The following is a 230,686-nucleotide window of genomic DNA, read 5'->3' as shown; positions in this document are numbered from 1 at the left end:
AGATCGTTCCGGTCTCGTTGTTCGCCGACATGATCGAGACGATCGCCACGCGCGGGGTGAGGGCGGCCTTATAAGTGTCGAGGTCGAGCCGGCCGTGGCGATCCACCGGGATCCTATGCACCTTGATGCCGCGCGTCTTCTCAAGGTGGGCGCAAAGCGTCAGCACGGCCGAATGCTCGACTGCGGAAGTCACGATCTCTGTGCGCTCAGGCATCACCTCGAGCGCAGAAAGGATCGCGGCGTTGTCGCTTTCCGTCCCGCCCGAGGTGAAGGTGATCTCGTCCTCGAACTCCGCTCCGATCAGCGTTTGCACCCGCAGGCGCGCCTTTCTCACCGCCGCCCCGGCGGAAGCGCCAAAATCGTGGCTCGACGAAGGGTTGCCGAATTGGTCGGTAAAAAACGGCAGCATTGCTTGAACGACTTCAGGATCGACCCGTGTCGTTGCGTTGTTGTCCAGATAAACAGGTCTCATGGATGTGATCCTTCTCCTGAGCGCAATCACACAAGGCGCACGCCCGGTCTGTCATGATGATGATGATGATGATGATGATGGTTAGCCGAAGGAGTTGCCGCCGCCACATTCGGCCTGCGCGCTTCTTGGCGCCGGCGCGGCAACCCGCCTCGACCTTGGTGCGCCAGCGTTGCGCCGGCTCGGCCCCCGGCAAGCGCGGTCTTTAGGCCACGGCGTTTTCGGTGCGCTTGATCATGGACTGTCTCTCCTTCAGGCCGGACGCGTTCGCGAACAGCTACGCATGGACCGTGCCAAAGAAGGGAATCATTTCAAAACAACATGATGGCTCTAACACTGCTATGTCGCATGTCCGACATCGGCGGGAATTGTTCAACGCGGAACGCCGTTGAATCGGGCGGGCGTAGATTCCGCCTCGCGTGAGGAGCAATCCTGTCGGGCCGTTCGCCAAGGATGCCCGCGCGACCGAGGCGTCCTGTCGGGTTTGTCGAGTGCGCGACACGGCACTGTTACGCCCCCGTTGCCCTGCTGAGATCTCGTTTGTCATTGTAGAATATGCAGAAAATTCTTCTGAGCTTCTTTCTGAGCCTTTGGCGCGGCTTTTGCGGTTCTCTCCTCGTAGGGCAGCGCGTGCCCGCGGCCGATATTCATCTCGCGGGTGACATCGCGATCGATGGAACGAAGGAAAGAAAGCAACATGTCAGGTCCAGATCAGCCACCCGCATTCCGAGCGATGTTTTCGTCCTCACGCAGACCTTCCATTTCGGGTTTCTTGAGACCGAGCGGCCTGCTGCGCTCGTACAAAGCCACGCGGCGTTTTCACATCGATCTACGCGGCGCCGCCTTTCGCGACGTTTTCGCCTTCACCATGCGCCACTGGAGCAAGCAGCCGGTCCGGCTCGCGATCATTATGATTGCGGTGCTTGTCGCAACGCTCCTTGACGTTCTGACGCCGCTCTATTCCGGACGGCTCGTAAACGCGGTCGCCCAAGGAGCGGCAGCCGACGCCGTCGTGTGGGATGCGGCTCTTGCGGCCTTTTCAATGTTGATCGCGCTCGCACTCGGCGCCGTCGTCATGCGCAACATCGCCTTCATTGCCGTCAATGACTTCATTCTGAAGATGATGTCGGACATCGCCAGCGACGCGTTCCATCGCGTCCAGCGCTTTTCGACCGATTGGCATGCGAAAACCTTCGCCGGCTCTACGGTGCGCAAGATCACGCGCGGCATGTGGGCGTTCTGCCTCCTTAACGACACGATCCTTCTTGCCTTGTTCCCGTCGCTTATCATGCTCGTGGGGTCGAGCGTTCTGCTCGGCTGGTATTGGCCGATGATGGGGCTGATCATCGCTTGCGGCTCGGTTGGCTATGTGGCGCTGATCATTATCCTGTCGCTCGGCTATGTGGCGCCAGCCGCAAACCTCGCCAACAACTGGGATACGAGGCTTGGCGGCTCGCTTGCGGACGCGATCAGCTGTAACGCGGTGGTCAAAGGCTTCGGCGCCGAGGTGCGGGAAGATCATCGCCTTGCGAAAGTCATCTCCAAGTGGCGGCACCGCACCCTCCGGACCTGGGTGCGCGGGACGGTCAGTGCTGCATTCCAGGGGATCATGCTTCTTGCGATGAGAGCGGCTTTGATTGGCTATGCCTTATTTTTGTGGTCGCGCGGCCAGACTACCCCAGGCGACATCGCCTTGGTGCTCGCCTCTTTCACCGTCCTATATGGCTACTTGCGTGATGTTTCCATACACGTGCGCAACATCCAGCGCTCTGTAAATGAGATGGAGGAACTGGTCCAAACCTACAGCCAGCCGCCCGACGTGGCCGATGATCCGGGCGCCAAGCCGATCCGGATCACGAAGGGTCACATCGATTTTGAGAGCGTCCATTTCCACTACGGCAATCATTGGTCGCCCTTTTACAGCGACTTGTCGATTTCGATTGAGGCCGGCGCGCGGGTCGGTCTGGTCGGCCCCTCTGGCTCCGGCAAGACCACCTTCGTCAAGCTCATCCAGCGGCTTTACGACCTGGATGCTGGACGAATCTTGATCGATGGGCAGGACATTTCGCGGGTGACGCAGGGTTCGCTGCGCTCGCAGATCGCGATCGTACAGCAGGAGCCCCTCCTGTTCCACCGCTCGCTGGCCGAGAACATAGCCTATGGGCGGCCGGGTGCTTCTCGGTCCGATGTCGAGCAGGCGGCGCGGCTCGCCAGCGCGCATGACTTCATTGCGCGCCTGCCGAACGGCTACGGTACGCTGGTCGGCGAACGCGGCGTGAAGCTCTCAGGCGGCGAGCGCCAGCGTGTGGCGATAGCGCGCGCCTTCCTCGCCGATGCCCCGATCCTCATTCTGGACGAGGCGACATCAAGCCTCGACTCGGAATCGGAGGTGCTGATCCAGAAGGCGATGGAGCGGCTCATGGTCGGGCGCACCACGCTCGTCATTGCGCACCGGCTCTCGACGGTGCGGGCACTCGACCGGCTGCTTGTCTTCGACCGTGGTTGCATCACCGAGCAGGGCGACCATGACGCGCTGATCCGTCGCGACGGCATCTACCGCCGCCTGTTCGAGCGGCAGGCCTTGGAACTGACAAAGGGGTGGGATGAGACCAATGTGCAACACGGTTGAACGCGGCGTGAATTCAGCTTGCCTCCCCAGCAATCCTGTCGGGCCGTTCCTGAAAAGGCGGCCGCAACCTGTCGTCGGGCTTGTCCAATTCACGACACGCCTGGTGCCGGCCTGTCTTCCTGCCGCGCTGTTGAGCAAACCCATGAATGGGATGAAGACAACTTTTTATGAGCTGCGTCCTGCGTTCCCGGCACGGCGCTTGAGGCTTCCTCCTGAGGCGGCAGCCGCCTCGCGATTATTTAGATCCTGGTTGATGCGATCAATGGAGCGAAGGAAAGCAACGCGCCGGATCCACGCGAGATCCGCCTTCTCTGGCATAGGGGCGTCGCCAAATCGACACCCTCACAATATGCGCTCACCGCCCGCGTCGACGTCGGGAACAAGATCTTGATTGTCGTCTGCGCTCAACCGCTCTTATGCCGAACTCGAAGGATACGGACCTGCGTCTCGCCGCGCGGGATTGCATAAGCTGGCTGCAGCGTCCATCGGCATCACCGGTTCGGCTTCGAGACGTTCCGGAAACCCGCCGAGGCCGGCGCGCCGGCGATGCGCTCGTGGCCATCGAAGCGCGTCCCGACATGGCGCGGGCGTAACGACCGGCTTGCGAGGAAGGGGATCATGTCAGACCTTGCGCTGTTGCAGAAGAAGGTCCGCAAGCTGCAGTCGCGCGCGGGAGCCGCCAAGATGGAATTGCACGACCTTGCCGAGGACCTTCCGGTCAACTGGACCGAGATCGAGGCGGTCGCCTGGAAAGCCTTCGAGGTTTTTGCCGAGTTGGATGCGGCAAAGGAAGAACTCGCAGCGTTGGAGAATTCACAATGACGGGCGCTTTCGTCACCCGCGACGGCTCTCCCTGGACGCCGCACTATCTGACGGCGATCGATGGCGCGACCTGCATCGGCTGCGGCCGCTGCTTCAAGGTCTGCTCGCGCGAGGTCATGCACCTTCATGGCGTCGATGACGCAGGCGAAATCCTCGGCATCTGCGCGGGCGAGGACGACGACTTCGACGGCGAGCTCAACCGCATGGTCATGATCGTCGACCATGCCGGCCTCTGCATCGGATGCGGCGCCTGCGGCCGCGTCTGCCCGAAGAACTGCCAGACCCACCTTGCGGCCGACAAGCTTGCTGCATGAGCTGGGGACAAGACCAGCAGAACGGCGCCACATTCGCCCATCACCGTGGCTGTTTCAGCACCAGCCAATGGCCGCCGACAGACCAGGCGGCGGCGTTCGACCGGCATGTGCTTGCCTGTGTTTTCTACCTCGCGTTCGAGGAGGTCGAGGCCGGCAAGGCGACCGCCACCGAAGCAACCGGCCTTTCGCGTGCCGACCTGCGAGATGTCATGACACGCTATTTCCCGGCTGTTCCCGTCAACGCCTTCGCGCTGGAAAAGCTGACCGATCCCGAGCCGGATATGGAGGAAGGGCTTCTGCGCGGCTTGCTTATTGGGCATGCCAGGCCAGGCGATCCGGCGTGCACCCTCTTCGCCAAGATCATCGCCAGGCGCAGTTTGCGCAATGACCATCTGTGGCAGGACCTTGGCCTTTTCAATCGGGCCGAACTCAGCCGCTTAATGGCCAGGCATTTCCCGGCGCTGGCGGCCGGCAACACCAAAAACATGAAATGGAAGAAGTATTTCTATCGTAAGCTCTGCGAGGCTGAAGGCTTTTCGCTATGCACCGCGCCCAGTTGTCAGGAATGCGGCGATTTCGAAAGCTGTTTTGGCCCGGAGGAAGGCGAAAGCCACTTGGCACGGATCAAGAACGGGCTCGCTTAAGAGCCGCTTTCGTCGCCGCCGCCGCCCGGGCTTGATTGGCATCGAAGACGCACGCGCTTTTCCCGGCGACGTCGCGCGGAGGACGGGATGTTCAGCGCCTCACGATATTTCGCAACGGTGCGGCGAGCAATGTCGATCCCGGTTTCCTTGAGCCGGGTGGCGATGTCGTCGTCGGAAAGCACTTCGTTGGGCGATTCCACGGCAACCATCGCCTTGATTTGATGGCGGACAGCTTCGGCGGAGTACGCGTCGCCGCCTTCACAGGAGCCGATCGCGACAGTGAAAAAATACTTCAGTTCGAACACGCCGCGCGGGGTCAGCATGTACTTGTTCGACGTTACCCGGCTTACCGTCGACTGGTGCACGTTGATCGCATCCGCGACAGTCCTGAGATTGAGAGGCCGCAGGTGGGCGACCCCATGTTCAAAAAAGGCGTCCTGCTGGCGGATGATTTCAGCCGCTACCTTGAGGATCGTCTTGGCGCGCTGATCAAGGCTGCGGATTAGCCAGTTCGCGTTTTGGAGGCATTCGTTGAGAAATGACTGATCTTTCGAATTTTGAGCGCTTAGGCGGGAGACCTGGGCAAAATAGTTTTGGTTCATCAGCAGCCTGGGCAGCGTGTCTGGATTGAGTTCGATTTGCCACCCACCTCCGGGAGAGGGCTGGACCAAGACGTCGGGAATGATCGATTCAGGCCCTCCGGATTGGAATCGGTTTCCGGGCTTGGGATCCAGCGCGCGGATTTCGTGCAACATGTCGAGAAGGTCGTCTTCATCGACACCGCAATGGCGCTTCAATGTTTGAAAATCGCGTCGCGCCAGCGCTTCAAGATTGGCGACCAGCGCTGCCATTGCCGGGTCGAACCTGTCTAGCTGCCGCAATTGTATCTCAAGGCATTCGCTGAGAGTTCGCGCAAAAATACCCGGTGGATCGAACTGCTGCAAGGTTCCGAGAACCCGTTCCACAACAGCCTCCCGGACATTCAGGCTGCGGGCCAGTTCCGAAAGGTTCACCGGAAGGTATCCGGTGTCTTCCAGATGACCGGCAAGCTCGCCAGCTATTCGCCGCTCCAGCGGCGCGAATGCGCTGAGAGCGATCTGACGAGCGACATGGTCGTGCAATGTTTCGATGGACGTCCAGGAATCTTCGAACGCATGGTTTCCCCCCGGTTGGACATTGTTTTTGCCGCGGATTGATTTCCACTGCGAGGCCCGATCCGATATTCCGCCCGTGGTCGGCCCGATGCGCGGGTTCCCGGCCGAAATCGACGGAATGTCCTTCGGCGCCCGGTTTGAGGCCCGTTCCAGAAAGGGGTTCTTCTCGATTTCCTGCTCGACGAACTGATGCAGTTCGGGATGCGCCAGTTGCAACAGGCGAATGGATTCCATCATTTGCGGCGTCAAAACCAACGATTGCTTCTGACGCTGAAGCAGGCTTGCTGAGGACTCCATGGCTAGCGTGAAACTCCTACCGAGCGACCTTCGCCTTGTGCAAGGGGATTTTCGAGACGTTGACTCGTCTAGATCATGCAGCCGTCACGGCTTTGGCGGCTCTCAGCGTTTCAAGGACGTTCTGCGGCGACGATACGCCATAGGGGTCGGCCTCGCAGTTGTCGCAGAAACCGTCCTCCTCGAACCACTGCTCCACCACGCCATTGTTGATCACGGCAGCGTAGCGCCAGGAGCGCATGCCGAAGCCGAGATTGTCCTTGGCAACCAGCATGCCCATCTTGCGGGTGAACTCGCCCGAGCCGTCTGGGATGAGTTGGACTTTCTTCAGCCCCAGGGCCTTGCCCCACGCATTCATGACGAACGCATCGTTGACGGAAACGCAGTAGATTGCGTCAATTCCCTCCTTCTCGAACTCGTCGTAGAGCATTTCGAAATCGGGCAACTGGAAGGTCGAGCAGGTCGGGGTGAAGGCACCGGGCAGCGAGAACAGGATGATGCGCTTGCCGCTGAAACAGTCGTCGGATGTCTTGTCTTCCCAGCGGTGCGGGTTTGGTCCCTCGATGGAATCATCGCGAACACGAGTGCGAAAGGTGACGAAAGGAACCTTTTTTTTGACGGTCATCAATGTGCTCCTGGAGGAAAACTGGTGGGCTGCTTTTTCGGTTGAAACTGACACGGCATCGACCTCGGCCGGCAATTCGGTCGAGCGCCGCGCGTTTTGCGTCGACCTTGGATCAGCCATGGCAAAACCGCTCGCGAGCACGGGCGTTCTCGATTTGTGGCGGCACGAGAACGGTTTCACTACGCGCTTGTACGGGGGGTCGCGATGTCAGCAATGGTCTTACTCCTGGCCACCTTGTGATGGGTTCTGCCGAGTACGACGCAAGCGCCGTGCCATTTGATTTTAGGCTGGGGGTCACACTGTTTTTTGCAGCGACACTCTTTGCCTTGAGCGGCCAAGACCGTGCCTTCGCCGAGAGCGAGCGCGCCCATAATCATCTGATCGTGAGCTCTGGGCAGAGGGGATCCCGTTTATGCGTATCAAGCCGCGCCCCTCTTTGTCCGAAGCTGGACAAAAATGTCGGAAGTCGGACCGGAGGGTCGCCGGGTCGCCGGCGCGGCGAACACGTGGCTCGTATTCGAAGCGAAAATCTGGGCTCAAACTCGGAACGAGGGACAGGAGTCGATCGGGGTTAACCTGACGAGGGTCCCTATGGCCTCCGTTCTCAGGATTGAGACGGCTGACAGGCCCACGCGCTTCGCCCTATCGACGCTCGCGAGACCGCTTCGAAATCGCGTGAGGCGGGCACGGTCCCGAAGTGACGGGAAGACCGCCTTGTGCTCTCGGAGCATTTTGAAGCTGCCGCGACTTTGCTGTCGGGTTTGTCATGTCCGGGACACGGGTTTGCTCCGCCAGGCTTGCGGCTGCGCATTCGTTCAAGCTGTTGAATGATATGTAGAAAATCTCCTGCAGGGCTCTTTCCGCGCCGTTGGCACGACTTTTGAAGCTCTCATGTGAGACGGCAGGAGATACCGACTGGCGTCCATTCGTGAGTGATATCGCGCTCAATGCAATGAAGGAAGACGACATGTCAGGTCAGCGTCAGTTCAGATTCTATCCGCAACGGGCATTGCCCGTGGAATGCAATATCGACCGGCGTGACTGGCGTCACCGTCACAACCGCCCGGCACCGGCCAATGGCCACCGATCGACCTGCAGATACGGTTCGACCAGAATGTGCTTGCTCCTGTCCTCTCGCCGGCGCTTGAGGAGACCGGCGAGCACTTCGGCGGCCAACCGGTCTTTCGCGTGCCGCGCTGCGGATATCCTCGAAGAGATGATCGACCCCGAACCGCTGTGGAGCAAGAGCTTCATTCCGGTTCGCCGTTCGAAGCTGGAAAACGCCGCGTCTCCGACGATTTCGCTCGTCGGCTCTTTGGCGGGCAGGCAGCGGTCTGGCCAAAAGGGCAACAAGCTTGCTGGATGGCCAAGATGCCATGATGCGCGGCCTGGTTAGTGGTTAGACGGCAGGAGAAATGCAATGGCGATCAACCCGGTTCCAGATCATGTCCCGCCCGAAATGGTGAGAGACTTCAGCCTGTTCACATCGCCAGGCATGCCACCAACGCCCAACGGGGATCCACACGCAGCCGTCGCTTGCGCCCATGACGGGCCTCCGATCTTCTATTCCCCCTACAACACGCAAGATGGCCGGGGCACCTGGGTCATCACCCGCGCCGCAGACCAGCGTAAGGTGCTGCAGGACACTGAAACTTTTTCCAGCCATCGCAGCATCTTCTCCTCCATACTGGGCGAAACCTGGCCGACGATCCCGCTTGAGCTCGATCCACCGGCCCATGGCGCATTTCGCTCACTGCTCAGTCCGCTGCTTTCGCCCAAGCGGGTGACGGCACTGGAACCGGCTGTCCGTGAGCGAGCGATAGCCCTGATCGACCGGATCACCGCATCGGCCACGAGCTGCGACGTCATGAAGGATTTTGCCTTTCCGTTCACTGTCAGCATCTTCCTTCGCTTTCTGGGGTTGCCGGATCAGGGACTCGATACATTTGTCGGCTGGGCGAAAGATCTGCTCCACGGCGACGATGTGGAACGACCTGTGGCTGCCCGCAAGATTGTGGCTTTCATCGATGAACTTGCAACCAATCGCCGCAAGGATCCGGTCGACGATCTCATGACCTTCATCGTGCAGGCACAGATCGAGGGCCGCCGGCTAACCGACGGGGAGATCCGTGGCATCGGCGTGCTTGTGTTCGTCGCGGGACTTGACACTGTCGCAGCAGCTATTGGCTTTGACCTGGCTTATCTAGCGCGCAACCTCAAGGATCAGGAACTGCTGCGCAGCGAACCGGACCGCATCCTGCTTGCAACCGAAGAGTTGCTGCGGGCCTATCCGCCCATTCAGTTGATCCGCGTGGCTACGAAAGATATCGACTTCGAAGGCGCGCCGATCCGAAAGGGGGACTATGTTTCGTGCGCCACGATGATTGCAAATCGCGACCCGGAGGAATTCGAATCCCCCAACACGGTCGATCTGGCGCGAGAGCACAACCGCCACGCCGCGTTTGGCTATGGTCCCCACCGTTGCCTTGGCTCACACCTTGCCCGTCGCGAGATTGTCATTGGCCTGGAGGAGTGGCTGGCGCGCATACCGACCTTCCGGATCAAGGAGGGTACAGCGCCCATCACCTGTGGCGGCCATGTGTTCGGGATCGAAAATCTGATCCTGGACTGGTCATGACCATCGCCGAGCCATGCCAAGACAATGGAGGCAGCGCTATGCGCATTATCGTCCACAATGCCAAATGCCAGGGTCACGCGCGATGCTGGGCGCAAGCGCCGGACATCTTCAAGCTTGATGACGATGGCTACATCCTGCCCGGTGACATTCAGGTTGCGGAGGGGGAGCAACTGCTTGCGTCACAAGGCGCGCGATCCTGCCCCGAACGTGCGCTGGAAGTCGATCGCACATCGGCAGCGCGGTTCGAACCAGCCGCCATGCAACCAAGAACTGGGGAAGCTTAGGTGGAATCGACGAGACGTGGCCCCACACCGCAAAGCAAGATGTCCGGCCGCTTCCCTGCCTACCTCCTCTCCGGCATCGAGACCTCAATGACACGCACGCGACACGTGAAGTTCGTCTCCGTTCTGGCTTCTTCAGTTGCCGATCGGTTCGACCTTGCACGCACCTAGAGGCACCAAACGCCTCATCCAATCTCAAATTTGCGACAGAGCGATGGGCCAGGCAAAAATCACCGAACTGCGCGACCGCGAGGCGATCCGCGACTGCCTTTATCGGTACTGCCGCGGCATAGACCGCGCGGATGAGGCTGCGCTGCGCAGTGCATATTGGCCCGATGCGCATGACAATCACGGTGCCTATCGCGGCTCAGCCGAGGGCTTCTTTGAGTTTGCGCTTGGTCTCTTCAAAACCGGACCGCGCTTAATCCACCAGATCACGAACGTCTTGATCGAATTCATCGACCCGTCGGAGGCCGTGGTCGAAAGCTATTTCACCGCGCTGCAACGCGGACCAGACAATGACGGAGAAGCACGCCAGGTGCTTCTCTGCGGCCGTTACTGCGATCTTTTTCAGAAGAGAGAAGGGGCGTGGCGCATTGCCGAACGGACCGTCGTTTACGATTGGATCGAAGAGCAGACCCCACCAGCGGTCCCCGAGGCAGAACGGTTCGGCTTGCGGCAACCGATCGGAGCAGCGCATCCCAATGACCCGGTTTACGTGCTCAGGAAGCGCCGCAGCTCGTCATCAAAATGAAAATGCCATGCATGTCACCACAATGCTTTCCAAGGCTCCCAATTGCGGAGCCGCGTCGCGGGAGCGGTCGCGGAACGCAACACGTCTACCCGGTATGGAAACTCGCCGTCACCAGGACGTCCGCGACCGGTCTTGCGGCTGACTCGCGTCGATATCTCTGACGCTGGCTGCGGAGAGGTTCATATGAAGCAGGCAGGACGGGTCGTCATGATAACGGGAGCGGCAGGCGGAATCGGCCGTGCGCTGGTCGAGATCGTTGCCGCCGATGGAGACATCGTCGCTGCGGTGGACCTTCCTGGCAGCGGCGTTCTTGAACTGGCCGGCGGTCTCGGCCATCCGCATCTGGGCCTCGAATGCGATGTCTCACGAGAAGAGGACATTGTCGCCCTATACGGCCGCATCGAAGCGCAGTTCGCGAAAATCGATGTTCTCGTCAACAACGCGGCGATAGGACCCGCCATGGCTGCGACTATCGACACCGGTTTCGAGGCCTTCCGACGCGTGCTGGCAACAAACCTGATCGGGCCTTTCATCATGGCCGGCGAAGCGGCGAGGCGCATGCAGCCCGGCGCTGCCATTGTCAACGTCGCTTCGCTGGCGGGCGTCCTCGGCAATCCCAAGCGCAACGCCTATGCCAGCTCGAAGGCAGGCTTGATCGCTCTCACGAGATCGCTTGCATGCGAGTGGGCCTCGCGCGGCATCCGCGTAACGGCGGTAGCGCCAGGATACGTGCGCACGCCGATGGTGGCGGAACTGGAACGTGCGGGCAAGATGGACCTCGCGGCCGTGCGCCGCCGCGTGCCCATGGGGCGAATGGCGCGCCCCGACGAGATCGCTCGGGCCGTGCGTTTTTTGGCCAGCGCACAGACGGGCTACATCACAGGATCGGTGCTGACGGTCGACGGCGGTTGGATGTCGTTCAACCAGCCGGGCGACGCGCACCCGCCGGTCGACCAGACGCCTCGAGCCGAACTCTTCCGGCCGGCCGAACGAACTGGCGCGCGCACAGTGGTCGTGACGGGCGGCGCGAACGGTATAGGCGCCGCCGTCGTTCGCCGCTTTGCCGCGAACTCCGACACAGTCGTGATTGCTGATAAAGATGGTGCTGGGGCGGCAGAACTCGCTGGTTTGCTGGGCGGCAGGCACGTGGCGAAATCCGTCGACTTGGCGGTCGAGAGCGAGGTGGTGGCCCTGTTCGAGGAAATACGGGGGCGCTTCGGTCGCATCGAGATCCTCGTCAACTGTGCCGCTATTGCCGATACGTTTGTGCGAGGCATCGAAATCCCGCGACAGATCGAGCGGGTACTGGACGTCAATCTCACCGGCACCTTCACCTGCGCGCGCGAGGCGATCAAGTCGATGGACGCCGGCGGCGTAATCCTCAATCTTGGATCGATCGATAGTTTCCTGCCCTTCGTGCCGCGCCATGCCTATGGGGCGTCCAGGGCGGGTATGAACATTCTGACCCGGTGCATGGCGGCCGAACTCGGGTCGGTCGGCATCCGAACGGCCACCGTCGCTCTTGGCTATATCCGTACGCCTGACATTGCTCAGCTGGTCGAGTCCGGCTGCATCGATTCCGTAGCGATCAAACGGCGCATCCCGATGGGGCGGATGGGAGAGCCCGAAGACGTCGCCGAGGCAGTGTTCTTTCTGGCCTCGCCTGATGCCTCATACGTAAACGGCTCGACCCTCTACGTGGACGGCGGCTTGACCTCGTTGGCTGACGCGCGAAACGCCCAGTCAACCGATCAACAAGATCCAACGAAGGCTGCGGACGGATCCGTCGAATGTTCGCCGGCGACGGGTTGCGGTTCGTCGAAGCCGATGAGGTTCGAGGATTGAGACTGCGGCTGCGTGGCACGGGCCAAGCGCGGCTTGCCAAGTGATCGTCTTCATTGGTGACGGAAAACTCGTCATCAGGGTCGAATGACTAGCCAGGTTTTGGCGCTTGCCTGCGGCCGCCGAACGATAAGCGGCTTTGCGCAAGATCGTCGACTACGTCGCCGCCAGGCCGGATCGATACCGCCCACCCGCAATCGGCACAAGTCGAAGGCTTGATTGGCCACTTTGTGTAAACGAGGAAACGCCATGGAATTCGCGACATTCATCTTGGCGGCCCAGCGAGGCTATCATCAATCGTGCGACAGCGTCATCGGTAACTCAATCGAACAGGCAATCGCTTCGGAGCAGGCCGGCTTCAACACCGCTTGGTTCGCCGAGCACCACTTCAACAACTACAGCCTGGTTCCCTCGCCCTTGATGATGGTGGCACACTGTGCTGGCCTTACGAGCACCATTCGCCTTGGCACCGGCGTATGTGTGCTGCCGCTGTATCAACCGCAGCGCCTGCTCTCCGAGATCGGCTTTGCCGATATCGTTTCGAACGGCCGCCTCGAACTCGGCGTCGGCTCGGGATACCAGCAGTTCGAGTTCGAGCGCTTCGGCGTCGATGTCGAGGAGGCGCCGGCCGTGTTTGCGGAATACCTGGATATCCTTCTCAAGGGCCTCAACCAGAAGGTCTACGAGCATAATGGTCAGTATGAGAAGATACCTTTGACGGCGATTTCGCTGCGCACCATCCAAAGGCCAGCCCCACCGATCTGGATCGCCTGCGGGTCCGCGCGAAGCATGGGCCGGGCCTATCGTGAGGGCCACAATCTTTTCGTCACGGCGTTCCACAACGGCTTGGAAAACGTGAGAACGCTGCGTGAGACCATCGAGGCGGCGGCGGCTTCGCGGGGTAAGGATGTCACCGCCGCCAAGATAGCGCTTCTGCGCTGCTGCTATGCCAGCGACGATCAGGCGGAGATCGACAGCTATCTTGACAACGCCCGATTCCAGCGCCGGCTATCTGAAGCACTTCATCAGCGCCGCCAGCAGAGTCGGGACGGCTATCTGCTGGAGGAAACACCGACGCAGCAGGATCTGTCGTTCGAGACCATGCGCCAGAACCTGCCGATCGGCAGCGTAAGTCGCGTCATCGATCGCCTGCTGGAAGAGATAAGTATCCTGAAGCCGGACCAGATCGCAATTCAGACCCAATTGGGAGATTTCGACCAAAAGACGATGCTACGCCAGATTGAGCTCTGGGGAGACAAGATCATCCCATCGATCAACAAGTCGCTTGGTCAGGTCAAGGCTTGAAGTTCGGGGCGGCCACTGGGATCCTGAAATCTCGCGTGCCGATGCTCGACGATGGTCCATGCGGCCTGGATATATAATCAAGGCGACTGGCGATGGCGGGTATCGAAGACCAACGCCGTCCGTCACCTTGCCTGCACGGACCGCCGGTCTTCCGCTCTCTGGCCATCTCGCTTGACCGTTGATCGGCAGCCTGACGGGACGCCCGCCACGGCGCAGACGAATAGCCACTCCCACGACCCCTCTTGTGTCCGAAGTTGGACGAGGATGTCGGAAGCCCGACCAAGGGGTCGAGAGGGTACCTGGCCGCCGGTATGGAGAACTGGTGCGGCGCAGGTGGTTCGCCAATTCGGCACGCGCCTTGCTTCATTGATTCTGTATGGGCACGACAGTGGCAGGTCGCCGATCGGTGGGCAGAGCGGTTCGCCTCTGAAAGCACTTCGTGCGGCAGCGATGACAGGCCTGTCGGCTGGATAGCGTCGGTGGAGGTGAGACCGCATGGTGGAGAGGCAGTCTGGTGCGCAGACGCGCGAGAGCTTGCGCCGAATGATCGCGTCCAGTGAACTCGCCTTCGCAATGGAGGCTCATGACGGCCTTTCGGCGGCGATTGCCGAGCGCGCTGGCTTCAAGGCGCTCTGGGCGTCCGGCCTCTCGATTTCATCCAGCCTCGGATATCGAGATGCGAACGAAGCTTCCTGGTCCCAACTCGTCGATGTCGTTGAGCGAATTTCCGACACGGTGGACATTCCAGTCCTCGTCGACGGGGACAGCGGGTTCGGGAACTTCAACAATGCCCGTTTGGTCGCCCGCAAGCTGCGCCAACACGGCGCGAGCGGCATATGTCTCGAGGACACGGCGTTCCCGAAAATGAACTCGTTCATCGGTGATCGGCACCCGTTGGCCGATATTCCCGAGTTCTGCGGCCGGCTTAAGGCGGTGAAGGATCAAGTGCCGGATGCGGAGTTCGTTCTGGTCGCCCGGATCGAGGCGCTCATCGCCGGCCGCGGAGAGGATGAGGCGCTGGCGCGAGCACAAGCCTACGCTGAGGCCGGCGCCGATGCTATTCTGATTCATTCCCGCAAGTCCAACGCTGAGCAGATTTTCGCCTTCACGCGCGCCTGGCAGAACCGCCTTCCGGTCGTGATCGTGCCTACGAAATATTACCGCACACCGGTCTCCGCGTATCGGGCGGCCGGAATCTCCACGGTCATCTGGGCGAACCACAACATGCGCGCGGCGATATCGGCCATGCGCCAGGTCTGCGACCGCATCCTCCGCGAAGAAAGTACCGCCGGTATCGAGGACGAGGTGGCGACGCTCGACGAACTCTTCGATCTGCTCAATTACCAGGAACTCTCAGCGGCGGAAGAGAAATATCTGCCGCAGACGGCGACCGGCGTGCGGTAGCAGGCCCAGCCCGTCTTTTGAAAGCAAACGAAAACGGGAGCGCACATGCTTGCGCATCGGACAAACCTGTTTGGCACATCGGGTACCGCCGCGGCGCGCGCTGCCGCAAAAGCGGCGGCCGATGCTGGCAAGGAGATCATCGATCTGACCGCCGGCGAGATCTGGAGCGAGCTTGCTCCCACGATTCGCGACGGCGCGATCGACGCCATCAATAAGGGCGTCAATCGCTATACCGATACGGTTGGCATGGTGGAGCTGCGCGAGGCACTGGCGCGGAAGATCTCCCTCGATACCGGACAGATCTGGAAGGCCGAGGAAGTTGCCGTGACGTCCGGAGCGAAGCAGGCCTTGTTCAATGCCGCAATGGTGCTGCTGAACCCGGGCGACGAGGTCATCATCCCGGCGCCTTACTGGACAACGTTTCCGGCCCAGGTGCTAATCGCCGGCGGCACACCGGTCTTCGTCGACACCAGATCCAACGGTTACGTCCCGCGCCCCGAGCACATCAAGGAGGCGGTCACTGAGCGCACGCGGGCGATCGTCGTCAACACGCCCAGCAATCCGGCCGGTGCGGTCTACGATGTTGAGACCCTGATGGCCATCGCTCAACTGGCGGTCAGCCACAACCTGTGGATCATTTTCGACGAGTGCTATGGCGACTTCGTGCATGAGGATCATACCCACCATCCGATCGTCTCGGTCGCTCCCGAAATTCGAGCACGCGCGCTGATCGTCAGCTCCTTCAGCAAATCGCTGGCATTGACCGGCTGGCGCATCGGTTATCTGGCGGGTCCAAAAGAGGTGATCAATGCCGTCAACGCGCTGCAGTCGCACACCACTTCGAATCCAAACGTAATTGCCCAGCACGCGGTGCTCGCCCATTTGCAAAGGGGTGGCTCGGACTATGAAGGCAAGCTGCGTTCACGCCTCACAAGCGCCAGACGGATCGGTCTTGACGTGCTTGCTTGGTTGACGCGTGTACCGGTCCCCAGGGCGCAAGGCGGCTTCTATTTCTATCTCGACCTTTCCCATCTGCTGCGATCGGCATCGGAAGACGGCGCCTCAACGACAGCCGACGATATCGTGACGGCTCTGCTTACCGAAACTGGCGTAGCAGCTGTGTCGGGCGCCGCGTTCGGCGACCCCGCCGGCCTGCGCCTGTCCTATGGAATTCCATCTGAAAAACTCGCGACCGGCCTGGCCCGGCTCGTCGAATTCCTCAACGCCTGGAAATGACACCGCAACACAACGAAAGAGGTGAATGAGATGCCTCCCGCTGCTCCCAGGAAAGCCGTCATTCTCGCTGCTGGCTTCGGCTCCCGCCTGCGTCCGCTGACCGATCTGTGTCCCAAGCCCCTCGTCGAAGTCAACGGCACACCGATACTTCACAACGCACTGTGGAACCTTCAGGCGGTGGGAGTCGAAGAGGTAACGATTGTTGTCGGCTATCGCAAGGATGCCATACGCCATGCCTGTGGCAAACGCTTCGGCAGACTTGAAATCAACTATGTCGAGTCCTCGGTCTTCGACAAGACAGGGAGCGCCTACTCGCTCTGGCTGGCACGCGACACGCTTCTTTCCGGCGACTGTTATCTCCTCGAAGGTGACGTCTTCTTCGAAGAAGATGCGCTGCGCCACCTGATCAGGGTGGAGGCGGCCAATGCCGCCGCGGTCGCGCCGTTCGATCCATCCATGGAAGGGTCCGCGGCCGTCCTTTCCGGCAACGGCTTCATATCCGAAGTCCGGTTGAAGCAGACGGCAGCAAATCTGGCATCAGGCACCCCGGTGCTCTTCAAGATGATGAACCTCATCCGGTTCTCTGGCGCCGAACTCCAAACGGTGATCGTCCCGGTCCTCCACGACCTGATCGGCTCGGGCGCGATCAAAGCCTATACGGAGGAGTTGCTCGCGCATCTCATCGAGCAGCGCGGGCTGCAACTCGCCGCGGCGCGATGTGACGATTTGCGATGGTACGAGATCGACAGTGAACAGGACCTGCGGGTGGCGGAAAGAATTTTCGCCCTCGAGCGACCTCACAGACACAGTGCCGGCGCGCCGGCCGCCGTTGCGGGGTAGGAGGATGATCCGCTATCTGTTCGATGCTGCAAATGCCATTACGGCCCTTGGGCTGATCTTGGCCACCACGGCGATCTACTTTGCTTTGATCGGGCGCTTCGAGATTGGCATCTGTTTCGGCTTGTGGGCTCTTTTGGCGGATGATGCCGACGGCATGGTTGCGAAGAGTTCCCCGAACCGGTCCGCTTCGATGGCACAGCTGGGTGGCACGTTGGACGGGCTGCTTGATTTGGTCTACGCAGCCGTCTTTCCAGCGGTTCTCATTTTGTCCTTCAACGCGTTCTCCGTTCCCGCATTGTTGGCTGCCAATTGCCTCATCCTGTCAGGGGCTCTGCGCCTCAGCTATTTTTCGACGTTCGGACTGGACGCTGACGGATTCGGCAGAGGATTGCCGTTGAACAATAACCTCTTCGTGTTGGCATTGCTGTTCGTCGCCGACCGTCACTTGCCGGTGAAGGGCCTGGGCAACCTATTGATCGGTGCAGGGTTTGTGCTGTCGGTCCTGCATCTTTCAAACTTCAAATTTCCGGGTACCGGCAGTGCGTTGCGCTTGGGCAACCTTACACTCGCCGCAGCCGGATCTGTCGCCTTGCTCACAAAGCTATAGGGAAGAGAATACATGGAAAACTCTTTCGAGATCGAAACTCGCACCGTCTTTGATCGCTACCAGCGCCAGCAGGAGAATGACGACCACATATTCGACAGGTTGGTCTCTCTGATCGAGGAGGAATATTTCGGCCTGCCAACCGGCAGCTTCCGCGGCCTTGATGTCCTGGACGCGGGCTGCGGCTCCAACGCGAATGCGTCCTATGCGTTTCTCGACAAGGGGGCACGAAACGTTGTTTCGCTTGAATTGAGCAATGATTGGATGGATTGCGCGCGCAAACGGCTCAGCCGATTTGGGCCGCGCTCGGAACTGGTCGCTGGTAGTGTGCTCGATCTGCCGTTTGACGACTTCAGTTTTGATTTTGTCCATTGCGCAGGGGTTTTGCCGCACACCAGCAATCCGAAAAAAGGCTTTGAAGAGCTTGCCCGTGTAACCCGCCCCGGCGGCAGCTTCTTTTTGACGATTATGGGTACCGCCAACGGCGTCATTTACCGATGCATCAATCACTTGCGAGAACTCTACCAAAGCGACGAGCAATTCCGCAGTTCCATTGACAATCTGGATGCATCCACCGCACGCGAAGCCATCAACTGGATCTTGAGAATAAAGGACGGCGAAGAGAAGGAATATATACCTGGCGAAAACGAATTCTTTCGGAGTCTTTTTGATGATGATTTGTTCGTGACGATCCGGGATCGCTTCCAGGCGCCGACCTATCACGAGTTCGCCTTCACAGAGGCTCAAATCCGAGGTTGGTATGGCGAGTGCGGCTTCGAGAAAATCCGCAGGATCTCAAGATATACGAGAAATTTCCATAACCTTCGGCGTTTTCTCGCTCCGATGTACCGTCATTATGACCACCCGCTGGCCCGCTTCTGGTTCGGCGATGGCTGCATCCAGATGATCGGCGAAAAGCCGAGCACGTAGTCGGCGTTATTCGTGCCAAGAGAGCGACCCCAATGTGCGGAATCTTTGGGATAGTCCTCAAAAACGAGGGAACGCCCGTTTGTGCTGCGGCCGTTGAGCGTTGCGCTGACGCTCTCGCTCATCGCGGACCTGATGCCAGCGGCCTATACATTAATCAATCGGTAGCATTCGCGCATCGACGGCTATCGATTGTCGACGCTCATTCTCGAGCCAATCAGCCCTATCGCGATGCCAATACCGGAGTGGTGGTAACGTACAACGGCGAGATATTCAACTATCGGGAAATTAAAGCTGAATTGAGGGATATGGGCTTTTCCTTTTCGACGGTGTCCGACACCGAGGTTCTAATTCTTAGCTATATTGCTTGGGGAAAGTCATTCCTAAATCGCCTTGACGGGATATTTGCCTTCGCGCTTTTCGATCCACGGAAATCGCTTGTTCTCATCGCCCGAGATCGTTTGGGGGTAAAACCCCTCTACTACACGATTTGCGATGTTGGGCTTCTGTTTGCGTCGCAGCCGAACGCTCTCATTCGCTGGCCGGGCGTAATGCACGGACCTGACATGATCGGCGCGCTCAGCTTTCTATCCTATCGCGCGGTTGTCGGCGCCAGAACGCTGTTCGCCGGGATCTCCAAGTTAGAGCCCGGACATCTCCTCGAAATAAGAAATGGGCGACACACGTCCGAACGTTGGTGGAATCTGTCCGCGCGAATTTCGCGATCGAAGCCGGACTATTCCGACATAAGGAGACTATTTGGAAGCGCCGTCGAACGTCAGCTGGTGGCTGACGTACCGGTCGCCGCATTGTTGTCCGGTGGACTTGACTCGAGCATCCTGGCCTATGAGGCATCCGCTCGCTCCCAAATCCGTCCGGTCTGCTATACCGGCAAGGTCGAGACCCCCGATTATGACGAAACGGCCTATGCGATGGAGGTCGCCGCCGAATTCGGGCTCACTCACCGGGTCGTCCCAATTGGAGAACCTTCCGATATCAACGCTGTAGCGGAGCTGGTTCGCCTGCGTGGACATCCGCTTGGAATGCATAACGAAACCGCCATGTTCACGCTCGCAAAGGCGATTTCGAAGGAGCACAAAGTCGTACTCACGGGCGAGGGCGCCGATGAGATTTTTGCTGGCTACAGCCGATTGTTCCGTACACCGTATGATTACAACCGAAGCAAAATCATCACCGCATTGCCACCTGCTCTTGCTCAGATCGCACGTCGACGCCTTGGACTCGGCGTCCATTGCAGTCAGCTGCAGTTCTTCCTGGAGCGCTATAGCTACTTCCCGGCTGATGAGATCCGTTCACTTGCTATCGATGGCCAGATGCGAACCGAGCACGAGATGGAGCTCTTCGATCATTTCTCGACTCAATTTGCGGAGGCGGGCGGAGATTTCTTTAGCAAGATCTCATATGTTCTCGTCTCTACGCATTTGCCCGCGTTGCTGGAAATGGTTGACAACACCACAATGGCAGCTGGGCTTGAAGCTCGCGTCCCCTATACCGATCACCAGCTCGTCACCGCCGCAATGGCGATGCCCGGCTCCCAGCGGTTGAGGTGGAGGTCTCCAATCGCTTCGGCCCAGGCACTTTGGCATCCGGTTGCTTCCTTCAGTGAACGTCTCGACGTCTCAAAATACCCCTTGCGAAGGGAATACCGGAGCGTCTTGCCCAAATCTGTTCTATCTCGCAAAAAGATGGGATTTCCGCTTCCATTGGGCCAGTGGGCCGTGGGCGAGGGAGCAACGGAATATCGAAGGCTGTTGTTTGATAAGGACTCTCCGCTGGGAGATTTGTTCGACCCTGCTGCTTTGCGGCGTTGGTTCAAGGCCGGACGACGAAACCCATCAGATTCATTTGGCCGGAAATTCTGGCTGCTCGCCAACCTTGGGATATTCTTCAATGAGGTATTCTCATGATGAATATGCGAGCCCGCAGGCGGGCGGCTGCGGTCATTTTACAGAAGCCCCTTTGCCGAAAACGGGACGTCGGACAATCCCAAGATCTGAGCAATGGTTGGCGTGAACTCTTCAGCGGAGCCCCAGGCAATATTGCAAGGTTGTATTCCAGGGATGCTCAACAGGCATATCCGATCGTCCTCCGCGCTGCCCGGTCGGAAACCGTGGGTGGACAAGTATCGAGGTCTGCCCGTCGGGCCGGCTTCTTGCGTGTCTCCAACGGTCTCCTCGAAGGAGTGTCCAGGAGGTGCGACATAGGTCGCTATGCAATCGCGTTCATTTACCGGAACATGGTCGCTCGACCACGGCTCCACTTGGAAGCGCGCCAACAGTCCATCTGCGATTCTGCGGTCATGAGCTCCGTCAACCAGGACATGGAGCGTCGCTCCCTCACTTTCCCAAAGCAAGTCAGGGATGATCGCATCCGGATAAATGGTTGTGTGGACGGCGCTATGTCCATGGTCACTTGCGACTACGATCGCGTAATCGTCTTTCCGCCCGACTCGCCTCAGTCCTTCGATGAGAGCGCCAATCATCATGTCGGCCGCGGCGATAGACCAATGTGCCGCCTCGCTTTCGTATCCGAACTGATGCTGAATCGAATCCGTCATGTCGATCTCGGTCAAAATGAGATCAGGCGGGTTCTCCGAGCAAGCCAGCGCTCCTGCAGCCCCGATCATGAGATGATCCGCGGCCAGGCCCGCAACGAGAGCAGTGCTCGCAACGGTGTCGCTACTGGACGGGAAGCCGAAGAGATCGAGCACGCCGGCGGCTCGCAACCGCCCATTCGGATCTTTGATCATGCGCGAGCGAGCGATGCGGTTTTCGGGCAGGCTCTTAAATGACCGGCTTCCCTGGAGAAACCCTCGTTCCCACCAGGCCGGCACGAAGACATCGCAATCGGCTGGGTCGATCAACCCAGCACCGATGGACGCGACATCAAGCCCGCTATTTTTGGCAAGCTTTGCAATGGTCGGAACCCGCAGATCAGACGCGTCGGCGCAGACAAACGAGCCATCTCGCACAATGTGGTTTCCGTAGATCCCGTTCGCTTGAGGCGCCGCGCCGGTTAGCATGCTTGCGCGCCCCGGCATCGACGTTCCCGGCACCGTTGAGCGCAGGCGAGTGATGGAAAGACCGTCTCCTGCCAAACGAAGAAGCGTCGGCAACCGATGTTTGTGCTTTTCGAAATAGTCCGCGCTTACGCCGTCCATGAGGATCAGAATCGCTTTCGTAGGAGCGCGCGGCTTTATCGAGGCAGGCGTCTGAAAACGAGCGGTAGGCTTGGATGGATTGGTGTGGGTCATATTGCACCTCGAAGAGACCGATCGAAACCGAAGTCCCCTATAGGCTTCGGATGACGCCGATATGAACGCATCACGGGATACTTCGAGCGCCCGTAAGTCGTTTTGATTTTGGGAATGGGCGCTTCTACGCGCGCTTTTTGCTTCCTTCAGAAGAAAGGAGTCCGAGGTGGCCGATACGACCCGTGCTATTTTTATCCTCGATTTCGCAGGGCCAAAAATACATCTGTGGAGTGGCAGCTACGATGCACCGTTGGTTCCTATCAACGGTCAGCCGCTCTTGGACCGTCTCGTCAACGCCTGTGTCGAAAACGGCATTGAAGATGTCACCGTCGTTGAAAACTTGAGCAGCGGCACATTCGATGGGTTCCGCCTGCAGGACAGTACAAATACGCTTTCGTGGCACGACGCGCATGACGGCGATCTCATTGAGAAGTTCCGCCAACATGATGGCGATACCCTCCTGATATGGGGAACGCCGCTTTTCGACAGTGAGGTTCTTGACGGTATCGATGTCAACAAAGGTTTGCGCGGCTCCGCTTGGCGGCCCGACGCGCCGACCGGGATTTATCGATTGAGTGCTGATGTTCTACGCAATCTTCTGGCCGAAAGCCGCGCCGCGGCATCTCTGCATCAGGCCTTGAGCACGTTGGTCGCGGGCCTGTCCCAGCTGGACGTAGCGTTGCCTGACAATGTGCTGAATGTTGGCTCCAAGCTGCTCGATATTTGCGACGGTGTCGACGCATCCATCGCGGAATTTCGGTGTGACAAGGAGAACGTGCTGCGGCGTCTGGAAACGAGCGTCGGAGGTTATTGGCGCAAGCCAATCGCCGAGCACATGCTTCTTTGCAATACCCGCTTCCCTCCCAAGACTTTTTACGATCGGCTGGCGGCGAGGCTCGAAGGCGTGTTGACATGCTATCCTTCTCAGCAGATCGATATCGCTTCAGTTGTTGGCACGATGACCTCGCAGCAGCCGGACTTTATTGCAGTCGGAAACGGGGTGACCGATCTCATCCAGGCGCTCTATTCAACGCTGAACCCCACAATCGCGATTCCCGTGCCGACGTTCGCCGGCTTTCAAACACCACTCGATGACGAACAAAAGAACAACTTCGTCCTCACCCCGCCCTATTTCGATCTCGACGTTCGAGCTTTCCTGGAATTCGTACTGGCGACAGGCGCGGATACGGCAATCGTTGTAAATCCAAACAATCCGACCGGTCGACTTGTTGATCATGCTGACGTGGCATGGCTGGCGGAGGCCCTAGGATCTCGAGGGCGGCGGCTGATCGTGGATGAATCGTTCATTGATTTCCCCGCTGATGGCCGATCAAACAGCGTTGAGACTCTGGTGCCGTCCTGTGCCAATTTGATCGTGGTGAAGAGCCTTGGAAAGGTCTTCGGACTTGGAGGAATCCGGCTCGCCTACCTCATGGCTGGCGATCCCGCGCTCGTTGCCGCTGTGCGCCGGAAACTGCCGCTGTGGAACATTAACGGTATTGCGGAATACACACTGTTCCTGCTTCCCGAATTCGCAGAGGAACTGGAACACAGTCTAGAGATGTTGCGAGAAGATAGAGAGCTGTTCATCGAGGAGCTGCGGACGGTACCGGGCCTCGACGTCGTACCTTCGCAAACGAATTTCATCTTGTGCCGGCTGCCTGAAAATTCGGTATCCGCTGCCGAGCTCAAGCGCCGCCTCGTTCTGTTCGAATCCGTCCTCGTAAGAGAATGCGGCTATCAAGCCATGAACGACGCAGATCGATATCTGCGCCTGACGGTTCGAAGTCGGACGGAAAACGAAAGGCTGGCAAAAGCTCTGCGGCGCACCTTAAGCCGCTCAACGGCCTCTGAGAGTGACGCCCTGACGTGACATTTGCGCAGCGAACTGAATAGTCTTTTTTCGAATGCCGCGAGAGAGAGAAGCATGTCGCTAAGTTACAATCGTCATAAAAGGCTCGTTGAAATCATCCAGGCGAATGGCGAAGTGCGCATCCGAGATTTGATGCAGCGGTTCAATATTTCAGAAGAGACTGCGCGGCGGGATATCAAACGGCTCGAGCAGGATGGCTTGGTCGCACGGGTCCATGGTGGCGCGGTCGCAACGCAACAGCCAAAGCTGCTGGCCATCTCATCGCGAGCTGTTTCCGAGCGCGCGGAAAAAAGCACCATCGCTGAGATCGCCCTGGGTCTTCTGAAGCCCGGTCAGAATCTCTTCTTCGGGGGCGGCAGCACCATTCTGTCGTTGGCCAGCCGCATATCGGCCCTCCCGGAAATGCGCGTCGTCACCAACATGGTCGATACTGCCATCGCCGCGGCCGAAGGCTATCGGCATCGCGTTGTCATGCTGGGGGGCGATTTCAATGTCGATTTCCGGACCGTAACCGGATTCACCGCCTTGCGTACACTCCGCGAACAGCAGATCGACGTCGCATTTATCGGCGTCAATGCGGTCCATCCGAATGGCGTCTTCGACCATGAACAGGTCGGACAGGAGCTTGCTGCGACGCTCTGCGAGCAAGCACGGAAAATTGTCATTCTCGCCGATCACAGCAAATTCGGCTTGTCGGCGCGTTACCGCATCCTGCCCCATTCGGCGATTACCGCGATCATCACCGACCGGAGGCCTGCATCGGACATGCTGGACAAGATCGAAGCCGCCGGTGTTGAAGTTCTATATCCGCAAAACCGTCACAACCCCGCACTGGTCTCTACTTGATCCTCTTCTTTCAGCCCGCACGGCTGACCCAACCGTGAAACATTTTTTTCCTTTTGATTTCAATAACCAACACAATCCGTCTCAAACCTGCAAAAAACCGTCACATAACCGCGCTATGTCTCAGCCCGTCTCGGGAGCGGATTTCATTCGCTCCGATTGTCATCCCGACTGAAAGAGAGGGGATTTTGATATGCAAACGACACGTCGCAGATTTCTCGGCATGACCGCCATGGCGGCTGGCGCAATAGCATTGCCGAACACGATCATGGCGGCAACCGGCCGGCGGCCGAACCTCAATATTGCCGTTCAGGACCTGCGCACAATTCTGGAACCGGTGGACGGCTCCTCCATCGCCAACGTTTCCTGGCGGGTGCAATACAGCATTTTCGATCAGCTTCTACGGACCGACTACAACGACAATTTTCGCCTGAATTTCGCGCTCGCGACATCATTGAAGCAAATTGACGCCACGATCCATGAGATCAGGTTGCGCGACAATGTGAAGTTTCATGACGGTTCCACAATGACGGCGGATGACGTTGTCTTCTCGCTCGGGCCGGATCGACTGCGCGGCGAAAATGCGCCGGGCGCGGCCGTGTTTGCCAACTTCCTCTCCTCGCTTGCCGATGTGCAGAAGATCAATGATCGCACTGTCCGTTTGATCACCAGGACAGAGGATCCGGTCTTTGCCCAGCGGCTCGGCGCGTGGGGCACGCAGATCATCAGCGCCAGAGCACGGGCTGGCGCCAGCAGCTATGACGCCTGGGCGGCGAAGCCGATCGGGACCGGCCCTTACAAGATCGGCGAGGTCCGCAATGGCGACGAGATCACACTGGTGGCGCACGACGAATATTGGGGAGGCCAGCCGCCATTTGCCTCGATCCGCTTCAAGCGGCTGCCGGAAATCGCCGCGCGCATCGCCGGACTGAAGTCGGGCGATTACGATATCGTCACAGACATCACTCCGGACCACATTGCCGAAATTGAGGGTGTCAACGGCCTCTCGATCGTTGGTGGCGAAGCCATGTGGTTCCGCTTTCTCACATTTGCTCCGCTCAGGACTCCCATCCTGAAAGATGTCGATCTGCGTCGCGCGCTCGCTCTCGCTATCGATCGCGGTGCGCTGGCGGACGGCCTCTGGGACGGCCGGGCGAAAGCGCTGACCAGCTGGCAGCTACCGATCTTCGGCGAGATCAACGACCCCAACCGCAAGGGGGTGTCCTATGATCCGGCGCAGGTCAAGGAACTGCTCGCCAAGTCATCCTACAGAGGTGAGGAAATCCCATACCCTTCCGTCGGCACCTATTATCCGATGCAGCTCGCCGAGAACCAGGCGCTTGTCGAGATGTGGAAGGCTGCCGGAATCAACGTCAAGCTGATCATGTGTGAAAACTGGACGCAGGTCGGCGACATTGGCGGCATCAATGACACGTCCGGCGGCGCCTTCTACGCCGATCCCGTTTCCATGCTGTGGCAGATTATCGGTCCGACCAATGACCTCCAGTCAACAGGTGGCTGGACCAATGCCGAGTTTAACGCGCGCGGTCACGAGCTTGAAACGACGACCGATCTCGCCAAGCGCCAGGCGGCCTTCAAACGGATGCAGGACATTGTCGAGATCGAGGACCCTTGCATCACGCCGCTGCATTCCATGCCCTTTATCTATGGGCAGCAGGCGGATGTCAGCTGGCAGCCCAACCCGTTGCCGCAAATGTATCTCGGTCCGAAGATGCCGCCTGAGCCGGTGGCCTGAGTTCCATGCTGCATAAGTCTTTCCAGAACAGCGCGGGCGCCGCGCTGTTGCCGGCTCATGGCATCGGGGCTTCCGCCACCAAACCTGCCATCAGCATTGCTGGCTTGAGGGTGGCGTTCGGCGATGTGCCTGTGCTGCACGGTGTCGATCTCGCTGTGAACAAAGGCGAGGCCTTGGGTATCGTTGGCGAATCCGGCTGCGGCAAGTCCGTGACTTGGCGGGCGGTTCTTGGCCTGCTGCCGAAATCCGCCGAGATCGGGGGCGAGGCCAGGATTGGTGATCTCGATCTTGTGGGCGCACGACAATCCGTTTTGGATCGGGTGCGCGGCGGACGCATTGCCATGATCTTCCAGGATCCGGCCAGCGCGCTGAACCCGGTGCATCGCATCGGCGCGCAGATCACCGAAGCGCTTCGCCTGCACCGTGGCCTCAGCGGTGCCGCCGCCCGTGCCCAGGCCTGCCGCCTGCTCGACCAGGTCGGGATAGCCGCTGCGGCAAGCAGGCTCAACGCGTACCCCCACGAACTGTCGGGCGGCCAGAACCAGCGGGTGATGATTGCCATCGCGCTCGCCGGCCGGCCCGAACTGCTGATCGCCGATGAGCCAACGACCGCGCTCGACGCTACCGTGCAGGCGCAGATCCTGCTGCTGCTCAAAGATATTCAACGCGACACAGGCATGGCGCTGGTCATGATCAGCCATGATCTCGCCGCGGTGGCGGCCGTCTGTGACCGGGCATGCGTCATGTATGCGGGCCAGATCGTCGAAACGGCGCCGAAACACACGCTTCTGACCGCGCCGGAGCACCCCTATACACGCGACCTGATCGGTGCCATTCCGCCCTCGCACGGTCCGCGCATGCGGTTGACCGCCATTGCCGGCGCGCCGCCACAACGCAATCTGCCGCCGGGATGCGCCTATGCGCCACGCTGCCGGCACGCGATCGCGGTATGTCGCACGAGCCGACCGGAACCGCGGCAGGTCGCCGCGCGGCATTCGGTGCGTTGCCTTCGTTTGGACGCCGGCACGTATCAATGACCCTGCTGCGTCTCAACAACATCACCCGTCGCTTTCCGCTCGGCTCGCCACTCTACGGACCGCGGAAATATCTTGTAGCAGTCGATGGCGTGTCGCTGGATGTCGAGATGGGCCGGACGACCGGCATTGTCGGCGAATCCGGATGCGGCAAGTCCACCACCGGCCGTATTGCGCTCGGTCTGGAGCCGCCGGACAGCGGAGGTGTGCTGTTTCAGGGTTTTCCGCTGCCGCGCATCGACAGCAAAAAGTGGCGCGCGCAGCGGCGCCAGATGCAGCTGGTCTTTCAGGACACCTTGGCAGCGCTTGACCGCCGAATGACTGTCAGCGCTCTCATCGCCGAGCCGCTGGCGATTCACGGGATTGGCGATCCGGCAAGCCGCGAGCAACGTGTGGCCGAGCTTCTCCACGGCGTCGGCCTCGGCGAAGACCATGGCAGGCTCTATCCGCATCAGCTTTCCGGCGGCCAGCGCCAACGCGTCGTGCTTGCCCGGGCGCTCGCGCCAAAACCCTCGCTTCTGGTTTGCGATGAGCCGGTCTCGGCGCTCGACCTGTCCGTCCAGGCGCAAATCGTCAATCTGCTCATGGATCTTCAGCAGGAGCTCGGGATCGGCCTCTTGTTCATCAGCCATGACTTGCGGGTCGTTCGCCATGTCAGCGACCGGATCGTCGTCATGTATCTTGGCCGCGTCGTCGAGCAGGGGCGCGCCGACGCCATTATCGATCAACCCGCCCATCCCTATACGCAGGCGCTCGTCTCGGCCATGCCGAGGCTTCCGGGCGGCTTCGATCATTATGTGGCGTTGCCAGGCGAGCCGCCGAGCCCCACCGATCGGCCCTGCGGATGCCCGTTTCATCCACGCTGTCCACTTGCGCGCGATGTCTGCCGCCAGAGCCTGCCCGAACTCCTGCCGCTAGGACCGGAACGGCAGGTCGCCTGCCATGTGGTGAGGCATTGATGAGTGCGGTGTTTCGTTTCGCCGGCCCCAAGCTCCTGCGTGCGGGCCTGTCGATCCTGATCGTAGTGACCTTTACATTCGTGGTGCTGCGGGCCTCTGGAGACCCGGCGCTGCAGATACTCGGTCCCAGCGCCCGCGCCCCGGATCTTGAGGCGTTTCGCCGGCATTGGGGGCTCGATCAGCCTCTGTATGTGCAATATGTCCGCTATGTCCTGGCGGCACTTCACTGCGATTTCGGGAATTCCATGCTGGCTGGAAAACCGGCCCTGCAGCTTGTGTTCGAGCGCGCGCCCCTGACATTGGCGCTGATGCTGCCGGCACTGGCGCTCACGATGCTAATCGGCATTCCGGTCGGCGCCTACGCCGCCATGCATCGCGACACCTGGGTCGACCGATCGGTGATGATGCTGACCGTGTTCGGCTTCACCGTGCCAAGCTTCGTGCTCGGGCTATTGCTGATCCTGATCTTTTCCGTGACGCTCGGCCTGTTCCCGTCCGGCGGCGCGGATCGGCCGGAAAGCTTCGTACTGCCGGTGCTCACGCTTGGTTTGGGCGGGGCGGCCATTATCGCGCGCTTCACGCGTAGCGCCATGATCGAAGTTCTGTCGCAGCTCTACATCGTGGCGGCCAGCGCCAAGGGCGTGACGTGGCGGCAGGTGGTTCGCCACCATGCCTTTCCGAATGCGATCATTCCTGTGCTGACGCTGTTCGGCCTGATGCTCGGCGGCCAGGTCGCGGGCGCCGTACTGGTGGAAAGCGTCTTCGGCTGGCCCGGCATCGGCCAATTGCTGGTGGTTTCGGTTGCGAACCGTGATCTCGCCGTGGTGCAGGTCATCCTCCTTCTCGTGGCGCTGACCATGACGTCGGCCAACCTGCTGATGGACCTGCTTTATGGCGTGTTCGATCCGCGCTTGCGTGGAACAAACTCAGGATCGCAATGAAAACGGCAACTGTAGAAACCAACCGTCCGCCGCCTCGCTCGGTGGACCTGCCGACACTCCTTGCTGTGGGCTGGGTTCTCCTCATGCTCCTCACGGCGCTCGCCGCGCCGCTGATGGCTCCCTATGAGATCACTTCCATCGACCTGCGCCATCGCCTGGCGCCGCCCGTCGGCTTTGGCGGAACGATGCTACACGTCCTGGGAACCGACGATCTGGGCCGTGACGTGGCCTCGCGTCTTTTCTACTCGATCCGCACCAGCTTGCTGGTCGCCTTCGGCGCCACTGCGATCAGCGTGTTGGTCGGTACCGGGATTGGCTTCATCGCCGCGTATTTCCGCGGGCTCGTCGAGCATGCCCTGCTGCTAATGATCGACGTACAGGCTTCGTTACCATTTCTAATCGTGGCGCTGGCAATGCTCGCCTGTTTCGGTAATTCGCTGACGCTGTTCGTCGCCCTGATGGGACTTTATGGCTGGGAGCGGAATGCGCGGTTGGCACGAGGACTGGCAATCACCGCCAGCGCGCAGGGCTATGCGAGCGCAACGCGCCAACTCGGCGCCCATCCGCTGCGTGTCTATCTGCGGCATATCCTGCCCAACAGCGCGGCGACGCTTCTCGTGGCGGCGACGGTGACCTTTCCGGAAATCGTCCTGGTGGAAAGCGGACTCTCCTTCCTCGGCCTCGGCGTTCAACCGCCGATGACCAGCCTGGGTGTCATGGTCGCGGCCGGCCGCGAGTATATCACCCGCGCCTCCTGGATGCTGCTCGCTCCAAGCCTCGTCATTGTCATCACGGCCGTTGCCGTTAGCGTCCTCGGCGACTGGTTGCGCGATAAGCTCGACCCGACCCTCAAATAACGGTTTCCCAATGCAAAGGAGCTGATCTCCACACTTGTCGACGGCTACGCTCTTGCACGGGACGGGGTGCCGAACCTTCGCCCGCGGCCGGTATCGACGTAACCGGAATACAGCATATGGATCTCGTCGCGGGCCCGCGTCAGGCCAACATAGAACAGCCGTCGGCTTTCGCGTCGCGCCGCCGGCTGCTCGTTGCGCCAGGGCAAACCGCCCAGATCAAGTCCCACCATGATCACGACATCATCTTCGCAGCCCTTTGCCGAGTGCGGCGTCAACAGATTAAGATGGAGAGGCGACGCGTCGCGTCCACCGAGGCTCGCCAGATCCGGTCGGCGAGCGGCCCGCCGACAGCGAGCGCCGCCGACATGCGCACCACCTGTTCGCGCTGATCGGCGAGGCTTGGCTCTGCCGCCATCAGCGCATCGAGCATTCCCGCCCGCAGCGCGCCGATTGGCGAAGTTTGTAATTTTGATCCGCGAAATTCGCACGGCGCCGTCCCCCAGTTTTTTCTATTCGCGGATGTAATTGGCTCGCTCGGCGATATCGGCACATCGCGCCATCAGCGCTTCGAAAGGCTCCGCGTCTTCCAGAAGAAGCCCGTCGTCGACCATGCGGGCGTAGTCCTCTTCAAGCGCCTTCAGACCATCGCCTGCGGGCACAAGCCGCAGACCGCCGTTGACAGCCGCCGCGTAATCGATGGGCGTTCGATCGGGCGCTTTCTCGGCGAAGAACATGGTCTTGTGGCGCGCCACTGCGTTCGCCAGATCGCGATCAGCAAAGGCGGACGGGGTAAAACCGGTTTCGTCCAACCGCGCGACATCGTGCCAGTGACGAGCAAAGCGATCGCCGCGCCGGCGCTCCTGCAGGCAGAAGACATGGATGGCCGTCGCCTTCTCCCAGAAGGTTCGCTCCGCATGCATCACGCGTGGACGAGCCGTGGGAAAGGTCACGCCCTCGATCAGGCCAGACGCGTCGCAGGCGATGTCGCGCAAGCTCGCGGGCTCGCCCGTCGATCGTGCTCCGAATTCGAGCATCACGCTCGGCGCCACATAGCCGGAGCCAGGCGTCGCGGCTTCGTAATCGATGAACAGCTTCTCGCCCTCGACGCGGATGGCGGCCGCCAAAGCTTCAGCCGCGAGCGCATCTGCGATGATCGGCTGAACGCTTCCTTCAACCCAATTGGGCAGGCGCTTACGCACCTCACTGGACCAGCGTTTTTCCTCGCTACGGGTCTCCGGCAACGCTTCGCCGTCGTCGCCCACCAAGTCGGGTGCAATCGGCCGGATGTCGTATGTTAGGTCGACGTCCTCGGAAAACCGCTGGATAACCTGATAGGCTTTGGACAGCGACGTGCCGCCCTTGAACACCAGATGTTCGCCGAGCGCCGAGCCGTAAAGGTGGCGAGCGCCCAGACCACCCACACGTCCTTCTCGAGGAGATGCGCCGGCCTGCCGGACCGATCGGCCGCGACGCCGAGCGCCTCCCGCCGATCCTCGATCGGGAGGTGGAGAAAGGGATCAGCCATGTGCGGCCTTGCCCACGCTGCGCGCCATCCAGGTCGGAAGCTGCGGCGCTACCGCGACCAACTCGCTGAAGACGCCCGGCGGGAGTTTCCGCTTCAGTGTCTGGAGGGCGGCCTCAGCCTTCTCCGGCCCAAGCCAAGCCAACGCTCGCACCGCCTCGCCAGCGGGCCGATGCGCCATTGGCGAGCTGCCAACGAGGCGCGTGGCGAAGCTCGACGACCTGCTTGCCGAGGCTCATCTTCCGGGTGCGGCCGGAAGTCAGATAGACCGACCGGACCGGCACCTGTGTCGTGAGACCGAGGGTGTTGGCGGCAACGGCCCCACTCGTGACGATGATCTCCCCGCGCTGGCTGGCAAGCGCCTCGACCGCTTGCTCCACGGAGGGAGCCCGGGTGCCGAACCTGCTCGTGACCGGAAGGAGATAGACGCCGCGACCCGCCCGGATCAACTGCGTCCGCTCGGCTAGACGCGACAATGCCTGATCCACCGCGGCGCGATTCCCGAGGTGAAGCAAGCTCTTAGCTGCGACCGGCGTGCCCTCTGGCAGCCCTTTCGCGTGCGCAAGAATCTGTTCGGTCAACCGTTGCATGGCCATGCTCCTGTCAGAAATGTATGCGATTTTCTGACAGTTTTTCAAGGCGGGCAGCGACGGGCACCTGCACGCGGAACCCGTCCAGCAGGCGTTGTGGTCAATCATCGCCGCGCGAATCGACCAATCCCTGTTTCGCGCCGTTCTCCGAACGCGCCTCGCCCGTCCTGGGGCCGACGCCCTCTGGTCGGCGCCGAGATATTTCTCTTGTCAGCGCAAGAACTCGACGCTGGTCAAAAAGTACCGTCGCGTAACATATATCGCGCGTCCCCACCGATGCCATTCAACAGAAGAGAGCACTGCCCGGACTGCCTGCACCTTGATCAAACCCAGTATTCTGGTTATATTACTGGAAATGAGAAATGAAGACTGTCTTTTTATTTAGATCTGTATGTTCCTTCTTGTTGTAGTTATGATGTATGTCGAATGTATTTTGTATGTGTGTTGTAGTCGGAGGCAACTATGAGCAGCTCGCAAAAACGCGCCATTCAAAACTATCGATCTCGCCTCAGCGAGCGCGGCTTGGCGCGCTTCGAGGTGCTTGGCCGCGATGCCGATCGCGACCTCATTCGATCTTTGGCTCGCCGCCTGGCCGAGGATGGACCGGATGCCTCTAGCCTGCGCGCTGCTGTCAGCCAGACCATTGCCGGCGAGCCACCCAAGCTTGGCGGGATTCTCGCCGCATTGCGTCGTTCGCCGCTCGTGGGAGCTGACCTCGATCTTTCCCGCCCCCATGAAGAGGGGCGGAAGATCGACCTGTGACGCGCTACCTCCTCGATACCAACATCATCAGCGATGTCGTCAAATCGCAGCCTTCGGAATCGCTCCTGGCATGGATGTCGAGACAGCGTGACGAGGATTTGTTCATCGCTTCGCTGACCGTTGCGGAAATTCTTCGCAGGGTTCTGGAGAAGCCGCGCGGGAAAAAACGCGACGCACTCGACAACTGGTTCTCTGGGCCTGAGGGGCCGCAGGCGCTGTTTGCGGGCCGCATCCTCTCGTTCGACGACAAGGCAGGGCTGATCTGGGCGCGGCTGATGGCAGGAGGAAAACTGGCCGGCAAGCCGCGCAGCGGGCTCGACATGATCATCGCCGCTGTCGCCGGAGCGAACGAGTGCGTGCTGGTAACGGATAACGAAAAAGACTTTGCCGGGCTCAAGGTCGTCAATCCGATACGCGGAGCGGTCTGATGCGGCGGCGGGTTAAGGAATGCTCGGGAGGGCAAGATGGCTGAAACTCAGATAGAGTGGACAGAATCCACTTGGAACGCTCGCGGATTTGGCTGATCCCCGCTCCTTCAGCGCGCCAAATCCAGCGGGACGAGCTCCCAGATGATCTACAGCCAAGGGAGGGTCTTCTCGAGCTCGGCGATCTTCTCGCTGTAGATGGCGATCTGCTGGAGGTAGAGACGACCAACGTCGCGGACGATCGGCTGGATGAGGCCTTCCTCGTCTTCGATTGCATCCGCAAGGCGCTTCACGTGGGCCGGGCCGTGTGGGGCGACGACCCCGTGCTTCGGCGAGGTGGCCGCGCAGGGCGTTTATCAGCTGCGTGCGCTGGCGCACCAAGAGGTCGCGCGTGCGGAAGATCATCGACCGCGCCTCTTGCTCCTCGGTTTTGACAGCCACGAAGCGCATTGTCGGCCTGAGGGCCGCTTCCGCGTGCCGCTTTACAAAGGACTTCACATAGACCGGCGGCAGGAGCCGGACGGCATGCCCGAGCCCGCCGATCGTACGCCCCCAGTCGTGGGCGGTCGCGCTTCCATCGCCACCGTGCACCGGGGCTGTCCGGCGAGAAACGGCAGCAACTGCGCGCGACAGCTTCTTGCGAAAGACAACCTTCCCGTCACTCGCCGCGCCGTGAACCTGGAAGACCCGCTTTGCGAGGATTCCAATGATGGTAACTTCCATGGATGCCGTCTCTGTCTTGGTCGATTCTGGCAATCACCAAACTGGCACATTGCGATGGCGTCGGGAGGGGGCATCTACTCCATCAGATTTTGACAACTAGCTTCTTTCCGGGCTCCGCGGCCGACGTCTCACTCAACGCCATCCGACATTTCCTGTCGCCTTTGTCAGGGCCGCGACACAAGTTTATTTAGCCAATTTAATATTTTTGCCAAATGTTAAACAGCTGAAAAGCAATCATAAAATTTCTTCTTCGATCCAACCGGCCGAATTGGCACGAGTTTTGAAACGATCGGTGCGAGGCGGCGGGATCTGCCGACCGGCATTGAAGTCGCGGTAACCGCTATGGATGGAAAGAAGGAAGGAAGCAACATGTCAGGTCTGCGTCAGATCGCATTCTACGGAAAGGGGGGCATCGGCAAGTCCACCACCTCTCAAAATACGCTAGCCGCCCTGGTCGACCTCGGACAGAAAATCCTGATCGTCGGCTGCGACCCCAAAGCCGACTCCACCCGGCTGATCCTGAACGCAAAGGCGCAGGATACCGTTCTGCATCTCGCCGCCCAAGAAGGTTCTGTGGAAGACCTTGAACTCCAGGACGTGCTCAAGATCGGCTACAAAGATATCAAGTGCGTGGAGTCCGGCGGCCCCGAGCCGGGTGTCGGCTGCGCCGGCCGCGGCGTCATCACCTCGATCAACTTCCTCGAGGAGAACGGCGCCTATGACAATGTCGACTATGTCTCCTACGACGTGCTGGGCGACGTGGTGTGCGGCGGCTTTGCGATGCCGATTCGCGAAAACAAGGCCCAGGAAATCTACATCGTCATGTCCGGCGAGATGATGGCGCTCTATGCCGCCAACAACATCGCCAAGGGTATCCTGAAATACGCCCATTCGGGCGGCGTGCGGCTCGGCGGGCTGATCTGCAACGAGCGCCAGACCGACCGCGAGCTCGACCTCTCCGAGGCGCTGGCCGCCAGGCTCAATTCCAAGCTCATCCACTTCGTGCCGCGCGACAACATCGTCCAGCACGCCGAACTGAGAAAGATGACGGTAATCCAGTATGCGCCGGACTCCAAACAGGCAGGGGAGTACCGCGCGTTGGCCGAGAAGATCCATGTCAATTCGGGCCAGGGCACCATCCCGACCCCAATCACCATGGAGGAGCTCGAGGACATGCTGCTCGACTTCGGCATCATGAAAACGGACGAGCAAATGCTTGCCGAGCTTCAGGCCAAGGAAGCGAAATTGGCCGTCGCTCAGTAACCGCCGCTACCGACAGGGGGCGCCGACCGTGACCTGGCGCCCCTTTCTACGAAGCAAGGCCTCGTTGGCGAGGCGTTACCCGAACCTTGAAAGGGGCAGGTCCCATGGGCCTCGACTATGAGAATGACGGCGCTTTGCATGCGAAGCTTATCGAAGACGTGCTGTCCCAATATCCAGACAAGGCGGCGAAGCGTCGCAAGAAGCACCTCAGTGTCGCAACGAGCAAGGACGAGGCCGGCGGGGAGGACAAGGGCCTTTCCGAATGCGACGTCAAATCGAACATCAAATCCATTCCGGGCGTGATGACAATCCGCGGCTGCGCCTATGCCGGCTCCAAGGGCGTGGTGTGGGGTCCAGTCAAGGATATGGTCCACATCTCGCACGGGCCGGTCGGCTGTGGGCAATATTCCTGGTCGCAACGCCGCAACTATTACGTCGGCACGACGGGTATCGACACGTTCGTGACAATGCAGTTCACCTCCGACTTCCAGGAGAAGGACATCGTTTTCGGCGGCGACAAGAAGCTGGAAAAGATCATCGACGAGATCGAGGACCTATTTCCGCTCAGTGGCGGCATCTCGGTGCAGTCCGAATGCCCGATCGGCCTGATCGGGGACGATATCGAGGCCGTGTCGCGCAAGAAAGCCAAGGAGCACGAAAAGACGATTGTACCGGTGCGCTGCGAAGGTTTCCGCGGCGTTTCACAATCGCTCGGCCACCACATTGCCAATGATGCGATCCGCGATTGGGTCTTCGACAAGGACGATGTCGATTTCGAGTCCGGCCCTTACGACGTCAATGTCGTTGGCGACTACAACATTGGCGGCGATGCCTGGGCTTCGCGAATCCTGCTTGAGGAGATTGGACTTCGGGTGGTCGGCAACTGGTCGGGCGACGCAACGCTCGCCGAGATAGAGCGCGCGCCCAAGGCCAAACTCAATTTGATCCACTGCTACCGGTCGATGAACTACATCTGCCGGCACATGGAGGAAAAGTACGGCATCGCCTGGATGGAATACAATTTCTTCGGCCCCACCCAGATCGAGGCCTCCCTGCGCAACATCGCCAAGCATTTCGGCCCGGAAATCGAGGAGAAGACCGAAAAGGTCATCGCCAAGTACCGGCCCTTGGTCGATGCCGTCATCGCCAAGTACCGACCGCGCCTCGAAGGCAATACGGTGATGCTCTATGTCGGCGGCCTGCGTCCTCGTCACGTCATCACTGCTTACGAGGACCTCGCTATGGTAATCGTCGGCACCGGCTACGAGTTCGCCCACAACGATGACTATCAGCGCACCGGCCATTACGTGAAGAATGGCACGCTCCTCTATGACGACGTCACCGGTTATGAGCTGGAGAAGTTCATCGAAGGCATCCGCCCTGATCTCGTTGGCTCCGGTATCAAGGAGAAGTACCCGGTGCAGAAGATGGGCATCCCGTTCCGCCAGATGCACTCTTGGGACTATTCCGGCCCGTATCACGGCTATGACGGCTTCGCCATCTTCGCCCGCGACATGGATCTGGCCATCAACAACCCGGTCTGGGGTCTCTACCGCGCGCCGTGGAAGAAGACGAAGGACGCACCGCTGAGGGCGGTCGCCGCCGAATGAGGACTGGCCTCCCTGCCAAGCAGGGAGGCCGATAAATGCTCGGGGGCACTCGATCCGCGGAGGCCCTTCAAAGTTTCGATGTCCCTGTGCTGCCGCTTGCCGCGGCCAGATGGAAAAGGTGACCACCATGCCGCAATCGGCCGAAAAAGTTCTCGACCATGCTCCCCTGTTCCGCGAGCCGGAATACAGACAAATGCTTGCCGAGAAGAAGCTGAATTTCGAATGTCCGCACCCTGATCAGATCGTCACCGACCAACGCGAATTGACCAAGACTTGGGAGTACCGCGAAAAGAACCTCGCTCGCGAGGCGCTTGTCATAAATCCGGCCAAGGCCTGCCAGCCGCTCGGCGCGGTGTTCGCGGCCGCGGGCTTCGAGCGCACCATGTCTTTCGTCCACGGTAGCCAGGGCTGCGTCGCCTACTACCGCTCGCATCTGTCGCGACATTTCAAGGAGCCTTCGTCAGCGGTTTCCTCCTCGATGACCGAGGACGCGGCAGTGTTTGGCGGCCTGAAGAACATGGTCGACGGGCTCGCCAATACATACAAGCTCTACGACCCCAAGATGATCGCTGTCTCGACCACCTGCATGGCAGAGGTCATTGGCGACGACCTGCGGAGCTTCATAGAGAACGCCAAGAACGAAGGCTCGGTCCCGTGCGACTTCGACGTGCCTTTCGCGCATACGCCTGCCTTCGTCGGCAGCCATGTCGATGGCTATGACGGCATGGTGAAGGGCGTGCTGGAGCATTTCTGGAAGGGCAGCAAGCGCTCGCAAGCCGCTGGGACCATCAACATCATTCCAGGCTTCGACGGATTCTGCGTCGGAAACAACCGGGAACTTAAGCGCCTCCTCGACCTGATGGGTGTCACCTATACCGTCATTCAGGACGCCTCAGACCAGTTCGACACGCCGTCGGACGGCGAATACCGCATGTATGACGGTGGCACCAAGATCGAAGACCTGAAAGGGGCACTCAACGCGGAGGCGACACTGTCGCTGCAGCATTACAACACCCGCAAGACGTTGGAATATTGCAACGAGGTCGGGCAGGCGACGGCATCCTTCCACTATCCGCTGGGTGTCCAGGCGACCGACGAATTCCTGATGAAGGTCTCAGCGATTTCCGGCCAGGAGATCCCCGAGTCAATCCGGATGGAGCGCGGCCGACTGGTTGACGCCATGGCGGACAGCCAGTCATGGCTGCACGGCAAGAAGTACGCAATCTATGGGGATCCCGACTTCGTCTACGCCATGGCCCGCTTCGTCATGGAGACCGGCGGCGAGCCGACACATTGCCTCGCGACCAACGGCACATCGGCCTGGGAGGCCGAGATGAAGGAATTGCTTGCATCCTCGCCCTTCGGCCAGGATGCCCAGGTCTGGGCGGGCAAGGATCTCTGGGCGATGCGTTCGCTGCTGTTTACAGAGCCGGTGGACCTGCTGATCGGCAATTCCTATGGCAAGTATCTGGAGCGCGACACCGGCACGCCGCTGATCCGGCTGATGTTTCCGATCTTCGACCGGCACCATCACCATCGCTTTCCCCTCATGGGCTACCAGGGTGGATTACGCGTGCTGACGACGATCCTCGACAAGATATTCGACAAGCTCGATCGCGAGACGAGCGAGACGGGCGTGACGGACTATTCCTATGACCTCACCCGCTAAGCCCGTGCCGGCTTTTCGCCGAGGCCGTCCATTGCCCAATGGACTTCGGAGACTGACGCAATGACCTCGCTCAGTGCCAAGATCCAGGACGTTTTCGACGAGCCCGCCTGCGATAACAACCGCGGCAAGGATGCCAAGGCGCGCAAGGAGGGCTGCTCGAAGCCGCTGACCCCCGGGGCGGCGGCCGGCGGCTGCGCCTTTGACGGCGCCAAGATCGTCCTGCAGCCGATCACCGACGTTGCGCACCTGGTCCATGCGCCGCTCGCCTGCGAGGGCAATTCCTGGGACAACAGAGGCGCAGCTTCGTCCGGGCCAACCCTGTGGCGGACTAGCTTCACAACCGACCTCACCGAACTCGACGTCGTGATGGGGCAGGGCGAGCGGAAGCTCTTCAGGGCGATCCGCGAGATCAAGGAAACACATGCGCCGCCGGCAGTCTTCGTCTATTCGACCTGCGTGACGGCGCTGATCGGCGACGACATCGAGGCCGTGTGCAAACGCGCGGCCGAAAAATTCGGACTGGCCGTGGTGCCGATCAATGCGCCGGGCTTGGCCGGCTCCAAGAACCTCGGCAACAAACTCGCCGCCGAAGCGTTGCTCGATCATGTCATCGGCACGATGGAACCCGACGACACCGGGCCCTACGACATCAACATCCTTGGCGAATTCAACCTCTCCGGCGAATTCTGGCTGGTGAAGCCGCTGCTTGATCGGCTCGGCATCCGGGTGCGCGCCTGCATTCCGGGCGATGCGCGTTACATCGACGTTGCATCCGCGCACCGCGCCCAGGCGGCTATGTTGGTGTGCTCGAGCGCACTGATCAATCTGGCCCGCAAGATGGCGGGGCGCTGGGACATCCCGTTCTTCGAGGGCTCCTTCTACGGCATAACCGATACCTCAGAGGCACTTCGCAACATTGCTGAGCTGCTGGTGAGGAAGGGCGCCGATGCGGAGATCCTCGATCGCACAGACACGCTGATCGCTGAGCAGGAGGCGATTGCGTGGAAGAAACTCGAGGCCTACCGCCAGCGGCTTCAAGGCAAGCGCGTGCTGCTCAATACAGGCGGTGTGAAGTCCTGGTCAGTCGTCCACGCACTGATGGAGATCGGCATGGAGATCGTCGGCACCTCGGTCAAGAAATCCACCGTCGAAGACAAGGAGCGGATCAAACGGATCCTCAAGGACGAAAACCACATGTTCGAGCAGATGGCAGCGCGCGATCTTTACGCCATGCTCTCAAAACACAAGGCCGACATCATGCTGTCGGGCGGGCGCACGCAATTCATCGCGCTGAAGGCCAAGACACCCTGGCTCGATATCAACCAGGAGCGCCAACATCCTTTTGCCGGCTATGACGGCATGGTGGAACTTGTACGGCAGATCGACCTCGCCATTCATAACCCGATCTGGGGCCAGGTGCGGGAGCCGGCGCCATGGGATTGCCAGCCTGCCGGGGAGGACGATCTGGCGAGCACGAAGAACGGGACAGCGACTGTGAACGCTTTCAATGAATTCGCCGGCGCGACGGCTCACCGCTTCGGCGACCGATGAGGAAATCCGATGGTCCGCATCCTTCGCAATACCAAATCAGCGGCGGTCAACCCCCTGAAGTCGTCGCAGCCGCTGGGTGCCGCCTTCGCTTTTCTTGGAGTCGAGGGTGCGATGCCCCTGTTCCACGGCGGCCAAGGCTGCACCAGCTTCGCGCTCGTGCTCTTCGTGCGGCATTTCAAGGAAGCGATCCCCTTGCAGACAACGGCGATGGATGAGGTGGCAACCATATTGGGCGGAGCGGACCATCTGGAAGAGGCGATCCTCAACCTCAAAACCCGCACTAAGCCAAAGCTGATAGGAGTGTGCACGACCGCGCTGGTGGAGACCCGTGGCGAAGACTGCGCGAGTGATATCGCCAACGTCAAGCTGAAGCATGCGGAAGAGCTCGAGGGTACGGAGGTTGTGCTGGCCAACACGCCTGATTTCGGCGGCGCTATCGAAGAAGGCTGGGCCAAGGCTGTCGCGGCGATGATCGAAGGGATTACACGGTCGGGCGCACGGACCCGGCAGCCGAAGAAGATCGCGATCCTGCCCGGATGCAACCTCACTGTCGCTGACGTCGAGCATTTGCGTGACATGGTTGAAAGTTTTGGGCTCAACCCGGTTATCCTGCCGGACGTCTCCGGCTCACTCGACGGCACGGTTCCTGACCGCTGGGTAACCACTACCTATGGCGGCACCAGCGTCGAGGAAATCCGCGAGCTTGGCACGGCCGTGCAATGCATCGTCATCGGCGAGCACATGCGCCACCCGGCGAAAACGCTGCACGGGTTGACCGGCGTGCCTTACGCGGTGTTCCAGTCGCTGACCGGATTAATGGCCGTCGACCGGTTCGTCTCGCTGCTATCGGCGGTTTCGGGCGCGGCGGTGCCGGACCGGGTTCGCCGTCACCGGGCGCAATTGGAGGATGCATTGCTCGACGGACATTTCCATTTCGGAGGCAAGAAAATTGCGATCGCTGCTGAACCAGACCAACTCTATCAACTCGCAACCTTCTTCACCGGCATGGGCTGTGACATCGCGGCGGCGGTCACGACGACCGATATGTCGAAGATTCTGCAAAAAGTACCGGCGGAGTGGGTTCAGGTCGGCGATCTCGGCGATTTGGAAGCTCTTGCAGCGGGCGCGGATCTTCTCGTAACACATTCCCACGGTCGCCAGGCGTCGCGACGCCTTGGCATTCCGCTCATGCGCGTCGGCTTCCCGATCTTCGACCGGCTCGGCAGCCAGCACAAGCTCACAATCCTCTATCGGGGGACCCGCGACCTGATCTTCGATGTTGCCAATATCTTTCAGGCCAACCAGCACGCGCCGACGCCTGAGGCGCTTGATCCATTCCGGAAACGAGAAATGCCAGATGAGCTCCGTTCGTCGCCTCTCACTCGTCACTGACGAGGTTCACGCACCGATGACGGACCGACGGGCAGGCGCATTGCGCGTAGCCATCGCCACGCAAGACATGACGAATCTCAATGCCCATTTCGGGTCGGCCAAGCGCTTTGCTGTCTACGACGTGACGCGCGAGGAGTGGCATCTCGTGGAAGCCGTGGCCTTCGATGACGTTTCCGATGAGAGCGGGAAGCGTCGGACCGAGGGCGATGACCGCGTCATGCCGAAGGTGGAGGCGCTGAAGGGCTGCCATCTGCTGTTTTGTCTGGCCATCGGCGGGCCTTCGGCAGCCAAGGTTATTTCGGCAAAAATCCATCCAATCAAGGTGCCGCAGCCACAAACCATCCAAGAGGTGCTGTTGCGCACGCAGATGATGCTGAGAACGTGTCCTCCGCCCTGGCTGCGCAAGGTGCTGGCCGAAGCTGGTGTCGCCGAAAAGAAACCCTCCTTCGAGGATGAGGACTGAAACAAGGAAAGAGCAAAATGTTTGAAGTCGCGATCAGCCCTGCTGTCAACGATGACGAGGCGGCCCTTGCCAGCCCGTTCGTCAAGTGCCTCGTGCGGCTGATCCTTGCTCAAGATTCGCACGGGTCGTGGGACGGCAAAGCGGACGCCGAGTTGCTGGCCGACTTCATCGTCAGCAAGGAACGGCGTCGTACGATCCCAATCATCGGCGATCCCGATCCGGACGTGCTGTGGAGGCTCGACAAGTTTTACACTGCCGTCGCCCTTGCGATCGAGGAGCGCTCCGGCCTGATGGCATCGCCGATGATCGAAATGAGCCATGAGGGGTTCGGGCGCGTGCTTTTCACCGCCGGGCGGCTGGTCGTTTTGTCCAAGACCGTGCGCGACGTCCATCGGTTCGGCTTCGAGACGTTCTGCAAACTCGCCGCCGCCGGTACGAAACTGGTCGACGATGCCATCGCAGCCATCGACGCCTATCCCGAGGTGGCACGGGCATGAAACCAATTTTCGAGCAAGAGGATCATGTCAGGCCTTGAGGAGCCGCGATGGCCAGCCCACGCGGCCGACGCGGTCGAGGCCAATGTGGTTCTCGGGGTAGCGCTGATGAAGCCACTCGTCCTGATCTGTTCGCAAGATGCGGAGTTCTATCTGTTCCTCAGCCACATACTGGAGGTGGACGGCTTCGTCAGTGAGCCGGCAGGCGGCGCCAAGGAAGCACTTGCAAAGGCCGACGAACGGGAATTCCAGGCCGTGGTGCTGGACTGCGGTCCAACGAGCCTTACCGGGTCCGCAATCTGCGCCCGGCTCAAGCGGGAACCCCGGACCGGCGGCCTGCCCATCATTGCCCTGATCGCGCCCGGCGCCGAGAACCAGCACCTTGATCTGTTGAAGGCCGGCATTGACGAGAGCTTTGTGCGGCCAATGGCGCCGGCCAAGCTGCTCGATTATCTGCGGACGAGGCTGGCGCTGCCGAAGCCGGGTTCAAACGGGATTGAAAACGACAGCTGGCTTTCCTATGGCAGCCTTGAGATGAAGCTCGATGCCCACCGGGTTTGCGGCAATGGCCATGACATCCATCTCGGACCGATCGAGTTCAACGTGCTGCGGCATTTGCTGGAGGCTCCCGGCAAGGTCTTCAGCCGGGACGAGCTGATCGGCGGGGCCTGGCCGGCCAATATCCATGTCGGTCTACGCACAGTCGATGTCCATATCAGTCGGCTCAGAAAGGCACTGGAGACGGCCTCGACCGGTATCGTCATTCGTACCGTCAGGTCGGCCGGCTACTCGCTTGAGAAGCTGGACGGCTGAATCGAGTGCGGGTCTGGTGCCACTCCCTTTTCCTCGCGCTGTGAGCCGGTCTTGCGGCATGAAACGCCCTCATCGAACACTCAGGAAGAAGCAGGAAAATGGGCTTTAAAACGGTACTCTGTTCGACCGGCGCTGACCATTCCGATCGGGACGTCAGAACTGCTGCCGGCTTGTGTGCGGAGATTGGCGCGCACCTTTCCGTACTGATCATACCCCCTCCGATGCTCCTTATGTCGCATCGGCGGATCGGAGATGGTGTCCCAGAGTGGCCGGTAGCACGTCGACAGGCAATTGCCAGACTGAACGATCGGTTTCGGCAAATCGATCGATTTACACAGAACGCGGTCAGACTGGAAAAACGCTCGAGAGATATTCAGAAACTGCTGGAATCTATGTCGCTCGCCTATGACGTTGACACCGACTATTACGATCCGGCCAGCCTCGGTGAAGTGGCACGACAGCGGGCGCTCTGCGCCGACCTCACGATCATCGGACCGGGGCTCCTCAACGACGAGAATCTCGGACCTCCTGTGGTCAACGGCTGCCTGTTCGATACGGGAAAGCCGGTGCTCGTTGTGCCGAAGGGGGCTGAGGCGACGCTGTGGCCACGGCGCGTCCTGGTCGGTTGGGATTCGCGAGTCGAGGCGTCTCGTGCGGTTCGAGAAGCGCTGGGCCTCCTATGCGTTGCTGAGGAAGTTCGTGTCGCCCTGGTCGATCCGAAGGCCAACTACAACGGGAACGGCGCGGAGCCTGGAGCCGACATCGCTGCCTATCTCACTCGGCACGGTGCTCGGGTGTCGGTTGACCTCCTACCAAGTGCCGGCAAATCGGCGGCCACGGTCCTTGCGCAGCACGCAATCGACATTTCTGCGGACATGATCGTCATGGGCGCCTATGGCAGCCGTCGGCTGCGTGAGCGGCTCTTTGGCGGTGTGACCAGATGGATCTTTGAAAAGCCGACATTGCCGCTGTTTTTGGCTCGATGACGGTTCCGGACCCGCACCGATGCTGTTCAAAGCTCTACTGTGACGCCTGCATTCATACGTAGATGGGCTCCATCGAAATAATCGATTTTACGAAGAGTAACGAACATGAAAAGCATTGCTCGGGAGGCGACGCCCGCCGGAAATCTCTCCAGTCATGCGCTGGTGTCGATCACGGCGACGGCGCCGGCATTTCGCCTCGCAACGGGCGCGGATTTTCGAGCCATTGTTCACCACACGCCGCGATTCCGGCGGCACCGGCATGGGCCTCGGCATCGTGCTGGCCCCCTGAAATAAGCCGCTCGCCCGCTCAGCGCTATGAGGGCGCGCTCGCGAGCGGCTTCGCGAACGCTGCGCAGGGACGCGACCCCAGTGAAGGCATACTCCAGCGTGGCTTCGCCAATTCCGTTTCGTTGGCCCCCCTCAAGCCGGTCTTCCAACCGAAGGCCGAACGCGCCAATTCGCCAGCCAACTCGATCAACGATTGTCTAAATCCGCAACCCGGGGCGGTTCGCTCGAGCTCGCTTGCTTGAGCACGGCACAGACGGGATCGCGAGTACGATGCTGCGGAATGGGAACGCACCCGTGCTTGGGCACGAGGGCCCCGAGCCAACGCGCATCGCGCCAATCGGCGTCACGTTCGAGATACATCACCGGCTGCTCGGCGCTTTTACGCTCGCATATGCGCCGGCACGCCGCTGGCGATCGATGACGCATCTGCCGACGAGGCTGCTCGTTCCACGAAAAAGCGATAAGCGCGTGATCAATGGGCAACCTCGTCGGGATCGAAAAGAGCGCTAAACCGGGTTGCTAGATCAATCCAGGGTGCCGCGTCGCCGCTCTCTGAAGCTATTCGAACGACCGCCGCCAGATAATCGGTAAAAGCCTTCAGTCTTATGGCGCCTTGCTCTGAGAGGCAGTCAATGGCGTCAAGCCGCTGGTAAACGGCAGCGAGCATATGTTGCACCAAAAGCAGGGAGGATGGGCAAGGGCAATCGCTCTTACTCGCGAGGCGCCTGCACTCGCTGCAAAGCGGCGGAATGTCCGCTAAGGCTAGGTCGCTGGAAAGACGCTGTATGAGATTGTCAGTGGCGTTCCTTGTCGAGAAGCCGTCCACCAGCTCCCCATCGCGTTGGTTCAATGAGATATCACTGTAAAAGTTCATGGTTTCTTCCTTTCCGATGGCGAGGCTAGGCTTCCGCGAGATAGTCGTGGACGACCTTCCCGAGCGCGAGCGTGAGATCTGCGACGAGGTGTACTGCCGAGACTACTTCCAGCACCGGCAGTTCGGCGACGGGAGCAAGCGCATGCGACCAGAGGTTCAGGGCTGCCGGGCCGGTCCAGGCGCCCCTCAGATGGACGTTCTCTAGATGATATTCCACGAGCTCACAGATGCGCGGCGTGCCGTCGACATGCGGGATAATTTTGAGGAGGAAGTTCGGTTCGGCGAGCGAGGCCCTCACGCTCGCGAGGTCGGCGGCTCGGTGCTTGTAGCCCATGGTACCCGTCGCGACGCGGACCGGCCCGTAGTCCAGCGTGCCAACAAGGGTATCCGTCTCCGTTCGGAGCGTTGGGCTAGCGAGCTTCTTGGGAAAGCCCCACAACTCGCGTCCGCCCGCTATCGGCGGATGGTCGTCGAGAAACATGCAGTGGGTATAGCTCCCCCTGCGGCCACAGAAGGAGACAGGGATGACCTGTCCGCCTTCCGTGTAGTCGCCGAAGCCCGTCGAGTCCGGCATGCGAATGAACTCGAACTTGACCATAGGCTCGCACACCTGAAGCGGCTCCGGCACAAGGTCGCGCAGTTTCTGCGGATCGGTGCGATATGTGATGATCAGATACTCCCGGTTGCGGAAGCGATATGGGCCGGCCGGGTAGGCCGGGCTGGTCAGGGGCATGGCGAAAGCTTTCCCACGGACGGTATCTTGGTGCATGTTTGAAATTCCTTTGTGCTGGATCAGGTGGGCTTAGATCGGTCTGCATGATGGCGGCGAGGCTCTCCGAGGTGCTGTCGTAGCCTCGTAAGGGATGCATGGCGTAATCGCGCGTAGCCATTTGCGCTGGGCAATTGCCTTGGGGCGCGAGGCGATGGTCGCGGACGCGGTTCCATGGCTCCGGTTGTGATCGAGAGGCAAGATTCGAGGTAAAGTGATTTTGTTCCTCATTTGAGGCGCTGCTTCCCGTCTGCCGTCGTGGTAGGAGGAGGTGGAGTGGCGGCCAGCTCCGATTTGTCCTCATGACGGGGTTTGCGGATCGACACGCATGCGCCATGCCAAATGAGAAATCGTTCAGTGCCCGCAGGACAGACGGCCTCGGCGAGCCAGTCGGGAGAGAAGGTCTTCGCCTCACGCGGATCAGATACGAATTCCCGAGCACTGCGGTGATGTAGCAAGAAGGCCTGCGACGCCACCAAACCTCTGTCGCGAAAATATGGAAGTGACGCGGTATCCGCCGTCTAGCCAAACAGCATACGCAGCATCCGGCAGCACGCACTCGACGGCCTAGCCCCATCGCCGGCTTCAGGAGAAAAGATCAGCTATGAGCCGGCAGGCAGTCCCTGCACGCGGCGGTCAGGTCGTGTAGATCTTCCGCGCACACAGCCGGCGCCGAAATGATGCTAGATGATGAGCCGACGCCAACATTACCGCAGGGGAGATAGCCAAGTCTGTCCTCAAGCGTATGAAATGCATGTCCAAAAGCTGACAGCGACAAAAAACATGTCTGGTCCAAAACCACCGGCCGCCTTGGGCGTGAGGTTTCTCGAAGCCTACTCGTGCAGTTGCTGCGGCTAAGCGCGCTGGCACGGCCTTTGCTGGAGATGCGGCAATATTGAGTGGGGGCTGACCGCATAAGAACGCGAGACGATTGATGGTCTGCTGCGCCATCTCGGCGGCGCGCCCGCTCAACGGTCACGGCTACACCTTTGGCAATGGCTGACGCGCGACTTTGCGGTTGCGCCGCCCTGCCGCGCCGATGCGCCCAAAGTTCGTTGATAGTCCGCTCGGCAGATTGAGGAAACCCAGGCGGAGATGGCTGGCTCATTCGGACTGTCTTGACCGTCGGTGTCATGAAGCCAAAGACACCATGCTGGACGTTATGCATGACCAAGACGAGTGGGAGTCACAACGAATGATTTTACCGGAACTGCGCTCTGCTATCCCAGCCGGCAGAGTTTTGGAGATAACGACGACCACAGGATGCATCGTGGGATGTTCATATTGTCCGCAGGACAAGTTCGCTGACCGGCAAAGAAAAGTATCTGATACGAAGCATCTTAGTCTTGGAGATTTCAAGCGCTGTCTGGCGCGCGTACCAGCCTCCGTCGACATTAGTTTTGCCGGGTATTCTGAGCCATGGCTCAATCCGGATTGCACCGAAATGGTCGAGCACGCTTCCGCCAAAGGCCACGGCATCAGGATTTTCACGACGCTTGTGGGAATGAAGGGGCGGGATCTACAACGCTTGCAGGCGCTGCGGTTGGGGGTATTCGTGGTTCATGTTTTTGATGATGGCGCCCACATGAATAGCCGCCTTGTCGGAGACAAGTATCGCGATTTGGTTGGTCAACTCGTCGACGCCGACATCCCTTCGATCCGATTCGTGGTTTTGGGTGAGCCCCATCCCGATATCGCCGACATTATCCCTGCCCAAGCCCTAGTTCGCGCGCGACCGGTGAGCAGCAGGGGTGGAAGCGTAGACCCTAAGATTGTAGAACCACGGCAGCCAGTCGTCGGAGCGCTGATATGCGTGGACGAACGGCAGTATCGGAATGTACTCCTTCCAAACGGCGAGGTTACTCTCTGCTCCATGGATTTTGAGCGGCGTCACGTATTGGGCAACCTTCTATGCGACGAATATGACGATCTCTTTAAAAGCCCAGTTTTTTGCGAAATCGTCGATCGCATGAATGGAGCGGCTGGTTTTCTGCTTTGCAGGATGTGTGAATTTGCCGATCCAAACGATAGGACCTGACTGACGCCGGCTGACCGCGGCGGGCCTGAAATGCCGACGTCCCTGAAACGGCAAGACGCACATGCCCGCGAAGTCATCGTGTTTTCACGTCACGCTAACACGATCCCGTAGGCGCGGCAGTCAGCCTCGACCATTTCCGAGACGAACTCATCGAAAGTGGTCTTCGGCTTTCAATCGAGTTTTGTCGGCTGCCTTGGAGGCATCGCCGATCAGCAGGTCAACCTCGATTGGCCCGAAACAGCGTTTGTCGATCCGGATCAGCGCTTGATTACTCATGCGTTCACGGCCCACCTCGTCAACGCCTTCGCCCTCCCACACGATCTCCTTTTCGACTCGCCTGAAGGCAAGCCCCGACAAAGGTGCGGACCGTGTGTGTCTCGCCGGTTGCCAGCACGAAATCGTCAGGTTGATGCTGCAAGATGCGCCACATGCACTCGACATAGGCGCGCGCCGAGCCCCAGTCGCGCTTTGCTTCCAGTTTTCCGAGATAGAGACAGTCCTGTTTGCCGGCCATGATCGAGCCACCGCACGCGTCACCTTGCGCGTGATGAAAGTTTCGCCGCGCGTCGGCCCTTCGTGATTGAACAGGATGCCATAGAACTCGTATACCTCGCGGTAGTTCATGGTGATCCAGTAGGCGTAGAGCTTCGCCACCGCATAGGTCGAGCGTGCCCTGGACCGAACCAAAGAGTTCGGAAGTTGACGCCTGGTAGAACCGCGTTTCTTTCTCGAGACGAAGAATGCGGATCGCTCAGCAGCAGCAGCGTGCCGAGCGTATCGGCATTGGCGGTGTATTCCCGTTCCGAAGGAGGCTGCACGTGGCTTTGCGCAGCCAGATTGTAGATTTCGACCGGCTGCGTTTCTTGCCGGAGACTGATCAGGTTTGCCGCATCCGTCGTGTCGCCGTAATGCAGGACCATGTCGGGATAGTCCTCATGAGGACCTTGATAACGGAAATTCCTTTGCAGGGATCGACACTCGGCGCCGGGGCCAGTCCTCGATGACGGCCGTGTGGAAAGTGGCGCCTGCAACGCTATGAAGTCGAAAAGTACGATTACGTGCAAAAATCGGCGCCGGTGCAAGGTTTCGGCCTCAATGTTGGGTACTCGACAGGATCGCAAACCTGCCTTCCGTTGCTTTTGCTGATGTTTTGCTCTGGCACGTTCGATGCAGGGGACCTCCCGAACCCAGCAGCGGATGTCTTCTATGATCAAACCCACGGAAAAATGCTGTCGCCGCACTCATGACCGTGCCCTAGCTGGTCGCCAAGCAGGCCGAAGGTCGGCTCATCACGGTCGAGGCGGGCAACCGAGCCCAATTGCAATGAGGGATAGGCTGCGAAAGCATGTCACTGACCACTCCGGGTCATCGAGGCGGGAGTCTTGATGCCAGCCACGCGCAACATGTCGTCGGCATGAGTGCCGATCTCATCACGGAGCCGGCATCCGCGGGCGTCACACCCGATACTACGAACGCCCGGACAAACTGTTGCAAGTCCTGTGGTGTCGATGATGCGTGCGGGGAGGGCAAGCCGACCGGCTATGGCCGACATTCGCCGCGTACAGCGCCTGATTGGGAGGCGTCAGCAGGAGCAAGGCACCTGGAGCTCTCTTGCATTGGGATCGGTGCTGGCCCGTCCAATTTGAGCCTCGCGTGTCAGATCCATGAGCAGGTTGGGCACGGGGCACTGTTCTTGGATCGGCAAGTCGACTTCCGCTGGCATCCAGGCAGCGCATTCGAGTCCTCAGAACTCCAGGTCAGCCACATCAAGGATCTGGTCACGCTGGTGAATCCGCGATCCGCCTACACGTTCATAAACTACCTGCACGAGAACGGGCGTCTATACCACTTTCTGAATGCACAGTTCGATGCTGTGCTCAGGGCTGAGTTCGAACAATACCTGAACTGGGCGTTCCGCAGAAACCCACTTGTGCGCGGCGGCGAGACCGTCCGCGAAATACGCTATGATGGCGAGTTTCGGGTGCGGACGGACGATGCAGTTCTCAGTGCCAGAGACCTAGTGGTCGGCATCGGTAAGCAAGCGCGGATTCCCCCTCAATTTCAGGGCTGGATCGGACGCAACCTGTTCCATTCATCCGATTTGCTGCACATCCATCCTGAGGTGCGCCATAAACATGTTTGCATCGTTGGTGGAGGCCAGTCGGGAGCCGAGGTGCTGTTGCATTTGGTCGGTGGGCCAAGAGAACGGCGGCCTGCCTCGATCACCTGGGTCTCGCAGCGCGAAAACTACCTGCCCCTCGACAACAGCCCGTTCACAAACGAGTTGTTCATGCCCTGTTTTTCGGATCGTTTCGCGGTAATGAGCGAGCCGCAGCGCAAGCTGTTCCTGCGGCGTTTCGTGCTCGCCTCGGATGGTATTTCGGATCGCACTTTGCGCGCCGTCTACCAGGCGCTGTATCGCCACGAATTTCTTGAGCCAGACCTATGTGACATCGCACTGCGGCCGGGTTGCAACGTTTCGCGCTGCATCAACGCCGGCGCGGGTCATAAGTTGACGCTGCAGCGCGGCTTGGGCGACGTCGAAGAAGTCACGGCCGACATCGTCATCCTGGCCACCGGTTACGAGAACGCCGTGCCAAGCTTTTTGGAACCGATGGCGGATCGGCTGCAACAGACCGACAATGAGTTGGTCATCAACGAGGATTTTTCGGTGTGCTGGGACGGACCGCGTGACAGACGCATCTTCGTACAGAACGCCAATCCCGGGCAGCGCGGGCTGGCCGATCCGAACCTAAGCCTGCTGGCCTGGCGAGCTCGCCGCATTCTTGACAGCCTTCTACAGCGCGCGCCGTGCGCGAACCCTGAGCATCCTGGCTTTATCAGCCGTACCACCGTCGAGAGCTGGCCCGACCCGGTAGCCGAAGAAATGGGCAGCGGGATATGACTCAGCGACTACTGATCATCGGCGGTGGCATCCAAGGAATTTTATCCGCCTCCGCCGCGGCGCAGTCCGGAGCCCGCTCCGGACTCATCGTGACTGAACATGCCCTTGGACCTATGGGCGCATCGCTTAATTCTGCGGGCGAGAATTTGCCCCACGGTCGTCGAAACCGTACAAGGTCGCTCACTCGAAAGTGCCCAGTGGCCCTAACGGCCATGGCTGCGTCGGCCGTCAGCGGAGGCCTCCCGCCCGTAGCGATGCGTGTGGTGGCTGAAGGAGAGGTAAGTGATGGGGACCAGCTTAGGGAACCCGAGGACCCGGCTTGGCCTCGGATGGGCAGTCTAGCGCCGAACTTGTGCGGACAATACTCGTTTTTGGAGCATCGATGGACCCGATGCCAGCGACGTGCCTCCCTGATCGCCCGACCCGAACGGGAACTTGTCGCAAACATTTGCGCGGCGCACGACTTGCGTTGCGTCAGGCTGCACGAAAGGTCCTCTTATCGGGCAGTCGCACCATCAACAGCATGCTCGGCCGTGACTACTATGCAGACGTACCGGATCGATAGATCTTTACGGGCCTGGGCGATCTCTCCATTGAGGAGGGACAACAAAGCCTTGCAATCCACCCGGAGCGGAACGCACTTTGCGTCGCCGTCTGCATGCCGTGGAGTATCGTCTCCGGCCCACACCCTGACGGCGCCCGACTGCCTCTAACCGGAATGTTTGACCAACCACTCTTTCCAACAGGAGGCTTTTCGCATGTTGACCGATGCACACAGAGAAAAGTGGCAGAAAGACGGATACGTCAGGCTCGAAAGGTTCTTCGATCCCGCGGCTGTGGAAGGTATGTCTAGCTTTGTTGAAGACATATCACGCTGGGATGTCAGCGATGATAAATGGCTCATGTGGTTCGAGAAGACGACTGATGATCGAAAGATCACCTCTAAGGCCGAGAATTTTCTGGACTTCCATGACCCATTGCGTCTGCTCCTCCTAGAAGATCAGCGCATAAACTCTGCGGTCGAGGATTTGCTTGGCGAAGATTCGCGCAGACTCAAGGAGTTGCTGATCTTCCACTATCCCGATAGCGGCGGTTATCGCCCGCATCAGGACATTTATCACATTCCACACAGGCTGCCCGACCGGATGGTCCATGCGATCGTTGCCATAGGCATTGACGATTCCGACCCGGACAATGGTGGCCTTTTCTTCAGCCCCGGCAACCACAAGAAGGGGGTATTTCCCATGGATGCCGGCGGGGTGATTGATCCTGAGGTCGCCGAAACATTCTCCTGGGAACCCGCAGTATGGAAGGCTGGCGACATCTTCATCTTCGACGATTATGCACCGCATTACTCGAAGCCGAATAAAAGCAATCGTTCGCGGCGGACGCTCTACTTGGTGTTCCAGCGTGCTTCAACCGGTGGACCGACCCGCGCTGAATATAACGTGCTTAAGCGCGCCCTTAATCCGCCAGAGGGCAAAGTGGCTGATCTCGACAACCTCAAGCTCCCAAACGGCATTTTCTATCGCGATTGAGCTCACGGAACCAGGCGGGAATGCAAACGAAACTGATCGGCCGCCAAAAAAATGCGCGGAGAGCATGGTTTTGATTGCCGGCTACTGGAGCATCGCCTGCAGTCCGTCACGACGCTTCGGTATGTCGATGTGAAGGTGTCGCCGGGCGCTCTTCTGTGACGCCTAAAGCCCTCCTGGCGCCCGTAGTTTCGCCCGCCTGGGGCCCAGAGCCGGACTATTCTGACGGGGGCCAACGTGTCGGGCTGCCTTCGCAACTTGCAGCAGATGCTGTTGCGTCGGCAGCCGAAGAGACCACTGTTTCGACAGCTGAGGTTCGTCATGCGGAAATCCACGTTTTCTCGAACGCAGCTGTCGCGGGTGTTCGGTATCGACATGGCTGCGCTTGGGACGGGAAGCGCGGGCACCGGGTTTTCATTTGGCAAGGTGGCACCAGGCGTCACATCCGAGCCCCATCGGCACGACGAAATCGAGGCCTTCGTGGTCCTGTCTGGAGCGGGCAAGGTCAGGACCGACCTTGGGGAAATCTCGGTCGCAGCCGGCGATGTCGTTCTGTTCCATCCTTTTGAAGCGCATGTGCTGCACAACGATGGGCTCGAAAACCTAAACTTCGTCGATGTCTACTGGTGCGACGGCAAGGCGGCCCTCGAAGCTGCTGCACAGGTCGCGATTCCCCGCGGGCCGATCTTCGTCTTCTCCACGCCGCCGACGCCTAATGGCGATCTGCATCTGGGGCATCTTTCTGGCCCTTATCTTGGCGCCGATGTCTACACGCGTTTCCTGCGCATGAAAGGGGTCGAAGCCTATCACCTGACTGGAAGCGACGATTACCAGAGCTACGTCGCCACGCGTGCCGATGCCGATCAATCGACGCCCGGAAAGGTGGCGCGCCACCACGCCGACGAGATTCGAGCCACGCTTGCGCTTCTCGACTGTGAGGTCCACAGCTTCCTCCCCACCTTGGGCGATAGCGCTTATGCAGAGTTTCAAGCCGCGTGTTTCCGTAGTCTTCTGAGCAGCGCGGCGGTAGATCTGCGCCAAAGCCCTGCGCTCTTCGATGCTGTGACAGGCGACTACCTTTACGAGCCGGATGTAAGCGGCCTCTGCCCCGATTGCGGCAGCTCCGCTGGTGGCAACATCTGCGAGGAATGCGGCGCACCGAACCTATGCCACGACCTAGATGCAGTCCGGTCGCGGCACTCGGCCGAGGCGCCGGTGGTCGGCTCCGTGCGCCGTCCCGAACTTGCGCTGGAACGGTGCTACGACAATATCGACCGGCATTTAAGGGCGTCGGGCGCCCCCGTTCGGATCATGGACCTCTTCGCGCGTCTACGCCAACGCGGCGACTTTTCCGTGCCCATCATCCACCCGTCGGACTGGGGGCTACCGGCCGAGGGGTTCCCGGGGCAGGTGACCTGGGTCTGGCCAGAGATGGCGTTTGGCTTTCTTTACAACATCCAGACGCTAGCTACATCGCTCGGTCGACACTGGAATGCGGCCCTGCCCAGCAAGGACTGGCAAATTGTCCATTTCTTCGGCTTCGATAATTCCTTCTACCACGCCCTGCTTTATCCGGCGCTTTATGCTGAGGTCTTCTCCCACTGGACGCCGCGCATCCGGTATCATGTGAACGAGTTCTACCTGCTCGACGGTCAGAAGTTCTCGACAAGCCGCAGCCATGCGGTCTGGGGCAAAGAGGTTCTGGGCCAAAAGACAGTCGATGTCGTACGTCTTCATTTGGGCCTGACACGCCCGGAAGGTGAGCGGACGAACTTCACGCTGGACGCGCTACGCCGCACAGAGAACGAGGTGTTCCAAGGAATCTGGCTGAATTGGCTTGATGCGCTGCACGGGGAAATCAAGCAGAACTTTGGCGGCTGTGTGCCCGATGCTGGCGACTGGGCTCCCGCCGATCGCGCTTTCTTTGCTCGGATAGAGATCCATCGCGCGGCGATGGAACGCGCCTATTCGGACGATGGCTTCTCGGTCCGGCGCGCGGCCGCGCTGGCCTGCGATTTCGTGAGCGATTGTGTAGTCTACCGACAGGCGCAAGACTATGAAGCGGCGCGACGTCTCTATCCCGCCCGCACCCGCACTTCGCTCGCCCTTCAGACGACGGCCGCTGCGATCCTGGCGCAGACACTCGCACCGCTGATGCCCCGATTCGCCAGCACGCTGGCGCGAGCTATCGATGGCGTCTCGACCGAAACATGGCCCACGTCCGTCCGGCGCCTTGCGCCAGGAACGACCTTTGATCTCGGACCCGTGCTAGGCTTCTACGCCAGAGCAGAGTTTCCTGTTCTCAATGAGGAGGAGGCATAATAGCCTATCGTGATTTCGACCAGATTTGGGCGGCAATCAAAGCCGAGGATGCCGAAGCTTTACTCGCTACCACTGGCTGCCCGAAGGCCACTCCCAGACCAGGTACAAACACTGGCCGACCGTAACCAACATATCGTCGAGACGCCGGCCCGCGCCTTGGAGGATCGCTCGGTTGACAGCTTTCGGGCGCTTGGTGCGGCAAATGCCGAGCGGGCTGCACTGCGCTGACCAACTTTTTCGGAATCGCGGAATTTCCGACCTATAGCCAGCCGATCAAGAAGGTCATGCGGTTCGGGCCGCTGGGTCGGCCTAGCTGTGCGCGCCCGCGCTTCGCCGGCGGCGAATGATGCTAGATGAGCCGACGCCAACATTACCGCAGGGCAGATAGCCAAGCGGTTTCGCCCTCAAGCGTCCGACGCATGATGCGTGTCCAAAAGCTGACAGCGGCAGAAGACATGTCGGGTTCAAAACAACCGGCCGTCTTGGGCTTGTGAGGTTTCGAGGCAGAATCACGCATTTACTGCGGGCAAAGCGCTGGCATGACGTTTGCTGGTTGAGATCGGCAATACTGAGTGAGGGCTGAACGCATGAGAACACGCAAGACTTTGATGGTCTCCTAACCGGTGTGTTCCGTTCTGAGAGAACCAGCTCGCGCATAAACGTCAGGAAAGGTGTGGGAATGGAGAACAACATGTTGCGTAGAGAGTCCCCCGGCTCCTCTGATCAAAGTGGACGACTGGCTGCGTGGCAAACCTCTCACGAACTTTCAGCCCGGCAAGGTGTCGGGATGACAAGTGGAATGGAACCCTGATCAATTCGCCCATTTTCTGCGGCGCGCCCGCAGTAACTGTGTCCATGGAGCACAGGATCGACGGTTTGTTCCAGGTCAGGGCTCGGACCTTAGACTGCCAACCGAATAGCCGCCGCGGCGATATTCGACGCGAATTTGGCCCGTCGTTGAAGACGTCACAGTCCAGGACCTGTTCAAGGTCGGCCACAGGGGCAGCATTTACGTGGAATCGGCCTGGCGAGGCCGGACGTCGGCTGCGTAAGCGAGCCCGAAGTCGGCGTAACCGAAAGCAGAAATCTTCCGTTGAGGACCAGACCTGAAATTGAGGAAACGAAATGTCTCACGCAGCGCTTGGCCCTGCCGTCAACAAGGATGGCGAGGCCCTTTCCCGCCCGTTCGTCAAATGCCTCCTGCGGCTGATCCGTGCTCAGGATTTTCACGGCTCATGCCAACGGAAATCGGACACCGGGCTGCTGGCCGATTTTTTATCACCGAGGAACTGCGCCGGAATATCCACTCACTGACAATCCGGATCCGGACGTGCTGTGGAGGCTCGACATGTCGGAGCTGGCGATCGAGGAGCGCTCAGGCGTGATGACATTGTCAACAACAGAAATCAAACGTCTGTCGAGACGTCTACCGGTTCGGCTTCGAGACTCTCCGGAAACTCGCGGATACCAGCGCGAGACTGGTCGGCGATGCGACTTCAGCTATTGCCTATCCCGACGTGGCGCGGGCGTGAAGAAACCCATTTTCGAGGAAGGATCATGTCAAACCTGGATGAGATGGCGAAGAAAGTCCGAAAGCTTCAACTGCGCGCGGCAATTGCCAAGACGAACTTGCGCGACCTTGCCGAGGGTCTCCCGGTCAAATGGATTGAGATAGAGGAAGTCGCCGAGAAAACGCATGCCGTTTATGCCGAGTTGGATGGTGCCAGGAGAGAGCTTGCCAAAATGAAGACTTTGCGATGAGGGACACATTCATCAGCCGCGACGGCTCCATATGGGTGCCGGAATATCTGATCGCTATAGATGGCAAGATCTGTATCGGCTGCGGCCGCTGCTTCAAAGTCTGCTCGCGCGAGGTCATGCATCTTTACGGCGTCGATGACGCGGGTGAAATCCTCGGCGCCTGCGACGCCGATGACGACGATTTCGATGGTGAGCTCAATCGCATGATCATGGTTGTCGACCATGCCGGCCGCTGCATTGGCTGCGGAGCCTGCGGCCGCGTCTGCCCAAAGAACTGCCAGACTCATGTCGCGGCCGACCAGATCGCAGCATGAGCTGCATGATTTGACGAGACAAACCAGGAGAACGGCGTTGAACTTCATGATCTTTTGTCGGCTCCTGGCGCTGCTCTTGTGCGGCACCGCTGCTACCGTTTACTTCGCTTCGCAGTCGATCCGTCTAACCGTCGTCGCCACGCTGGCCTGCTCGCTGCTGCTCCAGATGGTTTATTTCGCAAGTGTGCTCTTTCTGATTTGGCGATCCAGCTCCGCTGGCAAAGCCGGGCAAGGCGCTGAGCTTTTCGATGGGTCCCAGGAAGTTCGGTACCAGTCGCGCGACGATGAGCATAGGAATGAAGCTCAAGATGTGCCACAGCGCAATCAAACGCTCGGCATATCGCTGCTCCTCCCTTGAGGCGCCGTAACAAGATCAGAGCTCAGATTCGTCACTTTGTTCAAGTTTGATTATTGAGGTCATGGCCTGGTATGGTCGAAGGCGACGGCATTCTCATCGTTCTAACGCCAGGGGAATGCAGTTTCGGTTCTCCGGGCAATGGTAGTCGATCGCAGCGCGCTGCACGCGGGTTGCTTCATCTCGAAGGCGAACGAAGCGCCGGAAAACTTAACATGTGTGAAGGCGGCACATGTCCGGCTCTGCCACAGCCGTATGATGAGCCTCAAGAACCGCGCCTGACGCGCCCACCGCCCAAACAATCCGCACTCGCCGGGCTGCGCAACCCGACCAGCTCCGCCCGGCGAGCGCTCCTCGTCGCGCTTATGCAAGCGGAGGCAATAAGTGGACGCCGATCTGGAGTGCGGCCCTGAGGGTGGACAGATATAAGGCTGCTGATTTGCCAGTCTGCCGGATGTGTTGATCCTCGAACTGCTGTCCGCATCCTCGGCGACATCGCCGTATCGCCGCTCGAGCTCTTGGCATTGCCATGTCGTGCGACGGGCCTGCTGTCGCCCGCTGCCGCGCGGATATCTTGCACCCTATTTACCTCCGTGCCGAGGCGACCTGGCCCGCGCTGTTTCGAAGCACCGCCTGAGGGCGCTCGAGTGCCTCAATGAACTAAGTCTGGGCCAAAGCCGGAATAACGCGTCTAACCTTCGTTCTTCGTGGCCTCGACGGCTCACTTGCTGGGGCGTTACATCGCGAGGTCGCCGAAGGGCTGATTGGCCTACGGCGCGGCCATGCCGACTGTGGCGATCCTCGCGATCTGCCCGCCACATTCGCCGCGCCGTCTCTCGTGGCCGCGCCCTCTGCATTGAAGGTAAACATCCGCCCTGTCCGTCAGCCTGCGAACAGTTCGGAGCTAAAACCCGGTCACCACCAGTTCGCCAGGTCGAAATGGCATCGAACAGCCTGGTGAGTGCGCTCTGGTTAAGGTGTAGGTCGATGCCGAGAGGCCTCGTTCGGCATTGTCCGATAGCCGACAATGTCGGGTACGCAACGTAGAGGAAGCTGACTCTCGGGTGTTTTTTAAATGCTTTTGGCTTGGCACGGCAGATGCTCGTTACTGCGCAAAACGCACGGATTGAGTGGTCCCACCGCCACGAAAGTCGCTAGCTTACGCCGCCTCCCAAGGCGAACCCGGCCCGGCAGGGAGCTCCGTCTCTGCCGGGCGTGCCTTTTCAGACGATTCGCGTACAGAACTTCAAATTGGGCGGCGCAATGTCCGACTGAAGAGGATTGCGTCGAATGGAAAATGAAAGCCGTTTCGAGGCTCTCCGACGCATGGCTGGAGCGAGAAGGGAGTGTTGCCATGCGGGAGGGTTCCCGCTCAGCGTGTTCGTCGATATCCGGCAATTGTGTCGGCTTTGTCGGTTCGACGACACGGCCTTGGTTGGCCGGCGTCTTGGACGTTTTGTCTAAGCCGCTGAAAACAAACATACTATTCCTTCTATGGCGCCGTCATCTAGATCGGCATGAATTTTGCTCGCTTCCGTTGAGAGGGCGGGAGCTGCTTGCCAGGGAGAGCGAAGAGATGGCTCGGGCGAAATTGAAGGACGGGAGATCACAGATTTGTTGCGAATGAACACGTTGGCCGCTGGCGGCCATGCGTCTGCGGCTGGACCCTCCGTGTGGTTTGAACATGCGGCAAGGGACTGCAGTACGCGTGTCGATCACATGATTTGCTGGCGGATCCAACGATGGGGGTTGCAGATGTGCATACGGTCGGCGAGTTACGTCCTGTTCGTGATGGCATTCTTCGCCAGCCCGATAACTGCGAACGGACAGGAGACCAGCCTTGTCGGCATTTACCAGGGTTCGGAGCTAACCGCGGCCGCCAACCATCTGGAACAAGGCGGATACGAGCTGTCGGGCGGTACCAAAGTGTCTTTCGACAAGTGGTACCATAGCAAATGGATCGACATGCGATTCGAAATGTTGACGCAGCTGTCGGATGATTTCGGTCTCCTGTGGGGTGCGAGCACCGGCCAACATGCCGAAAAGGTCCGAATCGAGCCAGGTGTGAAACTCGGCCTTATTCTGCAAAAGCGACCGACACCGTCCACGACGCTTTCTCTCACCGTCAGTTCGATTTTGGGCGGGAACCTGACGGAACGACCTTGCACGGCTGACTATGGCGCCGTCGGCGGCTTCCAGACAGTGAATTGCCGTCTGGCCGCGTCGCAACTCCGGCCTGCGGACACGCTGAAATATATGGCAAACATCAATCCAAGCCGATTGAAAGTCGATCTCCGGTTCAGGGGTGAATTCTAGAGATAGGGAAAGGCATAGGCGGTACATTTCGTTGATGAAGAACAATCCAGACAGGAAGTCTATTATGCACAAAACACAATTGTTCCCGGCAGGTTTCGTTGTCGGTCTTATAGCGTGCCTGTTGGCTGCACCCGGTTTCGCGGGTGATCTCGATGCCGGTATCAGCCGCAAAGGAACGACCGGTACTCCAGCCGCGGAAAGCAGTAGCTCGGGCTGTCCACAAAATGCCGACGGCACATTCTGCTGGATGAGCCCAGATGTTGGTGAAGCATGGACATCAGGCTTTATCGGTTCCGGCGTATCGATAAATGTCATAGATGATTTCAAGGAACAGCCATTTGATGCAGACCTCGGTCGCGGTACGCAGAGGCAGCGACATGGAGATTGGGTCGCTGAAATTGCCGGCATGGTCGCCCCTGGCGCAAACATATTCAAGTATGACTATCTCGAGGGGTCTTCGATCGGGCTGCAGGACGGCCTCAATATCATCAATGCAAGCTACCGCATTATAGAGCCACTGAGCCAGCATCCGCGCGAGCAGGCGATCGTCGATGCCGCCTGGGCGGGCACTGCCATCGTCACAAAGAGTGCCGACAACTACAGCAACGAGGTAGGTAGGCCGCACGAAGGGGATTTCGATGGGCTAACCCTCGGGCTGATCGGGGCGCCATCGGCAATCTTCATGGGTGCGCTCGACCATAATGGCACTCCCGGGAACAAGACGCGGCTGGCCCGATACTCGAATTATCCCGGCTCAAACCCCGAGGTGCGGAACCAGTTCCTGACCGTGGGTGTCGAGGGTGACAAGACTGGCCTATACGGCACGTCTTATGCGGCACCTGTGGTTGCAGGCTATGCCGCCATCCTTGGCAGCAAGTTCACGTCCGCAACTCCGACACAGATTACTAATCAGCTGCTGGATACAGCCAGGACCGATACGCTCGTCAACTACAATCCGGCGACTTACGGCCGCGGCGAAGCCAGCCTTTCGAGGGCGCTGGCACCCGTTTCGATCCACTAGACTGCCACCCTACCCTCATGCGTCCGAACGTGGGTGGATCGCGGCGCCCAGGCTGTGAATTGCCGTCTGTGGCGTCGCTGCTCCAGCTGGCGGACACGTTGAAATACCTGGCGAACGCTCATCTGAATCCGCTGAACATCGGTCTCTGGTTCAGAGGTGTTCTAGCCATGGTGAAATGCTTCGTCTTGTTGATGAAGAACAGTTCAAACAGGAGAGTTGAATGCAGATAAAGCGATTGTTGCCGGTGGCGTACCTTGCCAGTCTTGTCCTATGGACGTCGGCACCACCCGGTTTCGCCGATGACCTCCAATCCAGGCTCGCCGGCGATGGAGGAGCTGCAAGGCCAGCCATGGACGGCAGCAGCTCGCGTTGCCCACAAAATGCCGATGGCACCTTTTGCTGGATGAGCCCGGACGTCGGCGCAGCATGGGCCTCGGGCTATAATGGGTCTGGCGTGTCGGTAACTGTCATAGATGACTTCACAAGTAACATGGGACAGGAGGGGGATCTCGGCCATGGCTCCCAATGGCGGCAACATGGGCAGTGGGTCGCTCAAGCAGCCGGCATGGTCGCGCCTGGCGCAAACATAACCGAGCTTGACTTTTCGGAACAAGTTCCGCTCACGCTGAAGCAGGGCCTCAATGTCATTAATCTGAGCTATGGCCTTGAGGAACCAGTGAGCGGGTACCGGCTTGAGCAGTCGATTGTCGATGCGGCTCGGGCGGGTGCTGCGGTCTTCACAAAGGCAGCCGGCAACGGGTCCGTAGCGGTAGATACCCTTGCCGATGGGGATATTGATTTCCTTTCTCTCGACCTGATTGGGAAGCAATCGGCAATCTTTGTGGGTGCGCTAGAGCGCAATGGCACTCCCGAAAACAAGGCAAAGCTCGCCTCCTATTCGAATTACGCCGGTTCAGATTCGGAGGTGCAGAACCAGTTCCTGACTGTGGGGGTCGATAGTGACAAGATTGGGCTATCCGGCACGTCTGTCGCGGCACCCGTGGTTGCAGGCTATGCCGCCATTCTGGGCAGCAAATTCACGTCAGCAACACCGACACAGATAGCTAATCAGTTGCTGGATACGGCTAGGACCGACACGCTCGTCAACTACAATCCGGCGACTTACGGCCGCGGCGAGGCCAGCCTTTCGAGGGCATTGGCACCCGTTTTGATCAGGTAGACGAGCACTTCGATCGAGCAGCGGAAATTTCTGTGAGGCGTTGAGCGCCACAAAAATCGCCTCCCAGAACTCGCCTCAGCAACTGTGCGGTTCTGCCGATCCAACCGCAAACAAGAGCCACTGCGTTTTTATCGAAGTTCTGTTGGTTTGGCGGTCTGGCTGCGCTCGCAAAGCTGGCAAAAACGCAGATGCCGACCGCTTGTCGTCTTTGGTCCTAGGGATGGTCGCCTCATCGCAGCATGCCGGCATGTGGATCGCGTCCTTTCAATCGCAAGGAAAGCGCTGGAAATCCCCAAGGCCCTGATGGGAGGTCGAAGAGCGCGGCCGACCAATCCAAGCAACGCTTATGGAACGAGTTTTGCGTGGCTATTTCAGCTGAATGATCATCGCCGGAGAGAAAATGCTGAAAAAATTCGCGCGTTACCCGCTCACCTTTGGACCCACACCCATCGAGAAGCTCGACCGGCTCGGCAAGCATCTGGGCGGCAAGGTGGAGATCTACGCCAAACGCGAGGACTGCAACTCCGGTCTGGCGTTCGGCGGCAACAAGCTGCGCAAGCTCGAATACATCATCCCTGACGCGATCGCGTCGGATGCCGATACCCTCGTCACCATCGGCGGCGTGCAGTCCAACCACACGCGCATGGTCGCCGCCGTTGCCGCCAAGATCGGCATGAAATGCCTCCTGGTTCAGGAGAGTTGGGTCCCCCATGAGGATGCCGTCTACGACCGGGTTGGCAACATTCTCTTGAGCCGCATCTTGGGCGTAGAGGTGCGCCTGGTCGACGAAGGCTTTGACATCGGCATCCGGCACAGTTGGGAAAAAGCGCTCTATGAGGTCAAGGCAAGGGGCGGCAGGCCCTATGCGATACCGGCCGGGGCGTCTGTTCATCCGAATGGAGGCCTTGGCTATGTGGGGTTCGCGGAGGAAGTGCGCGCCCAGGAGGAACAGCTAGGGTTTGGCTTCGACTACATGGTCGTTTGCACGGTCACCGGTTCAACGCACGCCGGCATGCTCGTCGGATTCGCCAAGGACGGTCGACAGCGCAACGTGATCGGTATTGATGCCTCTGCTATCCCGGCCAAGACCAAGGCGCAGGTGCTAAGCATTGCCCGACATACAGCGACCCTCGTCGAGCTCGGATCGGAACTTGCCGAGGATGACGTGGTGTTGCTCGAGGACTACGCGCACCCGCGGTACGGCATTCCATCCGAGGAAACCAAGGAGGCGATCCGCCTGTGTGCGCGGCTCGAGGGTATGATTACCGATCCCGTCTATGAGGGCAAATCGATGCAAGGGATGATTGACCTCGTCCAAAAAGGCTTTTTTCCAGAGGGCTCGAGGATACTCTACGCGCATCTCGGCGGCGCGCCGGCGCTCAACGGTTATGGCTACACCTTTCGCAACGGCTGATGCTCGACAGATCTCGACGTGCTGTGCCTGGCGTAACAGCGCTGCGCCAAGTTTGTCCGAAGGCCTTTGGGAAACCGCAGTGGGTCGTTAACTGCCGCCGCGAGGTGAGGTCGTGGCGCTAGCATGCTTGCCAGTATTTGCCTGTGCTCAATGTGTCCTCGAGCCGCATAAGAAGGCAGCAGACATGGCCGTTTAACGTTTTTTGTCGTTTTGCCGGGCGGCGATGATCGCTTAATTTGATCAATTGGAAACCACTGAAGATGTCGCGCCGTGATCAACTGTGGAAGCTGTGACCAAGCGTGCTCGAGCTGGTCGTCGTCGGCGAGCACATCGCCGCACACCCCCAGCGCGGCGGTGAACTGGGCCAGCATGGGTGAGGGAAGTGGCGTCCCCCGCGAGCGTGACAGCGGGCAGATCGGTATCGGTCTAACGAGGGCTTGCTCATATATCGCGAGCATCGACGAGACTGTCGTCCCTTCGGCAATTTTGATCGAAACGTCGCGTCCAGCCTGCGCGCTTCCTTTCAGGCGGGTTCGTCCTTGGCGCTCTTTTCGCACTATGTGCGGAGGGGGTTGGGGGCTAGGGCGTCGCCGAGCCGCTCTAAACGAAGGCGCGCGCGCGAGGAGGCGACGATGAGGTCGAGTTTGTCCCCCGATCGCCTCTACATAGCTCTAAGCGTCGACAGATACATATCGGCCTGCTTCTCGATCTTCGAGACCGAGGGCTGCTTGATCTTGAGGGTCAAGGCAATCTCTGCCTGGGCCTTGCCCAGCCGCACGGCGCAGCTCGCCGAAGCTCTCGACCTCCCTCCTTAGCTCTTGGAAACGTGCGTCGACACGCTCCCGACGCTCCTCGGGGAGCGCTGCGATCACGTATCAAGCTTGCGTTCCATCACTTCCTCTCCTCCTTCTTCTTCGCCGCCGCCCGGCGGTGAGATGCCATTGATGGCATTTGTCCAATGGCGTGTTGATTGGTGGCCCGGAACGGGAAGTCGCATCTGGCCATTGCCATCGCCCGGACGCTCATCCGCGACAGCGGGCGCGGCCGCTACTTCGACGCAACAACGACCGCACTGCTCGATCCTCTCACGCATCATTGCGAGATCATCGAAATCGGACATGAATCCTGGCGCTTCAAGAACCGCGCCTGATCACCACATCGCCCAAGACGATCCGCGCTCGCCGGGGTTCGCAACCCGGACCAGCTCCGCCCAGCGAGCGCTAAACGCGATGCGCTGCAGCCAACTTTACCGGGATATTCGCTGCGGCCGAGCAAGAGGGATACCTTCTCAAAAAAAAGGCAAAACTGGGCTCATTATCGATGTAGCACTGCCAAAGTGCTCTACTGGGGTGCATTTGCAGAGCGGATTAACGGGTATCTAAGAGGGTTTTGAGCTGGAACGGTCCGTGCAGTCCAAAATGGGTTCATAGGAAAATAGGATCACTTGGCAAGAACGGCCGTTTGACCCGAATCTTTTCTTTTGTAGCTGAGCGGAGTCAGATTGGTCGATGTCTGCAGCGTAATGGGTGTTGCAATCAACGATGCCCAAAAATGGCGAGCAGCATCTGCCGGTCAACCCCTCAAGGGATTTGGCGGCCGAAGCACCCTTGAGGTGGTCAACGACTAGACCGGGATATCTATCACGCCGTCCATACCGTCGCGTCGCTGGTGTGATCTACATCCTTGCTTCCAGAAGAAGGGCAGGGACACGCGCAAGTGCGAAGTCGATCTCGTTACAGCGATTAAAGGTGGCCGAGACGCACGATCGCGAAAACTATGGGAAAGGAACAAAGTCATGACTGAAGAATCAACGGCTAAATGACCACCGGCAACTTGTTTGCGGATTTGGGCTTTGACAATTCCGAAGAGGAATTGCGGAAAGCCAAGCTCGCCCGCGAGATCCGCGCCGTCATTAACCGTCGGCGCCTCAATCAAGCCCAAACGGCTCGGTTGCTCGCTATGATGAAGCAGCTCGACATATCTGCCATAGTCACGCGGCGAACAGCAAATTCTCTATAGATCGCCCGGTGCGCTGCCTCGATCGACGCGCTTATAAGGTTGGCGCGCCACAAGCCGCGCAAATCGGCACGAACTGCCGCAGAACCAGCCTAATCATTGGCGCAAGCGTGAGGTCCAGCTCTCGACAGAATCGTCTTCCTCGGGGATTTCCATCTCCTCGTCCTCCTGGCCTCTTTCGGTGGATACGAGGGTCATGAGTGCCGAACCGCCCTTGCGCCCAGTTTCCTCCCAGGAAGCGGTCGTCGCTTCGTAGCGGCACGGATGACCTTATCCGGACGACGATGGCTCTTCCGATTCTTAAGTCCAAATGCTCTCTGGCGTGAGGATCTCGAACGGAACAATCCGCTGTTCGATTAGCCGCGTGTCCGTGCGTTCGATCATGCGCAGCATCACGTCGATGAGTTCTTCAGGCATCCTGTCGACGGGATGACACAAGGAAGCCGTAATCAAGCCTTCGCTCAATCCCTTGCGTGTCTCCGGCCCGATGTCGCGGCAGACGACCCGGATTTTGCACTGCTGCTCCGCAGCGAGCTCGCGCATAGCACGCAGGACGCCGGAAATGCCGCCGCCATTGACAAAGATGCCCCTGAGCTCCGGCTCCTCCGCTATCAGCCTGCGAACGACTGCATAGGCGTTATTCGGCGTCTCATGGGTCAGGAGGGTTTCGCTGACGTGGAACTCGGGCGCGTAGTCGCGCATGTAGGATTGCCGGGCCGACCGGACGTCTGGCTGATAAACCATGCGGCGGTGCGGCCGGCCTTCCAGTTGTCGGTTCCCACAAAGCCGGCCCGGCTGGCGGCGGACAGGTCGGTCACGTAGGCGATCACCGGAACGCCCTTGATGCGCAACTCATCAATCGCCTGACCGACGAGCGGGTGATCGGCCGAGATTACAGCGATTGCATCGGCGCTTTCGCCTATCTTGAGCAGATTGGCAGCGACTGCTTCTGGGGAAGGGTCGTCCTCGAAGAGCACGTCTGGCTCAATAACCGCATCTGTGCGTCGCGCGCAGGCATCTAGAAGCGCCTCGGCCCAGATCTGACAGAGCGGCCGGTGCGATTGCTGCATGAGAAAGCTCAAGTGCCGATGCGGGAGATTGTCCCGCCTGCGTTCGTGCCGCGGCCCCGAACTGTGGAAGCCGATCTGCTGCGCTGCGCTCAAGATGAGGTCCGTCTGCGGTCGCAGTGTGCCAGATCCGTGCAATAGCCTATTGACCGTGGAAACACTTACGCCCGCGGCTTTCGCCAGATCCGCGATCGTTGGCCTGTTCATTGGCCCCTCCCATATGCAATTCGTAATGACGTCTTCCAAGTGCAAATGCCATGTCAGTGGCGAAAGGGGCCTAGGTCTCCGGATCCTTCGAGGAGGGGCCTGACATGTTGCAAGAAACCTTCGCACCGCCTGACGCCGAACAGGCCAGATTGTCGCCCGCAGCCGCCCGTTTTCCTCGAGCCACGCGCGCAGCGGCTGTGCGATCCGAAGCCGCTCGGCGCGCGGCAACGCGAACGCGCCAATCTGGCTGACCTCAACGGACAGCGCTTTCGGGACCTCAACAACACTTTCGCCATCCTGATGCATAGGGATGGCTTTACCCCGGCGCTTGATGCGGCGCGCATCCTTCATGACGGCAACCGCCTTTTGGATTCGACAGCACATGAGATCGACCTTGCTGAACTATCTGCTCGATTGTCTTCCGGCGGTCGAGCAGATCAATCTCGTCAAACATCGACACTGAGGCTGTGACGATCGCCATCAAGGCGGCGCGCGCATTCACTGGACGCACGGGCATGCCAGATCGAACGCGCTTAGCAGGAATCCTTTGATTGGGCCGAGGTAGGCCAGGGGAGGGATATCCGCAACATCGCGTCGCCGCAGGCGCCAGCGCCCGTGCCGGCTTACGCAGGCGCCGGTATCGATTGCCGATGAGGTCGTCATTCGTCCCTTCAATGATGCCAATGGTGCGGCCATGCTGGTGATGGACTGCATGGACGACCCTCCACATAAGGGCGGGCCCGGGCATCAACTGCCTCTCGTCGAAACCACAAGCTCTTCTTTTTCTTGGCAGTACGCTCCACGATCAATCCGACCGGGATTTAGGACCGCAGCCTGCTTGCCAAGGTGCTTAACTCCCTTTCCAAACAGCACCACGCGAACGGCAAAGATCATCAAGGTCGATGGTATGGAACAGCCCTTCGAAACGGCATCGAAGGCGCCTACCCTCGTCGTGCTGATCACAAAGAGAAGGAAACGATCTATGGAACAGATTGCCACCGCCGGCCTGGATCTTGGCGCTCACGTCATTTCATGGGCGGTCACGGGTGCCTCTTTGCAGGATCGGAATTGCTCCCATCCCGCTGCCCGAAGATTACACTCGATGCAGGTCCCGCAACCGAAACCCCACCTATGTCTATGCTCGCGGTCTCCGCTATAGCAGGTGTGGCTTCCCTCGCAGATGAGCTTCACCAGCGCCTCTCCGCCCAGCCAATCCGCCAGCGCCCAGGTCTGCGCCTTGTCACGCTGCATGAGGGGTGTGTGAATGATGAACCGCTTCTCCATTCCAAGGTTCAGGGCAAGTTGAATCGCCTTAATCGCGTCATCTCGACAATCCGGGTAGCTGAAACGATCCGTCTCGGACACGCCGATCACGAGGTGTTTCGCGCCCATTCGGTAAGCTATCGCGGCCGCAAAGCCGAGGAACAGAAGGTTCCGGCCAGGCACGAAGGTATTTGTTATACCGTTCGCGTTCAGTGCGACCTCGACGTCACGCGTGAGCGCGGTATTACTGATTTGGCCGAGCACGGCCATGTCAATCATGTGGTCCCCGCCTAGTCGCCCGCGCCAGGCCGGAAAGTCTGTTCGAATGCGCTCGAGCAGGTAAGGCCGCACATCGAGCTCGATCCGATGCCGCTGCCCATAGTCGAAGCCGATTGTCTCGACGCGCTCGAAGTTCTCGAGCGCCCAAGCCAGGCAGGTTGTCGAATCCTGGCCGCCGGAGAACAGGACAAGTGCGGTTCCCGGCTCTCTTTGCATCGGGTCAACCCTCGTATTCAGCCCAGCACAGTGGTGTCTCATAGACTGTTACCGAGCACATTTGGCCAAGAAGCGGCTTGGTTTGGTTCCAGATCCAGACCGCAATGTTTTCCGCGGTCGGATTGTCGAGACCTTCAATCTCGTTCAGATACTGATGGTCGAGACGTTGCAGAAGCGGTCCGAACACAGCCTCGACATCGAAGAAATCGATGACAAAGCCCGTGTCTGGATCGACGGGCCCTTCCAGACGCAGTTCCACACGGTATGAGTGGCCATGCATGCGGTGACAGCGGTGGGTCTCTGGCACGCGCGGAAGACAGTGCGCTGCCTCGAAGGTGAAAGCTTGCGTAATCTTCATGGGATTCCGAGAAATTTGTGGGTTTGAAGGCTCAAGCGCCAACGTGGGTTGGCAAGACAATAGGCCACTGCGGCGGCCGTATTCGCCTCGCGCTCCGGCCCATCCATCGGCTGAAGCAAAAGGTGCTCAAACGCGAGCACTTCGAAATGTTCGGGCTCCGCGCCAATCTGAGGATATACAAGCTTCAGCTCGTCCCCTGCCATGAGCACGAGGCGTGCATTGCATTTCGGACTGACGCACAGCCAGTCGATGCCGGCGGGTGTGGGGATGGTACCGTTGGTCTCCACGGCAATTTCAAACGCCAAGGAATGCAGCGCTTCCAGGAGTTCTTCATCGATCTGGAGGAGGGGTTCCCCTCCGGTGAGCACGACAAGACGCTGCCCAGCTCCCGACCCGCGCCAGGCTTGTTCGATCGCCAACGCAAGCTGCAGTGCGGTGTCAAAATGTCCGCCACCGAGGCCATCTACCCCAACGAAATCGGTGTCGCAGAATCCGCAGAATGCTTTTGCCCGGTCGCCTTCACGTCCCGACCAAAGGTTACAGCCGGCGAAACGACAAAATACGGCAGCCCGCCCGGCATTTCGTCCTTCACCTTGAAGGGTGTAGAAAATTTCCTTGACCGCATATGGCATTGCTTACGCGGCCTTCAACTGAGCAATGGAGCGTCTCTGCAGGCTTACGAGACGCGGCAAAAGGTGGGAAATGTCCCACTGCACGTCTTGCAGCTCGTTCCACCGCCGAGGCTCGTTGCCGAAACCCCACTCGCTCGAAGTCCACGCAGAATTGGGTTTCAGCGGGGGAAGGCTGCGGGGAAGGGCCTCTCGCTCATCGAAGCCTATCACCTCGAGAAACGCCTCTATCACCTCACTCATAGCGATGATGCCTTGACGAGGACGAGGCGTGAGAATCCTGGCGTCTCCTCGAAAGCCTGCCTCACGGCACGGAAAAACTCGCTCATCAGCCGTAAACCGCGCTCCAGAATGAGGCGATCGAACGATGAGTATGTCGTGTGCGGCGGCAGGGCGCCGAGAAAATCCGCTATGTCCTGATCGGCGATCTGAAGGGCTTCATCGATGGTCTTGCCGACGATGAATTCGGTAAACGTCGAGGAAGCGGTTATGGCCGAGCCGCGGCCGAAGGTCTGGAACGTTGCGGCAGTAATCGTCTCGGTCTTGGGGTCGAAACCCATTATCAATTTAAGCCCATCGCCGCAGGCGACGGCGCCGACCTCCCCGGCCGCATTGGGGGTGTCCAAAGCGCCGACATTGTGCGGGTTGATGAAATAGAGCTTGTCGCTGAAGAGGTAGACGTTGTCGGTATTATCCCGCACGGCGCCGATCCTTGTCGTGATGGCGGCTAGCCGAAGGACTTGCCGCAGGCGCATTTGTCCCGCGCATTGGGATTGTCGAAGACAAAGCCCGATGACTCCAGGCCCGTGACGAAGTCAACGGTCGTGCCGGCGAGATGGGGCTGGGAGCTTGCGTCGACGAACACCTTGACCCCGTCCGTCTCCATGACGGCATCCCCCTCACGCGAGACGTTTTCCAGGCCAATCAGGTATTTGAGGCCGGCGCAGCCGCCCGCCTCGACCATGATGCGAAAGCCTTCCGCCGGTTCATCGGCGCGGGAAAGCGCGGCCTTGAGGGCGGCGACGGCGCTTTCAGTGAGTGTGATCATGGGACTATTTTCTCGCTGATGCGTTCGCAAGCCACGCTGCACAGAACGTGCCAGAGAGGAAGATTGGATTAAACACCGGGTAAGCGGATTTGGCGCCCTCTCTCACCTCCAACAATTGTCGGATGTCGGACAGAGTGAAACCTTGCGCACACAAGCGGCGTGGACACATCGATAGTGCGTCGCCTGAGCTAGCGTTTTTCGATCATATGAAATGTGGTCCGGGTGGCAACTCTTAGTCGTGCTGCGCTCCTAAAGCCGCGCCGTCGTCACCACACGGTACGGTGGCGAACACCGGGGTTGTCGATAACCGCTTCGATCGCGCCTTCTCGAAGCAGGCGCCGTCTGCGTCAGCTCGTGGGTGCCGAACACCACTCGCGTGCACGGCCCGTGGCCTGCAATGCGGCCGTCACCTCAAGGGCCGACCGAGGCATTGTAAATGCCGTGAAGCCAGGAGGTGGGCCAGCGCGCCGCCCAGGGAACAGCGCAATCACCGCCACGGCGGCCACGGCCACGATTAGCGGCCGCGGTCAGTTCCAGTTCTGTGGGAATCGCGGTCTCGCTCGTCCGCGTCAAAACGAAATTCGAGCGAGCACCGGTCTCGCCGTCACAGGAGAGAAATCGCTATTTGTCACAGCCACTCGCCGGCAAGGAATCCCGTCATGGCGGAGGTAGAGAAATATCAAAGCATCGTGGTTGCAGTCATGCTGGAAAAACCGATGCGGTTGTGTCAGTCGCCCCAGCCAACAACGCCGCCGATAGCCTTGCCGCAAAGGCGGGCACTGACTGTCACGCTATCGCTATAAAAAGCGTTGCAACAGATTCGTCAAACAAGTTTACAGACTCTTTGCGAATGCAAGTCGCTGACCATGATACGTTCGCTTTAAGTCCGATATTGGCCGAAGCTAATCGTCGATATCGATGGTTTGGAATGCGTGAACATAGAACCTGCAGCGTTGATCGCAAGCCGCATACGGAGAGGCCATTTAATGGATATCGACATTTTTGAAGCTTACGAGTCTAACGTTCGTCGCTATGGACGATCCTTTCCAACAGTCTTTACCAAGTCTCTTGGGGCGACAATCTGGGACGAGTCCGAAAAACCTTATATTGATTTCATTGTTGGGTCCGGCGCGCTCAATTACGGTCATAACAATCAAGATATTATGGCGACGGCAATTCAATATCTTGCCGATAAAAATATTATTTTGTCGCTTGATATGTATACAGCTGCAAAGCGTGATTTCATCGAAGTGTTTGTCGAGTCAATCCTGAAGCCCCGAGGCCTTTCTTACAAGATACAGTTTCCGGGGCCAACCGGGACAAACGCTAACGAAGCGGCGTTGGCGCTGGCGCGAAAATATACCAGTCGCTCGAGTGTCATGGCCTTCACAAATTCGTACCATGGCATGTCGCTCGGCTCCTTAGCGGTGTCGGGTTCAGCGTCAACCAGACAGCTTGGCGGCGTTGCTCGCCACGATGTGATCCGTGTCCCTTACGAGAACTATCCGAACCAAACTTTCGATTCCGCGAGTTACATTGATCACGTGTTGGGCGACCCAGGCAGCGGCATAGAAAAGCCGGCCGCAATCATCCTGGAGCCCATCCAGGCAGAAGGCGGCATGAACACCGCATCCGCACCATGGCTCACAGAAATTCAGCGCATTTGCCGTAAGCACGACGTTGTTTTCATCGTCGATGACATTCAGGCAGGTTCGGGACGAACGGGCGATTTCTTCTCATTTGAGTTCGCAAAAATCGAGCCCGACATCGTATGTCTTTCGAAATCGCTAAGCGGTTCAGGTAATCCGTTGTCCATAGTTCTGATTCGCCCTGACATGGACATATGGAATCCGGGAGAACATAGCGGGACCTTTAGAGGGAATAATCTCGCATTTGTGACTTCCGCGGCCATGTGCAAAATGTGGTCCGATAGGCAGTTTACTAAAGCCGTCGAGGGGACGGCCGTAAAACTGCAAGAACACCTTGATCGCCTCGTTGCGAAATTCCCTAAGTGCATCGAACAAAAGCGCGGCCGTGGTCTGATGGCCGGCCTCAAGTGCCGATCACAGGCCGTTGTTGGCCGTGTGCACGATGTCGCGTTCGAAAACGGCCTGCTGATCGAATCGTCGGGGCCAAATCGCGACGTCATCAAAGTCCTTCCGCCGATAACCATCTCAGATGACGAACTTGATCACGGCATTGCCATCCTCGATCAGGCACTACAGGAGAAAACAAATGACGACTAACCAAGCACGTCAAACGCCGGCCATCTCGCCTCTTACGATCGAGGAACGAACCGGCTCGATCAGCACTGCGGAGATCATCTCGGTCCTAAAAGGTGAGATCACGGCTCTGCATATCAGCCAAGCTTTCAGCACCGAAATAGCGGAGGAGATCACCGCGAAGTTTTTTGGCAGTCCCGGTCTCAGGGAGCGCAAAGATGGCGTCCCCGGACAATATGTGGGCGCATCCCACTACAGGAAGGATGCAGCCACCTATTTCGCGGAGGCAGAAACTGCACGGCCGCACGTTGACGCTCTTTTTGGCTGTTTAGTTGACCCGGTCCGAGCCTTATTCGACGCGTTGAAGCGCGAGCTTCACAACCAAGGCATTGAATTGCGGCTGGCGCGCTCAGAACACGGTCAGGCGAACGTTTGTCGGGCTCTCAGTTGGACCGGAAGCGGCACATTTTCCTTGGACCCCCACGACGATGTCGCTCAAGTGTTACGTGCTGGGAACGATTACGAGCTTTCTGCGGTGGCGCACAATACCGTCGCAGCACTCAACTTTTATCCCAGCATGCCTGAGGAAGGTGGAAACTTGAGACTATGGAGTCACAAGCCGACAGTCGCAGATCGAAAGTCGCAGGGTGTGGAGACCACGGGATATCCCTACTCCGCAGCTTATCTTGAGGCCGTGCCTAGTCGCGAAATCCAGCTCAAGGCCGGGGATATCGCGCTACTTGACGGCGGTTTCGTTCATGGGGTTACCGGTCAATCAGGCAACGGAAAGCGTCGGGTGCTGCTGAATTGCTTTTTCGGGTTTGCGCGGCCAGATCTCGTTCTCTGGTGGACCTGACGTTTGATGTCTCAGCCACTCATCTGCTTACGCTATCAGCTTACTGCGTCGACATCCTTGGCAAGGGGTACGAGATTCGCAGCTATCAGATAGAATCCACCATGTCCTGCTACGCGCCGCAAACGCAAATTCGGCTGAAGGCATTCGCCCTGCCCTAATCTAGGGGTTATCATCGATCGGGAAAGCTGCGCCTCACCAAGACATTGGCTTTCCGGAGGCACTGTTCGGCAACGATCGCTCGTGACCTGCCCCTGAACTGTCATCCAGTGGCGATTCGAGCCGCGACCATTTCTGCTCCGATACCATTCTCTGGACCGCCGGAAGGTGGAGTTTCCCGGCTTTCTCACGATGGCGGGCTGGCGGCGCCATCGGGATTGAGCAACGAGATCGGGGCCTTGTGCCCGATCGCCCCATGCGGGCGCACCTCGTTGTAATTGATCGTCCATTCTTCGATACTTTTCGGGCATGCCGGTAGCTGGTGAAGAGCCGCTCATTGAGGGACTCATCGCGTAGCCGACTGTTGAAGCTTTCCACGAAGCCGTTATCCGGCATGTTGTTCTCGGTGCCATCGTTTGTTCGGTCGTCAGGTTTGGCTAAGCTTGGTGGATCCGGGCCACGGGGCACCGGGAGCACGCAAGTGCGGGCAGGCCGTCGTATGCAGATGAACTGCGAGTTCGAGCACATTATCTGGCCGCCCCAACGACTCGCCCGGATGCGCTGCGAGCGCGGATCCGTATTTGTCGTGTTGCCCGCAGGCTCCCTTTTCGTGACTAACCCGTCTTATGCACGACGATGGGCTTTTGAGGCTGGCGGATGTAGCTTAAGCGGTTGATTTGGCGTAGGATTCGGTTGCTTAGGCCAACCCTTCCACCGCATCTCGCGAGCCACACCCGCCATGACCGACGACACGTTGCTGCCGCTGTCTTTTCCCCTGCGTCCTGGCAAGACCCCGACGGGCAAGGAGATCCGCGGCCATCTGCGCCGTCTCGTGCGCCGCATCCGCGCCCGCTGGCCGACCACCCGCATCCTGATCCGTGGCGACAGCCAATACGGCCGGGCGCAAGTCATGGCCTGGTGCGAGAACAATGCGATCGACTACCTCTTCGGCCTACCCGGCAACAAGGTTCTGCAGCGGCTCGTCGACGAGAGCGCCGACGACATCCGCACCCGCCGCGCGCTCGAGCGCAAGTCTGTGCTGCGCGGCTATGCCGAGACCCGCTACAAGGCGAAGTCCTGGAAGGCCGAACGCCGCACCTGCGCTCGCATCGAGGCAACCACCCTCGGCCTCGACATCCGCTTCGTCGTTACCAATCTCGACAAAGGCTCCGCCGAGCACATCTACGACGTGATCTACTGCGCCCGCGGCCAGGCCGAAAACCTGATCAAGATGCACAAGAGCCAGCTCGCCTCCGACCGCACCTCTTGCCGCTCACCGATTGCCAACCAGGTCCGTCTTGTCCTGCACACCGCCGCATACTGGTTGATGCTCACCCTGCGCGAGGCGGTGCCCACGACCCATCATCTGCGCAACGCCGAGTTCGCTACGCTGCGGCTCAGGCTGCTCAAGCTCGGCGCCCGCGTCATCGAAACCGTCTCGCGCATCCGCCTGGCCTTCGCCGCCGCCTGTCCCGAGGCAAGTCTGTTCCGGGCGATCGCCAGCAATCTGCTACCGACAGGACCATGACCGCCGGGGCAGCAGGCCCCGCCGAAACCACACAGCTTCCACCCTCAATCATGCAGGGATAGCCACCATACTCAGCGATGGTGTCGAGTTCGCGGGCGACACGTTCGCCCGAGATCGAGTTGTCGACGACCGTGGCCAGACACTCCCGGCTGAAGTCGTCGATAACGCACAGGATTCGGAAGCGGCGGCCATCGGTCAGCGTGTCGGAGACGAAGTCGAGGCTCCAGCGCTGGTTTGCATTCCTGCGGGATTGCCATTGGCGCTCTCGTGCGGAGCGCACGTTTACGGCCGCCGCGCTTGCGCACCGTCAGCCGTTCTTCGCGATAGAGCCGGTAGAGCTTCTTCCAGTTTACCGCCACACCTTCGCGCTTCAGTAGGAGGTGCAGCCGGCGATAACCGAAGCGCCGGCGTTCGGCGGCCAGTTCCCACAGCCGCCTGCGCAGGCCAAGGTCATCGGGCCGGCTCGAACGATAGCGGTAAACCCGCGGCTCCATGCCGACGAGCCCACAGGCGCGACGCTGCGAATAGCCCTTGTTCTCGATCGCCCAGGTCACGGCGGTCCTCCTCGACCACCCAGGCGTCAGAAGTTTTTTCCGAGCATCTCGCGCAAGGTCGAGACATCGAGCATGGCATCGGCCAGCAGACGCTTCAGCTTCCTGTTCTCCTCCTCGAGGCTCTTCAGCCGCTTCGCCTCCGACACATCCATGCCACCATACTTCGAGGGCCACTTGTAAAAGGTGCGTCGCTCACACCGTATTTGCGGCACAGCTCCGTCGCCGAGAGCCCCGCCTGGTGCTCCTTCAAAATGCCGATGATCTGTTCGTCGAAAAATCTCGATCGCTTCATTGCCTGTCTCCTCATCCGGGGGAACAGGCTAACCTCAAAGCGAGGACAATTCAGGGAGCACGTCAAGGGCTACGTAAGAATGGATTTACGTGGAGAAATGCCGCAAGTTAGCAGCTATTCGTAAAACTCCTCGATCTTAGGGCGGTGAAGAACTGAATCAAAGTGGAATGTCGCCTGAGGACTGGTTTCCTTCCTGCAATTGCTGACGCCTTGAGAATTCGTGCGCCATGAATTCGAGTTTGAGATCGCTACCGGTGTTTTCAATCGGACGGCCCGGAGATCCTGACGCCGCCGTCCATGTCCTTTCTCACTATGCTTCCGGACACACGGGAACCGAGCCCTTTAATCAAGCTTCCAGTGGCAGCGATCTCTCTGTGTGACAGCGCGTTATGACGTCAACACAGTTTCTACGAACGCGGCTTCTCAAAATTCTATAATTCCTAAGTTAAGGACCTTTACAGCGGCCGCTGTCCTGTTCGAAGTATCCGTTTTTCGCAATACGTTCTTGACGTGAAAATTAACAGTGTCAACGGATATTCCCAAAATCTGTCCTATTTCCCAGGAGGACTTGCCTCTGGCTATCCATAAGATACACTCTTTTTCTCTTGGAGAAAGGTAAGGTTCGCTCTCTTCACTCGAATTAGCGAACTTCGTGAGTTTGAGATGGAAATGTAACGCCGCAAATTGCAAATAGGTGATTGTTCTGTTTTGGAGTTCGCCGTTCCAGGCTTGAGCGAAGCTCATGATCGCAAAGCTGCGATCGGGGCCGTGCAACGGAATGCTAATGCCTGACCTTAAGCCGAACCTCGCAGCATCGTCGAAAACGCGCCGTTCGTCCTCCGACGTGTTTACGTCGTTGTACACCTCGCTCCATCGTAAGGCCTCTGCTCGCGTTCGATAAGTCTTGACGATCGAGTCTGTCCTATCGTAACCCATTTCGAAATAGCGCTCCTGCCATTCCCCAGAAAAGTTCAGCAAAACGGCCGGATCGTATCGGACCAACCTTAAATCTCTTTGGCTGGATGAAATTGAGCCATAAGCGACCCACCGGCAATCGAAATTCAGAGCGAAAGCAGACAACAGGTCGAACAACCGCTCGGATTGAGCAACTCCATCGGTACGGTCCAGAAATCGGCCGAACTCGACCGCAAACGCCTCCCCGGTAGCCTCAGGCAAATGCAACGTTGGTCGGACGTTGGTTGAGCGCCTTTGAGAGAGTTCAGTCATCCGGGGGCGTTCCATAGCCTCTTCTCCGCTGCCATTTTTGTGCTGGATGGTTGTCGCTGGCACCGAGGCCCAAAGCTGCCGGGCTCTTTGCGCCGTGATCGCCTCGCCGAATCTCTATCACGTTCCTCCAATGTACAAAGTTCTACAGTTTTAAATGTAGATGTGCTTTTCGGAACATTGAAATTGTTTCCGTTTACTTTTGAAAAAGTAATGTCAGTTGAGGTATCGATCACTTTGACCCTGTACGCGTTCTGAGTACGTCGGTTCGCTTCTGTGCCACTATCATGCGTCAGAGGGGGCGGTGTTGGCGGCCGCGCCATCACGTTCGCCATCGCTCAGCGGCGGTTCCTGCAGGGGGGCTAGCCGTCAGATCGGCGGCCGAGAGTGAGACCGTTTGTCCTACTGTGATAAGGATCGGATCGGCTCGGCCCGCCCAAGAAACTCTCGGACGCGCAGTGTAGGGCGAGCCATACAAAGGGCAAATGCAGCGACTGTCGGTGAGGTTGGACCGGTAAAGGAAATGCAGCGTCACATGAACTGGCTCCGACATGCCCCTGATCACCTAAAGTAGGTTCGTCTTATGTTTTGGAGGCAGAATTCCAAATGTGAGATCTGAGGGCGGCTTCGTTGTTTCCTCCCGGCCAGCCCCAGGTCGCATCATCGATCTGAGTCTCTTTCGTGCTGCCGATTGCACTAATCTTTGCCGACGATCATACTTGGTGCGAGGACGTTGCGGGCCGCGGATTGTCTCTGTTCGCCAAGTGTCGGAAAGGGTGTAATCGACCAAGCGATTAGGTCGACGGCACGCCGCAGTATCGCCTCTGTCTCAGCTTTGCTTCCTGAGGCGGCGATTACATGGCCGATGGTGTCACGGGAGTCGCCTCGCCTAACGATTGACGTTTTCGGTTCAGCATAAATTTTGACTTCGGCGACACCTGGTATGGCAGCCGCGCGAGTGGCGCCATTGATCCAATTAAGGATGCCGTCGCGATCAGGATTTAGGAAGCGCGCTGCCGCATAGTGCGAATGTCTTTTGCGCAAGTCCCACTCCTCGCCGATGACAAGCTTGATGTGCTCGTTGATGAGATCGACACCGTAAGCCAGCCGAAACAGCTTAGGATTAACCCCACCCGGAAGGCGCGGATTGACCTCAATGACGACTGGGCCACGCTTCGTCCACCGGAACTCAATGTTCGTTGGCCCCCAGCCGAGGCCGAGAGCTAGCAAGCATCTCAGCGAAACATCGGCGATATGTTTGTACTCGTCGTCAGCTAGCAAGGCAGGAAAGATGCATTCACGAAAGACGAAGTGCGGTGGGCGATCGAAGTCAGCGCCCTCAATCCCAACGACTTCATTTCCCATTGTGTCAGCACTATAGAATGGGCCTTGTGCGAATTCTTCGACCAGTATCCTCGGCGAAAGCCTTAGGTGCTTCTCGCCCAACAGATGGGTCGTATGTTTGGCCAACTCATCGATGTTGCGGCACAAGCGGACACCGCTGCTACCGCTGCCTGCAGCTGGCTTCACAATCACCGGCAGGCCGATCTCCGCGGCAGAACTTTCAACCTCCAATGCATTCGCTGCCAGGCGATAGGCAGGTACTGGAACACCGGCTTCCGCAAGGAGCTGACGTTGGGTGAATTTGTCGCAACATTGTTCGATCGATGCGGGGTTCGGTCCCGGTAGATTGAAGTACCGGCAGAGCTCGCCAACTGTCGCATAGACTGACTCGCTGAGGTCCGAAAGGCCAGTAATGCCAGCGATGTCGTAGGTCATGCGTAGTCGGGAACATTCGCGGATCAGCGCATCGAGATTGGCTGTATCAACGCGGATTGCCTCAAGCTTTTCCGCCGCAAGATAGTCGTAGCGTGCTGGATCAGCCGACAGGGTAATTGGCTCGAGACCAAGAGTCTGGGTCGCTTGAACGTATCTCAGACCAATACCCCTATGACCTTCAATCAGAATGAGCGCTCTTCTTGCCATTGGCGACGACCTTCCCTTGCCTGCTATGCATCGGTCTGATCGTAAACAGCTGTCGGCTTTTATTCGTGCCTGACCTAGACCTTGCGGTGAAGGTATCATTGGCAGCCATTTGCGGTCGCAAAGATCCTGTAAAGTTATTTGAAGGATCCGTTACACAACTTGGCTACCGCAGTGCGGCACGAGCGCGCGCTTGCGCCCTATGGCCGACCGGAGCACAGCGTCCCGAATGCGACCGGAGCCTCTAAGGGCCCACGGTGGCCGCTTACCTGCTGCAAATCGCCATGCTTGGCGGCTATCTCGCCTGCAACCAGATCCGCCTCCCACAATATGTTCGTCTGGTTTGAAAATGACCTGTTTGGTGGCACGCCTGCTCGAAAAAAACAGCGCGCTGTTTGTTTGCCATGGGCGCTCCGCCCGCCTACGTGCCGTCATCGCCATGTTTTTGGAGCCCGTCGCGCTCGAGCGGCCTGTGCGGGAGGCCCGCCCACGGAGCCCCTGCATTCACCATCTCGGCAGGCGACCGTCGTCACTCGACGTCCTTGTTGCTGTGTTCAGCTGTGTCCGGTTGAAGACGTGTTTGCTTGGAACCTGACACATGAGGCGCAAGTATTCCGCCGTTCCGGCACGAAACGGATTATTTTGCCGCTCCTGGCAGCAACAACATCGGTGGCACGTCGATTGCATGGGACAAGGTGAGGCACTGTTATGGCCACAGCTGTCTCGCACTCCGGCCCAGGGGTCTACATGAAGCTCGCTCGAACGATCCAAATCAATGCGATAGACGCTGCACTATCGAGTGCGGTCCCGCCAATCGAAGCTCTGCTCCGTCCCCCCCGGGTGCCGCTGTCATTCCCCCAACAGCGGCTTTGGCGCCTTTGGCGCGTGTCGGGCGGCAGCGAGGCCTGCCACATCCAGATGGGGCTTCGGTTTCGCGGCGAGCTGGACGAGGCGGCCCTGCAGCGAGCGTTGAACGGGTTGTTGACCCGTCACGAGGTGCTTCGCACCACCTTCGGGGTGGAGAACGGCGAGCCGTTCCAGCGGATCGGGCCGGTGCGCGTCGGCCTGCCGCTGAAGCGAGACGATCTAACGGCTGCAGCGGATGTGGAGGCGACGCTCGCGGATCTGATGCGCCATGAAGCGGAGACGGCGTTCGACCTGGAAGCCGGGCCGATGATCCGCGGACGATTGGTGCGCTTGGCGATCGACAATCATGTGCTGCTGATCACCATGCACCACATGGTCTCGGACGACTGGTCGCGGAAGATCCTAACACACGAGCTCAGCGAGCTTTACGCCGCAGCCCGGGAGGGCCGTGCGGATCGGCTGGCGCCGTTGCCGGTGCAGTACGCGGACTACGCCCTTTGGCAGCGCCGTTTCCTGGCCGGCGAGGTGTTCGAGCGTCAGTCGAAATACTGGCTTCGCACGCTGGCGGGCGCGCCAGCCGTGCTGAAACTGCCGACGGATCGGCCGCGTCCGGCTCAGCAGAACTACAGCGGCAGTTACGTCGAATTCGTGCTGCACGAGCCGCTGACCACGCAGCTCAAGACGATGAGCCGACGTCATGGAACGACGCTGTTCGTGACTCTGCTGGCGGGCTGGGCGCTCGTGCTGGCGCGGTTGTCGGGTCAGGACGAGCTGGTGATCGGCACACCCAGCGCCAACCGCATGCGCTCCGAGATCGAGGGGCTGATTGGCCTATTCGTCAATATCCTGGCGCTGCGAATCGATCTGTCGGGCGGTCCGACGCTGGCGACATTGCTGGAGCGGGTGAATGTCGCTGCGCTTGGGGCACAGGCGAACCAAGACCTGCCGTTTGAGCGAGTGGTGGAACTCGGTAACCTCCCCGTGGCGCACACGCCGATCGTCCACGTCATGCTTTCATTGCAAAACAATGGCGTGGAGTCGGCGGATCTGCCGCGGCTCGAACTTGAGCACGTGGGGGTTGGTGATCGCGTCGCGCAACATGACCTCGCGCTTGATCTCGCTGAGGTCGGCGAGACCATTCATGGGAGGTTGATCTACGCGACGTCGCTTTTTGAGCGAAGCACGGTCGAGCGGTTTGCGGGGCTTTTGCAGCAGGTACTCAGCCAGATGGTGGCTGACCCCGAGCAGCGGGCCTGGTCGGCGCCTTTCCAGTCCGCGGAGGGACGTAGTCATCCTCTGGTGGAGCCCAAGTCGGCCGAAGCGGCCTATCCGCAGGACCGCTTCATCCACGAGCTGTTTGAGTTGCAGGCGGATCCGGAGGCGATTGCGGTCGCCGAGGACCAGGGCCCAAGTTATCGCCAGCTGAACGCCGGGGCGACGTCGGCGGCGCCGCGGATGCGCTCGCCTCAACGGCCGCTCACCAACTCGGACCCGCGGCCCCGCTCTGCGGTTATGAATTTCATAGAGGGGACGCGCGTCGTTACCGAAGATTCGCTGCAAGCCAACAGCATCACGCGTCATCTCGTCACAAAATTCTATCGGGAGCAGATCGCCAACATTTACTACGACCAACTTAAGTACATTGTGGAGCCGTCCTTCAAAGAATTCCAGATTGCCGGCAATCTGGATACGAGCGGCGAGCACGACAACACGGTCGTGCCCGGGCTTCAGCACAAATATCCCCAAACAGGGTTGATGCTGGTCACGGACCGTTGCGCGTCATACTGCCGCTTTTGCTTTCGCAAACGCATTGTCGGCAAAGACTCCGATGAAGTCGCACCTGATTTTGAGAGAATTGCTCGATATATTGATGGGCATCCTGAGATAACGAACGTGCTGCTGTCGGGAGGCGACCCGTTCGTACTGAGCACCGCCGAACTCGACAGGATTGTAGATCATCTGCTGCCGATCACCCATTTGGATTCCATTCGCTTTGGTACAAAAATAGTCGCGTATCAGCCCAAGCGCTTCGAGGATCCCGCTTTGCCGGTTTTGTTCCAACGGATACATGAAGCGGGTAAGGCGGCAGTGATCGTCACACATTTCGATCACATCGGTGAAATCTCGGTCGATGCGGAGCGCAATATTCTCTCCTTGCGGGCTCAGGGCGTGCAGTTCCTCAATCAGTCCGTTCTTCTCGCGAATGTCAACGATGATTCCAAGATTTTAGCGACAACCTTCGCCAAGTGTCACCAAATGGGTGTACGCCCGTATTATCTCTTTCAAGCCAGGCCGGTGAAAGGCGCATCGCATTTTCAGGTTCCGCTGCGCCGCGGAATAGAGATTGCGCACGGCATCAACCAACGTCTCAGCGGCATCCAAAAGACGTTCAAATACATAATGTCCCATTACACAGGGAAGATCGAGATCCTCGACCTTGCGGCCGATAACCGTGTGTATATGCGATATCATCAAAACAAGAATCCGGGAAAGATTGGGAAGATATTCTCCCGGCCGCACCTCGAGGGCGCCTGCTGGCTGGACGACTTGCCTGAAGGATGAGATCGGAAGCGCATGCTGATTGCCAAACAGAGTGAGTGGAGCACAAAGGCCTTGCCTTTCCTTGGCAGCGCCGTTCAGGCGGAGGTGACCCGCTCGCCCCGGGGGATTCTGCGTGCCGACCGGAACGCAATTGATGGGGCAGCGACGGGCGAACAGCGGTGGCGGCATGGCATGCGCGATTCCACCCTCTGGCGTCACGTTGGACCGCGAGCGCCGGAATACGGGCGCTCGGTCGCAAGCTGCCCACATCCGTGCAAAGAAACTACCCGGTCACGCGCGAATGCTGGCTTAAAGACCCTCCAAACAGCGATCGCTCCATTGAGAGGCAGCGAATGGTTCGCAAGACGGGAAAGCGGCAGGGGCTGCGATCTAGCCCCTTCGCGCGGGACCTCGCCTCCTGAATTGCGTCCATCGGAGGCGTGCACGTAATTCAAAGAGTTGCAACGGAATCAAAGTAACATGGCCATGGACCAGGGACCGCTGAGGCAGACAATCCTCGATGCCTTCGGCGGCATGTCGGAGCAACTGCAAAACGCTGCGCGGTTCGTGCTCGACCGGCCACGTGATGTCGCTCTTCTTTCGATGCGTAGACAGGCAAGGCAGGCCGGCGTACAACCTGCAACAATGACGCGTCTTGCCAAGCATCTTGGCCTGCGAGGATACGACTATGTCCGCTACATGTACGCTCAAGCCTTGCGCGATGCAGGTCCTGGGTTTGCTGGAATTACAAAGAAGAAGCTGAAGGGCGACCACGCGCTTGCTGCAAAAACGCTCTATTCAGTCGCAAGGCAGATTGCACAGCTTGCGGAGGCTCGATCTATCGACCGAGTAACAACGGCAGCAGCATCACTGGTCAAGGCCCGCAGGATTTACTGTCTTGGATTGCGCTCCAGTCACGCTGTTGCCTGGAGGTTAGAACATATTCTCGGGCTTGTCGGTGAGAAATCGGTGCTTCTTGATGCGATTGCAGGCACCGGGAGCGACGCCATCGGCAGGGCTTGTAAGGATGATGTCCTACTTGTCGCGAGTGTCCACCCGTACACTAGGGCGACAATTGAATTAGCAGAGTTCACGAAATCTAGGGGAGTCTCAGTTATTGCTATAACCGACAGCGAAGTCGCCCCCTTGGCACTGATTGCAGACAAAACCATCGTTGTTTCGACCAGCAGTCCATCATTCATTCATTCGATGGCCCCTGCGTTTGCAATTGCTGAGGTTCTAGGGTCTCTGGCTGCAGGTCATGGCGGTGACCCCCAGCCTTAAACAATTATTTGAACCGCACTCTGAACAAATCCCAATGAACTAGAGCGTCTAAAAACGCATTCGCGACGGAGGCAACGCTGTAACGCACCTGTAGTGCAGCTGTTCCAGCCAAAATCTGCCGAACCGCTTTTTTGATGCCCTGTTACGGAAGATCGACATGACAAAAGAACTGTATTTCGAGGTTGCCGAGTTTCAGGCTCGCCTGGCAGCGGTCAAGCAGGAGATGGCAAAGAGGGAGATTGAGGTTCTGCTTTTGTCAGAACCTCCTAACCAGAATTATCTTACTGGATACAACGCCTATTCTTTTTATACTCCGCAAATCGTGATTGTGGCGCTCAGCCACGAAGAACCGATTTGGGTCGGTCGGATGATGGACCGGGTGTCGGCGGTAATGACCACCTACCTTGGCGATGACAGCATTAGAGCCTATCCCGAGACACATGTTCATTCGCCCGTCCTGTCTGCCTACGATGTCGTGGCCAATATTATTGAGGAAGTTGGCGGGGAAAAGGCACGCATCGGCGTAGAGATGGGCGGATATTACTATTCTGCCCGAGCTCACGCCGATCTTGTCCGAGCGCTCCCGCTCGCCAAGTTTATCGATGCCGACCTGCTAGTGGGGTGGATTAGACTCGTCAAAAGCCCGGCTGAACTTGCGATAATGCGTCAAGCTGGCCAAATTGCCGATGCTGCAATGCAGCGTGTGATTGACATGGTTGAATTGGGTGTGCGCGGATGCGATGTCGCTGCGGCTGCCTATCAATACAGTGTGTCGGGAACCGCCGACTGCGGGGGCGGCTATCCTTCTACTCCTCCAGATCTTTGCATCGGCGAGCGGTCGATTGCCCCCCATGCTGCCTGGACCGATGAGCCTTTAAAAGAGTCCACGGTCGTCAATCTCGAACTTTGCGGAAACCGGCACCGCTATCAAGTGAACCTTGCTCGCACAATCGTTGCGGGCAGACCTTCCGACGCATTTCAGAATCTAGCGGATATCCAGGTTGAAGCCTTGAATATTGGCATCGAACGCGTCCGTCCTGGCCGGACCTGTTCAGAAGTGTTCGGCGCGGTTCATGAGGCACTTTCCCGTCACGGGATCGAAAAAGAAGCGCGAATTGGCTACCCTATTGGAATCGGATTTCCTCCTGCGTCGGGCGAACGCACGGCCGCTCTGCGCCGGGGTGACGAAACAGTCCTGCAGCCTGGAATGGTGTTTCATATGATGACCGGCCTATGGCTCGACTATGCAGGGGTCACAATCACCCAAAGCTTTGCTGTGTCCGAAGAAGGCCATGAGCCCTTGACGATGATTCCGCGCAAGCTATTCGTCAAATAGCCGAGGGGAGTCTGATCCATGACGTTGCAAGGACGGACTCCCCTCGGGTTTTTTGAGCTTGATGAAGGGCTTCCCTTACATGGCCCATCCTTTGCTCCTCGGGAAAACTCCCCTCTGAATCCGGCGACCTTCGACCGACCAATTGTTACCGAGATGGTGGTGGAGGGCGCATTGGCGGAGGCGGTCATCCGCGGTGACCCATCAATTGAGGGCGCTTGTGTGGCGGCTGCTCAGAGATTGGTCGAACGAGGCGCTGGCATGATTACTTCTGACTGGGGTTGTTTGATCAGGCATCAGGCGGCGAGTGGCGGTGGTACTGGTGGCTATGTCGAGCCTGCTCATTATTCCGGCATTGCAGCGTCAGCTAGCCCCTGCGCAAAAACTCGCGGTGATAACGGCTGACTCAAAACACTGCAGTCAAGGCTTGTTCGGTATTGACAATCCTGCACATCAAGCAAGAGTCGTTGTGGGCGGGATGGAAGACAGCGATATGTGTGCAACGCGGTCGCACATCCGTATGTTCAAACCATTCTCGATCAGATCGGGCGGGAGGTCGCGGCTTGCATCACTCGGCTCCGCGCTGAGCACCCGAGATCGGAGCGCTTCTCTTTGAGTGTACCGGCTTTCCGCTTGTCAGTGGTGCTCTGCGCCGTAGCACAAGCTCCCAATCTACGACATTACGGACCTTTGCAAGTTGACGATTGGCGCAGTTGCTTGACGCGGGGTTGGGTCGTGCCCCACGGCCATTCTCTAATGGTCTTTGTCCAACAGCGGCTTCCGGCGCGTCAGTTCCTGCAGCGCAGTTCGCGGCCGGTCTCGTAAAGCTCCTTGAAGCGGTAGAAGCTGTGCGCGAATAGCTCATCATCTTGCAGGGCCTGGATCACATTGCCGAGTTGTTTGGCCAGCTTCAGCAGCCCTACCTTGGCGCGGATGATCTTTTGGTCCTTGGTGTCATTGTCCTTCCAAGCCGAGTCCGGGCGCTGCGAACCCTTACCACTCCGCCCGGCCTCGGCTCAAGCTTTGCGGCGTCCGCGGCGTCTCGACATCGTGCGGATTGGAGAACAGATCGAACTGATACGTTGTGCGCTCCAGCCTTCTCGACTATCTCATGAATATGGGCCAGGCTCCCGGCCCACGGATGCCACGGGTAAAAAGGCTCCTGCTCCGCGATCCGTGGGCATTCTGTCAGTCGTGTTGTACAGCGCCGAGAGGCCGCACCAGGCCATTGCGGACGCTGTTGCGGCGCGGCAATCAACGTGAGAGCGCGTATTGCCTCACGTAACGATGTTCCCCGAGATTCGAGCGTTGCCTCATCCATTTTGCTCCGGCTTGGGGCTAAGGGAGGCCGGGCGCGAGATGGCCGGGGTTTCGCGGCGCCCGGCCTCCTTAGCGAGCGCCACGGCGCCTCAGTGTGGCCCTGCGATCTCCAGGATCGGCGGCTCCTTGTTCAAGGGGCCAAACAGCAACGCGTCCGCCTGTTCGCTGCGCCAGACCTTCAGCCGGCGCTGAAGCGTTCGAAGCAGTTTGTCCGGGTAATCGCCGGGATACTCGGCCTGCAGTCGTGACAGAAGTTCGCTGCCGGTTCGCCATGGTTCGGCTTCGAACCAATTTCGTAAGTCCGCAGTCGCCTTGACGAGGGGGTCAGGACGCCGCCGCCCCCTTTTGGCTTTCACAATCGGGCGATCCGTCGGCCGGATAGCTTCGTCCTCCCAAGCAGTCCGCAAACTCGCCAGGAAAAGGTCGATTGGCTGAGCTGTTCCGTCAGGGCGCATGGCCCGCGGAGTATCGGCAAGCGCAGCGAGTCGCTCCTGCACGGCACGGATAACGCGCAATAGCAGGACAGGATCGAGCCCGGCGTAGATCTCCTGCAGACGGAAGCGAACTGCATCTGAGGTGCGAGCGTGGGCACCCAGACGCTGATGCGGCGTAGCTGGCGGACTATACGTCTTGCGCACACGCGCGCCGTCGCGCTGCTTCGCGATCAACTTGAACGATGGCTGAAAGAAGTTCACGAACAGCCGCGCTGACCGTTAGAGCTTCGCTAGCAGCGTGGCGGCCTCCAGCCCCTCGAACCGACGATATCCGACCATCCTACGCACCACGGCGCCATTCTTCTGCTCGACAAAGGCCAGGTCATTCTTGCGGTAGGGGCGGCAGCGCGTGAAGACGATGTTGGCGGCGGCGCAATAGGCCTTCAACGTCTCGTTCATGAAGACGGTGTCGTTGTCCGTATCCAGGCCGAGAAGCGCGAAGGGCAGTTGCTTGCGCAATTCTGTGAGCACCGTGCTCAACAGCGTCTGTTCGCGAACCAGCAGCGGCGCACATTCCGTCCAGCCGGTCGCGATGTCGGTGAGCACGAGGGTTTGGATGAAGCTGCCGCGAGCCGAAGGGCCGCTATGGGCCACGAGGTCCGCCTCAACGAAGCCTGGATCGTCCCAATCCGCCGACGTTCTAATGGGAATGCTCCGTCGCAGGGCATGCGCTGCAGACCGTCGTCGGGGGCGTCCCAAGCCTTCTCGAATCGGTCCCAGCGTCCTGTCGATCGTGGCCGCGCTCATCGCCAGCAATTTGCCCCGGATTTCGGGCGCTAGGTCAAAATGACCGTGCCGTTCCATCGCCTCGATAAGGATGGGAAGCAACGCCTTCAGCCGCGCTTGCCGCAGACGCGGTCGGACGCCTCCCAGAGCAATATGAGCGCATTGCGTTCCGCTTCATCATAAATCCGCGGCCGCGCTCGCCGGCCTGCAAACGGCCCCTCACCGCGTCGTAGCAGCCGCATCGCGTGCTTGCGGTGGAAGCCCGTGACGACGACGAACTCATCCAAAATTCTCGCCTTCTCCGCTCGCGTCGAAGCACGATAGCGCTCTGAAACCGCCGTCGTCAGTTCTTTCCTTGTCGCCATGCTCAGCCGTCCCATAGTCGCCCCTGCTCTTACCCCTCGGTAGGGAGCAACTTATGTGAGGCAACGGTTGAACATTCAGGAACATTTTCGACGAGGCAATGCGGCTTGTCTCCCAGATTGTCGCGCTACACGCTGTGCCGCTCGAAGGGTTCGGCGCGCGACTTAGCCGATGCCGTCCAGCCGTTCGAATAGGCGCCCGGCGACCAGGACCGCAGAATCCAGCAGAAAGGCACAACCTCGCTGTTTGGGCATGCCGTCAAGATCTGCAAGGCTTTTGTCGGCAAGGGCGTCGACCAACCGAAACCGATGGTGTCTTCGACGCCTACTTCCGTCACCGGAAAATCCAAGCCATCGACCTCAACGCAAGCCAAAGATAAGATGGGAAACGGTGCGCAATGTCCTCGCACAGCTGTTTGCGGCTGGTCGCTGCAACGTTCGAGCCTGGGGCCAGTGTTTCGGAGGTCGCACGATCGGCGAGCCTTCATGTGAGCCAGCTTTTCTGGTGGCGCAGGGAGCTCTGCGGCCGTCCGTGCCGCAGCTAGTTCCGGTGGAGGTCGTCGAGGCGCAAGCCACCACTGATCTCCGATCGCGCAAGAAGAGCAGCACGGGTGACGATCGAGCTTGGCGGCGGAGGATAGACAAATACACCTCACCCCACCCATATCGGTAGGTATGACCAACGTAACAACGAGGCTACAACCAGCCTCGAAATACAGTGTTGAAATGAATTTGGGCGAGGCCATGAGTTTTGTCCGATAGACACGCGCTACCGATCGCAGCGAATCTTTTGCCTCGAGGAGAGAGGTTGCACCGTTGTCGGGCACGACGTGGCGGGAGACATAGTGGCGCTCGTGCGCCTGGACTTGGCCGAAGCCTCGACGCCAGCTCCCCCAAAAGGAGGAATGCTGCGAGCATCGCCGAGCCTCTTTGGCGAGCGGGGATAGCCCCCCGTCTCCGTTATCTTTGAGGTGAGCATTTCTGGTGAGCACGGTCGGAACTCAATGACGGCCCGCTCAGCGGCCAATGCAACGTAGTAAAAAAAAACTTCAGGCCAATACGAGAAGGAACCACGATGGTCGGAAAGGTCTTTGATCGCAGCAACGTTATTTATGTAAAAAATGTGCCTGGGAAAGGGCGTGGTGTATTTGCAAACGTTCCATTCAAGGTCGGAGATATAATTGAGAGATCCCCTACATGGGGATTTGACAACGTGGCAGCAGGTCTGATTGACAGTACTGGTCTATTTGAGTACTATTTCGTGCGTGGCGATCGCAAACTAAAAGAGGACTCAATAACAGCATACGTCGTTTTTGGATTTATGTCGTTGGTAAATCACTCTTCTCGACCGAATGCAAAGACCGTTTGGACCGATGAAGAATCTGGGGCCTGGGCAAGTATTATCGCAATAAAGAACATAGATGCCGATGATGAAATAACGCACACGTATATGAATATATCTGATTATCCTCGAGCCATAAAATTCATTGAATGAAGTGCAAAGATGATTTGCCGTGGGCCGCGGGAGAGCGGGTAAAGACCGGTAAAAGTTCGTGGCGGTCATTTGGATGCGCAACGGCTGCGGGCTTGATCGCCGTTGAGACGCTCGATCGGATTTGTAACCGGTATGATCATGACGGTCCATCCGATCCCCGCTGAAGATGAGCGATTTTCGGCGTATGGTGCGACCATCCGGGAAGGGGCATCAGGAAAACGCTCCTCCATGCTTTATACCGGACGCAGGGCTACTCCCGTCGGGATCTCGCGGGTCGTGACAGGTCGCCAAATGCAATCAGCAGCTTGCGCGCCAAAGCCCCGATCATCGTCCTGCGCGTACCGCCATGGCATCGGCCGTCCTCGCGCAAAACTGGTGCGCCAGCGCGATTGGAGGAACCGCCAAGCCAACAGGATCATGCATAACGGACGCGAGCATTGCGAGTGTGGGCGGTTCGCGGCCCTCTCACGACAGCGGCGTGGCGAGCGGCGGCCCGAGACCTCGCCTTCCTGGGCTTCACCCACTACTGCGGGCGGACCCGGGATGGCCGGTTCATCGGGAAGCACAAGACGGAAGGAAAACGCCTGACGCGCAAGCTGACGGCGCTGCGCCAGGATGCCTGGCGGCGCATGCACGCGCCACTGGCTGCGCAGCACAGGTGGTTCGCCGCCGTTCTGCGTGGACACTACGGCTACTACGGCAGGCCGCACAACTACCCTGCGCTCAACGGATTCCATCGGCAAATGCGCCGGATATGGCTACGGTGTCTGAGACGGTGCAGCCAGAAGAGCCGCGCATCGGCTGGTCGGAGTTCGAGACCCTGACGGCGCGCTTCCCCCTGCCAACTCCGCGCGCCACTCGAACTTGCGGGCAAGCACGGATATGACGCGGGTTACCCTCGGGAAGAGCCGGGTGCGGAATCCGCCCGCCCGGATCTGTGAGGGCGAAAGCCGAATGGCTGAGCTACTCAACGACGACCAGCCTTGCGGCGGCGTTAGGGCTGTCACTTGTAGGCTCGTAGGGTAAGACCGTATGTCCTCTATGGTTGGCTCCCGCGATGCAAGAGATAATTCGACATTTTGGCGCATTGGTCGGGTGCACTGTCCGGCCTGTTGATGCAGCTATATGGTGTCAAACGGCTACGCAATCAGCGCTTCTTCTCGTTGGCGGAGTTGAAGGCTGCCATCCGCGTGCTCGTCGCCGAACTCAACGACCGCCAGATGTCTGGCTTCGGCTCCAGCCGAGCCGAACTCTTCGCCGAGATCGACAAGCCCAAGCTGGGAGAACTGCCGGACCAGCCATACGTCTTTGCCCGCTGGAAGCGTTGCCGTGTCGCACCCGACTATCACGTCGAGATCGACGAGCACTGGTACTCAACGCCTTTCCGCCTTATCCGTGAGCTCGTCGATGTGCGGATCGCCGACAAGACGGTCGAGATCTTCCACAGGGGGCAGAGGATCGCCAGCCACCCCTGTGCACCCAACCGGCACGGCCATACGACAATTGCCGATCATATGCCGAGCGCGCATCGCCGTTACGGCAAGTGGACGCCGCAAGGACTGATCGCGACCGGCGAGAAGATCGGCCCCTCCATCGCCGCCTTCTTCCAGGCCGTCATCGCCGACCGGCCGCATCCCGAGCAGGGCTTTCGCACCTGGCTCGGCATTCTGTCTCTGACCAAGAGCTACGGCAACGCACGCGTCGACGCAGCCTGCCAACGCGGCATCCTGATCAAGGCACGCTCCGTCGCCTCGATCCGCTCGATCCTCAAGAATGGACTGGATCGCGCCTTTCTCGACGACACCCCCAATCCCCAGCCCCTAGCCACGGCAACATCCGCGGTCAGGGCTATTTCCACTGAACCACGGTCCAATGCTTACCCATCCAACGCATGAGCGGCTGATCGCACTCCGCCTGAGCGGAATGGCCAAGGCCTTCGAGGAGCAGCGACGATCGCCGGATCTGGGTGCCTTGTCGTTCGAGGAGCGCATCGAGCTTCTCGTTGATCGCGAAGCCGCCGCGCGCGACACCAAACGACTCACGACACGGCTCAAATTCGCCGCGCTGCGTCAAAGCGCCTGCGTTGAAGATGTTGATTTGCGAACGCCGCGCGGTATCGACCGCGCCGTTTTCGCCAGGCTCGTCGCTGGCGACTGGATCGGCCGCCATGAGAACTTGCTCGTCACAGGCGGTCTGGGCAAGAGTTGGCTGGCCTGTGCGCTAGGCCACAAAGCCTGCCGCGACAACCGGTCGGTCCTCTATCATCGCGTCCCACGTCTGTTCGAGGCACTCGCCTGGCGCGTGGCGACGGACGCTATGGCCGCCTGCTCAAGACGCTCGGGCGCGTTCAGCTCCTTCATCCTCGACGATTGGGGCCTGTCGATTCTCAGTGCGGCTGAACGGCGAGACCTCCTGGAGATCCTCGACGATCGCCATGGCCGCGCTTTCACAATCGTCACCAGCCAAGTTCCCGTGGCACACTGGCATGATGTCATAGGCGATCCCACCCTTGGCGATGCCATCTTGGATCGCCTCATTCACAATGCTCATCGCCTTCAGCTCACCGGAGAAAGCATGCGAAAACACAATGCCCGCGCCCGCCCTCTTGACTTGTAGGCATGGAAATCGCTGTAGGACCTTGCCGGCAAAGGCGCGTAGCCTTTGAACTGCGCAGCGTCAGCCGGCTGCTGTGATGACCCTGGCGAAGGCCGCCGGGTTCTGGTAGCCGAGCAAAAGTGCGGCCTCGCCGTGTTGAAGTCCTGCTCCATTTGGCAATGGCATTGCGGGTGCGTTGCCGTTGATGTTTGCCGATTGGCACTAAAGCAGATTAAAGAAAATTAATACCTATTTAAAACAGTGCATACTACGGTCTGGTTTGCCTCGACCGGGATATTATATATTCTGACAAATCAGTAATATGTCACCCTTTGTGTTTTGCCGCGAGTATCTCAGGGGCAATGATATCCTCGGGCTTACGCCATTGGCCTTTCACCCTTGTGCGGGTCGGATCATAGAAGGCTCGCAAGGAAGCGATTGCGGGATGCCTTTTGCCAGCAATCTCAACCTCGAAAGCTCCCGCCGAAAGCCACTCGGCGTTGACCCCATTCTCTGAATGTAGATACCCCATTCCTACTCCGCAGCCCAAAGTATGGCCGAAGCCAGCCGATCTCAGATACCCCACAAGTATTCCGTTGCGCCAAATTGGTTCTGTACCGAACAGAAGTGGCAGTGCGTTGGGGACTGCAAATTGCACAAGGCGTCGACGCGGTATCTGTCCACGTTGTGAGGAGAGAATAGTCCGCCCAATGAAATCTGCGTTTTTGTTCCACGCAACAGTGAAACCTAGTCCGGACTCGAGAGGGGTATCTTCATCGCTTATATCCGCGCCCCAGTCGCGGTAACCCGCTTCAATGCGAAGTGTGTTCAGCGCTACGTAACCGACATGACGAAGGTTGAACTCGTTCCCTGCAGCAACAAGGGCGTCATAAATGCCAAGTGCCTGTTCGGCTGGAATATGAAGTTCCCAACCGAGTTCGCCCACAAACGTCATTCGAAACGCGAGTGCCAATCCATATCCGATTTCAATTTCTTGCGCTGTACCGAATGGGAATGCGCCATCCGAAAAATCCGCTGGGCTAACTCGCTTCAGCAAATCTCGCGAACCTGGCCCCATTATTGACACCGTTGCATATCCTGACGACACGTCGGAGACGTATACTTGTCCCGCGGTTTTCGCATGCGCCCGCAACCAGGCGAGATCGCGGATACGCTGAACGGCAGCAGTGACGACTAGGAATTCCTCTTCGCCGATGCGCGCTACAGTGACGTCAGACTCCATTCCCCCACGCTCATTTAGCCACGGCGTGTACACGACACGCCCCAGTGGCACATCCACGTCATTTGTTGAAAGATACTGAAGTAGAGCTGGCGCATCTGGGCCCTGAACAAGAAGATGGGCAAAAGACGTCTGGTCAAACAGTGTAGCGCCGGATCTTGTCGCCCTATGCTCCTCGCCACTTGAGTGAAACCAGTCGTCCCTAGCAAATGAAGCGTGCTGGTTTGCCGCTTTTCCAGGAGTCCCAAACCATTGTGGTCTCTCCCACCCAGCGATCTCGCCAAAATTCGCACCAGCTGCTGCCAGTCGATCATGCAGTGGAGAAACGCGCACGTTGCGTGCTGTTGCTGGTGATTTGTGCGGCCAATGCAGCGCCCATAGATTACCAGGGGTTTCGACCGTTCGATCATGGAGATACCGACGATTCCGCTGAAATGGCATTGCTCGCCGAACGTCCATTTCCCAATAGTCACTTGATGGGATGCCCGTCGACATCCACCCGGCCATGACCTTGCCAGCGCCGCCTGAAGATTCGATGCCACAAGAGTTGAATCCCGCCGCCACATATAAGCCCTCTATATCTGGTGCAGGCCCTAGCAAGAATCGATTGTCAGGGGTGAAACTCTCGGGGCCGTTAAAGTGCAATTGCAGCCCAATATCAGCGAGCATCGGCATGCGATCTATGGCAGCACTTAGATAGGGCTCAATGTGATCAAAATCATCAGGGAGAGCATCGAAGCTAAAATCTTGAGGAATTCCATTTCCGCCCCAAGGCTTTCCATTGTTGTAGTCGAAGAAGCCAACCAGTAGCTTTCCGGCATCTGCCTTCGCGTAGAAGCCGGCATCCATGTCACGAATCGTCGGAAGGTCTTGTGGCAAATTGGGGATAGCCTCCGTCACCACATAGAAGTGCTCCGCCGCTTGGAGCGGCACCGTCCACTTCAGATCGGCTGCGAACGTTCTGGTCCAGATCCCCGTGCAGAGGACGATCTTTTCCGTGCGCACAAAGCCATTCTCAGTCTCAACGCCGTGGACTCGTCCCTTTTCGACCACGATGCGTGTTACCGGCGTGCGTTCCAGGATCGTTGCTCCGCCCTGACGTGCGCCAGTCGCGAAAGCGCGTGCGGTGTCCACCGGATTCGTCATGCCATCGGAAGATATCCATGCCGCGCCGAGCACATCTGTGGTATCGAGCAGCGGCACGCGCCGCTTAGCCTCCGCAGCGTCGATCATCTCGACATCGAGACCGAACGAGCGCCCCATCGAGGCGCCCCTGCGCAGTTCTTCGAGCCTCTCTGGGGTGACTGCGATGGTAATTGATCCGCTCTGACGGAAGCCCGTGGGCTGACCAGTTAGCTCCTGCAATTCCTTGAACAACTCTGCGGTGTATTGGGCCAGCTTGGCCATGTTCTCGGTGGCGCGAAGCTGTGTAACGAGCCCTGCCGCGTGCCATGTAGTACCACAGGTGAGCTGGTCGCGCTCTAGTAGAAGTACATCGCGAAAATTTAACCTAGTGAGGTGATAAGCAACTGAAAGACCGATGATGCCACCACCGATGATGACATATTCTGCTTGCGACGGAAGGTTGTTTGACATGGCGCTCTCAGGAGATGGTTAAATCCGATATAAAGACAATGTTATGCGCTTCGCTGACGTTCTAGCCGCATGCCTACATCCTTCCGGGAATCTCCGATGCCCCGGCTCCTGGATGCCTCGACTAGGCAAAGGCGTACATATCGGCTCTCGGTTCGATCGTGGGGCCTCTCCCCAGCAGCGCTGAATGACGGCGACGGCAACGATTTCCGCTACGCCGAGTTTGATGTGGTTCATACTAAACGAAGCATTTGCAGCAAAAAACGCTGCAGTGTTGTTCACCTGGCGATCGCCTTCGGGATTCTGGTGCGGATGCCGCCACTACTCACTCACCTCGGCCCGAGCTCGCAGAATTCTTCAACGCCATGGGGCCCCCTGGGACGCCAATCACTTTGCGCTGGCGTGGGGTGTTGCGTTGCCCGTTCAAAATCACCCCTTTGCTTATCCCAGGATCAGTCGCGTGGGCGGACCAAGTCAAATGCAGTGTTTATATCAACGCCATCTGGCTTCGCGATACATGGACATAGCTGTGGCCTGCTTCAGCCATGGCTAAGTCTCAGACCTCTTAAGCCGAAAGATTGTGAACGCGGCCACACTGCCCGGCTGTCACCAGGACAAGGTGACGGGCGCCGCGGAACAGTTGGCAAGCCGACACCCCGATCCATGCGACAGTGCTTGGCGCCCCCTGTGCCCGACTCCAGGCCAACTCCGCGCGAGATTGGAGTCCTTCAGTTCGGAACCGCTATTTGGACGTGCTTCGACCCGACCGCCACCACGTCAAGTAGATGGCAATTATTCAAAATTTGGCAGAGCATCCCAGCGGCATCCGTCGGACCTTGGTGAAGAGTGATGGTTGAACTCCTGCCACACGTTTGGTTTGTCGTTAATGGGCAGCGCGGGGCCCGGATGTACGGGGAAAACCAGCGCTTGATAACGTCTCGAACTGTGCTTGTCGCATTGGCAACAATACGTCAGGGCTTCGCCAGTGCGAGCATGAGCTATACGTTTGGCGAATCAACGGCTTCACTCGGTTTTCCCGATAGGCATGCTGTTTGCTGGAGGAGTGGGTGCCAGAGAGCTCGATTGCCGCAGTTGTAATGCGTTGGTCTGGCGAAAGAATCGCGAACAGGAGATTCCACCATGAGTGAAACGTCTTTCATGATCGATAATGTAATTCCGCGTACCTCTGTTGTCAAACGCGCGGCGCGCATTGGCGCTGAAATCACGAATGTCAAGCTGTCGGGCGATTTGCCGGACCAGATCATCGCCGCGATCAAAGAACTGTTGCTCGATCACAAAGTCATCTTCTTCCGTGACCAGGGTCAACTCGACAACGCCGAGCACGAGCGCTTTGCTCGTCGTTTCGGAAAGCCTATGCTGTCTCCGACATTAGATCCCGCGAAGGGAACGATGTCGATCCTTGAGATTGGTCACCCAGGAGGTTTCAGGACTGATATTTGGCATATCGATTTAGCCTACCTGAAAGCTTATCCCAAGATCTTGATGCTTCGAGGCGTTGTGATCCCACCAGTAGGCGGCGACACAGTGTGGTCAAACACCGCGGCCGCATATCTCGACTTGCCAACACCTCTGCAACGGCTTGCTGACGACCTCTGGGGAGTTCATACCAACGCGTACGACTTCGCCGTGTTTGCCCGCCCCACCGAAGCCGAAAAGAACGTTTTCGATGAGGCCCGTAGTAGAGCGACATTCGAGACCGAGCACCCGGTTGTACGTGTCCACCCCGAAACCGGCGAGCGAACGCTGGTGCTTGGTGCATACATGAAACGTTTTGTTGATGTGCCGAAATATGACGGCCAGAAGCTATTCAATTTATTCGAGTCTCATATCACCGCACCGGAAAACACTGTGCGCTGGAACTGGAAGCAGGGCGATGTCGCTATCTGGGACAACCGTGCCACAATGCACTATGCGGCTAGGGATTACGGGGACGAGCCTCGCGTCGTTCGTCGCGTTGCCATCGAGGGTGAGATACCCGTCAGTGTTGACAATCGGTGCAGTGTAGCGCGTGTCAAGATTATCAAGCAACCGCCCGCGGCGTCGTCCACGAGCTGAGCCCGTGAAAATAAGGCCGGGCTACACAAGGGCCTCATTGAGCGCCCAAAAATCCTGTTTTGCCGGCCGCATCCGATGCTGCATCTGCCCTCCTTGCGGAACACCCTCCGGTCTGGCGTCACCGTGGGGATACGGAAAATGGCGAAGCTCTCGCAGCAGGAATGGGCCAGCGCTCGCGGGACGTGGGAACTGAGGCGGCGAGCAGACGCGATTACGGGCATCATCATCACCTTGCCGAAATGGCTCAGCACTAATCAGCTGCTCGGGCGTCATTTGGCCGTGGCCGGGAACGCATGCTGCGGATCGCCCAATAGGTCTGGTAGAGCTGCCGCTCGAAGGTCGCGTCCAGCCCCGCGTCGCCGGCGACCTGACGGGAGATTTCGCGGACGGTGCGCCCCAAATAAGTCCTGAGCCAGTGAATTGACCCCGTAAAGTTGGACGGTTCATTGAGCTGGTAGGTTTAAGGGCTGGTTTCTGTATCGCACAGGGGCCAGCCTTTCAGTTTCAGTTTGATGCGGCGGTGGTTGTAATAGTCGATGTAATCCTCGATGGCCTGGCTAAGGCTTTGGACGGCGTCAAACGTTCCGGGATGGAAGAGTTCGGACTTGAGAATGACGAAGAAGCTCTCCATTGGAGCGTTGTCGAGGCAATTGCCCTTGCGTGACATGCTCTGTGCAAGGCCTCTGGCTTCCAGTCTGCGCTGGAATGCCGGCATCTGGTACTGCCATCCCTGATCGGAATGCAGGATCGGCCGTTCGTCCTCATCGAGCCGGGCGAGGGCTTTGGTCAGCATATTGTCCACCAGTTTGAAGTGCGGCCGCCGCGCCGTCTCGAACGCAACGATCTCGCCATTGTAGAGGTCCATGACCGGTGACAGGTAGAGCTTGTCGCCGGCCAGGCTGAACTCCGTCACGTCGGTCACCCATTTGCGGTTGGCGCGGTCGGCGCTGAACTTGCGCTGCAAGAGATCGGGAGCGGTCCGCCCGACCTCGCCCCTGTAGGAACGATACTTCTTCGGCCTGACCAGCGACTTCAATCCCATCCCGGCCATCAGGCTCTGGACGGTGTTGTGGTTGACGCGTTGACCCAACTGGCGCAGTTGCGCGGTCACCCGGCGATAGCCGTAGCGGCCTTTGTGGCTGTCGAAGATGGCTTTGATCGCCTCGCATGGCGGTCCGGGCGCGAGGCCGCCTTTTGCCTGTAACAGAACGTGCTGCGCGGCAGCTTCGCCAGTTCGAGCAGGTCCTTAAGCGGATGCAACGGCCTTAACGTCTGGACGGCTTGCGCTTTTTGGGCGCATGTTCCTGCGTTAAGGCCTCCAGTTTTTTAGGTAGGCGTTCTCCATCCGCAGTTGCTTCAGTTCGGCCAGCAGTTCTTCGCGGCTTTTGGCCTTGTCACTGGCTGCAACAGGCACTGCGGGGGGCCGGCGGCTTCGACATGGGTCGTCCTCTGGGACGTGGGCCGAGCGCTTCTATCCCGCCCGCAAGATAGCGCTTATCCCAGCCCGCCAGGCAACTGGCATTGCGGATATTGAACAACGCCGCCGTCTGGCGATACGACAGACTTTCCCTCCACATCCGCTCGAGCACTGACAGCTTGAACGCCGCGTCGTAATGATCGTATTTGCCCGACAGCCCCGCATCGCCATGCGCCTGGTACAAAGCAACCCACTTGCGAACAGTCGCCGCGTCAACTCCACGGTTCGACGCCGCACTCGCGTAGCTTTCATCCCCGCACAAATAGCTATCAACAACCGAGCGCTTGAAACGCGCACTGTGTCTGGACATGCAAAACCCCCGAAGGTTGTGTCCAACTTTCGGGGGTCAGTTCACTGCGCAGGGCCTTGTTGGCCGCTTGATCAGAAAAGTCGACGACTCCTATGCGATATCAGCGGCTTTCGAATTATTCACGGCCGACCGGGCGCGTCGCTCGTCGTGAATGCGCGACCAGTGGACCAAACTTCTCGTCACTCACGCCTGCTTTTTGGCTCTGTCGCATGGCGTCCTTTTGCCCCGTGCTCCTTGGTCGAAGAATCCGAGTGAGTTGAGCGTACTTTTCGATTCCAAGCCCTCGATTTCAAGTGTGTGTTGAAGTCGGCAAGATGAGCATCGAACCGGAGCAGCGACTCATGCGCGGCCTCTGCACCCTGTCCGGCGATTAAGGCGCCTAGCACTTCAGCGACCGCGAACGCCGGTGTCATCGAGTGGAAAAACGAGGGACTCTTCGTCTGGACAAGAACGACATCATCGGCCACTCGAGCAAGCGGGGCAACCTCGCTGTCGGTGATGGCGACGATAGGAATGCGATGTTGATGAGCATATTCGGCAATCTCAATCGTGGCGCGAGTGTAGGGAAATACGCTTGTCGCGAAGAGCACGTCGTTGCGGGAGGCATGGGCCAATGCGTCAGAACCGGTGCCGCCGACCGCATCAAGCATGACCGACTTTTCCCCAATCATCGAAAGAATATAATGCAGATGCCAAGCAGTTGCGTGGCTCGATCTCAATCCGATGCAGAAGACGCACTTGGCGGACGCAAGATGTCTTGCCGTTGATACTATTGCATCCAGTTGAGACTCGGCCAGATGCACAATCTCGGCCGCTTGAGCCCGGAGAATTTCGCGCGCAAGGCCATGATTGCCTTTACGCCTTTGCGCGACCGCTTGTACGTCGGCCTTTCCGGCGAATCCGACGTCGCCGCCGCGAACGGCCTCAGCATAGATTTCGCGAAGCTCGTCGTAACCTGTGAGGCCAAGATGCTTGGCCAGTCGCGTCATGGTAGCCGGCTGAACCCCGGCCACACGCGCCTGGTCGCGCATTGACAACAGCGCGACGTCGTGTGGTTGGTCGATAATATAGCGCGCCGCCAATTGGAACTGCTCCGACATTGTGTCGAAGCCGTCGATCAACCGTTCCGAAAGAGGTCCGTCAGCCATGACTCCTACCTAGCGCAGCGTTATTGCATGCGCAACATATGTTGCATTGCTGTGCTAATTAGTTTCCGTCCACACCGTGCTGCGAAAAGCAGAAGGAGGTTCGATGGTGAACTGACAACATGCTGAGAAGCTGCGTGAGAGATGAGGGTAGGCCCCTCGGGATCGGCTTTCAGGAGCGGGTCTCAAACCAGCCCAAGCTGCTGTGGTAGAAGAGCCATGGTGGTTAGCGTTGGGTCAAAAGCCTTGGACATGATCCGGGGCAGGTTGGCATCCGGAAGATGAGCGCAAGAAAACCCTTCGATGACGTTCGTTAGAACTCTTTAACACCACTAAAACCGAGGGCGTGTGGATCTCTCGGGACAAGTCCGTCGGGAGCCTGATGACTGGGCGGACAGTGGACGGCGTATAGGGGGCATGAGCCGGATGCAGGCTTTTGCGCGGAACTGCAGGAACCAGCTTTCTGATGCCAAGGGAGAAGCACAAGCGGCACACCACCGTAAGGCGAGAGTACCGATGCAGGAGGTTGGGCGGATCGACCCGTAGTAGTGACGAAGGTCCTGTAATGGGGCTGGAGCGAAGGGCTCGGATCAGGTGGTCGTGTTTTCGAAGCAACTGGCAACAGGATGACAACGACACATGCGACAGACAAACCGTTTATGTTCGATAAGCGGTTGGTGTACGAAGCCTATAAGGCGGTCAACTCCAGTGGTGGTGCGGCTGGCGTGGACGGGCAGACGATCGAGGCATTCGAAGCCAACCTGGAGAGGAATCTCTACAGGATCTGGAACAGGATGAGCTCGGAAAGCTATTATCCGCCACCGGTGCGTGCCGTCCCCATTCCGAAAAAGACTGGGGGCCAGCGGATTTTGGGTGTGCCCACCGTGAGCGACAGGAATGCGGATGACGGGCTGGTGCCACTGCCGGACCGAGCAGGAGGCAGAAGCCGTCAAGGCTGCGCTTCAGGCGAGGTTGGGCGGAATGTCAACTGAGAACTGCAGCCGACGAAGATCAGGATCATCTACTGCAGAGAGTCCAAACGCAGAGGGCAACATCCGAACGTGACGTTCGACTTCCTCGGATATTGTTTCCGACCTCGCGCGGTATGGGGAACGCAAAGCGGGCGGCTGTTTGGCGGCTTCACACCAGCGGTCAGTTCCTCGACGCTGAAAGCGATGCGGGAAAAGATCCGGGACTTGCACATCCGCCGACAGACGCTGCTCTCGTCGAACGACATCGCCCGGCTGACCAATCCGCTTCTCAGGGGGTGGATCAGGCTATTATGGACGGTATGCGCCAACGGGGCTGCAGCCCATACTTCGCTACGTCAATCAGACGGTGCTTGCGTGGGCAGGGCGGAAGTTCAAGCGCTTTGGCAGGGGTAAGGCGCGGGCAAGTCGGTTCAACTCGGTCTGATCGGCACGTTTGCCTGATGGGAGCCGTGTGAGCTGAGAGGTTCACGCACGGTTCTGAGAGAGCGGAAGCGCGCAAGCGTCTCCGCTACTCGCCAACTCTAAATAATTGATTCAATTCAGTGAATCTCTGATGGGACTGTCAGGAATCTTGTGCGTGAGGCCGGTTATCGTCATTGGCTGACGAACCTTTCGCCGAAGACGACGGCGAATTGTGTCCTGGCCTCGAACCACTCGCGCGGGGCGCGTTTCCATTCCTCGGCGGCATGGTTGAGAACCAAATATAGCAGCTTCATTGCGGCGTCGTCATTGGGAAAGTGACCGCGCGTTCGCACGGCCCGCCGCAGCTTTGAGTTCAGCGCCTCGATGGCGTTGGTGGTGTAGATGATGCGGCGCACGCTTTCGGGGAATGCGAAGAACGGCACGACATGAAGCCAGTTGCGCCGCCAGCTCTGAGCGATCGCAGGATAACGTTGGCCCCAATAGCCGGCGTCGAAAGCATCGAGCGCGGCCAGGCCGGCTTCGGCGTCCTTGGCCCGGTATATCGCCCGCAGCGCCGGCACGACAGGCTTGCGGTCCTTCCATGACACGAACTCCAATGAATGGCGGATCAGGTGCACAATGCAGGTCTGCACGACCGTTTGCGGGAATACGGCGTTGATCGCTTCTGGAAAGCCCTTCAGGCCGTCGACGACGGCGATCAGGATGTCGGCGACGCCCCGGTTCTTCAGCTCGTTCATGACGCGCAGCCAGAATTTGGCGCCCTCGGTCTGCTCGATCCAGATGCCGAGAATCTCCTTCGTGCCATCGGGCAAGATGCCGAGCGCGATGTAAATCGCCTTGTTGCGCACGAAGCCTTCGTCCCTGATCTTGACCCGGATGGCGTCGAAGAAGACCAGTGGAAAGCAAGCGTCGAGCGGCCGGTTCTGCCATTCGGCGACCTCCTCGAGCACGGCGTCAGTGACGGCCGAGATCAGGTCCGGCGAGACGTCGATGCCATAGAGTTCCTCCAAGTGGCCACGGATCTCGCGAACCGTCATGCCGCGCGCATACATGGATACGATCTTGGCGTCGAAATCGGGAAAGCGGCGCTGATACTTGGCGATCAGCTTAGGGTCGAAGGAGCCGGCACGGTCACGCGGGATCGAAAGTTCGAGCTTCGACGTGCCCGTCAGAACCGTCTTCTTCGAATGTCCGTTGCGCCGGTTCGCCAATCCTGCGACTTGCCCCTCGTCAAGATGATCATCCAACTCGGCGTTCAGTATCCGCTCCGAAAGCGCCTTCTTCAGATCGTCGAGCAAACCGTCCTTGGCAAACAGCTCCTGTGGATCGCGCCCGGCAAGCAACCGGTCCAGCAGTTCCTTCTCAATGGCCATGCGATGATTCTCCTTTCCATCATCATGGCCTCACGCACAAGATTCCTGACAGTCCCATCTCTGATTGGCGCAAGCCAGGCCCGGCGGTTTGAGGTATGTGAATCATGCCACCGATTCCAAAATCCTGCATCGCCGGAGCCGACACTGCGCCAAGAACGCCCCGTCCAACCCAGCATATTCGATCTTTTCGTCACGCATGAGATCGGCTGTGAGCTGAAGGCGATGTCGCAATGGCTAGATGAACATTGCGATCTGCTTGGCCTGGTTGCGCGAGACCTTTGTCGGGGGCGGCATCAAAGCGACCGGACAGCAAGGCCTGTCCGCTCGAAGCGGTGCTGCGCTGCTCAAACAATATCGGCAGCTGAGCTACCAGGAGTTGGCTTTCCACCTTGAGGACTTCGCCTCGTTTCGCGCCTTTTGCCCGACCGCCGTGGTCGTGGAGCCCACAGAAGCCGGCGCTGCAAAAGACGGTCAGCGCGATCCCGCCCGCACCTGGGAACAGCTCAACCGGACCCTGCTTTTGGGCGCTCGGCAGGTGAAGCTCGAAGACGGCGTGGTCGTGCGGCTGGACAGCACCGTGACCTCGGCGCTCATGCACGAGCCAGCCACAGCAGTCTGTTGTGGGATGCCGTGCGGATCATGGTGCATCTGCTCAAGCGAGCTGACGCCTTTATTGGTGGCGCCGGCCTGGAATGGCGCGATCATTGCCGCGTGGCCAAGAAGCGGGCCCTCAAGATCCAGTTCACGCGCGGTCAACCCTATCGGGTCCAACTATACCGCGAGCTGATCGCGATTGCCCGCGCGACCTTGGCTTATCTGGATCAGGCGAGCGCATGCCTTGCCAGTGCTCGCGATCCCTTCGTCGAGCTGTGGCAAAGCCACGTCCGGCACTATCGGCCGCTGATTGAATGCATGATCAGACAGAGTGAGCGGGGCGAGCTGGCCGGCGAACTGGTGCTGGCCAGCAAGAAGTTGGTCAGCCTGTCGAATCGCATGTAGATATCATCGTCAAAGGCAGCCGCGACACCGAGTACGGCCACAAACTAAACCTGACCACCGGCAGGAGCTGCATGATCCGGATCTGGTGATCGAAGCCGGCAACCCGGCCGACAGCGACAGCTTGCTGGCGATGCTGGCGCGCCACGTCGCCTTCTATGGCCAAGCGCCGCGGCAGCCGATGGTGGCTTCGCCACGCGCGACAATCTGGCCGCAGCGAAGACATCGGGCGTCTCCAAGAAAGCCGGCCTCTGGTCAGAAGCAAGTGGGTCTATCGCAAGCTCCGCAACTTCCGCGCCGGTATCGAAGCTGGCATCTCTTGCCGCAAACGCGCCTACGGCTTGGCGCGTTGCGCCTTGGGCGGCAAAGCTTACGGCTGGTCCTCGGTCGTGGCCCACAACCTCGTCCTCTTCACCCGCCTGAAACCAAGCTGACGCCGGTCCCCCGTTTGGAATGCGGGGTACCGGTCCAAGGCTGGTCTCGCGGCGTGCGCGCCGCCGCGCCCGTGACGCCGTTTTCGCCAAAAACCGGCCCGCTCTTCCCCGTCCATGCCCCGCGATCGCTTGTCGATGAGCGTAAGTGCCTGTAAACACGGCAAAATGTGTGCGTTTGTGGACGCAAACCAATTTACGCTTTCTCGCCGACCTGAGCGCCGTTGTTTCTTCTTCAAAAGTCGAACTTCCGGCGATCCGCTCGCGGCGAACCACCTGGTTTGACGCGATGAAACGCAGGCGACACGGATTCGGCATGAGCTTCCTTTGTGGCGCCGCCTCCTTGTAGCTGTCGAAAAAGTTCCCTTAGGAACGCGTCGAAGGCACTGTCGTTCGATCGGCCTTTCCCTAGAAGAGGAAGATTACAGTTGCTGCCAGGCGCGACGCAGGTCGGCTGCGTTGGCTCTACGGAGGCCAAGTCCCAGCAGACTTCTCGATACAGCTGCGACCAACTCCACGTTGGACTTGGCCATTGCCCCGTCAACGAGTTGGCGATTGTTCTCAAAACCGACGCGAACATGCCCCCCGAGAAGGGCAGCCGCGGTAACGCAGGCGGCTTCGCGCGCGCCAAAGGCGCAAACGCTCCAATGAGCGAAACGGGGCTTGCCCGCGTCGATGTACGGCAACAGGTCCGCGGGACGCGATTTCTGGCCCGGGGTGTAACGTCCGAGCACAAAAAGAACCGGAACCTGGTTCCATGGAACAAGACCACGGCGGTGATACTCGTCCAGGCGCAATGTCTCGTCTGCATCATAGAGGATTATCTGCGGCACAATCGATTCGGTCTTGAGCCAAGACAAGAACGACGCGAACTCGGTCTCATGAGCTTCCGTTGGCACTAATTCGCGCAGCGCCAGCGAAACGGCCTCCGGCCGAGCTTCCTTTATGACCGCAATCTGTTCCTGCGGCGCGTAGCGACCAAGCGATTCGCTCGTAACCTGAACGATCATTTTGTCGCCAGTGGCCCGGCCGATCGCGTCAATGACAACTCGATATGCAGACGCATCGAGGACATGACGGCCGTCCTGATCGCGCACATGGACATGAATAAGGCATGCTCCCGCATCGAGGCACTCTTGGGCCGTCCGCGCCAGTTCGGCCGGTCCAAGCGGCAGCGAAGGATGGTCAACCTTGGTTAGCCGGCCGCCATTGGGCGCTACGCAAATTGCGGTCGGCCGTTCAATTTCGATCATTCTTCACCCGTCCGAGCCCATTGTGTCTCTTCACCCGAGTTGGCGCCAAAGACGCAGCTCCCCGGGGGGGGCTCGACCCTTCTCTAATCCAATATGATCCATGCAGGTCACTTTTGCAATGTTGAAACATATGTTGCAAATCAAATCGCCTCTGTTATCGTGCCCGCAACCATGAGTACCCCGTCCAGCGGGTTGTAGGAAGGACATGATGTTTGAAACAATTGCCTATGAAATCCAGGACAATGTCGCCGAAATTCGTCTGAATCGTCCGCACCGCCTGAACGCAGTGGTTCAGAAATTATACGACGAAGTCTTGGCAGCTCTCGATCAGGCTGAAAGAGACAAAAACGTGCGCGTCATTGTCCTGACCGGAGAAGGCCGGGCATTTTGTGTGGGCGCCGATTTGAAGGAGCACAAGGCTGGTCGCACGTCCTTCGATAGGCGACAGTATCTGATGAGCGAACAAAGGGTGTGTAGACGTCTGGTCTCACATCCGAAGCTGGTCATTGCCGCCGTGAACGGCTTTGCCCTCGGCGCCGGTGCCGAGATGGTTCTCGCTTGCGATTTTGTGGTCATGGCGGCATCGGCGCGGATCGGATTTCCCGAAATTGGCCTTGGCGCGTTCCTCGGTGGTGGGGTCACGCATCTCCTTCCCAGACTTGTCGGCCTGGCAAAAGCGCGTGAGCTGACCTTCTTGGGACGGCAGATCGACGGGGCGGAAGCGGTCCGGATCGGCTTGGCCCTACGCTGTATCCCTGACGAGGACTTCGCTGAGAGCGTCCGTACTCTGGCAGGTGAACTGTCAAAAAAGGCGCCATTCTCGATGCAGCTTGCCAAACAGCAGTTGGTCTCGGCTGATCACGGGACGTTTGACTCTGCGCTTACCGCAGAACTTGAGGGCATGATGTTTTGTTCGACGACGCGCGATTGGCAGGAGGGTGTCGACGCCTTCGCCGAGAAGCGTTCGCCGGTCTTCCGGGGGGAATAAATGGCGTCGAGCGAATTGGTCGACATTCTATCCCCGAACTCCATCGCGATTATCGGCGCATCCAAAAATCCGGCAAAGCGCGGATACCGGTCGCTGAGGAAACTCCTCGATGACGGCTACGCCGGGGCAATCTATCCGATTAACCCAAAGGAGAGTGAAATCTGCGGCGTCAGGTGCCTACCCGATCTGGGCAGCTTGCCGGGGCCTGTCGACCTTGCTCTGGTCTGTACCCCCGCTGCTACGGTTGCTTTAGTCATCGCCGAATGCGCCACAAAAGGGGTGCGCGGTGCCATAGTTCTGGCAGGTGGCTTCGCGGAAGCCGGACACGACGGTAGCCAGCTCCAAGATGCAATGCTAGCCGCTGCGCGCGGTGTAAGGATCATCGGGCCAAACACCTCGGGTATGTTCAATACTCACAAAGCCTGCAATCTCGTCGGCTTTTCGGACTTGCGGAAGGGTAGCATTGGCCTTTTGTCCCAATCCGGCAACATGGCCCTGTCGCTCGTCACGGAAGCTCAAGCCAACGGGCATATTGGTTTGAGCACTTACGTGGGGGTAGGTAACGAGGCCGATATCAGGTTTGACGAGTACCTCGACTACTTTGCGGCCGATCCCACCACCAACGTAGTGATCGCCTACGTTGAAGGACTAAAAGACGGCCGTCGCTTTTTGAACGCCTTGAGGGGGATCTCGCCAGAGAAACCAGTTGTCATCTACAAATCGGGTCGGACAAGTGCCGGACGGAGTTCTGCAAAGTCACATACCGGTGCTTTGGCTGGCGAATATGCGGTTAGCGAGGCTGTGCTGAGGCAAGCCGGCGGGATTCTCGCACACCGGTCCGATGAGATCCTGCCGATCGCGGAGGCGCTGTCGCTGTTGCCGCCCCTGCGTTCGCGCCGCCTCGCCATTCTGGCGGACGGCGGAGGTCACGCGACAATTGCCGCCGACGCCTTGTCAGAGCGCGGACTGGCGCTCGCTCCGCTGAGCGAAGAGACGCGTCGGCGGCTTACGGAGATGCTTCCCGCGTCCGCGTCAGTCATCAATCCTGTCGACGTTGCCGGGGGCACGGATTCGGACCCCTCGGTTTTCGCCGCTTGCGCCGAGATTCTGTTGCAGGATCCGGTGGTGGATGGACTTCTGATATCCGGTCTCTACGGCGGCTACGCGCTCCGTTTCTCTCAAGACCTGCTCGCAGCAGAAATCGATGCCACGAATCTGATCGGTGCAATGCCACGCCGGTTCGGCAAGCCCGTGGTCGTTCACAGCCTGTACAGTACGCTTCAGGCAGATCAGCGGCCGGTACCACTCTTGGACATGCACCGCGCAGGCATCCCAGTGCACAGCTCCTTGGAAACGGCCGTGCGATGTATGCAAGCTTTAGCGGAGCGCGGTGAGGTGGACCGCACCATTGCATTGTCGCCGCCAAAGCGAGCGCAGCACGGCAGAATCTTTGAGCAGGTTCTTGCGCGATGCAGAGCCGAGGGCAGGCGCGTAGTTTTGGAGCACGAAGGGCGAGCCATCTTGCGCGGCTTCGGGCTGGATCTCGCTCCGGCGTTGCTGGCTGGGGATGAAAAAGAGGCCGAAGAGGCTTTTCTAAGTCTTGGCACAAAGCCCGTCGCCATGAAAATCGTATCTCGCGACATCCTGCACAAGACTGAGGCTGGCGGAGTCAAACTCGATGTCGCCGACGTCGCATCGGTGCACCGGGGCTTCCTTGAGATTATCGCCAATGCCAAAGCTGCAGTAACCAATCCGAATGTTGCCGGCGTCCTTGTCAGTCCGATGGCGGCGAAGGGCGGCGTTGAAGTCATCGTTGGCATCGTGCGCGATGCAGCATACGGTCCCGTGATAATGTTCGGACTGGGCGGAGTCCTCGTCGAAGTTCTTAACGATGTAGTGTTCCGCGCGCTTCCGATCTCACGCAATGATGCTTTTGCGATGTTGGAAGAAATCAAGGTGCAAGCGATTCTCGATGGCGTGCGCGGGGGAGCGCCGGTTGATCGAGACGCGCTTGCAGACTTGATGGTGAGTATTTCGGATTTCGTTGAAATCTGCCCGGAGATCGACGAACTCGACCTCAATCCCATCCTTGCCTATCCCGACGGTTTGACCGTGCTCGATGTGCGCATTCTTCTCACCGCGCCCTCCACAGCAGGGTCGATATTGAAGCAAGGTATTGAGGCATGACGGATCTACCGAAACTGATCGACTCCAAACTCGAGGTTAGCGACCGTGTCGCCATGCTCGTGCTGGACCGCGACGACGTCCGTAACGAATTGACCGGGACAGCCCTGATCGACGATATCGTACGGACGGTGGACTGGATCAATGGCGCTGCGGCCGTCTCGGTTTTGGTCATAACGGGGGCTGGCAAGGCATTCTCCGCCGGCGGCAACGTCAAGGACATGCGGGAGCGCAGAGGAAGCTTCGCCGGCGATGTGTTTGAGGTGCAGGAACGCTATCGCCGCGGCATTCAACGAATTGCACTTGCCATGCACCGGCTGGAGGTTCCCGTTATTTCCGCAGTCAACGGCGCGGCAATCGGTGCTGGTTTCGATCTGGCGACCATGTGCGACGTCCTTATTGCAGCAGAGGGCGCGGTATTTGGCTCCACGTTCATCAATCTTGGCATAATACCCGGAGATGGCGGTGCCTGGTTTCTGCAGGATCTGCTCGGTCCCCAAAGGGCGGCGGAGTTGATCTTCACCGGGCGTCTGGTGCGCGCCGAAGAGGCTCTGCGACTAGGAATCGTAATTGAGATCGCGGCGGCGTCCGAATTGCAGTCCCGAGCGCTGCAGCTTGCTGCAAACATTGCAGGAAAACCTCCTCAGGCACTTCGACTCGCAAAACGGCTGCTGAAGGCAGCGCGGCGGTTGGACCTGCCTGACTTCCTCGACCTCTGCGCAGCATTTCAGGGTATGTGCCACAACACACAGGACCATGTTGAAGCAGTCGAAGCCTTCCTTGAGAAGCGCCCCGCTCAATTTCAAGGGCGGTGACTTCCTTTGTCAAATGGCTTCATCTGTAATCTCCGATCCGCTCGGAGCATGTAGATCTCCGGTGAAACATACGTTGCACTCTGCCTCGATTTTGCTACTGTCACCAACAGCGTTGGGCTAGGTCCTGAGCCTGATTTTTGCAGGGCCCCCTGACTTCCCGCCATCCACTTAGACACGAGACTATTATGAGCAGAATTTTGCACCGCTCGACTGATGCCGACCTGCCGGTGGCTATCGGCGGGCGTGGAATCGAGTTGTTCGACGCCGATGGCAAGGCATATATCGACGCCTCCGGTGGCGCCGCGGTGTCATGCCTGGGTCATGGTCATCCGGAGGTGTTGGCGGCGTTGCACGCCCAACTCGACAAGCTCGCCTACGCTCATACAGGTTTCTTCACCTCGGAAATCGCCGAACGGCTGGCGGATCGCCTCGTCGCCGATTCGCCAGATGGCATCGACTTCGTCTATCTCGTCAGCGGGGGATCGGAAGCGATGGAGGCGGCACTGAAAATGGCGCGCCAGTACTTCGTAGAGAGGGGAGAAGGGAGGCGCAGGCACATCATCGCCCGCCGCCAAAGCTACCATGGCAATACGCTGGGAGCGCTGGCGATCGGCGGCAATGAACGGCGCCGAGCCCAGTTCAAACCGCTGCTTATCGAAACCCACCACATTGCGCCGTGCTATGCCTATCGTGGTCGCTTGGCCGCTGAAAGCGAGTATCAGTACGGAGAGCGCGTCGCTAACGAACTCGAGGCAAAACTTCTCGAGCTCGGACCAGATGAAGTGATCGCGTTTGTCGCGGAAACAGTCGTCGGCGCGACGGCCGGGGCGGTCCCGCCGGTAGAGGGCTATTTTAAAAAAATCCGGGAGATTTGTGACCACTACGGCGTTCTGTTGATCCTGGACGAGGTCATGTGCGGCATGGGTCGGACTGGGTCTCTTCATGCCTTTGAACAGGAAGGCATAGTGCCGGACATTGTCGCGATTGCTAAGGGGCTGGGTGGTGGCTATCAGCCGATCGGTGCCGTGCTGTTCGGACACCATATCTATGACGCCTTCGCTGCCGGATCAGGCTTTTTCCAGCATGGCCACACCTACATGGGGCACCCGATGGCTGCGGCGGCCGCTCTTGCCGTGCAGGACGTGATCCGAGAGCATCAGCTTCTCGACAATGTTGTTCAGATGGGGGAATTGCTCAACCGTCAGCTTCGAGAGCGCTTCCACAATCATCAACATGTCGGCGACATCCGCGGACGCGGCCTTTTCCGTGGCATAGAAATCGTTGCTGATCGTGGGGACAAATCGCCGTTAGACCCTTTGCGTAAAGTTCACGCAGCCGTGAAACGAGAGGCCATGGCCCGTGGACTGATGGTGTATCCGATGGGCGGTACGATTGACGGCGCGCAAGGTGACCATATCCTTCTGGCGCCCCCATTCATCGTGAATGCAGGCCAGATCCATACGATTGTGGAACGTCTCGGCGATGCCCTGGAAGCCGCACTTGACTACAGCGTTGATGGATCGAGATAGCCTGCGCCAACCAAGCGAAGGCCACAAGCACTGCGACAGACGTTGAAGATGACGCAACTCGTAGTTCAGCCCGTCGTCTCGCTCGATTCGACGGGTAGGACTGTTATTACCCCCGTCTTTGAAGCGAATCTTTTCGCCGCGTAGTGCATTGCCCCTCGGGCAGCACCCGAGACCATCCATCCAAGGCATATCGGAATGATCCATTTGCGTCACATATGTCATTTGGAAAACATATGTTGCATAACAGGTCAGGGTGAGGTAAACTTTGCTGTGGATCAGACCGGTCATCAAATTCCACATTTCGGGTGCGGGAATGGGCTCGCGCCAGACCAGGCCCAACAACATAGGGGAACGTCAAATGAACAAGCTGATAACGACTATAGCGGCGACCGCCTCCCTCGCAGTTGCCTCCGCGGCTCTTCCGGCTACGGCCAATGCTGGGGCCGTACTCGATAAAGTACTCCAAACCAAGACGCTGACCGCGGCGGTCGGGACTGACTGGGGGAAGATGGCGTTCTTGAACGACAAGCACGAACTCGATGGATACGACATCGAGGTGGTGAAGAGCATTGCGAAGGGCTTGGGCGTGCAGGCAAAATTCGTGACGCCGAGCTGGGACGTCGTTGCAGCAGGCAAGTGGGAGGGCCGCTGGGACATGACCACGTGGATGACGCCGACCAAAGCCAGGGCTGAAAAATTCGATTTCCCGGCCGTTTACATTAATGATGAGGTGCTGGGCGCCGTTCACAAGGATAGCAAGGTAACCAAGCTTTCCGAACTGGAAGGCAAGGTGGTCGGCGTTGCTTCAGGTACAGCGGCGGAGCAATATGTCAATCACAAACTAGCTCCGGATTGGATTGGTGCTAATCCAGTTGAATACCCGTTCAAGCCAGGCGAGGTGAAGACCTATGCGAGCAGCAATGTCGCGTTCGATGATCTTCGCCTCGGCGACGGTGTTCGTCTTGATGCAGTCCTTGGTGACGGTTCGCTTGTGCAGGATGCGATCAAGGCTGGTTACCCACTTAAGGAGGTCGGCGTCGCATTCGACACGCCGGCAGCTATTGCAATTTTACCGGGCGACAAGCAATTGAGCGACAAGATTGCGGCCATTGTCCAGGGCATGAAGGAAGATGGCTCGCTCTCCAAACTGTCGATTAAGTGGTTCGGGGTGGATCGCTCCGCCAAGTAAAGGTCGCGAAGCTGGAGCGGTCCAGGCCTTGCCCGGACCGCTTTCTTTTCGAAAGGTTTGTCGATGCTCTATGCGGATACAGTCGAATCGGAGGTGCTCGTCCACAAGCCGTTGTTCATCGCCTCGGTCTTTGTAGTCGTGCTTTCGACTTGTTTTATGGTCAACCTCACTGGCACCACCATCGGCGAGCTTATGCGGCCAGTCATCGGCGATCCGCTGGAGAGCGGCCTTTACGGCCGTTTTGCAGTCGCGTTTGTGATCGCGATAATTTTCTGTCTTAACATTGCACTGATCGGTTTTGCTCATCTGAAAGTGCAAATCGCCATCGTATGGGCAGAGCTTCTGATTCTGTTCCTTGCCTTCTTCGCGGTTTTTAAATTGAGTCTGCCTTTCATTTGGCACAATCTTCCATTCCTTATCACTCAAGGTGTGGTGACAACTCTCTATATTTCAGCCATTTCGCTCGTCCTTGCGTCAACCATCGGAATAATTGCTGCCATAGCGAAACTGTCAAGCAATGGCTTTGCCTACGGGATCGCTACCTTTTACACTTCGTTTTTTCGCGGTCTGCCTCTTTTGATGCAGATTTATCTAATCTATCTCGGGCTACCGCAGTTGGGGATTATACTAAATGCTGTGCCATCAGGTATTTTAGCGCTTTCGCTGTGCGTTGGCGCGTACATGACGGAAATCTTCCGCGCCGGCATCCAAAGCATCGACCGCGGCCAATGGGAAGCATCGCGATCATTAGGGTTTGGCTTTGGGCTTACGATGCGCAAGATCATCATGCCCCAAGCGCTTCCTGTGATCATCCCCCCCATGGGAAACACTTTCATCGGGATGCTGAAGGATAGCTCGCTGGTCTCGGTTCTCGGCGTGTGGGAGCTGACGTTCCTTGCTCGCACACTTGGCCAGGCAACCTTCCATCACATGGAGATGCTGATAGCGGCGGCAATTATCTATTGGATTCTATCCGTCTGCCTCGAGCTGATTCAATCCAGGATCGAGCGCTATTTTGCCAGGAGCAAGGTACGATGACCGTCGACGGCATTCAAGTCAAGCGCGGCCCGAACTGGCAAAACTCCCTAAAAGCGCCACTCGATGGGCCGCTTCCAGGGTCAAGTCCTGATGGTAAATCATCGAGCCGGAGGCAGGCGGAATTGAACGACGCAGTCATCGAAGCTAGGAACGTCTCGAAGTGGTATGGCGCCTTCAGGGCATTGACGGACGTCAGCCTCACTGTCCGAAAGGGTGAACGCGTCGTTATCTGCGGCCCCTCCGGATCGGGAAAGTCGACGCTGATTCGCTGTTTCAACCGTCTTGAGGCACACCAAAAGGGCGAGATAACCGTCAACGGGATCAGGTTGCACGGCCAGATGCGCGACTTGGCTGCAGTTCGCAAGAATGTCGGCATGGTGTTCCAGCATTTCAATCTCTTCCCGCACATGACCGTGCTTATGAACTGCATGGCCGCTCCGATGTGGATCAAGGGCGTGCCAGAGACCGAGGCAAAGAGGCTCGCGCTCAAATTCCTCGAGCGCGTGCGCATACCGGAGCAGGCGAACAAATATCCCGGTCAGCTTTCCGGAGGACAGCAGCAGCGCGTCGCAATTGCCCGTTCCCTCTGCATGGAGCCCGCCGTCATGCTCTTCGATGAACCCACCTCATCGCTTGATCCGGAAATGGTATCGGAAGTGCTCGAAACCATGACCAGTCTCGCGCGCGACGGCATGACAATGGTTTGCGTCACCCACGAGATGGGCTTCGCACGATCCGTTGCCGACCGCGTCATCTTCATGGACGCCGGGCTAATCGTCGAAGAGGGCGCCCCAAACGACTTCTTCACCAATCCTCAGCACCCAAGAACAAAGCTGTTCCTCAGCCAGATCTTGAAGCCCTAGTGATTTTTCGCGCTCGCCGAATTGTGGTTTAGGATCTGCGCCTTAACGGCGAGGGGATTAGGGATTCGCATTTGCCGCAGTAAATTGTGTTTGTTACGTGAAAATACTTGGAGAATACCATGCATGTAGATTCGATCGTTCATTACCTGCTCGGTAGGCGGGACGAGATTCTGGATAACCTTTGCGACTTCTTACGGATACCAAGCGTAAGCACAGACCCCGCTTACCTAGGAGGGATGCGCGACGCGCAAACATTTTTGGTGAACTGGCTGAAGCGCATGGGCCTCAGCGATGTGCAGCTCCTCGATGGCGGCGGCCATCCCGCTGTTTATGGAGCTTGGAACGGTGCGCCCGGAAAACCGACCTTGCTCATCTATGGACATTATGATGTTCAGCCCCCCGACCCGCTAGAAACTTGGGTAACTCCACCTTTCGAACCAACCGTCCGCAACGGACGGCTCTACGCGCGCGGTGCATCTGACGTCAAAGGCTCGACTGTAATAGCGCTCGAAACTGTCGACGCCTTTCTGAAAGTCCGAGGCGCCTGCCCCGTGAACGTCAAGGTTTTCTTGGAGGGGGAAGAGGAAACCAACAGTCCTAGTTTGCGCGCAATTGTAGAGCGGTACGGCGACTTGCTGCAGGCTGATGGAATGATATCCGCTGATGGCGCCCGAGCGCACCCGGAAATTTCGACGATCAATGTCGGGTCGCGCGGAATTGTAGAATTTGAGATTTCAATTCGAACGGCCGACAAGGACGTTCATTCTGGTCGTTACGGCGGCGCGGTCCGGAACGCCGCACATGAGATGGCGAGGATCATCGCTTCTTTACATGACGAGGATGGCGCGATCGCAATTCCGGGATTGCTGACAGCCCTCTCGCCAGTCCCTGCAAATGTCCGAGCGGAGACGGCCAAATTTCTCTTCGACGAGGTCGCTTTCGTCAAGAGCGTAGGCGCCCACGCCCACGGCGAACATGGCTTTTCGATGCGTGAACGGCTAACGCTTCGACCGGCCTTGGACGTAAACGGAATGTGGGGAGGTTACACCGGGGTCGGCTACAAAACAGTGATCCCATGTACCGCCCACGCTAAGCTGTCATTGCGAATCGTGCCCGGACAGGACCCTGACCAGGTCTCAGCCGCGCTGAAGGCTCATCTGCGCACCGTTTGTCCCCCGGATGTTGAGCTCTCGATCGACAATCCGGAAACGGGGAGCCGTGCCTTCAACTTGCCTACCGGGCATCCACTCGTGGTTGCGGCAAAAAAAGTTCTGCATGAGGCGACCGGTCAAGAGGCGGTTCTTGTCCGGCTAGGGGCGACCATACCCATCACAGCGATATTCCAAGAGTTGCTCGGGGTTCAGACGCTGACGTTCGGGTTTGCCCTACCGGATGAGGATATTCATGCGCCCAACGAATTTTTTCGGTTAGCCTCGTTGGCGGAAGGGCTTTCTGCATGGCCAAAGTTGCTAGAGCAAGTCGGCGAACTGAGCGCCGATGAGTTTCGATCTATGGCGACAGTGGCGACAATTCAGCAAGTTTAGTACAGTTGCTCGAGCCAAGAACTGATCTCGTCGCTCGTAATAATCTTTTATGGAAGATCGACATGATGAAAGAATTGTATTTTGCAGTTGCCGAGTTCAAGGCTCGTTTGTCGGCTGTCAAACAGGAAATGGTAAAACGCGGGATCGATGTCCTGCTTTTATCCGAACCGCCGAACCAGAACTATATCACGGGCTACAATTCGGATTCGTACTATACTCCGCAAATGGTGATCGTGGCGCTCGACCGCGAGGAGCCTATGTGGGTGGGGCGATTGATGGACCGGATCTCGGCGACAATGACGACCTACCTTGGTGATGACAGCATTAGAGCCTATCCTGAGTCGCATGTGCATTCTCCCGTGCTTTCGGCGTACGACGCTATGGCCGACATTGTTAAGGAAATTGGCGGGGAAAAGGCCCGCATCGGTGTAGAGATGGGCGGATACTACTACTCCGCTCGCGCACACGCAGATCTTGTCCGGGCGCTCCCGCTCGCCGAGTTTGTGGATGCCGATCTGCTCGTGGGGTGGATCAGGCTCGTTAAGAGTCCGGCTGAACTGGCGATCATGCATCAAGCTGGCCAGATTGCCGATACGGCAATGCAGCGTGTGAATAATATGGTTGAGGTGGGTGTGCGCGAGTGCGATATCGCTGCCGCTATCTACCAACAACAAATATGTGGCACACTTGAGTTCGGAGGTGATTATCCTTGTTACCCTCCAGTTCTGTGCATAGGTGAGCGCTCTGTTGCTCCTCATGCAGTTTGGACAGATCAGCCGGTGCAGAATTCGACCGTGATTAATCTTGAGCTGTCAGGATGCCGACACCGCTACACGGTATTCCTCGCCCGCACGATTGTTGTTGGCACGCCCTCATCCGCATTTATAGACCTGTCAAAAATCGCCGTAGAGGGCCTGAACGTCTGCCTTGAAAGTGTTCGACCCGGGCGAACCTGTTCAGAGGTGTTCATCGCATTTCATGAAGCGCTGGCTCGCCATGGAGTCGAAAAAGAAGGCAGAATCGGGTATCCTACGGGCGTTGCATTTCCTCCAGCGGGCGGAGAGCGAACAGCTAGTATTCGAAAGGACGACAGAACGGTTCTTCAACCAGGTATGGTATTTCACCTGATGCCGGGCCTATGGTCAAACGATGTCGGCATTACCATCACGCAAAGCTTTGCTGTGACCGAACTTGGCTATGAGCCTTTGACGATGACGCCGCGCAAGCTGTTCGTCAAATAGTCGAGGGGGTTGATCCATGGCCTTGCAAGAACGTGCTGCCCTCGGCATTCTTGAGCTTGACGAAGGACTTCCTCCGGATGGTCCTTCAATTGTTCCGCGGGAACACTCCCTACTGAACCCAGCGACCTTCGACCGACCGATTGTTACCGAGATGGTGGAGGGTGCATTGGCGGAGGCGGTCATCCGCGGTGACCCATCGCTTGAGGGCGCTTGTGTGGCAGCTGCTCAGAGATTGGTCGAACGAGGCGCTGGCGTGATCACTTCTGACTGTGGCTTCCTAATAAGGCATCAGGCGGCAGTGTCCGCGGCAGTGAACGTGCCCGTGGCGATGTCAAGCCTGCTCCTAATTCCGGCATTGCTGCAACAACTGGCGCCTGACCAAAAGCTTGCCGTCATAACGGCAGACTCAAAACACTGCAGTGAAGACCTGTTCGGTATCGACAATCCTGCACATCGAGCAAGAGTCGTTGTAGGCGGGATCGAAGGCGGTGAGTACGTGCGTAACGCGATTGCGCGTCCGTTCGTACGAACCAGCATCGATACGATTGAGCAGGAAGTCGCTAATTGCATCGCCCAACTCCGCGCTAAGCATCCCGCGATCGGGATGCTACTATTCGAATGCACGGGGCTTCCAGTCGTTGCAAACGCCCTGCGCAGTAGTACACGGCTCCCCATTTACGACATTACGGACCTGTGCAAGCTGACGCTTGGGGTGTTGCCTGTATCTTAACGTCCCTAGTGGCCAACCTACATAGAGTGTTGGACCATGACACTCAGCAAAGGACCGCAGACGTTCCCGCAAGCAGAGTACCTCCGAAGGCTTGCAGCAGTAAAGTCGGAATGGTGCGTCAGGACATCGAGGCGCTTGTCGTATCCAGCTTGGCAAACATTGCTTATCTTACGGGTTCGATCGTCCGGCATTCCGGGCCACAAGGCCTTGTGATTTCAATTCGCAAAGAGGAACCGACGTTCATCGTGCGACGCGCGGATTTTGCGGCAGCCATCTATCAGACTTACCTGGAGCGCGATAACCTGATCGTTTCTCCAGAAACCGGGTGGCCACCCCTGACATTGATGGTTACGACGCGGTGATTGACTTTCTCCATGAAGCTGGGCTGGCAAACGGTGTCGTGGGGCTCGAATTAAATCAAATATCCGCGGAAACGGCAGAGAAGTTCAAGAAGCTACTGCCGGAAGCGACGATAGTGAATTCCAAGAAAGCGGTAAACGGGGTCCGGCTCATCAAGTCGGATTTCGAGATCTCTGTTATGAAGGAGGCTGCGGCTATCGCCGATGCCGCGATGATGCGTGCAACAGAATTGATACGGCCTGGGGCGCGTGAAACTGATGTTGTCGCAGAGATCGTGGCGACGCAGGTGCGTGGTGCCAAAGGGCACCCCGGCACGGGCTTCCCGCCGATAGGTCCTCTCTTCTTCTGCTCCTCGCCTCGCACGGGTGCGGCCCACATTCCCTGGAGCGAGGACACTATTCGCGATGGTTCGCAAATCAATCTTGAAGTTACCGGCGTCCGCCATGGCTACGTCGTCCCGCTCATGCGCACCTTCTCAGTTGGCGCCCCTCCGATCGTCTGCTTTGCCGACACGAGGCACACCTTGCCGGTCTGGAGGACGCGCTGAACACAGTCCGGCCAGGGGCCACCTGCAGCGACGTCGCCGGAGCATTCTATCGCACGATTGAGAAACTGGGTCTAAAGAAGGACACCCGATGTGGCTACTCCGTAGGCATTGATTGGGTTGACCACCCCGCTAGCCTCAACGAGGTAGACAAGACAGAGCTCAAGCCGAACATGACATTCCATCTGATGCTGGGTAACTGGATGGAGGACGATTTTGGATATGTCATTAGCGAAACATTCCGTGTAACTGAATCCGGCGTCGAAGTATTGACCAATATGCCGCGGAAGCTTTTCGAGGTTTAGCGAGGGTCTTTCGAGGATATTCCGACGGCGCCTGCTGTCGATCAGGCATGGGGCAGGGGCGCTCGCCGAAATCGTGCCGAAGGTAACCCTCAAACATCGGCGTGGTGACGGGCGGACTGAAGGTCAACGATGCCGACCTAATGCCGTCTTGAGGCTGACATTCGCGTACAGATCGGCGTGGAGAAAGCGACAATCATCGAAGAGCTGCGCAAGATTGTCGCGCGGTATCCATAAGTGAGGTTCAAGGAGACCAACTTCACTCCGCCAGCTGATCAGGCAATAGCGACCTTCGCACGCATCAACGTGAGCGATCTGCCCGGTGTCGAACGCCCCGTCGCCGATTGCCCGGACCCGGCCGGCAGGATCGTGGTGGTCTTTCCGAGCGGCACGCGATTGCGGATTGACGGGATCGTCGATCCGACAGCACTGCGCATCGTCCTGGCGGAGTTGACCAGGTGATCACGGTGGTGCCGACAGACCGGATTTACCTGTGCTGCGGCGCGACCGATATGCGTCGCGGGATCAACAGCCTGGCGCGGATGGTGCAGCAGGTGCTCGCGCTCGACCCGCACTTATGCATCGGGTGAGATTTTGTGGCGAAGCCGTCCTGGCGCCAGCCGGGGTCTGCCAAATCTGGAATCCTCCGCCACATAATTTTCATGCCTCTCTGACGGACGCGGGATCCCCCTGCGCCGCAATGCTGGAGGGGCAATATGCTCGAGTTCTATTTTTCGTATCGTGGGGTACTCAAGCGCCTGCGTAGCGGTGCGCTCGGCGGCGAGATGGATCGCTTCGCGGAGCATTTTTTCACGCTCGGTTATAAGCGAGCGTCCGCCAAGATTTACCTGAGCCGGATTGCGCGCTTTAGCCAGTTTGCCGCGACGCGCTCTGGTCCGATGCCGATCCATCAAGATGTCATCGATAGCTATTTGTCCACGTTTATGACGGATTGTCCACGCATTGGAGCAGTGTCGGCGCTGGCACACGCACTGCGAGTGGCTCCGGAGCGGTTCATTGCTTCCGTTCCCAGTGTGGATGCTGACCCGGATGCTCCGCTTCTGGCTTCCTTTTCGGACTATCTGCGCAGGGTGCGGGGCCTGGAGCCGAAGACCCGCGAAGGCGTTCTTCTGGGCGGCCGCCGCTTTCTGGATTGGTTCCGCCATTACCATCTCGGCCAGGATCTCGAGGCGTTGACGGCTGAGCAGGTCCTTGCTGCTTTCGAGCATCGGCTGTCACTATCGGCGACCTCCAGCAGCCGCACGGCAGCGACTTCTCACATTCGAACATTTCTTCGGTTTTTGTATTGGGCTGGCCACCATCGCCAAGATTTCGCCCGCGTTGTCCCAAGGACGCCCTCTTGGCGTTTGGCACATTTGCCGCCGCGCCTTGCATGGGATGACGTTCGGCAGGCGATCGATGCGATCGGCGCAACGACGCCGGTCGACATCCGCGATCGAGCCGTCCTGCTGCTGCTCGCCACCACGGGCATTCGCAACGGCGAGCTACGAGCCATTCAGCTCCAGGATATCGACTGGCGAGCTGGCGAGGTTTTTGTCCGGCGCACCAAGGGCAAGCGTGATCGGGTGGTACCACTCCTCGAGGAGACCGGCGCCGCACTCGCCGATTACATCCTGCGCGCTCGACCGAAGGTGGATAGTCCGTATCTGTTCCTGTCCTTCGCGCCGCCGCTGGGGCCGTTCAAGTGCGCGTCGCCTGTTTCGAGGATCGTGCGGAAGCGGTTGCGGCATGGCGGGGTCGAACTCGGGCGGGTCGCAGGTGCGCATCTCCTGCGCCACAGCCTTGCCACCCCAGCTCGTCAGGCAGCGAAGGCCGATCAACGAGGTCGCCGATCTTCTTGGCCACCGGAGCATCAACACAACGGCGCTGTAGGTGAAGGTTGCGGCCTCGCAACTCGCCGAGGTCGCACTCCCCTTTCCGGGAGGCGCGGCATGACCGCCTTCGCCCGATTCCTCGGCGAGAAGGTCGAGCGTTACATCGAACTGCGCCACTCGCTCGGCTACTCTTTCAGCAAACAAGCTGGCACGTTGCGGGCTTTCGCCCGCTACGTTGAACGCGCTCAGTTCCATGCGCCCGCCACCCGGACGATGGCGCTGGACTTCGTCCTGGCGTTCGGCGGCGCCGCCAACAGCCGCACCACTCGTCACGGCGTGCTCCGCCGATTCTACGAGTATCTCGCCGTCTATGACGCCCAAACGGAGACCTTGGAGCGTAGAGTCTTTCCCAGGTCCAGGGCGATTCCGCCGCCGCGGATCCTCAGCGATTCATCGACGCAGGTGCGCGCATTTCGCCAGGCATCCCTCTCAGGGGGCGGACGATGGCAACGCTGATCGGATTGTTGGCAAGCTCGGGACTGCGATCTGGCGAAGTGGCAGGCTTGATCGTTCCGACGTCGATCTGACCGGCGGGGTTCTTCTGGTTCGGAAGACGAAGTTCCGCAAGGACCGTCTCGTTCCAGTTCACACGACGACCCAGGCTGCCCTTCGCCACTATGCCCGTGAGCGTGACGCCGCTTTTCCCACGCCAAGGACCAGGCCTTCTTTCTCAGCTCTCGAGGCAACCGTCTGTCGGCGAGCGGCCTGCAAAGCGCTTTCGCTAAGGTCCGCAAGCTCGCCGGCCTTGATGACGGCAAGCCTTTGAGACCGCACGATCTCAGGCACCGGTTCGCCGTGACCCGTCTTAGCCTCTGGCACGAACAGCGCGCCAACGTTCAGGCGCTGCTGCCTTTGCTTGCCACTTACCTCGGCCACGCCAGGTACAGCGACACGGCCTACTACCTCACTGGCTCTGCGGATCTTCTCGCCATTGCGGCGGAGCGCGCTTTCCTCGATGGAGGTGCAGCATGAGCGAACATCTGCTCCTCGCGCCGCTCCTGGAATCCTACTTTCGCCGGCGCTTGACCAAGCAGCGCAACGCCACTCCCGCGACTGTCGCGAGCTATCGCGACGCCTTGCGCATGCTGATCCTCTTTGCCGCCGCCAGGTTGCGGAAGAGGCCGGCGGCGTTGGTGCTCGAAGATCTCGATCGAGACCTCGTTCTCGCCTTTCTCGACGAACTCGAGGAGAAGCGGAACAACACCGTCGCCACGCGCAATGCCCGACTAGCTGCGATACGATCTTTCTTCCACCATGTGGCAGCGGCCGACCCGGCGTCCTTTGGTGTCGCGCAACGCGTGCTGACGATTCCCACAAAACGGGCGCACATTGAGGTGACGCGCCACCTCACCAACGCAGAAGTGGACGCAATCATTGCGGCGCCCGATCAGAGGACGCCCCGTGGTCGGCGCGACCGCGCGTTTCTGCTGTTCCTGGCGCGGACCGGCGCGCGGGTCTCCGAAGCCATCGGTGTCAATGCTGACGACTTGGAACGCCCGCGTTCGCAGGTACTGTTGCACGGTAAGGGGCGCAGAGATCGCGCCATCCCCGTTCCTCAGGATCTGGCGAGAGCGCTGGCGGCCTTGTTGCGCGAACGCGGAATCGCCAACCACGAACCACGACCGATCTTTGTCGGCGCCCACAATGAGCGCCTGACGCGCTCCGGGGCGACCCACATCGTACGACGAGCGGCGGCCAAGGCAGTGGCCATTAGGCCGGACTTGGCCGAAAAGCCCATATCGCCACACATCTTCCGGCACTCCCTCGCCATGAAGCTTCTCCAGTCCGGCGTGGATCTTTTGACGATTCAAGCCTGGCTCGGGCACGCATAGGTCGCCACCACCCACCGCTATGCCGCCGCGGATGTCGAGATGATGCGCAACGGACTCGAAAAGGCGGGCATCGAGGGCAATTACGGGGCGCGCTTCCGGCCCACTGATGCCGTTCTGCAACTGCTGAACAGCATCTAAGCTAAAACATTATGTGGCGGAGGATGCCAGATTTGGCAGACCCCGGCTGGCGCCAGGACGGCTCCGCCACAAAATCTCACCCGATGCATAAATGCGGTTAGGTGGCGCGCCACCTAACCGCATACCGGCGCGATCTTCTACTTCCGTAGACGCAAGGGTCATATCATCAAGATTCTGGCGCATGACGACCAGGGGTTCTGCCTGTTCACCAACTAACTGGCTTCATACTTCGGCCCTTTCCTTGAGATCGGAGCATTTTGAGGAGTTGAGTCGGCGGATGGCATCTGCCCGATGGGCAAGCTGGTTCCATCGGCTGCACTGTTTGGCTGGGACGTGCGGTCCTGGCAGTTCATAGAGGCCGATATAACCGTTGTAGGCATGTCTTTTCACGATGCCGTATTTCGCCCATCTGACCAGGGTGCATTCGGTGATTCCAAGTTTTGCGCAGGCTTCTGCTTTTGTCAGCATTCCCCGCTCGCGCAGCCGGTCGTAGCGCGAGCGCAGACCATATTGCTTGACGAGATAGATGACGCGCAAGTCGCTGAACTGGGCGTCAGCCTTGCCGCGCCGCGCTGAGCCGCCGGGGCGGATTCCCCTTGCATTCAGGATGTCGGCGATTTCAGCGCAGATATGATCGTCGAGAAGCTTGTCGACCAATTCCACCACCTCGGGCCGGGTCTTTACCTGCTGTGCGGAGGTTTTCGAGTTCTGAGTGATCAATGTTTCGGTCTTTCCGCCTCTGAAGCGGATGTGTATCCGGGTCTCTCCCTCGGCCTGGAACTTGAGCAATGTGACGTCTTCGACGAGATAGGCAAGGAGCCGCTTGCGTTCTCGGTTCGGCAAGGTGGGGTCGCGCCAGACCGTTTTGAAGTCGGCCGTCATGGCGATCAATCGATCGCGGATTGCATCGTAGTCGCTCGGTCTTCGCGCAGAGCACTCACTCTTTCTTCTCGTAGATCAGACAGCATGCGCAGTTTGTCGTTCCATTCGCGTTCAACGGTGTCGGCAACCAGGCGGTTGTTCGGATCGACCAGCATAAACCGCCGCTGTGCAAGATCGGCATCGATTTGGGCGCGTTCGACGGCACGGAGCCGGAGTTTGTCCGCTTCGTCATAGCGCGCTTCGATCTCTTTTCGGATCTCCAGAGCTAACTCCACGGCGGCGGGCGTCATTTCCGCGGCGATCAGTTCACCGATCGCCGCGTCGACGGGCCAGCCTGCGATCGACTGGCAGTGAGGCTCACCCCGAGAGACGTAGGCGCGGCTGCAGACGTACCAAGTGTCCACCTGGCCGCGCCGGGTGACGTAACGGGCCCTCATGTGACAGCCACACCGCCCGCATATGACGCGACCCTGCAACAAAGCCGCGCCTTCGCGCGGTGGCGAGACGCGCGCGGTCTGGTAGCCTAGGCCATTGGTCTCGAGCGCCTTGAGGTTGTGCTGGAACTGCTCCCAACTGATATAGCCGGGATGGGCGTCCGGGATGCATGCGAGCCATTCATTGGGCTCCCGCTTGCGGAACTGTTTCTTTCCGTCGACGGTTCTGCGGTAAAGACACTGACCATAGGCATAGACGCCCGCGTAGCGAGGATTGTGCAGCGTGCGTAAGGCCGCCGATGTGGTCAGCGGTTGGAAGACCACCCGCTTGCTGTTGCGGAACCGGGATGGGAAGAGCAGACCTTCCCTGGCAAACGCCTTGACGGTCTGCGTAGCCGACCCGACCCGCGAGAACGTCTCGAAGAAGTGGGTGATCATCTCCCGGATCTGAGCGTCTGGATCAAGGACCACACCGCCAACCTCATTGTAAATGAAGCCGGTCGGAAGGGGACAGCGATATTCGCCGCGGCGTGCTTTGTTGAGAATGCCACCGCGCAACCGGGCTTTGATAACGTGCAACTCGGCCTCGCTCATCGTGCCCTTGAGGCCCAGCAGAAGCCGGTCATTGAAGTTGGCCGGATCGTAGACGCCATCTTCGTCGAGAATGAGCGTGTCGGCCAAAGCGCAGATCTCCAGCAGCCGATGCCAGTCCGCGTTGTTTCTGGCGAGGCGAGATACTTCCAGGCCCATGACGATCCCCGCGCGCCCCATGCCGACATCGGACACCAAGCGCTGGAAGCCTTCGCGCCACGCCGCTGAAGCGCCGGATTCGCCCTGGTCGCTGTCGATGACGGTGATCTGGTCGTCGTGCCATCCAAGCCCGATCGCGCGACCACGAAGATCGTATTGACGCTTGGTGCTTTCGACATTCTCCATGACCTGTCGCATCGATGACTGTCGGATGTAGAGGTAAGCGCTCCGCTCGAGATGATGCGATTGGACCTTGAGCTTTTCATTCATGCTGTTCTCCGTTCAGGGGCCGCCATCACGATGGCGGCGAGCAAGTGGATGATTGTGCGTCGCTCGGACGTTTCGTCTGCGATAGGCAGCCTGGCGACAGGCGGCGAAGCCGCGGGTGGGGACCAGCCCGGCGCACGCAAGATCGCGCTAACCCAGGCCCACATGCCGCGATGCAGAAGGATGCTAAGACCACTGCGTGCCTCCACAGGGAGCGCGGCGCCAAGCGCGGCGGCGCGCAGTATTTCGTATCGCTCCGTGGCGCGGGACAGCATCGGGCACGGCAATTGCGCACCACCACTGATGGTTACGCCGTTTTTTTTACGCCGAGCGCACGCTCGATTGTTCTGGGGTGGACATCGAGGCCGAACTCTGTCCGGATCCGGTTCGTCAGTTCGCGTGCCCGAATGGGCTCGCCTGGAACCACCTGGGCCCTGAGGAAGGTCAGCACTTCGCTTTGGATCTTGTGCGGGCCATGCGGGCCGCGCTTCCTCGGTACTAGGCCGGCCAGACCCGCGTCCTCGAAGTCCGCCTTGGCCTGGTAGAAGGTCGGCCGGGAGACGCCATATTCGTCGGACACCTCCGTTACCGACATTTTGTCGACGGATACGCGCCGCAGCATCTCGTACTTCACCTGCACGATGTCGCGCGGATCGAAGAAGCCGTCCTCCCGGAACTTCTGGTCGCCGATTTTTTCCGGGGCTGGATTGAGCGTGCCATCCGCGGCCAGGGCGCTGGCCTTCGATTGCCTGTGCTTGACGCTGTCCGACACCTGCGCTGCTCCCGATGTCGACTCAATTGACGTAATTATAAATATGCCGTGCAAGGCTAAACCGTCAAGCGCGTCTCTGTCGACCAATCGCATATGATTCCCGCAAATCTGGCACATTCAACGAAGGCTCCACGGGTTTTGTGGCGTTCAACGTCGGCAAAAATTCCTTTACAATCTTGCGGTGTTTCGCGTCTGCGTTGCGATATGAGGCGCTCTACGAGACCGCTGAGTTCCGGTAGGTCGGTGAGGCTGCACAGTGCGCGCCCGTTTCCCGCGACAACCTCAAGGCTGGGCACTGCTGCATCGGTCCATTGCGGCGGAACAGAGCAAATCCGGCCATCGTCAAAGCGCAGCAGCAACAGCTTGCCCGCTCGGTTACCGCGCTTCCCAATGCAGGCACCGCGCTGCCCGGAATAGGGATGAAAGGGGTGAGTCACCGTCACAAACTGCAACGGGGACGATGAACCACCTGCATTCCCAGTGAGCTACAAGCGGCTTACCGATGGTTGTTTTGCCTGGCCAACCACCAAGGAGCAGGTCTCCGTGTCGCTCACCAAGGCGCAGCTTTCGCTGCTTTTGGACGGGATCGACTGGCACCGGCCGAGCAAGATTTATCGACCGCGTTTGGCTGGCTGATTTTGATCGCTTCTTGTTGATTTTGTGTTGATTCTTCTTCCGTAACGAGGGTCTTTCGGGTATAGGTTTTGGGTGTCGAAACAAGCTCCCTCAACGCTGATTTCTTCGCCCGGATTGCGCTTCTGGGAGCGGCCGTTTCTGCCCGTGACATCACCATCGCCCAACGCGATGAGCAGCTTCGAAGAGAGCGCGCCGAGGCGGCACTTCGCATCCAGCGCCTGCAGCTGCAGATCGATCGCTTCAACCGCAAGGCCTTCGGCCGTTCGTCCGAGAAGCTGGGCCAGATGCGGCTCGAACTCGAGGATCTCGAGACCGATTTCGCCGCCAGCGGGCCGATATCGAGCTGCCCATCGTCGCTGACACCGACAAGGTGCGGGTGTTGCCGGTGCGCAAGCTCAACCCCAACCTGCCGCGCACGCGGGTCGTTCGCGAGCCGTTGTCCCGTGGTCCCTGCACTCCAAGAGGCCGGAACATCTACCGGCGTAGTGCGGAACCTTCAGGTTGGCGTGCCTATTCTCGGCCTTTGCCTCGGATACCAGCGTATTGGAAGCGTTTCGGCGAGCGTGTCTGCCCGCACGTCGCCTATGCACGGGCGATATCCGCATACAGCCATGGCTCTTTCAACTTTACGCTCGTTTCGGCTCGAAAGACCACTGTTCTCAGTATAATGCGTTAGAGCGACAGAGTTTTCATTAGGGCGGGTACCAGCCATCTGAAAACGCGATGGTACTGTCCGGGACATTATATTGGCGAACTCAACGCCAAGTGGCCATAGTTGGCAGGTAGTGGATCAAACGGCATCCGCCGAGAACGCCATCCGGAAAAAGAATTGAGCGAAGCGAAGTGCAGATCAAAGATGTCCTCCTCGCGCCTGGCAATGGCGCATTTTTCTATGACGACCAGGCTGCAATCAGGGCAGGCGCAACCCAGGACGGTTTCATCTATGTCAACGAACCGACAACGCCGGGGTTCACGTCCATTCGCATTCCGGCATCTTCGCTCAGCATTGGGCTCGTCCTTGCCGACGACACCGTTGTTTGGGGTGACATGATGAACGTCCAGTACTCTGGTGCCGGTGGACGCGATCCTCTGTTTGACACCGATCTAATCTCAGATTTAACGTCACGCGTTATCGCACCACGGCTTCTTGATGTCGATGCCTCTCTGTTTTGTGATTCTTGCGCGAAGGTTTTTGAACCCGTCGAACATCAGCGGTTACCGCTCGCTGTTGAGTATGGCGTCAGCCAGACGCTTCTTCGCGCGGCCGCCCATATTACGCGCAAGACGATGGCGGAAACCGTTTGTGCGGAGTTTGATCTGCCACTGCCAACGCGCAGGGTCCCTATTTACTGTCAGGGCGGCGATGCTCGCGAAGTCAACGTAGACAAGATGATTTTGAAGTCGGTGGATGTGCTCCCCCACGGCCTGATCAACTCACGGGCAAAATTCGGCGCTCACGGCCAGACCTTCATGGAGTTCGTTAAGTGGGTTGCAAAGCGCACCCGCGAAATCGGCCGCCCGGGGTATCATCCGGTCTTGCATTTCGATGTGTATGGCTGGATCGGCCAGGAAATCGGCCTGGAGCCGCAACGGATCGCCGACTTTATCTGCAAGGTTGCAGACACCGTCCCGGATTTCACGCTGAACGTTGAGTCCCCCGCGGATTTTGGTTCGACGCAAGCTCAAATTGAGAACTACGCCAAGATTGTATCGATTTTGGACAACCGGGGTTCCAACGCACGCATTGTCGTGGATGAGAGATGCAATACGCTTGAGGATATTCGGCTCTTTGCCGAAGCGAAAGCCACGCATCTCGTCCAAATCAAGACCCCCGATGTCGGCTCAATTGCCGATACGGCGCGTGCCGTTCTCCTCTGCAAGGCGAACAAGGTGGGAGCTTATGTCGGAGGAAGTTGCACGGAGACGGATCTCTCCGCCCGGGCTTCGGTTCACGTATCGGTTGCGACACAGGCGGACATGATGCTCGCAAAGCCCGGAATGGGAGTCGACGAGGGATTCTCGATCGTCGGGAACGAACAGAACCGGTTGTTCGCGATGCTGAACCGTCGTCGGGCTCAAAACCGAAATCGTTAGTTGAAAAGCGCGGGTGCCGCATGCAGAACAGCCTTGAGGGGATCACCGTCGTTGCCGTGGAGCAGGCCGTGGCCGCGCCCTATGCATCGTCTCGGCTTGCGGACGCCGGCGCCAGAGTCATCAAAGTCGAAAGGCCCGAAGGGGACTTTGCCCGAAACTACGACAAGCTGGTACGGGGACAGAGCGCGTACTTCGTCTGGCTCAACCGGGGTAAGGAGTCGGTTTGCCTGGACCTAAGGTCAGAGGCAGATCGTGCCGTCCTGGAATCACTCATCGCCGTGGCTGACGTCTTTATCCAGAATCTAAAGCCGGGCAGCATCGAAAAACTGGGTTTCGGGTCTGCGGATCTCCGTCGAGGTTTTCCGCGGCTGATCACCTGCGACATCTCTGGGTTCGGGGAGACAGGGCCGTATTCCCACTTGAAGGCTTACGATCTCATCGTCCAGGCCGAAACAGGTCTATGCGCGATCACCGGCACCCAACAAGGGCCTGCGCGTGTCGGGGTATCGGTTTGCGACATCTCGGCAGGGATGACAGCACATAGCGCCATTCTTCAGGCGCTCTATCACCGCGAGGTCACCGGCGAGGGGGCAAGCATCCAGGTGTCACTGTTCGATGCCGTCGCCGACTGGATGAATGTACCGGTTCTGCAACACGACCACAGCAGCTACCACACAGTACGCGCCGGTGTGAGACACCCGTCGCTGGCGCCGTATGGCGCCTATCGTTGCGCCGATGGCAAAGACGTCATCTTTTCGGTTCAGAATGACCGCGAATGGGTAAACTTCTGCGGAGAATTCTTGAAGCAGCCGGAGCTCACACGCACACCTGGTTTTGCCGATAATATGGAGCGCCTCGGTCATCGTGCGCAACTTGATGAGATCATTGAACGGCGGTTTTCCGAACTGTCCTGCCACGAAGCAATGCAGGAGCTTGAGGCGGCCGGTCTGGCATATGGGCGCCTTAACGAAGTGGCGGATGTTTCAAAGCATCCCCACCTTCGTAGGGTCGAGATTGGCACGCCCGAAGGAACTGTCGAGGCGATAGCGCCGGCGGCGATCTTCAACTCGGAGCGCCCCTCGCTTCGCCCCGTTCCGGCTCTTGGCGCTCATACGGAGACTGTCCGGGAAGAGGTTCTGGGGCGTTTGCGCGAAAGAGCCGCGTCAGCGTGAGCGCGCATCTTGTCGGTAAGGTGCGCGCGCTCGCGACGGAGCGTGCCTGCTTGCCATCGCAGTGCATCGGCCGCCCAGCAAGCTCGCTGCCACCGCCCTCGCTAAAATCGACCGCGGAGGCGACTCCATGATCAGGGACATCGTACCGGCCGTTGAACGCGCGATGTCTGTACCCCGATGGAAATCCCTGCTCTTCGTTCCCGCTCACGTTCCGCGCTTTGTGGAGACTGCTCATGAGCGCGGTGCAGATGGCGTCATACTCGACCTCGAGGACTCCGTTCCCCAGGATCAGAAGGGTGAGTCACGGCGGCAGCTTTCTGCATCCGTGGCAAAGGCGGGCCGCATGGGCAAATCGGTTTTGGTCCGCGTGAATCGTGGTTTGCGCGCCTTGGCGGCCGATCTCGATGCAGCCGTAATGGAAGGTGTTGACGCCCTTGTTCTTCCCAAGGTGGAGTCGGCAGAGTGGGTATCAGAGATCGCGAATGCGGTATCGGACCTTGAACGAGAAAGAAATCTAGCGCTGGGACGCATCCGGTTCCTCGCCCAGATCGAGACGCCAACCGCGTTGCAAAGACTCGCGGCCATTGCGTCGGCCCATCCCAGGATGGTTGCAATGGCGCTTGGTCCTGAAGACTTCAGTGCCGCTGTCGGCGGCGCCCCGGATTTTGACCTCCTCTTGGCGCCGAACCTTTCCGTTCTTTTTGCCGCCCGTGCGGCCGGGTTGCTCCCGCTGGGCTTCATAGGGAGCATCGGCGAATTCTCGGACACTGGTAAACTTCGTGAAGCTGCGGCGCATGCGCGGCGGCTTGGCTTTGCCGGAGCTTTGGCGATCCATCCGACACAGGTGGCCATATTCAATGAGGCTTTCTCGCCAAGCGCACAGGAAATCGCATGGGCCCGCTGTGTCGTCGCGGCGGAAAGCGATGCCGTCGCCCGCGGGCTGTCTGCATTCGCGGTGGATGGCAAGATGATTGACCCGCCGGTGGTGCGGCGCGCTCACGAAATCCTGGCCCTCGCCGGCAGCAACTGACCTACCTCCGGTCAATGGTCGACCGGGAACCTTCCCGGTGTGGGCTCGGCAAGTATTACTTGCTCGCCATCTTGTTTCGAGATAAATACGAAGGGACTGGGGAGAGTGCCTCAGTTGGGTTAAACCGTGGATATCAGGCAGTTAAAATACTTTGTCGGCGTAGTGGAAGCTGGCAGCTTCACGAAGGCAGCTGCGATCCTTAACGTTGCTCAAAGCGCTCTAAGTCTGCATGTGCGTCAATTGGAGGAAGGATTCGGCACCCAGCTGCTGGTACGCGACAGAACGGGCGTCAGCGTCACGGCGTCCGGTGCAAAATTGCTTGAGCGCGGTCGGAGCATCCTTAAGGAAATTCAACTCACTGAGACGGAACTGACCAACACGGTGGCTGCTCCTTCTGGAGAGGTGACCATTGGCATTCCGTCCGGAGCCGCTCGCGTCCTTAGCGGTCCCCTGCTTGAATCCATAAGGAGCGAATTGCCGAGGATCTCACTTAAGATGATCGAGGGCATGACGGGACCGCTGGAGGAGTGGATGGCTGCTGGCCGCTTCAATCTGGCTGTCCTCTACCGCACTGCCGAGAGCGTGGGGCAAATGACGGTGCTGGCCCGCGAAGAGTTTTGCCTGGTGGTGCCGCCGGGTGAACCGCCTTTCGAAGAGTCGATACCGCTCGCCGACCTGCACGAGTTTCCGCTGGCGGTTCCGATGCGCAACAACAATGTCAGGCGTTCGGTGGCTGATGTCGTTGCGCAACATGGTTGTGTGCTTGACGTAAGATTCGAAGTCGACTCCCTTTCTACGATCATCAATATGGTCATGGAAGGAAAGGCCTATTCTATTCTTACCCCGTCAGCCATTCAGAAAGAGGCGTCTCAAGGCCAAGTCCGGACGGTTAAAATCATTGATCCAGTGATCACCCGTTCCGTTGTGCTTGCCGTCAACCCGAAAGATGAGCGCTCTCCAGCCGTTTCTGCGGTCCGCAAGCTGATCCCCAAGGTCGTCAGGACATTGATCGAGAGCAGGCACTGGTCGGCCACGGCTCCGGACCGGGCTTAGGCACATCCTTCAAGCCAAGTTCCGGGAGCTACCGCTCCTCCGCGACTGCCTGAGCCGTATCAATCTGTATTCGAGATGGTTTTGGTCGATATTCCATATTTGACCGGGCGTGACCATTGCGATGAAACTGCAGAGAAGCGAGACCATGGTCCGGATATAGGCTGGTCACTGGCAGGAATACAGTCAAGCGGAGAATGCGATGTCCAACGCCACGAGCTATCAGCTTTTCATCAATGGCAGGTGGCGAGCTGGTAGTGACGGAATTACTCTGCCGGTAACCAACCCGGCGACAGAGAAGGTATTTGGCTCGGTGGCCGCGGCTTCAGCGTCGGATCTGGATGAGGCCCTCGCTTCTGCAGAACGCAGCCGCCGGGCTTGGTCCTCACGGCCTGCAAAAGAGCGCGGCGAGATCCTTATGGCGGCCGCCAGGATCCTTGCCACGAAGGTGGGAGACGCAGCGAAGGATTTGTCGGCCGAACAGGGAAAGACGATTGCCGAAGCGACAGGTGAGTACGCGCGCGCTGTCGAAACACTGGAGTGGAACGGCACCCACGCCGAAGAGCTGTCGGCCCCTATTCCGATGGGCCCGAACCGGATGATCGTACCGGAGTCCCTTGGCGTCGTTGCTGCCTTCACGCCTTGGAACTATCCCGCCGTTCTCATCGCCCGCAAGCTCGCCCCTGCTTTGGCGGCAGGCTGCCCGGTGATCCTCAAAGGAGCTGAAGAGACACCAAGCGCGGCTGTCCATTTCGTCGCGGCCTTGCGACAAGCGGGTCTCCCGGAGGGCGTAGTCAATCTCGTCTTTGGCGTTCCGGTGCAAATATCCCGGCATCTCCTCAGCTCGCCGATCGTCAAGGTTCTAACTTTCACGGGCTCTACCGAGGTTGGAAAACAGCTCGCCAAGCTCGCCGCGAATAACTTGCAGCGGTGCATTCTTGAACTCGGTGGGCACTCCCCGGTCGTTGTATGCGAGGATGCCGACCTGGCAAAAGCTATACCGGCAGTCACGGAATACAAGTTCGAGTGCGCGGGTCAAAGCTGCAATGCGCCCAGCAGGATCCTCGTCGCGCGGACCCTCTATGAGGAATTTCTGTCCCGGATGACGGAAGCCGCTCGCAAGATCAAGATCGGCCCACCGGACGACCCGGCGACGGAGATGGGCCCAATGGCGAACGCACGCCGAGTCGAGGCCATGCATCGTCTGATCGAGGATGCGGTCGATCGCGGCGCCCGCATCGAAACCGGCGGCACCCGCCTCGACCAGCCGGGTTTTTACTGGCCACCGACCATCCTGACAGGGGTGCCAAAGGATGCGAAAGTGCTTCATGATGAACCGTTCGGGCCGATTCTCACCGTGGCGCCGTTCGACACGATCGAGGAGGCGATCGAAGAAGCCAACGCCACTGAGTATGGCTTGGCTGCCTACTTCTTCACCGGCGCCACCGATGCGAAACGGGCGCTGATCGGCGGTCTTTCGGCAGGCGCGATCAGTGTAAATTACCTGAAAGGGGTTTCCGCAGATGCACCATATGGTGGCGTCAAACAAAGCGGCTATGGATATGAGGGGGGCGAGCAGGGATTGCGGAGCTTCCAAAGCCTGAAATTGGTCAACGGGCTTGGGTCATTCGGATGAGATTCGGTGAATAAAAAAACACGAACCATTGCCGGCAAGGATATTACAAAGAGCGTCGGCGACGCCCTTCAGTACATCTCGTACTACCATCCCCCTGACTACATCCGGTACCTTTCGCAGGCATACGCGCGCGAACAGAGTCCGTCGGCTAAGAACGCCATCGGGCAGATTTTGCTGAACTCTCGAATCGCGGCCTTCGGCCGGCGCCCGATCTGTCAGGATACCGGTCTTGTGGTGGTCTTTGCAAGAGTCGGCATGGGCGTCCGCATCAAATCAACGGCCAGTTTCGCCGACCTCGTGAATGAGGGCGTCCGCCAAGCATATCTAGACCCCTACAATCCCCTTCGACCATCGATCGTCTCGGATCCGCTTGCCGGGCGGGTGAATACGCGTGACAACACGCCGGCGGTCATCCACGTCGACCTTGTGCAAGGCAACCAGATTGAGATCACCATCGCCGCAAAAGGCGGCGGATCGGAAAACAAGGCACGTTTCACCACCCTTAATCCCAGCGCGTCCGTTGCCGACTGGGTGGTCGACACCGTTTCGACCCTTGGCAGCGGATGGTGCCCACCCGGCCTGATCTCGGTCGGCATCGGTGGTAGCGCTGAAAAGGCGATGCTGCTGGCCAAGGAGGCCATGAACGAGCCTATCGACATGTCGGAGCTGCTCGCCAGGGGGTCGTCATGCGCGGAGGAGGCACTCCGGATTGAGCTCTATGAACGCATTAACGCGCTCGGTATCGGAGCCCAGGGGCTCGGAGGTCTGACAACCGTCGTTGATGTCAAGGTTGCAACCTATCCTACCCACGCCGCGTCCAAGCCCGTGGCGCTCATTCCGCAATGCGCCGCCAACCGGCACCTGACGTTTACCTTGGACGGCTCTGGACCCATCAGGCTTGAGCCGCCCGACCTTACCGAATGGCCCCAGATCGGTGAGGATTTGCACACAACCAGCGTCCGGCGGGTCAATCTCAATACGCTCACAAAGGAAGAGACGGCATCGTGGCGCTGCGGGGAAACCCTTCTTTTGTCCGGAAAGATGCTGACGGGCCGAGACGCTGCCCACCAGCGAATGGTCGATCTGATCGATGCCGGCAAGCCGCTCCCAGTCGATCTGCGGGGACGCGTGATCTACTACGTCGGACCAGTCCGCGCAGTGAGGGATGAGGTGGTCGGGCCGGCTGGCCCGACAACCTCCAGCCGCATGGACGGTTTTATTGAAAAGATTCTCGCCGAGACCGGCCTATATGCGATGGTCGGCAAAGCGGAGAGGGGCCTGGCGGCAATCGAGTCGATTGTGAGACACAGAACGCCCTATCTCATCGCAGTGGGTGGCGCTGCGTACCTGATTTCAAAATCGATCAAGGCGGCACGGATCGTTGCCTTTGAAGACCTGGGCATGGAAGCGATCCATGAATTCGAGGTGCAGGACATGCCTGTCATCATGGCTGTCGATGTTGAGGGAAACTCCATTCACAATTCCGGGCCTCTTGAGTGGCGCAAGCGCATGGCGGCCGACAGCATCGCGCGCAGCATCGGCGTTTGAGTGTTCCCGGCTGCCGATCCGGCCAGACTCCCGCCCCGCAACGGTAACACAAGCGGTATCGTTTGGCGCCCAGCTCCTCGGCGAGCCAGATAAGAAAGACCTTCAAGTCTTCAAGTCGCTCTCGATGCCAAATGCGCGGATGTGAATACTGCATCGATCATGCCGGCCATGGAGGCCAATCAGCTAAGCTGCGAAGATGCAAAAAAGTGCTATGTATTACGACGAGGTCTCCGCCAATTACCCCTCTTCAGTTGCGTCATCGCCCCGTTAGGTGGGGCGATAGCCAACTGCTTCTATAGCCTTTCCATGAATCGAACTCCCTCACCTGCTTTCGACAACCCCACACTGGCGCGTTGGGAGCCGAGAACGGATACCGTCTACTACATTTGGTCGCTTCAATTGATGATAGAATTGGTCGGCGCTAATTGCGCTGTCGATCACGGCTTGAGAGCAAAAGGTCATGAAGTCGAAACTCGATCCTGTGCGACTAGACGCTTGGGACGTCCGGATTCTCTCAGAGATTCAGTCAGACGGTCGGATTTCGAAAAGCGAGCTCGCAAAGCGTGTTCACCTTTCGGCTTCGGCCTGTTCCGAGCGGCTCCGTGTACTTCAAGTCGCAGGGATCATTGAGGGGTTCTATGCGCGATTAAGTCCAGCCCTCGTCGGGGGCATGGTTTTTGTGATGGTGGAGGTGGTTCTGGATCGTCATCGTCTCGAGGATCAACGACACTTCGAGACTGCGATCCAAGAGATTCCGGAAATCCTGGACTGCTGGGCTATCGGGGGGCGGATCGATTATCTGATGCGCGTTTCATCTCCTTCCATGGCTGCGTATCAGGATTTCATGGAGGGATTGCTGCAGGCAGGCTTGGGGATCGACCAATACTACAGCCTTGTCGTGACGAAACCAGTGAAATCCAATTCACCGATCCCCTTGTCCACCCTGAGGCAAAGATAAACTCCCGAAGCCTTGATTTCCGCGGTGATCGGTGCCGATTCCGCGAATTCGTCGGCAAGAGACGTGCATTCCCGCGAAATTCATGAGGTGTTTGCCGGTATGCTAATTGCTAAGGAGGCGGCTGAGTGTCCTCCGCCGACTGATCGCGGGGAGAGGAACGATGCGCTTGAGCAATCTGGGAACCGAGCAACTCCGGGAGAAGGATCGAAGCTTCGTCTTTCATCCGTCTACGCACTTAGCCAAACACAGTCGCGGCGAGACGCCAAACCGAATTATGGCCGGCGCCGAAGGCGTGTACATCTGGGATACGGACGGACGAAAGAGCCTTGACGGTTTTGGAGGGCTCTACTGCGTCAATATGGGATATGGTTGCACGGAGATTGCCGACGCCATTGCCCGGCAAGCGCACGAGTTGCCGTTCGCCCATGTCTATGCAAGCCAAGGAACTGAGCCAGTCGCCCTCTTGGCGGAGGCGGTCGTCGAATATTTCGGTCAGAACATGCGAAGGGTCTATTTTGGCCTTTCCGGCTCCGACGCCAACGAAACCAACGTCAAGCTGGTCTGGTACTATAACAACATTCTTGGCCGGCCTGAAAAGAAGAAGATCATCTCGCGGCATCGCGGATATCACGGGTCCGGGCTGGTCACCGGTAGCCTGACAGGCCTGCCCTTCTTTCACGATTTCTTCGACCTGCCTCTGAATTTGGTGCGCCATACAACGACGCCGCACCATTACCGGCAGGCGCATGATGGCGAAAGTGAGGAATCGTTCTCCAGGCGCTGTGCTAACGAACTTGAAGCCCTTATCCTCGCCGAAGGCCCGGAGACGGTTGCAGCTTTCATCGGAGAGCCGGTACTTGGGACCGGGGGCATCGTTCCGCCCCCGAAGGGATATTGGACTGCGATTCAAGGGGTGCTTGACAAGTACGATATCCTTCTTATTGCCGATGAAGTCGTCTGCGGCTTCGCGCGAACCGGGGAGAAATTCGGTTCCCATCTCTATGGCATGCGTCCGGATTTCGTGACGATAGCGAAGGGCTTGAGTTCCGCCTACCTGCCCATCTCCGGGTCAATTATCGGCGATCGCGTTTGGTCGGTCTTGGAACAAGGAACTGAGAAGCACGGCCCACTCGGCCATGGCTGGACATATTCCGGTCACACGCTTTGCGCGGCGGCCGCCCTTGCCAATATTCAATTACTAAAAGAAAGAAACATCCTGGAACATGTTCGGGATGTCGGACCGTACTGGCATGCCCGCATGAAAGCCGAACTGGAGGGACATCCCATTGTTGGCGAGGTTCGCGGCGTCGGCATTCTATCCGCCGTGGAACTGATGCGGGATCCTAAAGAACGGGTACCGTTCGAGCCCGGACTTCAGGTCGGCGTGCGCGCCGCCGCTGCTCTGTTTGAGAATGGTGTGATCGGCCGAGCCATGCCGCAGGGCGATATCCTCGGCTATGCCCCGCCACTGATCATCACCCGAGATGAGATCGACATCATCGTCGACGCGACGGCCAAATCGGTCGATACGACTTACCGCGCCCTGAAGGCCGAGGGCGCGCTTTAATCCTGACAGAGCCGGTGGATGCCGCAAGGATTCCCGGCAATGAGTCAATTTTCCCGGGCACTCGCTTCCGCGCAGCACCCGATCGAGGTTTGGGCGGAGCGCGCGCCCGGTAAGGCGCGTGGAGTGTTGAAGGGATGCCTCTGCCCTTTCGCCGCACTTTCGGCACTGAATGTGGAGCGTGCCCAACGATGAAACAGAACAAACCATTGCGGAATCCAGAGGCGAACTCGCTCGCGAGGCCATGACCTGCCGCCGCCGTCTGGTCGCCACGCGGACGCGACCTAACGGCGGCGCGCCCTGCCGGTGTCCTCCCCACCGGCGCAGTTTTCAAGGCGCTGGATGGGAGTGCTTGCAGCGCATCCATGATCAAAGGCTAGAAGGAGAGTGACCGCATATCCGAATGGCACATCGAGCTTCTGCATCTCCGCTAGCTTAGCTAGAGGTGCCGGGCTCGATCTAGGCGGTTTTTTAGCCGAGGGGAATCCAGCCCTGCACGCCCGGCCACGAACTCCCGTCCGAAGGACCTAAGGAAGAACAGGATGAATCGCCGTCGCCCGCGCATGCTTCGAGAATGCGGCCGATTTCTTTAATAGTGCCCGCGGTTTTTTTGCTGCAGAGCGGGTAACAACCCGAGAATCACCAGCGGGTACATATGCCGATTTTGCCCTCTAACTGTCAGATGGGTTCAATCTCGAAACAGTGTTTGACTGCCGCCAAGATGGGATTGATCGTAGGCCTCGTGCGGTGTGTTCCTTCGCATAGAGAGAATCCTGCCAGCCTGCCGACCCATAAAGCGGAAGCAGCTTCGGCTCCGGACGAGAAATCGCTGAACCCAAAGGAAATGGAAAATGCGGATATCTGCAAACCTGGATGGTGAACAATGAAAATTGCCCTGGGGCCGAGACCCGTTATGCTCATGGAGAACGTGTGGATACCGCTTCCCGACGGAACACGTCTGGCTGCAAAAATCTGGTTGCCCGAGTATGCGGCTTCCGATCCGGTTCCAGCTATTATCGACTACATTCCATACCGCAAACGTGATGGAACGGCTCAGAGGGACGAAAGTATATTCCGTTATTTCGCATCGCATGGATACGCAAGCATCCGTCTAGATATCCGGGGCACTGGCGATTCCGATGGCCTATTCGAGGATGAATACGTCAAGCAAGAACAGGACGATGCTGTCGATGCAATCGATTGGATAACGCAACAGGCCTGGTGCAGTGGCAAGGTGGGAATGATCGGCATCTCGTGGGGTGGGTTCAGCGCCTTGCAAGTCGCCGCTCGCCGACCGAAAGGCCTAAAGGCGATCATCACACACTGCTCGACCGACGATCGCTACGCCGATGGTGGGCAACACATGGGTGGGTGCATCCTCACTGACACAGTATCTTGGGGCACAACGTGCTTCGTGATGATGTCTCAGTCCCCGGATCCCGAAATTGTCGGCAAGGAGCGCTGGCACTCGATGTGGATGGAGCGCTTGGAAAATGCACGGCCAACTATGACTGATTGGCTCACTCATCAGCGCCGAGATGATTTCTGGAAGCATGGCTCAGTCTGCGAGGATTATGGCGCAATCGATTGCGCGGTTTTCGCCGTCGGTGGTTGGGGAGATGGCTTTTCCAACGCAGTATTCCGGCTCCTTTCAAGCCTGGACGCACCACGTAAAGGCCTGATTGGACCTTGGGGTCACAAATACCCTCATGTGGGCGTTCCCGGTCCCGCCATTGGATTCCTGCAAGAATGCGTTCGCTGGTGGGACCACTGGTTGAAGGGCGAGGATACCGGCATTATGCAGGAGCCAATGTTGCGTAGCTGGATGCTCGACTCGGTGGAGCCCGCTGCCCACTATGATGAGCGGCCTGGGCATTGGGTCGCAGACCCCAACTGGCCGTCTCCTCACGTGTCGCCACGGATTTGCCGTATGGGCCTCGGCAGATTATCTCAGCAGCCGCTGCCTGAAGCCACCCTTGAAATCAGCTCCCCACCGACGGTTGGGATCGCGGGCGGCGAGTGGTGCCCCTATGCACTCGGTGGAGTTGGTCCGGAGCATCCGCTGGATCAACGCTTGGACGATGGAGGTTCGTTAATTTTTGACAGCGAACTCTTGACGGAAGCCACGCCAATTCTGGGCGCCCCGGTCATTGAATTAGAGATCAGTTGCGACAAGCCCAGCGCGATTCTCGCGGCACGTCTTTCCGATGTAAGACCATCAGGGGAAGTCACACGGGTCACCTATGGACTGCTAAACCTGTCGCACCGCGACGGACACCAAGACCTACAGCCGATGGAAGCTGGAAAGTCGTACCGCATCCGCCTTGCGATGGATGAGATCGGCTATACCTTTCCCCCGGGCCACCGGATTCGGCTCGCTATTTCGACCGTCTATTGGCCAATCGCACTTCCCGCGCCCGAGCGCGCCACTTTGACGGTACAGGCTGCAGCCAGCCATTTGCATCTGCCGATCCGAATGCCTCAATCCAGTGACATCGACTTACGGGCCTTCGACGCACCGGAGGCTTCTGCGCCAATGGCGACTACGGTGTTGAAAACCGGAAATGTCGAGCGATTCATTCGGACCGACCTAGTATCGGGTGGGGTCAGCCTCACGGTCAAGAGAGACGATGGCTTAGTGCGTCTCGATCCTATCGGCACGGTCGTTGGGCACGAGAAGCAGTTGATCTATTCCGTCGCCGAAAATGATCCCTCAACAGTCCGCACGGAAGTCTATGAACGGTTCGATCGGGGTCGAGGAGCCTGGCAGACAACGGTGCAGGGGCGAACGGTCTTGACCGCGACCAAGTCGGATTTCCACCTGCAGGTTGACTTCGACGCGTTCGAGAACGGCGAGCGCATCTTCTGCAAATCATGGTCGGAAAAGATTCCTCGTGATCTCGTCTGAAATGGAAAGTGGCGAACCAGAGGCGTCGCTGTAAGGCGTCACTGCGATCAGCGCGTAAAATTCTCCGCTTGTCACTTCCGTTGAAATTGGATGCGGGTTTGGCTCCTCGCATTCCCCTTAGACCATGCAAACAGTATTTGTCGAAAGCCAAAATTGTTGTCCGAGCAGGGCAGCGACAAGCAGATGTGTGGCCACATAAGGGCGTGTGATCTCCACTGCCTAAAGCTCACAGGGCTGCGGGTGGATCTGGAACGACGGTGGATCAGGCTCTCATCCACGGGTTGGATACCGCCTTCCGTATCTTCGTCTCGGGGCTGTCCTCGGTCCAGAACGCGGGCGCCGGGAGGATTGGCTCGGCCACATACTAGAGCACGTCCTGTGATCGATGAATCGATTGTGATGTGACGACAGCGTTCGCGGGTGATTCAACATCCACTTTCATGAGGTGGATGATGGGAAGAGCACTGAGCGAAGATCTTCGGTCCCGAGTTCTGAAGGCCTCGGAGGCCGGCATGTCGGCGCGGCAGGCTGCGGCGCGGTTCGGCGTCGGCATATCGAGCGCGATCCGTTGGATCGCCAGGGCAAAGATCGGCGAGCGGACGCCGCGCCCGCAAGGCCGCCAACGCGCATCCAGCCTTGATGCTCACGAAGCCTTCACCGTTGGGCTGATCGATGATCGTAAGGACATCACGCTGAACGAGATGGTGGAGCGGCTTGGGGACGAGCGGTCGGTCCGGATCAGCCGCAGTGCCTTGAGCGCGTGGCTTGGCGGCCACGGGTGGACGTTCAAAAAAAGTCCGCACACGCATTGGAGCAGGACCGCCCCGACATCCTGAAGCGCCGTCGCGCTTGGTTCGACAGCCAGCTCGATCTCGATCCGGCGAAGCTCGTCTTTATTGATGAGACCGGGCTGTCGACCAAGATGGCCCGTCTGCGGGGACGTGCGCCGCGCGGTGAGCGCTGCCGGGCCGGGGTGCCGCACGGCCATTGGAAGACCACCACCTTCTCCGGCGCGCTCCGGCTGACGGGCATGACCGCTCCGTTCGTCTATGACGGCGCCATGAACGGTAACGTGTTCCTGGCCTATGTCGAGCAGGTTCTGGTTCCGACCCTGTCGGAGGGCGACGTTGTCATGGACAACCTGCCTGCCCACAAGGCGGCCGGCATCCGCGAAGCGATCGAGACGCCCGGCGCGAGGCTCATGTTCCTGCCGCCCTACAGCCCCGACTTCAATCCGTGTATGGATGGCTCCTGCGGGTCAAGGGTATCGGATCGGGTTTGGTGAACAGGTCGGTTGCGGCCATGTATACGGCGCTGAATGTGCAACGGGATCGCTGCGCGCCCCGATGAATATCCGCTTGGAGAACAGGTCCCACTCAATCGAGCGCGCTCGAGGCGCTTCGGATTGATCGGGGTGTCCTGGTTCTTCGTCTCCGTTTGTTCGCCATCACCTCACTTTGCCCTGACCATTCCGAGAGCCTGTCAGGCTGACTGCGGCTCGTAACGCGATCCGTCCCTCAGGACGGCGAATATTGTTCGTGCCATGCGATGCGCCAAAGCGACGGCGACGATCTTCGTCTTCTTTCGCATCAGCATGCCCGATAGCCAGTCCGAGCTCGGTTCGCGCTTGAGTCTGCATCTGAGCATGATCTGCGCCATGGCGCCCAGATACAGCAAGCGTCGGATATAACGATTGCCCATCTTCGAGATCCGGCCCACCCTCTGCTTGCCTCCGGTGGAGTGCGGCTTGGGAGTGAGGCCGAGCCAGGCGGCATAGTCCCTTGCGCTGCCGAAATTGTCGACATCCGGCGTCGTCGCCGCGATGATCGTCGCCGACAGCATCCCCACACCTGGGATTGTGGCTAGACGCTGGCTTGTCTCGCTTTGCGCGTGGGTCTCTTTGATCCCTTCGGTCAGCCGTTCGATCCGCTCATTCGTCTCGGCCAGCTGTTCGAAGAGCAGGGTTATGGGCAGCCGAGCCGCCTGCGGCAGTCGATCCAGTTGTTCACGCAAGCGACCGACATTCTGAGCGCCTTTCGCCGTTATGACACCGAACTCCGTCATGTGGGCTCGGATCGCATTGCCAATCTGCGTGCGCTGGCGAACCAGAAAGTCTCGTGTGCGGTGAAGAACCAGAACCGATGAGCAGGCCACGCTCTTGATAGAAACAAACCGCATGGAGGGACGTGTCACCGCTTCGCAGATCGCGGCGGCGTCCGCGGCATCCGTCTTCCCGCGCTTCACGTAAGGCTTCACATAAGACGGCGGCATCAGTCGGACATCATGCCCCATCCCCTGAAGCTTGCGCCCCCAGTCGTGTGAACCCGCGCAGGCCTCCATGCCGATCAGGCACCGCGGCCGCTTTTGGAAAAACGCGAGCAACTGGCTTCGGCGAAGTTGGCAGCGCACGAGAACTCGGCCGCTCTCGTCGACACCATGGATCTGGAAAATGGTCTTTGCGAGGTCGATACCGACCGTGGCAAGTTCGGACATGGATGGCTCCTCTGCTAGGGGACGATGACATCCCGACTATGGCGCAATGCGACGCCGGGAGCAGGAGCCATCCACATGGGGTAATCGCGGGAGCGACGCGCCCTGGAACCGATCATAGCCTTGGAGGGTGGCTGTTCCCCGATAAGATGAAACACGGGCTCACGACTGGACGCCGGGCCCAGCATCAACGGAGAACAGCCATGGAAGAACATATCGGTCTCGACGTGTCGATGAAAGAGACGGCAGTGTCGATCCGCCGTGAAGGCGAACGGGTCTGGCGCGGGAAGTGCGCATCTGATCCCAGGATCATTGCCGAGCTTGTCCGCAAGCGGGCGCCGGCCGCAAAGCGCGTCGTGTTCGAAACCGGCCCGCTGTCGGTGTGGTTCTATCATGCGCTGCGCGCCGAGGGATTGCCAGCCATCTGCATCGATGCGCGCCATGCCAAAGCCGCTCTCGATCTGGCGGCGAACAAGACGGATGCGAATGACGCCGATGGTTTGGCGCGTCTTGCTGAAGCAGGGTTCTTTCGCGAGGTGCGCGTGAAAGGCTTCGACAGTATGTTGACCCGCACGCTCGTGGCAGCACGCACCCGGCTGGTCCGGATCACCGTCGAGCTTTCCAACCAGATCCGAGGGATCATGAAAACGTTCGGCTTGCTCGTTCCCGCCGGTAAGGGAACTACATTCGAAAAGAATGTCCGGAGCCTTCTTATCGATCAGAGCGAGCTTGCTCCTGTCGTGCTGCCGATGTTGGAAGCCTGGCGCAGCATTCGCATCCGTGCCGCCGAGCTTGGGCGCCAGCTTGTCGCAGATGCACGTCAAAGCCAAGCATGCCGCATACTCATGTCGATCCCCGGCATCGGCGCCATCACCGCAACCTCTTTCGCCACTGCCATTGAAGATCCGGGCAACTTCAAGAAGTCCCGCTCTGTTGCCGCTTGGATCGGCCTGACAACTCGCCGCTACCAATCGGGAGAAGTCGATTATGACGGCCATATATCCCGACGCGGCGATCGACATTTGCGGGGACTTCTCTATGAGGCTGCGGCGGTCATCCTGACACGCAGCTCGATCGACAGCAGCCTGCGCACGTGGGGCCTCAAGCTCCGGGAGAGGGTTGGCTTCAAACGAGCTGCCGTGGCCGTGGCGCGCAAACTGGCGGTGATAATGCATTCGATGCTCAAGACCGGTGAGTTCTTTGATCGAAATGCAGGCGCCACAGCATGAAATCTTGCGAATAGCGTTCAGGATCTGAGCGCCTGAGACGTCCCTGCCGGGACGTGAGCCGAGCCATTCCGCTGATGGGGTTGCACCGCTGTCTCAGCAAAGTGCGTCGTCCACATTGAAGGCTCGTCCGCGGAGCTCCATCATGCGGCGACTGATGTCGACCGCGAAGACAACCATGCACCCGGCAGCGTCGTCTCGACGCAATTACATGCTTGACGTCCCAGCGGCGATTAGACAACACCATCAATCGAAAACGCCTTCTCAAAACTCAAGGCTCTTATGCGTGCCAAAGCCGAGAGGACAATCACAGCCCTGTGGAACGCCGTCGGATCGCTCATCGACCTCTTCACCCCAGCCGAATGCCAGAACTACTTCGAGGCCGCCGGATATGACCCGGATTAAACGGGACGTCTCTAGCGTCGGGAGTTTTCCCGCCGTGGCGGCGCTGCCCGGCGCTGTGCAGGGTTTGGGCCGAGGTCGCTATGATGGTTCGACCTTTCGACCGATGACCCACAAGAAGGCGGCGATCGCGCGCGCGATCGCGGTCACGACCACCGGCGGCTTTCTGCCGGCAGCGCGGAGGCAATGATATCGGGCACAGAGAGCCGCATCCTTTCCATGCGATATTGCTCACAGTCTTGGGCAGCCCCGCGATCCGGACCCTCAGGGGCTTGCTGACCCTCGCTTCTCGCTGTGCCGCTGCTCGACGAGAGGCTTCGCGGACAGGATTCGCAGCTGTACTGGCTGGGCTCGCCGGCGTGGGCACCATGGTGCGTCCGGGCCGCGATCTTTCCGCGCTGCTGCCGCTCGGCTCGACATTCTTTTTTACGATGCCGCAGATCCTGACAAGCCGGATTGGGATCGCCAGAAGGCGTCGACTATGTCGCTCAATACCCAGCGAGCTTCATCCTGTTTTCCGCCGCCTTTGGGCTGGCCTTTGGCGACGGCACCCGAACTCGAGAAGGCTGCAGCGGCCTCGCGCATGGCGGCGTGTTGCTACTGGCGCTCGGCAGCCCCTCGGCCACGGTCGGGTATCTGCTCAGCCCGGGCTATCGTTCTGCCAAGTGTATCGGCCCGTCTCGGTGGCCGGTCGCCATGCGGCTGGCCGGCCGTGCTGTGGGGTCGGCTGGTATGGGACGACTTGCCCGACGCGGTTTTCCTTCTTCCGGGATTGCGCTGATCGTTGCCACCGAGCTGTTCACGGTTTTGCGAGAAGAGCGAACGGCCGCGCCTCTCGGCGCTCGCGCACGTCGACGTCGTGAAGCGGGGCGCAAGTCGGCTAATCCCCTCATCCGGCCTTCCCGCGGGCGGGCGAGATCGTCGGCAGGGCGCGATTTTTCACCACCACGATCTTGCAGGAGCCGGCCCCTTACCCGCCGAAACAGACGCCAAATCGGTGAAGGTTTATTGGCTGGGGCCGAGCAACAGGCGTAAAACGGCCTGGAACAGCCGGGACGGGAATTACTTGCCTTACGCCCAGCGTAATTCATCTCAAAACCAGATGACCTCAATACACAAACTGAATTTGACGTAAGCCTCCCCTGTGGTTGAATTTCGACTAAACAATATCAGAAGGGGAATATAGATCATGAAACATACCCTAGGCAATGTGAACCGCCGGGCCTTTCTCAAAACCAGCGCCGCCCTTGGTGGGGGAATCGTAGCCGCGGGCATGCCATTGTCGCAAGCCGTCTGGGCAGCCGAGGGCAAGGTGCTCAAGGCGCGTTCCATTGGGGACATCAGCAAGTTTGATTCGGGCTTCTACAATAGCGTCGCCGAAGTGGAGGTGATGAACTGTATTTATTCAAAGCTCACGCGTTACAAGCCGGGTTCCGAATGGGCGTGGGAACTGGATGCGGCGGAAAAGATCGAGCAGGTCGACCCAACGCACATCCGCTTTGGCCTGAAGAAGGGTATTCAATTCACTGGCGGTCACGGTGAGTTGACTGCGAAGGACGTGAAGTTCTCCTTCGAGCGCGTGATCAAGCACAATTCGCCGGTCAAGCCCGATTGGGGGTCGCTTGACCATGTCGAGATCGAAGATGACTATACTGGCGTGGTCGTATTCAAGGCGCCGTTCGTGCCGGTTTGGAACATCGCGTTCCCCTTTGGGATTGGCCATATCCTTTCCGAGGATGCGGTAATGAAGGCAACCAAGGACGGCGGTGATTTCGGCGTCAAGCAGACAGCGTTCTCTGGCCCGTATATGATCGCCGACTGGAAGCCGCACCAGTATCTGCTGTTGGCGCGGAATCCAGACTGGTCAGGCCCGAAACCAGGCTTTGACGAAATCCGCATCCTGCCAATTGCCGACGCGAAGACGGCGGAGCGCGCCTACCAAGCAGGCGACATCGATTTCACTGGTATCAGTCTGGATTCGCTTGCGGAGTTCAAGAGCAAGCCGCCCGCCGACAGCAAGGTCGAGGAAAAACCATCGCTCTGGTATCACTGGATCGGCATGAACATGGATCACCCGAAGCTGAAGGACATCAATGTCCGCAAGGCGATCCAGTGGGCGATCAACGTGCCGCAGATCCTGGATATTGCCTATTCGGGTCAGGTCGCAGTTGCGACCGGCACCATTCCTCCAGGTATCATCGGGCATCGCGACAAGGCGCTCGTCCCACCGGAAGGCGATCTTGCAAAGGCCAAGGAGTTCCTGGAAAAGGCCGGTGTGAGCGACCTGACGTTGACCATCGCTTGCGTGAACCAGAGCGAATCCTTGGCAATAGTCCAAACGGTGCAGGCACAATTGTCCCAGATCGGCATCACGGTCGAGGTCAATGTCCAGGAATCCGGTTCGTTCTGGACGCTCGGCATGGAAAAGGAAGGCGATCGCTGGAAGGACTTGCAGCTCATCGCCAATTCGTTCTCCAGTCTGCCGGATCCATATTACTACACGACTTGGTTCGTGCAGGATCAAGTGGGGGTCTGGAACTGGGAGCGCTTCCGCAGCGAGCGCTTCGATGAGCTGCACGCCAAGGGTCTCTCCATTAGCAACCCGGTGGAGCGCGCTAAGCTCTACCACGAGATGCAGGACCTGATGGAAGAATCGGGCGCCTACCGGTTCCTGACCAACGGGGCGACGCCGATCGTGTATCGCACCACGCAAATGCAAGGGGCAATGCGCCCGGATGGGAGCCCGTTGTATCTCGATTTCAAGCCGGTTTAGACTGACGGGACGGGATCATGTGGTTCTACGTTCTCAAACGGGTTGTCCTCGCGATCACAATTATTGTGATCGCGGTGACGCTTGTGTTCCTGATGATTCATGCCGTGCCGGGTGATCCCGCCGCGGCTCTGCTCGGCCCACGCGCCACGCCGGAAATGAAGGCGCAAATCCATCAGCAGATGGGGCTGGACAAACCGCTAGTCGTGCAGATCGCTACCATCTTCGGCGGGCTGCTCCACGGCAATCTCGGTTTTGACGTCTTCAGCCAGAGACCCGTGGCCGACATTGTCTTCGAGCAATTGCCTTACACGATTGAACTAATCCTGGTGTCGATCCTATGGGCAGTCGCGGTTGCCGTGCCGCTCGGCTGTTATTCGGCCATGAGGCGTGGCGCGGTGATCGACCAAGTCGTTGGCGTCGGGGCGGTCGCCACTATCGCCATTCCTTCATTTGTGATGGCGGTCTATGCGCTCCTGATCTTTGCTGTCGCCCTTCGCTGGCTGCCAGCGATCGGGGCCGGCGAGGGTTTTTATGGCAGAATCGTCCATCTCATTTTGCCGGCATTTGCCATTGGAATTGGCTGGATTGGCTATATCTCCCGGCTGGTGCGGGCTTCCATGCTCGAGATCCTGGGAGAAAACCATGTGCGCATGGCCCGCTCCTTTGGGATTCCAGAATGGCGCATCGTAACGCGTTACGCGCTGCCGCTGGCGATCCTCCCGACCATCACCATACTTGGCGTGGGCATAGCGTGGCTTCTCTCATCTGCCGTTTTCATAGAAGTGATTCTAGCAAGACCCGGGATCGGCGCGTTGATCGTGAATGCCGTCAATAACCGTAATTATCCCATCGTAATGGGAGTTGTGCTCGTCACCACCATTCTTACCGTTGTCGGAACAACAATTTCAGATCTGATCGCTGCGGCACTTGATCCTCGAACCCGCGAGAACCTTTAACATGGCGAGCGTTGAAGTCATCGGCGGCGAAGAGAACGGAGAGCAGGGTCCCGGCGCCTTTCGCACGTTTCTCCGACAATTGCGCAAGAACCGTCTTGGCGTGCTTGGAGCCGTGCTCGTCGTGCTCGTGTTCGCGAGCGCGATCTTCGCTCCGCTCATCATTACGTATGATCCTGCCCGCATCATGGTCGGGCCGCGTCTGGCAGACCCTTCAATGGGTTTTCTCCTCGGCACCGATCAACTGGGCCGCGACACATTCTCACGCGTCATCATGGGCGGCCGCGTCCCGCTGCTTGTCGCGTTCGCCTCCCTCGGCAGTTCACTGGCGGTCGGCCTAGTGCTTGGTCTCATCGCAGGGTTCGGGCCGCGCTGGCTCGACAACTTGCTTCTGGTGCTCTTCGATACAATCCGCTCCTTTCCCGGCATCATCTTTGCACTCGCGGTTATTGGGCTACTTGGACCCAGTCTGGGCAGCGTCATTTTCGTCATCGCAATAACGTCAATACCTATTTATGCGCGCGTCGTGCGGACCCAGACAGAGGCGCTTCGCAACAGCGAATATATCGCCGCGGAGCGCAGCATGGGCGCCGGCATGACGCGCATCCTCGCCGTGCACGTACTCCCGAACGTCATCGGCCCGCTCCTCATTCTCGTGAGCATGGACGTGCCGGCCGTCATCGCCGTAGAGGCAGGTCTCAGTTTCCTCGGCTTGGGCGTGCGCCCCCCGACTCCTGATTGGGGAGCTATCCTCAACGATGGATATAGCTACATCAATCAGACGCCTTGGCTGGTCGTCGCCGGTGGTATTCCGATCGTCCTCGCAACGCTAGGTTTCACATTCCTGGGTGAGGCGCTGCGCGACATGTTCGATCCCAAGCTGCGGAAAGACCTATGAGACGCGAGGATTCGATATCCCATACGTCCGCCCGGCCGCTTCTTGAGATCCGCGGGCTCGATCTCGATTTCGGCACGCCACGCGGCCGTGTTCATGCGCTGCGAAACGTCTCGCTCGATGTGCCGGCCGCACAGGTGGTTGGCATAGTAGGCGAGAGTGGATCTGGAAAATCGACGCTCGCATATACAGTGATGGGCCTGCTTCCAGAAAATGCAGATGTGACAGCCGGCAGCATCCTGTTCGAAGGTAAAGACCTGCTCAAAATGCCCACTCAGGCGCGTCGGAGGCTAAGCGGTGATCGTCTTTCGATGATTTTGCAGGACCCGATGACCGCACTCAATCCGGTGCGGACTATCGAGAGCCAGATGATCGACATCCAGCACCACGAACGAGGAAGCCGGAGCGAAAAGCGCACTCGTGCGCTCGAAATGCTTCACCGGGTCGGAATTCCGGATCCCCAAAGCCGTATCGGCGCCTATCCGCATCACTTTTCTGGCGGCATGCGTCAGCGCGTTTGCATTGCCATGGCGCTTCTTGTGAAACCAGCGCTCCTCGTCGCCGACGAGCCAACCACCGCGCTCGATGCAACGCTGGAAGTGCAGATCATTCATTTGCTCAAGGATCTGCAAAAAGAAATTGGTTGCTCGATTCTCTTTGTCTCCCACCATCTCGGAGCGGTTGCTGAGCTGTGCGACCGGGTCGCCGTCATGTATGCGGGCGAAGTGGTGGAGGAGGGGGCGGTCCGGGACATATTCCACAATCCTGCTCACCCCTACACGCGCGCGCTGCTTGATTGCGATCCCGGGCGGATCAAAAAAAGCACGCGCACTTTGCCGACCATTCCCGGTGAGGTGCCCAGTCTCCTGGGCAGCAAGGTGGGATGCATCTTCTGCGCCCGGTGCCCCCAGGCATTCAATCGCTGTCTGCAAGAGAACCCGGTCGAGTACCGCATCGGCGTTGACCAAGTCGCCCGATGCCATCTCCTCGGTAAAGAGCGGCTGGTGTCTGCATGACTGCGCTGCTTCGCGTCCAGGATTTGCGCGTCCGCTTCCGCACTATGGGTCCGCTGAAAGCACTTGCCACCGGCACAAAAGCCCCCTTTATCGACGCAGTATGCGGTGTCTCCTTTGAAATCGGCAAGGGCGAGACGCTGGCCCTTGTGGGCGAAAGCGGCTCAGGCAAATCCACTATCGCTCGCACGATAATCGGCCTCCAGCGGGCCGTTAGCGGCAGCATCAGCTTCGACGGACAGGAAATTGAGGAGCTCAGCGGGGCCGAACGCAAGCCGTATTTGCGGCGCATGGCGATGATCTTCCAGGATCCCATCGGCTCACTCTCGCCCAGGTTGACCGTGCGCTCGCTCCTGACAGAGCCATTTCGCATCCATAGGCGCAAAGATCACGATGCCGGAAGCGAAGCCGAGCGCCTACTGCGCATGGTCGGCTTGTCGGCGGATTTTGGTCGTCGCTATCCCCATCAGCTCTCAGGCGGTCAAGCGAGACGCGTTGGTATAGCGCGTGCCCTTGCGCTCAAACCCGATCTGATCATTGCCGACGAGCCGACGGCCGGCCTCGATGTCTCGGTGCAGGGTGAGGTGCTAAACCTGCTCGCGCGGCTTCAGGACGAACTCGGCATGGCGATCCTGATCATCTCGCACAATCTCAATGTCGTGCGTCACATGACGGACCGCATGGCGATCATGTATCTCGGCCGCTTTATTGAGGTCGGTTCGACCGAGCGTATCTTCGAGCACCCGCGCCATCCTTACACTGAGGCGCTGCTTGCGGCCAATCCCGAGCCTGACCCGGATGCGGTGCTGAACCGGATAGAGCTCAAAGGTGAGGTGCCGAGCCTGATGAGGCGACCACCCGGCTGCGAGTTCCATACCCGTTGTCGTTACACGGAGGACATCTGTCATCGCGTCTTCCCGGAGCCTTCAACAAGCCCGGATGACACGGATCACAGCTTCAGATGCCATTTCCCGCTCAAGCTTGAAATCATCCCGGTTTGGAGCGGTCACATCCTGTCTCAGTCGGAACCAAATGATTGTGACTAAGGAAGCCTTGGGATGTGTAGGCAGAAGCATTGCGTTGCCGCCATTTGCAGAAATGCGGGAAGAGCAAGTTTTTCGGTCTCTGAGCAGCACCCTGAGCGCTGGTGCGCAGATGTGGGGACGCTGATTATTCCTTTTCGGCTGGAAATGGTATTATCGACCAATCGATTAAGTCGACGGCACGCTGAAGGATCACCTTGGTCCGAGCCAGGCTGGGGGAGGCGGCGATGACATGTCCGATACAGTCTCGGTAATCACCTTTCCTGACGATCGGCGTCTTGGGTTCAACATTAAATTTGACCTCGGCGACACCTGATACAGCAGCCGCCCGACTGTCGCCACCGATCCAATCGAGCATGCCATCGCGATCAGCAACTAGCCACCGCGCGACCGCAGTCTGCGAATTGCTTCTGCGCAAATTCCATTCATCGCCGATGACAAGCTTGATGTGCTCGGTGACGAGATCGACACCGTAAGCCAGCTGAACCAATTGAGGAGCGGGTGAACCCGTAAGACGCGGATTAACTTCGATGACGACTGGGCCACGCTTCGTCCACCGGAGTTCAACATTCGTCGGCCCCCAGCCAAGGCCCAGAGCTCGCAAACAGCTCAGCGAAACATCGGCGATACGACTATGCTTGTCACCAGTCAGCACGGCCGGATAGGTGAACTCACGATAGACGAAATGGGGTGGGCGGCAGAAGTCAAGGGCGCCAATCCCAATGACCTCATTTCCCATTATGTCAATGCTATAATGAGGGCCTTGTGCGAATTCTTCGACCAGTACCCTCGGCGACCCGCCCAACAGATACGTGGTATGTTCGGCTACCTCTTCGACGTGGCGGCACAATCGAACCCCCATGCTGCCGCCGCCTACGGACGGCTTAAGAATTACCGGAAGGCCGATCTCCGAGGCAGAACGTTCTACGTCCGTCGCATTCACCGCCAAGCGATAAGCAGGCATTGGAACGCCGGCCTCCGCGAGGAGCTGACGTTGAGTGAATTTGTCGAGGCATCGTTCAATCGATTCGGGGTTCGGTCCCGGTAGCTCGAAATACCGGCAGAGCTTGGCACCTGTCGCATAGGTCAACTCCTGGGCGCCCGTAATGCCAGCAACGTCATAGGTCGCACGCAGCCGGCAACATTCGTGGATCAGCGCATCGAGATTGCCTGTATCGATACGGATTGCCTCAATTCCTTCCGCTGCAAGATAGTCGTACCGAGCTGGATCAGTCGACAGGGCAATTGGATGAAGGCCAAGACGCTGGGCCGCTTGGACCAATAGAAGCATATTGCCTGCGCCTTCAATCAGGATGAGCACTCTTCTTGCCATTGGCTGTTCACTCCCACGTTGCGTGCTGTGCTGCGGTCCTGCGTAGATCGGCACAGCTTTCTTGGCCGTGCCGGACGTCAGACTTTCGTAGAAGTACCACTGTCAGTGGTCTGCAGTCGCAAAGGTTCTGTGAAGTTATATGAAGTGTCTGTTGCAACCGTTTTGATTACCGGGCGGTGTGGCACGGAGCGTCTGACCAAATTTGGAAGATTACGATTTTCAAGGAGCGCTAGTTGGACCTGTAAAAGTTCAAGCTAGATCTGACAGACGGCGTCGCTGCGGATTCCGGGAATTAACCGGACGGGATTCCGATCAAAATGACAGCGTTCCGATCTGAAGCCGGACAGCATTCCAATCAATTGCCGGACGGTTTTGGAGTGCACCCCTCGACTGAGACAAATAGATAGGGGACAGTTTCTGAATTACAGGAACTGGAAATGGTTGGAAGAAAGTCGAGATTTAGCGAACAAGAGAAACTCTCCATGCTCTTGCGAATGCAAAACGGGGAGAACGTCAGCCGATTAGCTGATGAACTGGGTATTCACCGCCAACGCTTGTATGCCTGGCGTGAGCAGCTGCGGACGTGTGGCAATCTGATGCCGGCCCGACGGGGACGCCCAACGAAACAGCCGCCGCCCGAGGCGCCGCCGGACCGACAAACCTTGGCAGCAAGTTTTGCACTGTCGGCTGAACAGCGTCGTGCCGATGCGTTGGCGAAAGCCCGCCGCCGCATAGTCGAACTTGAACGCAGTGGCCAGCAACAGGTTGAACTTGATTTTTTTCAAGAAGCCTTGCGGCATGTCAGGGGCAACAGAAGAAAGACGCACCTGGCGGAGCGGCGTCTTCGAAGTCATTCAAAAAATGACGGCCCGCATGCGGCAAGGCTCTCCAGGAATTGAACAGATGTGCCGTCTGGCTGGTGTCAGCCGGGCTGGATACTACCGGCACTGGCGGCACTCAGCGCCGCGCCAGGAAGAAACCGGCCTGCGCGATGTCATTCAACGGATGGCCTTGGCCAATCCGCATTATGGCTATCGCCGGATCGGTGCTCTTCTCAGGCGGAGGTTGGGCGCAAACCGTAAACGTGTGTTGCGGGTGATGAGGGAGGATAATCTCTTCAGTCGGCCATTTGTGCCGCGCACCACGGATTCTCGGCATAGCTGGCGGGTGGTGTCTAACCTTGCTCGAGGCATGGAGTTGACAGGGATCAATCAGCTTTGGGTCGCCGACATCACCTATCTGCACCTTGCCGAGCAGTTCGCTTATTTGGCGGTTGTGCTTGATGCATTCAGCCGCAAGGTCATCGGATGGGCCCTGGAACTCCACCTGCGGGCCAGCCTTGCGGTTGATGCGCTGAAGATGGCGATCTCCGCACGTGCTCCAGTTCCTGGCAATTTAATTCATCACTCGGACAGGGGAGTTCAATACGCTTGCAGCAGCTATTCCGATATCCTCCATGCGCATGGAATCCAGCCGAGTATGAGCTGGGTGGGCAATCCGTATGACAATGCACGTGCGGAAAGCTTCATGAAAACCTTGAAGCAGGAAGAAGTCGCAGGCTGGGCCTATCGCGATGCCTCGGACGCCCGGCGGCGTATCGCGAGCTTCATTGAAGACGTTTACAATCGGCAACGGTTGCACTCAGCCCTCGACTACCTCACCCCGGAGAAATACGAACAGACCTTATCGAAATCGCCGGAAAATGCCGTACTTGAACTCAAAGCCTGAAATTGTCCCGCAATTTCTCCGTCTCATTATGAGGGTGCACTCCAGTTTTTCCGTCGTGACAGTGCCTTTGGGTCAGCAACCTTGGCACGAACCTCCTCGGTATCCACGAGGGGAATTTCATGCCGATCTGGATCGGGCTAAGGCCGCCGGGTTAAACTGGCCATTGCTAGGAGAACTGACCGACGATGCTCTGGAGCATCGGGTTTTCATCCGCGCCGGCGTCAAAAAGGGGCAGCGGAGGAGCGGATCATACTCGACGGCGACTGGATGAATGGCGCGGCCCATGTCGGCACCACAACGCTCGGTAACATTTCCGGTGTCAGCTTCTCAATCGCCCGACACGGCGCGATTGCGATGTTGCCGGAAAGGTCGCGGGCGAGCACCTGTGGAGAGTGTCGCGTCCTTCATCGGTCCGCGAAACACGGGGCCAGGTGGGCGCTTACTTTGCATTCGGGAATTGGGCAAACTTCTCGACGGCGTCAACTGCCGCGTCAACATCGGCTCGTTGACGACCGCGCGGTCCGTTGAGCAGCGGGAAAAGCTCTAGGCTGCGCAGAGCCTCAGAAATCGTCCACGCGAGACCGGTAACAAAATCGTAGCAGTATCGCGCAGGAGTTCCGCTTCCGTGCCGCCCATCGAACTGTGAAACCGAGGCCGACCGCCTCCGCTCAGGTATGCCGACGAGTAGCTCGCCGACCATCGTTGACCACCTCGGGTGTATCCAAGCGCTGAGAAATGGACTCGCTATTCATATGTTTCAATATTTCTTCACAAGTACTTAACAAAACTTTACCAATAAATGTATTTCCCGATTGCGGATGTGCGTGATAATTAAAAGCATTCTAAATATTTCTTTGTGTGCGTCCGACGTATGGTTGTATGCGGTGAACAAAACGCAATACAAAGAAATTGCATATAGAAATATAAGTGGAGCTCAGGGGGAGGCCATTCCTCACTCGCTCCGGTTGGGCAATCACTACCATGAAGCATTCCAAGAAGGTGGTTATTGTTACTGGCGCAACGTCGGGGATAGGGGAGGCCGTCGTACAGGCCTTCGCCGCGACAGAGGCGTCAATCGTATTGGTCGGCCGCGATCGAGAGCGGGGCCAACGAGCCTTAGAGTCGGTTCAGAAACTCAATTGTCCGGCCGAATTGATGCTGGGTGATGTGACTGACTCAACCTTCGCGGACCAGGCGATTAATTCCGCCGTAGAGCGGTTCGGAAAGGTCAGCGTCTTGGTCAACAGTGCAGGTATCATACGGCGTGGAAGCGCCCTTGAGACAACTGATGATGATTGGCGTCAGACATTCGACGCTAATGTCAACGGTGTGTTCTACTTTAGCCGCGCCGCGGTGAAGGCTATGAGGAGGACCGGCGGCGGCAGCATCGTCAACATTGCCTCCAATGTAGGGCTGGTTGGTAGTTCCGGCCTGGTTGCCTATTGCGCGTCGAAGGGCGCCGTCGTTTTGCTGACGCGAGCCATGGCCCTTGACCACGCCAAAGAGCAAATTAGCATCAATGCCGTCTGCCCCGGCGCCGTGGATACGCCCATGCTTGTGTCGGCCCACAGCAAGCTGGTTAGCGCCGACGAGGTTCTTCAAAGGAATGTTGATTCAATACCCCAGGGCCGCGTGGCTTCGCCGGAAGAAATCGCAAGTCTGACGCTGTTCCTCGCGAGCGAGGAAGCCAGGCATATCACGGGCGTTGCTATTCCTATAGATGGCGGCTTCACGGCAGGATAGGAGGAATTCTTGGGTAATCGGCTTTCAGGCAAAGTTGCCATCGTCACCGGTGGCAATCGAGGCATAGGGCATGCAATTGCTGAGAGGCTCGCTGATGAAGACGCCATGGTTGTCGTCGGCGATTTGCGTGATGATCGCTCCGCCGATTCCGGCAGCGTCGAGAGGGTCACGCGTATGTCTCTCGACGTCACAAAGGAGGCCTCAATTCGCGCATTCGTTGACGACGTCCTCCAGAAGTTTGGCAGGATCGATGTCCTGGTCAACAATGCCGGTATGGTCATTCATAAGTCCATCGACGAACAGACTGCCGAGGATTGGGACAGGCTTATGGCGGTCAATCTTCGTGGTCCGTTTCTAATGGCCAAGTATGTGGTCCCGGAAATTAGACGTATCGGGTCGGGCACGATCGTTAACATCGGGTCGGTCGAGGGCTGTATGGTCAACCCCTGGCATACTGCCTACGCGGCCACGAAGGCTGGAGTGCATGGTCTTACGTTGGGACTGGCAGTTGACCTCGGGCCGGATGGTATACGTTGCAATACCGTTTGCCCCGGTTGGATCGAGACTGACCTGAATCGCGCCTATGTTGAGCTCCACCCGGACCGAAGCTTGGTCAAGCGGGAATTGGCGCAACTACACCCGGTGGGAAGGATCGGATCTCCAAAAGAGATAGCAAATGCGGTCCTTTGGTTGGCTAGCGACGAATCCAGCTTCGTTAGCGGTGAAATGATCGCTGTTGATGGCGCCCGAACCAAGAAGATATCCCTGCCGTCCATCTTGGACGAGGAGTATCGGGCCAAGCTTACGAAGGCACAGTGCCTCGGTCGGAAACCTGCATCCTGACGACCGTACTAGAGCGGGATGAAGCGAGGCTGAATCGAAGGCGGATTCCATTAGGCGTGCAAATCTGATTGAACTGCTTGCTGGGTCATCCGGTGGGGTGCGCCGCTTGCGCGAAACGAGCAGCCTTGCGCCGGGCCAAATGGGTGGGCACAGGCCGAAGAAGATTGCTGGCGCACATCGCGACTGGCTGCTGGTGCGCTGCCGGGCCGCGGATTTTACGCTGCGTGGTGGCCGAGCTCGCCGAGCGCGGCCTTTCGGTCGACTCCGCTCGGGGTGGGAGTTCGTTCATACCGAAGCTCAGTCACAAAAAAGACGCCCGATCGCGGCTGGGCAGGATCGCCCGGATGTGGCGCGCAGACGGGCACAGCGGTAAAGTATCAGGACCGCATCGATCCTTCCCGCCTGGTGTTCATCGATGAAACCTGGACCAAGACCAACATGGCCGCTCAGGGGCTGGCCGCCGCGCTGCCGAAGGCTCAGGGCCAAGGTGCCGCACGGCCATTGGAAGGCCATGACCTTCCTGACGGAGCTGCGCCATGACCTGTGTCGAGGCACGATGGCTGATCGATGGAATCCAGTGTAGTCGATCTTTTCGCCGGACACGAGATCGGCTGTGAATTGAAAGCCATGTTCCAATGGCTGGACAAGCATCGCGAGCTTTTGAGCCTGGTGACGCGGGACCTGCGCCGGCACGGTCTCAAGCAGACCGGCCGCGAGGGCCTGCCGGCGGAGGCTGCGCTGCGCTGCTCAAGCAGCACCGCCAACTAAGCTATCAGGAACTGGCCTTTCACCTGGAGGACTCCGCCTCGATCCGGGCTTTTGCCCGGCTTCTATGGGGGTGGAGCCCAAAGAAATCGGTCTTGCACAAGACGATCAGCGCGATCGGGCGCCGACCTGGGAAGAAATCAACAAAGTACTGCTGGCAAGCGCCAGGCGAGAGAAGTTGGAAAGCGGCAAGGTCGTGGCGTGGACAGCACCGTCACCGCGCACTCATCCACGAGCCGAGCGACAGCAGCCTATTATGGGACGCCGTGCGGGTGATGGTGTTGTTGTTGCAGCACGCGGATGCACTGGGCAGCGCCGGCCGGGTCCCCACCGATACCACCGGTCAGGTGTTGTTGCTGGGCCGCAGCCGATCTCGATTTCTCTGGTTGCCGAACAGGATTTCGTCACACCATCTGAGAGAAAAAATACGCATTTTTCTTGGCTAATTGTGAAAATTCTCGGACGAAAGTAAAACCGCCAGTCAATGTTGCTTAACATTTATAAAATGTATTCTTATTGTTATATGGCTTGCCCATGCTAAAAGTCAGATGCTATTCCTAGAACTATGGAACATTCCTATAAATCACCGATTCAATGGTGAAAGAAACCGAGTTTACTGTTAGGATGGAGGAAGTGCCGTGCGCGCCACTCGTTTCCACAAGGAATCGGATTCATTGGTACCGGCAGCGTTGTGCCGACCGACCGCCAAGCTCCTGGACGCCGGCATCAGACAAACAAGGAATCAATCCCGGCCGCGAACGACTTGCTCGGAAAGGACACCCGGTGAAACGAATCACCGCGATGCGACCGGCGATTGCGGCATTTGTAGTCACCTCCCTGCCGCTGTGGCGCAACGTCTTCGACAAGTTAGTAGGCGAACGGGGCACCTTGGCCGGATACGCCGGACAGCGCTCAAGTCGAAACATCCCCACTGAAGACGTGCATTCCGCTGGAAGCGCCCGAGACAGCTAGGTTGAGCGTACGGAACGAACAGCTCATGGGTTGAGCCGCGGCCATTGTGCCTCCAATGACAACCGTACCGCATCCGCATCCCTCATACACGGAGGAACTATCATGAACACCCTCGATCAGCAGATGGCACTGGAGCAAGCCGCACGAATGCGCATTAAGGATTCCCACGCCCTCGACGGCGACGTCGGTCGCTTGGCCCACTTCTATCGCGGATGGGCCAGCTCCTACGAATTGGATGTCGGCCGGGACGGGTACTGCGGGCCGATGATCGTGGCGGAACTGGCGGGCGCCATACAGACAGCCTATTTGGCCAGGCAGCGAACTGCCATCGCAATCCTGGACGCCGGTTGCGGAACTGGCCTCGTCGGCGTGGAACTGGAACGCCTCGGCTTCCGGTTGATCGACGGAATCGACCTCTCCGAGGAGATGGCCGAAAACGCCCGGCGAACCCGCGTCTACCGCCATGTCCGAGGCAATGTCGACCTTAACGGGCCGCTCTCCGACTACTCCAGCGCGAGCTACGACATCACGGTCTGCTGCGGCGTCTTCACGCTCGGGCATGTTCGACCGGAAGGGTTGCGCGAACTGGCTCGCGTCACGCGTCCAAACGGATTCATCATAGCAAGCACCCGCAAGAGCTACGTTGAGGCCACATCTTTTGAAGACGAGGTGCGGCGCCTGCAGGATGCGGGCGTCCTCGTGCCGGCGCAGCGTTTAAACGACGGCAGATACGTCGCGGAGGAGGACGCGCACTACTGGGTTTTCCAGGTGCTCGAGAAGGCCAGCGCACCAACGGAGGAGCGACCATGACCACGCTGCCGCAAAACTCGCTAGCGAGACTGGCGGCCTATGCAAGACGACAATGAAGAACGCGAGCGCCTATGCATACCCTGCCAGGAGCTAGAGTTCTTCCACGTTGTTGAACACGGCACTCCGAAAGAATGGTCGGCGCAGCCTATGCAGGCTTCCCGGCGGTTCTTCACGCTGCCGGTCAAAGAAGAAAACGCCTGCCAAGGAAAGGTGTACCCATGTCTAAGGATATCGTGGCCAAACTGGACGACAAGCTTCGCGCGAAATGCGAAAGCTTTGACAAGATTCCGGTGGTTGACATCGCGCCGCTTCTGGATAGCAGCAACGAGTATAAGGTGGCGAAGGAGATACGTTGGGCATTGTCGAACACTGGCTTCATGTATGTGAAGAATCACGGTATTCCGCAGGATTTCGTGGATTCGGTCTTCGACGTGAGCCGTCGGTTCTTTGATCTGCCCATGTCACAGAAGATGGAATTGCATATAAGCAAATCCGATGTTGCCCTCCGCGGCTATATCGAGCCGTTCGGGGAGAACACCGATCCTGGCAAGACGAGAGACCTCAAGGAGTGTTTTGACATCGGTCCTGAACGTTCGACCCTGGAAGGTCCGTTTTTTGGGCCCAACCAGTGGCCCTCAAGTCTGGCCGAGTTTCGGGAACTGACATATGGATACCATCAAAAGATGGTCGGCCTCGCGAAGAAACTCTTGCAGGGCATTGCGCTCAGTCTGGACCTTTCTGAAAACTATTTTGAAAGCCTCATGCGGCAACCGATCAGCATTCAGCGCCTGCTTCACTACCCGCCGCAGAGTGGCTATATTGGCGAAGAGATTATCGGTATTGGCGCCCACACGGATTACGGAAATCTGACCATCTTGGCCCAGGACGACGTGGGTGGTCTTCAGGTCATGAACCGAGATGGCGATTGGGTCGAGGGCATTCCGATCCAAGGCACATTCGTAATCAACATTGGCGATCTAATCCAGCGGCTCACCAATGATGTCTACCTGGCCAACATGCACCGCGTGGTGAATAGCTCGGGACGCGAGCGATACTCAATCCCCTTCTTTATCGACGCCGATTTCAGTGCGATCATTGAACCATTGCCCTCATGTGTCACGGATAGCAACCCGCTTCGCTACAATCAGGTGACGTGCGGCGAGTACAAATTCGGGCGTTTCGCAGCAAGTTACGCTCACTTGGCCAAAGCGTGATGAGAGCGGCAGGCAATTACCACGTGACACTGCCTGCTGCACCTTAAGGGCCAGACTGGCGACCTATCGCGGAGAACCTGACGGTACTGCGGCCGGCTAAGGTAACGATCGAGCCAGCGGCGGAAGCCCGCAACAATCTGATCGCCCCTCCCGGTTTTCGGCTTCGGCCAACGCCAGGATTGCCCTGCCGAGCGTGAAAGGGCGCGTCACTTGAACGGCTGCGCTTGAGTCAGCCGCCGCTGCCGACCGACATGCCTGGAAACCAGGTCTGTGGCGATCACAGTTATAACGACGCCGTGACAATGGCTTGCCTGTTGCGTGGAATTGAGGTCACAACCACCGGCTTTCACCCTTTCACCAATAGCGCAGGCGGATTGGACGAGTTGCTCCCCGAATGCGCCAAACGCTCGACAAATCCGAATGAACCCGAGGTCGGGTCGACAATCGCCGAATTGCGATCCGCAACCTGTGTCACTGTTCAAGCCATCGGGCTGTTCGAGCCAGGATTTTATCTGGTAATCGGGAACGGCATTCCGTACATATGCCGTGGTCCGAGGATGCTCCACACGCGGAGACCTCCGCACGGTTTGCAGCGATCATTCGTAGAGTTTGAACGAAACGCAACGACACGGGCCTGCCTGCTGCTTACCGAGTAGGGGTCTTGCCTGCTTGGGCCATCGCGTCCGTAAGATATTTGTGTCTATGACTTCTGCGATTCCGATACTGATCGTCATCCTGTCCTCCGGCATTGTTTAAGCGATATTGCAATTCGCCGCGAATCCTCTCTTGCACCTGGATACTCATTCGGTCACTCGTATTCATGAGAGTGGGCCTGATATTTACGACCGTTGCGTTATCGAGTGAAATTACTCGCGGTCTCAAGAAATAATGTATTGGACAGTAGCCAATCATCCTTTGAAAGAACGGCGCAAAGGCGCGTATCAGTCAACGCTTTGTCTCACGTGGGGACCCGATTGTCTGCCGTTCTTTAGCTCGCACAGACACGACCACAAGTTCATTCGCTGCGTGATTGGCTACGCAGGCATTCCACCGCTGCTGTTATCGCAGCGTCATCCGGCCTAACCGAGCCCCATTCGGTCCAGAAATCGCGCGTCGCGCTGTCCGGCCTGATCTTTGGAACATCAAGCCGAATTCGGGTGGGCAACAGCACGGCATCCCCGAGTAAAAGCGCCTCTCCTACATCAAGCAAGGGAAGGATGCTCGTGAGCCCAGCTAACGAATCCGGCATGAGGCGCTTGATCACACCTTGGTCGGTCTCATTAGTAAGCCGTAACGCAAGAAAATTGTTGCACTGACTTAGGATTGTTCGACTCACGTCGGAGGGTCGTTGGCTCACCACCAGTAGAGAGAAGCCATACTTTCGTCCCTCCTTTGCAATGCGCTCGAAAGACCCCAGTGCCTGCCGTTGCACGGCATCGGCATCGTCGCGAACAGGAAGATACAGGTGCGCTTCGTCGCAAAGCAGGGTGACTGGCGTGCGCGCTTCTCCACCCATCCAGAACTGGACATCATACAGGAGCCGAGCGAGCGTGCCAGTTACGACGGGCAGCACATCCGCGGGTACCTCCGAAAAGTCGATGATCTTGATTCCAAATCCATCTCCGGCACTGAGAAGCTTCAGCGCCTCCTGTGCAAGCCATCCGTAACTAGAAGCGGCATCTGAGGGCGCGAACATGAATCCGTAGCGTCGATCATCCAATTTGGCTTGCAGACGTGAAAGGAAGCGGGTCAGCTTGTCCTCCCATTCACCCTTAATAGGCCCAGTCTTCCCCATCCCCTTAGTGCTGTTATCAGCATCTAATAGTCCGAACAATTCTCTTACGTCGTAGGGGATTGGCGAATCCACAGTGAAAGTTTTCTTCACGCTGGCTTTGCCCTCTTTATCCAACGTTCGCCCTTTCAGATGGCGAACGTGCAACGTGAACCGTGAAGCCTGATTTGGCGCATTCTGATCGCTGCGGTCGAGGATCATCGACAGCATTTCGTCGCGGTTTAGCAACCAGTACGGGAGAAAAAGTACATCATCCTTCGGTGTCTCAAGATCGCCTGGACCAGCGATGCGGAAACGCTTGGCGAATCCGCCAGCGGCTTTGTTCGCTAAAGGTGCGTATTCCCCATGCATGTCGAATACGATGATATTAGGGTATTTGAGCTTGGCTGCGCGTTCAAGGATCAGTGCGACGGCCCAACTCTTTCCTGAGCCTGTACTGCCGAGGATTGCGGCATGGCGCTGGAAGAACCTATCGCCGCTGGCGATGGCATCGGCCGACCGATCAGCAACGAAGACACCTAGCTTTAACCGTTCGTCTTCGGAGAACCCCGCACCCAAGATGCCCATAAACCTTTGTAGGTTTAGGCTTTCGATCACGTAGCATTCACGATCAATCTGCGGGAAGCTGTCGGCACCCCGTTTGAATGTATTTATCTTCGCGCCCTCAACAGTTCGGAAGGTGCCTATAAGGATGCCTTGCAGAATGTCGGTCGGCACTGCGCCGAGAAGCGCGCCAGTCTCGTCGTCATCGCCCTGCGTAGGCAGCTCCTCCCGCATGCTACGCGTAACCCTCTCGGTCATAGCAATCAGGTACTCTCTCTCTGTCGCCCCCCGGATGGCAATGAGTTGGCCTATGCCAATGCGGGTGAGCAGGACCGAATTGGTGACATTGACGGCAACACGGCTCGTGTCGACGGAGGCGACCCGCCCGATTCGGTCGCCATCGGAAAACTGCAATGCGGCTTCGGTCATGGTTCAAGCACCTCAGAAATGAAGGAGTTCAGTTCCCAAAGGGCGAGGTCCGGTACCTGCATTTCCGCCCTATCCACAAACACCGATGAACCCTGACTGCCTCCGACGACGGCGTGCTGAATCGCTACTACGTTCGGACACGCTTCAACGAGTTTCATCGCGTTGGGAGACAACCCGCGCGTCAGTAACAGCGTCGGAACACCGCTGCGAATACGAGGCGTGAGGTGAGTCTCGAGGTGATCGTCATTGAACCCGTAGCCAATGACCAGAAAACGGCTTGCGCGATCGATTGCGGAATTCGCCCTCTCTCGATGCCGATCAAAAGGGCTCTCGTAGCCATTCCGAAATTTATTCAATCCAGGAGTTATGATCAGACGTGGCGATGTCAAATCGCCAGCATAGCGGACTGGCCGGCCGTCTCGATGGTACCAATCCAGACTACCATGCGGCTTAAACACATTCACCCGCTGGCGGTATCTCCATTGAACCTGCTTTCCGCGGAGAGTCACTTCGCGACAAAAGCTCAGACGGCTTTCATGTTCGTTGAGGATACCTGCAAACTGGCCGACAAACATCGTATCTACGCCAAGGCCAGCTTCTTCGGCCGCAATCTCGATCAGTCGGTCGTAATTCGTAGTTATGATTGGTGCGCCGCTCTCCGGCTTGAGAAGATGCGCCAACAGTCGCGTGAACCGCAGCGTTCTGGTCCTTGCAAAAACTTCATCGACGATTTTGCGCTCCCGATTTGCGATAAACTGCCCGGTTCGCGCAACGATCGCCGTTTCCACTGCCGGAGTTGGGCCCACTTCTAATAGAGCGGCCTCCAATCCCTTGTCAGCAATGAGTGGGCTAAGAACTGCCCATTGTTCTGCATCCAAGGGGGTGAGATCATCTAATATTACAGCCTGAAGATGTTGCGCGATCTCGGTCATGCCTGGCAAACCCTCAGCGCATGACAAGCCTGACCCAACGATGGTCACAAGTCCATCGCTAAAATGCCGCTGCAACAGCGACTTTAGGTTATGCAAATCCAAGATCTCCCCCCGAGACACTCATTAAATATGACTTGGGCTCTATACCGCCCTCATTAATGTGAAGCGCCTCCGATTGGCCAAGGGATAGCAACAACCATTAGCCCGTCCAATGAGCGACCTTCTTGTCTCGGGGCCCGGAATTACGCCGACTGTAGCATGATTGATCATCGCCTCGAACGGCAAAAAAGTTGCCTCCCAGGTGACTTTATTTCGGCTGTCCAGCCCTTCACGCTTGCATATAACACTGTTTTGCAGTCCACATTTTGGAGCGAGGCAGATGTCGTTCAAAGGCGTAATTCCGCCCGTCACAACGCCCTTTCATGCGGACGGATCGATCGACCGTGCCGGCTTCTGCGTCATGGTCGAGCACCTCGTCGCGACTGGCGTCCACGGTATCATTGTCGGTGGCACGACGGGCGAGTACTACGCCCAGTCACGGGATGAGCGTGTCGGCCTGCTAAAGCTTGCCAGGAGCATGGTGAAGGGGAAGATGCCCCTGATCGCCGGCGTCGGCGCTATTCGCACCGAAGACTGCATCGAATATGCGCTGGTTGCAAAGGACCTGATGTACGACGGCATCCTGATCGGTTCCCCGTACTACGCTGTCCCCACGCAACTCGAACTTGCCAATCATGCCCTTGCGATCGACAAAGCCGCCAATCTGCCGGTGATGCTCTACAACTATCCCGGACGCACCGGCACGATGATGGATTTCGAGTTCCTAGACCGCGTCGGTCGCAGCTCCAATTTCTGTGCAATCAAGGAGTCGAGCGGCAGCATGAATCAGCTGCACGCCTTGGCTCGTGACTATCCGCATATCGACCTGTTCTGCGGCATGGATGATCAGGCGCTTGAATTCTTCGCCTGGGGCGCCAAGGGTTGGGTCTGCGGAGCTGGCAACTGCCTGCCGGCTGAGCACCTCGCTCTGTACGAAGCGTGCGTCATCGAGAAGGACTTCACCAAGGGCCGGCAGATCATGTCGGCCCTTCTGCCGCTGATGAGGCTACTAGAGCAAGGCGGCAAGTTTGTCCAAAGCATCAAGTTTGGGTGCGAATTGGCTGGATTGCCGGCTGGGCCCGTGCGCCGGCCTATGCGGGCACTCGACGACCAACAGAAGCGGGAACTCGAGTCGACGATCCGCACCCTTAAAGCAGCCATCGCGTCGATCACTGCAAAATCCCAAAAGAGGGCTTCCGACAATGTCATCGCTATTAACGCGTGATGAGTACCAGAACCTGGCGGACAGCTTGCCACTGCCGACCAGCGCAGTGATCGACGGTAAGGCGCGGGCAGCACAATCTGGGGACACTTTCGAAACCATCAATCCCGCCACAGGGCAGGTCATCGCCAGGATCGCTTCCTGCGGCCAGGCCGACGTCGATCTCGCTGTCGAGAAAGCACGACTGGCGTTTGGATCGGGCGTCTGGTCGCGTGCGCATCCGAGCGAGCGCAAGCGCGTTCTGCGGCGGCTCGTAAAACTGATGAAGCGAGACGCCCATGAGCTTGCAGTACTTGAGACGCTCGAAAGCGGCAAGCCGATCTATGACGTCGAAACCATAGACATTCCTGAGGCCCTGCATTGCCTGGAATGGCACGCGGAAGCCACCGACAAGCTCTACGGCCAGACGTCGCCTTCTGGCGATGATGTCGTGTCGATGATCGTACGCCAGCCGCTGGGCGTGGTCGCCTGCGTTCTGCCCTGGAATTTTCCGATCCTGATGCTTGCCTGGAAGATCGGGCCGGCGCTCGCGACCGGCAACTCGGTCATCGTCAAGCCGGCCGAGCAGACCAACATGTCGACGTTGCGGATCGCCGAGCTGGCGCATGAGGCCGGGTTGCCGCCAGGCGTCCTGCAGATCGTCACTGGTCCGGGCGAAGTGACCGGGAAGGCGCTTGGTATGCATCCGGACGTCGACATGGTCGCTTTCACCGGTTCGACCGATGTCGGCCGGAAATTCTTGGAATATTCCGCCAGGTCCAATCTCAAGCGCATCGTGCTCGAATGCGGCGGGAAGAACCCTTGCATCGTTCTGGATGATGCCGAGAACCTCGATGTTGTAGCGCAGCATGTCACCCAAGCTGTGTTCTGGAACATGGGCGAGAACTGCTCGTCCAATTCCCGCTTGATCGTCCACGAAAAGATCAAGGACCGCCTGGTTGAGACGATCGTTCACAAGCTGAAAGAATGGCCCTTGGGCGAGCCATTGGACCCCGGTAACCGGCTGGGTGCCATTGTGTCGAAGGAACAGTTCGACCGCATCATGGGTTACATCAAGAAGGGGCGGGCGGAAGGCGCCAAGAACGTGACGGGCGGGAACGCCCACAAGCAGGGCAAAGGCTATTTCATCGAGCCGACCATATTCGACGATGTGACATCCGCCATGACCATCGCCCGGGAAGAAATCTTTGGACCGGTGCTTTCTGTCATCAAGGTGTCCAACGCTGATGAGGCGGTACGGGTCGCAAACGACACGCAGTATGGGCTTGCAGCCTCAATCTTCACTGCCAATCTCGGCAAGGCACATCGCATCGCAAGAGACATTCGCGCCGGCACGGTGACCATCAATTGCTACGGCGAAGGAGACGTCTCGACTCCCTTCGGCGGCTTCAAGCTTTCCGGCTTCGGGGGACGAGACAAGTCATTGCATGCCCACGACCAATATACCGAACTCAAGACGATCTGGGCGGACATCTCCGATCCTAACGTCTCGCGTTCGATAAAATAGCCTGGTCGCACCGATGAGCGACCATGAGGCTGCTCGCACGCCTGCGGACACCTCCATACCGGGCTGGTACGGTATTCTGCCGCCTCCCAAGGCACCTGAGGTGCTGCGCGGCCGTCACAAGGCGGACTGGCTCATTATAGGAGCAGGGTTTGCTGGCTTGGCGGCCGCGCGGCGCCTCTCACAACTGGTGCCGAACGAGCGCATAGTGGTGGTCGACGCTCAGCGCGTCGGCTGGGGTGCTGCCGGTCGCAACTCCGGCTTCATGATCGATCTTCCGCACGAGCTTGGCGGTACGCATTACGGCGGAAGCCAGTACCACGACCGCAAGCGCATCCGCTTGAACCGGGCTGCCATCGAATTCTGTGCCTCGGCGGTGGACGAGTACGGGTTGCAGAAATTTTTCGTTCGGGCCGGCAAGTACCATGGAGCTGCAACCGATCACGGTGTTGCCGTCCTGCGCGAATTCGAAAAACACCTTACGGGGTTAATCGAGCCATTCGAGCGGCTCGACGCGCTGCAGTTGAAGGAAATCACCGGAACCGACTTCTTCGTCGGCGGTACCTTCACGCCGGGCACGGTAATGGCACAGCCGGTCGGCTTCATCCGTGGGCTTGCCGAAGGCCTGTCGAGGCGCGTGCAGCTATTCGAGAATTCACCGGTCACATCTTTGCGGACCGGCAAATTGCATACTGCCAAAACGGCTGAGGGCGAGATCACCGCGCCGCGGTTGATACTGACAGTCAACGGTCATCTCGAAAGCTTTGGTTTCTTCAAGAAGCGCCTGCTGCATGTGTTCACCTATGCCAGCATGACAAGGCCTTTCTCCAAGAGTGAGCAGGCAGCTCTGGGCGGCGAGCCGCATTGGGGCTTGATCCCGGCTGACCCTATGGGATCGACCATCCGAAGGATTGGGGACCGGATCCTCGTCCGCAATACCTTCACCTTTAATCCGGACATGTCCACCAGTGAGAAGCAGATCCGTCGGATCGGCGCTCAGCACGATCGATCGTTCCAGGCGCGCTTCCCGATGCTGGGTGAAATACCGATGGAATTTCGCTGGGGAGGCCATCTCTGCCTTTCTCTGAACTCCGCGCCGGCATTCGGCGAAATTGAAGAGAGGGTCTTCGTAGCCGGATGTTGCAATGGCCTGGGCACAGTGCAAGGTACCCTGTATGGGATGCTGGCTGCCGATCTCGCAGTCGGCAGCAACGAGGCAATGGTTGCAGACGCCCTGAACGAGCCAGCCCCGGTTCGGCTTTATCCAGAACCGCTGATGTCGATCGGAGCGCCGTTGAAGCTCTGGGCGATGCAGAAGCGCGCCGGCAGAGAGCTCTAGCTTTCTCGTTCTTGCGCCGCCGCTTCCCGGATCCAGTTACGGAGGCTTTGCGCGGCAGGGGACAACGTGCGATTTTCATACCAGGTGAGATAGTAGCTGCCAGGGGCGGGCAGCTCGAGATCCGTCAGTCTGACGAGTTTCCCTTCTTCAATCTGCGCCTTGACAAGGCGGTGCCAGCCGACAGCCACTCCTTGATCGGCTTGAGCAGCCTGAAGCGCCACGAAGAACTTGCCGAAGCGCCGGCCGCGGGTCGGCCCATGTGAGACACCCGCGCGCCGCAAGACCTCATCCCAGCCAGCCCAGTCGGGATCCACCCAGTCAACGTGCAGCAAGGGAAGCTCGGCCAACGACTCCGCCGTTGCGTCGCGATGCCTGCTTGCAAATCCGGGCCCGCATACCGGGTAGATTGTTTCATTGAAAAGGAGTTCAGCGTCTTCATTTGACCACGATCCGAACCCGTAGCGGATACGCAGTTCAACTTCCGCGCGCCGATAGTCTCGAGGATTATCCGAAATCAGGTGGTCAACAGCAATGTCCTGATATCGCGTCCAGAAGTCCGGCATTCGTGGTATCAACCACATCGATGCGAAGGCATCAGAGCAGGCGAGAGTGACGTTCTTCGCCCGATCGCCGCGCTTCACATTTCGCACGATGTCTGCGGCCCGCGAAAAACCGCTAGCCAACGCACCATAAAGGTCTTCGCCCGCGCCTGTCAGCACCACGCCTGTTCCCAGCCGAGTGAAGAGCGGAACGCCGAGCTCGTCCTCGATCGCTTTGATCTGCCGGCTGACAGCGCCGGGTGTGACATTCAGTTCCGCAGCAGCCAACTTGAATGACAGGTGCCGGGCAGACGCCTCGAAAACAGCCAAGGCAGTCAGGGACGGCAGGTCGTAATAGCGGCGAACCATCTCAAGCTCCAAAACACTTCGGTAATCGCGCCGTGCGACAATAGAGAAAGCAATGCTCAAGATGTCGTAAAACTATTAACAAGGCGACGCGCTGGCCTGCGTTTCGACTGATTATGGCTGCGATCCCTATCCCATTTGCAGCGAAACATAGCAACACGGTGCGAACCATGCTTCGCGATCTGCGACGCTGTCCAATCAACGTCCGACGCGGCTGCCACCTAGTATACGGGGCGAATGTCTGCGCTCGACAACTCAACAAGGGGGTGAGACTTTTGCAGGGCTGCCCCACTGGCCTTCAGCAGCTGTTCAGAGATTATGAGCCGAACTTTCCCCGTCAAAGATAGGATTGAGCTATGACTGGCATTGAGAAGAAAACTGCGGTCATAACAGGCGCGGCGGGAGGCATCGGGCAAGCGATCGCCAGACAGTTCGTTGCGAACGGCTTTCGGGTGGTTGCGAGCGATGCGGATCAGGCTGGCCTGGACACGCTCGAGGCCGAACTCAACCGAACCGGGGAGAATGTCTGGGGCAAGGCCGGAGACCTCAGAAACAAGCCCTATTGCGAGGATCTGATCGAGTACTCCGTCCAGGCCACAGGGCGGCTGGACGTGCTCGTCAACAACGCCGGGATCATCACACGAGGAAACATTCTCGACACGACCGACGACGATTGGAAGAGGACATTCGAGATTAACCTGACGTCGATTTTCTATACCTGCCGGAAAGCCATAGGCCACATGAAGGCCCACGGCGGCGGCGCGATTGTAAACGTCGCATCCTGCTGGGGCCTTTATCCCGGGCCTGGGCACGCAGCGTATTGCACCAGCAAAGCAGCCGTCGCGGCGCTTTCCAAGTGTCTTGGCCGTGACCATGCAGGTGATGGGATACGGGTAAACGCGGTGTGCCCGAATGAAGTCAACACCCCGATGCTGCGTACCGGTTTTGCCCGGCGTGGCTTCAATCCGGACACAGCCATAGCGGAGCTCAACAACACCGTGCCGATAGGCCGGATCGCTGAGCCGGAAGACATAGCCGACGTGGTATTCTTCCTATGTTCCGACGCCGCACGCTACATCGCCGGCACGGCGGTCGAAGTGAACGGCGCCAAGCCCGTCTATTGAGGTTCTCCATGGCTGACAGACTCGCAGGCAAGATTGCAATCATCACCGGCGGTGGACGCGGGATCGGCGCTGGCATTACGCAGCGCTTTGTGGAGGAGGGGGCAAAGGTCGCCATCGTCCAGAGGAATCCGCCGGCTCACGCGTTGCTTGATGATCGAACCCTCTATGTGAAGGCGGATCTCGCGAATTCCGAACAAATTCGATCAGCTGTCGAAACTGTTGTCGAACGCCTTGGCGGCCTGGATATCCTGGTCAACAACGCTGGTATTATGTTCGAGAAGACGGTCGATGACATGACTGAGGCGGACTGGGACCAGATGATGGATATCAATCTCAAGGCTCCATTCCTGCTGACGAAGGCGGCAATGCCGCACCTCCGCAAAAGGACCGGTGCAAGCGTCGTCAACATCGGGTCGATCGAAGGCCTGGCGTCCAACCCTGGGCATCCTGCATATTCCGCCTCGAAAGCGGGCATTCACGGTTTCACCGCAGCAATAGCGATCGACCATGGGCATGAGGGCATCCGGTGCAATGCCATTGCGCCTGGTTGGATCAATTCGGACCTCAGCGAGATGTACCTCGACAGCATGCCCGACAGTACTCGTGTTCGCAAGGAACTTCTCGCGATGCATCCGGTAGGACGCCTGGGAGAACCGAGCGACGTCGGCAATCTCGCTGTCTGGCTTGCCTCAGAAGAAAGTGCTTTCGTAACCGGTCAGGTCTACGTCATCGATGGTGGGCGGACAAAGAAACTTCCGCTTCCAATCTCCTGAAACCTTTGCGAGAGCCGGATTTCTATCCCCGGCTCCCGCTTCGGTTTCAGGCCGTGGGATCAAGCTTCTCGCTAATTCGCCTGGTAATGCGATCGATAAGGATTGCCAGAACCACGACGGCAAGCCCTGCTTCGATGCCTCTCCCAACCTGCAGGCGAGAGATCGACCGAATGATTTCGTCGCCCAATCCACCAGCGCCGATCATGGATGCGATGATGACCATCGACAACGACATCATCACGCACTGATTGACGCCCGCCATAATCGAACGAAATGCCAGCGGCAATTTGATCATGAACAGCACGGCTAGTCGGCTCGCGCCGAAGGCCTCGCCGGCCTCGACCATTTCCGGCTCGACCATCTTGAGACCGTGGGCGGTTAGCCTGATCGGGAGCGGCATGGCGAAGAAGATCGTGGCAACAATGCCAGGGACGGTACCGACACCGAAGAAAAACACAGCTGGGACGAGCAGTACGAATGGGGGCATCGTCTGCATGAAGTCGAGGATTGGCTCGGCAACAGCATTCATGCGTTTGGATTCGGCGATGAGGATCCTAATAGGTATCCCGATGGCCAGCGCGGCAATTGCGGCTGTAAGTACTAGCGAAAGTGTCACCATCGCAGGAGCCCAAAGATTCATGGCGAAGATGAAGGCCAGTCCGCACCCGCTCAGAATAGCCAGCGAGAGCCTGCCGAGCAGGCCGCTGCCGACCACAAAGATCGTGATGATCAACCAGGCCGGTGCGCTCGTCAGGGTGGTTGCCAAGGGCTGCTGAATGCCCAGAATCACGGTTGAGATGAAGTCGAAAACAAATCCGAAGTGCGTTGAGAGGTAGTTGGTGAAGTCGTCGATCGAGGCGGCAACCGTGCCTGCAAACTCTGAAAAATCCATCATGGTCACCCGTTGGTTGCTTTCTGGTCGGCTATTGAACTGCGCGTTCGGCCGTGGGGGTCTCCCGAACTGCGTCGGCAGCCGGATTGAGTTTTTCCGCCTTGGATGTCGTGCCGCCTATTGACGAATGGGCTGCAAGCGCCTTGAGCACGGATTTGCTGGTTACGGTTCCAACCGGAGTTCCGTCGTCCTTAACCACGACCAAAGTGCGTTGTTCTTTGGACAGCTCGTCGAGATAAGGCGCAATGAGATCGTTGGGCGACAGTTTGATGAGGTCGTGGGAAAGATGCTTCGTCCATTCCGAATTCATCAGCTCTACGGGGGGGCGGACAGCGTCCATGACCTGGCCGGCCGAAAGCACCTTGAAGACATCGATGCCCCGCACGAAGTCCCTGACATAATCGTTGGCAGGGGACAGAACCACGTCCATGGGTCGCCCTTCCTGAACGACCTGCCCCTTGAGCAGAATGGCAATACGGTCGCCGATGGTTGCCGCCTCATTCGGATCGTGAGTCACGAACACGATCGTCTTGTTCAGCGTATTCTGAAGCCGAAGCAACTCCTGCTGCATTTCTTCTCGAATGAGAGGGTCCAGCGCGCTGAAGGGTTCGTCCATCAGCAGCACCGGCGTGTCCATCACCAGGGCGCGCGCAAGGCCCACGCGCTGCCGCATGCCACCACTCAGGTTTGATGGCTTGCGTTTGTCCCAACCGCTGAGGCCGACAAGCTCAAGGGCCTTGCCCGCGCGCTCCCACCTCTCCTTGCGGCCGATGCCGGCAATACGCAATCCGAACGCGACGTTATCGATAACCGACATGTGAGGCAGCAACGCGAAGTGCTGGAACACCATGCCGATCATCGTCGATCGTATATGGCGAAGTTCTTTCTTGTTGGCCTTGGTGATGTCCTGTCCGTTAACCAGGATCCGACCGGCTGTTGGGTCGATAAGTCGGTTGATGCAGCGAAGCATGGTCGACTTCCCGCTGCCTGACAAACCCATGATGACGAAGATCTTTCCAGCCTCGACCGTCATGTTGATATGGTTGAGAGCTACGAAACCGCCGCCTCCGTCAGGACCGATTGCGCCCGAACGCAATCCGTCCAGCTTAAGTTCGGGATTGTCGCCGTAGATCTTGTAGAGATCCTTAATTTCTATGGCTGGTTTTCGGTGCTCATGCAAGGCTCCCGCGCGCAAGAACAGATGGCGGTGCAGGGGACCGCGCCGACCCCTGCACCTGCACTCTTTGGGAGGATACGGGCTACCGGATCAGGCGAGCCACGGCTCGATCATGCCCCTGCCTTTCATTTCGCCGATCCACTTGGCAGCGGCATCTTCAGGCTTCATGCCTCCGTCGATCCAGCCCATGACCTTCGCTAACATCATTCGGGATACGGAACTTCGTCAGAAATGCCTGGGCCCTCGGAAAGTTGGATTCGAAGTCCTTTGTCGTGACGTGAAAGCAATAGTATGGCTCTGCCATCATCGTCCTTTTCGGGTCTTCGAGGTATCTCATCTTGAATTTGCTCCACATCGGGAGCGGCTCCCAGGTGGTAACCATGATCGCCTCGTTTCTGGAGTAAGCGCGCCTGAAGGCCGCTTCCATGGCAGCTTGGCTGCCCGGGACTAGGTAGAGCTTTAGAGCGTAAGCCTTCACCGTCGCGTCCGCAGCCTGCATCAGGCCAGAGCCGGCGTCGATGCCGATGATACCGCTCGGAAACTGGTCGGCGTGATCGTTGAGCTCCGCGATGCTCTTGATGTCCACATATTCCGGAACGGCAAGCCCTTGCGTCATCGGGCCTTCCGAAACGCCAGCGAGTTTGATGAAATCGGCGACTTTCTTTACATAGTCGGCCTGGCCGCCCTGGTAATCGCCCTTCAGCGGGCCCATCCCCTGCATATAGGAGTTCGAATAGAGGTCGGCTTCCCGGATTGAAGCGACGCATAGATCACGCCCGGCTCCGCCTGCAGCGGCTGGACCTTGTAGCCGAAATTGTCCTCGATGAGCTTTGCGCCGACATAGGTGATTGCAAGCGCGTCGGACCATGCTGCGAAGGCATAGACCAGCGGACGGGACGCCTCAGCCCTTGCGCCGGTCGTCAGACCAGTCATTGCCAACGCGGCGGCGCCGCCAGCTTTCAGGAAAGTTCTGCGGGACGTGCCCGTGCCGAGCATATCATTCAACAGATTTGTCTTTGGCATTCTAGTCCTCCTGCCGATACTCACCTGATACCTGGATGAGTCCGAGGTTGTCGTTTCTGTTTCCCTCGCTTGATCCATGTTTGGGCTTTCCTGCATGCCCCATGCCAAGCAAAAATTGCTAGCACGGAACGGCAGAGGCCTATCGGCGCAAAAAAGTAGCCTTCCGAATTGACTTAATTTCGGAGTGGGCCCGTCGCCCGCACCTCCGATTCTGCCTCGGGTGGAAGGTCAGTTCTGTCCGGGGTAATGGCTCTGGAACAAAACTGGATATGTGCTGTCGGGCGCCCTCGATAGCCCGCACCGAGCTGCCCTCGACGCTCCCTCGACGCGAGTCACCGATGAAGGGGCCCGACTGCCGCCGCGCTTTAGTCAACAGACGCGTGAGACTTTTGCACTAGGTCAAATCTTCGGACTCCGGCAATAGTTCCGGCCGGCTCACGCGGGCCGCAGCGTTTGTTTGGAGGCCGGCATGACTGCTCAGCTACAACTTTCTCGTAGAGGAGGGCGGGAAGCGCGGCGAACGATCCGCGCGGCGCCTAAGATCGACATGCTGCCGACGCTGAAGCGCGGCTTGCCCGTTGTGGAACCGATGGATGCCGAGCAGGTTGAGCGCATTCACGAGGCCTCGCTCGCGATTCTGGAAGAGGTGGGCGTGGTATTCCGCGACCCGATCGCGATCGAGGACTGGAAGAAGGCCGGCGCCGACGTGCGTGCGGATGACCGTGTTCATCTCGACCGCGGTCTGGTGATGGAGTTCATCAAGACCATCCCTCCCACGGTCGAATATTTCGCGCGGAATCCAGCGAAGAATGTCGAACTCGGCGGCGACAAATCTATCTTCGTGCCGATGACCGGCGCGCCTTACATGCGCGACCTCGACGACGTCAGGCGTGGCCCGACGATCGCGGACCTTGGGACCTTCCATAAGCTGGCGCACATGATGCCGGCATTGCATTCATCGGCGCACCATATCGTCGAACCAATGGACATTGTTGTCGCTCATCGGCACCTGCACATCACGTATTCGTCGATGAAGCACTCCGACAAGATATTCATGGGAATGACCACCTCGCCCAAGAATGCCGAGGACGTGCTCGACATGTGCGAAATCCTTTTTGGCGAGGACTTCCTCGAGAAGCATGCAGTAACCACCGGAAACTGCAACGGCAATTCGCCGCTCGTGTGGGACCAGGTCATGCTGGGTGGCATGCGTGCTTTCTGCCGGCGCAATCAGCCCGTGTTGTGCTCGCCCTTCGTTCTCGGCGGCGCGAACACGCCAGCGTCCACCGCGGCGGCCGTGGCGCAGCTCAATGCGGAGGCGCTTTCGGCACTCGCCTACACGCAGGTGGTGCGCAAAGGCTGCCCTGCGATCTACGGGCATTACCTGTCGACCGTGTCGATGCAGTCGGGGGCTCCGATGGCTGGAACGCCAGAGATATCCCTTATGAACTTCATGATCGGTCAGATGGCTCGCCGCTACAACGTCCCTTGGCGTACCTCGAACCTGCTCGGCGGCGCCAAGGTCTTCGATGCGCAAGCTGGCTATGAAAGTGCGATGACGATGATGGCCGTGCTGATGTCAGGCGCAAATTACATTTGGCATTCGGCTGGCTGGAATGAAGCCGGTATGCACTGCTCGATCGCAAAGTTCGTCGTCGACGCCGAAGTCTGCGCCATGGGCTATCGCATGACGCAAGGCATCCAGTGGGACGACTTCGATGAAGCCTTGGCTGCGGTTCGCGATGTCGGGCCTGGCGGCCATTACTTTGGACATCCGCATACACAGGCGAACTTCGAGAAGGCTTTCTTTATCCCGAAACTCTTCGACAATAACTCGATCGAGCAGTGGTACGCTGATGGCTCCAAGGACATCAAGCAACGCGCCCTCGAGCATGCGCGACGTCTTCTGGCCGAATATGAAGAACCTAAGCTCGACGTCACGAAGGACGAGGAATTGCGCGCGTATATCGACCGTCGCTCGCGGGAAATCCCCGCCGTCGACGCGCTCAACGAGGAATACTGAGCATCCTCATGCGCATTGACCAGATCAACGTCTATAGGGTCCTGCTGCCTGTCAGAGGCAGCACCTATCGAATGGCAAGCGACGACGTCGACGTGCTTGACAGCACCCTTGTCGAGGTTGTGACCGATGACGGGCTGACTGGCTGGGGCGAAACCTGCCCGATCGGGCCGGTTTATCAGCCGCATCACGCACTCGGCGCACGCGCGGCGATTGCCGAAATCGCACCGGGCCTCATCGGTTCTGAGATTGATTCGATCAGGCTTCTCGCCAAACACATGGACGAGCGCTTGAACGGGCATGGCTATGCCAAGGCAGCGTTCGACATAGCCTTCCTTGATCTTCTCGGCCAGCGGCTGGGAGTGCCGGTCTCGACACTGCTGGGCGGTGCGCTGACCGACCGTGTTCCGACCTACTATTCGCTTATCGTCGGCCCGCCAGAGGAGACGGCTCGGATTGCCGCCGAGAAGGTGAAGGCGGGGTATCTGCGGCTTCAGGTGAAGATCTCGGGAAAGGATCTCGAAGAGGATGCGACGACCGTCCATAAGGTTTGGGAGGCGGTCGGGTACAGGTCGCGCATCGCGGTAGACGGTAACAGGAGCCTCACGGTCGCTGCCGCCATTCATCTCGATCGGCTATGCCAGGCAATCCCCTTTGTTTTCGAGCAGCCCTGCAACACTATGGATGAGGTCGCCACTCTGAAGGGCAGGGTTACGCATCCGATCTATCTGGATGAGAACACCGAAGATCTGAATGCAGTGCTCCGGGCGATCTCCCTCGGCATAGCCGATGGCTTCGGCTTCAAGGTTACCCGTCTCGGCGGCCTCACCAAAATGGCGACAATGCGCGACCTTTGCGCCATCCGCTCGTTACCGCACAGCTGTGATGACGCATGGGGTGGCGACATAATCGCGGCAGCCTGCGTGCATTTAGCTTCCACCGTGGAGCCGCGCCGTTTTGAGGGCGCCTGGATCGCGCAGGAATATATCGAAGGACATTTCGATGCGAAGAATCCGATCGTCATCGAAAAGGGTCACATCGCCGTACCGCAGCTGCCAGGCCTCGGCATCAAACCGGCACCCGGCATGTTCGGTGAGGCCGTAGCCACGTACGGATCCTAGTGAACGCACCCGCCAACATCAGTGCAATAACGTCGTTGGCCACGCCGAAAATTTCGGCGGTGGCCGATCGACCGCTTGACTTGGTGGTTCTGGTGTTACCCGGGTTCTCGCATCTGGCGCTTCACGCCTATATCGAACCCTTTCGCATTGCCAACACGGTATCGAGGTTGCCGCTGTTTAGGTGGCGAATCGCGGGGCTTGACGATCGGCCAATCGAGGGCGCCAACGGCCTTTCGGTTGCCGTTGATGTCGCGATAGACGAGCTGGTTTTCGGCTCGGACGATCGCAGACCGAACCAGCTCGCTATCGTGACGGGCGAGCCGGTAGAACGGCAACTGACGCCTGAGCTGAACGGATTTCTGCGAACGATGGCGCGTCGCGGGATTCCGATATCAGCGGTTGGGACAGCAACATGGCTGCTTGCGCGGACGGGCCTTCTGGCAGGCACACGCTGCACCATACACTGGTCGCGGCTCGCTGCTTTCGCCGAGGTGTTCAACCAGCCCCGCATAAGCGATTCCTTGTTTGTCAAAGACGGCCAGTATTCAACTTGCGCAGGAGAACTGGCAGCCTTCGACCTGGCGATCGATCTGATCGGCAGCCATGCCGGCGGGTATATTGCACAAGAGGTCTGCCGCCACGCGACTGTCCAAGGTCAGCGCTCAGGATCAAACCGCCAGACCGGGCCATCGGGTCTAGCCTTTGCAGGTGTGAGCGACAAACTCCTGATGGCAATGCGGATCATGGAAGAAAATGTGGAGTTCCCGCTGGCAATGGACGAGGTCGCGCAACGGGCCGGAGTATCGCGGCGCCAGCTGGAACGCTTGTTCGCTTCCCATATCGGACTTCCGCCGGTGCGTCATTATCTCCGGATTCGCACAGACCATGCGAAGCGCCTGATCGAAGGCACGCGGATGCCCATCATCGACGTTGCCATGGCCTGCGGGTTCATGTCTGCTTCGCACTTCGCAAAGTGCTTCAGAGCCTTTAATGGAATGTCGCCGCAGCAGTGTCGAGCGATAGTGCCGGCTTGGGTTGGGGCCGGCTTAAGATGATAGCTTGGTATTTGAATTTGGCGGAAAACAGCGGCACCTCTATCCATGCCAATGTTGGAGTCGATCTGCCCACTGACAAACAGAAAGCGGCGCAACAAGAGCGGATCATAGCGCCAAAAGCGGCGAGGATGCGCCTCTCCGTTGTCCTCTTCTTCGTGCCGACCGACTTTCACGCGGCAACGACTGGATTGATGACGGCTTTGATGCCCCCCGACCATGGTGGCGCAGGATGACTTCTCACAATTGCATGATGCAGGGGCGGCGATGATTTCAATTCTTCCCATCCCACGAAGATTCTTCGATTGCACTATTGCGTGGGGAAGATGCCGTAGCGTCTCGGAGATGGCCGTTCGAAGAGTCCAGCGTAGCTGCAGTTGGCGATGACTGGTGCGAAGATAGTGGAAGCGTCGCGGCATTCTGTAAAGACGGTCAGCCCGGCCAATGCCCGCGAAAAAGGCCGCGGTTATGCGGGCCGGCTTATGGTGGCGGGCAGCAGACAGATGGAGGGATTGAGTCAGGATAATGACGAAGAACATGCCACCTATATTCGAGACATTTCTGGAACAGCTGTCGGAGAGTGTCGATGAGGCAGATTTCCGGGATGCCATGGCTCGCGCGGCCGCAGAACTTGATCTACTCACCTTTGCCTACCTGTCTTTACCCTCACAACCTTCCGGCAAACCCAGGTTGATCTCGAACTATCCATCTCGCTGGACCAAGCAGTATCTGCAAAACCGGTATGAGAAACTCGATCCTGTCGTCTTGCGCGCGCGGTTTGGCGGCTACCCGTTTCTATGGGGATCGGATTTGTGTGGCATCAAGATGTCGCCAGCTCAACAGCAGCTGATTGATGAGGCGGCCCAGTTCAGCATCCGCTGCGGTTTGACAATCCCGATTGTCGATCTTCGCGGCTGCATTGCCGCGATCACTTTTGCCGCTGATGAGCCCAATCCGGCATTTCTCCGGGTGGCTGAACGGTATGAACAAGCTCTTCAGCTCTTGGCGACCTGTTTTCACATTTGCGTTCGCCGCAAGCTGCCGGGTGACCGAACAGTGGATGGCATTTCGCTGACACCGCGCGAATATGAGTGCCTGCAGTGGGCCGCGCGCGGCAAGTCAGCCTGGGCTATCGGCCACATCTTGGGCATCAATCCGCGCACCGCCGCTTTCCATTTGGACAACGCTAAAAAGAAGCTCGGAGTGCGCACCCAAAATCAGGCCATAGCGCTGCTGGCCTCCTCACGGTCTTCAATTCTCTGAGAAACTGAATTCGTCTTTTGGGCCGCCTGCCAAGCGAAGGGGCTGTTTCGGCGGCGCATTCATCTCCGCGTCGACCTGAAGCTGAGAGCTGAGAGATGCTATTTCGCCGGCTCAACCAGGCGCGATGCAGCCGTATTCTGCTGTCCACGCAGGGGCTCATACATTTTGCCATGGTTGTAGAGCCGGTGCTTCATCCTCGGGGAGATCGTCGTTCGCCCTGGTATTTATGGAGAGGACCCGGGCGTCGAAGGCGCTGCCATACCAGGCGGACATCTCCAACTCGTCGTTTCCGGCGAAGGCTACTCGTACTGTCCGACTCTCTTACCGGCGCGACCTGGCCCACTCGGCAAAGGAGTATCGGCTGCGGGCGTTTGGAAAGGCTCAAATAATCTTACCGCGCGCGGACGAACTGCAAAAAACCGGTTTCCGTCGGAAGCGAGTTGTCGTCGTCTCCGGTTTATCCTCCAAGCACTCGACGGCTCCCCCTGCGGCTGTTCGCACCGGGAAATCGCCGAAGTGCTGCTCCGCGAGTTGCGGAGCCAGGTCGACCGGACATATATTCTCGCAATCATCTGGGAGACCCATTCGCCGCCACCGGGCGCGGCCACGCGCCCATGAATGGCGTGTACAGGGAGTCCCTTGCTTGGACGTAACGGAGCGTATGGCGCAATTCGTCAGCTGGCGAACAATTCCTTGTAGCCGCTCGTCACCATCCAGTTCGCACGGTCGAGATGACTGCGAAGAGCCATCCGCGCGCGCTCCGGTTCGCGTGCCGGATCAATGCCGAGGATCAGACGCGCCATTTCCTCTTCGCTGGCGTCGTCAACGGATGCGTCTAGGAGCCGCATATAGGTCGTGAAATGCTCTTTGTCGTAGGCCGTGAGGCTGTCCGACCAACGGACTTGGTCGGCAATCGGCGTGTTCGATTTAGGCTGTAGCATCGCTAGATTCTTTCTCCGGACAATGGCCTTCGCGAAGCCCCTCCGCCTGTTCAAAGTGGATTACATAATATAGTTGATAAACTCAAGCTGTCTAATCCGCTGGCTTGCGTGCATGGATATGCGCAGGTTGGTCGGACTGAATGTGCAGAGGATCAGGCTGAGGAAGCGTCTGACGCAGGAGCAGCTGGCCGAGATTTCCGGGTTCAGTCAGCAGTACATCAGCGGCTTGGAGAAAGGCCGAAGAAATCCGACTATCATCACGATCTATGAACTGGCATTGGCCCTCGGCGTTAGCCACACGGATTTGGTTCGGCCCGACAAACAGGCCTGACACACCGACTGCCAAAGCAATAGCTGCGCGCCCGCGCGCCTGACAGCGCGCGCCGGCTCCTCGTGAGCCAAAGTCCGCTCTTCTTCGGCAAGGTTCAGGGATCTTGGCCATTCCGTTTCGAGCTCCTGCCGCAGGAATGCCGGGGGGCAGCCTGTCGGCTACTACCGGCAAGTTGCCGAAAGCTGATCGACCGAACTCACCGCCTCGGATGTTCGCCACCACGCACGCGCCGCCGCCTTCGAGCCACAGCTGCCGATCCCGGAGTTGTAGTAGGCCAGGAGCGATAGGCCGAACCCGCCGTAGGCGGTGATATGAACCGGCGCATCCCCGTTGCCGTTCGCCGGGCCGACCTACGTATAGGGATCATCTCACCATCGGTTGAGACTGCCTCGTCGGGCGTTGACACTTGCGAGATGATCGCGCCCAGGTTGCTTGACAAGTACAACAGCCATTATGCCGACAAGTGCCTTCAAACTTTTGACGACCATCTGCTGACTTGGGGCTTGGGTGCCTGTGAAGAGTCAAGGTGAAGTCCAACCGAGTGAGCGGTAGACCAAGGGCCAGGCAGATTCGGATTTCGGTGGCTCGATGGGCGTCATGCGCATGGAGACGGGCGGCTCGATTGTAGCTGAACTAATCATCCGCGAACTCGGGCTGCCGCTGAATGGCGCGCGCCTGGAGATCGCCGCGCCCATCGCGGTATTTCCCGGCCATAACCATGCGCTGCTGAGATGCGCATGCAGCCCGGTCTCGATGTGGCAGCCTCCGTGCCTTAATGGGCAGGGCGGGGCGCGCTCGCGCGGATCTCATGGCCAATCCCGGTGTCGTGCTCGCCGGCCGGCGGATTGCGCCGCTCATCTGGCCCGTTTTGCACGCGCGACGCCATTACGACCGTCGGCAATAGCTGATGGAGTGCCGAAGGCCCCCATCGTCGCCATCCAGAACGCCGCGGCTCTTCGGACCACCGGATGGGTGAGGCGGACCTGGATAGTGCGGCCGATCAGCCAATGCGGAAGAAGGTCTGTCGACCTCGACGTGATAATAGGGATGCGCCTGGCCACTTCCATTTGACGTTATTCGAACGGTGCCACCGGCAACGGCCTCAAAGCTGCTCGGTCGATCTCCTCGAACAATTCGCGGCGTCGTTTGCCGACATGGCGCATCGGCCTGCTTTAGCGAGCGGAAGGAACCATGTTGATGGCCCACCATTCTCGATGGCAGCGAGCGGGTAAGATTTGTTACCGCTCGCAATGGCCATTTCACAGCCCGCGTCCATGGCTATCCTTGCTGCCATCAACTTTGTCACCATGCCACCCGAACTATGGCGGGCGCGGGAATGACCCGCCATGGCCTCTATCTCGGGCGTAATGCATCGCACCTCTGTAACCAGACGAGCCAACGGATTATCATGTGGGTCTTCCGTGAACAGACCATCTACGTTAGAAAGCAGAACGAGAACGTCAGCGTTTACCATCTGTGCGATCTGTGCCGCCAGCCGGTCGTTGTCGCCAAAACAGATTTCGGCCGTTGCAGTCGTGTCGTTCTCATTGATGATGGGTACGGCGCCAATTTTGAGAAGTTGCTGAAGGGTCGACCATGCATTATGGCGGCGATGCTGGTTCTCCATATCTTCACCGGTCAATAACATTTGGCCAACGGCGAAGCTGTGGCGCTTTAAACTCTGTTCGTAGGCAAGCATAAGTCGAACCTGACCAATCGCAGCCGCCGTTTGCTTCTCCTCAATTCGCAGCGATCTGCCCAAACCGTCGAATTGACCAGATCCAAGCGCGACAGCACCGGATGTGACGATGATCACCTGCTGCCCTCGTGCAAAAAGCCGGACGATATCCGCTATCAGCGTTTCAAGCCAGGCACTGCGTATATCGCCGGTTTCTTCATCGACAAGCAGTGCTGAGCCAATCTTGACAACCAGCCGATGAGCCGAAATCAATCGGACCGATGTTGTCGTTGCTGCCGTTGGGTGTCGCTGCAGTGACAGTGAAGACACGATTTCCACTCTCTTCTTGGCGATACAGTGAGCTGTGTGGCGTCACAAGGACAACCAGCGTCAGCTTCTATTGACGGATCTAGCTCGGAGTTGCGGCCACGCCCTAAATCTGGTAAGGAACCTATCACCCTCGCTTAAGAGACGCAGCAAAAGGTGGGAAATGCCCCACTGCACGTTTTGCAACTCGGTCCACCGTCGAGGCCCGATGCCGAAAACCCACTCTCCCGAACTCCACGCAGAATCAGGTTTCAGTGGGGGAAGGCTGCGGGGAAGGGTCTCTGGCTCCTCGAAGCCCATCATCACGAGAAATGGTTCGATCACGTCGCTCATGGCGATGATGCCTTGACGAGGACGAGGCGTGAGAATCCTGGTGTCTCCTCGAAAGCCTGCCTCACAGCACGGAAGAACTCGCTCATCAGCCGCAAGCCGCGCTCCAGGATGAGGCGGTCGAGCGATGAGGATGTCATGTGCGGCGGCATGGCGCCGAAAAAACCCGCTATATCCTGATCGGTGACCTGAAGGGCTTCATCGATGGTCTTGCCGACGATGAATTCGTTAAACGCCGAGGAAGCGGTTATGGCCGAGCCGCGGCCGAAGGTCTGGAACGTTGCGGCGGTGATCGTTTGCGTCTTACGGTCGAAACCCATCGTCAATTTAAGCCCATCGCCGCAGGCGACGGCGCCGACCTCCCCGGCCGCATTGGGGGTGTCCAAAGCGCCGACATTGTTCGGGTTGATGAAATAGACCTTGTCGCTGAAGAGGTAGACGTTGTCGGTGTTACCCCGCATGGCGCCGATCCTTGTCGTTCTGGCGGCTAGCCGAAGGACTTGCCGCAGGCGCATTTGTCCCGCGCGTTGGGATTGTCGAAGACAAAGCCCGAGGACTCCAGGTCCGTGACAAAGTCAACGGTCGTGCCGGCGAGATGGGGCTGGGAGTTTGCGTCGACGAACACCTTGACCCCGTCCGTCTCCATGATGGCATCTCCCTCCCGCGAGACGCTTTCCAGACCCATCAGGTATTTGAGGCCGGCGCAGCCGCCCGCCTCGACCTTGATGCGAAAGCCTTCCGCCGGTTCGTCGGCGCGGGAAAGCGCGGCCTTGACGGCGGCGACGGCGTTTTCAGTGAGTGTGATCATGGGACTATTTTCTTGCTAATGCATTCGCAAGTCGCGATGCATAGAGCGTGCCAGAGAGGAAGATTGGATTAAACACCGGGTTAGCGGATTTGACGCCCTGTCTCACATCCAACAATTGTCGGATGTCGGACAGAGTGAAACCTTGCGCACACAAGCGGCGTGGACACATCGATAGTGCGTCGCCTGAGCTAGCGTTTTTCGATCATATGAAATGTGGTCCGGGTGGCAACTCTTAGTCGTGCTGCGCTCCTAAAGCCGCGCCGTCGTCACCACACGGTACGGTGGCGAACACCGGGGTTGTCGACAACCGCATCGATCGCGCCTTCTCGAAGCAGCGCCGTCTGCGTCAGCTCGTGGGTGGCGAACACCACTTGCGTGCTCGGCCCGTGCCCTGTAGTACGGCCGCCACCTCGCGGGGCGACTGAGGCAGTGTAGATGCTGCGAAGCCGGAAGGTGGGCCAACGCACCGCCCAGGGGATCAGCGTAATCACCGCCACTGCGCACGGCCGCTTTCCATTTGGACATGCCAACTACAAGCTCGGTGTGCGCACCAAAAATCAGGTGGTGATGCTGGCGGGCCTCCTCACGATCATCAATTCTCTGAGAAACAGAATTCCTCTTTAATCTACCTGTGCAAATGCACAGGTAGTCGCGGCATGAAGGTTCGCCTCCAATGGCAGGGTCATACCTGCGAGAAGACCATCATGATTGAGCTTATTGCGCCCGGCTGGTACGGCGCCTTTGCCGAAGAACTTCACGAAATGCACCGCCTGCCCTACCGCGTCTTCAAGGAGCGGGTCGACTGGAACGTGCGCACGACCGGCGGCTTCGAGATTGATTTATTCGATTCCATAAAACCGCACTATCTATTGTTGCGCGATTCCGGCGGTCGCCTCGGGGGCGGCGTACGCCTTCTGCCCTCCACGGGGTCGACGATGTTGCGACATGTCTTTTCGAGGCCGTTGGAGGGGAGAACGGCACCCGAGGAACCGAGTGTCTGGGAAAGCAGCCGTTTCGCCCTTGATCTCCCGCCGTCTGCACCGAAGGGCAGTGGTAGTATTGCTGTTGCTACCTATGAACTCCTTGCTGGCATGGTCGAGTTCGGTTTGTCAGGGCAGCTCTCCCATATAGTCACGGTTACGGATTTGCGCATGGAGCGAATCCTGCGTCGCGCCGGATGGCCGCTGGCTCGGGTCGGGCAGCCCCAGACATTCGGCACCACGCGCGCCATTGCCGGCTTCTTGGATGTCTCAGAGGAGAGCCTTGCTACGGTCCGCCACAATGGCGGTCTTGGCGGTCCCGTGCTGTGGGCGCCGGTACTCTGCACGGGCGCCTGAAATGGTTATGATAGGTAATGACGCCGACTGGCCGGACTGGCAGGATGAGAAATCCTATCGCTACACCCAGCACCTGACGCGACGCGGCTGGGCTTGGGAATTTCTGCGGCGCGATCCGGCCTTCCAGCGTGACTTGGGGCACGCGCTTGAGCAGGCAGAATTTGCAGAAAGGTGGTTCGACGTAGAAGTGGTGAGATCGTCGCTCGATCTGACGCGGTGGGGGCTCCTGTTTTGCAAGCTCGTTGAGGTGTGATGCGGCAGTGTTCTGGTGCTCCCGCCAATGCCCTCATGTTCTGCCGGTCATTGCGGAAAAGGCATTGTCGCCCGAAACGCTTTCATTTGATCTCGCTACATTGCCATGTCGGGCCAAACTCGTGATCACGGCGGATGGTCGCCAACACGTCATGCTGCGGGATGCTCACCGGGACCTCCAGCTTGTCGTGGGGGGCGCGGATGTTTTGCGCCCTGTTCGGCTATCCGTCGACGCGATCTGGCTCGCCGATCGAACGAGGCAGCACCTGAATGCGCTCGAATGCCTCAATGCTCTTTACGCGACTGGACAGCTTCCCCACAGGCTGTTTCCGCCCGAAGCGCGCGCCGGCCGTCTGCGGTTTGTCCTCCAGGCGCTCGACGGCTCGCTAGGCGGGGCGTCGCACCGTGAAATCGCAACGGCCCTGTTGGGCCAACAACGCGTCCAGGCCGACTGGACGGATCCGCGCAACCACCTTCGCGATCGCATCCGCCGTGCCGTCTGGCGCGGTCAAATGCTCATGGATCGCGGCTATCGAGATTTCCTCGCCTGAAAGTAATTGGAATAGCTCACCTGGAGCCGGTCAGCGCGCAAACAGTTCTTCGTATCCAGTCGTAACCATCCAGTTTGCCCGATCGAGATGGCTGCGAACCGCCATTCGGGCGCAGATGATTCGAGCAAATCGATGACAATGGGGCCCGTGATCCGCTGACTCCGCGACTGGATATGCGCAAGCCAGTCGGACGAAATGCACGTAGGATCAGGGAGAGGCCGGCTTGACGCAGGAGCAGCTTGCCGAGATCTACGGCTTGAGCCAGCAGTACATCAGCGGGTTGGAGAAGGGCAAAGGAACCCCCACCATCGTCACGCTTTATGAACTGGCACCTCCGTGTCAGCCACATCGGTTTGGTGACTGACCAGGATTAAGCGCTATTTGGAAATGGCGCCGACCTGCGCGGACATTTCGAGCGCATCCGCCGTGTAGATGATGCTGCGCACACTCGGATAGGCGAAGAGGCACGACGTGCTGCCAGTCGCGCCGCCAGCTTCGAGTGATCGCCGGGTATCGCCGGCCCGGTCGCCGGCCTCGAAGTCCTCCAGACCCTCCGTGCCGGCTTGGCGTTCGCGCCACGGCAGATAGCGCTGAGCGTCGGCACGACGGCTTTGCGATTCTTCTGTGATACGAAATCAAGTAAATGGCGGATCAGGTGCACCATCAGGTTAGCGCTGTCGCCTGGGGAAAGGTGGCGCCGATCCCCTCCCGCTTCGCCAAGCAGTTCCAGCTTGCCGTCTTACCAGCACCCCGCCAATCTCGTTGCGTTCTTGTTTAGGCGTTGCAACAGATTCTTCAATGAAATTCATGGAATCTTTGCGACCGCAAATCGCTGTCAATGTTACGCTCACCACAACTTTCAAGTTCAGTGGCGGCAGAAACCTGGTGTCGTTTAATGTTCCGCCGCCGGACAGCATCTGCGGAGAGCGCGAAATGACAAAGCCGGCAGGACGAGGGTTCGGTTCTTCTATTTGGCGTCGTGCCGACCAATGAAGATACTTGTCGATCGCCTGATGACAGCAGCGCATCCTGATCGCCTTCGGATCCTGGGCCTTTGCGCACATGCCGACCTCACTGTCCGCGAACTGGCGGAGATTCTCGATCTTCGTCGGGAGCGCGTTGCGCGACACGTCCAGATGCTGGCCAGAGCTGACTTTCTTTGCCGCAATCGACAAGGTCCTTGGTGCTCATATCATCTCAATGCAGGAGGCAAGGACAGAGGGTTGGTTCAATTCCTGGTCGATCTCCTGCCCCACGACGATGGGTATCATAAGCGCGACCTGGAGCGGCTCGAGGCGGCACAAGACGCGTGGTCGAAGGGGACTGCTGCTTGATCGTGGAATAGATTAAGCCAATGGAGCGCGACTACCATGGACAACTCCGCTGACGCAGCCATCGCAGAGCCCGGCACATACGGACGGTCTTCCTTGATCCACGTCGATTGCCGCGTTCATGAACTGCTTCTAAGACAGGAACGGCAGGAACGGACAACGCTCAAACTCATCGCATCCGAGAACTTTGCCTCTTCGGCCGTCCTGGAAGCGACCGGCTCTATATTCACGAACAAGTATGCCGAAGGGTACCCGGGTGCGCGCTACTACGCGGGAAACGAGATCGTCGATGAGCTTGAGACCCTCGCGATCGAGCGCCTGAAAGCGCTCTTTGGCAGTGAGCACGCCAACGTCCAGCCTTATTCGGGCTCGCCAGCCAACCAGGCTGTCTATCGTGCGCTTTTGAGCCCCGGTGACAAAGTCATGGGCTTGCCTTTACCTGAAGGCGGCCATCTGACTCATGGTTGGTCCGTCAACTTTTCCGGCACTGATTATCAACGCGTCCCATATGGGCTGCACGAACAGACGCAGCAAATTGACTATGACCGCTTGCGCGAGACAGCCAGGCGGGAACGGCCGAAACTGATTTGGGTCGGCGGAACTGCCTATCCGCGCGCCTTTGACTACGCGGCCATGGCAGAAATCGCTCTGGAGGCGAACGCTTATCTCGTGGCCGACATCGCCCACATCAGCGGCCTGATTGTCGCTGGAGCGCATCCGAATCCCGTGGTTCATTGCGACGTCGTCACCAGCACATCTCACAAGTCGATCCGCGGCCCCCGTGGAGGCTTTATTTTGTCGAAGAATGAAGATCGTTATCAGGCGCTCTATCATCCCACGAGCAAACACAATCTCGCCAAACGGATTAATCGCGCGGTGTTTCCTCAACTGCAAGGTGGGCCGCACATGAATATCATCGCCGCGCTCGCTGTTGCTTTGCAGGAAGCCGCGACCCCGTCTTTCCGCACCTACGGTCATCAGATTGTCAGGAATGCCAAGGCTCTGGCCGAGGCGCTTCTGGATCGTGGTTATGATCTGGTCACCGGCGGGACTGACAATCACATGCTGATCCTTGATCTCCGGGACCGGCCGCTATCAGGCAAAGCGTATGCTGAGCGCCTGGCAAGGGCAGGCATCATTGCGAACTTCAACATGGTGCCGGGCGACCCGCGCGACCCGACGGTCACAAGCGGGATCCGCTTGGGGTCGCCGGCGGTGACGTCCATGGGCATGCGTGAAGGGGAAATGGTGCAGATCGCCGCTTTCATTGATCTGGTCTGTCGCCAGCCCGAGGACCCAGATGTTCATGCCAACGTGCGAAGAGACGTTGCCGACTTCTGCGCTACGTTCGATGTTCCCGGCATCAGCGACCGGTAAGGCCGCCCCAATCCCGAAACTCCCACCTAACTCCAAAAACTTGAAGCGAGGACATTCCATGACCAGGCAGTTCGTGTTCTCTTCTGAATCCGTCGGCGCGGGACACCCCGACAAGATGGCAGACAACATCTCCGATGCCGTCCTCGATGCCATCCTCCGCACCGACCCGAAGGCGCGCGTCGCCTGTGAAACGTTGGTGAAGACAGGGATGGTCGTTCTGGCTGGCGAGATCACCAGCCACGCGGAGGTCGATTACACTCAAGTTGCCCGCGATACGATCCTCGATATTGGCTACGACGACGATGCTATCGGCTTTGACGGTCGACGTTGCGCCGTCATTCTGGCTCTCACCGAGCAGTCGCCCGACATAAGCCAGGGCGTTGATGAAGGACGAGGGCAGGATCTCGAGCAGGGGGCGGGGGATCAGGGCCTCATGTTTGGATTCGCATGCAACGAGACGGATACATTGATGCCCTTGCCGATCCAACTCGCTCATCATTTGACGAAAAGACAGGCTGAGGTCCGGAAAACGGGACAGCTTGGCTGGCTGCGTCCGGATGTGAAATCTCAAGTGTCCGTACGCTACGAGGGTCTTCGCCCGGTGGCGCTGGATACCATAGTCCTGTCGACGCAGCATGACGAGGCGGTCTCCCAAGAAACAGTCCGCGAAGGCGTCATTGAGGAGATCATAAAACCGGTCCTGCCTACCCACCTGGATACTTCGGGGATCAGATTTCTGGTCAACCCGACAGGGCGGTTCGTGGTCGGTGGGCCTGCTGGCGACTGCGGCCTCACTGGACGTAAGATCATCGTCGATACCTACGGTGGAACGGGGCGTCACGGCGGCGGCGCCTTTTCGGGCAAGGACCCATCTAAGGTTGACCGCTCGGCCGCCTATGCGGCGCGGTATGTCGCAAAGAATATCGTTGCCAGCGGACTTGCGGAGGTCTGCGAGGTTCAGCTTGCCTACGCGATCGGCGTGGCCAGTCCGGTTTCTGTGATGGTCAACACCTTCGGAACCGCAAGAATCGAGGAAAAAAGGATCGAGAGCCTTGTTCTTGAGCTTTTCGATCTCCGACCGAAAGGAATCATCAAGATGCTTGATCTCTTGCGCCCGATATACCGCAAGACGGCGACATACGGACACTTCGGCCGTGAAGAGCCTGAGTTCACCTGGGAGAAGACGGACAGAGCCGACGACTTGCTGCGTGAAGCAGGACCGGCAGCTGCGTGAGGGCCGCTGGATCAAGCGCATGCGGCAATCCTTTTCAACTCGCTAGACGCGCGCCTGGCCGGCATAGCAGAAAGCCGGTGGGTAGTTGGCGGAGACATTGATGCCGGATTATGACGTGCTTTGCATCGGCAATGCCATTGTCGACATCATCGCCCAATGCGACGAGGACTTCCTCGAGACCAACGGCATCATCAAGGGCGCGATGAACCTCATCGACACCCAGCGCGCCGAACTGCTCTACAGCCGCATGGGCCCGGCGATCGAGGCGTCCGGCGGCAGCGCCGGCAACACGGCGGCCGGCGTCGCCAGCTTCGGCGGCCGTGCCGCCTTCTTCGGCAAGGTCTCCAACGATGCGCTGGGCGAAATCTACGCCCATGACATTCATGCGCAGGGTGTCGCCTTCGACACAAAGCCGCTTACGGGCGAGCCGCCGACCGCGCGCTCGATGATCTTCGTCACGCCCGACGGCGAACGCTCGATGAACACCTATCTCGGCGCCTGCGTCGAACTCGGGCCGGAGGACGTCGAGGCCGACAAGGCATCCGGCGCCAAGGTCACCTATTTCGAGGGCTATCTGTGGGATCCGCCGCGCGCCAAGGAGGCGATCCGGCAGACGGCGAAGCTCGCACACGAGGCCGGACGCGAAGTGTCGATGACGTTGTCAGACTCGTTCTGCGTCGACCGCTACCGCGACGAGTTCCTCGACCTGCTGCGCTCGGGCACGGTCGACATCGTCTTTGCCAACAGCCACGAGATCAAATCGCTCTATCAGACATCGTCCTTCGACAAGGCGCTGGCGCAGATCCGCAGGGATTGCCGGATCGCCGCCGTGACCCGCTCGGAAAAAGGCTCGGTCATCGTGCGCGGCGACGAGACCGTGGTCGTCCAGGCAACCGCGATCAAGGAACTGGTCGACACGACAGGCGCCGGCGACCTCTATGCCGCCGGTTTCCTGCATGGCTACACGCAAGGCCGCGACCTCAAGGCCTGCGGCGATCTCGGCTCGCTGGCGGCCGGCTTGGTGATCCAGCAGATCGGCCCAAGGCCGAGGCAGAATTTACGCCGCGAAGCCGAGCAGGCGGGGTTCATCTAGCGGGACGACTCAACGACAAGCTGCTCGTCTCCCTCCTGCAGGCTGTGCGGGTAAATTGCGCGTAAATCGAAATGTCGGATGCGCATCCGCGTGAGGCGGCAGCCCGGGGCGTGTCACGATCGAAACGGTTGATCGCGGTGCCGCCCTTCAGCGCGACCCTTTTGCCGTGCGATATGGGGAACGCGTTCGGATCAGCAGGTCGACCTGTGGCATATATTGCTCACCCGCCATCATCGACCTCGTGTGGCAACAGGTCGGGATCGTGATGCGATCGAGCGGGTAAGCGGCCAACTGGTGAATTGACATGAACGCATCGCCCATTGAGATTATCCTGCCGGGAGCGCAGTGCGTTGTTCAAGCCAGTCGGACGATCGTGGGCAAATATAAGGACCATCGTGAGCCACGCCGGCATCGTCATGACGATGACCCGGTTTCTTTTGCGGAACGGCCTTCCGAGCCAAGCTACTTTCAGCGTTCGTCGACCCTAGCCGCATCCGCTGTCGACGCCGAAGTGATGTGGTTCAACACCAGCAAGGGTTTTGGCTTTGTCAAACTGCCGGAGGGCACCCAGGCCTATCTGCACATCCGGGTGCTGGAGGCGGCCGGGAGCCGCGGTGTTTCCGAGGGAACGCGTCTCAAGGTCACAACGGAAGAAAGTCCAAGAGGTCATCAGGTCGCGCAAGTGCTGGAGGTAGGCGGTCAGACCGCGAAACCTCAGGTGCATACGCGTTGCGCTGGAGAGTCCACCGCCGGGACGAGCGCCCAGTTGGAGAGCGAGGCCACGGTCAAATGGTACAATCCCCAAAAGGGCTTCGGCTTCATTGCACCTGAAAACGGTGAGAAGGACATCTTCGTTCATGCCACCGCGCTGACCCGCTCAGGACTCAGCATGCTGATGGAGGGTCAGAAGGTGTTTGTCCAATGCGGGCAGGGCAAGAAAGGCCTGGAAGTTCGGAGCATTCGCCTCGCTTAGAGCCAAATGCGTTGGCCTACCGAAATCGCGCCTCAGACAAAGAAAAAGCCCGCTACCGGGAGGAGGTGGCAGCGGGCTCGATTTAGAACGAGACGCGGGAGGAGGTGCGCCCCATTCAGCGTCGGGGCCACATCTGGGAGGAGTAGATGGCCGACACCATGATCATACCGATCGCCGCGGATATTGCAACGCACAAATTTTATCTCGCGACTGCGAAATAGTGCCTGATCCGCTTAGCCCATCCTGAAAAAGTGCGGTCAGGCTGCCGCTTTCTTGCGGGCACGCTTGGCAGGTGCCGGCGTTTCCGGTTCCTTCGGCTTGCGGCCCAGACCCATGGTCTTGGCCAATGCCGAGCGCGCCGCAGCGTAGTTCGGCGCCACCATGGGATAGTCCGCCGGCAGCTCCCATTTCGCGCGATATTCGTCGGGTGTAAGGCCATAGTGGGTCGCCAGGTGACGCTTGAGCGACTTGAACTTCTTACCGTCCTCAAGGCTGACAATGTAATCGGGTGTAACCGATTTTCTGATCGGTACGGCAGGCTTGAGAGCTTCCGACTTTTCTGGTGCGGCACCACCAGCAGTGGCTTTCAATGCGATGTGGACCTGGCCGATCAGCCCAGGCAGTTCACTGACGGGAACCGGATTGTTCGAAACATAGGCTGAGACGACGTGGGCGGTGAGTTCGATGAGGTTGTCGGCTTTGCTCTCGGTTTCTTCGGTCATGAAAACGCTCCTGCGGAATTAGAGTAGCCGGGTAAGAATCATCTCGTAGCTTAATAGTGACGACCGCGTTTGATGGCAACCAAAGCCATTGCATGATGTGTTGGCGGATCGCTGCACGCCCGGTCGCCGTCACGGATCTTCCGCTTGAACCGTCATCGCCCTGACAACACATTGTGCCATGGTCGCCGTGTCGATGCGGGCGCATCTTCATGCAAATTGGCTATTTGGAAAGTTGGGAGAAACCAATGAACGCTGAGGCTTTCAGCAGCCCCCTTTTTGTGAAGCGCGCAACGCACATCATCCAAGAGATTGCCGGCCTTGCGGATGCAATCGATTTTCTCAATGAATGGCCGGAAGATCGCAGAGACATGATCCACGAAGCCGCCCTGAGGGCATGCTACGATGCGTACGATGGGCGCAAGCCGGTAAGCACGGCGCGCAATGCCTTTTTCGGCTTTGCGAAGCGGGTCGCCATCTTGGAAGATTCAACCTCCGCGATGCAGTGGATCGCCGCCTGCAGATCGGGCAGTGGAAAAGTGCAGGTGTAGACATCGACGACATGTTTGAGACTGGCGAGGCGCGTCAAACAGTGCACTATGTCCAGGTTTCACAGCTAGACCACGCGAATGAGAAGCAGTTCCTCACCATCGACTGCACAACCGCAGATCGCACGCAAGCTGACCATGGCCGGACGCGCCTCATGGCGATCGCTTGCCCGCCAATGGCCAGGCTCAATGGCGCAGGTGCAGCGGTCGCGTTTGGCTGAGTTAAGAAATGCGACCCGGGCTGTTTGCCGCGTAGTGGCTGTGGAGGAGGGGGATGACCGGGTTGATCAGATTTGAGAGGCCAGTCGTTGTTCAGGTTAGCCGCCGCAGCTCGGAGCGTATCGTGTTCGACGTCAACGACGCGGCCGCTATCTTGCTGCGGGATCTGCATCATGAGACCGATAAACGCAAGATAGCGATGGACACCTGTCTGCAGGTGTTACGCGGTAAGACCCATCCACCAGCCGCTAGACGAGCTTTCGTCGCAGCTGCGCTCGAAGCACGCATTTTGCGCAGCGATTGAGATTTAGGACGCCGCTCATGAATCTCGGCCATCTGCGCGTCGCGATTGGGCGCGGTCCGATCACGCCAGGAGCAAGCCAACCCCGCACTTTCCGCGATGGCTTTCCTGGTCCGGCGCCGGATCTTCACCATCAAAACACAAGGGGTCCGCCAGCCAGCTGCGGCCGCTCGGCTTCGCCGTCGCGGTGATGGTGATTGCAGCCAGAGGCAGACGGAGCCATCGAGCGGGAATTGGCCCGGTGCAGATGGCAGAGCGTCGATGCCGCCTCAATAGTCTCCAGAAGTGCCGTTTGAACCTTCCCCAGCTTAGCCCTGTATCCGGTTTCCCGGAACACGCTCCGCAGACCGGCGCCGCGTGATCGCCGATGCCTCTCCCGATGGTCGGGAACGGGGTTTCGGCGATCAAGGTCGGGGAGACGATAGTGATACTGGATTATCCCAATACGGAATAATCCGAAACTGGCTGGCGGTGAGCCGCCTCGTTTCTGGCCGGCTCATTTGAGGCCAAGCCTCCTTCGATCGCCAGCCAACGGCGGCGTCTGGAAAGCTGACTTCGACGCGCCGTAACAAGGGCCGCGGCCAGGCCAAGCTTGCCGAGGCGCTTCGTCACCGGCAGCGCGATTGCCTTGGGCGCGCCGGATAGACTCCCCCAAGGATGCCCGGTGTGTGGCGTTGCCGCTCACCGCCGGCGAGTGGCACCGAGCCCTACGCCGTCTGCGCTTTTTCCCGAATTGCGCGTGCCGCAGCCACCATGTTCACCAGGGCAGGGCGGACCTCCTCCCACCTGCGCGTTTTGAGACCGCAGTCGGGATTCACCCACAGTTGGCCATCCGACAATCGCTCGCGCGCAAGCATGATGAGGTTGGAAATTTCGCCCACTTCCGGGACCCGCGGCGAGTGAATGTCATAGACGCCGGGACCGATCTCGTTCGGATACTTGAAGGTTCGCAGCGTATCGAGCAGTTCCATCTGCGAGCGCGAGGTTTCAATGGAGATCACATCGGCATCCATTGCAGCAATCGCGTCCACGATGTCGCCGAACTCGGAATAGCACATATGGGTGTGAATCTGGGTCGCATCGCCAACCGCCGTTGAAGCCAGCCGGAAGCATTCGACGGCCCAGTCGAGATAGGTTTCCCAGTCGGCCTCACGAAGCGGCAAGCCCTCGCGCAGTGCGGCTTCGTCGATCTGGATCATCCTGGCGCCGGCCTTTTCGAGGTCGCTCACTTCATCGCGAATGGCGAGCGCGACTTGGCGGCAGACGGCTGAGCGCGGAAGGTCGTCTCGGACGAAGGACCAGTTGAGGATCGTCACCGGGCCGGTAAGCATGCCCTTCACCGGCTTTGGCGTCAGCGACTGGGCGTATCGCCACCAGTGTAGTGTCATCGGATTTTGTCGCGACACATCGCCAATGATGATCGGGGGTCGCACAAAGCGCGAGCCATAGCTCTGCACCCACCCATGCTGCGTGAAGGCAAAGCCGCGGAGCTGCTCGGCGAAATACTGCACCATATCGTTGCGCTCGAATTCGCCGTGGACCAGCACGTCGAGTCCGATCTCTTCTTGCCAGCGAACGGCGGCTTCTATCTCTTTTTTCAGGAAGGCCTCATAGTCGACGTAACTCAGCTCGCCCTTGGCATGGGCTGCCCGCGCCTTGCGAACCTCGGCTGTTTGCGGGAAGGAGCCGATCGTCGTGGTGGGGAAGGATGGCAAGCCAAACGTGTCGCCCTGAAGCTTGGAGCGCACGTCGAATGCGCTCTTCCGGCGCGTCATGGCGACCTTGATGCTGGCGACCCGACCTTCGACGAGCGGATCATGCACCTTAGCGGATGTCGCGCGAGCGGCGGCAGCCTCAGCCGACGCCTCTAGTTCGGCGGCGACCGCGTCCCGGCCTTCAGCCAGGGCACGGGCGAGCACGACCAGCTCGTCGGTTTTTTGCGCCGCGAAGGCGAGCCACGATTTCACGTCCGCATCGAGTGCCGTCTCCATGTCCAGGTCGATCGGCACATGCAGCATCGAGCAGGACGGGGCGATCTCCACGCGGTCCAGCGGCCAGCCGGCGACGATCGGCTTGATGCGGTCAAGTATGGCAGGCAGGTTCGCGCGCCAGACGTTGCGGCCGTCGATCAGCCCGAGCGAGAGCACAAGTTCCTTCTGCGCGAGCCGGCCGACGGTCTCCAACTGCTCTGGAGCGCGCACGAGATCGACGTGCAGTCCCGCCACGGGCAGAGAAATTGCGGTCTCGAGATTGTCTCCCAGCGATCCGAAATAGGTAGCGACCATGATCTTCAACTCCGGTGCTGCTTTTGACAGCCGGCAGTAGGCGAATTGGAGCGCATCCCGTTCGTTGGGAACCAGATCGACCACGAGCGCCGGCTCATCGATCTGCACCCAATCGGCTCCCGCGAGCTTCAGCCTCCGCAGGAGCTCCTCGTAGACGGGCAGCAGCCGTGGCAGGAGCGCGATAGGGTTGAAACCTTCCTCAGGTGACTTCGCCAACTTGAGAAAGGTAACCGGTCCAAGCAGGACCGGGCGCGTGTGGATGCCGAGCGCCTTGGCCTCGAGGAAATGATCGACCGGTTTCGCCGACGAGAGGGCAAAGCTCTGATCGTCGGTAAGTTCCGGCACAATGTAGTGATAGTTGGTGTCGAACCATTTGGTCATTTCCATCGCGGCAAGGCCATGCCCGTTGGCCGCATGCTCGTCACCGGCATGTCCGCAATCAGCGGCCTGATCTTGGTTGCCGCGCGCCATTGCGAAATAGGTATCGAGTGGGACCTCGCCGTCAGTCCAGGTGTATCGTGCCGGCACGGCGCCGACCATGGCGACGGTGTCGAGCACATGGTCATAAAGTGAGAAATCGTTGGACGGGATTTTCGACACGCCGCGATCGTGCTGCTCCCTCCAGCTGGCGGCGCGTAGCGCCTTCGCCGTCGCGAGCAGGTCGGCAGCGGGAGATTTTCCGGACCAGTAGCTTTCAAGCGCGAATTTGAGTTCCCGCCGTCGACCGATACGCGGCACGCCGAGCGTTGCCACTGGAATTTGTTGAGAGACAGTCATGCCATACCCCGATGGTTGGGGCGTGGGGACAAGGAACGCGCGAGTAGGCGGCACGAAGCCAGGCTACCGCGGCCACCGAGACACCCCGCCCGTGGACGTTGTTCGTCGTGGCAGGTCTCCTGGCTCGCGGGTCAAAGCCTCTGCCCGTCTTCCCGAGGCCGTTCGCCTCAGTGACACCAATGGGCTTGGCTCGCCGCTAACAGTTGCGGGGGCAGCGCCGGCATCGCACCGGCTTCCCTCTTAGCTCCGCTACGGCAGTGCCGCGCGGAGAACCACGACATGCGCACAATCACAGCAGCTTCGCTCCTTGTCAATACATATAACGAGATGTTTATGTGATGATGCGAATAGTGCCCTTGCGCTGATCAGTCTCTTTCGCCCAAAGCCGTGTACGATGCGGCCTCACATCAGTGCAGGCTCGGAGAGGTCCTTGTCCTCATCGGCGACGCCGGATCAGATCGAGGTCGCCGGGCTCAAGAGCGTAAAGTGGGGCGAGGCCGTCACGGTCCGCCGGGAATCCCGGTATTTGTTCCCCGCTCGGCTTCGCTCAGCGTGCTTGCGCATTCCAGCACGCTGATAACCATGTCCGGAAGCGGAAAGGAGAGGTGGCGCCTCAGGTCGGCGGAACTGGGGCTGGGCCGCCAGCGTCTCGAACAACTGCGCGGCGATCGCCTCGACCTGCTGCGCGAGCAGCTTCACCCTGCGATTGCTGAAGGCCGGCGCCACGATCGTGCGTAACCGGGCATGCTCGCCCCCCTCGTGCGAGACCAGCCACCCCGGCGAACCGAGAATCACCGAATCCGGGGTGAATGCCGCACTTCTCTAAGCGACGGAAGGGCGGAAGCTGACCGGCAGGCGCTGCGGGCAGCGAATGACGTAAGACGGCATGTAGACGACGTCCTCCGCAGCGATGGTCAGGGCCAGATCCTCCAGCCGCCCGAACAGCGCGGGGAAGGCGCAGCGCAATTCCAGGCGCGCCAGCGCAGCGCCCAGGCAGGAATGCGGCCCCTCGCCGAATGACAGGTGCGGGTTGTGCCGCCGGGTGACATCGAACCTGTCGGCGCCGGGACCGAAGGCCTTTTCGTCCCGGTTCGCCGCATGGAACGCCATCAGGACGGCATCGCCGCGGCGGACCATGCATCCGTCGATCTCCACGTCCTGGGTGGCATAGCGGAACGGCAGATTGGCCGCTGAGCTGCCCCAGCGCAGGATCTCGTCGATCGCCTGTGACCAAGGAACTTGGCCGCTGCGCACCAGGTGCAGTTGCTGCGGATGCGTCAGCAATGCCAGCACGCCATTGCCGATGACGCCGGCGGTGGTCACGAAGCCCGCAGAGAGCACCATGAACAGCATGTCGATGAGCTCGGTGTCGGAAACGAGCTCGCCTTTGTCACGGGCGACGATCAGGGCCGAAGCCAGATCATCGCCGAGCTGGCCCCGCTTGAGCGCGATCAGGCGACGGAAGAACTCCGGGATGCGCTGCCGCGTCTGTCGCACCTCTTCGGCTGTGGCGGAGGTGTTGGCCAGGCTGTAGGTGAGCGCGACGATCTCTTCACGCTGTTCGTCCGGCAAACCGAACAGTTCGGCAATCACGTTGGTGGGCAGCGGAACGGCGAACTCGCACATCAGATCGGCACTGCCGCCGCGCTGCGCCATCTCGGCCAGGAGTCGATCGACGCATTGTTCGATCCGTGGCGCCAGCAAGGCGATACGACTAGGCGCGAAGCTGCTGGACAGCAGGCCGCGCAAGCGACGGTGATCGGCGCCGTGCGCCGTGGTCATGTTGTCCACTTTGCATATCCCGATCAGCGGATGATCCTCGGGAATCTCGCCGTCCTGCACCGCCCGCCACTGTCGCCAGTCCTTGTTGAAACGCTGGTCGGAAAGCATCTGCCTGAGCGTCTGGTGACGGCCTGCCGCCCAGGCCACCACACCGCCTGGCAGCGACACTCGCGCCATCCCCCCCTGCTGCAGAATCGCAGAAGAAAGACGATCAAGTTGCGTGGGAGCGGCCGGCACACCGATCACGTCGCAATGATCGTTTTCTACGCGCATGCCAACAACTCCTTTAAGAACCATTGCGGGTCCACTTCTCGGCACGGATGATCCGCGCGCGGACTTCGAAAAGCGCCCCTTTTGTGTGGTTCGTCCTCAGAAGCGGTAGGTGAGACCTGCGCCTATCAACCAGGGATCGAGCTTGGCCTTGCCCGTGAGCTTGGCGCCGGCGACAGTGACGTCGAAGTCGGGCTTGAGGAAAAGCTTCTTCACGTCGAAGTTGACGCCCCAGTGCTCGTCCACCATGTAGTCGAATCCGACCTGCAGCGCGGCGCCGAATGTGTTCTTGACCTTGAGATCATCGGCGCTGCCGGCTTGCTGATGATAGAAGATCGTATAGTTCACGCCGGCGCCGAGATAGGGTTTGAAGGTGTCGAAATCGGTAAAATGATACTGCAATGTCACCGTTGGCGGCAGCAGCCAAACCTTGCCGACCTTGCCAAGCCCGCCGATCGCACCTTGGCCGTCGATGTTGGCATAGGTGGTGCCGAGTATGAGTTCGGCGGCGATGTTGTCCGTGAAGAAATATGAGATATCGAGTTCCGGCGTCACGGTGTTCGAATACGAAAGACCGGAGCCGGGCACCGCATTGACATAGCCCGAATCCTCGGTGATCACCCCCAACGCACGCAGGCGGATCTGCCAGGGGCTTGGCGCTTCCGCGACGCAGGCTTCTGCCTGCGGGACGCTCGCGGCTTGCCCAACATCTGCCGCGCCGGCCTGTCCCGCAGCGATGAGGACGACAGCCGCTGTCATTGCCCGCGCCACGCCAATTCGCGCTCTCGCCATACTTTTCTCTCCTTGATCTTCAGAAGCGACGCACTGCGCCTTGATTGAATCCTGCTCGCATCAATCGAGATTGACGGAGCGCTCATGCGGGAGAGCCCCCGCATGTGTCGTGCCAAATGAGAAAATCGTTGCAGAACAATGCGGTCACTTCGATAGCGCTGTGTCTCATGTCCGACTTCGTCGAAGATCCGACAATGAGTGCAGCCGTAGCCGCCCCTGGTAGCCGTTCGTCAACATCGGCCGGCAGTTCGTTGACACGCTCGTACTCGGCTTCGAGTTTTGGCGTATTCTGCGTTTAGCGCCTTGATCGTCGCCTGCTGCTTCGCCGTCAGGCCGGGGAACGTTCCAGCCAGTTGGCGCAGTCCGTGGGCGTGTCCGTAAGGCGTCTCGACCGCGACCGATATGGGCGGGAAATCCTTTGGCAGCATGCGCCAGCCGCCATCCGATCGGGCCATGTAGCGGAACGCGTTCAAGACCTCGCGCAGGTCCGTCACCACGCGCCGCCCGGTCTTGGCCGCGCCCGGCAGGAACGGTTGTATCCGCGACCATTCCTCATCCGTCAGATCGGAGAGGATAGCGCTTGGTCTTCTTCTCGATATCGGCCATCCGGCCACGCGTCGCTCGGGTCCACTTCCCAAGCTTGAAACACGATTAATCCCGCCAATCCGCTGCCCGCCCTGCAGCAGGCCCCTCTTCGGGCGGCAATTAATCCTGCTTCGGTTTGAAATTCGCTACGAGAGCACGATATCGTTGTGACGACCCACCTGGATTGATCATCAAGTGGCCGATACCACCGTAGAATGCGACGAAAAGGCGCGTGGCCGTTCTGAACCCCCGGGCCGGCCGCCGCGCAATCGTGCGGTGATGAAGCACTCCGATGTCCTTGGCGGGCTCGATTACCTGGCGGCGGACTATCACCGGCAGGATTTCTCCAAGCATGCGCACAACGAGTATCTAATCGGGCTGATCGAGCGAGGCGTCCATGATGTCTGGTGCCGAGGTGAGGTTTGGCACGCCGGTAGCGGCGCCGTCGCGACCTTCGCGCCCGGCGAACCGCACTTCGGGGGTGCTGGTGACGATCTTGGCTGGAGCCAGAAGATCTTCTACATGCCCGAAGGCCTTGTCCGGCAAGTCCTTGAGGACAGCGGCCAACACGAACCCGGAACGATCGACTTCAAGAGCCCGTTCCAGGAGAATGCGGTCGTTGCGCACGGCCTCGGCGCGCTATGGCGCCTGCTTGAACATGAGCATAGCTCGGCACTGGAGATCGAGGAGCATCTGATCCGTTTCCTGCCCCACGTCTTCGCACAGGTTGGCAGGTCGCGCGTTGCAGAGCGAAAATTCGTGCCGCCGAGGTTCCGCGACGTGCGTGACTTCATCCATGCCCACTTTGACGAAGTCCTGCAGCTCGCCGCCCTGGCCGCCCTCGCCGGATGCTCCAAGGCGACGCTGATCGATGGCTTCAAGGCGCATTTCGGGTTGCCCCCCACCCGCTACCTGATCCAGGTCCGCATCGACGAGGCGCGACGGCTGCTGAGGCGAGGTCAGCAGGTCGCCGAGGTCGCCGTCGCGGTCGGGTTCGCGGACCAGAGCCACCTGACCCGGCACTTCAAGGCCGTGCTGGGAGTGACGCCGGCGCGTTACCTCTCGGTTTGAATATCGTTCAATAAAGCGCGCGGCGAACCGTCTAGCTTGGACGCTCAATGGATGAAAAGAGCGTCAAGACCATGAACGAAAGCAAGCAGACCCGCCCCCGCGACTTCACCAGCGACAACATCGCCGGCGTCTCCCCCGAGGTGATCGCAGCCATCACCGCATGCGCGTCAGGTCAGGCGCTTCCCTACGGCAACGATGAGCTGACGCATACCGTCGAGCACCAGCTCGCCGAGGTGTTCGAGCATGCGGTCGACGTGTTCCTCGTTTCGACGGGGTCGGCGGCAAACGCGCTGGCGCTCGCGGCGATGACGCCGCCATGGGGCAGCATCCTCTCGCACGCCGACGCACACATCAACCGCGACGAGTGCGGCGCGCCGGAGTTCTACACAGCCGGTGCGAAGTTGGTGCAGCTTCCAGGCGAAGCTGGCAAAATCGACATCGACGCCTTGGCGGCCAATGCAACGCGCATGGTGGGCGATATCCACTCGGTCCAGCCCTCCAGCGTCAGCATCACGCAGGCGACCGAGATGGGATCGGTCTACGCGCTCGACGAGATCAAGGCCATCAGCCATATCTGCCGGTTAGCGAACCTGCCGCTCCACATGGACGGTGCTCGCTTCGCCAACGCCCTCGTCACTCTGCGCTGCTCGCCGGCCGAGATGACGTGGAAGGCCGGCGTCGACCTTGTGTCGTTTGGCGCCACGAAGAATGGAACGTTTGGGGTCGATGCGGTCGTCTCGTTCCGCGGAGATCTCGCGAGCACGATCGCCTTTCGCCGCAAGCGGGCCGGCCAGTTGAGTTCCAAGATGCGCTTCATGGCGGCGCAAATGGACGGTTATCTGAGGGACGGTGTCTGGCTTCGCAACGCGACCCATGCCAATGCGATGGCATCGGCGCTCGCGCAGGGGTTGGCCCTGCCAGGCGTGAAAATCCAGCAGCGTCCCGAGGCCAATATATTGTTCTGCCGACTTCCCACGTCCCTGATCCGGGGGCTGCTCGACATGGGATTCCGCTTCTACCATGATCGCTGGGAGCCCGGGATCGTGAGGTTCGTCACCTCTTTCGCGACGACCGAGGCCGACGTGTCCGACTTGATCGGCGCGGCAACCAGCCTCTGCGCACCGGTCGGCTCGGCTCGTGTTCCGGCTGGCGCCGAATGAGTGTGGCAACCGTCGAGCGCTCTCGCCGCCCGTCACGGATGTCCTCTTTGCTCGACTGCATTGTCCTAGCGTTCTGGCCGCACGGGCATCTCAGGCTGTATCTTTTGTCTCAGGCCCGTTTAGACTTGCAGCTTCATCCTACCTCGGCAAGGCAGCTTCACCGTGCGGTCCGAAGTAACCAGGTTGATTTGCAGGCCCCCTATCTCCGCAATTCACCTCAAGTCATCGGTATCCTGTTGCTTGTAATATTTATTTTGCAATTTTTTATCATATTTTTGATGAAAAATGCTGTTCACTCGTCCGAGTTACTTAAAAGAGTGAGTCGGATCTGCGCGGGTAGCAGCTTGAGGGATTTTGACCACTAGCAGGAGAAAATATGCCTTCCATATCTACGCGCCGCGCCAACGCAACGGACGCAGGGACAGTCGTCCGTTTTATTCACGCGCTGCTCGATGAACTCACTGGCGGGAAAGCGCCCGCGCCCGACGACGTGAGACAAAGCGCACAGATAATGCTTGCCGACGCTGGCGTGGTCGCAGTGATCGCAAGTGCAGATGACGAGCCGGTCGGCATCATGGTGCTGAATGAATGCACGGCGATCTATGCAGGAGGCAAGTTCGGCTATATTTCGGAGCTGTATGTTCGACCCGACAAGCGCTCCAAAGGGATTGCCCCTCATCTGCTTGAGGTCGCCTCGCAGGAAAGCCGTGCGCGTGGTTGGAAGCGACTTGAGCTTGCAGCGCCCAGGCAACCAAAATGGAAGCGCACGCTCGATTTCTATCTGCGCAACGGCTTCGAGGAAATCGGCCCTCGGCTCTGTCGGATTATCTAGACTAGAGAGTTTGCTATGGGCTGGCTCAAAGCAACCTGCACGATCTCAGCGGATTGAGGTCCGGCGTGGTCGCTGCCTGCCGCTGCAATCGTACCAGCATCGTCATCGCAAATGTGTGCCTCGGATAATGCAGGGGTTCCCGTCACGCCGGCTGCCCGGAACGCATCGGCAAAAACCGCCGTCAATCGGTCACGCTAACGGCGTTTCCTTGAGTGTTGAGGAACAGAGCCGAGGGCGGCAATTTTGCCAACCTACAGGGGCGCTGCATAGACGCCGAATGGCGGATGATTCCTATGAGGGTAGTCCTATGAAATTGTACGCGAAAGTCTTTGGTGGAGCGCCAGCGTTGCTCGCTGCCTGGCCGGCGATGGCCAGCGACGCGGTGGCGAGCGAACCGGCGCCCTACAATCCCAATTTCTCTTTCGTCGGCGGCGTCGGCGTCATCGACATCGAGGCCAATGAGCTGGTCTATCAGGCTCCCGGCAGCGGCTCGAAGCTGAGCCACCTTATCTGGGAAAGCACCTCTGCGGTCATTTCAGCCGAGATGACGGCGCGCAGCGAGGCCGGCTGGACCGCCAAGCTTTCCGGCCAGATCGCCTTCAGCGGCGACAGCTACATGGAAGACTATGACTGGCAGCCGCCATTCCCGACCAATGATGGCTGGAACGACTGGAGCGACCGTTCGCGCCATTCCGACACCGATCTTGATTACTTCTATTCGGCAACCGTCGCGCTCGGCCACGATTTCCAGGTCAGCGACCAGCTGCTGATCAACGTCAACGGTGGTTTCAAGTACACCTCGGTCAAGTGGACTGCCTATGGCGGCTCCTATGTCTACAGCGTTGCCGGCTTCCGGGATTCGGTTGGCGACTTCCCAGGAGACGCAAAGGCCATCAGCCACCAGCAGAAATGGCCGGTCGCCTTCGCCGGCATCGATGCGACCTATGTCCAGGATCGCTGGAACTTCGGCTTTGCGCTGAAGGGCGGCACGACCTTCTCGGCCGGCGCTACCGATCATCACTGGATGCGTGACCTGCGCTTCGAGGATGATTTCGAATCGGCGCCGGTTCTGATGGTCGGCGGCAGCGTCGGCTACCAGTACAACGAGCGGACCAGCTTCTTCGTCTCCGGTTCCTACGAAAAGGTGTTCACCGCTCGCGGCGACTACAACACCTATGACATTGCGACCGGCGCAGAGACTGGCGGCGAAGACGACTGGATCGGCGGCGATTTTGCCGCGGCGACGGTGATGGTCGGCATCAAGACCTCGTTCTGATTGAACGAGTTCGACCGGAACGCCAAACCGATGTCCGCACGGCGCAGAAATCTGATGCGCCCGCGCGCCTGACGGCGCGTGCCGGGTGCTCGTGAACCGAGCCCGCTTTTTCTTCGCCAGGCTCAGGCGGTCTCGGCCATCCGGCTTCGCCCCCTGGCGCGGGCAGCCTGTCGGCTGCTGACGGTCGCCGCCCTGTCGGCCGGCGCGGTTTGTTCGTTGGCCGTTCCCGGCGGCGCGGGGTGGGCGGCACTCCCTTCTAGGCCCGCCGCGGCATCCCGCAACCCTTCGCTTCGCTTTGGGTCCTCCTCTTCGTTCCGGTCCTTCGGATGCGGTCCGCCTCCGACGGCGGGCCTTTCCGGTCGCGTCTCGCCGCCCACCCCGCTTCCGGGGAAAGGCGCGGGATTGAAGAGCGGAGGACCAGACGATGCGTGCAAAACACCAGCGTTCCGCCAGCCGAGAGGCTGGCGCGGGCAGGGGCGGGCGCCCGGGCGCCAGCCTTTATCAGGAAATCACGGACCGCATCATTGCCGAACTGGAGCGCGGCACCGTGCCATGGGTCAAGCCATGGGGCAGCGCGAAGGCCGACCTCGGCCTGCCCAGCAACGCGGCCACCGGGCGCCGCTATTCCGGCATCAACATCCTCATCCTGTGGGGCGCCGTCATCGAGCACAGCTATCGCGGCCAGAACTGGCTGACCTTCCGGCAGGCGCTTGCCCTTGGCGGCATTGTCAGGAAGGGCGAGCGCGGCACCACAATCGTGCATGCCGACCGCTTTGTCCCCAGAAACGAGATGGAGCGCGCCAGGACGGACGGCGACGAGCCGCAGGCGGTGCCGTATTTGAAGCGCTTCACCGTCTTCAACGTCGCGCAGTGCGACGGCCTGCCCGAGCACCTTTACGGCAAGGCCGAGCCGCTGCCCGAACGCGAGATCATCCCGCAGGCCGAAGGGCTTATTCGAGGAAGCGGCGCGGATTTCCGCATCGGCGGCGACCGAGCTTTCTACATGCCGGCCAGTGACACCATTCAGGTGCCGCCGCAGCCGGCATTCTTTCAGCAGATCGACTATTACCGCACCTGCTTCCACGAGCTTGGCCACTGGACGGGCCACCCGGCGCGGCTGGCGCGCGACCTCTCCGGCACCTTTGGTTCCGGGACCTATGCGCGCGAGGAACTGGTTGCCGAAATCACCGCAGCCTTTGTCTGCTCGACGCTCGGCATCGAGCCGACCGTGCGCCATGCCGACTATATCGGCACATGGCTGAAGGTGCTGCGCGAGGACAATCGCGCCATCTTCCGCGCCGCCAGCCTTGCCTCCAAGGCCGCCGATTTTCTTCTGGGCTTCAACGCCGAGGCCCAAGGCGCGCAACAAGACGAGATCGCGGCATGAGCGCGCGATCCCGACACCCTGCGGACCGAGCCAACGCCGCAAGGCGAGCAGACGCTCATTCCCGATGTCCAGCCACCACGCGCGACCGCTTCGCCCTTTTGGCCGACGCGCCCGCGCGCGCGGCACAAAAGCCGCTCGATATCGGGCTGTTCGATGACGCCAGAAATCAACTCGACCTGTTTTGAGAGGAGTTTTGCCATGATCCTGATTACCGACGAGCTTCGCGCCCGGCTGCTCGCCAATGGCGCAACCGACACCGAAACCGACCATGTCCCGGTAGTCAAACTGTTCGATCCGACCGGGCCGGCAACCTGGCTTCTCACCGAACTCGACGCCGACGGCGACACCCTGTTCGGCCTTTGCGACCTCGGCTTCGGCTTCCCCGAACTCGGCAGCGTCAGCCTTGCCGAGCTTGCAAGCGTCAAGGGGCGGCTTGGCCTCGGCATCGAGCGCGACCTCTCGTTCAAGGCCCGCTTTCCGCTCTCCGTTTACGCCCAGGCAGCGTGCAGCGCCGGCCACATCACCGAAGCCGAGCGGCTGCTGCGACAGGCGGCAGAGGCCCTTGGCAACGCCCATCCCAAGCTTCCGCCCGACACGGCGGAACAGACGCGCCGCTAGGCGCGAAAACCGTCCCGCCGCGCCGGCTTGCAGCCTCTGCGGCGGGGCAATCCCACCCCTGAAACGAAGGAGACAAACCATGCAACTTGCCCACATTCCGCTTGATAAGCTCAACATTTCCGCGCTCAACATGCGGCATTCCAAACGCGCACCCGACGTGTCGGACATCCTGCCATCGGTTCGCGCGCGCGGCGTCCTGGTGCCGCTTCTGGTGCGGCCCAACGGCACGCCGGAAAGCTTCGAGATCGTCGCCGGCCGGCGGCGCTATTTCGCCGCGAAGTCGCTCGCCGACGAGCGAGGCCAGCGCAATGCCTTGCCCTGCGCCATCATGGAGGACGGCGACGACGCCGACGCGCTCGAGGCCTCGCTGATCGAAAACTTCGCCCGGCTCGATCCCGACGAGGTGTCGCAGTGGGAGACGTTTTCGCGGCTGATGAGGGAAGGCCGCACCATACCAGATATCGCCGCAACCTTCGGCATCACCGAGCTTCTGGTCAAACGCATTCTGGCGCTCGGCGATCTTCTGCCCAAAATCCGCGAGGCCTATCGGCGCGCCGACATCGACGCCGAGACGGCGCGCCATCTGACCATGGCATCGAAGGCGCAGCAGAAGGATTGGCTGGCGCTTTATGCCGATCCCGAGCAATACGCGCCACGCGGCCACCAGTTGAAACAATGGCTGTTCGGCGGCCAGTCGATTTCCACCAAGGTGGCGCTGTTTGCCATCGAGGATTATCCGGGCCTGATCGTCTGCGACCTGTTCGGCGAGGACAGCTATTTCGCCGACGCCGACCTGTTCTGGCAAAAGCAGAACGAGGCCATTGCCGCCAAACGCGATGCCTATCTGGAAGCCGGCTGGCCCGAGGTGGCCGTGCTCGAACCGGGGCAGCATTTCCAGTCTTGGGACTATGAGAAGACGCCGAGGAAGAAGGGCGGCAAGGTCTTCATCTCAGTCTCGCATCGCGGCGCGGTCGAGTGCCACGAGGGCTGGCTGTCGCGCAAGGAGGCCCGCCGCGCCCGCGTGCAAGGCGAGGGCGGCGCGCACGACGAAACCCCCGCCAAGCCGTCGCGGCCGGAACTCACCGGGCCGATGCAGAACTATCTCGATCTGCACCGCCACGCTGCCGTGCGCACCGCCATGCTCGACCATCCTTGTGTCGCGCTGCGCCTGATGGTGGCGCATGCCATCGCAGGCTCGGGCCTGTGGCAGGTTCGCCGCGAGCCGCAGCGCACCGCCAATGAAGCGGTGGCGGCAAGCATTGCCGCGTCCAGGGCCGAAGCCGCCTTCGCCGAAAAACGGCGCGCGGTGCTTGCGCTGCTTGGGCAGGCCGACGAGGAGGGTGCGATAGCCGGCGGCAATGGCGACGCCTTTGCGCTTGCCGCCGTCTTCGCCCGTTTGCTGGCACTTTGCGACGACGACGTCATGCGCGTTCTCAGCCTTGTCATGGCCGAGACGCTCGAAGCCGGCAGCGCCGTCGTCGAGGCGCTCGGCAACCATCTGACCATCGACATGGGCGCGTGGTGGCAAGCGGACGACGCCTTCTTCGATCTGCTGCGCGACAAGGAGATCGCCAATGCAATGTTGGCCGACCTCGCCGGCAAGCCTGTCGCCGACGGCAATGTCGCCGAGAAGGTCAAGACGCAAAAGAAGATCATCCGCGATTGCCTCGCGGGCGAGAACGGCAGGCAGAAGGTTGACGGCTGGCTGCCCAACTGGATGAAATTCCCGGTCGAAAGCTACACGAAACGAGGCGGCTTCCGCACCGCCGATCAATGGGCCACGGTCCAGCCGCTGTTCGTCCGCCAATAGGTGCCAAGCCGGGCGGCGGCGCTTGTCAAGTGCCGCCGCGCCGTTTGCCTTCCGCTGGAATATTGGCTGATGCACGGCGATCCGAACAGCATGTGCCACGCGCAAGGCTATTGTGCATTGCACAAAAACCGACGCGCGCCTACACGTCCTTCCGTTGCGGGAATCGGGCTTGGACCAGCGGCGAGGCAGTGAAAAGAGATGCTTCGTCAATATCATATTGCATTCATAGCTGAGGACCTTCATGACCCTTTCGAGCCCTGACAAATCTGGCGCCGCCAGTCTCGAGGCCATCGCGCGAAACGGCGGGGTGCTGCGCCGCATCGCCGTGCGCATTCCGACCTATCTGTCGGACATTCGCGAGAATCCGGCCTGGCTGCCGATGTTCGTGCTCGCCCGCACCATGCCGGCGCGCCGGATGCACTGGCGTGGGGCTAAGCCGGTTCGCGTGTCGCAAAAAGCCCACGACACCATGTTTGCCGGCGTCGATCGCCAGGACGTTCTCGAGGCGCTGCGGTCGGACGGGCTGTTTTGCGGGCTCGTCCTGCCGACTTCCATCCATGAGGAAATCGCCGCCTTCGCCCGCTACACGCCTTGTTTCGGCAATTTCGATCGCCGTCTCGAATTCATGGCTGAGGACCATGCCGAGGCCGAGAAGCGTTTCGGCCGCTCGCTGCTCAGCGGCCACTTTTTCGAACACATCCTCGGCTGCAAGGCAGCGGTCGCCATCCAGAACGATCCGCTGCTGCTCGACATCGCCGCGCATTATCTGGGCGCTCAGGCGAAATTGATCACCACACGCGTCTGGTGGAGCTTCCCGACCAGCGAGGCTTCCGACGCCGACAAGAACCGTGCCTCGCTGGGCAAGTATCATTTCGATCTCGATGACTGGCGGATGCTGAAATTCTTCTTCTATCTGACGCCGGTCGACGAAGGCACCGGCCCGCATGTCTATGTCCGTGGCAGTCATAACCGCCGCGCCATCAAGCATCAGCTGACGCTGCTTGTCGGCCATCCGGCGCAGGAGGTTCTCAAGGTCTATGGCGATGACAGTCCCGTCACGCTGACCGGCGAAGCCGGCCTCGGCTTCGTCGAGGATCCGTTCGGCTTCCATATGGGCACCGTGCCTTCGCGCACGCCACGGCTGATGATGGAAGTCGGCTTCGGCGTCTCGCCGCCCTCGCGCCGGCGCTTCCATGGCGAGCCGGTTATTCGCTGATCTCGCAAAAGTCCTTAAAACAGCCTTCCCCAGATCGGACGCCTGGTTCTTCCTTGGGCTGGCTGGTGCCATGGCGTCGTCATGGGATCAGCTGGCACATGACTGGATTGGATCGATGTCATCTGACTCCGGTTCCGCCTCGACTGACCCAGATCAAGGCCACGCCCTTGTCGGCGTGGTTTGATCGCCAGTCCTTCACGGGAAAACGCATGGGCTGACCGACAGCCTGGTCGTCGCTCCCATCATCTTGACAATCCAGATCATACGGCAGGCAAATGACGCTTCACCAGCCAGGAACCGACGTGAGAACCGCGCTTGAGGCGATGCGGGCAATAGATCACAGCGCAATCGATGCACGACATGCGGCTCGACTCCCCCATCATCTCACGAAGAGAACCGACGCGCTGGCGCCACGCTGATGGCCGGCTGTGACGACAGCTTCGACATTATTGTCGTGGGCGCCGGGCCGGTCGGACTTTCCTTCGCCGCATCGCTTGCCCGTAGCCAGCTCAAACTGGCGGTTGTCGAAGGGCAGTCCCTGGAAAGACTGGCAAGTCCGGCTTTCGACGGTCGCGAGATCGCGCTCACCCACGCCTCGATTGGAATCCTTCGCGAGCTCGGCGCCTGGGATGTTATCTCCGCTTCGGACAAGTCACCGCTTCAAGGCGCACGCGTCCTCAACGGATCGAGCCCGTTTGCGTTGTGTTTCGATTCCCCCGGCGGATCCGCGGAACCACTGGGCGTTCTGGTCCCGAATTGCCAGATCCGCGATGCCCTGTTCAAGATCATCCGCTTGCGGGGCCATGCCCGGCTGCTGTGCGGCCACTCGGTCGTGCGTTCAACAAACAGCCGTCAAGGAGCAGTGATAACGCTCTCCAATGGCAGGCAGCTGAGCGCTCGGCTTCTCGTTGCAGCCGATTCGCGTTTTTCCGCCACCCGCAATCTGCTCGGCATTGGCGCCGATATCAATCGGCTTGGCAACTCGATGCTGATTTGCCGGGTGAGGCACGAGCGCCCACACCGCCAGATCGCGATCGAATGGTTCGATCACCATCAGACGGTGGCGATGTTGCCCCTCGCGCCAGGCGTGTCGTCGCTGCTTTTGACTTTGCCCTCAAACGAGGCCGACGGACTGCTTGCCCTCGACGACGAGTTGTTCCTGAGGGAGTTGACAAAGCGCTGTCGAGGGCGCCTCGGCAATATGAACCTGGCAAGCCAACGCTATATCTATCCGTTGGCCACGACCTGGGCGCACAGGTTCCGGGCGCCGAGCGCCGCATTGATCGGCGACGCTGCCATTGGCATGCACCCGGTGACCGCGCATGGCTTCAACATCGGCCTCGGCGGCCAGAAGCAGCTCGCCCGCGGTATAGAGACCGCATGGCGCGACCGTCGCGACATTGCCGACCCCGACATGCTCCACAGATATGAAAGCCGACTGCGCCTGTCGGCGGCGCCGCTCTATCACGCTACGAATATCCTCGTCGGACTCTACTCAAGCGAGCATCCGGCGGCACGGCTTGCAAGGCATGTCGGGCTGCGCCTCGGCCAACATCTTCCCTTTGTCCGTCATGGCATTGCGGCCATGCTGAGGCGGTGAACCCCAGTCACCATAGTCTCATCATCAGCGTGCTGGCGTCGTAGCAGGCTGGCGAGTGTGGGTCGATGTGAGCGGTCGCGGCTGCGCGGAATCGACGATCCCAGTGAAGAGCATGACGCCTTCCTCCCCTTGCATGGGCGAAAGCGTGATCTGCTCTTTCAAGCGTTCGTGTTCCTGGTTCGGGCGGACAACGAGGTATCTTTACACCAGGTAGCGGTTCCGCGGTTGCACGCTTGTCGTTCTCCACCATGGTCAGCCGCATCCGGCGCAGGCTGGTGATATTCTGCCTTCATCGGTCGTGCCCTGCCCAACAGCGCGACCGAGCAGACGGCATACGCGGCACAAGATGAGGTGGGCGGCCGAACGAACCTACACCTGTCCACCGCCCGAACCGGAAGCAGCGATCCACGGCATGGATCAGACTGCGGCGGCCCTCCGGCCACTCCTCCACAAACTCGATCGCGTCCGCGAGATCGACAATCTCCTGCGCAAGGTAGGATCCATATTTGATGAAGATGGGGCTGCTGAATGCCGCGAGCCTCTTCCATCGCGGATCGTCAGCGTGTCAATCGCCGTGTGGGTGCGCAATTCCCGCGCGCCGCAATGCGTTTGCCGGCCAGCCACACAGGCGCGGACCCCAGCCACGCCAATTCCGCCTTCGATGTTTTAGGGCGCGGATGGTTGTTATCCAAACAATCAATTTTGCCAATCCTGCCGACCCTATTAGGAGGGTGACCGAAATCAACTGCCTAGGCCCGCAACTGCGTCCGACGAAAAAGCCTGAGCACCAACCACCTGGCCCCAAAGGAGCAACAGAATGCAACGATCCGAAGGCAGTGGAAATTGCTGCCGGGACGTTCTTCCTCATCGGTGTCTATGTCGCGCGTCCAACGGACTCGTGTTTTGACATCGGGTCTCACGAACCACCCCGCTTCTCAGAATTAGCGTGCCCGGGCCCCGACCCTACCGACATCTGACGGCATTTGCAGCGCCGGTGATTGCTGCCTTAGCTAGGTGCGAATTTGACCCATAAAATCGATCATGAACTGCTGAATCGAGAAATGGCCGCAGACGATCCATGGCGGCTTGATGGCAACCCGTTCGAGCGGGAGCGCCACACCCAAATTCTCCGGTTGTCACTTGCGCAAGGTCGAGTCGCAAATGCGCTCGAAGTTGGGTGCGCTGCCGGCGCTTTTACGGAGCGGCTAGCCCCCATTTGCCAGCGGCTCACTGTGATCGATGTCGTCGAGCCAGCGATTACGCGAGCACGTTTACGCATGAAGGAGCCGCCGCACATCAGCTGGATAATTTCCGATGTTCAACAGTTTTCGAGTGATGAGCTGTTCGACCTGATCGTCGTGGCGGAGGTTCTTTACTACGTCGGAGACCTCGTTCAGATCCGCGCGGCAGTCCGCAACCTGGTAGGTCTGCTTGCGCCAGGCGGGCAGCTGGTTTTCGGGTCGGCACGTGACGCCAATTGCCAACGCTGGGGGCACGCTGCTGGTGCAGAGACCACCATCGCCATGCTGAACGAATCGTTGACCGAGATCGAGTGCATCGAGTGCCGGGGCGCGTCGATCAATGAAGACTGCCTGCTGGCTCTCTTCCGAAAGCCGATTTCCGCTTCCTGATAAAACACTTGGAAACTGTGTGCGCTTCTGTGGTGTCAAGCTGACCCTCAGGTGCTCAAGCTAGGGGTTCCAGGCTGCCAAACCTCAAGCAATTCGTTCGAAGTAGCGCCATCCGGGCGCGCCCTCCTTCCCGCTCTCCAGGTGCTTTCACCGACAGTCCGGTTGACTGGCAACACTCGAAAGCATTGACCAGACGATTCCTGTTGGCGAGCGCGACCATCGCGCCATTGGCATGCCGCCTTGCCGCAACTTGTCGAGCCAGAGCTTCGCGGAACCTGTTTGCCGCCGGCGATCCAGAGCTGCGCGATCGCCATGCATCATCAGCGTGCGCCAACGGTCGCCGCGTTTGCTGACGCCTAACAGTCGGGCCATCCTCCACTTGATCGCTGCTTCGGCACGGGCGCAGCCACGCGCTGGCGGCCGCTCTTGAATCAGGTTGTGTCACCGACAGCTGCCATCGGTGCCGCCGCTTATCGGGCCAATCGAGCACGACCAGAAGGTTCAGATCAGGGCCTTTGAAAGGCATGGTTTTAACATCCATAGCGTGGATGCTCGCGATCTAAACAATCAATTTTACCAATCCGGGAGGGTCGTTCATAGACCCATGACATGCACCGCCATTGCTCTACCGCGTGAGGTGCACAAAAGAACCCGAAAAAGAGGAAGTCTTCGCATGCGCCCTGACATGCAGTGGAGGTTATGCTGGGAAAATGAGTTGCAGCTTCCCGAACACCTCGAACTCTCTGAGTTCTTCCGGAAGACCTATGAGCCGACCGGAGCCTTTAATGGGAAGCAATTCGCAGGCGGTCGAAGTTGGGCCGGTGCAAGGCCGGAGCTCCGCGTAATCGGCTATGATGTGGACGGGGTAGCGGCTCACTTGGGACTGCTGCGCCGATACATCAAAGTTGGCGACGATGATCTGCTTGTCGCTGAACTCGGTCTATACGGGGTGCGTCCGGATCTTGAGGGGCTAGGAATCGCCCATTCGATCAGCGTGATGTATCCGGTGCTGCAGCAGCTTGGCGTTCCATTCGCGTTCGGCTCGGTGCGGCCCGCGCTCCGGAACCATGTTTCGAGGTTCTGCCGCAAAGGCTTGGCGAACATTTTGTCGGGCGTTCGCGTGCGTTCAACCCACCCGGACGTGTACCTCGATCTGCCTCCCACGCGAATCGACGACAACGTACTTGTCCTGGTGCTCCCAATTGGACGCTCAATGAGCGAGTGGCCGGCCGGCACTTTGATCGATCGGAACGGTCCAGAGCTATGAAGGACACCCGCTACGACGTCAGTCAGCGCGACCCGCCCCCATGGCGTTGATCGAGCTGATTCCAGCATTGGCCGCGGTTTTACTATCCGCCCGCTTCCCTCAAATTCACTGAAAAATCTGACATCTCATGAACCTATTTGCCTCAGCCAGTACTGTTGCCATCTGCTCTTACGCGCTGCTGTCGACCGTCTATAAAACCGCGCAGGTCTTTTATACCCTGCCTACAAACGTACCGCCGACCTCGGGCGACCCGCCCAGCGGTGAGCCTTGGCCGAGCGTCGATGTCATTATCCCGTGCTACAACGAGGCGCCTCGCACCCTCTCGGACTGCCTGGCTTCCATTGCAAGTCAGGACTACGCCGGCAAACTGCAGGTCTATGTTGTTGATGACGGTTCTGCAAACCGCGATGCCCTCGTGGGTGTACACGAGGAATACGCGGGCGACCCGAGGTTCAACTTCGTTGCGCTCCCAAAGAATGTCGGAAAGCGCAAGGCGCAGATTGCCGCCATTCGCCGCTCGTGCGGAGATTTGGTGCTGAATGTAGATTCGGACACGATACTCGCCCCGGACGTCATCACCAGGCTTGCGCTAAAGATGCAAGATCAAGCGGTCGGCGCCGCCATGGGCCAGTTGGCGGCTAGCAATCGCAGTGAAACTTGGCTGACGCGGTTGATCGACATGGAATACTGGCTCGCCTGCAACGAAGAGCGGGCAGCGCAGGCTCGGTTCGGTGCCGTCATGTGTTGCTGCGGTCCGTGTGCCATGTACCGGCGATCCGCGCTTGTTTCGCTGCTGGATCAGTACGAGACGCAGCGCTTTCGAGGGAAGCCGAGCGACTTCGGCGAGGACCGCCACCTTACGATCCTGATGCTGAAAGCAGGCTTTCGAACAGAGTATGTCCCGGAGGCCGTCGCGGCAACAGTCGTTCCCAACAGCATGGGTCCCTATCTGCGCCAACAGCTTCGCTGGGCCCGGAGCACTTTCCGTGACACGTTGCTGGCGTTCCAACTGCTGCGCGGCCTTAATATTTATCTCACATTGGACGTGATTGGCCAGAATATTGGCCCATTATTGCTCTCTTTGTCGATTCTGGCGGGGCTCGCGCAATTCGTAACGACAGGTACTGTGCCTTGGACGGCATGCCTGATGATTGCAGCCATGACTATAGTTCGCTGCAGCGTGGCAGCGTTTCGTGCGCGCCAACTTCGATTTCTCGGATTCTCGCTCCACACACTCATCAACATCTTTCTCTTGCTCCCGTTGAAAGCATACGCGCTGTGTACATTGAGCAACAGCGATTGGTTGTCGCGAAGCTCGGCGGCCAATGTGCAAGACACCGGCGACGCCCTTCCAAAGCCAAACCTGGTGGGATCTGACGCCGCTTACAGCGAACAGCAATAGTTACTTGATCGCAGGTAGAAGAGTTTTGAGCCAGGACCAGAAACATCAAGTGTTGAAGCGTAAGTTGGGCCCAGAGGATTTGCGGCGATTCGAGACTCCTGCGATCGAACGGGAGTCTCACGGGCAAACAAGCGCGAAAAGCTCCGTGCCTGACTCTCTGTCGACCGTGGCAGTCGATTTTGCCGGCGTAACCAAGTCGTATGGGAACAGGATCGTTGTCGACGAACTGTCGTTCTCCGTTGCGTCGGGAGAGTGTTTCGGCCTCCTCGGACCAAACGGGGCGGGCAAAAGCACGATTGCGCGTATGCTCCTCGGCATGACATGCCCTGACGCGGGCACGATCACGGTGCTCGGCGTCCCGGTGCCGGCGCGCGCTCGGCTGGCACGCAGGGGCATTGGCGTGGTCCCGCAATTCGACAATCTTGACCAGGAATTCACCGTACGAGAGAACCTGCTGGTGTTCGGACGCTACTTCGGCATGAGCACACGTCAGAGCGAAGCGGTCATCCCGTCGCTTCTCGAGTTCGCTCGCCTCGAGCGCAAGGCGGATGCGCGCGTCTCGGAACTATCCGGCGGCATGAAGCGATGCCTGACAATGGCGCGGGCGTTGATCAACGACCCCCAGCTCATTGTGATGGACGAGCCGACCACCGGCCTCGATCCGCACGCGCGCCACCTGATCTGGGAGCGGCTGCGCGCCCTGTTGGCACGCGGCAAGACGATTATCCTGACGACGCATTTCATGGAAGAGGCTGAGCGATTATGCGATCGGCTGTGCGTGCTCGAAAAGGGCCGCAACATCGCCGAAGGCGGCCCGCAGGCGCTGATCGACGAGCATATCGGATGCCAGGTCATGGAGATTTATGGCGGCGATCCGCACGAGTTGCTGTCGCTGGTCAAGCCACATTCCCAGCGCATCGAGGTCAGCGGCGAAACCCTTTATTGCTATGCGCCAGACCCTGACCAGGTGCGCACGCAACTGCAGGGGCGAGCAGGTCTGCGTCTTCTTCTGCGTCCAGCCAATCTCGAGGATGTTTTCTTGCGGCTGACCGGGCGCGAGATGGAGGAGTGAACGATGATTGAAGGTTTTGCGGCGGCGCTGCCGGCCAATGCGTGGAACTGGGTTGCGGTATGGCGACGCAACTATCTGGCATGGAAGAAAGTCGCACTCGTGTCGCTTCTCGGTAACCTCGCCGATCCTATGATCTACCTTTTCGGCCTAGGCACCGGCCTCGGCATAATGGTCGGCCGCGTCGACGGTGCGTCGTATATCGCCTTTTTGGCGGCCGGCATGGTCGCGGTAAGTGCGATGACCGCATCTACCCTGGAAACATTGTACGCGGCTTTCGCTCGCATGCATTCTCAACGCACATGGGAAGCCATGCTCTATACGCACGTTACCCTCGGCGACATCGTTCTGGGTGAACTGGCGTGGGCAGCCACCAAGGCCTTCATGGCCGGTACGGCTATTACCATCGTCACCGCAACCTTGGGCTATGCCGCCTGGCCGTCCGTACTCTATGCGCTGCCAATCATTGCTCTGACAGGGTGCGTATTTGCGAGCCTCGCGATGATCGTCACCGCACTTTCGCCCAGCTACGATTACTTCGTGTTTTACCAGACGCTTGTCCTCACACCTATGCTGTTCCTGTCGGGCGCCGTTTTCCCATTGAACCAGCTGCCTGGCGCCTTTCAGCAGATAGCGCGATGCATGCCGCTGTCACATGCGATCGACCTCATTCGTCCGGTTATGCTTGATCGCCCGATCAGCGGCATCGCCCTGCACGTCGGTGTGCTCGGCCTGTACGCGCTGTTGCCATTCTTCCTCTCGATGGCGCTGTTGCGCCGCCGACTAATGCGCTGACGAAAGAGAGTGAGATAAACAATGCGCTACGGACTTCGTGCTGCAAATAAAAACGACATCGCCAGCGGAAATCGGCATGCCACCCAGGGTCTCCGTGGCATCCAATCAATCTCTCAACGTTATGGAACGCCCGGGACCTCGATCACAGGATCTCATGTTGATCCAGGCGTAAGAGAATTTCTTTGAGGTTGTTGATGTCTGACTGGCGTTCGCGGCGGCGAACGACAACGCAGCCTGTGTTTTTGATCAAACGGCCTTGAGACAGGCCAATTCAGTCTTCCTGTACGATAAACGGAGAGCGAGATGCTGTGTCTAGGATTGAGCGGCGGATTAGACAAAGTCTATGAAAACCGATTCCAGATTGCGAATACATTCATGCACGATGGCGCTGCGGTGCTCGTCCGAGACGGACACGTCATCGCGGCCGTAGAAGAGGAGCGCCTCAATCGGATCAAACACTCCAACAAGCTCCCAATCAGTTCGGTTCAATACTGCCTTTCAGCCGCTGGGGTTCAGCTCAGCGAAATCGATCATGTGGCGTACTACGCTACCGAAGCCTATTGCAACGCCATGCTCGAAAACATGCTTGCTTCCGAGCCGGACGCCTCCATTCCGTTGGATGCCAAACTTTTGGTGCAGCAGCTGTTGGCGCAGGAGTTCGGTAGCGAGCTCGACCCTTCGCGTATCTCATTCGTAAGTCATCATCAGGCGCACGCCGTGAGTGCTTTTGCAATGTCGGGCTTCGAGCAAAGTCTGATTTTCGCGATTGATGGCTCTGGTGATTTCCAGTCGGGTCTTGTGGCGGTAGGATCTGGTGCTGAAATTTCGCAACTCGCGACTTTCCCAGAGAACAATTCCCTTGGGCTATTTTATCTCGAGGTGATCCGGTATCTCGGCTACGGCTTGTTCGATGAATATAAGGTAATGGGGCTTGCCCCCTACGGCGATCCCGTTCCCTATCGCGAGCTTTTCGAGCAGTTCTATGAACTGTCTGCAAACGGCGAGTATCGCGTCCACCTGGACCGCATCGGTCCGACTTTGCTTCGCACCATTCAGGTCCGGCAAAAGGGAATGCCATTCACTCAGCAGCACAAAGATGTGAGTGCGTCGCTACAGGAAGCACTCGAACGCATCGTGTTTCACATTCTTCGGCATCATCGTGAGGCCACAGGGATGACGCGGTTGTGCCTGGCCGGCGGCGTTGCGCACAATTGCTCCATGAACGGCAAGCTGCTCTATTCAGGACTTTTCGAAGACATCTTCGTGCAGCCCGCATCGCATGACGCTGGCTGCGCATTGGGTGCTGCACTCATCGTGTCTGGTGAGCTGGGCCGCCCCGCGCCGCGTGCGCGATTGCAGGAGGTTTATTGGGGGCCGGATCTCGCGAGCGATCATGCTGTGGAAGAGGAACTAAAGGCATGGGCGGGGCACCTGGAGTTTGAACGCACTGAGGAGGTGGCGGATAGGGCAGCCGAGTGGATGGCCGGTGGCGCCGTGATCGGATGGGTGCAAGGTCGTTCGGAGTTCGGGCCGCGCGCGCTCGGAAATCGCAGCATTCTTGCCGACCCCAGGCCCGCCACAAACAAGGACCGGATCAACGCTATGGTCAAGAAGCGGGAAGGGTATCGCCCGTTCGCCCCATCAGTGCTGGAGGAGGATGCGCGCGAATTTTTCGACCTCCCAGGCAGTGCGTGCGAATTTCCCTTCATGAATTTCGTGGTCCGTGTGCGCGACTCCAAGCGTGGTTTGCTCGGCGCCATCACGCACGTCGACGGTACGGCTCGGCTGCAAACAGTATCGCGCAAGGCCAGTCCGGCCTACTGGGACGTCATCAATGCCTTCAAGAAGCGCACTGGCATCCCAATTCTGCTCAACACGTCCTTTAACAACAATGCCGAGCCGATCGTGGATTCAGTTGCAGACTCGATTGCCACGTTCCTGACGACAGGGCTGGATGGACTTGTGGTCGGGCCGTTCCTCGTCAAAAAACGGGCCACAACGCTGGAGGATTGGACTGCGCTCGCGGTTTCATTGCCGCCTTATGTATCCCTGTATAAGGTCCGCGCTCACACGGCGCTGGATCGCCAGGAGACCATCTGCGAAATCCGAACGGATCACTCCAGCCGTGACGGTGTGCGTATTTCACATGACTTGTTCGATCTGCTGACGCGGATCGAAGGCGAAGCCGTGCTCGCGGATCTCCTCGATACAATTACGCTGGATCAGGCCCAGCGCGAGGCTCTCACAGGAGAACTGCGACGGTTGTGGGAGCAGCGCCGCGTTCGCATGCGTCCCTCGCAAGCTGCTCGCGTCGATCAAAACTGATGCCAATCGCTGGACGACAGATAGCAGTTGCCGAAACACCGGTCTGTCCAAGCATCTTCATATGACTGTGCCCAATCCATCGGCTGAGGCAAGGATCCTGACGATTGCATCTGCTCGCGAGCATGTCATGTTCAACCCATCTAACCCTTATGGCAGTCGAGGATCAGTAATGGATTTGCTTGCCGGTGGCCCAAAACAGCACCAATTTGTCGTTTCTCGACGGCGGACCCGGTTCGGTGACTGGCTATGGTCTCCGGCATCAGCCTGGTGTTACGCATAGCGGACGGGACGTGCGAGCGGGCTGCGCCGCTCGCGGGATAAGGCGGCGGCCCTACGGCGCGCCAAGCCGGCATATTCGTCGTTGAGATGCTTTTTGGCCAAATGCGCGGTGGGGCGACGATCATGTCTTAGCGCGGCTTGACCCTTCGCCCTCCAATTATGACGCCATTGCGGATTTCGCCGGCGCTTTCTTCAGGACTCGAGATCTGTTGGTCAAGGCCACCCGCGCGGTTAGCGTTGGCGACGCCCGACATCTGCTTTCGGGCAATCGCCTGATCGGGATGCGAGTCGAGGAAGGGGAGATCACCCAACCCACGGCCGAATGCCCGTCGCGCACCTGCGCGATCGCAAGCGCCGTGGTGCTGTGCCATTCCATGCGAAGCGTGAGAGTCCTTTTCAGCCCGCGCAGAACCAGGAAGGCCGACATGGTCGGGAGCGCCGCGCCGGTGATGTAGCGCAAGGCCGTTTCGTACAGCGTGTGGAGGGGTTCCGCGTCGCCGAGGATTGCGCCGCCAAGGCTGCGGCCTCATTCGCCGCAACACTTTCAATCGTAGGTCGAGTTCAGGAAGACGCGTGGTTGACCGGCATTGGGAAAACCAGCCGGATCGTAGCCGTGATGGATGGCGCGGGTAGCGAAGCCGAATTTGGCATCGTTCGCAGATGTGCCACTTTCCGGTCTCGGATTGCGGTCTCGGGCATCGGCTTCAGACGTGCTCTTGGCTTTCGGAAGGAGTGGCTGCAAACTGGTTGATATGGAATGTCCAGTTGGCAGGAAAAGAAATGGTCCAGTCTCCAGGTCCCGGTGCTTCAACCCGCTCGCATGGCATGGGCGCGCGCCAGATCTACGAAGCGCTTCGCGAGCAGATCCTCAGAGGCGTTTACGGCACCGGCAGCCAGCTGCCGTCCTCCCGTGGTCTCGCCGAGGAACTTGGAGTCTCGCGAACGACCGTCACCGTCGCCTACGAGCAGCTGGCCGCGGAAGGTTTCATCGACATCCGTCAAGGCGCGCGCCCTCGTGTCGCATCCTCACTGCTGGGACATGAGCTGACCGCCAATCCCCCAAAACGGTTCGGCCCGGTTCACTTGTCAAGCTATGGCGAACGGCTGCGTGGTACTCCGCGCTGGCCGGATTACCTGCCGAACACGCTGAAGGTTGATTTCCGATATGGCGTCCTGGCGCCCTCAGATTTCCCCGCATCGGTTTGGAAGCGCGCGATGAACGCGGCGATGGCGCAGCGGCCGGCACGGCTCGCCTATGACGATCCGTGCGGTTCGAGCCGGCTCCGCCAAGCGCTTCAGGGCTATCTCTGGCGCGCCCGTACTGTGCGCTGCGACCCCGAGCAGATCGTCATCGTCAATGGTTCGCAGCAGGGCCTCGATCTCTGCGCGCGCCTGCTGCTCGACCCCGGGGACAGCTTCGTCATCGAGGACCCCTGCTACAGGATGGCGCGCCAGGTCTTTGCCAGTACAGGTGCCACGCCCGTTCCCGTCGAGGTTGACGATCACGGCATGCAAACGGAGCAACTGGCGGGGGTCGCGGCCCGGCTGGCCTATGTGACGCCCTCGCATCAGTTTCCGCTCGGCGGCGTCATGCCGATCCCGCGGCGGCATCAGCTTCTGGAATGGGCGCGGGAGCAGGGCGCCTATGTCATCGAGGACGACTACGACAGCGAATATCGCTACGATATCAGCCCCGTTCCCCCGCTGCATAGCCTCGAGGATCATGGGGCCGTCATCTACCTCGGCACCATCTCCAAGACGCTCTCGCCGATGCTGCGGATCGGTTATCTCGTCGTCCCGGCGGAATTCCTGCAGGTTTTCGAAACCGCCAAGCAGCTTGCCGACCGGCATTCTCCGATGGCGGGGCAGGAGTCATTGGCCTCTCTGATCGAGAGCGGTGGCTATGAAAGCCATGTGCGCCGCGTGCGCCGCATCAACGGCGAGCGCCGGGAGGCATTGCTGACCGCCCTGAAGCGCAGTTTTCAAGGTCGGATCGCCGTCCAGGGGGCAGAGGCTGGACTGCACGTCGTCATATGGTTCAACGACCTGCCGCGATCGCGTGAAATGGCGTTGGTCGAAGCTGCCCAATACGCGGGTCTGGGTCTGCACCCGATTTCGCCGCTTTATCATCGGCAGTCGGGAGCAGGCGAAGCCGACCGCGTCGGGCTTGTCATGGGCTATTCCGCCCTGAGCATCCGGCAGATCGAAAAAGGCGTCGAGATGCTGCGGGACGTCGTCGCTCGACTCTGAGACGCTGACGGTTCCGCACGCGGGTTAGAACGCATTCGCGGCCGCTCATCGTAAACAGTTCATCGTTGAAGTAGTCGCGCGGCCGGGCGACGGCCGCGCTCATGGCCGGCTGACTAAGGTTGATGCTGCTGCCGCCGCCGTGAGGTTGCACGCGATCCAAGCCTTTGTCTCATCTATCCGCAACGTGGATGCTTGTCATCGAAACAATCGATTTTGCCGATTCGAAAGAACGTCCCATAGGAAGAATTCAAGGATGCAGCCCTAAGGAGATTGTCGATGCATGCGTTGGCTCCGAGGAGCATTTTCTGGTGTGTCCCTCCTGGTCTGCGCCGAACATCAAGCGAGCCGACCCCCTTTTCGACCAGGTACATCGGTGATCGGCGCAAGCTGCATCGCGTCGGCTCTTCGCGACAAGCTCCCCCCGATAGCGTAGGCCCCTACCTCAAGGATCGGGGTTATGCCGATTGCGAATGGCCGACCGGTACAACAATTGACCGCAAGGGTTCGCAGCTATGAGACGTCTCGATGACAGATGGAAGGTGCAGAGTGAATGCGCTGACGGCACCGGGCGTCGAAGCGTTTATCTGACGTTTGACGACGGTCCCAATCCATGTTTCACACCACAGATACTCGATGTGCTGGCGCAAAATCGGGTGCCAGCGACATTCTTCGTCATTGGTGCTTACGCCGCAGAGCATCCGGATCTCATCCAGCGAATGATCGCAGAAGGGCATGAGGTAGGCAACCACACGATGTCTCATCCGGACCTGTCCAAATGCGGTTTGGGCGAAGTGCAACGTGAGGTATCTGAGGCGAACCAGGCCATCATGCTGGCATGCCCGCAGGCCTCGATCCGCTACATTCGCGCGCCATACGGCGCCTGGAGCGAAGAAGTGTTCACTGCCTCAGAGATCGCGGGGCTGGCGGCCCTTCATTGGTCGATCGACCCAAGAGACTGGTCGCGCCCCGGCACCGACGCGATCGTCGATGCAGTGCTCGCCTCGGTACGCCCCGGCGCAATCGTGCTCTTGCACGACGGATGCCCTCCCGACGAGTCGACACGGAGCACTCAAGCCAGTCTGCGCAACCAGACCGTTATGGCGCTGTCCAATCTGATTCCTGCATTAGATGCCTGCGGATATGAAATTCGCTCGCTTCCAGAACATCACTGAAATGCGAGATCCCATGGACCTGCTTTCCCAGCCAGTACCTGTGTGGTCTCGCTTATGAAGGCTTACAGGCCGTTTACGCCCTGCGAACAAGCACTTCGTCGACATCGGACGAACTGGTCGGCTCCGACAGTTGGCTAGACGTCTGTTGTCACCTGCTACGATGAGGACCCGCGCACGCTCTCGGCATGGCCCAGCACCGCCGGTAGGTTCACTCTTCGACGATTGTTGAATGTATGGTTCACTTCGCGTTGGATCGATTTCATTGGGCTTGTCACAGGCTCACATAGCGCGACCCTGCGGGATCGCTGGCTGCGTCCGAAAGGTTTGGCAGGCAATTCGCATACCGTGACCGGCACCGGGGATTCCGGTGCTCTGATCCGGCGCGCGATGCCATCTTTCACCAACTGGACTACCTCAATAGCTTCTGACTGGCTGTTTCCAACAGGCCAGCTTGCCGATACCTGACTTGGTAACGCAAGGAGTTTCGCGATGTACATCCCTCCCGCTTTCCGCGACGACGACAAGGAATGCCTGCGCGCGACCATTCGCGCGGCGCTGCTGGCGAACTTCGTTACCGTCACGGCGGAAGGACCGCTCGCAACGCCACTGCCCCTCTTCCTTGACGAGAGCGAGGGCGAGCACGGCGTGATCTACGGGCACCTGGCGAAGGCCAATCCCCAGTGCCGTGTTCCGCCGCTGGGCGACGGCTTGGCCATCTTCATGGGGCCGGACGCTTACGTGACGCCGGCATGGTATGCGACCAAGCGGGAAACCGGGAAGGTCGTCCCGACCTGGAATTACGTCGCCGTCCACGCCTATGGCCCGGTCGAGTTCTTCGAGGATGCGGGAAGATTGCTGGACGTCGTGAATCGGCTGACCGACCACCACGAGGGCGAGCGCGCCTCGCCTTGGGCGGTGTCGGACGCGCCGCCGGATTTTATACAGGCGCAACTCCGCGGAATCGTCGGCCTGCGCATGCCAATCACGAGGCTGGAGGGCAAGCGCAAAATGAGCCAGAACCGGAACGCGGCCGACCGCGCTGGCGTGGCGGCGGGCCTTGCGGCGAGCGAGCGGGCATCTGACCGCGACGTCGCCGCTCTCATCCCAAAATAATCATGAACTTCGTCGGAATCGACCATCATGCCAGAACTGACCCCACTCGCCCTGTACCTCGCCGCGGCCTCCGTGCTCGCCATCACCCCCGGTCCGGGCATCTTCTACGTTGCCGCGCGCACGCTCGCCGGTGGTCGTCGGGAAGGTATCGCTTCCAGCTTCGGCACGGGGTTGGGGGGCATGATCCACGTCCTCGCCGCAAGCTTAGGTGTTTCCGCGATCGTGCTCGAGAGCTCGGAACTGTTCTCCGCATTAAAGCTGTTCGGCGCGGTCTACCTCGTCTGGCTCGGCTTTCGCACCTTTCAAGCCGCCCGCCTCAAGGGAGCGACTGGCGGCGATGACGGCGCCGCAGTGGGTCCAGTCGGACCCCGGCGGGCGTTTCGTGAAGGGGTACTGGTCGAGGCGCTCAACCCGAAGACGGCAGTCTTTTTCCTCGCCTTCATTCCGCAGTTCGTGAATCCGAGCGCAGGGCTCGTAGCTCTGCAATTCGTGGTGCTTGGCTCCGTGTCCATTGCGCTCAACACGCTCGCCGACATCGTGGTTGCCGTCGTGGCCAGCGGCATTCAAGACGGCGCGGCAGCGCGTCCCGGGTTGATCCGCCGCCTGAGGGAGGCGTCAGGTGGCGCGATGATCGCGCTGGGCGTCGGCCTCGCTCTGGCGAAACACCCTGCTGCCTGACTTTGGCGGGTACCTTGCGGAAGCAGTTGGATGGCTGCGAGCGAGTTCGGTCATTGCACCTATTTAACCATGTCTCAGGAGGCGCGGCACCGCCGTTTGGGTGAACGTCGGCTCATAAATGAGAGAAAAACATAGCGTGAGAGAAACGTGAATACGACTGCCTCGCCTCGCTCATGCCCATCATTTCGGACCTCGCGAATCAACGCACGGTAGAAGCCAGTCAGCCGAGAATGACGCCCGTTTCATGGAAGGAAAGCCAAGCCATGCGCGAAGCATCGCCCCGCTTTGCACTCGATTATTTGGCGACGCCCGGACTTGACGTCAGGGCACTTTTCGCTTTTGCCCGCGACCAGGGCCTAACCGATGTCCAGATCCGCAGCCAACCGGGCAGCAATGCTATTGCACGCGGCCTGCCGGCGGCGGACGTCCGGTCTGCGGCCGCCGACACAGGCGTTGGGATTATTTCCGTCAATGCCCTCCAGCGCTTCAATGAGTGGACCCCCGCCCGCAGGGCCGAGGCGAGCAAGCTCGCCGATTATGCAGCGGCCTGCGGAGCCAAGACGCTCATGCTGGTGCCGGTCAACGGCGGCTCCTGGCCCGCCAATGTCGAGCGCCGGGGCGATCTCCGCGTCGCCTTGAAGGCGCTCAAGCCGATCCTCCAGTCGCGCGGTCTGATCGGTCTCATCGAGCCGCTGGGCTTCCGGACCTGCTCGCTTCGATCGAAGAACGAAGCGGCTAAGGCCATTGCCGCCATTGATGGCCAATCCGTCTTCCGCCTCGTGCACGACACGTTCCACCACACGCTTGCCGGGGAGACGTTCTTCTCCTCCGAGCTGACCGGTCTCGTCCACATTTCAAGCGTGAACGATCCGATCCACTGGATTTACCCGGATCGCGTCCTAGTCGGTTCCGACAATGGCAGCCAGATCCGGGCGCTGCTTGATGGCGGCTATGGGGGGCCCTTCTCATTCGCACCGTTTGTCGATGCAGCCCACCCGCTGGACGACCTCGCAGGCGCACTTGCCGCGAGCATCGCTCTCTTCCGACACGGGCTATTGACGCGAGTGCCGGCGTGAGATGCGGGAGTAAATTAGGGCTGCCTGGGGCGCCTTTTGGCGTCCCCCGGAGAAGTCATTCGAGACGCCTCCTGTAGCAATATCTCTCGCAGCCAGATGCTTGCCGGATCACTGTTGTGAAGGGCGGGCCATTGAACGGCCTCGGTGAACGTGGGTAGCGGCAGCGGAAGGTCGATGATCCGCAGGGGAAAGGTTTTTTTGAAATGCTGAACCAGCCGGAAGGGCATGGTCGCTATACGAGCTGTGCCTGAGACCATCGGCGGGATCATGCTAAAGGCCTGCACAACGATCTCAACACGTCTCTTGAGACCATGCTCAAGAAAAAACTGTTCCTCGATGGAGGGCTTCAGCGTCCGCCCGAACTTGACCGCAACGTGCCTCATCGACATGTATCTCTCGAATGTAAGCTGCCGTGGCAGCTGCTTGTTCGTGGAGCAGCCCACGCACACGAGCGTGTCGTCGAACAGCGCCGCTCTTGGATGGGCACTTGACATGAACAATTCTGGAAAAATCAGAAAATCGACGTCACCGCGCCGGAGAAGCTCATCGGGGTCGTCGTCTATAGGCAACAATTCGAAGCTGACGGCGGGTGCTTCGCGTGCAACCCGCTCCACGACCTTTTCAAAAAACACGAGTGTGGCGAAATCGGAAAGAATGATCCTGAAACGGCGATCGGATTGAGCCGGATTAAACGGATCCCAAGAGATAATCGAGCACTGGATTTTTAGCAGTGCGCTGCGAACTGCGGGGGCGAGTGCTTCCGCACGCGGGGTTAGAACGCGTTCGCGGCCGCTCGTCGTAAACAGTTCATCGTTGAAATAGTCGCGCAGCCGGGCGACGGCCGCGCTCATGGCCGGCTGACTAAGGTTGATGCTGCTTGCCGCCGCCGTGAGGGTCCGCTCGGTCAGCAGTGCGTCGAGCACGACGAGAAGGTTCAGATCAAGGCCCTTGAAGCGCATCTTTCACTTATCCATAGCGTGGATGCTCGCGATCTAAACAATCGATTTTACCAAACTTCCAGGGCGCTGCATAGATGACCGCACTTTACATGCGCCCGATCACGCCACTGCTTCTGCAGCGTGTGCTGGGAAATGACTTGTAAGTAGCCGATCATGTCGAACTCTCCGCCTTCTTCCAAAAGGCCTATGGGCGACAGGGGCTTTCAGGCGGTTGTAGCTGGGCCGGTGCAGGGCCGAAGGTTCGCGCAATCGGCTCTGATGTGCACGGCGTAGCAGCTCACTAGGACCCGCTGCGCCATTTCTTCACGGTTGGCGAGGTTGATTTCTTGGGAGGCGAACTCGGATCGTACAGGATGCATCCGGATCTTGAGAGACACGGAATGAGTCATTCTATCCGCATCATGCGGCCGGTGCTGCAGCAGCGTGGCATTCCATTCGCTTTTGGCATGGTTCGGCACCCGTTGCGAAACCATCTTGAGAGGTTCTGCAGAGACGGCCAGACGACCATAGTGCCGGGCGTTCGCATCGCCACACATGATCGCGACCGCCAATGCGCTCGAGGTTTGCGATCAGGCACTGGGATTTTGTCCGCTCGGTTGCAGCCAATCGGCCCTCCATACCACGCCGCGATCCGCGTGATTTTCGATCCTTTGCACCGCGCTCGCCGTGCCCAGAAACGGCAAGTAGCAACTGCAACAGATAGGCTGGAGTCTGATGCTTGATCACATAAGAGCCGGAACGAAGGGACGCGGCTCGTGCCCAGCAGGGACAAACAACCGAGACCTAAGCTTTGATTTCGCCAAAGGTATACTCATTACTTTGGTGATAATTGGGCACCTGTTACAATATTTAATCTACCAGGGCACCGACGCATTCTGGTTGTCGCCGTATTTCAAGTCGATCTACATGTTTCATATGCCTCTCTTTATGGCGATAAGCGGATATCTTTCTTCTGGGGCAATTTTGCGAAAATCGTTCACCCAGGGTGTCGGTGAGCGGGCAATGCAGCTAATACTGCCAATGCTTTTTTGGTGTACGCTGATTTGGACGTTAAAGTTCGTAGTGATTTTTCCTACGAAGAGTTTAACCGACACATTGCTGGACTTGTCGACGGAAGTTATTGGAACCTACTGGTTCATATGGGCGGCATTTATTTCGTTCATTCTGATTAGAGTTCTTACAACTTTCAACCGTCTATCGATATGGATCATAAGCGCATCTGCAATTGCGGTCGTATTCGCACCCATCACGTTATCAATAACCCCGTTGTTAAAATACACCTACCCATTTTATTGTTTAGGGTTCCTGTTTGCCCAGCCGATCGGATGGCAGAATGGCGTCATCTGGCGTTACAAATGGATTTTTGTTGTCTTACTTTCGATAGCGGCTTTCATATGCTTCCTCGGGTGGGGCAAGGAGACTTATGCCTACAATAATCTCGTTTTAATTCATGATGAACAGTCAGCTAAACAAGTTTTTCTGATGTTCTCTGGCTCTTTGGCGGCTTCTGCAGTAGCAATGCAGTCTATGTTCCAATGCTGGAGACTTGTCTATTCGACTAGAGTAGCTCGCTTCGTCGCGGTGCAGCTTGGTCAGAGCACGCTGCTGCTTTACCTGGTCCAGGGTGCCGTGTTTCGCCTCATGGATTTGATACAGTTTGGAGAAGTCTGGAATCTCACGACCAGAATCGCCTTCGCAACTGTGCTTGGAGTGGCGATTGTCGTCATAGCGATGGCAATTCGCAGTATTGCGCGCAACCTCGGATATGTGTCGCGGATCGTTGTCGGAGCGCCGCCACGCCCAAGTCTGCTCAAATCTCAATCTGTAATCAATTAGTCACGTGAAAAATTCGCATCTGTAATCGACATGTTTCATAGCTCCGGACCTATCCGATCGACCGTTGTACCGGTCGGCCATTCGCTCATCGGCCGCGCTATCCCCATAACTACGACGAGCACGTCCTCCACGCGCGCGGGCGGCAGGTCGGGACACAACACCTCTGAGTGGGACCGTAAACGAGCGCCCATAATGGTCACGATGACAAACAACCACGTTACGGACAGATGAGGCATGCGTTTCAAAGGCCTTGATCTGAACCTTCTCGTCGTGCTCGACGCACTGCTGACCGCGCGCAACCTCACGGCCGCGGCAAGCAGCATCAACCTTAGTCAGCCGGCCATGAGCGCGGCCGTCGCCCGGCTGCGCGACTATTTCAACGATGAACTGTTTACGATGAGCGGCCGCGAACGCGTTCTAACCCCGCGTGCGGAAACACTCGCCCCCGCAGTTCGTGGCGCACTCTTGCACATCCAATGCTCGATTATTTCTTGGGATCCGTTTAATCCGGCTCAATCCGATCGCCGCTTCAGGATCATTCTTTCCGATTTCGCCACACTCGTGTTTTTTGAAAAGGTCGTGGAGCGGGTTGCGCGCGAAGCACCCGCCGTCAGCTTCGAATTGCGGCCGCTCGACAACGACCCCGATGAGCTTCTCCGGCGCGGTGACGTCGATTTTGTGATTCTTCCGGAATTTTTCATGTCGAGCGCCCATCCAAGAGCGGCGCTGTTCGACGAGACATTCGTGTGCGTGGGCTGCCCCACGAACAAGCAGTTGCCACGTCAGCTTACATTCGAGAGATACGTGTCGATGAAACAC

191 protein-coding genes, 29 pseudogenes and 1 riboswitch (2 of these 221 cut by a window edge) are annotated in these 230,686 nt (G+C 59.1%); of the genes and pseudogenes, 159 read left to right on the top strand and 61 right to left on the bottom strand.

Translation table 11 applies throughout. From position 1 onward, the window contains the following. Positions 1–472, bottom strand: the start of a protein-coding gene (nifS, locus tag EB231_RS33160) for a cysteine desulfurase NifS (RefSeq protein WP_172352481.1). It extends 785 nt beyond the left edge of the window; only the first 472 of its 1,257 coding nucleotides appear in the window; its start codon is at positions 470–472; the stop codon falls past the left edge of the window. Positions 473–1,012: 540 nt separating this feature from the next. Beyond that, positions 1,013–1,168: a hypothetical protein gene (locus tag EB231_RS33155; protein WP_154674715.1), complete on the bottom strand. Its 156-nt coding sequence runs from the start codon at positions 1,166–1,168 to the stop codon at positions 1,013–1,015. A 34-nt stretch (positions 1,169–1,202) separates the two neighbouring features. On the opposite strand from EB231_RS33155, the gene EB231_RS33150 reads away from it, so the two are divergent. The 4 genes from EB231_RS33150 (at position 1,203) to EB231_RS33135 (ending at position 4,878) form a co-directional block, all read left to right on the top strand. Beyond that, a complete protein-coding gene (locus EB231_RS33150; protein ID WP_161634538.1) occupies positions 1,203–3,098 on the top strand; it encodes an ABC transporter ATP-binding protein in 1,896 nt (631 codons plus the stop codon). A 618-nt stretch (positions 3,099–3,716) separates the two neighbouring features. After that, a complete protein-coding gene (locus tag EB231_RS33145) occupies positions 3,717–3,920 on the top strand; it encodes a CCE_0567 family metalloprotein (RefSeq protein ID WP_027033180.1) in 204 nt (67 codons plus the stop codon). Continuing rightward, positions 3,917–4,234: a ferredoxin III, nif-specific gene (gene fdxB, locus EB231_RS33140; RefSeq protein ID WP_027056552.1), complete on the top strand. Its 318-nt coding sequence runs from the start codon at positions 3,917–3,919 to the stop codon at positions 4,232–4,234. Before EB231_RS33145 ends, fdxB (EB231_RS33140) begins: the two co-directional genes overlap by 4 nt. Beyond that, on the top strand, positions 4,231–4,878 hold the full coding sequence (locus EB231_RS33135; RefSeq protein WP_172352480.1) for a nitrogen fixation protein NifQ: 648 nt from the start codon (positions 4,231–4,233) through the stop codon (positions 4,876–4,878). The genes fdxB (EB231_RS33140) and EB231_RS33135 overlap by 4 nt, the downstream gene beginning before the upstream one ends. On the opposite strand, the gene rpoN is transcribed toward EB231_RS33135, so the two are convergent. Together rpoN and EB231_RS33125 are read right to left on the bottom strand one after the other, a co-directional pair. Continuing rightward, entirely contained in the window at positions 4,875–6,329 is a 1,455-nt protein-coding gene (gene rpoN / locus EB231_RS33130; RefSeq protein WP_172352479.1) for an RNA polymerase factor sigma-54, read from the bottom strand. The two genes, EB231_RS33135 and rpoN, sit on opposite strands and share 4 nt — an antisense overlap. A 73-nt stretch (positions 6,330–6,402) precedes the next feature. Then, on the bottom strand, positions 6,403–6,951 hold the full coding sequence (locus tag EB231_RS33125) for a peroxiredoxin (protein WP_036241566.1): 549 nt from the start codon (positions 6,949–6,951) through the stop codon (positions 6,403–6,405). Positions 6,952–8,371: 1,420 nt separating this feature from the next. On the opposite strand from EB231_RS33125, the gene EB231_RS33120 reads away from it, so the two are divergent. The 11 genes from EB231_RS33120 (at position 8,372) to asnB (ending at position 20,710) form a co-directional block, all read left to right on the top strand. Next, positions 8,372–9,589, top strand: coding sequence for a cytochrome P450 (locus EB231_RS33120; protein ID WP_027033184.1), 1,218 nt, complete (start codon positions 8,372–8,374; stop codon positions 9,587–9,589). 38 nt (positions 9,590–9,627) lie between these two features. After that, positions 9,628–9,873, top strand: coding sequence for a ferredoxin (locus EB231_RS33115; RefSeq protein ID WP_027056547.1), 246 nt, complete (start codon positions 9,628–9,630; stop codon positions 9,871–9,873). Between the two features lie 211 nt (positions 9,874–10,084). Beyond that, positions 10,085–10,624 carry a nuclear transport factor 2 family protein gene (locus EB231_RS33110; protein WP_172352478.1) on the top strand — a complete coding sequence of 180 codons (540 nt, stop codon included), beginning with the start codon at positions 10,085–10,087 and terminating at the stop codon, positions 10,622–10,624. 183 nt (positions 10,625–10,807) lie between these two features. After that, on the top strand, positions 10,808–12,469 hold the full coding sequence (locus EB231_RS33105) for an SDR family oxidoreductase (protein WP_172353132.1): 1,662 nt from the start codon (positions 10,808–10,810) through the stop codon (positions 12,467–12,469). 246 nt (positions 12,470–12,715) lie between these two features. Continuing rightward, positions 12,716–13,771: an LLM class flavin-dependent oxidoreductase gene (locus EB231_RS33100; RefSeq protein ID WP_172352477.1), complete on the top strand. Its 1,056-nt coding sequence runs from the start codon at positions 12,716–12,718 to the stop codon at positions 13,769–13,771. A 495-nt stretch (positions 13,772–14,266) separates the two neighbouring features. Continuing rightward, positions 14,267–15,175 (top strand): phosphoenolpyruvate mutase, encoded by a 909-nt coding sequence (gene aepX / locus EB231_RS33095; RefSeq protein WP_172352476.1) that lies wholly within the window; start codon positions 14,267–14,269, stop codon positions 15,173–15,175. A 45-nt stretch (positions 15,176–15,220) separates the two neighbouring features. Continuing rightward, on the top strand, positions 15,221–16,411 hold the full coding sequence (locus EB231_RS33090) for an aminotransferase class I/II-fold pyridoxal phosphate-dependent enzyme (protein ID WP_172352475.1): 1,191 nt from the start codon (positions 15,221–15,223) through the stop codon (positions 16,409–16,411). A 30-nt stretch (positions 16,412–16,441) separates the two neighbouring features. After that, on the top strand, positions 16,442–17,251 hold the full coding sequence (locus EB231_RS33085; RefSeq protein ID WP_172352474.1) for a phosphocholine cytidylyltransferase family protein: 810 nt from the start codon (positions 16,442–16,444) through the stop codon (positions 17,249–17,251). Between the two features lie 4 nt (positions 17,252–17,255). After that, a complete protein-coding gene (locus EB231_RS33080; RefSeq protein WP_172352473.1) occupies positions 17,256–17,858 on the top strand; it encodes a phosphatidylcholine/phosphatidylserine synthase in 603 nt (200 codons plus the stop codon). A 12-nt stretch (positions 17,859–17,870) separates the two neighbouring features. Beyond that, positions 17,871–18,785: a class I SAM-dependent methyltransferase gene (locus EB231_RS33075; protein WP_006333821.1), complete on the top strand. Its 915-nt coding sequence runs from the start codon at positions 17,871–17,873 to the stop codon at positions 18,783–18,785. Between the two features lie 32 nt (positions 18,786–18,817). Next, positions 18,818–20,710, top strand: coding sequence for an asparagine synthase (glutamine-hydrolyzing) (asnB, locus tag EB231_RS33070; RefSeq protein ID WP_172352472.1), 1,893 nt, complete (start codon positions 18,818–18,820; stop codon positions 20,708–20,710). A 38-nt stretch (positions 20,711–20,748) separates the two neighbouring features. Here the strand turns inward: asnB and EB231_RS33065 are convergent, their stop codons facing one another. Further along, positions 20,749–22,056, bottom strand: coding sequence for an alkaline phosphatase family protein (locus EB231_RS33065; protein WP_172352471.1), 1,308 nt, complete (start codon positions 22,054–22,056; stop codon positions 20,749–20,751). Between the two features lie 166 nt (positions 22,057–22,222). Between EB231_RS33065 and EB231_RS33060 the strand changes: the two genes are divergently transcribed. From EB231_RS33060 to EB231_RS33030, 7 genes are all read left to right on the top strand, one after another. Further along, entirely contained in the window at positions 22,223–23,929 is a 1,707-nt protein-coding gene (locus EB231_RS33060) for a pyridoxal phosphate-dependent aminotransferase (RefSeq protein WP_172352470.1), read from the top strand. A 54-nt stretch (positions 23,930–23,983) separates the two neighbouring features. After that, entirely contained in the window at positions 23,984–24,775 is a 792-nt protein-coding gene (locus tag EB231_RS33055; RefSeq protein ID WP_109671378.1) for a DeoR/GlpR family DNA-binding transcription regulator, read from the top strand. Positions 24,776–24,965: 190 nt separating this feature from the next. Continuing rightward, positions 24,966–26,528: an ABC transporter substrate-binding protein gene (locus EB231_RS33050; RefSeq protein ID WP_172352469.1), complete on the top strand. Its 1,563-nt coding sequence runs from the start codon at positions 24,966–24,968 to the stop codon at positions 26,526–26,528. Positions 26,529–26,533: 5 nt separating this feature from the next. Continuing rightward, positions 26,534–27,565, top strand: coding sequence for an ABC transporter ATP-binding protein (locus tag EB231_RS33045; protein WP_172352468.1), 1,032 nt, complete (start codon positions 26,534–26,536; stop codon positions 27,563–27,565). Continuing rightward, a complete protein-coding gene (locus EB231_RS33040; RefSeq protein ID WP_136617676.1) occupies positions 27,562–28,521 on the top strand; it encodes an ABC transporter ATP-binding protein in 960 nt (319 codons plus the stop codon). Before EB231_RS33045 ends, EB231_RS33040 begins: the two co-directional genes overlap by 4 nt. Continuing rightward, positions 28,521–29,462, top strand: coding sequence for an ABC transporter permease (locus tag EB231_RS33035; protein WP_172352467.1), 942 nt, complete (start codon positions 28,521–28,523; stop codon positions 29,460–29,462). Before EB231_RS33040 ends, EB231_RS33035 begins: the two co-directional genes overlap by 1 nt. Continuing rightward, complete coding sequence (locus EB231_RS33030) at positions 29,459–30,319, top strand: ABC transporter permease (protein WP_136617674.1); 861 nt, start codon at positions 29,459–29,461, stop codon at positions 30,317–30,319. Before EB231_RS33035 ends, EB231_RS33030 begins: the two co-directional genes overlap by 4 nt. 44 nt (positions 30,320–30,363) lie before the next feature. Here the strand turns inward: EB231_RS33030 and EB231_RS35425 are convergent, their stop codons facing one another. From EB231_RS35425 to EB231_RS33015, 4 genes and pseudogenes are all read right to left on the bottom strand, one after another. Further along, positions 30,364–30,549 (bottom strand): 3'-5' exonuclease, encoded by a 186-nt coding sequence (locus EB231_RS35425; protein ID WP_246741052.1) that lies wholly within the window; start codon positions 30,547–30,549, stop codon positions 30,364–30,366. A gap of 41 nt (positions 30,550–30,590) precedes the next feature. Then, positions 30,591–30,749, bottom strand: coding sequence for a hypothetical protein (locus EB231_RS35420; protein ID WP_246740831.1), 159 nt, complete (start codon positions 30,747–30,749; stop codon positions 30,591–30,593). A gap of 79 nt (positions 30,750–30,828) precedes the next feature. After that, positions 30,829–31,844: pseudogene (locus EB231_RS33020) on the bottom strand (nucleotidyl transferase AbiEii/AbiGii toxin family protein). Next, a pseudogene (locus EB231_RS33015) lies at positions 31,837–32,431 on the bottom strand (DUF6088 family protein). Before EB231_RS33015 ends, EB231_RS33020 begins: the two co-directional pseudogenes overlap by 8 nt. 462 nt (positions 32,432–32,893) lie before the next feature. On the opposite strand from EB231_RS33015, the gene EB231_RS33010 reads away from it, so the two are divergent. Both EB231_RS33010 and EB231_RS33005 read left to right on the top strand, forming a co-directional pair. Further along, the gene (locus tag EB231_RS33010; RefSeq protein WP_006331763.1) at positions 32,894–33,193 is read left to right on the top strand and encodes a hypothetical protein; all 300 of its coding nucleotides are present in this window, start codon (positions 32,894–32,896) and stop codon (positions 33,191–33,193) included. Continuing rightward, positions 33,190–33,621, top strand: a complete 432-nt coding sequence (locus tag EB231_RS33005; RefSeq protein WP_172352466.1) for a PIN domain-containing protein — start codon at positions 33,190–33,192, stop codon at positions 33,619–33,621. Before EB231_RS33010 ends, EB231_RS33005 begins: the two co-directional genes overlap by 4 nt. A gap of 164 nt (positions 33,622–33,785) precedes the next feature. Here the strand turns inward: EB231_RS33005 and EB231_RS35415 are convergent. After that, a pseudogene (locus tag EB231_RS35415) lies at positions 33,786–34,341 on the bottom strand (IS110 family transposase); the annotation flags it as partial. A gap of 369 nt (positions 34,342–34,710) precedes the next feature. On the opposite strand from EB231_RS35415, the gene nifH reads away from it, so the two are divergent. The 10 genes and pseudogenes from nifH to EB231_RS35835 all read left to right on the top strand — a co-directional run. Then, positions 34,711–35,604 carry a nitrogenase iron protein gene (nifH, locus tag EB231_RS32995; protein ID WP_006331760.1) on the top strand — a complete coding sequence of 298 codons (894 nt, stop codon included), beginning with the start codon at positions 34,711–34,713 and terminating at the stop codon, positions 35,602–35,604. A 104-nt stretch (positions 35,605–35,708) separates the two neighbouring features. Further along, positions 35,709–37,214, top strand: coding sequence for a nitrogenase molybdenum-iron protein alpha chain (nifD, locus tag EB231_RS32990; RefSeq protein ID WP_172352465.1), 1,506 nt, complete (start codon positions 35,709–35,711; stop codon positions 37,212–37,214). Between the two features lie 127 nt (positions 37,215–37,341). After that, positions 37,342–38,883, top strand: coding sequence for a nitrogenase molybdenum-iron protein subunit beta (gene nifK, locus EB231_RS32985; protein WP_172353131.1), 1,542 nt, complete (start codon positions 37,342–37,344; stop codon positions 38,881–38,883). Positions 38,884–38,943: 60 nt separating this feature from the next. After that, a complete protein-coding gene (gene nifE, locus EB231_RS32980) occupies positions 38,944–40,434 on the top strand; it encodes a nitrogenase iron-molybdenum cofactor biosynthesis protein NifE (RefSeq protein ID WP_172352464.1) in 1,491 nt (496 codons plus the stop codon). A 9-nt stretch (positions 40,435–40,443) separates the two neighbouring features. Then, complete coding sequence (gene nifN, locus EB231_RS32975; RefSeq protein WP_172352463.1) at positions 40,444–41,826, top strand: nitrogenase iron-molybdenum cofactor biosynthesis protein NifN; 1,383 nt, start codon at positions 40,444–40,446, stop codon at positions 41,824–41,826. Next, complete coding sequence (nifX, locus tag EB231_RS32970; protein WP_172353130.1) at positions 41,792–42,289, top strand: nitrogen fixation protein NifX; 498 nt, start codon at positions 41,792–41,794, stop codon at positions 42,287–42,289. Before nifN ends, nifX begins: the two co-directional genes overlap by 35 nt. 17 nt (positions 42,290–42,306) lie before the next feature. Beyond that, a complete protein-coding gene (locus EB231_RS32965) occupies positions 42,307–42,786 on the top strand; it encodes a NifX-associated nitrogen fixation protein (RefSeq protein WP_006331754.1) in 480 nt (159 codons plus the stop codon). 24 nt (positions 42,787–42,810) lie between these two features. Continuing rightward, a complete protein-coding gene (locus EB231_RS32960; protein ID WP_136617667.1) occupies positions 42,811–43,596 on the top strand; it encodes a response regulator transcription factor in 786 nt (261 codons plus the stop codon). A gap of 98 nt (positions 43,597–43,694) precedes the next feature. Beyond that, positions 43,695–44,582: a universal stress protein gene (locus EB231_RS32955; protein WP_069091080.1), complete on the top strand. Its 888-nt coding sequence runs from the start codon at positions 43,695–43,697 to the stop codon at positions 44,580–44,582. A 176-nt stretch (positions 44,583–44,758) separates the two neighbouring features. Continuing rightward, a pseudogene (locus EB231_RS35835) lies at positions 44,759–44,865 on the top strand (ATP-binding protein); the annotation flags it as partial. A gap of 477 nt (positions 44,866–45,342) precedes the next feature. On the opposite strand, the gene EB231_RS32950 reads toward EB231_RS35835, so the two are convergent. Both EB231_RS32950 and EB231_RS32945 read right to left on the bottom strand, forming a co-directional pair. Further along, positions 45,343–45,744: a hypothetical protein gene (locus tag EB231_RS32950; RefSeq protein WP_172352462.1), complete on the bottom strand. Its 402-nt coding sequence runs from the start codon at positions 45,742–45,744 to the stop codon at positions 45,343–45,345. 25 nt (positions 45,745–45,769) lie between these two features. Next, positions 45,770–46,513, bottom strand: coding sequence for an acetoacetate decarboxylase (locus EB231_RS32945; protein ID WP_172352461.1), 744 nt, complete (start codon positions 46,511–46,513; stop codon positions 45,770–45,772). A gap of 1,195 nt (positions 46,514–47,708) precedes the next feature. On the opposite strand from EB231_RS32945, the gene EB231_RS32940 reads away from it, so the two are divergent. Continuing rightward, positions 47,709–48,551: a radical SAM/SPASM domain-containing protein gene (locus tag EB231_RS32940; RefSeq protein WP_246740830.1), complete on the top strand. Its 843-nt coding sequence runs from the start codon at positions 47,709–47,711 to the stop codon at positions 48,549–48,551. 89 nt (positions 48,552–48,640) lie between these two features. Here the strand turns inward: EB231_RS32940 and EB231_RS32935 are convergent. Next, a pseudogene (locus EB231_RS32935) lies at positions 48,641–49,501 on the bottom strand (GDP-mannose 4,6-dehydratase); the annotation flags it as partial. A gap of 650 nt (positions 49,502–50,151) precedes the next feature. Between EB231_RS32935 and EB231_RS32930 the strand changes: the two are divergent. The 13 genes and pseudogenes from EB231_RS32930 to EB231_RS32865 all read left to right on the top strand — a co-directional run bounded on the left by EB231_RS32930 (position 50,152) and on the right by EB231_RS32865 (position 65,693). Further along, complete coding sequence (locus tag EB231_RS32930) at positions 50,152–51,456, top strand: lysine N(6)-hydroxylase/L-ornithine N(5)-oxygenase family protein (RefSeq protein WP_172353129.1); 1,305 nt, start codon at positions 50,152–50,154, stop codon at positions 51,454–51,456. 758 nt (positions 51,457–52,214) lie between these two features. Further along, the gene (locus EB231_RS32925; protein ID WP_172352459.1) at positions 52,215–52,994 is read left to right on the top strand and encodes a phytanoyl-CoA dioxygenase family protein; all 780 of its coding nucleotides are present in this window, start codon (positions 52,215–52,217) and stop codon (positions 52,992–52,994) included. Positions 52,995–53,312: 318 nt separating this feature from the next. Next, the gene (locus EB231_RS32920; RefSeq protein ID WP_172352458.1) at positions 53,313–55,313 is read left to right on the top strand and encodes a class I tRNA ligase family protein; all 2,001 of its coding nucleotides are present in this window, start codon (positions 53,313–53,315) and stop codon (positions 55,311–55,313) included. A 1,463-nt stretch (positions 55,314–56,776) separates the two neighbouring features. Beyond that, positions 56,777–56,845: pseudogene (locus EB231_RS35830) on the top strand (hypothetical protein); the annotation flags it as partial. A 25-nt stretch (positions 56,846–56,870) separates the two neighbouring features. Further along, positions 56,871–57,074, top strand: a complete 204-nt coding sequence (locus EB231_RS32910) for a CCE_0567 family metalloprotein (RefSeq protein WP_027033222.1) — start codon at positions 56,871–56,873, stop codon at positions 57,072–57,074. Then, entirely contained in the window at positions 57,071–57,388 is a 318-nt protein-coding gene (gene fdxB / locus EB231_RS32905) for a ferredoxin III, nif-specific (protein WP_143977918.1), read from the top strand. Before EB231_RS32910 ends, fdxB (EB231_RS32905) begins: the two co-directional genes overlap by 4 nt. 46 nt (positions 57,389–57,434) lie before the next feature. Then, entirely contained in the window at positions 57,435–57,746 is a 312-nt protein-coding gene (locus tag EB231_RS32900; protein ID WP_246741050.1) for an exopolysaccharide production repressor protein, read from the top strand. 1,752 nt (positions 57,747–59,498) lie between these two features. Continuing rightward, positions 59,499–60,059, top strand: coding sequence for a hypothetical protein (locus tag EB231_RS32895; RefSeq protein WP_246740829.1), 561 nt, complete (start codon positions 59,499–59,501; stop codon positions 60,057–60,059). Between the two features lie 34 nt (positions 60,060–60,093). After that, positions 60,094–61,080 carry a S8/S53 family peptidase gene (locus tag EB231_RS32890; RefSeq protein ID WP_246740828.1) on the top strand — a complete coding sequence of 329 codons (987 nt, stop codon included), beginning with the start codon at positions 60,094–60,096 and terminating at the stop codon, positions 61,078–61,080. A 220-nt stretch (positions 61,081–61,300) separates the two neighbouring features. Then, entirely contained in the window at positions 61,301–62,260 is a 960-nt protein-coding gene (locus EB231_RS32885) for a S8/S53 family peptidase (protein ID WP_172352455.1), read from the top strand. Positions 62,261–62,660: 400 nt separating this feature from the next. After that, complete coding sequence (locus EB231_RS32880; RefSeq protein WP_172352454.1) at positions 62,661–63,674, top strand: 1-aminocyclopropane-1-carboxylate deaminase; 1,014 nt, start codon at positions 62,661–62,663, stop codon at positions 63,672–63,674. A gap of 1,063 nt (positions 63,675–64,737) precedes the next feature. Further along, positions 64,738–64,824: pseudogene (locus EB231_RS35825) on the top strand (ATP-binding protein); the annotation flags it as partial. Between the two features lie 668 nt (positions 64,825–65,492). After that, positions 65,493–65,693: an XRE family transcriptional regulator gene (locus tag EB231_RS32865; protein ID WP_246740827.1), complete on the top strand. Its 201-nt coding sequence runs from the start codon at positions 65,493–65,495 to the stop codon at positions 65,691–65,693. Positions 65,694–65,990: 297 nt separating this feature from the next. On the opposite strand, the gene EB231_RS35820 is transcribed toward EB231_RS32865, so the two are convergent. The 8 genes and pseudogenes from EB231_RS35820 to EB231_RS32830 all read right to left on the bottom strand — a co-directional run bounded on the left by EB231_RS35820 (position 65,991) and on the right by EB231_RS32830 (position 70,757). Further along, positions 65,991–66,392: a hypothetical protein gene (locus EB231_RS35820; protein ID WP_445299293.1), complete on the bottom strand. Its 402-nt coding sequence runs from the start codon at positions 66,390–66,392 to the stop codon at positions 65,991–65,993. 23 nt (positions 66,393–66,415) lie between these two features. Continuing rightward, positions 66,416–66,964: pseudogene (locus EB231_RS35815) on the bottom strand (substrate-binding domain-containing protein); the annotation flags it as partial. Positions 66,965–67,462: 498 nt separating this feature from the next. Beyond that, positions 67,463–67,678 carry a hypothetical protein gene (locus EB231_RS32855; RefSeq protein ID WP_172352452.1) on the bottom strand — a complete coding sequence of 72 codons (216 nt, stop codon included), beginning with the start codon at positions 67,676–67,678 and terminating at the stop codon, positions 67,463–67,465. Positions 67,679–67,984: 306 nt separating this feature from the next. After that, complete coding sequence (gene queC / locus EB231_RS32850) at positions 67,985–68,722, bottom strand: 7-cyano-7-deazaguanine synthase QueC (RefSeq protein WP_172352451.1); 738 nt, start codon at positions 68,720–68,722, stop codon at positions 67,985–67,987. Positions 68,723–68,726: 4 nt separating this feature from the next. Then, complete coding sequence (gene queD / locus EB231_RS32845) at positions 68,727–69,080, bottom strand: 6-carboxytetrahydropterin synthase QueD (RefSeq protein WP_172352450.1); 354 nt, start codon at positions 69,078–69,080, stop codon at positions 68,727–68,729. Beyond that, positions 69,077–69,712 (bottom strand): 7-carboxy-7-deazaguanine synthase, encoded by a 636-nt coding sequence (queE, locus tag EB231_RS32840; RefSeq protein ID WP_172352449.1) that lies wholly within the window; start codon positions 69,710–69,712, stop codon positions 69,077–69,079. Before queE ends, queD begins: the two co-directional genes overlap by 4 nt. 236 nt (positions 69,713–69,948) lie before the next feature. Further along, complete coding sequence (locus EB231_RS32835; protein ID WP_172352448.1) at positions 69,949–70,410, bottom strand: iron-sulfur cluster assembly scaffold protein; 462 nt, start codon at positions 70,408–70,410, stop codon at positions 69,949–69,951. A 26-nt stretch (positions 70,411–70,436) separates the two neighbouring features. Then, positions 70,437–70,757: a HesB/IscA family protein gene (locus EB231_RS32830; protein WP_172352447.1), complete on the bottom strand. Its 321-nt coding sequence runs from the start codon at positions 70,755–70,757 to the stop codon at positions 70,437–70,439. A 986-nt stretch (positions 70,758–71,743) separates the two neighbouring features. Here EB231_RS32830 and ectB point away from each other — a divergent pair. Together ectB and EB231_RS32820 are read left to right on the top strand one after the other, a co-directional pair. Next, positions 71,744–73,003, top strand: a complete 1,260-nt coding sequence (gene ectB / locus EB231_RS32825; protein WP_172352446.1) for a diaminobutyrate--2-oxoglutarate transaminase — start codon at positions 71,744–71,746, stop codon at positions 73,001–73,003. Beyond that, positions 72,993–73,835: a 2OG-Fe(II)-dependent halogenase WelO5 family protein gene (locus EB231_RS32820; RefSeq protein WP_172352445.1), complete on the top strand. Its 843-nt coding sequence runs from the start codon at positions 72,993–72,995 to the stop codon at positions 73,833–73,835. Before ectB ends, EB231_RS32820 begins: the two co-directional genes overlap by 11 nt. Positions 73,836–74,178: 343 nt before the next feature. On the opposite strand, the pseudogene EB231_RS35410 reads toward EB231_RS32820, so the two are convergent. Next, positions 74,179–74,387, bottom strand: a pseudogene (locus EB231_RS35410) (integrase core domain-containing protein). 364 nt (positions 74,388–74,751) lie between these two features. On the opposite strand from EB231_RS35410, the pseudogene EB231_RS32810 reads away from it, so the two are divergent. After that, positions 74,752–75,519, top strand: a pseudogene (locus EB231_RS32810) (IS1380 family transposase); the annotation flags it as partial. 46 nt (positions 75,520–75,565) lie between these two features. On the opposite strand, the pseudogene EB231_RS32805 reads toward EB231_RS32810, so the two are convergent. From EB231_RS32805 to EB231_RS32795, 3 genes and pseudogenes are all read right to left on the bottom strand, one after another. After that, positions 75,566–76,365: pseudogene (locus EB231_RS32805) on the bottom strand (IS3 family transposase); the annotation flags it as partial. Between the two features lie 423 nt (positions 76,366–76,788). Then, positions 76,789–77,592, bottom strand: a complete 804-nt coding sequence (locus tag EB231_RS32800) for a helix-turn-helix transcriptional regulator (protein ID WP_246740826.1) — start codon at positions 77,590–77,592, stop codon at positions 76,789–76,791. A 693-nt stretch (positions 77,593–78,285) separates the two neighbouring features. Beyond that, the gene (locus EB231_RS32795) at positions 78,286–79,575 is read right to left on the bottom strand and encodes an ATP-grasp domain-containing protein (RefSeq protein WP_172352442.1); all 1,290 of its coding nucleotides are present in this window, start codon (positions 79,573–79,575) and stop codon (positions 78,286–78,288) included. A 705-nt stretch (positions 79,576–80,280) separates the two neighbouring features. Between EB231_RS32795 and EB231_RS35810 the strand changes: the two are divergent. The 5 genes and pseudogenes from EB231_RS35810 to EB231_RS35405 form a co-directional block, all read left to right on the top strand. Beyond that, positions 80,281–81,630: pseudogene (locus EB231_RS35810) on the top strand (condensation domain-containing protein); the annotation flags it as partial. 321 nt (positions 81,631–81,951) lie between these two features. After that, positions 81,952–83,001, top strand: coding sequence for a KamA family radical SAM protein (locus EB231_RS35805; protein ID WP_445299336.1), 1,050 nt, complete (start codon positions 81,952–81,954; stop codon positions 82,999–83,001). 465 nt (positions 83,002–83,466) lie between these two features. Beyond that, positions 83,467–84,264: a MurR/RpiR family transcriptional regulator gene (locus EB231_RS32785; RefSeq protein ID WP_172353127.1), complete on the top strand. Its 798-nt coding sequence runs from the start codon at positions 83,467–83,469 to the stop codon at positions 84,262–84,264. A 157-nt stretch (positions 84,265–84,421) separates the two neighbouring features. Beyond that, complete coding sequence (locus EB231_RS32780; protein ID WP_172352440.1) at positions 84,422–85,600, top strand: M24 family metallopeptidase; 1,179 nt, start codon at positions 84,422–84,424, stop codon at positions 85,598–85,600. Between the two features lie 18 nt (positions 85,601–85,618). Then, positions 85,619–86,002, top strand: coding sequence for a hypothetical protein (locus EB231_RS35405; protein ID WP_246740824.1), 384 nt, complete (start codon positions 85,619–85,621; stop codon positions 86,000–86,002). Positions 86,003–86,365: 363 nt separating this feature from the next. On the opposite strand, the pseudogene EB231_RS32770 reads toward EB231_RS35405, so the two are convergent. Continuing rightward, a pseudogene (locus tag EB231_RS32770) lies at positions 86,366–86,535 on the bottom strand (helix-turn-helix domain-containing protein); the annotation flags it as partial. A 471-nt stretch (positions 86,536–87,006) separates the two neighbouring features. Then, a pseudogene (locus EB231_RS32765) lies at positions 87,007–88,517 on the bottom strand (ISNCY family transposase). Positions 88,518–88,897: 380 nt separating this feature from the next. On the opposite strand from EB231_RS32765, the gene EB231_RS35800 reads away from it, so the two are divergent. The 4 genes and pseudogenes from EB231_RS35800 (at position 88,898) to istB (ending at position 92,610) form a co-directional block, all read left to right on the top strand. After that, entirely contained in the window at positions 88,898–89,044 is a 147-nt protein-coding gene (locus tag EB231_RS35800; RefSeq protein ID WP_172352439.1) for a transposase, read from the top strand. Positions 89,045–89,574: 530 nt separating this feature from the next. Continuing rightward, the gene (locus EB231_RS32755) at positions 89,575–89,994 is read left to right on the top strand and encodes an SET domain-containing protein-lysine N-methyltransferase (RefSeq protein ID WP_172352438.1); all 420 of its coding nucleotides are present in this window, start codon (positions 89,575–89,577) and stop codon (positions 89,992–89,994) included. 1,133 nt (positions 89,995–91,127) lie between these two features. After that, positions 91,128–91,855: pseudogene (locus EB231_RS32750) on the top strand (Mu transposase domain-containing protein); the annotation flags it as partial. 11 nt (positions 91,856–91,866) lie between these two features. Then, on the top strand, positions 91,867–92,610 hold the full coding sequence (gene istB, locus EB231_RS32745; RefSeq protein WP_246740823.1) for an IS21-like element helper ATPase IstB: 744 nt from the start codon (positions 91,867–91,869) through the stop codon (positions 92,608–92,610). A 304-nt stretch (positions 92,611–92,914) separates the two neighbouring features. Here the strand turns inward: istB and EB231_RS32740 are convergent, their stop codons facing one another. Next, complete coding sequence (locus EB231_RS32740) at positions 92,915–95,425, bottom strand: GcvT family protein (protein WP_172352437.1); 2,511 nt, start codon at positions 95,423–95,425, stop codon at positions 92,915–92,917. A 1,137-nt stretch (positions 95,426–96,562) separates the two neighbouring features. Between EB231_RS32740 and EB231_RS32735 the strand changes: the two genes are divergently transcribed. Continuing rightward, positions 96,563–97,498, top strand: coding sequence for a TauD/TfdA dioxygenase family protein (locus EB231_RS32735; RefSeq protein ID WP_172352436.1), 936 nt, complete (start codon positions 96,563–96,565; stop codon positions 97,496–97,498). 443 nt (positions 97,499–97,941) lie between these two features. Here the strand turns inward: EB231_RS32735 and EB231_RS32730 are convergent. Continuing rightward, positions 97,942–99,285: pseudogene (locus EB231_RS32730) on the bottom strand (IS3 family transposase). Between the two features lie 179 nt (positions 99,286–99,464). Further along, a complete protein-coding gene (locus EB231_RS32725; RefSeq protein ID WP_172352435.1) occupies positions 99,465–100,433 on the bottom strand; it encodes a MurR/RpiR family transcriptional regulator in 969 nt (322 codons plus the stop codon). 623 nt (positions 100,434–101,056) lie between these two features. On the opposite strand from EB231_RS32725, the gene EB231_RS35400 reads away from it, so the two are divergent. Together EB231_RS35400 and EB231_RS35395 are read left to right on the top strand one after the other, a co-directional pair. Continuing rightward, complete coding sequence (locus EB231_RS35400; RefSeq protein ID WP_246740822.1) at positions 101,057–101,422, top strand: hypothetical protein; 366 nt, start codon at positions 101,057–101,059, stop codon at positions 101,420–101,422. A gap of 183 nt (positions 101,423–101,605) precedes the next feature. Continuing rightward, entirely contained in the window at positions 101,606–101,815 is a 210-nt protein-coding gene (locus EB231_RS35395; RefSeq protein ID WP_246741049.1) for a group II intron maturase-specific domain-containing protein, read from the top strand. A gap of 200 nt (positions 101,816–102,015) precedes the next feature. On the opposite strand, the gene EB231_RS32715 is transcribed toward EB231_RS35395, so the two are convergent. Then, on the bottom strand, positions 102,016–103,218 hold the full coding sequence (locus EB231_RS32715) for an IS256 family transposase (RefSeq protein WP_172352434.1): 1,203 nt from the start codon (positions 103,216–103,218) through the stop codon (positions 102,016–102,018). Positions 103,219–103,362: 144 nt separating this feature from the next. On the opposite strand from EB231_RS32715, the pseudogene EB231_RS32710 reads away from it, so the two are divergent. After that, positions 103,363–104,648 (top strand): annotated as a pseudogene (locus EB231_RS32710) (ISNCY family transposase). 419 nt (positions 104,649–105,067) lie between these two features. On the opposite strand, the gene EB231_RS32705 reads toward EB231_RS32710, so the two are convergent. Beyond that, positions 105,068–105,898, bottom strand: coding sequence for a BKACE family enzyme (locus EB231_RS32705; protein WP_172352433.1), 831 nt, complete (start codon positions 105,896–105,898; stop codon positions 105,068–105,070). A 208-nt stretch (positions 105,899–106,106) separates the two neighbouring features. On the opposite strand from EB231_RS32705, the gene EB231_RS32700 reads away from it, so the two are divergent. From EB231_RS32700 to EB231_RS35795, 19 genes are all read left to right on the top strand, one after another. Continuing rightward, positions 106,107–106,886: an enoyl-CoA hydratase/isomerase family protein gene (locus EB231_RS32700; RefSeq protein WP_206681882.1), complete on the top strand. Its 780-nt coding sequence runs from the start codon at positions 106,107–106,109 to the stop codon at positions 106,884–106,886. Then, on the top strand, positions 106,887–109,073 hold the full coding sequence (locus EB231_RS32695) for an acetate--CoA ligase family protein (protein ID WP_172352431.1): 2,187 nt from the start codon (positions 106,887–106,889) through the stop codon (positions 109,071–109,073). Then, the gene (locus tag EB231_RS32690) at positions 109,070–109,885 is read left to right on the top strand and encodes an enoyl-CoA hydratase-related protein (protein WP_172352430.1); all 816 of its coding nucleotides are present in this window, start codon (positions 109,070–109,072) and stop codon (positions 109,883–109,885) included. The genes EB231_RS32695 and EB231_RS32690 overlap by 4 nt, the downstream gene beginning before the upstream one ends. A 185-nt stretch (positions 109,886–110,070) precedes the next feature. After that, complete coding sequence (locus tag EB231_RS32685; protein WP_172352429.1) at positions 110,071–111,414, top strand: aspartate aminotransferase family protein; 1,344 nt, start codon at positions 110,071–110,073, stop codon at positions 111,412–111,414. Between the two features lie 358 nt (positions 111,415–111,772). Beyond that, on the top strand, positions 111,773–112,603 hold the full coding sequence (locus tag EB231_RS32680; RefSeq protein WP_172352428.1) for a transporter substrate-binding domain-containing protein: 831 nt from the start codon (positions 111,773–111,775) through the stop codon (positions 112,601–112,603). A gap of 63 nt (positions 112,604–112,666) precedes the next feature. Continuing rightward, positions 112,667–113,641: an amino acid ABC transporter permease gene (locus tag EB231_RS32675; protein WP_172352427.1), complete on the top strand. Its 975-nt coding sequence runs from the start codon at positions 112,667–112,669 to the stop codon at positions 113,639–113,641. 122 nt (positions 113,642–113,763) lie between these two features. Then, entirely contained in the window at positions 113,764–114,504 is a 741-nt protein-coding gene (locus tag EB231_RS32670) for an amino acid ABC transporter ATP-binding protein (protein ID WP_246741048.1), read from the top strand. 119 nt (positions 114,505–114,623) lie between these two features. Next, positions 114,624–116,048: a dipeptidase gene (locus EB231_RS32665; protein ID WP_172352425.1), complete on the top strand. Its 1,425-nt coding sequence runs from the start codon at positions 114,624–114,626 to the stop codon at positions 116,046–116,048. Between the two features lie 62 nt (positions 116,049–116,110). Beyond that, a complete protein-coding gene (locus EB231_RS32660) occupies positions 116,111–117,289 on the top strand; it encodes a M24 family metallopeptidase (RefSeq protein ID WP_172352424.1) in 1,179 nt (392 codons plus the stop codon). 16 nt (positions 117,290–117,305) lie between these two features. After that, complete coding sequence (locus tag EB231_RS32655) at positions 117,306–118,019, top strand: hypothetical protein (protein WP_172352423.1); 714 nt, start codon at positions 117,306–117,308, stop codon at positions 118,017–118,019. Positions 118,020–118,129: 110 nt separating this feature from the next. Next, positions 118,130–118,381 (top strand): aminopeptidase P family N-terminal domain-containing protein, encoded by a 252-nt coding sequence (locus EB231_RS35665; RefSeq protein WP_340163196.1) that lies wholly within the window; start codon positions 118,130–118,132, stop codon positions 118,379–118,381. Further along, positions 118,345–118,926, top strand: a complete 582-nt coding sequence (locus tag EB231_RS35660; RefSeq protein ID WP_340163195.1) for a M24 family metallopeptidase — start codon at positions 118,345–118,347, stop codon at positions 118,924–118,926. Before EB231_RS35665 ends, EB231_RS35660 begins: the two co-directional genes overlap by 37 nt. After that, entirely contained in the window at positions 118,878–119,228 is a 351-nt protein-coding gene (locus EB231_RS35655; protein WP_340163220.1) for a M24 family metallopeptidase, read from the top strand. Before EB231_RS35660 ends, EB231_RS35655 begins: the two co-directional genes overlap by 49 nt. 234 nt (positions 119,229–119,462) lie before the next feature. Then, entirely contained in the window at positions 119,463–119,687 is a 225-nt protein-coding gene (locus EB231_RS32645) for a hypothetical protein (protein ID WP_246740821.1), read from the top strand. After that, positions 119,684–119,815, top strand: a complete 132-nt coding sequence (tnpB, locus tag EB231_RS32640; protein ID WP_172352422.1) for an IS66 family insertion sequence element accessory protein TnpB — start codon at positions 119,684–119,686, stop codon at positions 119,813–119,815. Before EB231_RS32645 ends, tnpB (EB231_RS32640) begins: the two co-directional genes overlap by 4 nt. 126 nt (positions 119,816–119,941) lie before the next feature. Further along, the gene (locus EB231_RS32635; protein ID WP_246740820.1) at positions 119,942–121,576 is read left to right on the top strand and encodes a tyrosine-type recombinase/integrase; all 1,635 of its coding nucleotides are present in this window, start codon (positions 119,942–119,944) and stop codon (positions 121,574–121,576) included. Positions 121,577–121,810: 234 nt separating this feature from the next. Continuing rightward, a complete protein-coding gene (locus tag EB231_RS35390) occupies positions 121,811–122,092 on the top strand; it encodes a tyrosine-type recombinase/integrase (protein ID WP_340163219.1) in 282 nt (93 codons plus the stop codon). After that, positions 122,089–122,952, top strand: coding sequence for a tyrosine-type recombinase/integrase (locus EB231_RS32625; RefSeq protein ID WP_246740819.1), 864 nt, complete (start codon positions 122,089–122,091; stop codon positions 122,950–122,952). Before EB231_RS35390 ends, EB231_RS32625 begins: the two co-directional genes overlap by 4 nt. A gap of 270 nt (positions 122,953–123,222) precedes the next feature. Beyond that, positions 123,223–123,306 (top strand): hypothetical protein, encoded by an 84-nt coding sequence (locus tag EB231_RS35795; protein WP_172353126.1) that lies wholly within the window; start codon positions 123,223–123,225, stop codon positions 123,304–123,306. A 6-nt stretch (positions 123,307–123,312) separates the two neighbouring features. Here EB231_RS35795 and EB231_RS35385 read toward each other — a convergent pair whose 3' ends face one another. The 4 genes from EB231_RS35385 to EB231_RS35790 all read right to left on the bottom strand — a co-directional run bounded on the left by EB231_RS35385 (position 123,313) and on the right by EB231_RS35790 (position 126,632). Continuing rightward, complete coding sequence (locus EB231_RS35385; RefSeq protein ID WP_246740818.1) at positions 123,313–123,972, bottom strand: hypothetical protein; 660 nt, start codon at positions 123,970–123,972, stop codon at positions 123,313–123,315. A 5-nt stretch (positions 123,973–123,977) separates the two neighbouring features. After that, entirely contained in the window at positions 123,978–125,426 is a 1,449-nt protein-coding gene (locus EB231_RS32615) for a recombinase family protein (protein ID WP_246740817.1), read from the bottom strand. 304 nt (positions 125,427–125,730) lie between these two features. Further along, complete coding sequence (locus EB231_RS32610) at positions 125,731–126,282, bottom strand: helix-turn-helix domain-containing protein (RefSeq protein WP_246740816.1); 552 nt, start codon at positions 126,280–126,282, stop codon at positions 125,731–125,733. Then, complete coding sequence (locus EB231_RS35790) at positions 126,252–126,632, bottom strand: DUF5372 family protein (RefSeq protein WP_445299335.1); 381 nt, start codon at positions 126,630–126,632, stop codon at positions 126,252–126,254. The genes EB231_RS32610 and EB231_RS35790 overlap by 31 nt, the downstream gene beginning before the upstream one ends. A 43-nt stretch (positions 126,633–126,675) precedes the next feature. Between EB231_RS35790 and tnpB (EB231_RS35785) the strand changes: the two genes are divergently transcribed. The 12 genes and pseudogenes from tnpB (EB231_RS35785) to EB231_RS32545 all read left to right on the top strand — a co-directional run. Further along, positions 126,676–126,831: an IS66 family insertion sequence element accessory protein TnpB gene (gene tnpB / locus EB231_RS35785; RefSeq protein ID WP_172352419.1), complete on the top strand. Its 156-nt coding sequence runs from the start codon at positions 126,676–126,678 to the stop codon at positions 126,829–126,831. Between the two features lie 68 nt (positions 126,832–126,899). Further along, positions 126,900–127,499: an IS66 family transposase gene (locus EB231_RS35780; protein WP_172352418.1), complete on the top strand. Its 600-nt coding sequence runs from the start codon at positions 126,900–126,902 to the stop codon at positions 127,497–127,499. Positions 127,500–127,674: 175 nt separating this feature from the next. Beyond that, positions 127,675–128,925 (top strand): methylaspartate ammonia-lyase, encoded by a 1,251-nt coding sequence (locus EB231_RS32590; RefSeq protein ID WP_172352417.1) that lies wholly within the window; start codon positions 127,675–127,677, stop codon positions 128,923–128,925. A gap of 20 nt (positions 128,926–128,945) precedes the next feature. After that, the gene (locus tag EB231_RS32585; protein ID WP_172352416.1) at positions 128,946–130,097 is read left to right on the top strand and encodes a CaiB/BaiF CoA transferase family protein; all 1,152 of its coding nucleotides are present in this window, start codon (positions 128,946–128,948) and stop codon (positions 130,095–130,097) included. A 127-nt stretch (positions 130,098–130,224) separates the two neighbouring features. Continuing rightward, entirely contained in the window at positions 130,225–131,127 is a 903-nt protein-coding gene (locus tag EB231_RS32580; protein WP_246740815.1) for an HpcH/HpaI aldolase/citrate lyase family protein, read from the top strand. 126 nt (positions 131,128–131,253) lie between these two features. Further along, a complete protein-coding gene (locus EB231_RS32575) occupies positions 131,254–132,180 on the top strand; it encodes a LysR family transcriptional regulator (protein ID WP_172352415.1) in 927 nt (308 codons plus the stop codon). A 199-nt stretch (positions 132,181–132,379) separates the two neighbouring features. Next, positions 132,380–133,813: an NAD-dependent succinate-semialdehyde dehydrogenase gene (locus EB231_RS32570; protein ID WP_172352414.1), complete on the top strand. Its 1,434-nt coding sequence runs from the start codon at positions 132,380–132,382 to the stop codon at positions 133,811–133,813. Positions 133,814–133,819: 6 nt separating this feature from the next. Next, entirely contained in the window at positions 133,820–135,361 is a 1,542-nt protein-coding gene (locus EB231_RS32565; RefSeq protein WP_172352413.1) for a fumarate hydratase, read from the top strand. Between the two features lie 460 nt (positions 135,362–135,821). Further along, complete coding sequence (locus EB231_RS32560; RefSeq protein ID WP_172352412.1) at positions 135,822–136,319, top strand: Lrp/AsnC family transcriptional regulator; 498 nt, start codon at positions 135,822–135,824, stop codon at positions 136,317–136,319. 160 nt (positions 136,320–136,479) lie between these two features. Continuing rightward, entirely contained in the window at positions 136,480–137,886 is a 1,407-nt protein-coding gene (locus EB231_RS32555; RefSeq protein ID WP_172352411.1) for an aminotransferase, read from the top strand. An 880-nt stretch (positions 137,887–138,766) separates the two neighbouring features. Beyond that, positions 138,767–140,791, top strand: a complete 2,025-nt coding sequence (locus tag EB231_RS32550; protein ID WP_246740814.1) for a CocE/NonD family hydrolase — start codon at positions 138,767–138,769, stop codon at positions 140,789–140,791. Between the two features lie 452 nt (positions 140,792–141,243). Beyond that, positions 141,244–142,032, top strand: a pseudogene (locus EB231_RS32545) (IS630 family transposase); the annotation flags it as partial. Positions 142,033–142,273: 241 nt separating this feature from the next. Here the strand turns inward: EB231_RS32545 and EB231_RS32540 are convergent. Further along, positions 142,274–143,284, bottom strand: coding sequence for an IS110 family transposase (locus tag EB231_RS32540; protein ID WP_172352410.1), 1,011 nt, complete (start codon positions 143,282–143,284; stop codon positions 142,274–142,276). A 200-nt stretch (positions 143,285–143,484) separates the two neighbouring features. On the opposite strand from EB231_RS32540, the gene EB231_RS32535 reads away from it, so the two are divergent. The 7 genes and pseudogenes from EB231_RS32535 (at position 143,485) to EB231_RS32505 (ending at position 151,589) form a co-directional block, all read left to right on the top strand. Beyond that, positions 143,485–144,510: an IS110 family transposase gene (locus EB231_RS32535; RefSeq protein WP_172352409.1), complete on the top strand. Its 1,026-nt coding sequence runs from the start codon at positions 143,485–143,487 to the stop codon at positions 144,508–144,510. Between the two features lie 246 nt (positions 144,511–144,756). Then, positions 144,757–144,912, top strand: a pseudogene (locus EB231_RS32530) (IS630 family transposase); the annotation flags it as partial. A gap of 1,186 nt (positions 144,913–146,098) precedes the next feature. Next, positions 146,099–147,682 carry an ABC transporter substrate-binding protein gene (locus tag EB231_RS32525; RefSeq protein WP_172352408.1) on the top strand — a complete coding sequence of 528 codons (1,584 nt, stop codon included), beginning with the start codon at positions 146,099–146,101 and terminating at the stop codon, positions 147,680–147,682. 17 nt (positions 147,683–147,699) lie between these two features. Continuing rightward, a complete protein-coding gene (locus EB231_RS32520) occupies positions 147,700–148,638 on the top strand; it encodes an ABC transporter permease (protein ID WP_172352407.1) in 939 nt (312 codons plus the stop codon). Between the two features lies 1 nt (position 148,639). Continuing rightward, entirely contained in the window at positions 148,640–149,533 is an 894-nt protein-coding gene (locus EB231_RS32515) for an ABC transporter permease (protein WP_172352406.1), read from the top strand. Continuing rightward, the gene (locus EB231_RS32510) at positions 149,530–150,546 is read left to right on the top strand and encodes an ABC transporter ATP-binding protein (RefSeq protein WP_172352405.1); all 1,017 of its coding nucleotides are present in this window, start codon (positions 149,530–149,532) and stop codon (positions 150,544–150,546) included. Before EB231_RS32515 ends, EB231_RS32510 begins: the two co-directional genes overlap by 4 nt. Beyond that, positions 150,543–151,589: an ABC transporter ATP-binding protein gene (locus EB231_RS32505; RefSeq protein ID WP_172352404.1), complete on the top strand. Its 1,047-nt coding sequence runs from the start codon at positions 150,543–150,545 to the stop codon at positions 151,587–151,589. Before EB231_RS32510 ends, EB231_RS32505 begins: the two co-directional genes overlap by 4 nt. A gap of 124 nt (positions 151,590–151,713) precedes the next feature. On the opposite strand, the gene EB231_RS32500 is transcribed toward EB231_RS32505, so the two are convergent. Beyond that, positions 151,714–152,919, bottom strand: coding sequence for an ATP-grasp domain-containing protein (locus EB231_RS32500; RefSeq protein ID WP_172352403.1), 1,206 nt, complete (start codon positions 152,917–152,919; stop codon positions 151,714–151,716). Positions 152,920–153,356: 437 nt separating this feature from the next. Here EB231_RS32500 and EB231_RS32495 point away from each other — a divergent pair, with 437 nt between their 5' ends. The 9 genes and pseudogenes from EB231_RS32495 to EB231_RS32465 all read left to right on the top strand — a co-directional run bounded on the left by EB231_RS32495 (position 153,357) and on the right by EB231_RS32465 (position 160,994). Next, a complete protein-coding gene (locus tag EB231_RS32495) occupies positions 153,357–153,818 on the top strand; it encodes a transposase (protein WP_172352402.1) in 462 nt (153 codons plus the stop codon). Beyond that, on the top strand, positions 153,718–154,647 hold the full coding sequence (locus EB231_RS32490) for an IS3 family transposase (RefSeq protein ID WP_246740813.1): 930 nt from the start codon (positions 153,718–153,720) through the stop codon (positions 154,645–154,647). The genes EB231_RS32495 and EB231_RS32490 overlap by 101 nt, the downstream gene beginning before the upstream one ends. Positions 154,648–155,628: 981 nt before the next feature. Then, the gene (locus EB231_RS32485) at positions 155,629–156,390 is read left to right on the top strand and encodes an SDR family NAD(P)-dependent oxidoreductase (protein WP_172352400.1); all 762 of its coding nucleotides are present in this window, start codon (positions 155,629–155,631) and stop codon (positions 156,388–156,390) included. Between the two features lie 9 nt (positions 156,391–156,399). Beyond that, positions 156,400–157,233, top strand: coding sequence for an SDR family NAD(P)-dependent oxidoreductase (locus tag EB231_RS32480; protein WP_172352399.1), 834 nt, complete (start codon positions 156,400–156,402; stop codon positions 157,231–157,233). 97 nt (positions 157,234–157,330) lie between these two features. Further along, positions 157,331–157,774: pseudogene (locus EB231_RS35370) on the top strand (IS630 family transposase); the annotation flags it as partial. A gap of 26 nt (positions 157,775–157,800) precedes the next feature. Beyond that, positions 157,801–158,318, top strand: a pseudogene (locus EB231_RS32475) (ISNCY family transposase); the annotation flags it as partial. Between the two features lie 754 nt (positions 158,319–159,072). After that, the gene (locus EB231_RS32470) at positions 159,073–159,780 is read left to right on the top strand and encodes a class I SAM-dependent DNA methyltransferase (protein WP_172352398.1); all 708 of its coding nucleotides are present in this window, start codon (positions 159,073–159,075) and stop codon (positions 159,778–159,780) included. Between the two features lie 39 nt (positions 159,781–159,819). Continuing rightward, positions 159,820–159,927: pseudogene (locus EB231_RS35775) on the top strand (hypothetical protein); the annotation flags it as partial. A gap of 71 nt (positions 159,928–159,998) precedes the next feature. Then, entirely contained in the window at positions 159,999–160,994 is a 996-nt protein-coding gene (locus EB231_RS32465; RefSeq protein WP_172352397.1) for an isopenicillin N synthase family dioxygenase, read from the top strand. A gap of 1,015 nt (positions 160,995–162,009) precedes the next feature. Here the strand turns inward: EB231_RS32465 and EB231_RS32460 are convergent. Together EB231_RS32460 and EB231_RS32455 are read right to left on the bottom strand one after the other, a co-directional pair. After that, the gene (locus EB231_RS32460) at positions 162,010–163,758 is read right to left on the bottom strand and encodes an ATP-binding protein (protein ID WP_172352396.1); all 1,749 of its coding nucleotides are present in this window, start codon (positions 163,756–163,758) and stop codon (positions 162,010–162,012) included. Next, positions 163,755–164,690 (bottom strand): SIR2 family protein, encoded by a 936-nt coding sequence (locus tag EB231_RS32455; RefSeq protein ID WP_206681879.1) that lies wholly within the window; start codon positions 164,688–164,690, stop codon positions 163,755–163,757. The genes EB231_RS32460 and EB231_RS32455 overlap by 4 nt, the downstream gene beginning before the upstream one ends. Before the next feature lie 379 nt (positions 164,691–165,069). Between EB231_RS32455 and EB231_RS32450 the strand changes: the two genes are divergently transcribed. From EB231_RS32450 to EB231_RS32440, 3 genes are read left to right on the top strand one after another with little or no spacing between them, the layout of a single operon-like run. Then, the gene (locus EB231_RS32450) at positions 165,070–166,014 is read left to right on the top strand and encodes a dihydrodipicolinate synthase family protein (RefSeq protein WP_172352394.1); all 945 of its coding nucleotides are present in this window, start codon (positions 165,070–165,072) and stop codon (positions 166,012–166,014) included. Continuing rightward, entirely contained in the window at positions 165,992–167,518 is a 1,527-nt protein-coding gene (locus tag EB231_RS32445) for an aldehyde dehydrogenase (protein ID WP_172352393.1), read from the top strand. The genes EB231_RS32450 and EB231_RS32445 overlap by 23 nt, the downstream gene beginning before the upstream one ends. Before the next feature lie 13 nt (positions 167,519–167,531). Next, positions 167,532–168,854 carry an NAD(P)/FAD-dependent oxidoreductase gene (locus EB231_RS32440; protein WP_172352392.1) on the top strand — a complete coding sequence of 441 codons (1,323 nt, stop codon included), beginning with the start codon at positions 167,532–167,534 and terminating at the stop codon, positions 168,852–168,854. Here the strand turns inward: EB231_RS32440 and EB231_RS32435 are convergent. Next, positions 168,851–169,762 (bottom strand): LysR substrate-binding domain-containing protein, encoded by a 912-nt coding sequence (locus EB231_RS32435; RefSeq protein WP_172352391.1) that lies wholly within the window; start codon positions 169,760–169,762, stop codon positions 168,851–168,853. The two genes, EB231_RS32440 and EB231_RS32435, sit on opposite strands and share 4 nt — an antisense overlap. 353 nt (positions 169,763–170,115) lie before the next feature. On the opposite strand from EB231_RS32435, the gene EB231_RS32430 reads away from it, so the two are divergent. Next, positions 170,116–170,883 (top strand): SDR family NAD(P)-dependent oxidoreductase, encoded by a 768-nt coding sequence (locus tag EB231_RS32430; protein ID WP_172352390.1) that lies wholly within the window; start codon positions 170,116–170,118, stop codon positions 170,881–170,883. Between the two features lie 8 nt (positions 170,884–170,891). Next, on the top strand, positions 170,892–171,656 hold the full coding sequence (locus EB231_RS32425; protein ID WP_172352389.1) for an SDR family NAD(P)-dependent oxidoreductase: 765 nt from the start codon (positions 170,892–170,894) through the stop codon (positions 171,654–171,656). Positions 171,657–171,702: 46 nt separating this feature from the next. Here the strand turns inward: EB231_RS32425 and EB231_RS32420 are convergent, their stop codons facing one another. The 4 genes from EB231_RS32420 to EB231_RS32405 all read right to left on the bottom strand — a co-directional run bounded on the left by EB231_RS32420 (position 171,703) and on the right by EB231_RS32405 (position 174,748). Further along, complete coding sequence (locus tag EB231_RS32420; RefSeq protein WP_172352388.1) at positions 171,703–172,548, bottom strand: ABC transporter permease; 846 nt, start codon at positions 172,546–172,548, stop codon at positions 171,703–171,705. 31 nt (positions 172,549–172,579) lie between these two features. Next, on the bottom strand, positions 172,580–173,728 hold the full coding sequence (locus tag EB231_RS32415; protein ID WP_172352387.1) for a quaternary amine ABC transporter ATP-binding protein: 1,149 nt from the start codon (positions 173,726–173,728) through the stop codon (positions 172,580–172,582). A 154-nt stretch (positions 173,729–173,882) separates the two neighbouring features. Next, positions 173,883–174,437 (bottom strand): glycine betaine ABC transporter substrate-binding protein, encoded by a 555-nt coding sequence (locus tag EB231_RS32410; RefSeq protein ID WP_172352386.1) that lies wholly within the window; start codon positions 174,435–174,437, stop codon positions 173,883–173,885. Next, a complete protein-coding gene (locus EB231_RS32405; RefSeq protein ID WP_172352385.1) occupies positions 174,425–174,748 on the bottom strand; it encodes a twin-arginine translocation signal domain-containing protein in 324 nt (107 codons plus the stop codon). Before EB231_RS32405 ends, EB231_RS32410 begins: the two co-directional genes overlap by 13 nt. 469 nt (positions 174,749–175,217) lie before the next feature. Between EB231_RS32405 and EB231_RS32400 the strand changes: the two genes are divergently transcribed. The 6 genes from EB231_RS32400 (at position 175,218) to EB231_RS35770 (ending at position 180,822) form a co-directional block, all read left to right on the top strand. Beyond that, positions 175,218–176,771 (top strand): trimethylamine methyltransferase family protein, encoded by a 1,554-nt coding sequence (locus EB231_RS32400; protein ID WP_172353123.1) that lies wholly within the window; start codon positions 175,218–175,220, stop codon positions 176,769–176,771. A gap of 8 nt (positions 176,772–176,779) precedes the next feature. After that, entirely contained in the window at positions 176,780–177,889 is a 1,110-nt protein-coding gene (locus EB231_RS32395) for a mandelate racemase/muconate lactonizing enzyme family protein (protein WP_172352384.1), read from the top strand. A 35-nt stretch (positions 177,890–177,924) separates the two neighbouring features. After that, entirely contained in the window at positions 177,925–178,944 is a 1,020-nt protein-coding gene (locus EB231_RS32390) for a GlxA family transcriptional regulator (RefSeq protein WP_172352383.1), read from the top strand. Further along, positions 178,941–179,177: a hypothetical protein gene (locus tag EB231_RS32385; RefSeq protein ID WP_172352382.1), complete on the top strand. Its 237-nt coding sequence runs from the start codon at positions 178,941–178,943 to the stop codon at positions 179,175–179,177. Before EB231_RS32390 ends, EB231_RS32385 begins: the two co-directional genes overlap by 4 nt. Positions 179,178–179,478: 301 nt before the next feature. After that, positions 179,479–180,204, top strand: a complete 726-nt coding sequence (locus tag EB231_RS32380) for a helix-turn-helix transcriptional regulator (RefSeq protein WP_445299334.1) — start codon at positions 179,479–179,481, stop codon at positions 180,202–180,204. A 192-nt stretch (positions 180,205–180,396) separates the two neighbouring features. Continuing rightward, the gene (locus tag EB231_RS35770; RefSeq protein WP_172353122.1) at positions 180,397–180,822 is read left to right on the top strand and encodes a DNA -binding domain-containing protein; all 426 of its coding nucleotides are present in this window, start codon (positions 180,397–180,399) and stop codon (positions 180,820–180,822) included. Positions 180,823–180,878: 56 nt separating this feature from the next. Here the strand turns inward: EB231_RS35770 and EB231_RS32370 are convergent, their stop codons facing one another. Further along, positions 180,879–181,145, bottom strand: a complete 267-nt coding sequence (locus EB231_RS32370; protein ID WP_172352380.1) for a DNA -binding domain-containing protein — start codon at positions 181,143–181,145, stop codon at positions 180,879–180,881. 112 nt (positions 181,146–181,257) lie between these two features. On the opposite strand from EB231_RS32370, the gene EB231_RS32365 reads away from it, so the two are divergent. After that, positions 181,258–181,476, top strand: a complete 219-nt coding sequence (locus EB231_RS32365) for a helix-turn-helix transcriptional regulator (protein WP_172352379.1) — start codon at positions 181,258–181,260, stop codon at positions 181,474–181,476. 189 nt (positions 181,477–181,665) lie between these two features. Here EB231_RS32365 and EB231_RS35365 read toward each other — a convergent pair. From EB231_RS35365 to EB231_RS32350, 5 genes and pseudogenes are all read right to left on the bottom strand, one after another. Next, positions 181,666–181,882: pseudogene (locus tag EB231_RS35365) on the bottom strand (prolyl oligopeptidase family serine peptidase); the annotation flags it as partial. Between the two features lie 553 nt (positions 181,883–182,435). Beyond that, positions 182,436–182,648 (bottom strand): annotated as a pseudogene (locus EB231_RS35765) (IS21 family transposase); the annotation flags it as partial. Then, positions 182,579–183,484, bottom strand: coding sequence for a glutamate 5-kinase (gene proB / locus EB231_RS32360; RefSeq protein ID WP_246740812.1), 906 nt, complete (start codon positions 183,482–183,484; stop codon positions 182,579–182,581). The pseudogene EB231_RS35765 and the gene proB, both read right to left, overlap by 70 nt. Before the next feature lie 326 nt (positions 183,485–183,810). Further along, a complete protein-coding gene (locus EB231_RS32355; protein WP_172352378.1) occupies positions 183,811–184,272 on the bottom strand; it encodes an iron-sulfur cluster assembly scaffold protein in 462 nt (153 codons plus the stop codon). A 26-nt stretch (positions 184,273–184,298) separates the two neighbouring features. Continuing rightward, positions 184,299–184,619, bottom strand: coding sequence for a HesB/IscA family protein (locus EB231_RS32350; RefSeq protein WP_019863364.1), 321 nt, complete (start codon positions 184,617–184,619; stop codon positions 184,299–184,301). Between the two features lie 453 nt (positions 184,620–185,072). Here EB231_RS32350 and EB231_RS32345 point away from each other — a divergent pair, with 453 nt between their 5' ends. The 10 genes and pseudogenes from EB231_RS32345 to EB231_RS35575 all read left to right on the top strand — a co-directional run bounded on the left by EB231_RS32345 (position 185,073) and on the right by EB231_RS35575 (position 192,767). Continuing rightward, positions 185,073–185,243, top strand: a complete 171-nt coding sequence (locus tag EB231_RS32345; RefSeq protein WP_172352377.1) for a hypothetical protein — start codon at positions 185,073–185,075, stop codon at positions 185,241–185,243. An 80-nt stretch (positions 185,244–185,323) separates the two neighbouring features. Continuing rightward, positions 185,324–185,956 carry an acyl-homoserine-lactone synthase gene (locus EB231_RS32340; RefSeq protein WP_172353120.1) on the top strand — a complete coding sequence of 211 codons (633 nt, stop codon included), beginning with the start codon at positions 185,324–185,326 and terminating at the stop codon, positions 185,954–185,956. 7 nt (positions 185,957–185,963) lie between these two features. Continuing rightward, positions 185,964–186,209, top strand: coding sequence for a transcriptional regulator domain-containing protein (locus EB231_RS32335; protein WP_172352376.1), 246 nt, complete (start codon positions 185,964–185,966; stop codon positions 186,207–186,209). Between the two features lie 64 nt (positions 186,210–186,273). Continuing rightward, on the top strand, positions 186,274–186,759 hold the full coding sequence (locus tag EB231_RS32330; RefSeq protein WP_246740811.1) for a DUF2285 domain-containing protein: 486 nt from the start codon (positions 186,274–186,276) through the stop codon (positions 186,757–186,759). Positions 186,760–186,926: 167 nt separating this feature from the next. After that, positions 186,927–187,123: pseudogene (locus EB231_RS32325) on the top strand (helix-turn-helix domain-containing protein). 625 nt (positions 187,124–187,748) lie between these two features. Further along, entirely contained in the window at positions 187,749–188,093 is a 345-nt protein-coding gene (locus tag EB231_RS35760) for an ArsR/SmtB family transcription factor (RefSeq protein ID WP_172352373.1), read from the top strand. A 36-nt stretch (positions 188,094–188,129) separates the two neighbouring features. After that, entirely contained in the window at positions 188,130–189,467 is a 1,338-nt protein-coding gene (glyA, locus tag EB231_RS32315; RefSeq protein WP_172352372.1) for a serine hydroxymethyltransferase, read from the top strand. Between the two features lie 58 nt (positions 189,468–189,525). Beyond that, positions 189,526–190,701 (top strand): methionine adenosyltransferase, encoded by a 1,176-nt coding sequence (gene metK / locus EB231_RS32310; RefSeq protein ID WP_172352371.1) that lies wholly within the window; start codon positions 189,526–189,528, stop codon positions 190,699–190,701. A gap of 100 nt (positions 190,702–190,801) precedes the next feature. Then, positions 190,802–191,794, top strand: coding sequence for an adenosine kinase (locus EB231_RS32305; protein ID WP_172352370.1), 993 nt, complete (start codon positions 190,802–190,804; stop codon positions 191,792–191,794). 304 nt (positions 191,795–192,098) lie between these two features. Next, complete coding sequence (locus EB231_RS35575) at positions 192,099–192,767, top strand: cold-shock protein (protein WP_281411424.1); 669 nt, start codon at positions 192,099–192,101, stop codon at positions 192,765–192,767. 257 nt (positions 192,768–193,024) lie between these two features. Here EB231_RS35575 and EB231_RS32295 read toward each other — a convergent pair whose 3' ends face one another. Continuing rightward, a complete protein-coding gene (locus EB231_RS32295) occupies positions 193,025–193,489 on the bottom strand; it encodes a MucR family transcriptional regulator (RefSeq protein ID WP_172352369.1) in 465 nt (154 codons plus the stop codon). 245 nt (positions 193,490–193,734) lie between these two features. Here EB231_RS32295 and EB231_RS32290 point away from each other — a divergent pair, with 245 nt between their 5' ends. Both EB231_RS32290 and EB231_RS32285 read left to right on the top strand, forming a co-directional pair. Beyond that, positions 193,735–194,037 carry a DUF982 domain-containing protein gene (locus tag EB231_RS32290; protein ID WP_044549105.1) on the top strand — a complete coding sequence of 101 codons (303 nt, stop codon included), beginning with the start codon at positions 193,735–193,737 and terminating at the stop codon, positions 194,035–194,037. Positions 194,038–194,308: 271 nt separating this feature from the next. Beyond that, positions 194,309–194,557: a DUF982 domain-containing protein gene (locus EB231_RS32285; protein WP_172352368.1), complete on the top strand. Its 249-nt coding sequence runs from the start codon at positions 194,309–194,311 to the stop codon at positions 194,555–194,557. 704 nt (positions 194,558–195,261) lie between these two features. Here EB231_RS32285 and metE read toward each other — a convergent pair. From metE to EB231_RS35345, 5 genes and pseudogenes are all read right to left on the bottom strand, one after another. Continuing rightward, positions 195,262–197,592, bottom strand: coding sequence for a 5-methyltetrahydropteroyltriglutamate--homocysteine S-methyltransferase (gene metE, locus EB231_RS32280; RefSeq protein ID WP_172353118.1), 2,331 nt, complete (start codon positions 197,590–197,592; stop codon positions 195,262–195,264). 116 nt (positions 197,593–197,708) lie between these two features. Continuing rightward, positions 197,709–197,908, bottom strand: a riboswitch (cobalamin riboswitch). 274 nt (positions 197,909–198,182) lie between these two features. After that, positions 198,183–198,432 (bottom strand): annotated as a pseudogene (locus tag EB231_RS35005) (cytochrome P450); the annotation flags it as partial. A gap of 6 nt (positions 198,433–198,438) precedes the next feature. After that, positions 198,439–199,671, bottom strand: coding sequence for a cytochrome P450 family protein (locus EB231_RS32275; protein ID WP_172352367.1), 1,233 nt, complete (start codon positions 199,669–199,671; stop codon positions 198,439–198,441). A 96-nt stretch (positions 199,672–199,767) separates the two neighbouring features. After that, positions 199,768–200,460 carry an OmpW/AlkL family protein gene (locus EB231_RS32270; protein ID WP_172352366.1) on the bottom strand — a complete coding sequence of 231 codons (693 nt, stop codon included), beginning with the start codon at positions 200,458–200,460 and terminating at the stop codon, positions 199,768–199,770. A gap of 404 nt (positions 200,461–200,864) precedes the next feature. After that, positions 200,865–201,066, bottom strand: a pseudogene (locus EB231_RS35345) (transposase); the annotation flags it as partial. A 174-nt stretch (positions 201,067–201,240) separates the two neighbouring features. Here EB231_RS35345 and EB231_RS32260 point away from each other — a divergent pair. From EB231_RS32260 to EB231_RS32185, 16 genes are all read left to right on the top strand, one after another. Continuing rightward, positions 201,241–202,116, top strand: coding sequence for an AraC family transcriptional regulator (locus tag EB231_RS32260; protein WP_172352365.1), 876 nt, complete (start codon positions 201,241–201,243; stop codon positions 202,114–202,116). A gap of 47 nt (positions 202,117–202,163) precedes the next feature. Further along, on the top strand, positions 202,164–203,276 hold the full coding sequence (locus tag EB231_RS32255; protein WP_246740810.1) for a threonine aldolase family protein: 1,113 nt from the start codon (positions 202,164–202,166) through the stop codon (positions 203,274–203,276). 376 nt (positions 203,277–203,652) lie between these two features. Beyond that, positions 203,653–204,108: a GNAT family N-acetyltransferase gene (locus EB231_RS32250; RefSeq protein WP_172352364.1), complete on the top strand. Its 456-nt coding sequence runs from the start codon at positions 203,653–203,655 to the stop codon at positions 204,106–204,108. 307 nt (positions 204,109–204,415) lie between these two features. Beyond that, on the top strand, positions 204,416–205,384 hold the full coding sequence (locus EB231_RS32245; RefSeq protein WP_172352363.1) for an omptin family outer membrane protease: 969 nt from the start codon (positions 204,416–204,418) through the stop codon (positions 205,382–205,384). A 424-nt stretch (positions 205,385–205,808) separates the two neighbouring features. After that, entirely contained in the window at positions 205,809–206,771 is a 963-nt protein-coding gene (locus EB231_RS32240; RefSeq protein ID WP_172352362.1) for an ArdC family protein, read from the top strand. After that, positions 206,768–206,956: a hypothetical protein gene (locus EB231_RS32235; RefSeq protein ID WP_172352361.1), complete on the top strand. Its 189-nt coding sequence runs from the start codon at positions 206,768–206,770 to the stop codon at positions 206,954–206,956. Before EB231_RS32240 ends, EB231_RS32235 begins: the two co-directional genes overlap by 4 nt. Before the next feature lie 13 nt (positions 206,957–206,969). Beyond that, the gene (locus EB231_RS32230; RefSeq protein ID WP_172352360.1) at positions 206,970–207,389 is read left to right on the top strand and encodes a DUF2958 domain-containing protein; all 420 of its coding nucleotides are present in this window, start codon (positions 206,970–206,972) and stop codon (positions 207,387–207,389) included. A gap of 79 nt (positions 207,390–207,468) precedes the next feature. Further along, entirely contained in the window at positions 207,469–209,199 is a 1,731-nt protein-coding gene (locus EB231_RS32225; RefSeq protein WP_172352359.1) for a ParB/RepB/Spo0J family partition protein, read from the top strand. 241 nt (positions 209,200–209,440) lie between these two features. Continuing rightward, positions 209,441–210,415, top strand: coding sequence for a hypothetical protein (locus EB231_RS32220; RefSeq protein WP_172352358.1), 975 nt, complete (start codon positions 209,441–209,443; stop codon positions 210,413–210,415). Positions 210,416–210,833: 418 nt separating this feature from the next. Beyond that, positions 210,834–212,015 (top strand): 5-demethoxyubiquinol-8 5-hydroxylase UbiM, encoded by a 1,182-nt coding sequence (gene ubiM / locus EB231_RS32215; RefSeq protein ID WP_172352357.1) that lies wholly within the window; start codon positions 210,834–210,836, stop codon positions 212,013–212,015. 1,061 nt (positions 212,016–213,076) lie between these two features. Further along, on the top strand, positions 213,077–213,646 hold the full coding sequence (gene nodS, locus EB231_RS32210) for a nodulation methyltransferase NodS (protein WP_246741044.1): 570 nt from the start codon (positions 213,077–213,079) through the stop codon (positions 213,644–213,646). A gap of 673 nt (positions 213,647–214,319) precedes the next feature. After that, positions 214,320–214,913, top strand: coding sequence for a NodA family N-acyltransferase (locus EB231_RS32205; RefSeq protein ID WP_172352355.1), 594 nt, complete (start codon positions 214,320–214,322; stop codon positions 214,911–214,913). Between the two features lie 127 nt (positions 214,914–215,040). After that, positions 215,041–216,315 carry a chitooligosaccharide synthase NodC gene (gene nodC / locus EB231_RS32200; RefSeq protein WP_010913821.1) on the top strand — a complete coding sequence of 425 codons (1,275 nt, stop codon included), beginning with the start codon at positions 215,041–215,043 and terminating at the stop codon, positions 216,313–216,315. 103 nt (positions 216,316–216,418) lie between these two features. Beyond that, positions 216,419–217,387: a nodulation factor ABC transporter ATP-binding protein NodI gene (gene nodI / locus EB231_RS32195; RefSeq protein WP_246741043.1), complete on the top strand. Its 969-nt coding sequence runs from the start codon at positions 216,419–216,421 to the stop codon at positions 217,385–217,387. Positions 217,388–217,390: 3 nt separating this feature from the next. After that, a complete protein-coding gene (locus EB231_RS32190; RefSeq protein ID WP_010913823.1) occupies positions 217,391–218,179 on the top strand; it encodes an ABC transporter permease in 789 nt (262 codons plus the stop codon). Positions 218,180–218,482: 303 nt separating this feature from the next. Next, on the top strand, positions 218,483–220,504 hold the full coding sequence (locus tag EB231_RS32185; RefSeq protein WP_172352354.1) for a carbamoyltransferase family protein: 2,022 nt from the start codon (positions 218,483–218,485) through the stop codon (positions 220,502–220,504). A gap of 436 nt (positions 220,505–220,940) precedes the next feature. Here the strand turns inward: EB231_RS32185 and EB231_RS32180 are convergent, their stop codons facing one another. After that, positions 220,941–221,243 (bottom strand): PLP-dependent transferase, encoded by a 303-nt coding sequence (locus EB231_RS32180; protein ID WP_246740809.1) that lies wholly within the window; start codon positions 221,241–221,243, stop codon positions 220,941–220,943. Positions 221,244–221,563: 320 nt separating this feature from the next. Here EB231_RS32180 and pdxR point away from each other — a divergent pair, with 320 nt between their 5' ends. Then, positions 221,564–223,033, top strand: coding sequence for a MocR-like pyridoxine biosynthesis transcription factor PdxR (gene pdxR / locus EB231_RS32175; RefSeq protein ID WP_172353115.1), 1,470 nt, complete (start codon positions 221,564–221,566; stop codon positions 223,031–223,033). Between the two features lie 22 nt (positions 223,034–223,055). On the opposite strand, the pseudogene EB231_RS32170 reads toward pdxR, so the two are convergent. Next, a pseudogene (locus tag EB231_RS32170) lies at positions 223,056–223,216 on the bottom strand (LysR family transcriptional regulator); the annotation flags it as partial. Positions 223,217–223,545: 329 nt separating this feature from the next. Between EB231_RS32170 and nodB the strand changes: the two are divergent. The 4 genes from nodB to EB231_RS32150 all read left to right on the top strand — a co-directional run bounded on the left by nodB (position 223,546) and on the right by EB231_RS32150 (position 227,072). Then, positions 223,546–224,205: a chitooligosaccharide deacetylase NodB gene (nodB, locus tag EB231_RS32165; protein ID WP_069091164.1), complete on the top strand. Its 660-nt coding sequence runs from the start codon at positions 223,546–223,548 to the stop codon at positions 224,203–224,205. A 489-nt stretch (positions 224,206–224,694) separates the two neighbouring features. Then, the gene (locus EB231_RS32160; RefSeq protein WP_010913831.1) at positions 224,695–225,318 is read left to right on the top strand and encodes an FMN-binding negative transcriptional regulator; all 624 of its coding nucleotides are present in this window, start codon (positions 224,695–224,697) and stop codon (positions 225,316–225,318) included. Between the two features lie 27 nt (positions 225,319–225,345). Next, complete coding sequence (locus EB231_RS32155) at positions 225,346–225,996, top strand: LysE family translocator (protein WP_010913832.1); 651 nt, start codon at positions 225,346–225,348, stop codon at positions 225,994–225,996. A 263-nt stretch (positions 225,997–226,259) separates the two neighbouring features. Beyond that, positions 226,260–227,072 carry a TIM barrel protein gene (locus tag EB231_RS32150; protein WP_246740808.1) on the top strand — a complete coding sequence of 271 codons (813 nt, stop codon included), beginning with the start codon at positions 226,260–226,262 and terminating at the stop codon, positions 227,070–227,072. A gap of 14 nt (positions 227,073–227,086) precedes the next feature. Here EB231_RS32150 and EB231_RS32145 read toward each other — a convergent pair whose 3' ends face one another. After that, complete coding sequence (locus EB231_RS32145; protein ID WP_172352353.1) at positions 227,087–228,031, bottom strand: LysR family transcriptional regulator; 945 nt, start codon at positions 228,029–228,031, stop codon at positions 227,087–227,089. 206 nt (positions 228,032–228,237) lie between these two features. Here EB231_RS32145 and EB231_RS32140 point away from each other — a divergent pair. Beyond that, positions 228,238–228,753 (top strand): annotated as a pseudogene (locus tag EB231_RS32140) (hypothetical protein); the annotation flags it as partial. Then, positions 228,746–229,867: a nodulation factor fucose acetyltransferase NolL gene (gene nolL, locus EB231_RS32135; RefSeq protein WP_172352352.1), complete on the top strand. Its 1,122-nt coding sequence runs from the start codon at positions 228,746–228,748 to the stop codon at positions 229,865–229,867. The pseudogene EB231_RS32140 and the gene nolL, both read left to right, overlap by 8 nt. 35 nt (positions 229,868–229,902) lie before the next feature. Here the strand turns inward: nolL and EB231_RS35340 are convergent, their stop codons facing one another. Further along, complete coding sequence (locus tag EB231_RS35340; RefSeq protein WP_272481108.1) at positions 229,903–230,058, bottom strand: hypothetical protein; 156 nt, start codon at positions 230,056–230,058, stop codon at positions 229,903–229,905. 43 nt (positions 230,059–230,101) lie between these two features. Between EB231_RS35340 and EB231_RS32125 the strand changes: the two genes are divergently transcribed. Then, on the top strand, positions 230,102–230,686 hold the 5' portion of the coding sequence (locus EB231_RS32125) for a LysR family transcriptional regulator (RefSeq protein ID WP_172352351.1). It continues 321 nt past the right edge of the window; the window shows 585 of its 906 coding nt (coding positions 1–585); its start codon is at positions 230,102–230,104; its stop codon lies beyond the right edge, outside the window.

It is taken from the genome of Mesorhizobium sp. NZP2298 (assembly GCF_013170825.1).
In the GTDB taxonomy this organism is placed as follows: domain Bacteria; phylum Pseudomonadota; class Alphaproteobacteria; order Rhizobiales; family Rhizobiaceae; genus Mesorhizobium.
The sequence above is the reverse complement of the archived record's forward strand: the minus strand, read 5'-3'. Positions and strand labels throughout refer to the sequence as shown.

What these genes read in the sequence shown, in the direction of transcription:
- EB231_RS33155 (WP_154674715.1), bottom strand. Translation starts at nt 1,168, where the DNA reads ATGTTGCTTTCTTTCCTTCGTTCCATCGATCGCGATGTCACCCGCGAG.
- EB231_RS33150 (WP_161634538.1), top strand. Translation starts at nt 1,203, where the DNA reads ATGTTTTCGTCCTCACGCAGACCTTCCATTTCGGGTTTCTTGAGACCG.
- EB231_RS33145 (WP_027033180.1), top strand. Translation starts at nt 3,717, where the DNA reads ATGTCAGACCTTGCGCTGTTGCAGAAGAAGGTCCGCAAGCTGCAGTCG.
- fdxB (WP_027056552.1), top strand. Translation starts at nt 3,917, where the DNA reads ATGACGGGCGCTTTCGTCACCCGCGACGGCTCTCCCTGGACGCCGCAC.
- EB231_RS33135 (WP_172352480.1), top strand. Translation starts at nt 4,231, where the DNA reads ATGAGCTGGGGACAAGACCAGCAGAACGGCGCCACATTCGCCCATCAC.
- rpoN (WP_172352479.1), bottom strand. Translation starts at nt 6,329, where the DNA reads ATGGAGTCCTCAGCAAGCCTGCTTCAGCGTCAGAAGCAATCGTTGGTT.
- EB231_RS33125 (WP_036241566.1), bottom strand. Translation starts at nt 6,951, where the DNA reads ATGACCGTCAAAAAAAAGGTTCCTTTCGTCACCTTTCGCACTCGTGTT.
- EB231_RS33120 (WP_027033184.1), top strand. Translation starts at nt 8,372, where the DNA reads ATGGCGATCAACCCGGTTCCAGATCATGTCCCGCCCGAAATGGTGAGA.
- EB231_RS33115 (WP_027056547.1), top strand. Translation starts at nt 9,628, where the DNA reads ATGCGCATTATCGTCCACAATGCCAAATGCCAGGGTCACGCGCGATGC.
- EB231_RS33110 (WP_172352478.1), top strand. Translation starts at nt 10,085, where the DNA reads ATGGGCCAGGCAAAAATCACCGAACTGCGCGACCGCGAGGCGATCCGC.
- EB231_RS33105 (WP_172353132.1), top strand. Translation starts at nt 10,808, where the DNA reads ATGAAGCAGGCAGGACGGGTCGTCATGATAACGGGAGCGGCAGGCGGA.
- EB231_RS33100 (WP_172352477.1), top strand. Translation starts at nt 12,716, where the DNA reads ATGGAATTCGCGACATTCATCTTGGCGGCCCAGCGAGGCTATCATCAA.
- aepX (WP_172352476.1), top strand. Translation starts at nt 14,267, where the DNA reads ATGGTGGAGAGGCAGTCTGGTGCGCAGACGCGCGAGAGCTTGCGCCGA.
- EB231_RS33090 (WP_172352475.1), top strand. Translation starts at nt 15,221, where the DNA reads ATGCTTGCGCATCGGACAAACCTGTTTGGCACATCGGGTACCGCCGCG.
- EB231_RS33085 (WP_172352474.1), top strand. Translation starts at nt 16,442, where the DNA reads ATGCCTCCCGCTGCTCCCAGGAAAGCCGTCATTCTCGCTGCTGGCTTC.
- EB231_RS33080 (WP_172352473.1), top strand. Translation starts at nt 17,256, where the DNA reads ATGATCCGCTATCTGTTCGATGCTGCAAATGCCATTACGGCCCTTGGG.
- EB231_RS33075 (WP_006333821.1), top strand. Translation starts at nt 17,871, where the DNA reads ATGGAAAACTCTTTCGAGATCGAAACTCGCACCGTCTTTGATCGCTAC.
- asnB (WP_172352472.1), top strand. Translation starts at nt 18,818, where the DNA reads ATGTGCGGAATCTTTGGGATAGTCCTCAAAAACGAGGGAACGCCCGTT.
- EB231_RS33065 (WP_172352471.1), bottom strand. Translation starts at nt 22,056, where the DNA reads ATGACCCACACCAATCCATCCAAGCCTACCGCTCGTTTTCAGACGCCT.
- EB231_RS33055 (WP_109671378.1), top strand. Translation starts at nt 23,984, where the DNA reads ATGTCGCTAAGTTACAATCGTCATAAAAGGCTCGTTGAAATCATCCAG.
- EB231_RS33050 (WP_172352469.1), top strand. Translation starts at nt 24,966, where the DNA reads ATGCAAACGACACGTCGCAGATTTCTCGGCATGACCGCCATGGCGGCT.
- EB231_RS33045 (WP_172352468.1), top strand. Translation starts at nt 26,534, where the DNA reads ATGCTGCATAAGTCTTTCCAGAACAGCGCGGGCGCCGCGCTGTTGCCG.
- EB231_RS33040 (WP_136617676.1), top strand. Translation starts at nt 27,562, where the DNA reads ATGACCCTGCTGCGTCTCAACAACATCACCCGTCGCTTTCCGCTCGGC.
- EB231_RS33035 (WP_172352467.1), top strand. Translation starts at nt 28,521, where the DNA reads ATGAGTGCGGTGTTTCGTTTCGCCGGCCCCAAGCTCCTGCGTGCGGGC.
- EB231_RS33030 (WP_136617674.1), top strand. Translation starts at nt 29,459, where the DNA reads ATGAAAACGGCAACTGTAGAAACCAACCGTCCGCCGCCTCGCTCGGTG.
- EB231_RS35425 (WP_246741052.1), bottom strand. Translation starts at nt 30,549, where the DNA reads ATGGTGGGACTTGATCTGGGCGGTTTGCCCTGGCGCAACGAGCAGCCG.
- EB231_RS35420 (WP_246740831.1), bottom strand. Translation starts at nt 30,749, where the DNA reads ATGCTCGATGCGCTGATGGCGGCAGAGCCAAGCCTCGCCGATCAGCGC.
- EB231_RS33010 (WP_006331763.1), top strand. Translation starts at nt 32,894, where the DNA reads ATGAGCAGCTCGCAAAAACGCGCCATTCAAAACTATCGATCTCGCCTC.
- nifH (WP_006331760.1), top strand. Translation starts at nt 34,711, where the DNA reads ATGTCAGGTCTGCGTCAGATCGCATTCTACGGAAAGGGGGGCATCGGC.
- nifD (WP_172352465.1), top strand. Translation starts at nt 35,709, where the DNA reads ATGGGCCTCGACTATGAGAATGACGGCGCTTTGCATGCGAAGCTTATC.
- nifK (WP_172353131.1), top strand. Translation starts at nt 37,342, where the DNA reads ATGCCGCAATCGGCCGAAAAAGTTCTCGACCATGCTCCCCTGTTCCGC.
- nifE (WP_172352464.1), top strand. Translation starts at nt 38,944, where the DNA reads ATGACCTCGCTCAGTGCCAAGATCCAGGACGTTTTCGACGAGCCCGCC.
- nifN (WP_172352463.1), top strand. Translation starts at nt 40,444, where the DNA reads ATGGTCCGCATCCTTCGCAATACCAAATCAGCGGCGGTCAACCCCCTG.
- nifX (WP_172353130.1), top strand. Translation starts at nt 41,792, where the DNA reads ATGAGCTCCGTTCGTCGCCTCTCACTCGTCACTGACGAGGTTCACGCA.
- EB231_RS32965 (WP_006331754.1), top strand. Translation starts at nt 42,307, where the DNA reads ATGTTTGAAGTCGCGATCAGCCCTGCTGTCAACGATGACGAGGCGGCC.
- EB231_RS32960 (WP_136617667.1), top strand. Translation starts at nt 42,811, where the DNA reads ATGTCAGGCCTTGAGGAGCCGCGATGGCCAGCCCACGCGGCCGACGCG.
- EB231_RS32955 (WP_069091080.1), top strand. Translation starts at nt 43,695, where the DNA reads ATGGGCTTTAAAACGGTACTCTGTTCGACCGGCGCTGACCATTCCGAT.
- EB231_RS32950 (WP_172352462.1), bottom strand. Translation starts at nt 45,744, where the DNA reads ATGAACTTTTACAGTGATATCTCATTGAACCAACGCGATGGGGAGCTG.
- EB231_RS32945 (WP_172352461.1), bottom strand. Translation starts at nt 46,513, where the DNA reads ATGCACCAAGATACCGTCCGTGGGAAAGCTTTCGCCATGCCCCTGACC.
- EB231_RS32940 (WP_246740830.1), top strand. Translation starts at nt 47,709, where the DNA reads ATGATTTTACCGGAACTGCGCTCTGCTATCCCAGCCGGCAGAGTTTTG.
- EB231_RS32925 (WP_172352459.1), top strand. Translation starts at nt 52,215, where the DNA reads ATGTTGACCGATGCACACAGAGAAAAGTGGCAGAAAGACGGATACGTC.
- EB231_RS32920 (WP_172352458.1), top strand. Translation starts at nt 53,313, where the DNA reads ATGCGGAAATCCACGTTTTCTCGAACGCAGCTGTCGCGGGTGTTCGGT.
- EB231_RS32910 (WP_027033222.1), top strand. Translation starts at nt 56,871, where the DNA reads ATGTCAAACCTGGATGAGATGGCGAAGAAAGTCCGAAAGCTTCAACTG.
- fdxB (WP_143977918.1), top strand. Translation starts at nt 57,071, where the DNA reads ATGAGGGACACATTCATCAGCCGCGACGGCTCCATATGGGTGCCGGAA.
- EB231_RS32900 (WP_246741050.1), top strand. Translation starts at nt 57,435, where the DNA reads ATGATCTTTTGTCGGCTCCTGGCGCTGCTCTTGTGCGGCACCGCTGCT.
- EB231_RS32895 (WP_246740829.1), top strand. Translation starts at nt 59,499, where the DNA reads ATGTGCATACGGTCGGCGAGTTACGTCCTGTTCGTGATGGCATTCTTC.
- EB231_RS32890 (WP_246740828.1), top strand. Translation starts at nt 60,094, where the DNA reads ATGAAGAACAATCCAGACAGGAAGTCTATTATGCACAAAACACAATTG.
- EB231_RS32885 (WP_172352455.1), top strand. Translation starts at nt 61,301, where the DNA reads ATGCAGATAAAGCGATTGTTGCCGGTGGCGTACCTTGCCAGTCTTGTC.
- EB231_RS32880 (WP_172352454.1), top strand. Translation starts at nt 62,661, where the DNA reads ATGCTGAAAAAATTCGCGCGTTACCCGCTCACCTTTGGACCCACACCC.
- EB231_RS32865 (WP_246740827.1), top strand. Translation starts at nt 65,493, where the DNA reads ATGACCACCGGCAACTTGTTTGCGGATTTGGGCTTTGACAATTCCGAA.
- EB231_RS35820 (WP_445299293.1), bottom strand. Translation starts at nt 66,392, where the DNA reads ATGCGCGACTACGCGCCCGAGTTCCACGTCAGCGAAACCCTCCTGACC.
- EB231_RS32855 (WP_172352452.1), bottom strand. Translation starts at nt 67,678, where the DNA reads ATGCAGTCCATCACCAGCATGGCCGCACCATTGGCATCATTGAAGGGA.
- queC (WP_172352451.1), bottom strand. Translation starts at nt 68,722, where the DNA reads ATGCAAAGAGAGCCGGGAACCGCACTTGTCCTGTTCTCCGGCGGCCAG.
- queD (WP_172352450.1), bottom strand. Translation starts at nt 69,080, where the DNA reads ATGAAGATTACGCAAGCTTTCACCTTCGAGGCAGCGCACTGTCTTCCG.
- queE (WP_172352449.1), bottom strand. Translation starts at nt 69,712, where the DNA reads ATGCCATATGCGGTCAAGGAAATTTTCTACACCCTTCAAGGTGAAGGA.
- EB231_RS32830 (WP_172352447.1), bottom strand. Translation starts at nt 70,757, where the DNA reads ATGATCACACTCACTGAAAGCGCCGTCGCCGCCCTCAAGGCCGCGCTT.
- ectB (WP_172352446.1), top strand. Translation starts at nt 71,744, where the DNA reads ATGGATATCGACATTTTTGAAGCTTACGAGTCTAACGTTCGTCGCTAT.
- EB231_RS32820 (WP_172352445.1), top strand. Translation starts at nt 72,993, where the DNA reads ATGACGACTAACCAAGCACGTCAAACGCCGGCCATCTCGCCTCTTACG.
- EB231_RS32800 (WP_246740826.1), bottom strand. Translation starts at nt 77,592, where the DNA reads ATGACTGAACTCTCTCAAAGGCGCTCAACCAACGTCCGACCAACGTTG.
- EB231_RS32795 (WP_172352442.1), bottom strand. Translation starts at nt 79,575, where the DNA reads ATGGCAAGAAGAGCGCTCATTCTGATTGAAGGTCATAGGGGTATTGGT.
- EB231_RS35805 (WP_445299336.1), top strand. Translation starts at nt 81,952, where the DNA reads ATGAATTTCATAGAGGGGACGCGCGTCGTTACCGAAGATTCGCTGCAA.
- EB231_RS32785 (WP_172353127.1), top strand. Translation starts at nt 83,467, where the DNA reads ATGGACCAGGGACCGCTGAGGCAGACAATCCTCGATGCCTTCGGCGGC.
- EB231_RS32780 (WP_172352440.1), top strand. Translation starts at nt 84,422, where the DNA reads ATGACAAAAGAACTGTATTTCGAGGTTGCCGAGTTTCAGGCTCGCCTG.
- EB231_RS35405 (WP_246740824.1), top strand. Translation starts at nt 85,619, where the DNA reads ATGACGTTGCAAGGACGGACTCCCCTCGGGTTTTTTGAGCTTGATGAA.
- EB231_RS35800 (WP_172352439.1), top strand. Translation starts at nt 88,898, where the DNA reads ATGTCCTCGCACAGCTGTTTGCGGCTGGTCGCTGCAACGTTCGAGCCT.
- EB231_RS32755 (WP_172352438.1), top strand. Translation starts at nt 89,575, where the DNA reads ATGGTCGGAAAGGTCTTTGATCGCAGCAACGTTATTTATGTAAAAAAT.
- istB (WP_246740823.1), top strand. Translation starts at nt 91,867, where the DNA reads ATGCTTACCCATCCAACGCATGAGCGGCTGATCGCACTCCGCCTGAGC.
- EB231_RS32740 (WP_172352437.1), bottom strand. Translation starts at nt 95,425, where the DNA reads ATGTCAAACAACCTTCCGTCGCAAGCAGAATATGTCATCATCGGTGGT.
- EB231_RS32735 (WP_172352436.1), top strand. Translation starts at nt 96,563, where the DNA reads ATGAGTGAAACGTCTTTCATGATCGATAATGTAATTCCGCGTACCTCT.
- EB231_RS32725 (WP_172352435.1), bottom strand. Translation starts at nt 100,433, where the DNA reads ATGGCTGACGGACCTCTTTCGGAACGGTTGATCGACGGCTTCGACACA.
- EB231_RS35400 (WP_246740822.1), top strand. Translation starts at nt 101,057, where the DNA reads ATGACAACGACACATGCGACAGACAAACCGTTTATGTTCGATAAGCGG.
- EB231_RS35395 (WP_246741049.1), top strand. Translation starts at nt 101,606, where the DNA reads ATGCGGGAAAAGATCCGGGACTTGCACATCCGCCGACAGACGCTGCTC.
- EB231_RS32715 (WP_172352434.1), bottom strand. Translation starts at nt 103,218, where the DNA reads ATGGCCATTGAGAAGGAACTGCTGGACCGGTTGCTTGCCGGGCGCGAT.
- EB231_RS32705 (WP_172352433.1), bottom strand. Translation starts at nt 105,898, where the DNA reads ATGATCGAAATTGAACGGCCGACCGCAATTTGCGTAGCGCCCAATGGC.
- EB231_RS32700 (WP_206681882.1), top strand. Translation starts at nt 106,107, where the DNA reads ATGTTTGAAACAATTGCCTATGAAATCCAGGACAATGTCGCCGAAATT.
- EB231_RS32695 (WP_172352431.1), top strand. Translation starts at nt 106,887, where the DNA reads ATGGCGTCGAGCGAATTGGTCGACATTCTATCCCCGAACTCCATCGCG.
- EB231_RS32690 (WP_172352430.1), top strand. Translation starts at nt 109,070, where the DNA reads ATGACGGATCTACCGAAACTGATCGACTCCAAACTCGAGGTTAGCGAC.
- EB231_RS32685 (WP_172352429.1), top strand. Translation starts at nt 110,071, where the DNA reads ATGAGCAGAATTTTGCACCGCTCGACTGATGCCGACCTGCCGGTGGCT.
- EB231_RS32680 (WP_172352428.1), top strand. Translation starts at nt 111,773, where the DNA reads ATGAACAAGCTGATAACGACTATAGCGGCGACCGCCTCCCTCGCAGTT.
- EB231_RS32675 (WP_172352427.1), top strand. Translation starts at nt 112,667, where the DNA reads ATGCTCTATGCGGATACAGTCGAATCGGAGGTGCTCGTCCACAAGCCG.
- EB231_RS32665 (WP_172352425.1), top strand. Translation starts at nt 114,624, where the DNA reads ATGCATGTAGATTCGATCGTTCATTACCTGCTCGGTAGGCGGGACGAG.
- EB231_RS32660 (WP_172352424.1), top strand. Translation starts at nt 116,111, where the DNA reads ATGATGAAAGAATTGTATTTTGCAGTTGCCGAGTTCAAGGCTCGTTTG.
- EB231_RS32655 (WP_172352423.1), top strand. Translation starts at nt 117,306, where the DNA reads ATGGCCTTGCAAGAACGTGCTGCCCTCGGCATTCTTGAGCTTGACGAA.
- EB231_RS35665 (WP_340163196.1), top strand. Translation starts at nt 118,130, where the DNA reads ATGGTGCGTCAGGACATCGAGGCGCTTGTCGTATCCAGCTTGGCAAAC.
- EB231_RS32635 (WP_246740820.1), top strand. Translation starts at nt 119,942, where the DNA reads ATGCTCGAGTTCTATTTTTCGTATCGTGGGGTACTCAAGCGCCTGCGT.
- EB231_RS32625 (WP_246740819.1), top strand. Translation starts at nt 122,089, where the DNA reads ATGAGCGAACATCTGCTCCTCGCGCCGCTCCTGGAATCCTACTTTCGC.
- EB231_RS35385 (WP_246740818.1), bottom strand. Translation starts at nt 123,972, where the DNA reads ATGACGGCCGACTTCAAAACGGTCTGGCGCGACCCCACCTTGCCGAAC.
- EB231_RS32615 (WP_246740817.1), bottom strand. Translation starts at nt 125,426, where the DNA reads ATGAATGAAAAGCTCAAGGTCCAATCGCATCATCTCGAGCGGAGCGCT.
- EB231_RS32585 (WP_172352416.1), top strand. Translation starts at nt 128,946, where the DNA reads ATGCAGAACAGCCTTGAGGGGATCACCGTCGTTGCCGTGGAGCAGGCC.
- EB231_RS32580 (WP_246740815.1), top strand. Translation starts at nt 130,225, where the DNA reads ATGATCAGGGACATCGTACCGGCCGTTGAACGCGCGATGTCTGTACCC.
- EB231_RS32570 (WP_172352414.1), top strand. Translation starts at nt 132,380, where the DNA reads ATGTCCAACGCCACGAGCTATCAGCTTTTCATCAATGGCAGGTGGCGA.
- EB231_RS32560 (WP_172352412.1), top strand. Translation starts at nt 135,822, where the DNA reads ATGAAGTCGAAACTCGATCCTGTGCGACTAGACGCTTGGGACGTCCGG.
- EB231_RS32555 (WP_172352411.1), top strand. Translation starts at nt 136,480, where the DNA reads ATGCGCTTGAGCAATCTGGGAACCGAGCAACTCCGGGAGAAGGATCGA.
- EB231_RS32550 (WP_246740814.1), top strand. Translation starts at nt 138,767, where the DNA reads ATGAAAATTGCCCTGGGGCCGAGACCCGTTATGCTCATGGAGAACGTG.
- EB231_RS32540 (WP_172352410.1), bottom strand. Translation starts at nt 143,284, where the DNA reads ATGTCCGAACTTGCCACGGTCGGTATCGACCTCGCAAAGACCATTTTC.
- EB231_RS32535 (WP_172352409.1), top strand. Translation starts at nt 143,485, where the DNA reads ATGGAAGAACATATCGGTCTCGACGTGTCGATGAAAGAGACGGCAGTG.
- EB231_RS32525 (WP_172352408.1), top strand. Translation starts at nt 146,099, where the DNA reads ATGAAACATACCCTAGGCAATGTGAACCGCCGGGCCTTTCTCAAAACC.
- EB231_RS32520 (WP_172352407.1), top strand. Translation starts at nt 147,700, where the DNA reads ATGTGGTTCTACGTTCTCAAACGGGTTGTCCTCGCGATCACAATTATT.
- EB231_RS32515 (WP_172352406.1), top strand. Translation starts at nt 148,640, where the DNA reads ATGGCGAGCGTTGAAGTCATCGGCGGCGAAGAGAACGGAGAGCAGGGT.
- EB231_RS32510 (WP_172352405.1), top strand. Translation starts at nt 149,530, where the DNA reads ATGAGACGCGAGGATTCGATATCCCATACGTCCGCCCGGCCGCTTCTT.
- EB231_RS32505 (WP_172352404.1), top strand. Translation starts at nt 150,543, where the DNA reads ATGACTGCGCTGCTTCGCGTCCAGGATTTGCGCGTCCGCTTCCGCACT.
- EB231_RS32500 (WP_172352403.1), bottom strand. Translation starts at nt 152,919, where the DNA reads ATGGCAAGAAGAGTGCTCATCCTGATTGAAGGCGCAGGCAATATGCTT.
- EB231_RS32495 (WP_172352402.1), top strand. Translation starts at nt 153,357, where the DNA reads ATGGTTGGAAGAAAGTCGAGATTTAGCGAACAAGAGAAACTCTCCATG.
- EB231_RS32490 (WP_246740813.1), top strand. Translation starts at nt 153,718, where the DNA reads ATGTCAGGGGCAACAGAAGAAAGACGCACCTGGCGGAGCGGCGTCTTC.
- EB231_RS32485 (WP_172352400.1), top strand. Translation starts at nt 155,629, where the DNA reads ATGAAGCATTCCAAGAAGGTGGTTATTGTTACTGGCGCAACGTCGGGG.
- EB231_RS32470 (WP_172352398.1), top strand. Translation starts at nt 159,073, where the DNA reads ATGAACACCCTCGATCAGCAGATGGCACTGGAGCAAGCCGCACGAATG.
- EB231_RS32465 (WP_172352397.1), top strand. Translation starts at nt 159,999, where the DNA reads ATGTCTAAGGATATCGTGGCCAAACTGGACGACAAGCTTCGCGCGAAA.
- EB231_RS32460 (WP_172352396.1), bottom strand. Translation starts at nt 163,758, where the DNA reads ATGACCGAAGCCGCATTGCAGTTTTCCGATGGCGACCGAATCGGGCGG.
- EB231_RS32455 (WP_206681879.1), bottom strand. Translation starts at nt 164,690, where the DNA reads ATGACCGAGATCGCGCAACATCTTCAGGCTGTAATATTAGATGATCTC.
- EB231_RS32450 (WP_172352394.1), top strand. Translation starts at nt 165,070, where the DNA reads ATGTCGTTCAAAGGCGTAATTCCGCCCGTCACAACGCCCTTTCATGCG.
- EB231_RS32445 (WP_172352393.1), top strand. Translation starts at nt 165,992, where the DNA reads ATGTCATCGCTATTAACGCGTGATGAGTACCAGAACCTGGCGGACAGC.
- EB231_RS32440 (WP_172352392.1), top strand. Translation starts at nt 167,532, where the DNA reads ATGAGCGACCATGAGGCTGCTCGCACGCCTGCGGACACCTCCATACCG.
- EB231_RS32435 (WP_172352391.1), bottom strand. Translation starts at nt 169,762, where the DNA reads ATGGTTCGCCGCTATTACGACCTGCCGTCCCTGACTGCCTTGGCTGTT.
- EB231_RS32430 (WP_172352390.1), top strand. Translation starts at nt 170,116, where the DNA reads ATGACTGGCATTGAGAAGAAAACTGCGGTCATAACAGGCGCGGCGGGA.
- EB231_RS32425 (WP_172352389.1), top strand. Translation starts at nt 170,892, where the DNA reads ATGGCTGACAGACTCGCAGGCAAGATTGCAATCATCACCGGCGGTGGA.
- EB231_RS32420 (WP_172352388.1), bottom strand. Translation starts at nt 172,548, where the DNA reads ATGGATTTTTCAGAGTTTGCAGGCACGGTTGCCGCCTCGATCGACGAC.
- EB231_RS32410 (WP_172352386.1), bottom strand. Translation starts at nt 174,437, where the DNA reads ATGGGCCCGCTGAAGGGCGATTACCAGGGCGGCCAGGCCGACTATGTA.
- EB231_RS32405 (WP_172352385.1), bottom strand. Translation starts at nt 174,748, where the DNA reads ATGCCAAAGACAAATCTGTTGAATGATATGCTCGGCACGGGCACGTCC.
- EB231_RS32400 (WP_172353123.1), top strand. Translation starts at nt 175,218, where the DNA reads ATGACTGCTCAGCTACAACTTTCTCGTAGAGGAGGGCGGGAAGCGCGG.
- EB231_RS32395 (WP_172352384.1), top strand. Translation starts at nt 176,780, where the DNA reads ATGCGCATTGACCAGATCAACGTCTATAGGGTCCTGCTGCCTGTCAGA.
- EB231_RS32385 (WP_172352382.1), top strand. Translation starts at nt 178,941, where the DNA reads ATGATAGCTTGGTATTTGAATTTGGCGGAAAACAGCGGCACCTCTATC.
- EB231_RS32380 (WP_445299334.1), top strand. Translation starts at nt 179,479, where the DNA reads ATGCCACCTATATTCGAGACATTTCTGGAACAGCTGTCGGAGAGTGTC.
- EB231_RS32370 (WP_172352380.1), bottom strand. Translation starts at nt 181,145, where the DNA reads ATGCTACAGCCTAAATCGAACACGCCGATTGCCGACCAAGTCCGTTGG.
- EB231_RS32365 (WP_172352379.1), top strand. Translation starts at nt 181,258, where the DNA reads ATGGATATGCGCAGGTTGGTCGGACTGAATGTGCAGAGGATCAGGCTG.
- EB231_RS32355 (WP_172352378.1), bottom strand. Translation starts at nt 184,272, where the DNA reads ATGCGGGGTAACACCGACAACGTCTACCTCTTCAGCGACAAGGTCTAT.
- EB231_RS32350 (WP_019863364.1), bottom strand. Translation starts at nt 184,619, where the DNA reads ATGATCACACTCACTGAAAACGCCGTCGCCGCCGTCAAGGCCGCGCTT.
- EB231_RS32340 (WP_172353120.1), top strand. Translation starts at nt 185,324, where the DNA reads ATGATTGAGCTTATTGCGCCCGGCTGGTACGGCGCCTTTGCCGAAGAA.
- EB231_RS32335 (WP_172352376.1), top strand. Translation starts at nt 185,964, where the DNA reads ATGATAGGTAATGACGCCGACTGGCCGGACTGGCAGGATGAGAAATCC.
- EB231_RS35760 (WP_172352373.1), top strand. Translation starts at nt 187,749, where the DNA reads ATGAAGATACTTGTCGATCGCCTGATGACAGCAGCGCATCCTGATCGC.
- glyA (WP_172352372.1), top strand. Translation starts at nt 188,130, where the DNA reads ATGGACAACTCCGCTGACGCAGCCATCGCAGAGCCCGGCACATACGGA.
- metK (WP_172352371.1), top strand. Translation starts at nt 189,526, where the DNA reads ATGACCAGGCAGTTCGTGTTCTCTTCTGAATCCGTCGGCGCGGGACAC.
- EB231_RS32305 (WP_172352370.1), top strand. Translation starts at nt 190,802, where the DNA reads ATGCCGGATTATGACGTGCTTTGCATCGGCAATGCCATTGTCGACATC.
- EB231_RS35575 (WP_281411424.1), top strand. Translation starts at nt 192,099, where the DNA reads ATGAACGCATCGCCCATTGAGATTATCCTGCCGGGAGCGCAGTGCGTT.
- EB231_RS32295 (WP_172352369.1), bottom strand. Translation starts at nt 193,489, where the DNA reads ATGACCGAAGAAACCGAGAGCAAAGCCGACAACCTCATCGAACTCACC.
- EB231_RS32290 (WP_044549105.1), top strand. Translation starts at nt 193,735, where the DNA reads ATGAACGCTGAGGCTTTCAGCAGCCCCCTTTTTGTGAAGCGCGCAACG.
- EB231_RS32285 (WP_172352368.1), top strand. Translation starts at nt 194,309, where the DNA reads ATGACCGGGTTGATCAGATTTGAGAGGCCAGTCGTTGTTCAGGTTAGC.
- EB231_RS32275 (WP_172352367.1), bottom strand. Translation starts at nt 199,671, where the DNA reads ATGCGCGTAGAAAACGATCATTGCGACGTGATCGGTGTGCCGGCCGCT.
- EB231_RS32270 (WP_172352366.1), bottom strand. Translation starts at nt 200,460, where the DNA reads ATGGCGAGAGCGCGAATTGGCGTGGCGCGGGCAATGACAGCGGCTGTC.
- EB231_RS32255 (WP_246740810.1), top strand. Translation starts at nt 202,164, where the DNA reads ATGGATGAAAAGAGCGTCAAGACCATGAACGAAAGCAAGCAGACCCGC.
- EB231_RS32250 (WP_172352364.1), top strand. Translation starts at nt 203,653, where the DNA reads ATGCCTTCCATATCTACGCGCCGCGCCAACGCAACGGACGCAGGGACA.
- EB231_RS32245 (WP_172352363.1), top strand. Translation starts at nt 204,416, where the DNA reads ATGAAATTGTACGCGAAAGTCTTTGGTGGAGCGCCAGCGTTGCTCGCT.
- EB231_RS32240 (WP_172352362.1), top strand. Translation starts at nt 205,809, where the DNA reads ATGCGTGCAAAACACCAGCGTTCCGCCAGCCGAGAGGCTGGCGCGGGC.
- EB231_RS32235 (WP_172352361.1), top strand. Translation starts at nt 206,768, where the DNA reads ATGAGCGCGCGATCCCGACACCCTGCGGACCGAGCCAACGCCGCAAGG.
- EB231_RS32230 (WP_172352360.1), top strand. Translation starts at nt 206,970, where the DNA reads ATGATCCTGATTACCGACGAGCTTCGCGCCCGGCTGCTCGCCAATGGC.
- EB231_RS32225 (WP_172352359.1), top strand. Translation starts at nt 207,469, where the DNA reads ATGCAACTTGCCCACATTCCGCTTGATAAGCTCAACATTTCCGCGCTC.
- EB231_RS32220 (WP_172352358.1), top strand. Translation starts at nt 209,441, where the DNA reads ATGACCCTTTCGAGCCCTGACAAATCTGGCGCCGCCAGTCTCGAGGCC.
- ubiM (WP_172352357.1), top strand. Translation starts at nt 210,834, where the DNA reads ATGGCCGGCTGTGACGACAGCTTCGACATTATTGTCGTGGGCGCCGGG.
- nodS (WP_246741044.1), top strand. Translation starts at nt 213,077, where the DNA reads ATGGCCGCAGACGATCCATGGCGGCTTGATGGCAACCCGTTCGAGCGG.
- EB231_RS32205 (WP_172352355.1), top strand. Translation starts at nt 214,320, where the DNA reads ATGCGCCCTGACATGCAGTGGAGGTTATGCTGGGAAAATGAGTTGCAG.
- nodC (WP_010913821.1), top strand. Translation starts at nt 215,041, where the DNA reads ATGAACCTATTTGCCTCAGCCAGTACTGTTGCCATCTGCTCTTACGCG.
- EB231_RS32190 (WP_010913823.1), top strand. Translation starts at nt 217,391, where the DNA reads ATGATTGAAGGTTTTGCGGCGGCGCTGCCGGCCAATGCGTGGAACTGG.
- EB231_RS32185 (WP_172352354.1), top strand. Translation starts at nt 218,483, where the DNA reads ATGCTGTGTCTAGGATTGAGCGGCGGATTAGACAAAGTCTATGAAAAC.
- pdxR (WP_172353115.1), top strand. Translation starts at nt 221,564, where the DNA reads ATGGTCCAGTCTCCAGGTCCCGGTGCTTCAACCCGCTCGCATGGCATG.
- nodB (WP_069091164.1), top strand. Translation starts at nt 223,546, where the DNA reads ATGAGACGTCTCGATGACAGATGGAAGGTGCAGAGTGAATGCGCTGAC.
- EB231_RS32160 (WP_010913831.1), top strand. Translation starts at nt 224,695, where the DNA reads ATGTACATCCCTCCCGCTTTCCGCGACGACGACAAGGAATGCCTGCGC.
- EB231_RS32155 (WP_010913832.1), top strand. Translation starts at nt 225,346, where the DNA reads ATGCCAGAACTGACCCCACTCGCCCTGTACCTCGCCGCGGCCTCCGTG.
- EB231_RS32150 (WP_246740808.1), top strand. Translation starts at nt 226,260, where the DNA reads ATGCGCGAAGCATCGCCCCGCTTTGCACTCGATTATTTGGCGACGCCC.
- EB231_RS32145 (WP_172352353.1), bottom strand. Translation starts at nt 228,031, where the DNA reads ATGCGCTTCAAGGGCCTTGATCTGAACCTTCTCGTCGTGCTCGACGCA.
- nolL (WP_172352352.1), top strand. Translation starts at nt 228,746, where the DNA reads ATGCTTGATCACATAAGAGCCGGAACGAAGGGACGCGGCTCGTGCCCA.
- EB231_RS35340 (WP_272481108.1), bottom strand. Translation starts at nt 230,058, where the DNA reads ATGGGCGCTCGTTTACGGTCCCACTCAGAGGTGTTGTGTCCCGACCTG.